The sequence below is a fragment of the Helicobacter sp. MIT 14-3879 genome, assembly GCF_003364125.1.
This window is the reverse complement of sequence record NZ_NXLP01000001.1, coordinates 115,343-290,400: the sequence shown is the minus strand read 5'-3', so window position 1 is coordinate 290,400 and position 175,058 is coordinate 115,343. Positions and strand designations below refer to the sequence as shown.

At 28.7% G+C, this 175,058-nt stretch carries 167 protein-coding genes, 10 tRNA genes and 2 pseudogenes (1 of these 179 cut by a window edge); 105 read left to right on the top strand and 74 right to left on the bottom strand.

Annotation, left to right across the window (positions count from 1 at the left end):
• The 4 genes from CQA44_RS13460 to CQA44_RS01410 form a co-directional block, all read left to right on the top strand.
• A partial coding sequence (locus CQA44_RS13460) for a TdeIII family type II restriction endonuclease (protein WP_115545494.1) occupies positions 1-142 on the top strand: 142 nt, incomplete at its 5' end.
• A 63-nt stretch (positions 143-205) separates the two neighbouring features.
• Entirely contained in the window at positions 206-718 is a 513-nt protein-coding gene (locus CQA44_RS01420; RefSeq protein WP_115545493.1) for a ClbS/DfsB family four-helix bundle protein, read from the top strand.
• Positions 719-1,970: 1,252 nt separating this feature from the next.
• Complete coding sequence (locus CQA44_RS12400; RefSeq protein WP_181881734.1) at positions 1,971-2,162, top strand: hypothetical protein; 192 nt, start codon at positions 1,971-1,973, stop codon at positions 2,160-2,162.
• A 79-nt stretch (positions 2,163-2,241) separates the two neighbouring features.
• Positions 2,242-2,490, top strand: a complete 249-nt coding sequence (locus CQA44_RS01410) for a hypothetical protein (RefSeq protein ID WP_220272132.1) — start codon at positions 2,242-2,244, stop codon at positions 2,488-2,490.
• 867 nt (positions 2,491-3,357) lie between these two features.
• Here the strand turns inward: CQA44_RS01410 and CQA44_RS01405 are convergent.
• Together CQA44_RS01405 and uppS are read right to left on the bottom strand one after the other, a co-directional pair.
• Positions 3,358-4,206 (bottom strand): ATP phosphoribosyltransferase regulatory subunit, encoded by an 849-nt coding sequence (locus CQA44_RS01405; protein ID WP_115545491.1) that lies wholly within the window; start codon positions 4,204-4,206, stop codon positions 3,358-3,360.
• Between the two features lie 31 nt (positions 4,207-4,237).
• Entirely contained in the window at positions 4,238-4,903 is a 666-nt protein-coding gene (gene uppS / locus CQA44_RS01400; protein ID WP_408941369.1) for a polyprenyl diphosphate synthase, read from the bottom strand.
• A gap of 276 nt (positions 4,904-5,179) precedes the next feature.
• On the opposite strand from uppS, the gene CQA44_RS01395 reads away from it, so the two are divergent.
• The 3 genes from CQA44_RS01395 (at position 5,180) to CQA44_RS01385 (ending at position 8,225) form a co-directional block, all read left to right on the top strand.
• A complete protein-coding gene (locus tag CQA44_RS01395; RefSeq protein ID WP_115545503.1) occupies positions 5,180-5,518 on the top strand; it encodes a DUF485 domain-containing protein in 339 nt (112 codons plus the stop codon).
• The gene (locus CQA44_RS01390) at positions 5,515-7,161 is read left to right on the top strand and encodes a cation acetate symporter (RefSeq protein ID WP_115545489.1); all 1,647 of its coding nucleotides are present in this window, start codon (positions 5,515-5,517) and stop codon (positions 7,159-7,161) included. The genes CQA44_RS01395 and CQA44_RS01390 overlap by 4 nt, the downstream gene beginning before the upstream one ends.
• Positions 7,162-7,325: 164 nt before the next feature.
• Complete coding sequence (locus tag CQA44_RS01385) at positions 7,326-8,225, top strand: hypothetical protein (protein WP_115545488.1); 900 nt, start codon at positions 7,326-7,328, stop codon at positions 8,223-8,225.
• 72 nt (positions 8,226-8,297) lie between these two features.
• Here the strand turns inward: CQA44_RS01385 and rny are convergent, their stop codons facing one another.
• On the bottom strand, positions 8,298-9,773 hold the full coding sequence (rny, locus tag CQA44_RS01380) for a ribonuclease Y (protein WP_309544877.1): 1,476 nt from the start codon (positions 9,771-9,773) through the stop codon (positions 8,298-8,300).
• Positions 9,706-10,392: a 5-formyltetrahydrofolate cyclo-ligase gene (locus CQA44_RS13110; RefSeq protein ID WP_115545486.1), complete on the bottom strand. Its 687-nt coding sequence runs from the start codon at positions 10,390-10,392 to the stop codon at positions 9,706-9,708. The genes rny and CQA44_RS13110 overlap by 68 nt, the downstream gene beginning before the upstream one ends.
• Before the next feature lie 68 nt (positions 10,393-10,460).
• Here CQA44_RS13110 and CQA44_RS01370 point away from each other — a divergent pair, with 68 nt between their 5' ends.
• The 10 genes from CQA44_RS01370 (at position 10,461) to CQA44_RS01325 (ending at position 17,908) form a co-directional block, all read left to right on the top strand.
• Complete coding sequence (locus CQA44_RS01370) at positions 10,461-11,201, top strand: plasminogen-binding N-terminal domain-containing protein (RefSeq protein WP_181881733.1); 741 nt, start codon at positions 10,461-10,463, stop codon at positions 11,199-11,201.
• Between the two features lie 17 nt (positions 11,202-11,218).
• Positions 11,219-12,586 carry a glycolate oxidase subunit GlcD gene (gene glcD, locus CQA44_RS01365; RefSeq protein ID WP_115545484.1) on the top strand — a complete coding sequence of 456 codons (1,368 nt, stop codon included), beginning with the start codon at positions 11,219-11,221 and terminating at the stop codon, positions 12,584-12,586.
• 169 nt (positions 12,587-12,755) lie between these two features.
• Positions 12,756-13,466: a Bax inhibitor-1/YccA family protein gene (locus tag CQA44_RS01360; RefSeq protein ID WP_115545483.1), complete on the top strand. Its 711-nt coding sequence runs from the start codon at positions 12,756-12,758 to the stop codon at positions 13,464-13,466.
• Positions 13,466-13,864, top strand: coding sequence for a thiamine-phosphate pyrophosphorylase (locus CQA44_RS01355; RefSeq protein ID WP_181881735.1), 399 nt, complete (start codon positions 13,466-13,468; stop codon positions 13,862-13,864). The genes CQA44_RS01360 and CQA44_RS01355 overlap by 1 nt, the downstream gene beginning before the upstream one ends.
• Before the next feature lie 68 nt (positions 13,865-13,932).
• Positions 13,933-14,346, top strand: a complete 414-nt coding sequence (ndk, locus tag CQA44_RS01350) for a nucleoside-diphosphate kinase (protein WP_115545481.1) — start codon at positions 13,933-13,935, stop codon at positions 14,344-14,346.
• Between the two features lie 5 nt (positions 14,347-14,351).
• Positions 14,352-14,705 carry a hypothetical protein gene (locus CQA44_RS01345; protein ID WP_115545480.1) on the top strand — a complete coding sequence of 118 codons (354 nt, stop codon included), beginning with the start codon at positions 14,352-14,354 and terminating at the stop codon, positions 14,703-14,705.
• Positions 14,706-14,724: 19 nt separating this feature from the next.
• Entirely contained in the window at positions 14,725-14,877 is a 153-nt protein-coding gene (gene rpmF, locus CQA44_RS01340) for a 50S ribosomal protein L32 (RefSeq protein ID WP_115545479.1), read from the top strand.
• Between the two features lie 8 nt (positions 14,878-14,885).
• Complete coding sequence (gene plsX / locus CQA44_RS01335) at positions 14,886-15,863, top strand: phosphate acyltransferase PlsX (protein ID WP_115545478.1); 978 nt, start codon at positions 14,886-14,888, stop codon at positions 15,861-15,863.
• A gap of 13 nt (positions 15,864-15,876) precedes the next feature.
• Positions 15,877-16,839, top strand: coding sequence for a beta-ketoacyl-ACP synthase III (locus CQA44_RS01330; RefSeq protein WP_115545477.1), 963 nt, complete (start codon positions 15,877-15,879; stop codon positions 16,837-16,839).
• Positions 16,829-17,908, top strand: coding sequence for a hypothetical protein (locus tag CQA44_RS01325; protein ID WP_115545476.1), 1,080 nt, complete (start codon positions 16,829-16,831; stop codon positions 17,906-17,908). Before CQA44_RS01330 ends, CQA44_RS01325 begins: the two co-directional genes overlap by 11 nt.
• Positions 17,909-17,980: 72 nt before the next feature.
• Here the strand turns inward: CQA44_RS01325 and CQA44_RS01320 are convergent, their stop codons facing one another.
• Positions 17,981-18,433 (bottom strand): hypothetical protein, encoded by a 453-nt coding sequence (locus tag CQA44_RS01320; RefSeq protein WP_115545475.1) that lies wholly within the window; start codon positions 18,431-18,433, stop codon positions 17,981-17,983.
• A 75-nt stretch (positions 18,434-18,508) separates the two neighbouring features.
• Between CQA44_RS01320 and ilvD the strand changes: the two genes are divergently transcribed.
• From ilvD to mnmA, 5 genes are all read left to right on the top strand, one after another.
• Complete coding sequence (ilvD, locus tag CQA44_RS01315; protein ID WP_115545474.1) at positions 18,509-20,239, top strand: dihydroxy-acid dehydratase; 1,731 nt, start codon at positions 18,509-18,511, stop codon at positions 20,237-20,239.
• Positions 20,240-20,310: 71 nt separating this feature from the next.
• Positions 20,311-20,634: a hypothetical protein gene (locus CQA44_RS01310; protein ID WP_115545473.1), complete on the top strand. Its 324-nt coding sequence runs from the start codon at positions 20,311-20,313 to the stop codon at positions 20,632-20,634.
• A complete protein-coding gene (locus CQA44_RS13105; protein WP_258864863.1) occupies positions 20,631-20,765 on the top strand; it encodes a hypothetical protein in 135 nt (44 codons plus the stop codon). The genes CQA44_RS01310 and CQA44_RS13105 overlap by 4 nt, the downstream gene beginning before the upstream one ends.
• Positions 20,766-20,827: 62 nt before the next feature.
• A complete protein-coding gene (locus tag CQA44_RS01305; protein ID WP_115545472.1) occupies positions 20,828-21,247 on the top strand; it encodes a hypothetical protein in 420 nt (139 codons plus the stop codon).
• 89 nt (positions 21,248-21,336) lie between these two features.
• Positions 21,337-22,371: a tRNA 2-thiouridine(34) synthase MnmA gene (gene mnmA, locus CQA44_RS01300; RefSeq protein ID WP_115545471.1), complete on the top strand. Its 1,035-nt coding sequence runs from the start codon at positions 21,337-21,339 to the stop codon at positions 22,369-22,371.
• A 231-nt stretch (positions 22,372-22,602) separates the two neighbouring features.
• Here the strand turns inward: mnmA and CQA44_RS01290 are convergent, their stop codons facing one another.
• From CQA44_RS01290 to CQA44_RS01215, 16 genes are all read right to left on the bottom strand, one after another.
• The gene (locus tag CQA44_RS01290) at positions 22,603-23,004 is read right to left on the bottom strand and encodes a hypothetical protein (protein ID WP_115545469.1); all 402 of its coding nucleotides are present in this window, start codon (positions 23,002-23,004) and stop codon (positions 22,603-22,605) included.
• Between the two features lie 251 nt (positions 23,005-23,255).
• Entirely contained in the window at positions 23,256-23,600 is a 345-nt protein-coding gene (locus CQA44_RS01285; RefSeq protein ID WP_115545468.1) for a hypothetical protein, read from the bottom strand.
• A gap of 149 nt (positions 23,601-23,749) precedes the next feature.
• Positions 23,750-25,183: a type I glutamate--ammonia ligase gene (gene glnA, locus CQA44_RS01280; RefSeq protein WP_115545467.1), complete on the bottom strand. Its 1,434-nt coding sequence runs from the start codon at positions 25,181-25,183 to the stop codon at positions 23,750-23,752.
• A gap of 54 nt (positions 25,184-25,237) precedes the next feature.
• Entirely contained in the window at positions 25,238-26,179 is a 942-nt protein-coding gene (locus CQA44_RS01275) for a hypothetical protein (RefSeq protein ID WP_115545466.1), read from the bottom strand.
• Positions 26,166-27,281, bottom strand: a complete 1,116-nt coding sequence (gene folP / locus CQA44_RS01270; RefSeq protein ID WP_115545465.1) for a dihydropteroate synthase — start codon at positions 27,279-27,281, stop codon at positions 26,166-26,168. Before folP ends, CQA44_RS01275 begins: the two co-directional genes overlap by 14 nt.
• Entirely contained in the window at positions 27,281-28,315 is a 1,035-nt protein-coding gene (locus CQA44_RS01265) for an AI-2E family transporter (protein ID WP_115545464.1), read from the bottom strand. The genes folP and CQA44_RS01265 overlap by 1 nt, the downstream gene beginning before the upstream one ends.
• A 9-nt stretch (positions 28,316-28,324) precedes the next feature.
• On the bottom strand, positions 28,325-29,323 hold the full coding sequence (gene ruvB, locus CQA44_RS01260; protein ID WP_115545463.1) for a Holliday junction branch migration DNA helicase RuvB: 999 nt from the start codon (positions 29,321-29,323) through the stop codon (positions 28,325-28,327).
• Positions 29,324-30,103 carry a 3-methyl-2-oxobutanoate hydroxymethyltransferase gene (panB, locus tag CQA44_RS01255; RefSeq protein ID WP_115545462.1) on the bottom strand — a complete coding sequence of 260 codons (780 nt, stop codon included), beginning with the start codon at positions 30,101-30,103 and terminating at the stop codon, positions 29,324-29,326. It lies immediately after the preceding gene.
• Between the two features lie 9 nt (positions 30,104-30,112).
• A complete protein-coding gene (locus CQA44_RS01250; RefSeq protein ID WP_115545461.1) occupies positions 30,113-30,910 on the bottom strand; it encodes a hypothetical protein in 798 nt (265 codons plus the stop codon).
• Between the two features lie 4 nt (positions 30,911-30,914).
• The gene (gene gdhA, locus CQA44_RS01245) at positions 30,915-32,267 is read right to left on the bottom strand and encodes an NADP-specific glutamate dehydrogenase (protein WP_115545460.1); all 1,353 of its coding nucleotides are present in this window, start codon (positions 32,265-32,267) and stop codon (positions 30,915-30,917) included.
• A gap of 58 nt (positions 32,268-32,325) precedes the next feature.
• On the bottom strand, positions 32,326-34,410 hold the full coding sequence (gene rpoD, locus CQA44_RS01240) for an RNA polymerase sigma factor RpoD (protein ID WP_408941368.1): 2,085 nt from the start codon (positions 34,408-34,410) through the stop codon (positions 32,326-32,328).
• Between the two features lie 102 nt (positions 34,411-34,512).
• The gene (locus tag CQA44_RS01235) at positions 34,513-35,283 is read right to left on the bottom strand and encodes a carbon-nitrogen hydrolase family protein (RefSeq protein ID WP_115545458.1); all 771 of its coding nucleotides are present in this window, start codon (positions 35,281-35,283) and stop codon (positions 34,513-34,515) included.
• The gene (xseB, locus tag CQA44_RS01230; RefSeq protein ID WP_115545457.1) at positions 35,280-35,474 is read right to left on the bottom strand and encodes an exodeoxyribonuclease VII small subunit; all 195 of its coding nucleotides are present in this window, start codon (positions 35,472-35,474) and stop codon (positions 35,280-35,282) included. The genes CQA44_RS01235 and xseB overlap by 4 nt, the downstream gene beginning before the upstream one ends.
• Before the next feature lie 12 nt (positions 35,475-35,486).
• Positions 35,487-36,932 (bottom strand): IMP dehydrogenase, encoded by a 1,446-nt coding sequence (gene guaB, locus CQA44_RS01225; protein WP_115545456.1) that lies wholly within the window; start codon positions 36,930-36,932, stop codon positions 35,487-35,489.
• Between the two features lie 10 nt (positions 36,933-36,942).
• Positions 36,943-38,286, bottom strand: coding sequence for an Asp-tRNA(Asn)/Glu-tRNA(Gln) amidotransferase subunit GatA (gene gatA / locus CQA44_RS01220; protein WP_115545455.1), 1,344 nt, complete (start codon positions 38,284-38,286; stop codon positions 36,943-36,945).
• A gap of 63 nt (positions 38,287-38,349) precedes the next feature.
• Positions 38,350-39,168, bottom strand: a complete 819-nt coding sequence (locus tag CQA44_RS01215) for a hypothetical protein (protein WP_115545454.1) — start codon at positions 39,166-39,168, stop codon at positions 38,350-38,352.
• Positions 39,169-39,439: 271 nt separating this feature from the next.
• On the opposite strand from CQA44_RS01215, the gene CQA44_RS01210 reads away from it, so the two are divergent.
• The 13 genes from CQA44_RS01210 (at position 39,440) to CQA44_RS01150 (ending at position 48,210) form a co-directional block, all read left to right on the top strand.
• Positions 39,440-40,348: a response regulator gene (locus CQA44_RS01210; RefSeq protein WP_115545453.1), complete on the top strand. Its 909-nt coding sequence runs from the start codon at positions 39,440-39,442 to the stop codon at positions 40,346-40,348.
• Between the two features lie 9 nt (positions 40,349-40,357).
• Positions 40,358-40,831: a phosphatidylglycerophosphatase A gene (locus tag CQA44_RS01205; RefSeq protein ID WP_115545452.1), complete on the top strand. Its 474-nt coding sequence runs from the start codon at positions 40,358-40,360 to the stop codon at positions 40,829-40,831.
• A gap of 154 nt (positions 40,832-40,985) precedes the next feature.
• Positions 40,986-42,452, top strand: a complete 1,467-nt coding sequence (gene ccoN / locus CQA44_RS01200; RefSeq protein ID WP_115545451.1) for a cytochrome-c oxidase, cbb3-type subunit I — start codon at positions 40,986-40,988, stop codon at positions 42,450-42,452.
• 11 nt (positions 42,453-42,463) lie between these two features.
• Positions 42,464-43,165, top strand: coding sequence for a cytochrome-c oxidase, cbb3-type subunit II (ccoO, locus tag CQA44_RS01195; protein ID WP_115545450.1), 702 nt, complete (start codon positions 42,464-42,466; stop codon positions 43,163-43,165).
• 9 nt (positions 43,166-43,174) lie between these two features.
• A complete protein-coding gene (locus CQA44_RS01190) occupies positions 43,175-43,390 on the top strand; it encodes a cytochrome c oxidase, cbb3-type, CcoQ subunit (RefSeq protein WP_115545449.1) in 216 nt (71 codons plus the stop codon).
• Positions 43,390-44,244, top strand: coding sequence for a c-type cytochrome (locus tag CQA44_RS01185; protein WP_115545448.1), 855 nt, complete (start codon positions 43,390-43,392; stop codon positions 44,242-44,244). The genes CQA44_RS01190 and CQA44_RS01185 overlap by 1 nt, the downstream gene beginning before the upstream one ends.
• A gap of 10 nt (positions 44,245-44,254) precedes the next feature.
• Positions 44,255-44,452, top strand: a complete 198-nt coding sequence (locus CQA44_RS01180; protein ID WP_115545447.1) for a DUF4006 family protein — start codon at positions 44,255-44,257, stop codon at positions 44,450-44,452.
• A 120-nt stretch (positions 44,453-44,572) separates the two neighbouring features.
• The gene (locus tag CQA44_RS01175; protein WP_115545446.1) at positions 44,573-45,166 is read left to right on the top strand and encodes a sortase B protein-sorting domain-containing protein; all 594 of its coding nucleotides are present in this window, start codon (positions 44,573-44,575) and stop codon (positions 45,164-45,166) included.
• Positions 45,167-45,697, top strand: a complete 531-nt coding sequence (locus CQA44_RS01170) for a hypothetical protein (RefSeq protein WP_115545445.1) — start codon at positions 45,167-45,169, stop codon at positions 45,695-45,697.
• A gap of 6 nt (positions 45,698-45,703) precedes the next feature.
• Positions 45,704-46,927, top strand: coding sequence for a lipopolysaccharide assembly protein LapB (locus tag CQA44_RS01165; RefSeq protein ID WP_115545444.1), 1,224 nt, complete (start codon positions 45,704-45,706; stop codon positions 46,925-46,927).
• Positions 46,912-47,511 (top strand): hypothetical protein, encoded by a 600-nt coding sequence (locus CQA44_RS01160; protein WP_115545443.1) that lies wholly within the window; start codon positions 46,912-46,914, stop codon positions 47,509-47,511. The genes CQA44_RS01165 and CQA44_RS01160 overlap by 16 nt, the downstream gene beginning before the upstream one ends.
• Before the next feature lie 41 nt (positions 47,512-47,552).
• Complete coding sequence (locus CQA44_RS01155) at positions 47,553-47,804, top strand: YfhL family 4Fe-4S dicluster ferredoxin (protein WP_115545442.1); 252 nt, start codon at positions 47,553-47,555, stop codon at positions 47,802-47,804.
• 34 nt (positions 47,805-47,838) lie between these two features.
• Complete coding sequence (locus CQA44_RS01150) at positions 47,839-48,210, top strand: DUF4156 domain-containing protein (protein ID WP_181881732.1); 372 nt, start codon at positions 47,839-47,841, stop codon at positions 48,208-48,210.
• Positions 48,211-48,214: 4 nt separating this feature from the next.
• Here CQA44_RS01150 and CQA44_RS01145 read toward each other — a convergent pair whose 3' ends face one another.
• The 8 genes from CQA44_RS01145 to thrB are packed head-to-tail and all read right to left on the bottom strand — an operon-like array spanning position 48,215 to position 54,784.
• Complete coding sequence (locus CQA44_RS01145) at positions 48,215-48,589, bottom strand: YkgJ family cysteine cluster protein (RefSeq protein ID WP_115545440.1); 375 nt, start codon at positions 48,587-48,589, stop codon at positions 48,215-48,217.
• A 5-nt stretch (positions 48,590-48,594) separates the two neighbouring features.
• The gene (locus CQA44_RS01140; RefSeq protein ID WP_115545439.1) at positions 48,595-49,308 is read right to left on the bottom strand and encodes a tRNA1(Val) (adenine(37)-N6)-methyltransferase; all 714 of its coding nucleotides are present in this window, start codon (positions 49,306-49,308) and stop codon (positions 48,595-48,597) included.
• Positions 49,290-50,291: a bifunctional diaminohydroxyphosphoribosylaminopyrimidine deaminase/5-amino-6-(5-phosphoribosylamino)uracil reductase RibD gene (ribD, locus tag CQA44_RS01135; protein WP_115545438.1), complete on the bottom strand. Its 1,002-nt coding sequence runs from the start codon at positions 50,289-50,291 to the stop codon at positions 49,290-49,292. The genes CQA44_RS01140 and ribD overlap by 19 nt, the downstream gene beginning before the upstream one ends.
• Positions 50,282-50,710 carry a ribosome maturation factor RimP gene (gene rimP / locus CQA44_RS01130; RefSeq protein WP_258864862.1) on the bottom strand — a complete coding sequence of 143 codons (429 nt, stop codon included), beginning with the start codon at positions 50,708-50,710 and terminating at the stop codon, positions 50,282-50,284. Before rimP ends, ribD begins: the two co-directional genes overlap by 10 nt.
• Positions 50,707-51,081 carry a 30S ribosome-binding factor RbfA gene (gene rbfA / locus CQA44_RS01125; RefSeq protein WP_115545437.1) on the bottom strand — a complete coding sequence of 125 codons (375 nt, stop codon included), beginning with the start codon at positions 51,079-51,081 and terminating at the stop codon, positions 50,707-50,709. Before rbfA ends, rimP begins: the two co-directional genes overlap by 4 nt.
• Positions 51,078-53,642, bottom strand: a complete 2,565-nt coding sequence (gene infB / locus CQA44_RS01120) for a translation initiation factor IF-2 (protein ID WP_115545436.1) — start codon at positions 53,640-53,642, stop codon at positions 51,078-51,080. Before infB ends, rbfA begins: the two co-directional genes overlap by 4 nt.
• A complete protein-coding gene (locus tag CQA44_RS01115) occupies positions 53,621-53,857 on the bottom strand; it encodes a DUF448 domain-containing protein (protein WP_258864861.1) in 237 nt (78 codons plus the stop codon). Before CQA44_RS01115 ends, infB begins: the two co-directional genes overlap by 22 nt.
• Positions 53,858-53,905: 48 nt before the next feature.
• Complete coding sequence (gene thrB / locus CQA44_RS01110) at positions 53,906-54,784, bottom strand: homoserine kinase (RefSeq protein ID WP_115545434.1); 879 nt, start codon at positions 54,782-54,784, stop codon at positions 53,906-53,908.
• Positions 54,785-54,923: 139 nt separating this feature from the next.
• Here thrB and serB point away from each other — a divergent pair, with 139 nt between their 5' ends.
• A complete protein-coding gene (serB, locus tag CQA44_RS01105; RefSeq protein ID WP_115545433.1) occupies positions 54,924-55,544 on the top strand; it encodes a phosphoserine phosphatase SerB in 621 nt (206 codons plus the stop codon).
• Between the two features lie 10 nt (positions 55,545-55,554).
• Positions 55,555-56,505, top strand: a complete 951-nt coding sequence (locus tag CQA44_RS01100) for a transaldolase (protein ID WP_115545432.1) — start codon at positions 55,555-55,557, stop codon at positions 56,503-56,505.
• Positions 56,506-56,518: 13 nt separating this feature from the next.
• Here the strand turns inward: CQA44_RS01100 and yedE are convergent, their stop codons facing one another.
• The 6 genes from yedE to CQA44_RS01070 all read right to left on the bottom strand — a co-directional run bounded on the left by yedE (position 56,519) and on the right by CQA44_RS01070 (position 61,183).
• A complete protein-coding gene (gene yedE, locus CQA44_RS01095) occupies positions 56,519-57,736 on the bottom strand; it encodes a selenium metabolism membrane protein YedE/FdhT (RefSeq protein WP_115545431.1) in 1,218 nt (405 codons plus the stop codon).
• 1 nt (position 57,737) lies between these two features.
• On the bottom strand, positions 57,738-57,971 hold the full coding sequence (gene yedF / locus CQA44_RS01090; protein WP_115545430.1) for a sulfurtransferase-like selenium metabolism protein YedF: 234 nt from the start codon (positions 57,969-57,971) through the stop codon (positions 57,738-57,740).
• A 144-nt stretch (positions 57,972-58,115) separates the two neighbouring features.
• A complete protein-coding gene (locus CQA44_RS01085) occupies positions 58,116-58,904 on the bottom strand; it encodes a shikimate dehydrogenase (protein ID WP_115545429.1) in 789 nt (262 codons plus the stop codon).
• Entirely contained in the window at positions 58,901-59,470 is a 570-nt protein-coding gene (locus tag CQA44_RS01080) for an SH3 domain-containing protein (protein ID WP_115545428.1), read from the bottom strand. The genes CQA44_RS01085 and CQA44_RS01080 overlap by 4 nt, the downstream gene beginning before the upstream one ends.
• The gene (locus tag CQA44_RS01075; RefSeq protein ID WP_115545427.1) at positions 59,460-60,275 is read right to left on the bottom strand and encodes an ATP-binding protein; all 816 of its coding nucleotides are present in this window, start codon (positions 60,273-60,275) and stop codon (positions 59,460-59,462) included. Before CQA44_RS01075 ends, CQA44_RS01080 begins: the two co-directional genes overlap by 11 nt.
• Positions 60,276-60,475: 200 nt before the next feature.
• Positions 60,476-61,183, bottom strand: coding sequence for a YebC/PmpR family DNA-binding transcriptional regulator (locus CQA44_RS01070; protein ID WP_115545426.1), 708 nt, complete (start codon positions 61,181-61,183; stop codon positions 60,476-60,478).
• Between the two features lie 115 nt (positions 61,184-61,298).
• Here CQA44_RS01070 and CQA44_RS01065 point away from each other — a divergent pair, with 115 nt between their 5' ends.
• From CQA44_RS01065 to CQA44_RS01050, 4 genes are all read left to right on the top strand, one after another.
• Positions 61,299-61,901 carry a hypothetical protein gene (locus tag CQA44_RS01065; RefSeq protein WP_115545425.1) on the top strand — a complete coding sequence of 201 codons (603 nt, stop codon included), beginning with the start codon at positions 61,299-61,301 and terminating at the stop codon, positions 61,899-61,901.
• Positions 61,902-61,968: 67 nt separating this feature from the next.
• A complete protein-coding gene (locus tag CQA44_RS01060; protein ID WP_115545424.1) occupies positions 61,969-63,981 on the top strand; it encodes a flagellar hook-length control protein FliK in 2,013 nt (670 codons plus the stop codon).
• Positions 63,982-63,991: 10 nt separating this feature from the next.
• Positions 63,992-64,825, top strand: coding sequence for a flagellar hook assembly protein FlgD (flgD, locus tag CQA44_RS01055; protein ID WP_181881731.1), 834 nt, complete (start codon positions 63,992-63,994; stop codon positions 64,823-64,825).
• A 10-nt stretch (positions 64,826-64,835) separates the two neighbouring features.
• Positions 64,836-67,007 (top strand): flagellar hook-basal body complex protein, encoded by a 2,172-nt coding sequence (locus CQA44_RS01050; protein WP_115545422.1) that lies wholly within the window; start codon positions 64,836-64,838, stop codon positions 67,005-67,007.
• A 46-nt stretch (positions 67,008-67,053) separates the two neighbouring features.
• Here the strand turns inward: CQA44_RS01050 and CQA44_RS01045 are convergent, their stop codons facing one another.
• The 3 genes from CQA44_RS01045 to CQA44_RS12450 all read right to left on the bottom strand — a co-directional run bounded on the left by CQA44_RS01045 (position 67,054) and on the right by CQA44_RS12450 (position 69,971).
• Entirely contained in the window at positions 67,054-67,797 is a 744-nt protein-coding gene (locus CQA44_RS01045) for a hypothetical protein (RefSeq protein ID WP_115545421.1), read from the bottom strand.
• A 58-nt stretch (positions 67,798-67,855) separates the two neighbouring features.
• Complete coding sequence (gene htpG, locus CQA44_RS01040; RefSeq protein ID WP_408941367.1) at positions 67,856-69,712, bottom strand: molecular chaperone HtpG; 1,857 nt, start codon at positions 69,710-69,712, stop codon at positions 67,856-67,858.
• An 85-nt stretch (positions 69,713-69,797) separates the two neighbouring features.
• A complete protein-coding gene (locus CQA44_RS12450) occupies positions 69,798-69,971 on the bottom strand; it encodes a hypothetical protein (RefSeq protein ID WP_181881730.1) in 174 nt (57 codons plus the stop codon).
• A 166-nt stretch (positions 69,972-70,137) separates the two neighbouring features.
• On the opposite strand from CQA44_RS12450, the gene CQA44_RS01035 reads away from it, so the two are divergent.
• Positions 70,138-70,368, top strand: a complete 231-nt coding sequence (locus CQA44_RS01035; RefSeq protein ID WP_115545419.1) for a DNA-binding transcriptional regulator — start codon at positions 70,138-70,140, stop codon at positions 70,366-70,368.
• 72 nt (positions 70,369-70,440) lie between these two features.
• On the opposite strand, the gene CQA44_RS01030 is transcribed toward CQA44_RS01035, so the two are convergent.
• The 3 genes from CQA44_RS01030 to exbB are packed head-to-tail and all read right to left on the bottom strand — an operon-like array spanning position 70,441 to position 71,891.
• Positions 70,441-71,130, bottom strand: coding sequence for an energy transducer TonB (locus CQA44_RS01030; protein WP_115545418.1), 690 nt, complete (start codon positions 71,128-71,130; stop codon positions 70,441-70,443).
• Positions 71,093-71,476 carry a TonB system transport protein ExbD gene (gene exbD / locus CQA44_RS01025; protein ID WP_115545417.1) on the bottom strand — a complete coding sequence of 128 codons (384 nt, stop codon included), beginning with the start codon at positions 71,474-71,476 and terminating at the stop codon, positions 71,093-71,095. Before exbD ends, CQA44_RS01030 begins: the two co-directional genes overlap by 38 nt.
• Positions 71,463-71,891, bottom strand: coding sequence for a TonB-system energizer ExbB (gene exbB, locus CQA44_RS01020; protein WP_115545416.1), 429 nt, complete (start codon positions 71,889-71,891; stop codon positions 71,463-71,465). The genes exbD and exbB overlap by 14 nt, the downstream gene beginning before the upstream one ends.
• Before the next feature lie 293 nt (positions 71,892-72,184).
• Between exbB and CQA44_RS01015 the strand changes: the two genes are divergently transcribed.
• The 30 genes from CQA44_RS01015 to CQA44_RS00880 all read left to right on the top strand — a co-directional run bounded on the left by CQA44_RS01015 (position 72,185) and on the right by CQA44_RS00880 (position 104,364).
• Positions 72,185-74,758 (top strand): ATP-dependent Clp protease ATP-binding subunit, encoded by a 2,574-nt coding sequence (locus CQA44_RS01015; protein WP_115545415.1) that lies wholly within the window; start codon positions 72,185-72,187, stop codon positions 74,756-74,758.
• Between the two features lie 148 nt (positions 74,759-74,906).
• Entirely contained in the window at positions 74,907-76,295 is a 1,389-nt protein-coding gene (locus CQA44_RS01010; RefSeq protein WP_115545414.1) for a sodium-dependent transporter, read from the top strand.
• Between the two features lie 30 nt (positions 76,296-76,325).
• Complete coding sequence (dnaE, locus tag CQA44_RS01005; protein ID WP_115545413.1) at positions 76,326-79,907, top strand: DNA polymerase III subunit alpha; 3,582 nt, start codon at positions 76,326-76,328, stop codon at positions 79,905-79,907.
• Entirely contained in the window at positions 79,907-80,674 is a 768-nt protein-coding gene (locus CQA44_RS01000) for a pseudouridine synthase (RefSeq protein ID WP_115545412.1), read from the top strand. The genes dnaE and CQA44_RS01000 overlap by 1 nt, the downstream gene beginning before the upstream one ends.
• Positions 80,664-82,142, top strand: coding sequence for a threonine synthase (thrC, locus tag CQA44_RS00995; RefSeq protein WP_115545411.1), 1,479 nt, complete (start codon positions 80,664-80,666; stop codon positions 82,140-82,142). The genes CQA44_RS01000 and thrC overlap by 11 nt, the downstream gene beginning before the upstream one ends.
• Positions 82,143-82,144: 2 nt before the next feature.
• On the top strand, positions 82,145-82,753 hold the full coding sequence (locus CQA44_RS00990; protein ID WP_115545410.1) for a molybdenum cofactor guanylyltransferase: 609 nt from the start codon (positions 82,145-82,147) through the stop codon (positions 82,751-82,753).
• A 1-nt stretch (position 82,754) separates the two neighbouring features.
• A complete protein-coding gene (gene flhB, locus CQA44_RS00985) occupies positions 82,755-83,816 on the top strand; it encodes a flagellar biosynthesis protein FlhB (RefSeq protein WP_115545409.1) in 1,062 nt (353 codons plus the stop codon).
• 12 nt (positions 83,817-83,828) lie between these two features.
• Entirely contained in the window at positions 83,829-85,229 is a 1,401-nt protein-coding gene (locus tag CQA44_RS00980) for a M23 family metallopeptidase (protein WP_115545408.1), read from the top strand.
• Positions 85,216-85,812 carry a septum site-determining protein MinC gene (locus CQA44_RS00975; RefSeq protein ID WP_115545407.1) on the top strand — a complete coding sequence of 199 codons (597 nt, stop codon included), beginning with the start codon at positions 85,216-85,218 and terminating at the stop codon, positions 85,810-85,812. Before CQA44_RS00980 ends, CQA44_RS00975 begins: the two co-directional genes overlap by 14 nt.
• 25 nt (positions 85,813-85,837) lie before the next feature.
• Entirely contained in the window at positions 85,838-86,722 is an 885-nt protein-coding gene (gene lpxC, locus CQA44_RS00970) for a UDP-3-O-acyl-N-acetylglucosamine deacetylase (protein WP_115545406.1), read from the top strand.
• Positions 86,712-87,164 carry a hypothetical protein gene (locus CQA44_RS00965; RefSeq protein WP_115545405.1) on the top strand — a complete coding sequence of 151 codons (453 nt, stop codon included), beginning with the start codon at positions 86,712-86,714 and terminating at the stop codon, positions 87,162-87,164. Before lpxC ends, CQA44_RS00965 begins: the two co-directional genes overlap by 11 nt.
• Before the next feature lie 102 nt (positions 87,165-87,266).
• Positions 87,267-88,373 carry an alanine--glyoxylate aminotransferase family protein gene (locus CQA44_RS00960; RefSeq protein WP_115545404.1) on the top strand — a complete coding sequence of 369 codons (1,107 nt, stop codon included), beginning with the start codon at positions 87,267-87,269 and terminating at the stop codon, positions 88,371-88,373.
• 50 nt (positions 88,374-88,423) lie between these two features.
• Positions 88,424-88,975, top strand: coding sequence for a DUF507 family protein (locus CQA44_RS00955; RefSeq protein ID WP_115545403.1), 552 nt, complete (start codon positions 88,424-88,426; stop codon positions 88,973-88,975).
• A gap of 15 nt (positions 88,976-88,990) precedes the next feature.
• Positions 88,991-90,142, top strand: coding sequence for a glutamine-hydrolyzing carbamoyl-phosphate synthase small subunit (carA, locus tag CQA44_RS00950; RefSeq protein WP_115545402.1), 1,152 nt, complete (start codon positions 88,991-88,993; stop codon positions 90,140-90,142).
• The gene (bamD, locus tag CQA44_RS00945) at positions 90,143-90,823 is read left to right on the top strand and encodes an outer membrane protein assembly factor BamD (RefSeq protein WP_115545401.1); all 681 of its coding nucleotides are present in this window, start codon (positions 90,143-90,145) and stop codon (positions 90,821-90,823) included.
• A gap of 15 nt (positions 90,824-90,838) precedes the next feature.
• Entirely contained in the window at positions 90,839-93,178 is a 2,340-nt protein-coding gene (lon, locus tag CQA44_RS00940) for an endopeptidase La (protein WP_115545400.1), read from the top strand.
• A 7-nt stretch (positions 93,179-93,185) separates the two neighbouring features.
• Entirely contained in the window at positions 93,186-94,532 is a 1,347-nt protein-coding gene (gene rimO, locus CQA44_RS00935) for a 30S ribosomal protein S12 methylthiotransferase RimO (protein WP_115545399.1), read from the top strand.
• A gap of 16 nt (positions 94,533-94,548) precedes the next feature.
• On the top strand, positions 94,549-94,746 hold the full coding sequence (locus CQA44_RS00930) for a hypothetical protein (RefSeq protein WP_115545398.1): 198 nt from the start codon (positions 94,549-94,551) through the stop codon (positions 94,744-94,746).
• A gap of 40 nt (positions 94,747-94,786) precedes the next feature.
• On the top strand, positions 94,787-95,299 hold the full coding sequence (locus CQA44_RS00925; protein WP_258864864.1) for a class I SAM-dependent methyltransferase: 513 nt from the start codon (positions 94,787-94,789) through the stop codon (positions 95,297-95,299).
• A gap of 16 nt (positions 95,300-95,315) precedes the next feature.
• Complete coding sequence (locus CQA44_RS13100; RefSeq protein ID WP_258864860.1) at positions 95,316-95,474, top strand: hypothetical protein; 159 nt, start codon at positions 95,316-95,318, stop codon at positions 95,472-95,474.
• A gap of 37 nt (positions 95,475-95,511) precedes the next feature.
• A complete protein-coding gene (locus CQA44_RS00920) occupies positions 95,512-96,291 on the top strand; it encodes a hypothetical protein (RefSeq protein ID WP_258864859.1) in 780 nt (259 codons plus the stop codon).
• 23 nt (positions 96,292-96,314) lie between these two features.
• Positions 96,315-96,743: a hypothetical protein gene (locus tag CQA44_RS00915; RefSeq protein ID WP_115545396.1), complete on the top strand. Its 429-nt coding sequence runs from the start codon at positions 96,315-96,317 to the stop codon at positions 96,741-96,743.
• A complete protein-coding gene (locus CQA44_RS00910) occupies positions 96,734-97,315 on the top strand; it encodes an FkbM family methyltransferase (protein WP_258864858.1) in 582 nt (193 codons plus the stop codon). Before CQA44_RS00915 ends, CQA44_RS00910 begins: the two co-directional genes overlap by 10 nt.
• A 15-nt stretch (positions 97,316-97,330) precedes the next feature.
• Positions 97,331-101,779, top strand: a complete 4,449-nt coding sequence (locus CQA44_RS13455) for a type ISP restriction/modification enzyme (protein WP_181881729.1) — start codon at positions 97,331-97,333, stop codon at positions 101,777-101,779.
• The gene (locus CQA44_RS00900; RefSeq protein WP_115545395.1) at positions 101,779-101,925 is read left to right on the top strand and encodes an adenine specific DNA methyltransferase; all 147 of its coding nucleotides are present in this window, start codon (positions 101,779-101,781) and stop codon (positions 101,923-101,925) included. Before CQA44_RS13455 ends, CQA44_RS00900 begins: the two co-directional genes overlap by 1 nt.
• The gene (locus tag CQA44_RS00895; RefSeq protein ID WP_115545394.1) at positions 101,919-102,218 is read left to right on the top strand and encodes a type ISP restriction/modification enzyme; all 300 of its coding nucleotides are present in this window, start codon (positions 101,919-101,921) and stop codon (positions 102,216-102,218) included. The genes CQA44_RS00900 and CQA44_RS00895 overlap by 7 nt, the downstream gene beginning before the upstream one ends.
• A 10-nt stretch (positions 102,219-102,228) precedes the next feature.
• A complete protein-coding gene (tilS, locus tag CQA44_RS00890; protein WP_115545393.1) occupies positions 102,229-103,323 on the top strand; it encodes a tRNA lysidine(34) synthetase TilS in 1,095 nt (364 codons plus the stop codon).
• A 235-nt stretch (positions 103,324-103,558) separates the two neighbouring features.
• Complete coding sequence (locus CQA44_RS00885; protein ID WP_115545392.1) at positions 103,559-103,864, top strand: hypothetical protein; 306 nt, start codon at positions 103,559-103,561, stop codon at positions 103,862-103,864.
• Between the two features lie 4 nt (positions 103,865-103,868).
• Positions 103,869-104,003, top strand: coding sequence for a hypothetical protein (locus tag CQA44_RS13095; protein ID WP_258864857.1), 135 nt, complete (start codon positions 103,869-103,871; stop codon positions 104,001-104,003).
• Positions 103,963-104,364, top strand: coding sequence for a sel1 repeat family protein (locus CQA44_RS00880; protein WP_115545391.1), 402 nt, complete (start codon positions 103,963-103,965; stop codon positions 104,362-104,364). The genes CQA44_RS13095 and CQA44_RS00880 overlap by 41 nt, the downstream gene beginning before the upstream one ends.
• Before the next feature lie 6 nt (positions 104,365-104,370).
• Here CQA44_RS00880 and CQA44_RS00875 read toward each other — a convergent pair whose 3' ends face one another.
• The gene (locus CQA44_RS00875; RefSeq protein WP_115545390.1) at positions 104,371-105,231 is read right to left on the bottom strand and encodes a biotin synthase; all 861 of its coding nucleotides are present in this window, start codon (positions 105,229-105,231) and stop codon (positions 104,371-104,373) included.
• A 9-nt stretch (positions 105,232-105,240) separates the two neighbouring features.
• On the bottom strand, positions 105,241-107,436 hold the full coding sequence (gene topA / locus CQA44_RS00870; RefSeq protein WP_115545389.1) for a type I DNA topoisomerase: 2,196 nt from the start codon (positions 107,434-107,436) through the stop codon (positions 105,241-105,243).
• A 156-nt stretch (positions 107,437-107,592) separates the two neighbouring features.
• Between topA and CQA44_RS00865 the strand changes: the two genes are divergently transcribed.
• From CQA44_RS00865 to CQA44_RS00815, 11 genes are all read left to right on the top strand, one after another.
• A complete protein-coding gene (locus CQA44_RS00865) occupies positions 107,593-109,134 on the top strand; it encodes a flagellin B (RefSeq protein WP_115545388.1) in 1,542 nt (513 codons plus the stop codon).
• Complete coding sequence (locus CQA44_RS00860; RefSeq protein ID WP_115545387.1) at positions 109,134-111,023, top strand: 6-hydroxymethylpterin diphosphokinase MptE-like protein; 1,890 nt, start codon at positions 109,134-109,136, stop codon at positions 111,021-111,023. Before CQA44_RS00865 ends, CQA44_RS00860 begins: the two co-directional genes overlap by 1 nt.
• Positions 111,024-111,129: 106 nt before the next feature.
• Positions 111,130-113,280 carry a flagellar hook protein FlgE gene (flgE, locus tag CQA44_RS00855; protein ID WP_115545386.1) on the top strand — a complete coding sequence of 717 codons (2,151 nt, stop codon included), beginning with the start codon at positions 111,130-111,132 and terminating at the stop codon, positions 113,278-113,280.
• Positions 113,281-113,333: 53 nt separating this feature from the next.
• Positions 113,334-115,148, top strand: a complete 1,815-nt coding sequence (locus tag CQA44_RS00850) for a motility associated factor glycosyltransferase family protein (protein ID WP_115545385.1) — start codon at positions 113,334-113,336, stop codon at positions 115,146-115,148.
• A gap of 79 nt (positions 115,149-115,227) precedes the next feature.
• Positions 115,228-116,409 carry a TolC family protein gene (locus CQA44_RS00845; protein WP_115545384.1) on the top strand — a complete coding sequence of 394 codons (1,182 nt, stop codon included), beginning with the start codon at positions 115,228-115,230 and terminating at the stop codon, positions 116,407-116,409.
• Entirely contained in the window at positions 116,406-117,464 is a 1,059-nt protein-coding gene (locus CQA44_RS00840; RefSeq protein ID WP_115545383.1) for an efflux RND transporter periplasmic adaptor subunit, read from the top strand. The genes CQA44_RS00845 and CQA44_RS00840 overlap by 4 nt, the downstream gene beginning before the upstream one ends.
• A gap of 36 nt (positions 117,465-117,500) precedes the next feature.
• A complete protein-coding gene (locus CQA44_RS00835; RefSeq protein ID WP_115545382.1) occupies positions 117,501-120,584 on the top strand; it encodes an efflux RND transporter permease subunit in 3,084 nt (1,027 codons plus the stop codon).
• Positions 120,577-120,855 (top strand): DUF3240 family protein, encoded by a 279-nt coding sequence (locus CQA44_RS00830; RefSeq protein WP_115545381.1) that lies wholly within the window; start codon positions 120,577-120,579, stop codon positions 120,853-120,855. The genes CQA44_RS00835 and CQA44_RS00830 overlap by 8 nt, the downstream gene beginning before the upstream one ends.
• 3 nt (positions 120,856-120,858) lie before the next feature.
• Entirely contained in the window at positions 120,859-121,506 is a 648-nt protein-coding gene (locus CQA44_RS00825; protein WP_115545380.1) for a response regulator transcription factor, read from the top strand.
• Positions 121,499-122,701, top strand: a complete 1,203-nt coding sequence (locus CQA44_RS00820; RefSeq protein ID WP_115545379.1) for a HAMP domain-containing sensor histidine kinase — start codon at positions 121,499-121,501, stop codon at positions 122,699-122,701. Before CQA44_RS00825 ends, CQA44_RS00820 begins: the two co-directional genes overlap by 8 nt.
• A complete protein-coding gene (locus CQA44_RS00815; protein ID WP_115545378.1) occupies positions 122,698-123,153 on the top strand; it encodes a tRNA (cytidine(34)-2'-O)-methyltransferase in 456 nt (151 codons plus the stop codon). The genes CQA44_RS00820 and CQA44_RS00815 overlap by 4 nt, the downstream gene beginning before the upstream one ends.
• Here CQA44_RS00815 and CQA44_RS00810 read toward each other — a convergent pair.
• The gene (locus CQA44_RS00810) at positions 123,140-124,300 is read right to left on the bottom strand and encodes an MFS transporter (protein ID WP_258864856.1); all 1,161 of its coding nucleotides are present in this window, start codon (positions 124,298-124,300) and stop codon (positions 123,140-123,142) included. The two genes, CQA44_RS00815 and CQA44_RS00810, sit on opposite strands and share 14 nt — an antisense overlap.
• Positions 124,301-124,402: 102 nt before the next feature.
• On the opposite strand from CQA44_RS00810, the gene CQA44_RS00805 reads away from it, so the two are divergent.
• Both CQA44_RS00805 and CQA44_RS00800 read left to right on the top strand, forming a co-directional pair.
• Positions 124,403-125,179, top strand: coding sequence for a transporter substrate-binding domain-containing protein (locus CQA44_RS00805; protein ID WP_115545377.1), 777 nt, complete (start codon positions 124,403-124,405; stop codon positions 125,177-125,179).
• Positions 125,180-125,380: 201 nt separating this feature from the next.
• Complete coding sequence (locus CQA44_RS00800) at positions 125,381-126,124, top strand: hypothetical protein (RefSeq protein ID WP_115545376.1); 744 nt, start codon at positions 125,381-125,383, stop codon at positions 126,122-126,124.
• Between the two features lie 99 nt (positions 126,125-126,223).
• Here the strand turns inward: CQA44_RS00800 and CQA44_RS00795 are convergent, their stop codons facing one another.
• Positions 126,224-126,490, bottom strand: a complete 267-nt coding sequence (locus CQA44_RS00795; protein WP_115545375.1) for a helix-hairpin-helix domain-containing protein — start codon at positions 126,488-126,490, stop codon at positions 126,224-126,226.
• Between the two features lie 139 nt (positions 126,491-126,629).
• Here CQA44_RS00795 and CQA44_RS00790 point away from each other — a divergent pair.
• The 7 genes from CQA44_RS00790 to CQA44_RS00760 all read left to right on the top strand — a co-directional run bounded on the left by CQA44_RS00790 (position 126,630) and on the right by CQA44_RS00760 (position 130,647).
• Positions 126,630-126,704 (top strand) — tRNA-Asn (locus CQA44_RS00790).
• 99 nt (positions 126,705-126,803) lie between these two features.
• Positions 126,804-127,853, top strand: coding sequence for an aspartate-semialdehyde dehydrogenase (locus CQA44_RS00785; protein ID WP_115545374.1), 1,050 nt, complete (start codon positions 126,804-126,806; stop codon positions 127,851-127,853).
• Between the two features lie 65 nt (positions 127,854-127,918).
• Positions 127,919-130,234, top strand: a complete 2,316-nt coding sequence (locus tag CQA44_RS00780) for an outer membrane protein transport protein (RefSeq protein WP_258864855.1) — start codon at positions 127,919-127,921, stop codon at positions 130,232-130,234.
• A gap of 62 nt (positions 130,235-130,296) precedes the next feature.
• Positions 130,297-130,371 (top strand) — tRNA-Gly (locus CQA44_RS00775).
• Positions 130,372-130,376: 5 nt separating this feature from the next.
• A tRNA-Leu gene (locus tag CQA44_RS00770) sits at positions 130,377-130,464 on the top strand.
• Positions 130,465-130,472: 8 nt separating this feature from the next.
• Positions 130,473-130,547, top strand: a tRNA-Cys gene (locus CQA44_RS00765).
• 12 nt (positions 130,548-130,559) lie between these two features.
• A tRNA-Ser gene (locus CQA44_RS00760) sits at positions 130,560-130,647 on the top strand.
• A gap of 76 nt (positions 130,648-130,723) precedes the next feature.
• Here CQA44_RS00760 and CQA44_RS00755 read toward each other — a convergent pair.
• The 3 genes from CQA44_RS00755 to CQA44_RS00745 all read right to left on the bottom strand — a co-directional run bounded on the left by CQA44_RS00755 (position 130,724) and on the right by CQA44_RS00745 (position 138,021).
• The gene (locus CQA44_RS00755) at positions 130,724-132,625 is read right to left on the bottom strand and encodes a sodium:solute symporter family transporter (protein WP_115545373.1); all 1,902 of its coding nucleotides are present in this window, start codon (positions 132,623-132,625) and stop codon (positions 130,724-130,726) included.
• A gap of 3 nt (positions 132,626-132,628) precedes the next feature.
• Positions 132,629-136,135 (bottom strand): bifunctional proline dehydrogenase/L-glutamate gamma-semialdehyde dehydrogenase, encoded by a 3,507-nt coding sequence (locus tag CQA44_RS00750; protein WP_115545372.1) that lies wholly within the window; start codon positions 136,133-136,135, stop codon positions 132,629-132,631.
• 161 nt (positions 136,136-136,296) lie between these two features.
• Positions 136,297-138,021: an ABC transporter ATP-binding protein gene (locus CQA44_RS00745; RefSeq protein ID WP_258864854.1), complete on the bottom strand. Its 1,725-nt coding sequence runs from the start codon at positions 138,019-138,021 to the stop codon at positions 136,297-136,299.
• A 117-nt stretch (positions 138,022-138,138) separates the two neighbouring features.
• Between CQA44_RS00745 and CQA44_RS00740 the strand changes: the two genes are divergently transcribed.
• Positions 138,139-138,402 (top strand): hypothetical protein, encoded by a 264-nt coding sequence (locus CQA44_RS00740; RefSeq protein WP_115545371.1) that lies wholly within the window; start codon positions 138,139-138,141, stop codon positions 138,400-138,402.
• A gap of 2 nt (positions 138,403-138,404) precedes the next feature.
• On the opposite strand, the gene CQA44_RS00735 is transcribed toward CQA44_RS00740, so the two are convergent.
• On the bottom strand, positions 138,405-139,346 hold the full coding sequence (locus tag CQA44_RS00735; protein WP_115545370.1) for a glycosyltransferase family 2 protein: 942 nt from the start codon (positions 139,344-139,346) through the stop codon (positions 138,405-138,407).
• Between the two features lie 125 nt (positions 139,347-139,471).
• On the opposite strand from CQA44_RS00735, the gene CQA44_RS00730 reads away from it, so the two are divergent.
• The 5 genes from CQA44_RS00730 (at position 139,472) to CQA44_RS00710 (ending at position 145,844) form a co-directional block, all read left to right on the top strand.
• Positions 139,472-140,809: a TolC family protein gene (locus tag CQA44_RS00730; protein WP_115545369.1), complete on the top strand. Its 1,338-nt coding sequence runs from the start codon at positions 139,472-139,474 to the stop codon at positions 140,807-140,809.
• 10 nt (positions 140,810-140,819) lie between these two features.
• On the top strand, positions 140,820-142,082 hold the full coding sequence (locus tag CQA44_RS00725; protein WP_115545368.1) for an efflux RND transporter periplasmic adaptor subunit: 1,263 nt from the start codon (positions 140,820-140,822) through the stop codon (positions 142,080-142,082).
• A 9-nt stretch (positions 142,083-142,091) separates the two neighbouring features.
• Complete coding sequence (locus CQA44_RS00720; protein ID WP_115545367.1) at positions 142,092-142,775, top strand: ABC transporter ATP-binding protein; 684 nt, start codon at positions 142,092-142,094, stop codon at positions 142,773-142,775.
• Positions 142,772-144,001 carry an ABC transporter permease gene (locus CQA44_RS00715; RefSeq protein WP_115545366.1) on the top strand — a complete coding sequence of 410 codons (1,230 nt, stop codon included), beginning with the start codon at positions 142,772-142,774 and terminating at the stop codon, positions 143,999-144,001. The genes CQA44_RS00720 and CQA44_RS00715 overlap by 4 nt, the downstream gene beginning before the upstream one ends.
• Positions 144,002-144,785: 784 nt before the next feature.
• Positions 144,786-145,844, top strand: a complete 1,059-nt coding sequence (locus CQA44_RS00710; protein WP_115545365.1) for a type II asparaginase — start codon at positions 144,786-144,788, stop codon at positions 145,842-145,844.
• A 908-nt stretch (positions 145,845-146,752) separates the two neighbouring features.
• On the opposite strand, the gene CQA44_RS13090 is transcribed toward CQA44_RS00710, so the two are convergent.
• From CQA44_RS13090 to CQA44_RS00650, 12 genes and pseudogenes are all read right to left on the bottom strand, one after another.
• On the bottom strand, positions 146,753-146,989 hold the full coding sequence (locus tag CQA44_RS13090) for a hypothetical protein (protein ID WP_258864853.1): 237 nt from the start codon (positions 146,987-146,989) through the stop codon (positions 146,753-146,755).
• Between the two features lie 63 nt (positions 146,990-147,052).
• Positions 147,053-147,133 (bottom strand): annotated as a pseudogene (locus CQA44_RS13085) (hypothetical protein); the annotation flags it as partial.
• Between the two features lie 461 nt (positions 147,134-147,594).
• A complete protein-coding gene (locus CQA44_RS13080) occupies positions 147,595-147,744 on the bottom strand; it encodes a hypothetical protein (protein ID WP_258864852.1) in 150 nt (49 codons plus the stop codon).
• Positions 147,745-148,095: 351 nt separating this feature from the next.
• Positions 148,096-148,404 (bottom strand): hypothetical protein, encoded by a 309-nt coding sequence (locus CQA44_RS00690; protein ID WP_115545364.1) that lies wholly within the window; start codon positions 148,402-148,404, stop codon positions 148,096-148,098.
• Positions 148,405-148,475: 71 nt separating this feature from the next.
• Positions 148,476-148,551: transfer RNA gene (locus CQA44_RS00685), tRNA-Glu, on the bottom strand.
• A gap of 17 nt (positions 148,552-148,568) precedes the next feature.
• Positions 148,569-148,645 (bottom strand) — tRNA-Asp (locus tag CQA44_RS00680).
• 3 nt (positions 148,646-148,648) lie between these two features.
• A tRNA-Val gene (locus CQA44_RS00675) sits at positions 148,649-148,724 on the bottom strand.
• A gap of 23 nt (positions 148,725-148,747) precedes the next feature.
• Positions 148,748-148,822: transfer RNA gene (locus CQA44_RS00670), tRNA-Glu, on the bottom strand.
• An 18-nt stretch (positions 148,823-148,840) separates the two neighbouring features.
• A tRNA-Lys gene (locus tag CQA44_RS00665) sits at positions 148,841-148,916 on the bottom strand.
• A 103-nt stretch (positions 148,917-149,019) separates the two neighbouring features.
• On the bottom strand, positions 149,020-150,252 hold the full coding sequence (locus CQA44_RS00660) for a M20/M25/M40 family metallo-hydrolase (RefSeq protein ID WP_115545363.1): 1,233 nt from the start codon (positions 150,250-150,252) through the stop codon (positions 149,020-149,022).
• A 9-nt stretch (positions 150,253-150,261) separates the two neighbouring features.
• A complete protein-coding gene (locus CQA44_RS00655; protein ID WP_115545362.1) occupies positions 150,262-150,906 on the bottom strand; it encodes a 3-methyladenine DNA glycosylase in 645 nt (214 codons plus the stop codon).
• A 48-nt stretch (positions 150,907-150,954) separates the two neighbouring features.
• On the bottom strand, positions 150,955-152,517 hold the full coding sequence (locus tag CQA44_RS00650; protein ID WP_115545361.1) for a flagellin A: 1,563 nt from the start codon (positions 152,515-152,517) through the stop codon (positions 150,955-150,957).
• A 114-nt stretch (positions 152,518-152,631) separates the two neighbouring features.
• On the opposite strand from CQA44_RS00650, the gene CQA44_RS00645 reads away from it, so the two are divergent.
• Positions 152,632-153,042, top strand: a complete 411-nt coding sequence (locus CQA44_RS00645; RefSeq protein WP_115545360.1) for a diacylglycerol kinase — start codon at positions 152,632-152,634, stop codon at positions 153,040-153,042.
• A gap of 41 nt (positions 153,043-153,083) precedes the next feature.
• Here the strand turns inward: CQA44_RS00645 and CQA44_RS00640 are convergent, their stop codons facing one another.
• Both CQA44_RS00640 and msrP read right to left on the bottom strand, forming a co-directional pair.
• The gene (locus tag CQA44_RS00640; protein ID WP_147289738.1) at positions 153,084-153,362 is read right to left on the bottom strand and encodes a hypothetical protein; all 279 of its coding nucleotides are present in this window, start codon (positions 153,360-153,362) and stop codon (positions 153,084-153,086) included.
• 196 nt (positions 153,363-153,558) lie between these two features.
• A pseudogene (msrP, locus tag CQA44_RS00635) lies at positions 153,559-154,417 on the bottom strand (protein-methionine-sulfoxide reductase catalytic subunit MsrP).
• A gap of 88 nt (positions 154,418-154,505) precedes the next feature.
• On the opposite strand from msrP, the gene mobP1 reads away from it, so the two are divergent.
• Positions 154,506-155,909: a MobP1 family relaxase gene (gene mobP1 / locus CQA44_RS00630; protein WP_115545358.1), complete on the top strand. Its 1,404-nt coding sequence runs from the start codon at positions 154,506-154,508 to the stop codon at positions 155,907-155,909.
• Positions 155,910-156,128: 219 nt separating this feature from the next.
• Here the strand turns inward: mobP1 and CQA44_RS00625 are convergent, their stop codons facing one another.
• From CQA44_RS00625 to CQA44_RS00605, 5 genes are all read right to left on the bottom strand, one after another.
• Positions 156,129-156,542 carry a type II toxin-antitoxin system PemK/MazF family toxin gene (locus CQA44_RS00625; protein WP_115545357.1) on the bottom strand — a complete coding sequence of 138 codons (414 nt, stop codon included), beginning with the start codon at positions 156,540-156,542 and terminating at the stop codon, positions 156,129-156,131.
• Positions 156,542-156,802 (bottom strand): hypothetical protein, encoded by a 261-nt coding sequence (locus CQA44_RS00620; protein WP_115545356.1) that lies wholly within the window; start codon positions 156,800-156,802, stop codon positions 156,542-156,544. The genes CQA44_RS00625 and CQA44_RS00620 overlap by 1 nt, the downstream gene beginning before the upstream one ends.
• A gap of 319 nt (positions 156,803-157,121) precedes the next feature.
• Entirely contained in the window at positions 157,122-157,724 is a 603-nt protein-coding gene (locus tag CQA44_RS00615) for a type IV pilin protein (RefSeq protein WP_258864851.1), read from the bottom strand.
• Positions 157,725-157,865: 141 nt separating this feature from the next.
• Positions 157,866-159,965, bottom strand: a complete 2,100-nt coding sequence (locus CQA44_RS00610) for an RNA degradosome polyphosphate kinase (protein WP_115545355.1) — start codon at positions 159,963-159,965, stop codon at positions 157,866-157,868.
• Positions 159,962-160,591, bottom strand: coding sequence for a TetR/AcrR family transcriptional regulator (locus CQA44_RS00605; protein ID WP_181881728.1), 630 nt, complete (start codon positions 160,589-160,591; stop codon positions 159,962-159,964). The genes CQA44_RS00610 and CQA44_RS00605 overlap by 4 nt, the downstream gene beginning before the upstream one ends.
• Positions 160,592-160,696: 105 nt before the next feature.
• Between CQA44_RS00605 and CQA44_RS00600 the strand changes: the two genes are divergently transcribed.
• On the top strand, positions 160,697-161,728 hold the full coding sequence (locus CQA44_RS00600; RefSeq protein WP_115545353.1) for a Cj0069 family protein: 1,032 nt from the start codon (positions 160,697-160,699) through the stop codon (positions 161,726-161,728).
• Positions 161,729-161,795: 67 nt separating this feature from the next.
• Positions 161,796-162,746, top strand: a complete 951-nt coding sequence (locus CQA44_RS00595) for an alpha/beta fold hydrolase (RefSeq protein ID WP_115545352.1) — start codon at positions 161,796-161,798, stop codon at positions 162,744-162,746.
• Between the two features lie 881 nt (positions 162,747-163,627).
• On the opposite strand, the gene CQA44_RS00590 is transcribed toward CQA44_RS00595, so the two are convergent.
• Complete coding sequence (locus CQA44_RS00590; RefSeq protein WP_115545351.1) at positions 163,628-164,485, bottom strand: menaquinone biosynthesis family protein; 858 nt, start codon at positions 164,483-164,485, stop codon at positions 163,628-163,630.
• An 85-nt stretch (positions 164,486-164,570) separates the two neighbouring features.
• Here CQA44_RS00590 and recA point away from each other — a divergent pair, with 85 nt between their 5' ends.
• Positions 164,571-165,623 carry a recombinase RecA gene (gene recA / locus CQA44_RS00585; protein WP_115545350.1) on the top strand — a complete coding sequence of 351 codons (1,053 nt, stop codon included), beginning with the start codon at positions 164,571-164,573 and terminating at the stop codon, positions 165,621-165,623.
• Between the two features lie 31 nt (positions 165,624-165,654).
• Positions 165,655-166,932 carry a phosphopyruvate hydratase gene (gene eno, locus CQA44_RS00580; protein WP_115545349.1) on the top strand — a complete coding sequence of 426 codons (1,278 nt, stop codon included), beginning with the start codon at positions 165,655-165,657 and terminating at the stop codon, positions 166,930-166,932.
• A 461-nt stretch (positions 166,933-167,393) separates the two neighbouring features.
• On the opposite strand, the gene CQA44_RS00575 is transcribed toward eno, so the two are convergent.
• Complete coding sequence (locus tag CQA44_RS00575) at positions 167,394-168,458, bottom strand: Mrp/NBP35 family ATP-binding protein (protein ID WP_115545348.1); 1,065 nt, start codon at positions 168,456-168,458, stop codon at positions 167,394-167,396.
• Position 168,459: 1 nt separating this feature from the next.
• A complete protein-coding gene (thiC, locus tag CQA44_RS00570; protein WP_115545347.1) occupies positions 168,460-169,767 on the bottom strand; it encodes a phosphomethylpyrimidine synthase ThiC in 1,308 nt (435 codons plus the stop codon).
• Between the two features lie 103 nt (positions 169,768-169,870).
• Here thiC and CQA44_RS00565 point away from each other — a divergent pair, with 103 nt between their 5' ends.
• Positions 169,871-170,995, top strand: a complete 1,125-nt coding sequence (locus tag CQA44_RS00565; protein ID WP_147289737.1) for a bifunctional 2-C-methyl-D-erythritol 4-phosphate cytidylyltransferase/2-C-methyl-D-erythritol 2,4-cyclodiphosphate synthase — start codon at positions 169,871-169,873, stop codon at positions 170,993-170,995.
• A gap of 308 nt (positions 170,996-171,303) precedes the next feature.
• On the opposite strand, the gene CQA44_RS00560 is transcribed toward CQA44_RS00565, so the two are convergent.
• The 3 genes from CQA44_RS00560 to CQA44_RS00550 all read right to left on the bottom strand — a co-directional run.
• Complete coding sequence (locus CQA44_RS00560; protein ID WP_115545345.1) at positions 171,304-173,658, bottom strand: hypothetical protein; 2,355 nt, start codon at positions 173,656-173,658, stop codon at positions 171,304-171,306.
• 69 nt (positions 173,659-173,727) lie between these two features.
• Positions 173,728-174,624, bottom strand: a complete 897-nt coding sequence (locus tag CQA44_RS00555; RefSeq protein ID WP_115545344.1) for a tetraacyldisaccharide 4'-kinase — start codon at positions 174,622-174,624, stop codon at positions 173,728-173,730.
• Positions 174,625-174,645: 21 nt separating this feature from the next.
• On the bottom strand, positions 174,646-175,058 hold the 3' portion of the coding sequence (locus CQA44_RS00550; RefSeq protein WP_115545343.1) for an NAD+ synthase. Its footprint extends 343 nt past the window's final position; 413 of the gene's 756 nt are visible here — the last part of the coding sequence; the start codon falls outside the window, past its right edge; the stop codon is at positions 174,646-174,648.

Below are 175,058 nucleotides of genomic sequence, written 5' to 3'. Positions count from 1 at the left end.
TGCAGAACTTAAAGTTGCTAATGAATTTTGGGATTTTCTAGGTGGAGCAGGAAGTTATGGGCTTATTTTGTCTGCTTTTGAAGAAGTAGGACAAGAAATACGAGAAGAAATTGATGAATATTTTAAAAAGTTTCAGAAATAATTTGATTTTGTGCACTAGTTTTGGAATCTATCTCTAAAACTACAATTCACAAAAGGACTGTCAATGCCCCGCCCCAATACCAAAAATGACTTATTGCATCAAAGTCAAGCACATTTTGAACAGCTCTTTGCATTGATTGATTCTATGCCTCTTGATATGCAGCTAGCAAAGTTTGATTATAATGAGCGTGATAAGACTTTGCGAGATATTCTCGTGCATTTATTTGAATGGCAAAAGTTGCTGCTGCATTTTGTGCAAACAAACCTTAGCAAAACGACTGATTTTGTGCCTTTTTTGCCCGCACCTTATAATTTTAGGACTTATCCCAAAATGAATCAAGAGATATGGCATAAACACCAAAAGACATCTTTAGATGAGGCAAAGACAATGCTGCACAAAAGTCATCGTGATTGCATAGAAATGCTAGCAAATTTACCAGAAAATGAGCTGTTTGTGAAAAAGCATTATGCTTGGTGTGGCACAACGAGTCTTGGGAGCTATTGTGTGAGTGCGACCTCAAGCCATTATGATTGGGCAATAAAGATGATTAAAAAAGCTCCAAAAACACAAAAATGATTAGCCTAAAAGAATCTGCACCGCACTTAAGACAAGCAAAGCTGCCATTATCAAATTTGCGGCTTTATAATGTTTGATTAAAAAAGCTTTGAGTGCAACGCCGGCTATCACCCACAAAAAGAAAAACACACAAACGTCTAGTTTTGGAACGAGGATTCTAAGGAATTTAGATGTTGAAATCATAGGCAAAGATTTCAAAAAAGATGATGAGATATTAAAACTTTTTTAGAGTATTAAAGAACTCATTGATTTTAAATCGATAATGAAAAAAGCACCCAAAGGCAATATGCCTATATGAAAAAATTTGTGATAGCGATGGGCTAGAAGTCAAACAACTCCCAGATGACATATCTGTTTATACGTCACCAAAATCTTCATTTCAGCTTTTTTGGTTAAGAATAATAGACTTGCTCAAGACCCTAGCATTGGTAGTTAGTGGAATTGCTGCTGTCTTAAAACAGATTGGATTTAAGGGGAAGATAGAGATTATTTCACACGGATTGCATCAAGGGCAGTTGGGCAATAAAATAAATTAATACAAATTGATAATTGCTTAAATCTCTCTTTGCAAGAGCTTGAAATCCACAAGTTAGAAAAACAAAAAGAATATTGACATTACAAAAGAGAGTGAAAAACTTGCTACCATATTCATTCATTTATTGGTAGGAAACTTTCAAACACTAGAGTGATTTTGAAAACCACGCAGTATGTAAAAAAGGATACAAAAAAGAATATTTTATCACCAGAGAAAATGAAAACATTGCTTTACAAAAATATAAAAATAGAGAACTCTACAAAGCTGTGGATAAAAATACCATAACCATAGTTTTTATCCTTGATTATTTTATTTGACCCAAAAACTTAGAAATTATTTAATATTTAGGGAAAAATTTATCAAAACCTAATATAAAGGCATAGAGGAATTAAAAAATTATGATTTCATAGAAAATGAATATATCAAAAGTATTATCCAGCCTATAAATTATACACTCTATCGTGCTGTATGGTGGCAATAAGAAAGAAATAATGGAAATTGAAGTTGGCTTTTTAAATACAACGGGTGAAATGATTTTAGGCATAAAAGCTCCAAAAATTTTTATATACTCACTGAAAAACTTACTTGATTTTTGGAAAAACAATAACTAAAGCACTATTCTACAAGGCACATTTTCTCAAATCCCCTCTAAACTACATCGCGAAAAATACAAGCTCCTTTCTTGCACACTCTCCTTCCCCAAGCAAATTGATATATTTGTGGATTTATTTTGCGGGGGATAATGTAAGTATTAATATAGAATCTAGCAAAAAACACAAGCATAATGATAATTTAAGTTCTTTGCAATTCTCTTATGCTAAATCCTCGCCGCAAAGCCCAAGTTTATCACCACTTTTCTATATTAATAATGCTTATCATATCACACATTGTTATGGCAACTTACTTTAGCTTTATATTAATTAAATTCTATACTTTTTATTTCATTTTAGAATAAAACTAGTCAAAGTAAAATCAATAAGGGGTTATTATGATACTAACAGATGAAATTTGTGATAAATTATGTGTTGCTGCTCGTGAGAAAAGTAGGGAGCTAGGCATTGATATAAGTTTTGTTATATGCGATGAACACGGCTTATTAAGAGTTTATAGGAGATTTGGAGAAGTATTGGTTTTTAAGCATTACACTAGCTCTGGGCAAGGCATACACCTCTACTGTTACACAATGCAAGACAAAAGATGTGGCGGCTTGCAGCTCTCTTATGGCTATACAAACTAACGATAGCAGAATCACGCTTATTTCAGGGGCTATCCCTTGTTTGTTAATGGTAAAATTGCGGGTGGCATTAGCGTTGGAGGTGGCACAGAGGAGCAGGACTGCGTTATTGCCGAATATATTGTTTCAATGTAATTTTGCTTCCATTATTTCTCTTTTGTATTAAATAATGATTTGTTGCAAAAGCAAGGCACATTTTGATAAAGAAGTATCAAAGCTTTAGATTTTTATAAGTGAGCTAACATTAGAGCAATTAAGTAAGCACTAGCATTAGAGTGATGATGAATAAATTTTGATGAATTATAATAGAGGACATTTCTACACGATTTTAGAGAGAAAATTCAATTTTATAGGTTTATTAGGATAGGGTAGAAAGAGGTTAAAGGACTTTTAGACTTAAAAGAATCTTAAACTTATATCTTACAAACTCATTGAATAATGCCGCAATAGAGGATTATTTAAGTATTAAAAATTAGTGTTAGCTTTCCTAAATATTCTCGCAAATGCTGCAATAAAGCATTGCTTAAGTGTTAAAAATGGACTTTCCCTGATTGTTTTAGAATCTACCTTGAGTGATAAATAAGGAAATGTTCCTCTAAATTTAAGTATTAAAAATAGTATTCCATTATTGGAATGTGCAAGAGAGAGGAATGGACTAGCTAACAGATACTAAACAAACACACAGAGCTTCTAAAAATAGCCCTGCAAGATAAAGGCGATAAAGATAATAAAAAGAAAAGTTATAAAATAGTGAAAGAAAGGTAAACTAACAGAAAAGCCTTGATTGCTTAAGACTAGTATTTTTAAATATTTTTATAATAAGCTGAAAAATAGTTTTTAATATTTGCTTACTTAAATTAAAATATAAAATTATTCATAATTTTGACGCATGAATTCTATGACTTCATTTGTATAAATTGCAAATCCACAGGAATGGACACCATCAATTTCATATTTTCCACCACGTAAAAAATCTTTATTATTATTAAACATTCTAAAAAATAAACTATCATAATATCCTAATTTTGGATAGTATAGTGGGGAGAAAATAGTATTTTCATAGCAACAATAACTCGCACTATCTAGCAACTTTTGTAATTCATATTTAATAAAGCTAGGAGCTTTTAATATGTATGATTCTAGGCTAGATTTATTTTGTATATATAATAAATCCTTTAAATAACTATTACTATTTAGTATTTTTTCAACTTGCATTTGCGAAAATATTTCTATTTCAAAACCGCTTTCTTTAGCACATAATCTTGGAATATTCATATTTGAAACTTGAAGTAAGGGGTTTAATCCTAGTTTTAAAAATATACTAACAGCAGTGCATAAAATACTATCTATTCCATTTGCATCAATACATTCTGCTCCTATTTGATTTACTTCTTTAGAAGGATATGAGAATGATGGTTGGATATAAAACCATTTTTTATTATCGATTTTACTTAAATGCCTATTGATTATTTTAATTACATCAATAGTATTATCATTTCTTAAAATCATTTGATTATTATCATCAGCACTTATGCGAATAATTTTACGCTTTGATAGAATCTTATCATCATTAGTAAAGTTAAATGATGGCGTAGCAATTTCTTCATACCCATTCTCATAAAAAATTTCAACAGCCATTTTTTCTATATCTCGTTTTAATTTTGCGTCTTTACTAAAGTAAATTTTACTACCTTGCGGCACTTCATAACCTAAAATCAAAATAATTCCTTTTAAAAAATATTAAATTATATCAAATAGCACCAAATCGTCTATATCTTTGCTTGTAACTTTTAATAATTTTTTCTAGCTCTATTATATTAAAGTCTGGAAATAAAGTTTTTGAAAAATATAATTCTGCATAGGCACATTGATAAAGTAAAAAATTTGATAGTCTTATCTCACCACCTGTTCTAATAAGTAAATCGACATCTGGAATTCCTGCTGTATCAAGATTAGATTCTAATTTTGATATAACATCGTACTTAGTAGCGTTATTTTCTATCCCTTCTTTGCTTATCTTTAAAAATGCTCTTGCAATTTCATCTTTAGAACCATAATTTAGTGCTAGTATCTGTGTTAATGAAGAATTATTAGCAGTTTTAATCTCTAATGAGTTAATCATTTTTTTTAATTTATCTGAAAAGCAGCCGATATCTCCTATTGCTTTAAATCTTATATTATTTTCTTCATAAGTTTTATCCTCATTTTTTAGGTATTTTTCAAGTAGCTTCATTAAAAAATCTACTTCTATTTTTGGACGCAACCAATTTTCTGTGGAAAAGGCATATAAACTAAGATATGATATAGAATTTTTTGCACACCACCTTGTAATCTTCCTAACTACTTTAACGCCTTCTTTGTGTCCTTCTGTGCGATTAAGACCTTTTTGTTTAGCCCAACGACCATTTCCATCCATTATAATTGCAAGATGGTTTAACTTATTCTCCCTCAAAAATTCCCTCAAATTTATTTGTTTTTGGATTCTAACTAAAGATTCATAAATTACTTATTTTAAATTATTGTTAATGAAATTCTTATAATTTATCTTAAATAAATAAGTGTTACTTTATCTACTAAAGTTTAATTATGTTATATATTTTATAAAAATTAATATTGCATAAAAATTTATAAAATCTTAAATTATAAATGTATTTATATAATTTTAAAATATAAAGGATATAAAATGGAAGAAATGACCAAGAAGGAACAACAAATTATGGACAAATTTAAGGGCTTTGTTAGTTCTCGTAATAAACTTTCAATCTTTTTATCATTAATAGTTCTTGTTTGTTACTATGCTTTTATTATAGCTGTTGGATATTTTCCAAAAGTATTAGGATATAAAATAGGACCTAGTGTGGTTACACTTGGTATTGTTGTTGGTGTATCTATTATTGTAATTTCCATAATAGTTACTGGAATCTATACTTTTATAGCAAATAAATACTTGGATAAAGAACAAGAAAATATAATAAAAGAACTTCAAGAAACAGGAATTATAGAAAAGTTTAAACAAAAGGAGATTAAATGAAAACTATAATATTTTATTTATTAATAATAAACAATCTCTTTGGAGCAGCTATTGATGTAGGAGATTCTGCCAAAAGCGAAGTTAATAGCGTTGCTATTATTATGTTTTTAGTATTTGTGGCAGTAACTTTAATAATTACATATTATTCCAGTAAGAAGTCTAAATCTACATCTGGATTCTACACAGCTGGAGGCAACATAACAGGACTCCAAAATGGGACTGCAATTGCAGGGGATTATATGAGTGCAGCAAGTTTTCTTGGGATAACAGCACTTGTCTTTAGCAATGGATTTGATGGTTTAATATATTCTATTGGGTTTTTAGTTGGTTGGCCTATAATATTACTTCTAATTGCAGAGAAGTTACGAAATTTAGGAAAATATACATTTGCAGATATTACAGCATATCATTTAGATGCAAGACCGCTTAGGGCAATATCTGCAATAAGTGCATTAGCAGTTATTGTATTTTACCTAATTGCACAGATGGTCGGAGCTGGACAATTAATACAAATATTATTTGGGCTTGATTATATAGTAGCAGTAGTAATTGTTGGTGTATTAATGATTTTATATGTAGCATTTGGTGGAATGCACGCTACTACTTGGGTGCAAATAATTAAGGCTATATTATTACTTTGTGGTGCTAGTTTTATGGCATTTATGATTTTATATCATACTAAATTTAACCTATCTGATTTTTTTACTCAAGCAATACAGCATCACAAAGAAGGTGAGCTTATTATGTCTCCAGGAAGTTTTGTGAAAGATCCAATTTCTGCTATATCTTTAGGGCTTGCATTAATGTTTGGGACTGCTGGATTACCTCATATATTAATGAGGTTTTTTACTGTTAAGAATGCTAAAGAAGCAAGAAAGTCTGCTTTTTATGCGACTGCTTTTATAGGATATTTTTATATTTTAACTTTTATTATTGGTTTTGGGGCAATAGTTCTCTTACTTGGGAATCCTGAATTTACAAATGCTGATGGTTCTTTAAAGGGTGGAAATAATATGGTTGCAGTTATACTAGCTAAGGCAATTGCTGGTAATGTATTTTATGCTTTTATATCAGCAGTAGCATTTGCAACAATACTTGCTGTTGTATCTGGGCTTGCTATATCTGGAGCAAGTGCAATTAGCCATGACTTATTTGTAAATTGTATTAAAGGTGGTCCTTGTGATCATAAATTAGAAATGAGGGTTACAAAAGGTGCTACAATTGCTATTGGAATACTAGCAATTTTACTTGGAATTATGTTTGAGAAACAAAATGTTGCTTTTACCGTTGGGTTAGCATTTGCAATAGCTGCTAGTGTAAATTTTCCAATTTTGCTTTTATGTATTTATTGGAAAAATCTAACAACAAGGGGGGCTTTTATAGGAGGATTGATAGGACTTATAGTAGTCCTTTCATTGGTAATTTTAAGTCCTAGTATTTGGGTTGAAGTTTTTGGATTTAAGAGTGCAATATTTCCTTATAATCACCCTGCAATATTTACTATGCCATTGACATTCTTTTTAATTTGGTTGTTTTCAATCACAGATAATAGTAAAAGAGCACAGATAGATAGAGCTGGATTTGATGCGCAAGATTTTAGGGCACAAAGCGGGGTTGGTATAAGTGAAGCAATAGATCATTAAAGATTATTCTAGGAGTTTAAAACCCCTAGAATAACATAGAATTTAAATCTTAATTTAATAAAATAAACATTAATTCTCTATCAACATCATTCTAAAAATGTTAAAATTTTATTTGTATATTTCGATATTACTTAAATTAAATTAAAATTATGGAGCTTATTGTAATGAAAAAAATAGCGTTAATTATAGCACTATTAGGACTAAATCTAGCCATAGCAAATGAGAATATTGCAACAAACGATGAATTAAATGACGATAATGCAGAATATTTATATGAAGATGATGATTCTGATGAGATTGTTGATAATAATGAAAATATTAATAATGAAGATATTGATGTTAATAGCGATGCTAAAGAATATTCTAAAGATAATAATGACAAACAAGAAGATTTTAGAGATATAACACGTTGGCAATATACTCAAGAAGAATTAATTAATAAAGAAGAAAAGGCTGCAAAAAAGGCAAAACGAGAGGAAGAATATAAAAAAAGCATTACTAGAAAAAGAAGTGGTATGTTTGTTGGCGGAGGAATTGGAGCATCAAATGCTGACCTATCAGTTACAACTACTACACAACAAAGTGCTTCAATGAATGGACTAGGTCTAGGGGTAGATTTATTTGTAGGATACCAAAAGGCATTTAACGATTATTCTGGTCTTAGAACTTATGTTGAAGTTGCTGATAGCTTTGGAACAGGTGTATTTTATGCTAAAACGCAAGATGGAACTACATATAAAGCTGATAGTAATCTATTAAAAGGAATTGCTAACATAGATGTATATTTAGAAGGAAGTATGGGTAGAAATAATAGTGAAACTTTAGGGGTATTTTTAGGGCTTGGAGTAGCATATATGAGATATAATGGAAATGATAATATTCAGAGTTTTAATGCTGTTTCATTGGTGATGAATGGTGGAATTCATACCATAATTGCAAATAACCATAGAATAGAATTACTTGTTAGATGGCATCCGTTTATAAAAGCAGATAAAGCTGCTAATGGAAACGCAACATTTATAGGTAATATGGAATCTTTTGTTAGATACTCTTATATGTTCTAAAATATTTTTTTGGGTTTTTAAACCCTAAAAATATAAAATCTTCTCTATAATCTTTATTTTAAATTCAATTATTTATCTAGCATATTGAGTAGCTCTTATTTCTCTTATAACATTAACCTTTATTTCGCCCGGATACTGAAGATTTAGCTCTATTTCTTTTGCAATTTCTCTAGCTAGTATTGCTGCTTCTTTATCATTTACTTGGTCTGATTTTACTATTACTCTTATTTCTCTGCCTGCATTTATTGCATAAGCTTGTTTTACTCCTAGATGATTTAGAGCTATTTTTTCTAGGTTTTGAACCCTTTTTAAGAAATTCTCCAATACTTCTTTTCTAGCTCCCGGTCTAGCTCCAGATATTGCATCAGCCGCACATACAGCAGCTGATTCTATGCTTTTTGCTTCTTCATTTCCATGATGTGCGAGAATAGCATTAATAACGACTGGATGTTCTTTATATTTTCTAGCTAAATCATAACCTATTGTTACGTGATTACCACCTAGTTCGTGTGTAAGAGATTTACCTATATCGTGTAATAATCCTGCTCTTTTAGCTAATATCTCATCTCCATCTAATTCTCCTGCAATAAGCCCAGATAAATGTGCAACTTCAATAGAATGTGAAAGAGCATTTTGACCAAAACTAGCTCTATATTTCATTTTACCAATTAATTTTTTTAATTCTACATTCATATATCCAAGCCCTAAATCAATGACTACATTTTCTCCATCATTTAATATATTTTGTTCCATTTCAGCTTCGCATTTTTTATATATTTCTTCAATTCTTGCAGGGTGAATTCTGCCATCTTCAATCAATAGATTTAGAGTATTTAATGCAATAGACCTACGATATAGATTAAAACTACTTAAAGTTATTGTATTTGGTGTATCATCAATTAAAACATCAACTCCTGTAATATTCTCTAATGTTTTAATGTTTCGTCCATCTTTACCAATAATTCTTCCTTTCATTTCATCATCTGGGAGGCTAACTACATTTATTAGTTTTTCTGCACTATATTCTCCAGCATACCTTGAGGTAGCTAGAGCTATAATGTAATTTGCTTTTCTCTTTGCCTCCTCTTTTGCCTCTTGCTCATATCGCCTAATTAGATTTGCTCTCTCAATTATTAAGCTATCTTCTAAATGAACTAAAAGCATACTTTTTGCTTCTTCTTTTGATAAAGAAGAGTAGTTTGAGAGAGCATTCACTATTTCTTCTTGTTTTTGCTTGTATTGTTCTTTTAAGCCATCTATTATCATTTGAGACTTAATAATATCACTTTGCTGCATTGCTATATTTTTGCTTTTTTCTTCAATTTGCTTTAATTGTTGGTTAATAATGATTTCTTGTTTTTCTAACTGTAAAGCTTTTTCTTCATAATTTTTTATTAATTTACGCTCTTCTCTTTCATACTGCTTTTTTAACTCTATCTCTTCTTCTTTTAGTTTTATTTTTTTATTTTGAAATTTTATTTCAGCCTCTTTTTCTATTGCTGTGGCTTTTATTTTTGCTTGTTGTATTACTATGTTTTGTTTTGAGATATAAATTTTTTTTGTTATAAAGTGTGAAAGGACGCCTGATGCTAGAGCACTCAAACCAACTACCAAATAAATCATATTTTTTACCTTTCTTAGCGATTATTATATCGCCTATAATGTCATAATAATTTGTAATTTTTATATTAGAAAAACTTAAGATTCTACTAACAAAAATATTAATAGGCTTATTTTTTAGCCTAGCGTAAAATCTATCATACATTCCTTTACCAAAACCTATTCTTCTAAAATCAATATCAATACCAACAATTGGAATTATTGCTAAATCTAATTTATTAAAATTTATAAAGTTAGAGTTGTTTGTTTGATAAATATTGTATTTATTTTTACTTAACGGTAGCCTAAAAGGCACAATTTTAAAACTATCATCTATGATAAATGGAGAGAATATTTTAATATTTTTTTGCTTTTTAAAATAAAAAATTAAAGGATAAATATTAATTTCAATATTCATTGGCAAATATAAAAGTATATTTTTTGGCTTAAACTTTAGTATTTCTTTTTTGATTAATTCTATTATTTTTTTATCACCCAATCTCTCTTTATTTGCTTTTAATAAATTAGATTTTGCAATATTTCTAAAATCTTTTTTTAAATCTCTCATAGTTTATTTTCTTAAAATATTTGTTTGTTATAATAACAGTTTATTTTATCAAAATTTTAGGATTCATTTTGAAAAAGATATTTTGGATTTGTTTAGTATTATTTTCCATTTTAAATTCATTTGAGGTAAAAAATACATTAGTAATTACTATACCAAAGCAAGAGGATTCCAAAGATTCTAGCATTAAGATACCAGCCTTTGATTTGCAAAAAGGCGATAGCGGAATTATTACAAGAGAAGTAGATAATAATGAATTTATATTATTTAATGTGGAAGTAATAAATGTAGTAAATGGCATAGCAGAGCTAAAATTAATAGAATTTAATTCTATGAATGAAGAATATTTGCCAAAACCGATAGGTGTAGTTAAAGAGGGTGATAAGGCTATCTTTAGGATACTCTATGATAGAGCAATATTAATAGCCCCAAATCAAAATTCATATCAAGAGGTGCTTGATTTAAATAAAAATATAGATTTTTTACATTCGGATGTTTTTGCTACATTTTTAGCTAAAAATAATATAAATATGCCAAATACTGATGATTTTAAAAGTTTTTGTTCTAGGTTTGATGTGGGTTTGGTTTTTATAGTTGGTAAAAATGATATAACAACTCTTAATTGTCAAAGTTTTAATATACTAGAGCAAGTTTCATATACTCTAAAAGATAATATAGTAAAATTGCCATTCTATACAAGATTAAGTGATGGGGTAATACAAGAAATATTTAACATTAAAAAATTTAGTGACTATTATATGTATTTCAATAATTTAATATATTCTAAGAATCTTACAAAACAATCAAAATAGAGCTTTAAGGGATTAAGATGTATAAGTATTTAAAAAATATTGTAGGAGAGAATGACTATTTTGATGATATGGCACATTTAAGTGCATATTGTTATGATGCAACTAGAGAGAGATTTGAACCAAATGCAGTTGTCTTTCCAGAGAATGAAGATGAGGTTTCAAGGATTTTAAAATATTGTAATGAAAATAAGATTCCAATTACTCCAAGAGGTGCTGGTAGTGGATTTACGGGTGGAGCATTGCCTAAAAATGGTGGAATAGTCCTAGCAATGGAAAAATATTTTAATAAAATATTAGAAATTGATAAAAAAAATATGGTAGCAAGAGTTCAACCAGCAGTTATAAATAAGCATTTACAAGAGATTGTAGAAAAAGAAGGGCTATTTTATCCTCCAGACCCTGCAAGTCAAGATTATAGCACAATTGGGGGAAATGTAAGTGAAAATGCAGGTGGAATGCGTGCTGCAAAATATGGAATAACAAAAGATTATGTAATGGCTCTTCGTGCTGTTTTACCAAATGGAGATATAATTCGTGCAGGCAAAAAAACAATTAAAGATGTTGCAGGATTTAATATTGTTGGAATCTTAGTTGCAAGTGAAGGTAGTTTAGGGGTTATTACAGAAATTACTTTGAAACTTCTCTCAAAACCAAAATATAAAAAATCTGCTATTGGAATCTTTGATACTATAAATGATGCTATGGAGGCTGTTTATCAAACTATGGCTAGCGGAGTTACTCCTGTTGCAATGGAATTTTTAGATAATCTTAGCATAAGAGCTGTGGAGAGTAAGTTTAAAAAAGGGTTACCTGCAGATGCTGGAGCAATACTCATAACACAAGTTGATGGTTCAATGAAGAGTGAAATTGAATATCAATTAGAAAATATTGAATATCAATTTAAACAAAATAAATGTACTAATTTTAAAATTGCACAAGATGAAAAAGAAGAAAATGATTTGTGGTTTGCTAGAAGAAATGTGAGTCAAAGTATTAATATTTATGGTAGTAAAAAACTAAATGAGGATATAACAGTCCCTAGAGCAGCACTTCCAGAGCTTTTAAAAAAAATTGATGAAATTTCAAAAAAATATTCTGTAATTATACCTTGTTTTGGACATACAGGTGATGGTAATGTCCATACTAATGTTATGGTTAATGGAGATGATAAAAATGAACTAGACAGAGGATATGAGGCAATCACAGAGATTTTTAAAGCTACAATAAAGCTTGGTGGAACATTGAGTGGAGAACACGGAATTGGAATCTCAAAAGCACCATTTATGAAATTAGCATTTAGTGATGAGGAAATGGAGCTTTTTAAAAGTATAAAAAAAGCATTTGACCCAAATAATATTTTAAATCCGGGGAAAATGGGGTTATAAAAATAAGATTATAAAATTTTCATTGCAATTAGTTAAAAGTTGTATTATAAAGTAGTGTAATATTTATAAACTTCTAATAATATGATAATAAAATTTGCAAAAATTATATTAGATAGTATAATTGCATTTCCAAAACTTAATTTGGTATTTAATTAATAAGGAGATTTTAATGGCTCTATATGATAGAAATTACACAAGTGATATTGGCTTTGAGGCTGAAAGGAGTGAGAATGCTCTAGTTGGCTTTGTAAAGCAAACTTATAAATTTTTTGCGGCTTCATTGTTTTTTGGCACAATAGGGGCTTATATAGCTATGCCATTTGCACCTATTTTAGCTGGTGGTGCGATGTTTGGTATCTTTATTTTAGAAATTGCATTATTATTTGGGCTAATTTTCTTAAAAGATAAGCCTATTGTAAATTTAATCTTACTATTTAGTTTTACATTTGTTACAGGTGTGGCATTAGTTCCTCTTTTGGCTAATGTATTAAGCCTTCCTGCTGGGGTAAGCATAGTAGCTCAAGCCCTTTTAGGAACTACAATAGTATTTGGGATAATGTCCCTTTATGCAATAAAGACTAAGAGTGATTTGTCAAATTGGGGCAAGATTTTATTTCTCGCACTTATTGGAATAATTGTTGCTAGTTTAATAAATCTTGCAGCTGCTTATTTCTTTGGCTTTGGTAATGCAGGGTTGATTAGTGTTGTAATCTCTGGTATTGCAACAATTATATTTAGTATGTATATAGCTTATGATACACAAAATATTATTAGAGGTAGATATGATAGTCCTATAATGGCAGCTATAAGCTTATATTTAGATGTTTATGGTTTATTTGTTCATTTATTGAATATACTTGGATATGTAAATAAAGATTGATAAGAATATTAGATGCTAATCTTAATCGAATAAGAGAAGGTATTCGCGTGATAGAAGATATTGCGCGATATATCTTAGAAAATAAAGAATTATCCATTAGATTAAAAAATATCCGCCACCTTTGTAGAATTGATAAAGATTTTATAGAGCTTATAAGGAATAGAGATATTAAAAAAGATATATTAAAACAATCTACAATAAGCGAACAAAATAGAGATAATATAAAAAGCATAGCAATTGCTAACTTTAAACGCTCACAAGAAAGTGCTAGAGTTTTAGAAGAAATGCTCAAGATAGAATCTAACACCCTTTCTGAACAATTTAAGAAAATACGATATGAGCTATATGATATAGAAATTACTTACTTTGCTGTTTTAGAAAAATATTCTATTTTATGAAATTTATATAAATGTAAATATTTATATGATAGACTCTTTTTAAAAATTGAAATTAGGAGTCAAGTCTCGTGGAAAGAACACTTTCAATAATAAAGCCTGATGCAGTTAAAAAGAATGTAATTGGCAAGATTATAGATAGATTTGAAAACAATGGATTAAGAGTTGTTTCAATTAAAAAAATTTTGCTTTCTGAAGTAATTGCAGGTAATTTTTACGCTATACATAAAGAAAGGCCATTTTTTAATGATTTGGTAAGATTTATGACAAGTGGCTCGGTTGTAGTCATTGTTCTAGAGGGTGAGAATGCTGTTAAGAAGAATAGAGAATTAATGGGCGATACCGACCCTAAAAAAGCAATAAAAGGGACTATTAGAGCAGATTTTGCAGAAAGTATTGATGCAAATGCTGTTCACGGTAGCGATAGTTTAGAAAATGCAAAAAATGAAATAGCATTTTTCTTTTCTCAAGCTGAAATACAATAAAAATTTTGAAAATAGAGATAAGAAAAATATCATTAGAGCCAAAAAAGTTTAATCTTAATCTAAAAGACATAGATTTTGATATAAATATCAATGGTAGTATTTGTAAGTTAATAAATGGTTTGATTAAGATAGAATCTAACCTTATTGGTAAAATTAATGTTATATGCGATATAAGTGGCGATGAATATACACAAAATATTGATAGAGCATTAACTTTATTTGCTAACAATGGCATTTGGAAAAATAATGATGTTGATGATTATTGTGATGTAATTGAATTTTTTGATAGTTTTATAAATCTAGATTCTATATTTATTAGTGAAATAGAATCGATAAAATTAGAGTATCATATAAAATAATTAATTTAAGGAGGATAAAATGGCGGTTGTTCCAAAAAGAAGAGTAAGTAAAACTAGAGGATTAAAGCGTAGAACGCACTATAAAATAAAGCTCCCAACTCCAATAAAAGATAAAAATGGAAATTGGAAATTACCTCATACAATATGCAAAGAAACTGGAAGCTATAAATAGAGAAATAAATGTTAAAAATAGCAATTGATGCAATGGGTGGAGATAATGGCGTTCAGCCAATAGTAAATGGCATAAAAGAAGCTTTAAAAAATAAAGAATTTGAAGCTATTATTGTTGGAGATGAATCGTTAATAAAACAATACTTAGATTCTGATAATAGTATTAGAATACACCATTGTAGTGATTATATAAAAATGGAAGATATGGCTACAAACGCATTGAAAAAGAAAGATAGTTCTATTTATCAAGCTATTGAATTAGTTAGAAATAATGAGGCTGATGTAGTAATTTCTGCTGGACATAGCGGTGCTAGTATGAGTTTGGCTACACTTCGTTTTGGAAGGATTGAAGGAGTAAGTCGTCCAGCAATTTGCACTACTATGCCTAGAATTGATGGAAAGACAAGTATTATTTTAGATGCAGGTGCAAATGTAGATTGTAAGGCTGAAAATCTAATTGAGTTTGCTATAATGGGCTATGAATACGCAAAAAATGTTCTTTCATACGAGAATCCTAGAGTGGGATTATTATCAAATGGAGAAGAAGATAATAAAGGTAATGAATTGACAAAAGAAGTATTTAAAATCTTACAAAAATATCCTTATTTTAAAGGTAATGTTGAAGGTAATGATATTTTTAATGCTAGTGTTGAAGTTATAGTTTGTGATGGGTTTAGTGGAAATTTAGTTCTAAAGGCTAGTGAAGGTGTGGCTGAAGCTATTAGTAAAATTTTAAAAGAAGAAATTAATAAATCTTTTATATCAAAAATTGGTGCAATATTTATGTTAAATGCGTTTAAGGCACTAAAAAGACGCACACATTATTCAGAATATGGTGGAGCACCGCTTTTGGGAGTAAATAAAAATATTATTATTTGTCATGGCAAAAGTAATGCAAGGGCAATAGAATGTGCAATTTATCAGGGCATAAATGCTCTAAACTCTAAAGTTGTTGAAAAAATTACTAATAGTTTTATAAAAAAATGATTTTGGAGAAAATATGAATACTAAAATCTATGCTTCACTAAAATCTATTGCTTCATTTGTACCTAATAGAAATGTAAGCAATAAAGACTTAGAAAAAATTGTTGATACAAGTGATGATTGGATTACAAAAAGAACTGGTATTGAGGGTAGGTATTTTGCTGAAGATAATCAAAAATCTAGTGATCTTGGGTTTGAGGCGGCAAAAATAGCAATTCATAGGGCTAATATAAAAGCTACTGATGTTGATATGATAATTTGTGCAACTTTATCCCCAGATTATCTTGCTATGCCATCAACTGCTACTATTATCTCATATAAACTTGGTATTGAGAATAAGCCTGCTTTTGACATATCGAGTGCTTGTAGTGGGTTTATATATCTTTTATCAATAGCAAAAGCATATATTGAGAGTGGAATGTATGATAATATCTTAATTATTGGAGCCGAAAAAACTAGTTCAGTGCTTGATTTTAGAGATAGAAATACTTGTGTTTTGTTTGGAGATGGTGCTGGAGCCGCTGTTATTGGTAAAACTAATGAAATAAAAAAAGCAATTGTTGATGTTCATATTAGTGCAAATGGTAAATATGCAAATTTATTGATGACGCCTATGGATTCTCCTTTTATTAAAATGAAAGGTAATGAAGTGTTTAAATTGGCTGTAAAAACATTAGCAAATGATGTAGAAGAAATTTTAAAGAAAAACAATATTAAACCAAAAGATATTGATTTTTTTATTCCTCATCAAGCAAACCTTAGAATAATAAATGCCGTAGGAAATATGGTAGATATAGATTCTAGTAAAATCGTCTTAACTGTGCAAAAATATGGAAATACTTCTGCTGCTAGTATTCCTATGGCAATTGATGAAATTTATAGAGAAAGGAAGCTAAAAAATGGTGATTTATTGCTATTAGATGCTTTTGGAGGCGGGCTTACTTGGGGTTCAAGTTTGCTTTATTTTAATGGTAGTTAGATTTTTTATAATATTAATATTTAGTTCTTCATTACTCACTGCAAATGCACAAATTAACTCTAAAAAAGAGATAAACACTCAAAGTCAATTAAGTGATGATAACGAATTGCCAACAGCAATACAAGATAAGGTATTAAATACAAGCTCTACACCATATACCACCCTTGATAAAATATTCCCAAATTATTATTTAGAAGGTGTTATGAATGGTTTTATTGATACAATAGAAAATGTATTATTAAAGATAGATATTAGAAGAATCTCACTTGATTTTTCAAATACAAGCATAAATGTAACACAAGAATATATAGATGATAATATTAATCAATTTAATAGTGATAGCTCAACTATTGTAGGCTTTAATGCTGATTTAGCTCTTGATTATAACTTTACAAATAGCAGATTTTCAAATAGACTTTTAATGGAGTATGGATTAATTTTGCTAAGACCTAGGAATGCTCCTCGAACTAAAACAGAAACTAGTGATAATATAGTTTTTACAATTGGATACACAAGAAAATCATTTATGCTTAAAAATGGCTTTGTAGGACCATTTGTTGATGGTGAATATCAAACTGAATTTACAAGAAATAGCAATGGGACAAAAAATCAAGCTTTACGTTATAAAGCCGGTATTAGAATGTTAGATGGAAAATATATTGATGAGCTTTATCTAGCAGGTGTTGGTGAGATTGATTTTAGCTTAAAACCATCTAGTATTAGAGGTGCAATAGAGACAGGCATAAGAGCAAAAAACCCTATTACTGACAATATAGGTGTTGTGTATCAAGCATTTTGGAGACAATATATAGGATATACAAATTTTAGAAGTAGTGATTTAGAATATAATGCAAATTTTGGAGTAAGGCTTGATGTAAGCATTTATGAAGGTTTTGCTTTATCCCCATTTGTATCTGCTAGATTTGCAAAGATAAAAGGTTCTACAAAACACGCTAGCAATATAACAACAGGGGTTGCACTATTATTTTCAAGTAGTATAAACGCAATATCTAATATTAAAAGCACACAAGATGAGAATCTAAAGTCATATTTTAAATCTATTGATTAGAAAATGATTGTATAAAATTTTTGTCTATAAAATTTATATAAAATTTTGTTTGTGTTAAAACTTAGTATTAAGCTATGCTTCAAAAAAAATTTTTTTATTTAAAGCATTGTGAGTATATTTTACCCAAGCAATTTTTAGTGTATAAAGCTCTCCAGAATAAAGTATAGCAAAAGGAAATGTGTTATAATAAATATCTTTTTGTTCTTTTGTAGAATTCATAAAAATTGCCTTTATTTGAGCCCCTTTAATATTGGCAATATTCATAGAATCTTCTGAAATATTTATAGCTAGTATAGGGTTTTTATAGGCTAGTTGAATGTGTTTAGAATTTGGACTGCTTTTAATGATAAAACTAAGATTTACCTTATCAAAGGCATAGTAACAGCTAGCTGTATAAACTTCATATTCTATAAAATTATGATATTTAGATTCTAGTTGTCTTTTTTGACTAGAATCTGAATTTTCAAGCACACTTAAACTAAGTAAATGATTATTAAGTAAAAAATCTAATATTTTTTTATCCATAGTGAATTTTAGCTAAATAAATTTATTTAAAAATTTAATATAATTGTAAAAAGCTATTAGATTTAAGGAGTATTTATGAGAAGTGATATTATTAAAAAAGGCTATCAACGTACACCGCATAGAAGTTTATTGCGTGCAACAGGATTGAAAGATGAGGATTTTGATAAGCCTTTCATTGGCGTGGCAAATAGTTATATTGATATTATTCCGGGGCATTTTTTTCTCAACAAATACGCCGCAATTATCAAAGAAGAAATCAGAAAAGCTGGAGGAGTGCCTTTTGAGTTTAATACGATTGGCGTAGATGATGGCATTGCTATGGGTCATAATGGAATGTTGTATTCTCTGCCAAGTAGAGAATTAATTGCTGATTGTATAGAAACTGTTATGAATGCCCATAGCCTTGATGCAATGATTTGTATTCCAAATTGCGATAAGATTGTTCCGGGTATGATTATGGGCGCATTGCGTGTGAATGTTCCTACTATTTTTGTAAGTGGCGGTCCTATGCTTGCAGGAAAGCTTGATGATGGCACAATCTTGGATTTAAGTTCTGCATTTGAGGCGGTTGGAGCTTATGCAGACGGCAAGATTGATGAAAAAAAGCTCTATGAGATAGAATGTAATGCCTGTCCTAGTGGAGGAAGTTGTAGTGGAATGTTTACTGCAAACTCTATGAATACACTTTGTGAGGCTATGGGTATAGCGTTAGAGGGCAATGGCACAATTCCAGCTCTAACTAAAGAAAGAGAAGAGCTTTTGCGTAAAGCTGCAAGAAGAATTGTAGAAATTGCACTAGATTCTAGTTTAAGTGAAAAATTCAAATTTAGAAATATATTAAATAAAAAAGCTGTGCATAATGCTTTTGTTGTTGATATGGCAATGGGGGGAAGCACAAATACGGTATTACATATGTTAGCTATTGCAAAAGAGGCAGAAGTTGATTTTAGCTTAAGTAATATTAATGAAATTGCAAAGAATGTATCTCATATTGCAAAAATTTCTCCTGCCTTAAATGTAATACACATGGAGGATATTAATAGAGCAGGGGGAGTTTCAGCAGTAATGAATGAGGTGGCAAAAAGAGACTTAAGTAACGCTTTAGATTCCGCTAAAGGTGAATTAAACTCTGCTCTTTATTTAGATGCACTTACTATTACAGGCGAGAGCATAGGAGAGCGTATTAAAAATGCAGTTATTGTAGATTCCAATGTAATTAGACAAAATGACAATGCTTATTCTCCTGTTGGTGGGCTAAAAATCCTTTTTGGGAATCTTGCTAGTGAAGGTGCAGTGCTTAAAACCGCCGCAGTAACAGAATCTATGAAGGAATTTGAAGGCAGTGCAGTTGTTTTTAATTCACAAGAAGAAGCAATTAAAGGTATTGCAGGGGGTAGAGTGAAAGCTGGCAATGTTGTTGTGATACGTTATGAAGGACCCAAAGGCGGACCGGGTATGCAGGAAATGCTCAGTCCTACGAGTTTGATTATGGGTATGGGATTGGGCGAGTGTGTTGCGCTTATTACGGATGGACGCTTTAGCGGTGCAACACGTGGAGCGTGTATAGGACATATCAGCCCTGAAGCTGCAGAAGGGGGGCTAATTGCACTTATTGAAGAGGGAGATAGAATCCTTATTTCTGTTTCAAGGGGTATTTTAGAATTGCTTGTAGATTCTGAAACTTTAAAATCTCGTAAAGCAAAATGGAAACCCATAAAAAAGGATATAACAAGCAAATGGCTAAAAAGATATTCACTGCTTGTAAGCAATGCCTCTAATGGTGCTATTTTAAAAACAGAAATATAAAGTTTTATAGATAAAGGTAGCTGTTAAAAATAATGTTAAAAAATAAATAATGCCTTATGGGGAGAATAAGTTTGAAGTCATTTGAAATATTAATTTGTTTAAAAAGCCTAGATATTAGCCTTTTTCAAACTATGATAAGAAATGTAGATAGATTTATAAGACCAAATAAAATAACTATTATTACAAAAGATGAGATAATATCTAAATTTAAAAAACAATATACAAATATAAATTTTATCAATGAAGATAGCTTATATAATGGCTTAAGTTATAAATCTGTACAAAATAAATTAACTTCTTTAGGCGGTTGTAAAAATCGCACAGGGTGGTATCTACAACAATTTTTAAAAATGGCTTATTCTCTTTACCTAGTTTCTAAAAATGGGGGGGGGTGAGAGAATATTATCTAATATGGGATGCAGATTCTATACCACTGCGTTTTTTAGAATTTTTTGATAAAGAAAGAGTGTTTTTTGAAAAAGGAAGTGAATTTCATAAGCTATATTTGATACATTACAAAATTTAAAGATTACTATAAAAGATGATATTTTAAGGAAAGCAGCCCCTTTTAGCTTTATTGCTGAAAATATGATGATAGATGTATATAGAATGTGTGAGTTTATAAAAATAATTGAAGTAAATCATAAAAAAGCTTTTTGGGAGGTAATTTTAGATAGTATTAATCCACTTGATTTAAGCTACTCTGGGTTTAGTGAGTTTGAGACTTATGGTAATTTTATGTATATGAAATATCCAAATGAAATTGCAATAATAAGTCGAAAAAGAGATAGATTTGCTAAAAAATTAATTGGAGATAAATTTTTAAGTGATGAAATCTTATCTTGGTATGCAAGGGATTATGAAGTAATTGGTATTGAAAGTTGGGATAAAACAAGTTATTTTTTAAATAAGCTTATACAAATAAAAATATTTAGATATATCCGCCCAAAATACTACAAATTCCTATTAAAATGTTTGGATAAAATTAGTATAAAAATAAGATTCTAGTTATTTTTAGCTAATAACTAATACATAAAAAGCTTTTATAGTTGTGTTAAAATTCTTTTTTTATTTATATATTTTTAAGGAATAATTTTATGAAAAAAGTAGCATTGTTAATGAGTGGTGGAATAGATAGTTCTTATAGTGCATATCTATTAAATAAAAAATATGAAGTATATGGTATTTATTTAAAATTACATAATAAAGAAGAAAAACACGAATTTTTTATAAATCGCTGTAAAAATGTGGCTGATAAATTACAAATAAATTTTCAAATTATAGATTTACAAAAAGAATTTAATGAAATTATATATAAATATTTTATAGATTCTTATAAAAATGCTAGGACACCAAATCCTTGTGCTATGTGTAATCCAAATATTAAATTTGGACTTGCATTAGAGAAAGCATTAAGTTTGGGATGTGATTATATAGCAAGCGGACATTATGCAAGAATTGTAAATTTAAATGGAATAAATTATATACAAGAAGCAGTTGATAAGACTAAAGACCAAAGCTATTTTTTATTTGGAATCTCAAAAGAAGCAAAAGATAGATTGATTTTTCCACTTGGCGATAAATTAAAAACTGATGTGAAAAGAGAGGCATTTGCAGCAATGCCTTGGTTTGGTGAGCTAGAAGAATATAAAGATTCTCAAGAAATTTGCTTTGTAGATAAAGACTATATAAAAACTATTAGCAAAGAATTAGATGTTAATCAAAAAGGTATTGTAAAAGATAAAAATGGGAATATAATTGGAGAGCATAAGGGTTATATGCAATATACTATTGGTAAAAGAAAGGGCTTTGATGTGCCACTTTCTCAAACAGCACAATATGTATTAGATATTAATGCAGAAGAAAATGTTTTAATTGTTGGCTCAAAAGAAGATTTATTAAAAAAAGAAATTATTGCAGATGCTTTTATAACTGAAGGTATAAATGATGGTAATCATAATATTAAGATTCGTTATAGAAGTAATAGTATAGAGGCTACTATAAAAATTAAAGATAATAAGATTTTTGCATATCCATTAGAGAAAGTTTATGGTGTAGCAAATGGTCAGGCATTAGTGATATATAGAGATGATGTTGTTTTAGGCGGGGGCTTCATAGAAGAATCTAAATAAATTTTTAAGAGCTATTAAAGAGTATCAAGCTTTTTAATAGTCTCTAAAGATTTTTATAATTGATTGGATGACTTATTGGCGATTTCTTCTAATGTTTTAACTAGTTTTTTATATATTTCTAATAGAGTAGTTTTATTATCAAAACTTCTAAGGTCATCTAATATTATATGAAACAATATATAATCTAATTGATTTGCTTTTTCTAAGCCTAGTAATTTTATATTTATTGCTTTATGAAAGACAATTAACTCCAACAATCTGTGCTAAGTTTTCTATTTTGTTATGTTGTAAATTGCTTTTTTCTTCTAATATCAAGAATAAAGAGTAAATATAAATGTAATATATTATTTTTTTAACACATTGTTTATTGTCCTCATTCATACTTTTAAATAGATTTTTTGCATATTCATTTATATCATTTCTCTCATCTATTAATACACTTAAAAAGCCATGTTCTTTAAATATTGTTACAATTACAGCTTGGTTAGAAGCAATATTAAATATTTGATTTAGGGTTAATTGATTATCTTTTGTTTTGATATTAATTAATTTATCTATTATTGTAACCTCTCCATATTTAATAAAATTATAATTTATAGCACAATTGAGTAAATTTAATGCTATATCAAACATAGGCTCTAAATCACTAACTCTTCCTTCTATAACTTTTTATATTCATCATAAAAATTATGTAATATTAAAATAACCGTCTCTATTTGTTTTCTCTCAATGCTATCGTTAGAAAAATTTTCATTATTGTTTTGTGTAAAAGTGGTGGTAAATTTATTAAATAGAGTATGAATAAGACATGTTACTATTAATAGTGGTATACCTATTTTTGGCTGCCATATTGAAAAAAATAATAATGGCAATGTATATTTTAATCATTTTTTAGAAACTATTTTTTCTTTTAAATATTCTATTAAAAGATTTATAGGAGAATTTGTATCTTTTATAAATTTTTCCTTTGTATGGTTATGAGTAAAATGATATATTTTATATATGTCATTAGGATTTCCATAGAAGCAAAAAATGTCAAATTCTTCATTAGATGTGTTTTGTTTTATTATATTGCTTATTTTTGTTAATCTACATATGTATGTTCTTATTGTCCCAATTTCATTTTTTGTCCTAAAGTTAATATTTTCACTTAAATATTTTTTAAAATCTTCTTTAAAGCTTGGAATCTCTGTATATAAAATATTTATTTCTCTTATTTCTTTTTTCATTATAAACCCTTAAATATTTTTTGCCATTCTACCCCCCCCCTATATTAATATATGCTTAAGCGTTAGATTAATATTTATTTAAGAAAGGTAGAGAGTTAAATAATAGTTAAGAGAATATTATTAGAATCCTAGAGGATTCTAAAGGTAATTTAGCAAGAATATGTGCTTACAAATTCAAATGGATGTGGTCTAGCCTCCCAAGGCCATATCTCAGTCTCAAATTTATATGCTTTATATGCTTGTAAAAATTCTTCACTAAATACATCGCCTTCTTTGAAAAAATCTCTATCTATTAGCATTTCTTCTATGGCTGTTCTTAGTGTGTGCGGAAGTTGCTTGATACCCTTTTCTCTTATCTCATCAAGGTGGAGTTTAAATAAGTCAATATCCATAGGTTCTCCGGGGTGAATTTTGTTTTTAATGCCATCAATTCCTCCCATAAGTAGTGCAGAAAATGCTAGATATGGATTGCTTGAGCTATCGGGGAATCTAAACTCCATTCTTTTTGTTTTCTCTCCACTATTGTATGGGATTCTAATACTTGCAGAACGATTTTGTGCAGAGTATGCTAAAATGCTAGGAGCTTCAAAGCCCGGAATTAACCTTTTATAAGAGTTTGTAGAGGCGTTTGTAAAAGCTGCAATGCTTCTTGCATGCTTTAATACACCTCCTAAGAAAAATAGAGATAATTCACTAAGTCCTTGATATTTATCTCCTGCAAATAGATTTTTACCATCTTTCCAAATGCTTATATGCACGTGCATTCCACTTCCATTATCACCATATATTGGCTTTGGCATAAATGTTGCGGTTTTGCCATTTAAATGAGCTACCATTTTTACTACATATTTTAATTTTTGGACATTATCAGCTGCTTCTAGCATATCTCCAAATTTTACGCCAATCTCGCCTTGAGCCTGTCCTGCCTCGTGATGAAGGACAAATGTTTCAAGCCCAACTTGATTTAAAACTTTTGCCATTTCAGCTCTAATATCAACCATAGAATCTATCGGTGGGACAGGAAAATATCCACCTTTAGTTCCACTTCTATGCCCTATATTTATGCCATCTTCAAAATCTCTATTTCTATTCCACTCACCCTCTTCTGTGTCAATCTCATAATATTGGCAGTTTATAGAATCTTTCATTTTAATATTATCAAATATGAAAAATTCATTTTCAGGTCCAAAATATACCACATCCCCTATATTTGTTTCCTTTAGGTATGCCATAGCTTTTTTCACAATACTTCTAGGGCATTTTTCATAAGGTTCATTTTTATAAATATCCCAAATATCGCAAAATACAACGATAGTTGTATCGGCACTGAATGGATCTAAAAAATATCTTACAGGGTCTGGAATAAGCAACATATCAGATTTATCAATAGGTTGCCACGCAGGGATAGATGAAGCATCAAAAGGGATGCCTTTAAAGGTATCCTCATCAACTGCTTTTATAGAAAAGCTAATATGATGCCAAGTTCCTTTAATGTCTGTGAATCTGAAATCAACAAATTCTACTTCATTTTCCTTGCAGAATGTAAAAAATTCATTTATAGCATTTTTTTTATTTATATCCATTTTTTCTCCTAAATTATAGATTTATTATTTTAACCAACTTTGCTTTAATAAGAACTATTCTAAACTTTTTTGTGCATTTTGGAATTTATGTTCAAATAAAGCATCCTCCTTTTTTAAATGAATTTTTAGATTATTTAAGCATTCTTTGCTAACACTTCCTAAAACTTGCACTACAAGTGAATCAAACAAGTCATTATTATCTTCATATAAAGCTCTTTTAAATAATTCAAAATATTTTTCAAAATCATCTTTATCTTTTTTGTCATTTACTTCTTTTTGCTGGATTGAGGTTAAAATATCTACTAAATCTTCTTTAGTCATATCATCAAGTTGTTTTGTTGAGTAGGCACTGCTTATTTCTCTAAGTCTTTTTATTAAATCCTGTTTATCTTGTGAGTTATTAAAAAATTGCTTATAGTTTTTTTCTAAGTCTTGTGGCATAAACTCGCTAATAATGTATTTTTTAATATTTGTTATTTTGTCAATATTTGATGAGATTTTATTATTTTCTAGTTGATTTAATATATCTTTTAAAAGTTCAACCTCATTTCTATTTCTCTCAATAAAGCTCATAAAACTAGCAATTTCTTCTTTTGGCATAAAATTTATTTTTTTTTCTATCATTTCAATTATTATTTCTTGATACTCTCTATATTTTATTTCTAATATTAAAAGCACTTTTTCAACCAAATCTGCACTAATGAAATTAACTACTACATCGTGAATATTGTTATATGGATATTTGACTAAAAGCTCATTAAAAGTGCTATAAAAATTATCTGTTTGTTCTATTTTAGCCTTTATTTTAGAATCTATTATTTCTAAGCTTGTATTTTGAATCTTTTTTATTCCAAGATTATATTCTGCTATACTCTTACTCCATTGCATAGTTGTTTTTTTAAACTGCTCTAACAGAGCTTCTTCACTTAAATTATTTAGATTTTCTAATCCGTGATTTTTTAATTGCTCTATTAATCTTTGTTTATTGCTTTGCATTTAATTCCTGCCAAATTGCAAACATATCAATATGCTCTTTATAATCATGACATCTAATAATATTTGCTCCATTATCTAATGCTCTCTGATGCAAACTCAAAGTCCCTGATAGCCTATCTTTAGTATCTTTATTTGTTATCTCCCCAATACTTCTTTTTCTACTAGCACCAACTAAAATCTCACAATCAAAATGTTTAAAATGTCCTAGATTTTTAATTAATTCAAGATTTTCTTTAGTATTTTTACCAAAACCAAAGCCAATATCTAAAATTATTTGCTCTTTTTTTATTCCCATAGAAGCTAACTCTTCTATTTTTGTAGTAAAAAACTCATCTAAACTTTGAGTAATATTTTTTTTGTGTGGCATAATGTTGCTATTGTGCATAATTATTATTTTATTATCATTGTTTTTTGCAAGCTCTGCTAGTCTCATATCTTTTAATCCATAAACATCGTTGATTATTTTAAAACCAAATTCAACGCATAATTTTGCTGTTTGGTAATTATAGCTATCAATAGAAAATATTGCTTTTTTTGTAAGATTTTGTTTATATATTTCACTTACTGCATCTTTTATTCTATCTATTTCTATATTAGGTTCTATCTCTTTGCTTCCCGGTCTGCTTGAAGCTCCACCAATATCTATAATATGAACTCCAAAATTTATCATATCCTCAATTTTTGATATGATTTGCTTTGTGCTTTTTACTCTAGAATCTTCATAAAAAGAATCATCTGTAATATTTATTATCCCCATAATTTTTGGCTTTAAAGTAGGTTTATTTAGATGTTGTTTAAGAATTGTGGCTAGATTTTTTAACCCAAATGGTTGTATATTGCATTTATTTATAATATGTTCCATTTGACTTTGTGTGGCAATTATGATTCCATCATAAAATTTATCCCTACATAGAATCATATCCCTAGATACTATAAAATCTCCTCCAGAGCTTAGTGCCTCTTGCTTTAATATATGAGCTGCACTAAGAGGAATTTGAAATACTTTAAAAATGTGAATTGTAGATTTTTTCAATGCTGTGCTTATGGCAAACTCTGTTGCATTAATATCTAAATTCAGGTTTTCTAACTTTTGGATAAACACTACCTTTCCTTAAACTGATATTTATATACCCTAATTAATGCAATAAAAAATGCACTCATTGTAGGACCTATTATAATTCCCCAGAATCCAAAACTAGCAAGTCCTGCAAGAATTGCTATGAAGATTATAATTTCATTAACTTTTACAGGCTTTTTAAGTAATGTTTTATTAACAAAGCTAATAATTAAAGGTTTTATTACATTATCTATTATGAAGCCAATAAAAATTAGTGAATATAGAGATAGAAAAATTGCACTTTTAAAATCACCACTCCAATAAATATATAATCCGCAAGGCACCCATATTAATGCTCCACCAACAACAGGCACTATTGAAGCTAGTGCATATAGTGTTCCAAATAAGATTCCACTAAAACCAAGAAAACTAATAGCAATTCCAAAGCTAATGCCCTGAAGAATCATAGAGATTATTGTAGTAAAAAATACCACTCTTAAAACCCCGCTAGTTTCTGCCAAGATATTATTGCTAGATTTTTTATCAAATGGAATAACATCAACAATATAAGATTTTATCTCAAGTCCATAGTAATAAAATAAATATAAAAATATTAAAACAAACACTAAGTCTGTAATAAAACTAATTCCTGTTTTGCCTATATATGTGCTTATACTCATGGTATAGCTTATTATTGTATTTATATTAATTGATTTAATAGATTCTATTGCTCTATTTTTTGCAATATTTGGTATTCCTTCTAAAAGAAGTATAGTTTTGTTTTGAATTTCTTTTATAAAAACTGATATTTTTGATAAATCAATTTGAAGTATTTGATTTATAATTTCATTACTAACTAGTAATAGTGGTATAATAAAAAATGCTAAAAATATAAAAACACTTACAAATGATGATAAGAAATTATATTTTATAAATCTATCTACATACTTTTTTAGTCCAAAAGTAGCTACACATAAAAGCAAGGCTACAATTAGATTCATCAAAAATGGTTCATATAGCTTTAAAATTAAATAAAATGTTATTAGAAATATTGCCCAAAAAAAGTATTTTGGTTGCATTATTATCCTTTAGAATAGATTTTTAAATGGAATATTAAGCAAATCATAACTTTTTTTAGTAGCAATTCTTCCTCTTGCTGTTCTTTCTATATATCCATTTGCCAATAAATAAGGTTCTATAATATCCTCTATTGTTCTTTCATCTTCACTAAGTGCTGCAGCTATTGTATTTAGTCCTATTGCTTTATTTTGAGATTCTGTAAGGAGTTTAAGAAATGCTAAATCTAGTTCATCAAAGCCTCTTTCATCAACTCCCAATTCATTTAATGCCTCTAAAGTCCTTTTTAAACTAATAGAATCTTCATTATTAAATTCAGCAAAATCTCTAATTCTACGAAGTAATCTTAATGCCACTCTAGGAGTTCCACGGGAGCGTTTAGCTATCTCTAGTGAGGCTTCATTGTTGCACACTTTATTTAGCTTTTTAGAAGCTAGATAAATAATTTTTGAAAGTTCATTTGTATCATAAAATTGCATTCTAAAAGTTATACCAAACCTATCACGAAGAGGGTTGCTTAACATTCCAGCCCTAGTTGTAGCACCAATTAGTGTAAAGTTTTCAATATTTATTTTAATAGTTTGAGCAGCAGGACCAGAGCCTATAATAATATCAAGCCTAAAATCTTCCATTGCAGAATATAAAATTTCTTCTATATTATTTGTTAATCTATGAATTTCATCAATAAATAAAATATCGCCTTTGGATAAATTAGTAAGAATTGCAGCTAAATCACCACTTTTTTCAATCATAGGAGCAGAAGTAACTTTTATATTTGCACCCATTTCATTTGCAATAACATATGCAAGTGTAGTTTTGCCAAGCCCGGGAGGACCAAAAAATAATATATGATCTAGAGATTCTTCCCTTTTTTTACTAGCGGCAATTGAAATATGAAGATTTTTTTTAATATTTTCCTGTCCTATGTATTCACTAAATTTTGAAGGGCGAATTGAAACATCATCTTTATCCTCAAAGGAAATTTTTTCAATTTCAACTAACCGTTCCAATTAATAGCTCTCATTTTCATTTGGGAAAGTAATATTTTTAACATCAGCATTATATTTTTTAATTGCTTCTTTTAGAATAGATTCTCCATCTAAATATTTTCTTACAAATTTTGGTGTGAATTTATTAAAGAAACCAAAGGCATCACTCCATACTAGTATTTGACCATCAGTTCCACTGCCACTTCCAATGCCAATAGTTGGAATTTTTAGGTTTTTTGTAATTTTTGTAGCTATATCACTCTTTGTCCCTTCAATTAGTAACCCAAAACAACCAATTTCTTCTAATTGTAATGCTAAATCTAATAAAGACTGATTCTCAGCTTCATCTTTGCCTTTAATTTTATATACTCCATCATGTCTATAAAATTGTGGCATAAGTCCAATATGTGCCATAACAGCTATGCCATTGTTTATTAATTCTTTTAAAAGAGTAATTTTGCTTTCATTTACTTCTAGTTTTATAGCATCAGCCCCACTTTGTTTATACATTTTTATAGCATTTTTTAAACCTAAATTTATATTTGGGTAGCTTCCAAATGGCATATCTGCAATTAAAAGAGACTTTTTAGTAACTTTTCTAACAGCTTTTGTGTGGTAAATCATTGCTTCTAAACTAATAGGGATAGTGTCATCATTCCCTCCAAAACTCATTGATAGACTATCTCCTACTAAAATAACATCTACTTCTCCATCAAAGATTCCAGCAAAAAGTGCGTCATAAGCCGTTATAGCAGATATTTTTTCAATACCTTTTAGTTTTTTAAATGATGATATTGTCATTTTTTATCCTTAGAAAGTTTTGTTAATATTTATTGGAATATTATATGGAAAATCGTCAATTTTTGCTTTTAAATTCAAAATTAATGAAATATTTTTAGAATCCTTAAGGTTTAATGAATTTTGCAGTTTATCTAAAACAATATCTATGCTATTATCTTGTTGCGTTATTGCTGTTGCGATTCCATTAAATTCTATTCCATTTAAGTTAAGCAAATAATTAATATTAGAAAGATGTATTTTAGCACTTGTTTGATTTTTAAGATTAAAAATAACTTTTATATTAGATAGACTAAAATTAATACCTTTCATCGTTATTTTTGGATTAAATGTTGGAATATTTATATCAAATTTTTCTCTTAAGCTATATTCCATTAGGTTTTGTTTATCAAAGTTTGGCAATATAATATCAGTAATAACCTCTAACTTAAATGGCAAAGAATCTAACTTTGTATAATTATCAATCATTTTTACCAAATCATTAATTTTAATATCAGAATCTAAATTAATATCATTTTTAGAGCGGGCTTTTAGGAGATTTTGTCCTTTTATTTTATAAGAGTTAATTATTTTATCCTGATAGTAAATATTTACCATTGCATCTTTAATATATATATCAAGAGGAAAAAGATTTGTTATGGATATGTTAGATTTTAGAATTATATTCTTAAGGCTAATAGATTTAATTTCTACATTATTGATTGAGATTTTTGGCTTGAAGTTAATATCTTCAAGCACGGATTGTATGGGTTGATTATCCATACAGGAACTAAAAAAAAATGCAATTAGTATAATAAATACATATTTCAATTTTTTATATAACTCCTTGATCAATCATTGCATCTGCAACTTTTCTAAACCCAGCAATATTAGCACCAATCACTAGATTTCCCTCTTCACCAAATTCTTTTGCGGTTTGGCTTGCATTGTTAAAAATATCCTCCATTATTTGATGAAGTCTTTTGTCTGTATATTCAAAAGTCCAAGGAGTCATACTTGCGTTTTGTGCCATTTCTAGCCCACTTACTGCCACACCACCAGCATTGGCAGCTTTACCAGGACCATAGCATATTTTTGCACTGATAAATTTATGCACAGCTTCTATTGTAGATGGCATATTTGCTCCCTCACTCACACATATACAGCCATTTTTAATTAAGGCTTCTGCATCATCGGCATTGAGTTCATTTTGAGTTGCACTTGGGAATGCTGCAAAGCAAGGTATGTGCCATACAGGATTTTTGCCTTTAGGGTAGTCTTTTATACTAGTGTATTGTGCAGAACTTTTATTTTTAACATATTCTTCTAGACTAACTCTTTTAACTTCTTTTATCTCTTTTAGCAGCTCTAAATCAATACCGTCTTTGTCATAAACCATACCTTTAGAATCGCTTATTGTTACAGGTTTCGCTCCTAACTGTTGTAGTTTTTCTATTGTATATATTGCTACATTTCCACTTCCAGAAACAGAGCAGATTTTGCCATCCAAGCTTTCTCCTCTTTGTCTTAACATCTCTTGTGCAAAATATACACATCCATATCCTGTTGCTTCTTTTCTAACTAAACTTCCACCCCAATTCAATGCTTTTCCTGTAAGCACACCATCAAATCTATTTGTTAGTTTTCTATATTGTCCAAATAAATAGCCTATTTCTCTACCTCCAACACCTATATCTCCAGCAGGAACATCTGTATGAGCTCCAATATGTCGGAATAGTTCATTCATAAATGCTTGGCAGAATCTCATAATTTCATTATTACTTTTTCCTTTTGGGTCAAAGTCACTTCCACCCTTTCCTCCACCCATAGAAAGTGTTGTTAATGAGTTTTTAAAAATTTGTTCAAATCCCAAAAATTTTATAATACTAGGATTTACACTAGGATGGAATCTAAGCCCTCCTTTATATGGACCAATAGCAGAGTTAAACTCTATTCTATATCCACGATTTACATTAATTTTACCATTGTCATCTTCCCAAGTTACACGAAAGTGTATTTCTCTATCAGGTATTATTAATCTTTCTAAAATAGCGCTATTTTCATATTTATTACATTTTTTTAAAATTGGCTCTAACGATTCAACAACTTCTTTTACTGCTTGATGGAACTCTGCTTGTTCAGGATATTTTTCTTTTACTAAATTTATAATATTATTTACATAGCTCATTATATTTCTCCTTTTTTTGATAGACTTAGATTCTACTATTTTGCAACTTTAAGTCTTTTTAATCTTCCATATATTTTTTTAGATTTCTACCAACTCGTGGATGCTTTAGTTTTTTAATTGCACTAGATTCTATTTGCCTAACTCTCTCACGCGTTACATTTAACTCTTTGCCTATTTCTTCTAATGTCCTATCGCTCTCATCATCAAGAAGTCCGAATCTCATTTTAATCACAGCTCTTTCTCGTTCATTTAATTGTGATAAAACCTCATCAATTTGATTTCTTAAATCCTCTTTTAAAACTTGCTCCATTGGTCCTATTATGTTTTTATCCTCAACAAAATCTCCATATTTTCCATCATCATCGTTACCAATAGGTGCATCAAGGCTTATTGGCTCTTTTGTCATTTTAATTACATTTTTAATTTTATCAGCGGGTATTGAAACTTCTTTAGCAATATATTCTATATCAGGTTCTTTTCCGTGCTTTTGGATATAGTCTCTTTGTGTTTTATTTATTTTATTTACGGTATCAATCATATGGATTGGGATTCTAATAGTCCTAGCTTGGTCTGCTATTGCACGGCTAATTGCTTGTTTAATCCACCAAGTAGCATAAGTTGAAAATTTTAGCTCTCTTTTATATTCAAACTTATCCACAGCTTTCATTAAGCCAATATTTCCTTCTTGTATTAAATCTAGGAATGGAAGTCCACGATTGGTATATTTTTTAGCGTTTGATACAACTAACCTAAGGTTGCTTTTTGCCATTTTATTTTTAGCTTTATCTACTATTAGTTTTCCTCTTTTAATTTGCTCTAAAATTTCTTTTAATTTTTCTGGCTCTAAATTAAAACTATCTTTAGAAGCCTCTTTAGTTTGTATTAATTTTTTAATCTCAACATATGTGCTAACCATAGTAGTCTCTGGAACAGCTTGTATAATATCTGCTTTTGACATATTAAGTATATTAGATAAAATATTTTTATGATTATTAATTAGGCTATCATTAAATAGAGGTAATTTATACTCTAACCTTTTCATTTCTTTTTCAAAACTTTCATCACCTTTCAATACATTTTCCATAATCTTTACTATTTCTGTTATTAGCTTACTCGTAGGTCCTAGTGCTAATAACTTTTCTTTCAAAACCTCTTTCTTATGGGCTATTAGTAAAATATTTCCTAAGCTATTTGTATCATTTGAGAGGTTGTCTTTGGTCTTTTGCATATCTTTTCTTGCTTTATCTAATTCTTTAAAAGCAACTATGACTTTTTTTACCCTTTCTGCATCTTTTTGAGTTTTTTTCTGTGAGATTTCTTCATCATTTTCTTCTTCATCAAATTCATCTATGGAATTCTTTTTATTATCTTTTGTAGATTTTTTAGGAATCTCATCAATTATATCTATATCATCACTATCATCACTATCAAATTCATCTTTTCCATCTTTATCTTCAAAGTTTTTGAATAATTCTTTAACTCTTCTCTCTCTATTAATTAGAGCATCTCTATAATTATGTATAAATTCAGTCAAATATGGCACAGAACAAATTGCATCAATTATGATATTCTCCCCTGCTTCCATATTTTTACCAAGTTCAGTTTCTTCTTCTTTTGTTAGAAGCTGTATTTGCCCCATTTCACGTAGATACATTCTAACAGGGCTATCACTTCTACTCCATTCTAAAGATTCTCTTTCTTTCATTAAATCAAACTCATCTTCTAAGGTTTCATCAATTTGTTTTTGCTTTTCTTCTTTTGCGAGTAATTTTTCTTCATAGTTTAATTTTTTTGCTAATTCTGATGAACTAAGAAAACTCTTTTTATATTTTTTAGCAAAATCTTCTATTTTTTTAACTTGACTTGTTGTGGCAGGTTTTTTTAGAATAGAGGCTATTTCTTCATATGCAATAAATTCACTATCCCTACTTTTAAATAGGTGTTCTAGCTTTTCTATTGGTGTTTTTAATTCTTTGATTTCTTCTATTTGCGTGAATTCTACTTCTTTCTTAACTTTTTTTTCTTCTTTCTTAGAAACTGCTACTGTTTTTTTAGGCGACTTTTTGGAATCTTTTTTATCTTTTTTATCTTTTATATTTTTTAATTCTTTAGTATTTTTAGAATCTTGTGGCTTTTTTTTGATATTTTTATTCATATTAATATTCCCTTATAAAAATTAAAAAAGGTCTGATTCTATAATATTTGTTATTAAATAAATATTAATGTATTAAATATAAAGTTTGTTTTACTTAAATTTCCATATATTTTTTGCTTCATCTATTAATTCTTTGTCAATTTGACTAACTAAAATTCCCTCTTTATCTCCTAACATATCTCCCAAATTACCATTAGGTAGGGAAATAAACGAGTTTCCATAAAATTTCCATTCAATATTATTTTCAAAATAGCTTCCAATCCTATTTACTCTAACTACAAAACAATTATTTAAAAAACTTCTAGTTTGTAGCATTCTAGCCCATCTAGCATTTGAGTTGAAGGTATTTGCCGTAGGAACAATCACAATGTCAATGTTCTTTTTCTTTAGCTTTATCCAAAACTCATCAAAATGGCTTTCCCAGCCAGATAAAACACTAATATTAAGTCCATCTATGTTAAAAATAAAGGGCTCTTTTAATTTAGATAGGCTAACTTTTGTATTATTAAAGAAGTTAGCTTCATTCCAATGTTCCATTTCCATTAGCTTTTGAGTGCGATAATAATATACTTGATCTTTATTTGTAATCATTATGCTTTTAAAGATTTCTTTATCTTTGCATTCAATTATTGGCACAATTATTGTTGTTAGATATTTTTTAGCTAATTGTGTAAAATATTTCTCTTGCACTAAGAATGTCTTTTGTAATTTTGTTTTATCTTTATATTCTTTAAAAAACAAATTACTTACATATTCGCCAAGCACAATTAAAGATGGTTTTTGCTTTCTAAATTCTTTGCTTATGTATTTACTGAATATTTCATTATTTATACTTGCAAATTGCGATATTATTATTTTCATTCTTTTTCTTTTTCAGATTCTAATTTTATCTCATCATATACCAATTTTGCCTCCTCAAGCATTTTTTGAGCATTGTTTATTTCAGTAATGCCCTCTTTGTATAATTCTATTCCATCTTTTAAACTTATTTCTGTGCTATTTAACCTATTTATTATTTCTTTTATTCTTTTTATTTTATCTTCAAAGTCCATTTAACCTCTTTCTTATCCATGATAATTTGGGGATTCTTTTGTTATATCTACATCATGAACATGAGATTCTCTTAAACCTGCACTTGTGATTTCTACGAAATCTACTTTTTTCCATAACTCATCTATATTTTTACTTCCTAAATAACCCATAGAGCTTCTTAGACCACCTTCTAGTTGGAATATTATATCTCCAATTTTACCTCTATATGGGACTCTTCCTTCTATTCCCTCTGGAACTAATTTATCTTGAGCTACTCCTTCTTGAAAATATCTATCAGAACTTCCACTAGTCATTGCACCAATACTTCCCATGCCACGATAACTTTTATATTGCCTTCCTTGATATATCATCAAATCACCCGGTGTTTCTTCACAACCAGCAAACATACTACCTATCATTACAGATGATGCACCAAGAGCTATGGCTTTAGCTACATCACCAGAGTATTTAATACCACCATCAGCTATAATAGGTATATTGTATTTTTTAGCTTCTTGTGCACAATCCATAATAGCAGTAATTTGTGGCATTCCAACACCTGCTACAATCCTAGTAGTACAAATACTGCCCGGTCCAATACCAACTTTAACTCCATCAGCCCCCGCATTTATTAAGTCTTTAGTAGCTTGTTTTGTTACAACATTTCCTGCAATAACATCTATGGTTAATTCTTTTTTTATATCCTCAATTGTTTTTAATATATTAATGGAATGTCCATGCGAAGAATCCAATACTATTACATCTACCCCTGCCTCTACCAAAGCCCTTGCTCTATCAAGTTGAAATACCCCAATAGCAGCACCAACTCTAAGTCTTCCAAAGTTATCTTTATTTGAATTTGGGTATTCTATTCTTTTTTGAATATCTTTTATGGTGATTAATCCTTTTAATATATTGTCTTTATTTACGATAGGGAGTTTTTCTATTTTATGTTTGTGCATAATATCTTTTGCTTCTTCTAAAGAAGTATGCTCTTTAGCCGTTATTAGAGGTGCTTTTGTCATTACTTCACCTACTTGCTTATTTAAGTTGTTTTCAAATCTAGTATCTCTATTTGTTAATATTCCTATTAACTTTCCATTAGAATCTACCACAGGAACGCCAGAAATTTTATAATTATCAGTTATTAATTTTGCATCAGCTAAAGTTCTATTTGCTTGTATATATATCGGGTCTGCTATTATTCCGCTCTCACTTTTTTTAACTTTTTTAACCTCTTTTATTTGTGTGCTTATATCCATATTTTTATGGATTATTCCAATTCCCCCCATTCTAGCTACTGCAATAGCAGTTCTATGCTCTGTTACAGTATCCATTGCAGCACTTACAAATGGAGAATTTAATGATATATTTTTAGTAAGTTTACTTTTAACATCTACCTCTTTTGGTAAAACTTCAGAATATGCAGGTATAAGCAATATATCTTCAAATGTTAGTGCTTTTTTTATTTGTCTCATATTTTATCCTTTATAAATTACCCTCTACATTTAGGGCTAAATCAAGTATATCCTGCTCTTTGAAATGACTTGTTATAAATTGCATTCCAATAGGTAGTGGTTTTTCAATGATAGGAATGCAGATACTAGGGAGTCCAGCTAGATTTACACCTATTGTGTAAATATCACTTAGATACATTTCAAGTGGATTTGTTCCTTCTCCTATTTTTGGAGCTACATTTGGTGCTATCGGGCTTATAATAATATCTACTTCTTTAAATATTTCATCATATTGAAATTTTATATAATCTCTTACTTTTTGAGCTTTTAGATAATATGCATCATAATATCCACTTGATAAAACAAAGTTACCAATTAAGATTCTTCTTTTTACTTCTTCTCCAAAACCTTCAGTTCTAGTTTTTAAAAATAAATCTTTTATATTTTCTATATCTTTTGCCCTAGAACCATATCTTATTCCATCAAATCTAGCTAGATTAGAACTTGCTTCAGCCATAGATGTAATATAATAGCTTGAAATATGATAATCTAAATCCAACATATCAATTTCTTTTATATTATGACCTAGCTTTTTAAGTAAGTCTATTAAATTATAATAAGCATCTTGAATCTCTTTGTTAGAATTTTTTATTAGTCTATTTAAGACTCCTATTTTAAATTTTCTATTTGGATTGAGATTTTTAAATATGCTTTCATTTTGCACTTTTTTAGAACTAGTAGAATCTAGTTTATCGTATCCTTTTATATAATCAAATAATAATGCACAATCCCTCACATCTTGTGTTATTGGTCCTATTTGATCTAGGCTAGAACTATATGCTATTAATCCATATCTACTAACACTACCATATGTAGGTTTTAATCCAACACACCCACAATATCCAGCAGGTTGTCTAATACTACCACCAGTATCACTTCCTAATGCTGCTATTGCTATGCCCCCAGCTACTGCTGCGGCACTTCCACCACTACTACCTCCAGAAACTCTTGAAGTGTCTTTAGGATTTTTAGTTACACCATAACAGCTAGATTCGCTTGTGCTCCCCATAGCAAATTCGTCCATATTAGAGCGTCCAAATGGTGTTAGATTATTTGATATTAGATTATTTATAACACTTGCATTGTATGGTGATTTATATCCTTTTAGTATCTTGCTAGCACAGGTTATTTCCCAATCTTTAACATTAATATTATCTTTTATTAATATAGGCACACCCTCGTTTGCTGTGCTTAGAGAATTATTATCTAAAATATAAGCATTCAATGCAGAATCTTTTGCTAGCTGTGCTATTTGTAGCTTTATTTCTTGTATCTTTTCTCTATCTAGATTTATCGCATCTCTTAGTTTTATCATATAAACTCCATAAAAAATTCTTTGAAATTATAGCTTTAATTCTTTTAATGTAACTACCTAAATTTATTTATAAATTTTGTTATAAATATAAGAGTAAATTCCACCCATATTTTTAAATTTTTCACTAAGAAATGAAATGTTTTTTAATTCATAATTTTTAAAGTTTTCGTTTAATACTATAGAATCTATTAAATTTATATCTTGTAGGTTAGTTGCTATTTGAAATAATTTTTTATCTTTAGAATCTTTTATATAAACAAGCCTTAAGATATTGTGATGAAATTTTATTAAAAAATTAAGCATACTTTTTACTTCATTTAAGTTTTTTAAATTTAAATCTATCTCTATTGCTTTAAAAGACTCTAGATTACTAGAAAAGATATCATCAATATTATTTATTTTTAGAATCTTAAAATTATCATTTTTGAATATAGCATTGTAGAATCTATTATATTTTGTAAGAGAATTTTTAACTTTATAAATAAATTTCCCATTTAAAGGTAATTTATTTACTAACACACCCTTAAAGTTAGAGCTAGATATTATAAAAGCCATATTAGGAGTGATATAATCTAACTCTAATATCGCTTTTTCATCGCTTAATTTAATATTTATTAAATCATTTATATTTATGCAAACTAAATTATCTAGTTTTAGATTTTTATATTTTACTAAATCAAATTGATTTGATATTTTAATAATAGACTTTTTTATGAAATCTGTGAAGTTTATATAATCTAGTGAATCAATAGATATTAAAGGGATATTAAATTTAGATATATTATCTACTTGAATTGTATTTTTTTTAGTAACAATGCCATAAACTCCACTATCTATATATTTTGCAGAATCTTTTATATTGCTAGATTCTAAAAAAATCATTCTTTTACCTCTTTGAGAATAGAATTATAATTTATACAATTATTTAAAATAATTATAGAGTTAAAGCAAAGTATTTTTAAATATCTAAATTATTTATGAAGTAAAAATTATACTATGTTTATGCTATTATGGGCAGTTTTTGAAATTAATGTAATATATTTTATAAATATTAAATTACAATATGTATTGATACATTTACTAAAATATATTTTTTTAAGTATAATAACGCTCATAAAAATTAAATTGATATTAATTAGGGGGCTTTTATATTATGAAAACATTAATTATAGAAAATGATGCATATTTAGCTCAAAGCATTAATAATAAATTAGTTGATAGAGGCTATGAATGTGTAGTTCAAAAAGATACAAATTTGAATTTAGAGGAGGATGCTTTTTTTGATGTAGTATTGATTGCATACGATGTTTGCACAACAAGTTGTGTTAATTTAATAAAACTTTTTCCAAATAGTATAACTATAATGATGATAAAATATGTTACAGATGATACTGTTACAAAGATGTTGAAAGCTGGAATCTATGATTATATTTTAAAACCTTTTGTTATTGATGAATTAATTAGGAAAATAGAGCATTATAAAAATTATAGTAAGCTTAAACAAGAAGTTTCATTTTATAAGAATTACTTTGAATTCATAGAAGGGGTATTAGATACACCAATTCCTTTTACTTATAATTTACCATTTATTATAAGAAGTAATTCTCAAAGAAGTGCAGATATTTATGCAATGAGATATGCAAGGCTAAAGAATATAAGGTTTCATTTTTTAAATATCACAGATATTGATTGGCGTGATATTTCAAGTATTAGTAGTTCTGATGAAATTGTTTATTTAATAGGCTTAGAACAGCTTAAAAAGTCTGATAGAATTGAGCTATTAAATAAGCTATCAAAGCAAAATATATTATTATCATTTATTTCGAAAGAAGAGATTTTGTTTAATAATATTGCAGATATTACTTCCTTTAGGAATGATATTGATTTTAATGGTGAAATATTATCAATTAAAGAGTATGAAAAAGTTGTAATTTCAAAATATGAGCACATTTATTCTGATATTGATCTTGCTAAAAAGCTAGGCATTAGTCGTAAAAGCTTATGGGAAAAGAGAAAAAGATATGGTATAGTTAAGCCAAAAAAGATACAAAAAAATATATAAGATATTTGAATGGATAGTGTAAGAGAAAATTTTCTAACATTATTTAGAGTTGGATATTTTAAAAAAGCTCCAGGAACTTGGGGGAGCTTTTTTGGTCTATTGCTTGGAATCCCTATTTTATACTTTTCAGCATTTAGTTTATTGCTATTAGCAGCTTTAATAGGTATTATTGCAATAAAACAGATTGATATTTATGAGGAGAATACCAAAATTCACGATGCAAAACATATAGTAATAGATGAGGTTGTTGGTATTTTTATTGCAATGAGTATTGCACAATTTAGTATTCCTAGCATTATTTTATCATTTATATTTTTTAGATTATATGATATTTATAAACCTTCTGTTATTGGAAAGATTGATTCTAATGTAAATGGAGGCTTAGGTGTTGTCGGCGATGATGTATTAGCAGGCTTTTTTGCCGGAATTACAAGTTTGATATTTATTTCTTTATTTAAAATTATAAGCTACTACTATTTGTAAATATATTTCTAAGCAAAACTCAAGCTTTTTTGTAAATTAATTTAATTAAATAGTTTGATAATAAGCTACTAATACAATACATTCTAAGTTTTATATATATTTTTGCAAATTTGTAATATAATTTAGACTAAATTATATTAGAGTAGGAGGATATATGAATACAGGCAATGTATTGGAGTATGATTATTCTATATCAAAACTCTTTGTTTGGACAACTTTGATTTTTGGTATAGTTGGTATGCTAGTTGGGGTTATTATAGCCTTTCAAATGGCTTATCCATCATTAAACCATATAGCGGGAGAGTATGGTATTTTTGGTAGGTTAAGACCTATTCATACAAATGGGGTTATTTATGGATTCACATTAAGTGGAATTTGGGCGGCGTGGTATTATTTAGGACAAAGAGTATTGAAGATTACATACAATCAACATCCATTTTTAAAGATTATAGGATTACTCCATTTTTGGCTATATGTAATTTTAATAGCATTAGCAGTTATTGTGCTTATTCTTGGAATTACTCAATCAAAAGAATATGCAGAATTGCCTTGGATATTAGACTTGATTGTAGTAGTTGTTTGGGTTTTATGGGGTATTAGTCTATTTGGAAGTATGGCAGTTAGAAGAGAACAAACTTTATATATAAGTCTTTGGTATTTTATAGCAAGTTTTGTTGCTATATCTGCTTTGTATATTTTTAATAATTTAGCTATTCCTACCTATTTTGTTGCAAATGTTGGGAGTATTTGGCATAGTGTGTCATTATACGCTGGAACAAATGATGCTATGGTCCAATGGTGGTGGGGGCATAATGCAGTTGCATTTGTATTCACTTCTGCAATCATTGGCGTAATGTATTATTTTTTGCCAAAAGAATCAGGACAACCAATATTCTCATATAAGCTCACATTGTTTTCATTTTGGAGTTTAATGTTTGTTTATATTTGGGCAGGTGGGCATCACCTTATATATTCTACTACTCCTGATTGGGTGCAAACACTAGGTTCAGTATTTTCTGTAATATTAATTCTTCCTTCTTGGGGAACTGCAATCAATATGCTTCTTACTATGAGAGGGCAATGGCATCAATTAAGAGAATCTCCAATTATTAAGTTTATGATATTAGCTTCCACATTTTATATGTTATCAACACTAGAAGGACCAATTCAGTCTATTAGGTCTGTAAATGCACTAGCACATTTCACAGATTGGATTATTGGACACGTTCATGATGGAGTTTTAGGGTGGGTTGGATTTACAATCATTGCGGCTTGCTACCATATGGTTCCTAGAATGTTTAAGAGAGAGATTTATTCTAAAAAGATTATGGAAATACAATTTTGGATAATGACTCTTGGAATTATCCTTTATTTTTCAAGTATGTGGATTGCAGGTATTACTCAAGGTATGATGTGGAGAGCTACTGACGAGTTTGGAAATCTAATTTATACATTTATGGATTCTGTATCTTCACTACATTTATATTATTTAATTAGATCAATTGCAGGGGTATTGTATTTGCTAGGATTCTTTATATTTGTTTATAATATAATAATGACTATGATTGCGTCAAAAGAGCTTGATAAAGAGCCTCAATACGCAACTCCTATGTCTGTTTAAGGAGGTTAGTAATGTTTAGCTGGTTAGAGAGAAATCCATTCTTTTTTACGGTAGCTTTTTTGTTAGTATTTTCTATTGCTGGTTTGGTTGAAATATTGCCAGACTTTGCGAAAACTTCTAGACCTGTAGAAGGATTAAAACCTTATAGTGTATTAGAGATTGCAGGAAGACAAGTATATATGAAAGAGGGTTGTTATACTTGCCATTCACAATTAATTCGTCCATTTAAAGCAGAAACCGATAGATATGGTTCATATAGTATAAGTGGTGAATATGCTTATGATAGACCTTTTCTTTGGGGTTCAAAAAGAATAGGTCCAGATTTACATAGAGTTGGAGATTATAGAACTTCAGATTGGCATTCACATCACATGTATGATCCACAAAGTGTTGTTCCAGGTAGCATTATGCCAAGTTATAAGCATAACTTTGTAAAAAATACTGATTTTGATACTGCTTATGCAGATGCTTATACAAATAAAGTTATTTTTGGAGTCCCTTATGATGCTGAAAATAATCCAAAATTAGGAACATTAGATGAAGCTAAACAAGAATTTATGCGTGAGGCTGAAATAATTGTTAAAGATATGAAAAATAAAGAAATAGAAGATGCTTTTAAAAATGGAGAAGTAAAAGAAATAGTAGCACTAATTGCGTATTTGAATAGTTTAAGTCAAAAAAGACGCTCTATTCAAATAACAGAATCTAACTAAGGTCGGGTTATGTTGGAGATATTTATTGAATTTAGAGGCTATTTATACTTTATAGCTACTATTTTTCTTGTTGCTTTTTTGTATTCATATGTTTATTATATGTATAAAGCACAAAGAGAAGGGACAAAAGATTATGAAAAATATGCAAGATTAGCCTTAGATGATTCTATTTTAGATACACCTTTAGAGGCTAGAGAGAATAAAAGAGATGGGAGGGAGAAATAATGCAATCTTTACTTAATGATAATATGGTTTTGCTTACATTATTTGGAGCATTTGCTATCTTAGTTTTGACAGCATTTGTTGTAAGTACATATTTTAATAAAATTAAACATAGCAAGGCAGATGGAGTTTTAACAGATGATTCTTGGGATGGAATCAAGGAGTTTAAAAATGATTTACCAATAGGCTGGGCAGCATCATTTTTATGTGTAATTATTTGGGGATTATGGTATATATTTGTAGGCTATCCTCTAAATGCTTATTCGCAGATTGGTGAGTATAATAGAGAGGTTGATAATCACAATAATCAATTTCAATCAAAATGGGCATCTCTAAGCCAATCTGAATTAACTACTATGGGAGATAATATATTTCAAGTTCAATGTTCTCAATGTCACGGATTTGATAAAACAGGAATTAATGGAAAAGCTGCAGATTTAAGTGTTTGGGGTAGAGTAGATCATATAGTAAAAGTTATATTAGAGGGTAGTGAAGGTATGAATTATACAGGTGTATCTATGATTCCTATAGAAATGAGCAAAGATAATGCTAGAGATGTTGCTAATTTTGTAATGAATTCTTTATCAGAAGCAAAGATTCCAGCAAGTGCGGATTCTATTGCTAGAGGAAAAGAATTATATTTAAATAATTGTGTAGCTTGTCACGGAGAAGATGGAAAAGGATTAATGCCGGGTTTTGCACCAGACTTGACAACATATGGCACACATAAATTTTTACAAGAAGTTTTGAAACGTGGTAAAAATGGACATATAGGGAAAATGCCTTCTTTTGAGTATGCAAAATTTAGTGAATTCCAAGAAAAAGCATTAAACGACTTCATCTTATCTGATAATTAAGGAGTATGTAATGAATGGTGGATATTTTAGTCTAAATGGTCTAGTTGGATTTTTTATTGCTGTTGTATTGCTTTTAGTCATAGTTGCTATATTTGCATTTTCTGCAGTAGGTGTTCAAAAAAGAGAAGCTACAAATTACTATACTATTGATACACAAAAAGCAGTTATGATAGATACTTCTAATAGTAAGCATTATAAAGCTAAATAAAGGGGTTAATTATGGATTATAATATAGTAGAAAAAGTTTTATTTTTATTTTTATTAATATTATTAGTTGCTTCAATTATTATAGCTTTTATTCCTAATATGTTATTACATTTGGTTTAATTTGGATTTAATAACCAAAAAGATTCTGCTATTATTTAGCGGAATCTTATTATTCTCCCATAATGTTTTTGCCACAGATTTTGTTTTCAATAAAGATTTATTGTTTGTCTCAAAGAGTGTAGATTTTGTTCAAAAAGTTTCTAATGAATTATTAAAAAAAACAGGAATTAATCTTTATGTATATATGGCAAATAATATAGATGAAGAAAATTATCAAAAATTTAGAAATAATTTTAAAAATAAGATTGTTTCACCGTATGTTGCAATTATTTTAATAAGAGATATTAAAAAAATTGATATAATAAGCTCTGATGATGATTTGTTAGATAAGAAAAAAGTATATTGGGAATATATGGTTCCATTAATTCCAAATAGAGATATTGACCTAACACCACAAGCTTTATCAGCAGTCGTTTTTAATGGATATGTCGAAACTGTGGATTTGATTGCAGATAAATTTAATGTAAATATAGAACATAATGTTGCAAAAGATGAAAAAGGTGCAAAAGCAGTAGCACAATTAATACTATATATAATGTTATTTTCTATGCTTGGATTAGCTTCATTTATATATTTTATAAAAAAGAGGAAGTAAGTGAAAAATACTAGAAATTTTTGGCCACTTGGTATAGCGATATTTATGATATTTATGGTTTGTATGATTATTTTAACTGTTTATATATCTATAAAATTTAAGCCAGATGATGATAATTCATATTTTTCTACAAGACAAATTGTTGATAAAGAAATAAATGATATTTTAGTTACTCAATCAGAATTAGAAAAAAAGTATAATTTTTATATATTTGATGGACAAAAAGAAAAATCTTTGTATAGAAAAGCAACTAGGCAGTCTTCTACTCCTATTTATTTAAATATGCAATCTAAATTAGAATTTAAAGTTACTGACAGCAGCCAAGCACAAATACAACCAAATTCTGTGAAATTATATATAACTAGATTTGCAGATTCTAAAGATGATATGGATATTGGAAGCCTTAATTATGTTAATGGTAAGTTTATATCTCCAAATATTACATTTAAGCAGGGTAATTGGAAAGCTTTGGTTGAATTTGATTTTAGTGGTAAGAGAGCATATTTTGAGCAATTTATAATTGTTAAGTGAGTTTTAATGATTAAATTATTTCAAATTATTTTTTCTATAATTTTTATGAGCAGTATATTATTTGCTAACATTAATGATGAAGATATATATATATTATTAGCATTAGAAGCAATAGATAATGGTGATTTTGAAACTGCAATTGAACTTTATGATAAGCTTTATATAGATACTAAAAAAGATGAATATTTAAAAGAAAAGATAAATATTTTAATCCAATTAGGAAAGAATGAAGATGCAATAGATTCTATTAATAAATATCAAAAATCAAATCCAAGTAATATAGAAATTAAAAAATTACTAGCATATCTTTATATTAATCAAAGGGATATTGATAATACGATTAAAACATACGAAGATATTGTTAAATTAGAAGATAATAAGCAAAATAATAGATTTCTTGGGAATTTATATCTTGCAAAAAAAGATTATAAAAATGCTAGAAAATACTTACTAAAATCTTATCAAGCTTCTAATGATGAAAGCACTTTATTAATTATTAACTCTATTGATATGGAACTAAAAGATTTTGAATTATCAATTCCTTTAATAAAAGATTATTTTAAAGATGAATTAAGTGATACATTTGCACATATTTTAATTGAGCTAGGAAGTAATTATGGAGTATTGGATAGTTTAGAATCCTTGTATTTAGATTATTACAATAATAAACAAAGTTTTCAAAATGCAAAGAATTTAGCAAAACTATACTTGTTTAAAAACAAAACACAAGAAGCATTAGACTTATCTAATAAGTATGACTTTGGATTGGATTTTATGATTGATTTATATCTTGCAAAAAAAGATTATAAAAATGCAAAAATACAAGCACAAAAGGCTTTTGAGGAAACTAAAAATAATCATTATTTAGGGGTTTTGGCAATTATTGAATTTGAAGATGCAAAAGATAAGAATTTAGTACTCAAATCAGTTATTTCTAACCTTAAAAAAGCCATAGAGGGTAATGAAAACCATGTATTTTATAACTATCTTGGATATTTAATGATTGATTATGATATTAATATTAATGAGGGTATAGATTATGTTAAATTAGCATTAAAAATATCTCCTAATAACTTTTTTTATTTAGATTCTCTAGCTTGGGGATATTACAAGGTTAATGATTGCAAGCAAGCAAAAATAGAAATTGAAAAAATCCCTCTAAATGTAATAAATGCTCAAGATGAAATAAAGGAGCATTTTGAAAAGATTAATAAATGTTTGGTAGAGTAAAATCTAGCTTTTTTCAAACAAAATCCTTAAATAAGTCAATTAAGCAAGTAAAAGAGAATGTGTTAAAAAGAAATAGTGAATTAGATTTTGAACTTTTGGGTAGGAGTTTATCTTGTAACCCATTTATGCCTAGAGAAATTTATAGCGGCATTTATTTCAAAGATGGGTATCATTTTTTAGATGCTATTGAAATTGATAATGAAAAAATGATAGCAAATGATCTAAAAGTAAATAATATAGTTGCTAATACGCTTAAAAATAATATTGATTTAATTTCATATATCAGGCATTATAGTCCATATTTTATTATTCATAAAGACATAATAATATCAAAATATCAGATTCTAGAATCTTTAGTTTATGGCTCTGACTGTGTAATTTTATCTAGTTGTGTATTAAATAAAGATTCATTTTTAGAATTATTTAATTACGCCATTCATTTAGGGCTTAATGTTGCTATTTTTGCTGAGGATAAAGATAGTATTAAGTTTGCAAATGATATAGGGATTAATCTTTTTATTTTGCAAGATTCTTTATTAAAGGAGTTTATTGCAAATAATAAGATAATTATAGATTTAAAATAATATTTATGCTATAAATCAAAAATTTATTTTAGGAGAACAATATGGCTTTAATGATTAATGATGAATGTATTGCTTGTGATGCTTGTAGGGAGGAATGTCCAAATGAGGCAATAGATGATGGAGAGCCAATTTATATAATAGACCCAGATAAATGCACTGAATGTATAGGGCATTATGATGAACCAAGTTGTATTAGCGTATGTCCTGTTGATGCTATCATTCCAGACCCAGATAATATAGAAAGCATTGATGAATTAAAGTATAAATTTCAAAAGTTAAGCAATAATGAGTAGATTTTATACATTAAAAAATTATTAGGAGATAATTTTGATAAAACTTTTCACTATCATTTTATTTAGTATTTTCTTTATATCTTGTGCGGGAACTATTAATATATTGAATTCAGATGCAAGGCTTGTTCGTATTGTTACAACAGAGCCTGCACCAGATTGTGAGTATTTAGGTGAGGTTTATGGAACACAATTAAACAATGGATTATTTAGTGAATCAGAACTTAATGAAGGTGCAATAAATGATACAAAAAATAAGGCAAGCAAACTTGGTGGAGATACAATATATTTTCTAACTAATCAAAATAAGATTGCAATTCGCACTACAGGAAATAATATTGTAATAGATGATAGCTTAAAAAGTTTACAAGAAGTAAATATAACAGCATTGGTTTATAAATGCAGATAAAAAATTAAGGTTTTTTAACTTTTACCCCTATACATTCTCTACAAGCCCCATTTGGGTTGTTTCTAAACACTTCCCAAAATGGAAAAGTTCTACAATTATTTGGTCTTACATTGTATATTGTGCATTGTTTATCATCATCAAAAAATATGCAAGCTTTTCCGCTGATATGTTCTTTTTCTATTAATGAATATTTTTCTCCAACTTTTCTAATATATTTTATTGTAAATTCTTCAAATTTCATATTTAAAAATTTAGCAATTCTCTCCATTTCATTTTTATTTAAAAATATATATCCACTTTCACCTACACAGCATTTTCCACCACATTCAGCACATTTGCTTTCATCAAAAACAAAATCAAATCCATTAGCTTGTTTCATCTTTCTTAAAGTAAATTTTCTTTTATTTTTATACTATGAGTGTTACAAAATGAAAATATTTCTTTAGTTTTCTGGCTGTAACTTTTATTTTGAAAGTTAAAAATTGGAGGTAGAACTTCTAATTGTTTTTTTGAAAAATCACAGCAAATCATAACCAAATTGGCATTTTTACTTTCATTTGGATATATAAATTGAATGGTAGAGATATTAAATTTATTTTTATTTAGGGCTATAAAAACATTGTAAATTTCTTTTGCATCATAACAAAAAATAAATTTTCCATTTTGTTTAAGAGATTTTCTAACGAAACTAGCTAAAAGATTAAATGGCAAGTTTTCACTCTTCTTTGCTAGAAATAAATGAGTATTTTTAGATGATATATTATCTTTTCTATAAAAAGGCGGATTTGATATTATAAAATCAAAATTTGAGAGATTAGAGTCTAATATATCTTGATTTAATATCTCACAAGCAATATTGTTTATATCTGCATTTTTTTTGCAAAGCTTAGTATTTGTATTGTTTATATCACATAATGTTAAATTAATGCTAAAATCTCTAGCACAAAGTAGTCCCAAGATTCCACTTCCAGCCCCAATATCAAGTAGTGAAATATTATTTTTTAAAAATTTATTTATAAAAAAGTATAAAAATAAACTATCACTATTATAGCAGTAGCCATTCTCTATCTGATAAATATCTAATCTCTTTTTACCCAAAGTAAAATATCCTCTCCTATTCTTTTACTATGCAAGATTCTACCTTTAAACTCACTATAAAAGTTTTTTCCTCTAGCCATATCTGCTGATATGAAAACAAGCATACAATCAATTTTATCTCTAAAGCTATCAAATAATCCTGCCCCACCTTCTATAATACTAAAGCCCTCCATTGGTATATCATTAATATTATCATAAAAGCTAATTTTTCTATTTTTAATTGAATATATATTTAAATTTTTATCTATATTTTTACTTTTTCCTATAACACATATATTTGGAGCCCTTCCTTTTATAAGCCTAGAATCTAAGATTGGATTATCATTTATAAGTGTTTTTGTGGATATTATAATTCTATCTGCTATATTTCTAAGTTTGTGAGAGTAGATTCTTGATTGAATAGAAGATATTATTCCATCCTCAAAGCTTCCATTTAGACGTTTTGCGATTTTATATACACAAAAAGAGCCTTTTTCTTGCATACATAAAAATGGTAATAACAAGTCTTCTCCTCTCTTAGATAAGATTCCACTTTCTATTTGAATATCACCTTTAGACAGAGATTCTATGCCACCACTCGCTATTTTATTTTTATCTCTTGATGATATAAATATTTTTTTAAACCCAAGCTCTTTTATTAAGTTTGCACAAGGGGGTGTTTTTCCATAATGATTGCAGGGTTCTAGTGTAACAAAAATACTAGCATTTTTAAAAATACCATTATGATTTTTAATTAAAAAATCATAAATATCATTCGCATTGCTTAAAGTTTCAATTTTTTTATCATAGCTTAGTTTTTTGTAAGCTTCTTTGCAAGCTAATAGTTCTGCATGTGCTTCTCCAAATAAATTATGAGATTGTATAGAGATAATTGCATTATTTTTATCTAAGATTAATGCTCCAACACTTGGGTTTGGTAATGCTAATGCTTGATTTTCCCACGCATTATCAAGCACCAGATTCATATAAAAATCTACTTCCATTCAAAAATACTTTTTGCTTTTTTAATTTCATTATATGTAAAATATTTTTCATCTAAATAAAATCCACAATCATTTGAATCTTTTAATATTCCTATTATTTTAGTTTTATCTTCTAGTGTAACTTGTATTTTATTGTTTATGAAGCATTTAAAATGATTTGGTTTTTTTAAGATTCTCTCTACACCAGGTGAACTAACTTCAAGAAAATATTCTTCATTAATTGGGTCATAGACATCAAGCAATGGTGAAATAATTTCACTTATTTTTTCGCAATCACTATGTCCTATACCATTTTTAGAAAAAATAGATATTCTTAGTATTTTTATATTATTTTCTTTAACTAGCTCAATGTCATATAAAATATAGCCATTACTTTCTACGATACACTCTATTTCTTTTTCTAATTTTTCATCTATCATTTTTTATTCCTATTTTCGCCCTTATTTTCTTGCTTTTGCTTGATTTGTTTAAAAATAGATTCCAATTTATTTATATTTTCTAAACTATTATCAAATTCATAACTTAATTGTGGAGTCTTATACCAAGATAACGAGGTTTGTAGATATTGCCTTATTGTGTTATTTGCTTTTTTTAACATTTTCAGTATAGCTTCTTTCTTTTCTTTTTGTATTGGTGCTGGGTCAAGATAAACTTTAGCAAACTCTTTTCCATTAGAACACTTTACCCTAGTAATATTTAGCGTGTTTAACCTTGTATCATCAAGCATATATAAGGCTTCTTGTAAGGCTTCTTGTAAGATAGATTGTGTTTTTAAGATTTTGATATTCATATTTTTTGTTTTTTATACACTTCTTTTATAACTTCAAAATTATCGCCAATCTTTATATCATTAAAAGAATCTAGCATAATTCCACATTCATATCCTTTAGAAACCTCTTTTACATCATCTTTAAATCTTTTTAATGATGCAATCATTCCTGTATATATTACTTTAGAACCTCTTAATAGCTTTATTTTATCACTCTTATGTATAATACCATCATTTACAAAGCATCCAGCTATAACACCTCCCTTTCCAATGCTAAATATATCCCTTACCTCCACATTACCTATTACTTCTTCTTCAATTGTTGGACTCATCATATTTTCAATAATTTCTTTCACATCATCAATAAGGCTATAAATTACAGAATAGCTCTTAATTGAAACATTTTGCTCTTTTGCTTTTAACTTTACTTTTCCAAGAGGTTTTATGTTAAACCCTAATATATAACAATCTGTATTTGATTGAGCTATGGATATGTCATTTTCTGTTATATTACCAACTGATGAACTTATTATATTTATTTTTATTTCATCATTGCTTAGAGATTCTAAAGAGGCTTTTATTGCTTCTAATGAGCCTTGAGTATCTGTTTTAATTATTAAAAGCAAAGGTTTTAATTTTGAATTTGCCACAACAGAACTTAATTCATCAAGCATTACTTTTGTGCTTTTGCTTAGTTCTTTTGACCTTAGATAAGATTTTCTTTTTGTTGCATATTCCTTAGCTTTTGTTTCATCTTCTACTCCAACTAAGATTGCTCCTGCATTAGGAACTTCACTTAATCCTGTAAGAATAGCAATTTCTGATGGTTTAAGTTCATTAATTTTTTCTCCATTATCTTTTATCAATGCTCTAACTTTACCATAGGCTGTATCTGCTACTACACTATCTCCTACTTTTAAAACACCCTCTTGTACAATTACAGTTACAACAGGACCTTTTCCTTTATCAAGACTTCCTTCTAAGATAATTGCCTTTGGCTGGCTTAAAATATTTGATTTTAAATCCATAAGTTCAGCTTGTATTAAAATTGTATCAAGTAAATCATCTATGCCTAAACCACTTTTTGCACTAATTGGTATAAAGTCATACTCTCCACCCCAGTCAGCCGGGGTATAACCTATTTCTGCCATTTCTGTTTTTATTTTATCTGGGTTTGCATTTTCTTTATCCATTTTATTCATTGCAATAATTATTTGGACATTAGCCTCTTTTGCGTGAGACAAAGCCTCTTTAGTTTGTTGTTTTACACCATCATCAGCAGCAATTACAATTATTGCAATATCAGTTACTTGTGCTCCACGAGAACGCATTGCAGCAAATGCTTCGTGTCCGGGAGTGTCTATAAAAGTAATTGATTTATTATTTTTTTCAACCATATATGCACCTATATGTTGTGTAATACCTCCTTGTTCATTTTTGGAGATTCTAGAGTTTCTTATATAATCTAGTAATGAGGTTTTCCCGTGATCTACATGTCCCATTATTGTTACAATAGGAGAGCGAATAATTAATTCTTCATTTTCTGAAGTAGTTTCCAAGTATTCTAATTCTCCTCCTGCTTTAGAAATTTCTATTTTTAAGTCAAATTCTTGTGCTAGAATCTCAATAATAGTAGTATCTAAAAAGTCATTTTTAGTTACCATTTCACCCATTTTAAATAACTTAGATATTATATCAGTAACCCTAAGACCAACCCTGTCGGCAAATTCATATACTCTAATTTCATCTGGAATCTTAATAATATTATTATTCTTTTGGATTGTAGATTGATTTGCATTAGAGTTAGAAACTTTTTTAAAGCTTCTCTTTCCTTTTTTTCTTTCTCTTCCTATACTATCAAAAAACCATGGATTAGCTCTTTGTATTCTAACCCTATCAGTTATTTTTTCTTCACTTTTTTCTTCTACCTCTATTTCATTGTCCATTTCATTTAAGTCAAAAAGCATTACTTCATTATCATCATCTATATTTGTATCACCTAGATTTCTATTTAAGTCAATTTTTTGTTCATTTTCTTTATGAGATTGAGTTTTCTTGTGCTCTTTTTTCTTTCTTTTTTCTTTCTTTGGTTTTTCATAATCTAAATTATTTGGATGTAGAATTTTATCTTTTATCTCATTTGCTAGAGTTAATTTTTCTGAATTATTATCTTGAGTTTTTGTATTAGTATTTTTAGAGACAACTATAATCTTTCTAGTTTCAATCTTTTTGACTTCATTTTCTAGGTTATACTCTTTTTTCGGTTCTTCTTTAGGACATTCTTTTTCTTCTTTTTTTGCTTTAGACTTCTTAGTTTCTTTTTTAGATGACTTTTTAGCTTCTTTAAGCTCTTTTTCTTCTTTTTTTGCTTTAGCTGTTTTAGATACCTTGCTAACTTTTTTTTGTGGAACTTTACCCATTGCAATATAGTTATAAATATCTTCTGCTTGTGTATCTGTAACGCTACTGTTTGCACTTTTTATATTAATATCAATTTCTAATGCTTTTGCTATAATCTCTTTTGATTGCATTCCTAGCTCTAATGCTATTTCTGAGACTTTTACTTTTTGTTCTTTTCCCATTTTTGGATTATCTCCTTAAGACTTGAATTTATATTATCTTTATTTTTTATTTTATTAATTTTACATATTGCCTTTATACAATCTTTAGTGGATATACAGCACTTGCATAGATAAAAACTCCTACCTTGATTTGTAAAATTTAGCAGTTTTTCATTTTTAATTTGTAACCTCAATAGACTTTTTTGATTAAATCTATATCTACAAACAATACACATTCTAATCTTTATCATTCTTTAATATTATACCAAAAACCCTAGATAATGTTATAAAATACTTATACCATTGTTATCAAAATCAAGCTCTAATACTCTAAAATCATAAAATTTTTTGCTTAAAGCTAGAGCTAGTTTGCTTGCATCATTTTTATAACAAATATTTAAGAATGTAGAGCCACTGCCAGATAATACACTCATTAATGCACCATTTTTAATGGCTTCTTTTTTGACATTGAATAAAATTGGTAAAAGAGACATTCTTTTGTCTTGATGTATTTTATCCTCTGATGCAAATTTTAACAGATTCCACTTTTTTTGTGCAAAAATTGAGCTAATCATTGATGAACGCGATATATTAAATATAGCATCATTTAATGATATTTGCTTTGGCAGAGTTTTTCTTGAATATTTAGTTGATATTGGTTTGTTTGGTATGACTATAACAGCTTTTATATCGGGTGGAATCTTAGTTTTAGTATAAAAAACTCTATTATTTTTTATCATTGTAGTATTAAATCCACCAATACAGGCTGGAGTTATATTATCTGGATGTTTTTCATACTTTAATGCTTTTTGTAAAATAACATCTTTTGTATATGGAATCTTTAATATCTCATAAGCACATACAATTGCTCCAACAATAACAGCAGAACTACTTCCAAGACCTCTTGAAATAGGGATATTGTTTTTTAAGTAAAAGCTAAAGTTGCTTTCTTCTCCGCTAAGTGATGTATAAATTTCTTTAAAAATTTTTATAAAGTTATTATCTTTTATTAATTTAGGGATTTTTTCTCCCTCGCCTTTTATTTTAATGCTTTGTAAGATAGAAGGCTTAACTATAAAATCATTATATAAACAAAGGGCTAACCCTAAGCTATCAAAGCCAGGTCCTAAGTTTGCACTTGTAGCTGGAATTCTTACTATCAATGTAACTCCTAAAATTTGCTTGCGTATTCTAGCTAATCTAAACTTACATTGCTTTTTATTTATTTAAAAATTACTTTTAAATTTGTTAATTTTATATAATCTAAAGATTATAATTTCATTAAAAATTATAAGGTTATTTATGAAATTAGCTGTATTTGACTTTGATTCTACACTTATGGATGGTGAAACAATAGATGAACTTGCAACTTTTTATGGTGTGTCAAATGAAGTAAGAAATATCACAATATTGGCAATGAGAGGGGAACTTGACTTTTATGAGAGCTTAAAAAGTAGGGTTGCTTTATTAAAAGGCATGAAAGAAAGTGATGCAATAATGGTATGTGAGAGTTTAAAACTAATTAAAGGTGCTAGAGAAATAGTTACAGAGCTTAAAAAAAGAGATTATAGAGTAGTTTGCTTTAGCGGTGGATTTAAGTTTGCCACTTCTCATTTTAGAGATATTTTGGGACTTGATGCAGATTTTAGTAATATACTTCATACAAAAGTAGGAATCTTAAGTGGTGAGGTTGGAGGAGAGATGATGTTTAGCGATTCTAAAGGTAAAATGCTTCTTACTTTGCAAAAATTATTAAAAGTTAGCAAAGAAGATACTATTGTAGTTGGAGATGGAGCAAATGATTTATCAATGTTTGCTTTTGCCTCTAAAAAGGTTGCATTTTGTGCTAAAGAAATTTTACAAAAAGAAGCAAATATTATAATTAATAATAAGGATTTAAGAGAGATTTTAAATTATATATAGGAGAGTTTATATGAGAGAATTAAGAAAAGAGGGCTTTAGTCTTTGGTGTGATTTTATACAGAGGGATTTTTTAAATACAACATTTAAAGTGCTAATTAAAAATGGAATAATTTATGGTGCTACAAGTAATCCTAGTATATTTGCAAATGCTATTCTAAAAAGCCATTTATATAAAAATGATATAAATAGACTTAAAGGAAGTATGGATTCCAAGAGTATTTATGAAAACCTTGCATTTAATGATATAGCAAATGCCGCAGAATCTCTTATGCCACTTTATCTACACAATAAAGATGATGGCTTTATTAGTATAGAAATTGACCCATTGTTAAGTAATGATGCAAGGGGGAGCATTGAGGAGGGGAAAAGAATATATAAAACTATCAATAAAGAAAATGTTATGATAAAAGTTCCTGCTACAAATGAAGGTTATGAAGTGATAAATGAATTAACAAAAGCAAATATAAATGTAAATGCTACACTTATATTTTCTACTACACAGGTAATAAAATGCTTAGAATCTGTTTATAAGAATACTAAGTCTAGAGTTGTAATTAGTATTTTTGTCTCAAGGTTTGATAGATATTTAGAAGATATTTATAAAGATAAGAATCCTACCCCAAAACTAGGAGTTTATAATGCAATGAAATGTGCAAAATTAATAAATGAGTTTAATTCTACAAACATTAGAGCTCTCTTTGCTTCAACAGGTGTGAAAGGTGATTTTATAAATCCAAATTATTATATAGAATCTTTGCTTCTTAAAAATACTATAAATACAGCTCCACTTGAAAGTATTGAGCAATTTATTAAAAATGGAGATAAGAAATTAAAAAATATAGAATCTAATTTAGATTTTTATTTAGTGCAGTATGATATAGAGGATATTTGTAAAAAATTATTTGAAAATGGAATAAATGCGTTTGTTAAAAGCTTTGAAGAAATGCTTAGAGCAATATAGAGTGCTTGCTAAATTAGCAAGCACATTTTATTGAGGTGGCTTTATTTAATACTTTTTTAGAATATAAAATTATTAAACATAACATCATTGTCAATAAAATATAATTTACTACAACTCCACCATAATTTCCAAATACTTCAAGCAAATTCATTTTAGGAAATGGAGTAGCTATGATGTTAGCATAATAATCCCAAGTCAGTGCTAATATAATTGTTCCTATAATATTGCCAATTCCTACAATCCAATAATGAACTTGCCCTTCTACTGCTCTATACATCCACCCACATTCACAACCTCCAGCTAAAACTATACCTAAACCAAATAAGAATCCCCCAATTGCTACATTTGGACCAATCCATACCATTTTAATACCATTGCCTAGCATAATATAGCTGAATGCACCAATACTAGATACCATCATACCTATAAAAATAGCCTTTGCCATTTCGCTTCTTCCTGTTAAAAATAAATCTCTAAATGCTGAGGTAAAACAAATTTGAGCCCTAGATATTAAAAATCCAAAGCAAAGTCCAAATGATAGTGCAAGCCCAAGTAGCACAATAGGCTTTTTACCTTGAGTGCCTGTAAAGCTTAAGTATATTACCCAAATAATGCAAAGTGCAAAAATAATGCTTCCTAAGCAAAAAAGATATTTTTCTCTTTTTGTGTTTTTATTTAGTCTTATTGCTGTATTCGTTTTAACAAGAGTTGCTTTTGATTGTAGAAATGGTAATGCCACAATTTTAGAGCCTAGATATATTCCAACTATCATAAATACTACAAAAACCCAAGTATGAATTGAAAAATAAGGTAGTCCTGTAAAAAAGTTTGCTAAATTGCAACCCATAGCAAGTCTTGCACCAAATCCACTTAAGATTCCACCAATTAATGCTTGAGCGATTCTAATGTTTGAAGCAGGCATTCTTAACCTTACATTATTTGCCCAAAGTGCTGCGATAAAGCAACCAAGAAACATTCCAATTAGCATAATTCCGTCATTTCTACTTAAAGGCGTGCCACTTAAGTTTGTAATTTTATAATATTCATATTTGCTTAAATCCATTCCAAATAACTCTAAAAATTCGCCACCCCACCTAGTCATTTCACCTGTTACAGCCCATACACTTCCAAAAAAACCAAAATAATAAGTAGATAATATTGCAAGGGCAATAACTGCTGGAAATGGTTTGTAAAATTTAATTAAATATTTATCTTTAAATTCATTCCACATTTTACTTCCTAATTAAAAATATAAGTATAGGACCATCTTGTTCTACTCTAAGAACTTCATATCCGTGATTTTTTGCATCTAGTGGTATATTATTTACACTCTGCGGACAATCACTAATAACTTCTAATATCTCACCATTTTGTAACTGCTTTAATGCTTCTAATGTTTTTAAAGCAGGATAAGGACAAGATTCTCCTTTTACATCAAGCGTATAATTTGGGATTATTTCATTCATAGCTATCCTTTTTTAAATTAATTTAATTTACATAAAGATTAACTAGATTTTAAAATTTGCAATGAAGAAAAATAACATAATGAAGAAAATCTAAATGTAATATTCAAAACCTTGAATCTAATGCTTGAAATTATACTATAAAATTTAATTATTTATTATTTTATAAGCTTTTTGCATAATATAAGAGATTTCATTATATGGCATTTCTAAAAATATACTTGATGCCTCTATTGCTTGATATAAAAGCATTTTGCTTCCATCTATGGATTTTATATTGCATTTTTTAGCAAGCTCTAAGAATTCACATTTTTTTCCATACATCAAGTCAAAAGCAAGTTTTGCATTATAAAATAGCTTAATTAGAGTATTTTTTTCTAAAGGAAGTTCATTATTTATTGAAGATGAGGTTGCATTGATTATTAAGTCATAATTTGAGATATTAAAATTATTTGTGCTAAGAGAAAAAAAATTATGTTTTTTAAAAAATTCTAGTTTTTCAGGGCTTCTATTTATTATAGTAGTTTCTATATTATTTTCTCTTAAAATAAAGGCAATAGCCTTTGCGCTACCTCCTGCACCTATAATTAGAGCATTTTTAATGTTTTCATTTTCTATATTTTTAAAAAAGCCCATTGCATCAGTATTATAACCAATTAGCTTATTATCTTTTTTTACTATGGTGTTTATTGCATTAACTTTTTCTGCTAATGGGTTAAGATCATCACAAAATTTAATTAATTCTTCTTTGAATGGAAGTGTAATATTTGCCCCATTAAACCCATAATTAAAAAATATGTCTCTAAAATTTTTGCTAGATTTTAAATGAAATCTAACATATCTAGCATCAATTTTTAGGGCATTAAAGACATAGTTATGCAAGAAAGGTGATTTTGAGTGAATTATTGGATTACCAAATACGCTATATATTCTCATCTTTCTTTTATAAGTCTAAGCAATATATATCCACCATTTTCTAATTTTGCCCAAGTGGAATCGGTATTTACGATACTAATGATTGCTCCTTTTTTAAATCTTTTTATAATATCAGAATTAACATCTGGTTTAGATCTAATATTTGCAAAACTAACATCTACTATATAATCCTTTGGATAAATATTAGAATCTAGAGATACATCTTTATTATTTATCATGGAATTTTGAGAATCTTGCATAGGGTTTAAATAAGTATTTTGTGTAGAATTTTTATCATTATTTTCTATTATATGAATATGTTCTATCATATCAATAGGCTCTTTTAGCTCGTCATTTAATGTTTTATTTACTTCTTTATTTTCTAGCTCTTTGGGAGGTTGTGTTTTATTTAAAGTATTTTGTGTAATGTGTTGGTTAGAAACTTCTTTTTTGCCTATGTTAAAAGCAAATAATTTTGATTCTTTATGAGAATTATTATCTGCAATAATTATTACAATTAAATATATTAATATTCCTATTATTACTATTCCAAGATATGTTAAAGATATCTTATAGCTACTTCGCATCCAAACTCCCAAGCTCTATAGCAGCCATTTCTATATATTTTTTAGGTATTTCTCCTTTGCTAAATATAGTAGGCTCAATATTGTAATAATATTCACAAATATCAAATAGTAAAAAACACATTCTAGTTAATAATCTAAGGTTTCCATCAGTTTGTTTAAAGATAAATTTATAATGGCTATCTTTAAATATCCTTGATATTGCCTCCAAGTTAGCTTTATTTAACTTTTGAGTAATAAAAAGTCTTACATTTTTTATATCTAATTGATTTATTACAACTTTATCCCAAATTCTGGAAGTAAAGTAGCTTTCATTTAAAACTTCTTTGTGCTTTAGTGCGTGAGTTACAAGAATAAATCTAAATACCCTACAATCAGATAGCATTCTAATAACTTCAAGTTCTTTATCTCCATATAATTGCACTTCGTCAATTATTATTACAGGGCTTAAATCGTTTTTTGGTAGGTTTTCAGAAAAACTTTTAAAAAACTCATCTCTTGTCATATTTTTATTTATTTTTATCTGAGGGAGAAATTTTAAATGAAGTTGAGCTAAGAATCCATTTAATGATAAAAATGGAAAAAGTTGTATATGTAGCGTTTCTTTAGGTATATTTTTTTCTAGCTGTTTTATTAGGTAGCTTTTACCAACGCCGGGTTTTCCTGTTAGAATTACAATTTGAAATGGAACTTTATTAATTAGTTGTTCTATTCTATGTCTTGCAGAAATATTTATATCCAAATCGATATAATCCATTTCATCCGCCTTTTCTAAAAAGACATTTTTAGCTTCGCTAAATGGATTCATTCATTTAAACCTGTATTCAAATTTAAGTCGCATTATATCGTAAATAAGGATAAGTATTGCTAAAAGTGTATAAAATTGTAATTTAACCAATTAAACTCCTAAATTTCACATTTAAAGATATATTTATTTAAGATAATTTTTAATCAAATATAGTGTATTAAAATAGACAAGCAAAAATAATTCCACTTTTGATTTGATATTTATGCAAGGTTTGTCCAAACATTTTGCACATCATCATCATCTTCTATTTTGTCAAGTAATTTTTCCAATTCAGCTATCTGCGCTTCACTTAATTCTATCGGTGAAGTTGGTATTTGCTTTAGATTAGAGCTAATAATTTCTAAATTTAATTTTTTAATGCCATTACTAAGATTCCCAAAATCCTTATAATCAGCATATATATACACTCTTTTGTCATCTTGTTCTATATTCTCTAATCCAAAATCTATTAGCTCTAACTCCACCTCTTCTATATTCAAATTGTCGCTTATAGCTATTTCAAATACAGCTTTTTTATTAAACATAAATTCCAATGAGCCATTTGGTATAATTTGTGCGTTATATTTATTGCAATAACTCTTTAAATTAGCAATTGTGCGAACAGCATTATCGCTAGCACAATCAATAATCATCATCACACCAAATTGAGCTTTTGCCTCATAACTAATTTCATTTAATTCAGAATCCTTTCCACCTGCTCTTTTTATCGCTGCTTCTATATTATCTTTTGGAAGGTTTTGTGCTTTAGCATTTAGTATTGCTGATCTAAGTTTTGCGTTGCTTTCAGGATCTGTGCCACCATCTTTTGCTGCAATAGTTATTGCTTTTGCTAGCTTTGGAAATAGTTTTGACATTTTATCCCATCGTTTTTCTTTACTAGCACGTCTATATTCAAATGCTCTACCCATTTTTATACCTTTTATTTAAAAGTTTGAAAAATTAGTTTTAGAATTATAGTTACAAATAATTAATTTTTAATTTTTTTTGGCGATTTTGAATGAAATTTATATGGAGATATTTTAAATGAAAAGGATTTTGTTATTAGCTATAAGTGTTTTTGCTTTTGCATTTGGTGCATCTCAAACCAATACTACAATAGGTTATTCTTATGTTAGATTAGATAAAGCTAGTTATCAAGCAATAGAAGTTGGCACTTCAGTTGTTGCCATAGCTAAGAAAGGTTTTGTGCGACCTTATGGAGGTGCAGAAGTGTCTGTTCCAATATTTTTTGACACAAGTGGAAGTAATCAGCCAGAATATAGTGCAAAAGGCACAGGTTATGGAGTTGCATTACAAGTTCCTTTAATATTTGGTATTGATATAGGAGGATTTTATATACAAGCTATGGCAGGTTATAATATAAGCTGGCTTAATGATGCTTTAAAAAAAATTCCTTCAGGAGCACAAATAGGTGCTATAAAAGATGCTAAAACTTCTACTATATCTCACGGATATATTTATGGTGCTGGCATAGGCTTTAATTTTAGTTCTAATTTTACAATAGGAGTGCGCTATATTCGTGGTTCTATGAATAATAAGGTAGATAATAATCTAGATGAAGGAGTCATTCCAAAATATAAAACAAATTATGAGAAATTTATGGCTTTAATTGGATATAAATTTTAAAATATAATTAGGGTTTCGTGGAATAAAATTTGCTTTAAAACTTTGATAAATTTTATATGAGGTATTTATGCAGGCAGTTAATGACATACCAAGCCCTAGTATTGCTACTAAAAATAGTATTTCTTCTAAGGATTCTAAAAAGAATTCTAAGGTAGATTTCGCAAGCTTTATGCAAAATCTTGGCAAAACAATACCAAATAAATCAAATAATAAAGAAGTAAATTTAAATAAAAATATTAAGAATACTACTAATATTAAAAATACTAATATCAAACAAGATTTAGCACTTTCAGATATTTTGGCTACTAAAGCATTAAATAGCACAAATAATATAAGCAAAGAAGATAAAACTTCAATAGATTATATTAAAAATCCAGATATTAAAAATCCAATTGATGAACTTTTAAAAAATCCTACCAAAAATCCTATGCAAAATATTAAAGAAATAAAAGAAAATGATATACAAAGAACAAACTATGGTTTAGATTCCTCAAATACTATAAAAAAAGTAGATTTTAAAAAAAAAGAAGAAAGCTTAGAAAATAAATCAATAAAGGCATTACCTCCTAAGGAAGTTAATTTAAATAATATAGTTAATTCAAGTAATATATTAGATAGCTTAGATTCTCCTAATGAGCAAAAACCTAAAAATCAAATTAAAAATAATACACAAGATAGAGATGAGTCTAAGGAAATACATTTATCACAAATATCACAACCAAATAAAGCAAAAGATGATGTTATTAAAGATGATATAAAATCTAACTTCTTGAAAAATAATGTCTTAGAATCTAAACCTAGTGAAATTAAACCTAATACACAAGATAGAGATAATAATATAAAACAAGATGATGATTCTAAAGATAGTAAAGAGAGCTTAATAGATAATTCTTCAGATTTAGGCAATAGTAATATTATAAATAAGGATAATGCTAATAAAAGTGATGATAAAAATAATACAAATATAGGAATTAAAAATACTTTAAAATATGGTGCTTTTAGTGCTTTTGATGCAATATCTTTATTAAAACCAAGTGATGGCAAAAAACTTAGTGATTTAATAAAAAAGGCAGATGAATTATCACTAAATTTAGAAAAGATTAAATACCAAAAAATAGAAAAACCAAATACCATAAATATTGATAATAAAGATTCTAAAATACCTACTAATACACAACTTCAGCCTTCATTACCCATAATAGAATCTAAAGATACAAAAATAGATAATTTATTAAATGATAATCAAAAAGGAGTATTGCAAGAGCCATTGAAGGAAGTATTAAAAGAAAATCAAAACACAAAAGGAACGCAAAAAGAAATTTTAAAAGAAACTCCAAAAGATAGTCAAAAAGATTTTAAAGATTCTTCACAAAAGGAGCCATCAAAAGAGCTTCCAAAGGAAAATCCAAAAGATATAACAAAAGAATCTAAGTCAAATATTCAAGATTATTTATCAAAACAATCAATAGAATCAAAAGACCCTAAGCCTATAAAAGAAGAAGTTATTAAAGAAAATACTGATATAAAGCCAGTTAGTCTAAAACAAGAATATAAAAAACAAGTAGATGAGCCTAAAAATACAAAAAATGAGTCAAATAATATCCCTATTAATCAAACAAACTTAGCAGAATTTAATAATATTAAAAATGATCAAAATAGGATTTTTGATGCAAAAGAAACTATTAGGAGTTTTGTTGGTAACCTAAAACAAGAGATAATGAACTCTAAACCCCCAATTTCTAAAATAACTTTAGAACTTACTCCCGCAAATTTAGGCAGTGTAGAGGTTAGCATAATTCATCAAGGTAAAAATATACAAGTTCAATTAAATTCAAATCAAAATACATTAAATTTATTTATACAAAATCAAAGTGATTTAAGAGCTGCCCTAAATCAAATAGGCTACGAAAATATAACAATGAGTTTTTCAAATGGTTCGCAAATGGGTTTTAGTGATGGCAATGGTAAGTGGAATTATTATTCTAACAATGATAAAATGAATAATTTTAGGAATGAAAATAGCTTAGAAAGTGAGAATGCTAATAATTTTGAAATTACAATAATAAATAATTATGCTTGAAGGGACAAAAATGGAAGGAATCGTAGAAAAAACTAAAGAGCCAATTAATCTAAATGAAGTAACAGGCTATAATAAAGCACAAAAAGATAAAAAAAAGCCAGATACAAATAAGCTTGATAATACCGCTTTTATGAAGTTATTTTTAGAGCAATTGAAAAATCAAGATCCAACTGCACCAATGGAAACTGATAAAATTATTACACAAACTGCACAATTGACACAGGTTGAAATGCAAGAGCAAACAAAACAAACTATGATTGAAGTAGCTGAAGCAATGAAAAGCACAAAAGCTACTAATGAGGAGCTAAAAAATTTACAAACCGGCATGAAAACCACACTAGAAGCATTATTAACAGTATTAAATAATGAAAATAATATAAAATCCCCTCTAAAATTAGAGTCTAACACTAATAATGGTTTAGATATGATAGGTAAAATTGCAGAGACAAACATAAATGGGGTAAATATAAAAGAGAATGAACCAATAGATTTCGAGCTTTATTTTGATGAGCCAATAGATATTACAAAAGGGATTCCAAAATTATTAGTATTTAATGAAAATAAGGAATTAGTAAGGAGTATTGATATTAGTTCTTATGTGGGTAAAAGTGGGTATTTGAATTTTAGGTGGGATACTAAGAATGATGCAATGGAAAGTCTTCCTAGCGGGGCTTATAGTATTATTGCAAACTATAATTTTAATAGTGATGGAAGCTATAATATTGCTCGTATTGGTAGGGGTGAGGTGCAGAGCATAGTGTTTAATGAAGGTGTGCCAAACCTTAGAATGGGTGAATTAGTTATTCCAATTAGTGATGCAGTAGAGTTTTATTTGAAAAAATAAGGAGATATAGATGAATTCTACTTTATTTAATGGTTATAGTGGGATTAAAACACATCAATTTGGTTTAGATTCTGTATCAAATAATATTGCAAATATTAATACAACAGGTTATCGTGCTAATAATCCCGAATTTAAAAGTTTATTTTCAAATGCACTTAATTCTGTAAATCCCAATTCCCCTGTTTCAAGTGATATGAATTATGGTTCAACTGTGGCTTCAAACTCAATATCAAATAATGATGGGAATTATAAAGAAAGTGATGAAGAGTTTAGTATAGCTTATGCAGGAAAAGGGTGGTTTGTTGTAGGTGATAATGAAAATAATTCATTTAATGCTACTGATGTATCTAATGGGCTTTATTTTACTAGAGATGGTTCTTTTAGTAGAGATGCACAAGGTTATGTTGTAAATTCTGCTGGATATTATATGTTAGGCGTTGATTTAGGAAAAATTAAAGATGGAGTTTTTATAAGCGATACTTCAAATGATGAGGCAAATCTTGCAACAGGTGAGATAAAGCCAATTCAAATACCACAAAATTTACACTATGGACCAACACAAAGCACAAATGTTAATTTAGCCCTTAATTTAAATAGTAATCAAGGTGAGATTAATACTTATAAATTATTTTTGGATAGCAATGGCAAGATAAATGAAGAAAAGCTTTTAAATCAAGATATTAACTCATTAATAATTGATAATGAAAATATCAATGCTAGTGCTTATAATAATGCTGTAATAAAAATTACTAAAAATAATGAGACTAAAGAATATAATTTTAATTATGGGGATTTTAGAACAATTGGTGAGTTAAAACAACTCATAAAAGAGCAAAGTGGGCTTGATTTAGACTTTGCAAGAGATATTAATGGAGATATTAATAAGAATTTAATTTTAGAATTAAAAAGTCCTGCATTAGATGAGTTAGAAGTCAGTTTAGAGGGAAAATTATTTGACAAGCTTGGTTTAAAGGGCGATAAGAAATTATTTAACTTAAATATTCAAAATTTTAATACAAGTAAAAATTATAATGTTAATGACTTAGTAAAGCTTAATGGAGCAGTTTTTAAGAGGGTAGAATCTGCAGGCAATTCTTCGCCCTTAGATGATAGTAATTTTTGGCAAATGGTAGATTCTAGTTCTGTTAGAGAGTGGAATGAAGATGGAAATTATAATATAAATGATTTAGTAAAATTTGATAATAAGATTTATCAAAAGTTAAGTGAAGTAAATTCAGCTCCTACAAGCGCAGATTGGAAGCTTATTGATGATAATAAAACATTAGAGATAACACAATTTAATAGTAGCGAAAATTATCCTAAAAATTCATTTGTGTATTTTAATAATCGTATATATCAAAAAATAAGTGATGAGACTAGCATAAGTCCTGATGATACTCTAAATTGGAAGATAGTAGATGGAGAGAAATTTTTAAGTGATAAGATAAATATTGCAAACTATAAAACTACAATCGATGTGTTTGATGATAAGGGTGATAAAATGGTTATTATTTCAGAGTTTGTTTTAAATAATAACTCTCCAACTAATCAAATTTGGAATGTTAAAAGTGGAATTTATGATAAAAATGGTGAAAATTTAATAGGTGATTTAGTGGAGCATACTATTTCATTTGATGGAAACGGTAAAGTTAATGCAGAACCTGTTGAGTTAAAATATGGCGATAAGAGCATACAATATAATATCGCAGGTAGCAATAGTAAATCTAGTAGCAATTTTTCTTATATAGATTCTTCTTTGCTTGATAGCTCTAAAGATGGGACACAAAAAGGAGAATTGGTGAATGTTGGAATAGATAATAATGGTGTGATAAACCTTTCTTTTTCTAATGGAATCACTGAAAAAATGGGTAGAGTGGGGATTGTGGCATTTGTAAATGACAAAGGTTTGCAAAAAATTGGTGGAAACCTTTTTGAAATGGCAAGTATTAGTGTAGATGGTGAAGATACTACTCCTGCAAGTGGCAAACCTATACTTGGGTGGGATGAGAGTGGTAACTTACGTTTTGGTCAAGTATTATATAAATATTTAGAAACTAGTAATGTTAATCCTGCAGATGCAATGACTGATTTAATAGTGTTTCAAAGAGGCTATTCTATGAATGCAAAAGCTTTCACAACAGGAGATGATTTAATAAAAGAAGCTATAAATTTAAAGAGATAACTCAATATTTATATAGAATCTAGCTTTTTAAAAAAGCTAGATATAATTATTTTGCTTCATATATAAAAGGGACACCTCTAATAACACCACTTTTAAATAATGATTCTGTCGTATTTTTTACTTTAGTAGTATCAATATTTGATGGTGCTTTAAAATTATTAGAGAATACTTCTTTTAATTTATTTAGTTTGTCTTTCTCATTCATTTTACTATTAATATTATCCATTGCATAAGAGGCTTTTTTGAGTGAATCTTCACCTAATATCCCAACCATTACTATATTTACATTATGAGTTTTTAACTTTTCATCAATATTCCTAAACTCTTCTTTGCAATATCCGCAATTTGGGTCTGCTACTATGAAATAAGTTTTTGGATTCTTTGCTTTTGAATTTAGAGTTATGTATTGCTCTGGTTTTAGCCCATCTATTAGTTTTCCTGCAGCCATTTGCTGGCTATTTTCATTATGAGACATTGCTTCAGCACTTGCCTTTGCAATTATGTCTTCATCTGCTTTTTCTGATGCAAAAAACATATTTGATAACCCAATTATCATTTTTCCATCTTTTGTTGCAAACATAGGAATTCTTTGTGCATTATCAATTATCTCAACAATAACAAATTTTAAATCTTTAGTTGCTTTTAAATCATTTGTGCTAATTATTTTTACTTTTGTTTGTGTTTCTTTTTCTATAAGGCTAGTTAGGTTATCATCAAAGCTAGCAGCATTAATATATCCAAAAAATAAAGCTAGCAATATTAAAGCTAGAGCATTTTTCTTTGTAGTCATAAATTTATCCTTAAAATTGATTTAGGCTAATATTTTAGCCTTTTAAAATAAAATAAAGCTAAATATTAGATTCTATTAGTTTATTTAGCCTTGAGATGAAATTATTTGCATTTTCTATACTTCCTTTTTCAAGAAGCTTTGCACTATCAAATAGAAGGCATATTAAATCCTCCATTTTATTTTTATCACTAAGTGATTTTATTTTTTTAATTATAATGTGATTTGGGTTTAGCTCAAAATTAGGTGCTTCCTCTTTGTATTCTTGCCCCATTTGTCGCATTAAATTTTCCATCATAGGATTACTCTCTTTTGATACTACACATACAGGAGAGTTAGTAAGCCTATTTGATAACTTTACTTCTCCTACTTTAGAATCTAGTATTTTTTTTACTTCATCTAAGAAAGAAGAATATTCTTTTTTTATCTCTTCGCTTATCTCTTCGCTTATCTCTTCGCTTATATTTTTAAATTTTAATCCCTCAAACTCACCTACACTAGGCATAACAAAGCTGTCAATCTCATCATTTAAAAGTAATACTTCAATGTCATCTTGTATATATTTTTCAAGCAGAGGAGAGCTCTTTAATAATTCTAAATCATTGCCTAAAGCATAATAAATATTACCATTTTTTGCATTTTGTTTATATGTTTGAAGTGATACAAATTCACCTTTTGTGCTGCTAAATCTACATAAATTTAGTAATTTATCTTTATTTTCAAAGTCGCTATAAAGCCCCTCTTTTATTAATTTTCCAAATTCATTGTAAAAGATTTTATATTTTTCTTCATCTTTTGATATTTTTTCAATTTCAGCTAGTATTTTCTTTACAGAAGCACTTTTAATATTGGCTAGAATCTTATTTTGTTGTAAAATCTCACGGCTTACATTAAGAGGTAAATCTTCACTATCAATTATACCTCTAACAAATCTTAAATATTGAGGCAATAATTCTTTATCATTATCTGTTATAAAAACTCTCTTTACATAGAGTTTTATTCCACTTTGATAATCTACACGGAAAAGGTCAAATGGAGCTTTTGAAGGGATAAAGAAAAGTGTAGTATATTCTAAACTTCCTTCAACCTTATTATGAATATAGCTAAGTGGCTTTGAATTATCATGACTAAAGCTTTGATAAAATTCTATATAATCTTCTTCTTTTAATTCGTTTTTTGAAATTTTCCATAAAGCCTTTGCTTTATTAATTTGTTCGCTTTTGTGTTCTATTTCTTTTTTATCATCTTCCCCTTTCTTTTCATCATAATTTAAAATAATAGGGAATGCAATGTGGTCAGAATATTTTTTTACTAAAGATTCTATCCTCCATTTATTTGCAAATTCCTTAGAATCTTCTTTTAAATAAAGTTCTATTTTTGTTCCAAAATTATCTTTTACACATTCTTTAATCTCATACTCTCCTTTTCCATCGCTAATCCATACAAATGCTTTTTTGTTGTTTGCTTTAAGTGAAGTAACTATTACTTTATCTGCTACCATAAAACTAGAATAGAAACCAACTCCAAATTGTCCAATTAAAGCAGAATCCTTTTTTTTATCACCACTTAGAGAGTTTAGAAAATTTTTTGTTCCACTTTTTGCGATAGTTCCTAGATTATCAATTAAGTCTTTTTCACTCATTCCAATACCATTATCTTCAATGCTTAAAATCCCTTTTTCTTCATTAAAATCAATGCTAATTTTGGGCTTAAATTCAATACTTTTAAATTTATCATCACTTAGTGTTAAGTAATTTAGTTTATCTAGCGCATCTGAAGCGTTTGATATAAGCTCTCGTAAAAAGATTTCCTTGTTTGAATACAAAGAATGAATCATTAAATCTAATAATTGATTAATTTCAGTTTGAAATGTATGTTTCATATTTTGCTCCTTAAAAAAATTTGGCAAATATATCATAATATTGATAAAAAGTCCATAAGTTTATATTAATACTATAAACTTACTTATGCATATTGGTATAAACTTAGTTTAAAATTTTAGTTTAGTTTGCTTTGTTTATAAAATTTGAAACATTACCTTTATTTAAATCTTTAATAATCTGCAATTGTATATTCTTTAGTTCTAGTGCTAAAGCTTTTAGCTGATAGAACTCATCTTTTTTGTTTTTATCCTCAATAATTTTACTTTTTGTTTTGTTGTTTGTTGTATTCTGCATAATTGACCTTTAAATAAATCATAAAAGTAAGATGCAAATTATAACAATTATAATATTAAACTTAGATTAAAATATAATATTTTTATTATATATTTTATTTAAAATATACTCTTAATATTATATTTTAAATATTAATTAAGGAATATTTTTTGCTATATAAAAATTTATGGAGCATTTAAATCAAAGAGAGTTAAAAGTATTGTTATCAAAAGCAAATCTAAGTAAGAAAGAATTTGCTAAAATGGTTGGTATAAGCCAACAAAGTGTAAATAATTGGGGGTCTAGTAAGAATGTGCCTTATTGGGTAAAGAGTTATTTGCAGAATTATATAAAACTGAAACAATATGAAGATATTAGAGAAAAAATTGAAGAGCTTGGAATCTTCAATCAAATATAATTAATATTTTAAATTTCTCTTAATTTTTACTTAAACATTAACCATAAAAACATAATTCTATTTACTACATTTTTAGGTTAAATTATAGCTTAGTGTTAATTTTACTTTTACATCTTTATTTGGTTTAGGGTATTCTTTATAAGTTTGTTTTATTGTTTTCATAGCATCCTCGTTTAAAAATTTATGACTGCCTTCAATTATCTTTATATCCCTTACTTCACCATTTGATAATAAAATGAATTCTAGCTTAATATTACCTTTTAACTGCCTAACTATTGCCATTCTAGGATAAACTCTATTGCTATTAATAATATCTAATATTGTTTTATATAGAGAATTATCATTGCCTAGTATTTCTATGGTATCGCTTAGGTTAGAGCTTGAAGCTAATGTAGAATTTATATTAGAATTAGTCTCATTAGGCAATACTTTGTCAGATATTTTGCTATTTTCTTCTTCTATATCTTGAAAAGTGTCGTTTATCGGATTCTCATCTACTATTTTTTCAATTTCTTTTTTTGTTTTCTTTTTCTTTCTATGTTTTTTTTCTGGTTTGCTTTTAGTAGCACTGATTTGTGTGCCATTTATATTATTTAAACTAATTGAAATTGCCTTGCTTTGCATACTAGTTATTTTTTCATCTTTTATATTAATAAATAGAAACGCAAATAAACTACTATGTAGCACAAAAGAGATTATAAAGCCTATTTTTAATGGAGATATTTTATTTTTTAATTTTAGCTTGGATTGTAAAGTTTTCATGCCCTTTCTCCTTTAAAATATCAAGTATTTCTATAAATGATTGAAACTTTGCATCACTATCACTTGCTAGTTCTACTAGAATCTCTTTATCTAAATTCATAATTTTATTTTTTACTTCATCTATACTAGTTTCTTTGTCATCAATATAGAATTTATTTTCTTTATCTAGTATGATTGATAGCTTTTTGTTATTTTCTACTTTGCTAGCAGAGCTAGATTGCGGAATATTTATTTTTATTTGTCCTTGCGATATGAAAGTAGCTGCACTTAATACAATAGCTAATAAAACTAGCATAATGTCAATAAATGGGACAATGTTTAGACCCTCTTTTCTAGGTAGTCTCATAAGTTCTCCTAAACTTATTTATAAGCACATCAATTTTCCTTAAAAAAGCGTTATAGATAATTAGTGTAGGAATTGCTACTACAAGCCCTAAAGCAGTAGCTTTTAATGCTAGAGAAAGTCCCACCATAATGTCTTTTACATCCATGTTACCACTAACCCCCATGTCATAGAATGTAATCATAATTCCAATTACAGTTCCAAGTAGTCCAACATAAGGTGCATTTGAGTATATTATGTATAATGTAGTTAGATTTTTTGTTATTTCTTCTTCAAATTCATCTATATTTTTAAAATTAGCAAAATCAAGTCTTTTATAGAATATTAGTCTCTCTATACTAAACCACACTACAAGAAAACTCATAAAGCCAAGAATGATAAAAATAACTAAATCTATATATTCTTTTAAAAGCTCCATTCAACCCCCTAAAGTAAAAATACATCTAAAAACTTTGAAGAATATGGGTTATAATTAAAATAAATAATAAAATCCATTCTCATTTTTTAGATTGCGGAATTCTAGTATTTCAAAATTTAAAAAATATTTAAATTATAAAAAAGATTTTTCTTAATATTATTTATTTTATTTAAGTATTTTAACTAGTTATTTTATTTCAAAAATTGACAATAATAGACTAAAGTTATATAATACCAATATATATAATATTTATTATAATACTTATATTAAGTTTGAATTTTATGGAGGCTTTAATGAATGTATTTGAAAGATTAACAAATCAATTTAAAGAGATGCTAGATTCTGGTATTTCTTTAGCACTAAATTATAAGAATCAAGAGGTTGATGTAGGACATTTTATATATGCTTTGGCTCTTAATTCTAATTCTGTATTAAATACTGCACTTAACTCATTAAATATCAATAAAGAATCTTTATTTTTAGAGCTAAGAAGCTTAGTTGAGAATTACCCAAAAAGCTCTAATGTTAGTAAAGATAATATTTCAATTTCAAAAAATTTGCTAGATAGTATAAATGAAGCTTATGGTTATGCTACAAGTATTGGTGATAGTTTTATTTCATTAGATTCTTGGCTTATTGTAAATTTACCCAAAAATAGCATTCTAAATAGTATTTTTAAAAAATATATAGATATTGCTGAATTTAAAAAGACCTTGGAATCTATGCGTGGAGGTGTAAAAATAGATTCTGCTAATAGTGATGAGAATTTAGAGAGTTTAGATAAGTTTGGACTAGATTTGACTAAAAAGGCACTAGAAGGTAAGCTAGACCCAGTGATAGGAAGAGATGAGGAAATTACTAGAATGATGCAAATTCTAATTCGCAAAACAAAGAATAATCCAATTCTTTTAGGAGAACCCGGCGTTGGTAAAACAGCTGTTGTGGAAGGATTAGCACAAAGGATTGTTAAAAAAGATGTCCCATTATCACTTCAGAATAAAAGATTAATTGCACTTGATATGACTGCTTTAGTTGCTGGTGCAAAATATAGAGGTGAGTTTGAAGATAGACTAAAAGCCGTAGTAAATGAAGTGAAAAAGAGTGGAGATATTATTTTATTTATTGATGAAATTCATACCATAGTTGGTGCTGGTGCTGCAGAGGGTTCAATGGATGCTGCAAATATCTTAAAACCTGCACTTGCAAGGGGTGAAATGCACACCATAGGTGCTACAACTCTAAAAGAATATAGAAAGTATTTTGAAAAAGATATGGCTTTACAAAGGAGATTTCAGCCTATAAATTTAGATGAACCAAATCAAAATGAAGCATTGCACATGTTAAGAGGCATTAAAGAAAAGTTAGAAACGCATCACAATGTAAGTATATTAGATTCTGCTCTTGTTGCAGCTGTAAAGTTATCATCTAGATATATTGTTGATAGATTTTTACCAGACAAAGCAATAGATTTAATAGATGAGGCTGCAAGTGAAATTCGTATGCAAATAGAATCTTCTCCAGCAGAGCTTTTAGCTACAAAAAGGCTTATAGCAAATTTAGAGGTAGAAAAAGAAGCTCTCAATTTAGAAGGAAATAAAAATAAAGAAAGATTAGAAGAAATTAGCAGGGAATTAGCCTCTGCAAAAGAGAAATTATCAAATCTAGAGGCACAATTCCAAAATGAAAAAGCAATTTTTAATGAAATTGCAGAAATTAAAAATGAAATTGATTCTCTAAAAACAAAATCCCAAATTGCAAAGCAAAATGGAGAGTTTAATAAAGCTGCAGAGATTGATTATGGAAAGATTCCAGAGCTAGAGTCCAAAAATAAAGAGTTAGATTTAAAATGGGAGAATATGACAAAAGAGGGCACTTTGCTTAAAAACTCTGTTACAGAAGAAAGCATTGCAGAAGTAGTTTCTAAATGGAGCAAGATTCCTGTTCAAAAAATGCTCTCGAGTGATAAAGAAAAGTTTCTAAATATTAAGCAAGATTTACAAAAAAGTGTAATTGGGCAAGATGAGGCACTAGATACAATATCAAAGTCAATTAAAAGGAATAAAGCTGGACTTGGAGCACAGAATCGTCCTATTGGAAGTTTTCTTTTTCTAGGTCCAACAGGTGTTGGTAAAACTCAATCTGCAAAAAGTTTAGCTAATTTTTTATTTGATAGTGATAGAAATTTAATTAGGATTGATATGAGTGAGTATATGGAAAAACATTCCATTAGTAGATTGGTTGGAGCTCCTCCTGGATATGTTGGCTATGAAGAAGGTGGTCAGCTAAGTGAGGCAGTTAGGAGAAAACCATATAGTGTGGTGCTTTTTGATGAGATTGAAAAGGCTCACCCAGATGTTTTTAATATTTTACTCCAAGTATTAGATGATGGTAGATTGACGGATAATAAAGGCATAGTGATTGATTTTAGAAATACAATTATTATTCTAACAAGCAATATTGCTAGTGATAAAATTATGGAAATAAGAGACAAGCTAGAGCTAAAGAATGCTGTAAATAACGAGTTAAAGAGGTATTTTAAACCAGAGTTTTTAAACCGTCTTGATGATATAGTGATTTTTAATCCTTTAGGTAAAAATGAGATTTTAAGTATTGTCGATATTATGTTTGATGATATTAAAAATAAAGCGGCACAAAGGAATATCAAAATTTCAATAAGCAAAGAAGCAAAAGAATTAATCGCAGATATTGGATTTGATGTAACATTTGGTGCAAGACCGTTAAAGAGAGCATTACAAGAAAAGATTGAAGATTTATTAAGCGATATGATTTTAAGAGATGAGGCAGGGGAAGATTCTAGTGTTAGATTTGAAGTAAGAGATAATAATATAATTGGATTGGTTGAATAAAGCCTTTTAAAACAAATTTAATATTAAATATTTAGTTTTTATTAGAATTAATTTATTTATTAAGGTTTAGTTTGATAAATTAAACATAAAGCATAAATATATTAGTATTTATTTTTGCTTTATACAATTTAAATTAATGGAATATATTATGAATAATTTTACAAAATTAGGTTTTATTTTAGCTACATTAGGTAGTTCTATTGGATTAGGACATATTTGGAGATTCCCATATATGACAGGAGAATCTGGTGGTAGTGCATTTGTTATTATGTATGTAATTTTAACGCTTTTTATTGGTATTCCTATATTAGTAGCAAAGATGGTTATCGGTAATAAAACACAAAAAAATGTTGTTTCAGCTTTTAACGAATTAGACACTACATCAAAGAAGCATTGGAAAAAAGCAGGTATTATGATTATTGGTGGCCCTTTAATCCTTACTTATTACGCTGTAATACTTGGTTGGGTTTTTTATTATTGCTTTGTAGTTAGTTTTAATCTTCCTCAAACACCAGAAGAAGCACAAAACCTCCATAATAATCTTGTAGGAAATAACTTAATTGCTTGTTTAATCTCTTTTGCAATATGTATATTTTTTACAGGGTATATAGTATCAAAGGGTGTAAAAAATGGATTGGAAAAATATAATTTTATTTTAATGCCATTACTTTTTATTATTTTTATAGGATTGTTTTTTTATGCCTTAAGTATGCCTAAATTTTCTGATGCAGTTGAGTTCTTATTTAAATTTGATATTAGTAAGATTACTCCTAGTGTTTTAATTTTAGCTTTATCACAAGTATTTTTTTCACTCTCACTTGGTGTAGGAACTATTATTACTTATAGTTCATCTGCTAAAAAAGGTGAGAATTTGCTATCAAGTGCTACTTGGATAGCATTATCTGGAATTATAATTTCTCTAATTGCTGGGTTAATTATTTTTACACTTCTTTTTGAGCAAGGATATAAGGCTTCTCAAGGACCTGGAATGTTATTTGTATCATTACCTTTAGTTTTTGGTAGTATGTCTTATGGTTGGGTTATATCATTTTTATTTTTTGCAGCAGTATTGTTTGCAGGAATTACTTCTACCATATCAATTTTAGAACCTCCTGTAGCATACCTAACACATAATTATAATATTAGCAGACGAAAGGCATCTTATTTTATTTGCATTGCTATATTTTTAGTTGGTATCTTTGTTATTTTATCACTTAGTGTCCCTTATGGCAAATATCTTACATTTTTTGATAAATCATTTTTAGAATGGATGGATTTTATAACAGCGGCTATTGTAATGCCTTTGGGAGCATTTTTTGCATTATTGTTTTTATCATTTGGAATTCAAAAGCAAAAGATTTATAAATTTGTTAGAAATTTTATGAGTAGAAAATTATTTAATGCTTGGTATATAATCATTAAGTATATTGCTCCATTAGTTATTATATTAGTATTAGTTGTGAAGTTTATAGATACATTTGTCCCAAAAGCAGAACAAAGTAAATCTGAAAATACAATTCAGCAAAGCCAAGAGTAGTATCTAAATTAGTAATTTTTAAGGAAAAATATGAGTAATTTTACACATTTACATTTACATACAGAATATTCATTGCTTGATGGTGCAAATCAAATTACTAAATTAGCAAAACAACTAAAAGAATTTGGTATGAATGCTGTGGCTGTAACTGACCACGGCAATATGTTTGGAGCACTTGATTTTTATATAACTATGTTAAAAGAGGGGATTAAGCCTATACTTGGGATTGAAACCTATATACATAATGATGATGAGCTAGGCTCTAAGAATCCGCTTAGATATCACCTTTGCCTGTATGCAAAAAATGAAGAAGGCTATAAAAATTTAATGCTTCTTAGCTCAAAGGCTTATTTAGAAGGATTCTATAAGAATCCAAGAATTAATAAAAATATTTTAAAAGAGCATAGTAAAGGAATTATTTGTTCTTCAGCTTGCCTTCAGGGAGAAGTAAATTATCATTTAAATACAATAGGGAAAAAAAACCAAGATGCAAAGGGTTTTGAGTATGCAAAAAAGGTTGCTTTAGAATATCAAGATATTTTTAAAGATGACTTTTATTTGGAAATTATGCGACACGGAATAGCAGAGCAGAAATTTATTGATGAAAGTATCATTAATTTATCACTTCAAAATAATATTAAATTAATTGCGACAAATGATACTCATTACACAACTAGAAAGCATGCTTTTAGTCAAGAGGTTGTTATGTGTATTTCTATGGGTAAGATTTTACAAGACAACAATCGATTGAAACATTCGGTTGAAGAGTTCTATGTTAAATCTCAAGCTGAAATGCAAAAGTTATTTGCTGATATACCAGAAGTTTTGCAAAATACACAAGAAATTGTAGATAAATGTAATTTAATAATAGACTTAAAAAGTGTTGAAATAAAAAATCCAAGTGGAGAAATTATAATTCCTTATTCTCAGCCAACACCTCCAAGTTTTAAATTTACTAAAGACTATGCATTAGAAGAAGGATTAGAATTTATTGATGATGAATCTTATTTTTTTTATAAATGCAAACAAGGTTTAGAAAATAGACTAAAGTATATACCAAAAGATAAACATAAAACCTATTATGATAGATTAGATTATGAGATGAAAGTAATTGCAAAAATGCAATTTTGTGGTTATATGTTAATTGTTTGGGATTTTGTTCGTGAAGCTAGAAAAGAAAAGATCCCGGTAGGTCCTGGACGAGGTAGTGCAGCAGGAAGCTTAGTTGCATTTTGCTTAGGAATCACTGATATTGACCCAATAAAACATACTTTACTTTTTGAGAGATTTCTAAATCCAGAAAGAGTAACAATGCCAGATATAGATATGGATTTTTGTCAAGAAAAAAGAGAAAAAATCATTGAATATGTAAGTAATAAATATGGTAAAAACAATGTTGCACACGTAGTTACATTTAACTCAATGTCTGCAAAATCAGTAATTAGAGATGTTTCTAGGGTATTTGGAATTGAGTATAAAAAAGCAGATGAATTTGCAAAATTAATACCAAATAAATTAAAAATATCTCTTAAAACAGGTGAACAAATAGATAAAGAAAAAATGGGTGCTTTTGAGCTAGAGCCAAAAATATCAGAGGCAATAAGTAAGGATAGTAAGCTAAAAGAAGTTTGGGATATGTCTTTAATTCTTGAAAATCAAAAGAGAAATTTGGGAACACACGCTGCAGCAATAGTTATTGATAGTAATGAGGAACTTTGGAATAAGATACCTCTTTGTGTTGTTGGTGATAAGGTTGCAACTCAATATTCTATGGACTACTTAGAAAAAGTAAATTTAATAAAATTTGATTTTTTAGGATTAAAAACTTTAAGTGTTATACAAAAAACACTAGACTTAATAGGTAAAGAAATTGATTTTAATGCTATTAATTTAGATGATGAACAAGTGTATAAAGAGATTCAAAATGGTGATACTATTGGAATGTTTCAAATAGAATCTAGTGGTATGAGGGCGTTAAATAAGAGACTAAAAACAAGTTGTTTTGATGATCTAGTAGCAGTTTTAGCATTATTTCGTCCAGGACCTATGGAATCTGGAATGATAGATGATTTTATTGATAGGAAACATGGAATTAAAAAGATTGAATATGCTTTTGATGAGCTAGCCCCAATATTATCGAATACTTATGGTGTTATTGTCTATCAAGAACAAGTTATGCAAATCGTGCAAGTTATTGGTGGATTTTCACTTGGTGAGTCAGATCTAATTCGTCGTGCTATGGGTAAAAAAGATGTAAAAATTATGGCACAAAATAAAGCTAAATTCTTAGATGGTGCTGTTAGTAAAGGTTTTGATAGACAAAAATGTGATGACTTATGGGAACTTATTGTTAAATTTGCTGGTTATGGTTTTAATAAGTCTCACTCTGCTGCTTATGCTATGATTGCATTTCAAACAGCATATTTAAAAACTTATTATAAACACGAATTTATGGCAGCACTCCTTTCAAGTGAGAAAAATAATGTTGATAATATAAATAAGTATATCGAAGAATGTAAGAGTATGGGTATAAAAGTTCTTCCACCGCATATTAATATCTCTGAAGAGGATTTTAGTGTTATAGAAGCTAATGGAGAGAAAAAAATTGTATTTGGATTTAGTGCTATTAAAGGTATTGGAGATGGTCCTATACAATCTATTTTAAAAATTAGAGGTAATGATAAATTTAACACATTAGAAGAGTTTTTAGGCAAGATAGATTATAAGCTTATAAACAAAAAAGTTATAGAATCTCTTGCAAAATCCGGCTCTTTAAAGGGGCTAGGTTATAGTTTAAAAAGTATCGTTGAAAATATTGATTATTTAGTTGATATTCTTAGGAGCAATTCTAAGAGTATAGATTTAATGAATTCAGCAGATTCTCTTTTTAAAGATATAGAGGATACAAATAATTTAATTAAACTTAATATGCCAAATTTAGATGAATATTCAAAGAATGAATTACTAGATTTTGAATATGAAATGCTTGGAATCTTTATGAGTGGAAATCCATTAGATGAATATGCTTCTGAAATTAAAAAAATCAAAGGAGTGGTTTATAGCTATCAAATCCAGCAATTAAGGCATAATTCTAGATTATTAATAATAGGTATTATAAAAGATATAAAACAAAGAATTAGTAAGAAAGGAAGTCGTTTTGCAGATATTTTAGTTGTAGATAAGGTTGGTAATATTTGGCTTCAAGTTTTTGAAAAGGATTTAGATACTATTGAGAATATTTCAAAAGATATGCCAATTTGTATTCAGTGTCAAGCAAGTGATAGAGATGATACTATATCTCTTAGATTAGAAAAAATAATTCCTCTAGATTCTGCAAATCAATGTAAAATTACTCCAATATTTAAAGAAAAAGATGAGAAAAACACTAAAAATATACAAGAAGAAGTTGTTATTAATGATTATCTATTGGAAATTCCTTGTAATATATCTTATTTACAATTAAAAGAGATACAAAATTTAGCTATTACTTATAGTGGGAATGAACGATTAGTGTTTGAGATTAAAGAAGAAAATAATATTTATAAATTGTATTCATCATTAAGAATTAATAATATTTTTAAAGAGAAAATTAAAGAATTAAAGATTGCATAATGAGAATTAATCAATATATTGCACATAATAGCAAGTATTCTAGGAGGGAGGCTGATATATTAATAAAAGATTCTAAAGTTTTTATAGGAAAGAAATTAGCAGAGTTAAATTCTAAGGTTTGCAATGGCGATAGGGTATTCATCGATGGTAGAGAATTAAGAATAAGAGATAAATATACAATTATTGTTTATAATAAACCCAGAGGAGAGTTGGTAAGCAAGAGAGATGATAGAGGAAGGAGAGTTATTTTTGATACATTAGATAGTAAATTTTTACATTTTATGCCTGTTGGTAGGCTTGACTTTGCAAGTGAGGGGTTGATTTTGCTAAGTGATAATGTTGGTGTTGTAAATGCACTTAGTAATAGCAAATTAACTAGAGTCTATAATATAAAATTAGATGGTAAAATTACTGATGAAATAATTGATGCAATGTATAATGGAATCTCATTAGATGATGCTAGGGCTGGTGGGCATAAAAATAGTAAAATAACTTCAATGAAAATTAATCCATTTAATTTTTTTGAAATTATTAAAGAGGGTAGCAAGAGTTATACTAAGATTAAGGTTGGTATAAATGAGGGTAAAAATAGGGAATTAAGAAGGTTTTTTGCATATTTTAAACTAAATGTTCTTGATTTAAAACGTGTAAGTTATGGTTTCATAGAGCTTAATGCCTTACCAAGTGGGAAAAGTAGATATTTAAATCATAAAGAATATAAAAAAATAAGAGAATTTTTAAAGGAACTCAAAAGAGATGTTGGTTGAAACAAGGGGTAATAATAAATTAAGAAGTTCAAAATGTAGTTTTTTTGAAGCTATTTTAAATCCACAAGCTAGTTTTAATGGTCTTTGGAGTTTAGAAACTATACCAAAGATAGATATTAAGGATATACAAAATCTTTCTTATAATGATTTATTAAAGTTTGTTTTTAAGACTATAGATGTAGATTCTTCATTGATTGACAAAGCCCTAAATTCTTATAAAAATTTTGATAATTCAGATATGCCTTTAAACTACAATAAAATCTCATCAAGTTTATTTATACAAAATTTATTCACAGGACCAACTAGAGCATTTAAAGATATGGCAATGCAACCCTTTTGCTCACTTCTTTGTGATTTATCTTTAATAGAGAATAAAAAGTATTTAATATTAACTGCAACAAGTGGAGATACAGGACCATCTACCTTAGAGGCTATAAAAAATAAGCCCAATATTTATGGAATTTGTATGTATCCTAATAATGGAACAAGTGATGTTCAAAGGCGTCAAATGACTACAATTGATGCTAAAAATATAAGAGTTATAGCGATAGATGGAAACTTTGATGATGCACAAAATACATTAAAAACCCTGCTTTCTTCAAATGAATTTAGGAATTTTACAACTAAGAGAGGATTCTTTATATCTGCTACTAATTCTGTAAATTTTGGTAGAATCGCGTTTCAAATAATTTATCATATACACTCTTACTTGTATCTTTTAAATAATGGCTGTATTAAGCATAATGAAACTATAAATATTATTGTTCCTAGTGGAAATTTTGGTAATGCCTTAGGTGCATTTTATGCAAAATTAATGGGAGTTCCAATTAATAAAATAATAATTGCAACAAATGCAAATGATGTTTTATGTGAATTTATTAATAAAGGAGTATATGATATATCATCTAGGCATTTAATAAAGACAAATTCTCCTGCAATGGATATTTTAAAAAGTTCAAATATAGAGAGGGTTTTATTTCATCTATTTGGAGATATAAGGACAAAAGAGCTTATGGAAAGCCTTGAGATAAACAAAAAATATATCTTAAATACAGAAGAATTATTAACTATCCAACAATATTTTTCTGCATATAGTTTTAGCGATAATGATGTATTAAATATTATTAAAGATTATGCTTCTAAAAATATTATAATTGACCCTCATACTGCAAATGGAATCCTAGCTTATGAAAAAAATAAAGATGTTTATAAAAATCATTCTACCTATATAAAAAGTATAGTATGCTCTACTGCGGAGTGGAGTAAGTTTGCTACAACTATTTCAAAGGCATTAGGGCAAAACTTAAATGATAAGGATTCTATAGAATTTATTTGTAAAAATTATAATTTAGAGCTTCATCAAAATATAGCAAAACTTTTTAATAAAAATGAGACAAACAATATTATTCTTAAAAAAGAACAAATACAAGATTATATATATTCATTTTTAGATTCTATAAAAGATTGAAAATGCAGCAGATTATAAAAACTTGTGTGATTTTGTGTGGTGGTAAAAGTTCTAGAATGATTAATGCTAATAAAGCTTTGCTTCCAATTGGTGATTTATTTTTAATTTCATTTATGTATAAAAAGGCTAAAGAAAGTTTTGAGAATGTATTTATATCTTGCAAAGATTTTCAAAAAGATAAGCTTTGGGAGGCTATAAGTAATGATTTAAATAATATAAATGAGAGTATATTTTTAATAGAAAATAGAGATACTTTTAGCCCTATGGTTGGTATATTAAACTCTTTTTTAAAACTAGATGATGAAAAGGTATTTTTTATAAGTTGTGATTGTCCTTTAGTAAAGCCAAAAACATTTGATATTTTAATAAATAGCTCAAAATACTATGATATAGTATTTGCTAAAGATACTGATAAATTACACCCTTTAATAGGCGTTTGGAGCAGGAATGTAAAAAAGAAATTAGAGCAATATATTTTAAATGAAGAATTTAGACTTCAAGACTTTATTAATAATTTTGAGATTAAAAGCATTTATTTTGATAAAATGGAATTTTTAAACATTAACACCAAAAATGACTACAAACAAGCATTAAAATTATTGTTAGGGTAATATGGCACAAGAAGAAGAAAAGACAGAACTTCCAAGTGAGCATAAGCTTCAAAAAGCGAGAGAAGAAGGTAATGTTAGAAAAAGTCAAGAAGTAATTGGGTTTTTAGCACTTTTTACAGGTTTTATAGCTATTTTTTTTCTATTGCCATATTTAGCACAAAGAATTAATAAACTTTTTGTTTTTGTTATGAATTTCAACTTAGATAGTTTTACTGATAGTGGAATGATGAATTTGGCAATTTTTATTATGACAGAAAGCATAATAATTGTAGCACCAATATTTTTAGCATTGCTTGTTGTAGGTGTGGGTGCGAATATCTTGCAATTTGGATTTTTAATAACCATTAAAACAATTATTCCAAAATTCTCTAAATTAAATATGATAACAGGCTTTAAAAATGTGATTTCTTTAAGAAAGCTCTTAGATGGAATATTAATTACACTTAAAGTATCTTTTGCTCTTAGTTTAGGTTTCTTTGTGTTTATTTCATTTTTAAAAGAACTTTCAAATATCGCTTTTTTAAATATATTTTATCAGCTTATTTGGTTAAAAGATAAGACATTAATACTTGCTTCAATGCTTCTTATTCTATTTTTCTTTATGGCAATTTTAGATTTTTTTATAAAAAGAAAGCAATATATTAATAGTTTAAAAATGACAAAACAAGAAGTAAAAGATGAATATAAACAATTGCAAGGTAACCCACAAATTCGTGCTAGAATTCGTCAAACAATGCGTAAAATGTCTTCACAAAAAATGCTCTCAAATGTAAAAAAAGCAAATGTTGTAATAACAAATCCTACTCATTACGCAGTAGCTATAAAATTTACTATGAATGTAGATATAGCCCCAATTGTTGTTGCAAAGGGAACAGATTTACTTGCAATTAGAATAAAAGAGATAGCAAGGCAAAATAATATTCCAATAAGAGAATCAAAAGAATTAGCAAGAGAATTATATAGGTTAGTAGATATTGATAATTATATTCCTGTTGAATTATTTGCTGCTGTTGCAAAAGTCTTTACTACTATTGAAGAATTTAATAAAGGAAATAGTTTTTAAAAAGGAATAATAATGGCTATATATAACAATAAATTTAAAAAGGATTCTATGAAAACTTTTAAAAAAAGCAATATTATTTCGGCTTTAATTTTATTGCTTATTGTAGGATTTTGGTATTTTATTTATATATCACCATATTTTGAGAGAGAATCTCCAGATATACAAATCCCAAATATGTCTTATTGGAACTTAAAATATGATATTCCTATTAAAATTAATGATAAAAGTGGAGTTAAATCATATAAAGTAATAGCAATAATTGAGAATGAAGAGAGGGTTTTGCTTGATAAAGATGGGAATAGTGAAAATGAAATAAAATTTAATTTACCTAGACCAAAGATAAATCTTTCAAATGGTGATAAGATAGTTTATAAAATTATTGCAAGAGATAATAGTAATTACAATTTTTTCTTAGGTAATAAAATAGAAAAAGAATTTGAATTAATTATAGATACAAAACTACCGAAAGTAAGAATAATTCAAATGAGCAATGTGATTACTAAAGGAGGTAGTGCCGCAGTAGTATTTTATGTTTCAGATGATGCTATTGGCGATATTTCCGTTACAAATGGCTATCAAAGTTTTGTGGTTTTTCCATTTCATAAGCCAAACTATTATGTAAGTATAATTCCTTGGTATATTACAAATCCTACTTTTAAAGGGGCAATAATTGCTAAAGATAAAGCAGGAAATACTAGAAAGTTTAGCATTAATTTTATTAGATATAATCGTAATTATCGAACATCAAATTTGACCTTAAAAAGTAATTTTATAGATGGAAAAATTACTGAGTTAATTGAGAATGAAAACGAATTTGAGATTGATAAATTTAAAAGTCCAATAGAAATGTTTAAATATGTAAATGAGGTAATTAGGAATAAAGATAGCGATAAGATAGATAGTAAAATTTTAAATTTAGATTCTTCACTAGATAATATAACTTCATTTAAGCCAATTGAAAATGCAAAGATAGTAGGTCTTTTTGGTGACCATAGAATATTTAGCTTTAATAAAATGGATGCAGGAGAGGCTTATCATTTAGGTATCGACTTAGCAAGCGTTAAAAATGCTTCAATTATAGCTTCAAATGATGGTTTAGTTGTTATGAGTGAAGAGCTAGGAATTTATGGTAATACAATTATTATTGAGCACGGCTATGGAATTGCTAGTTTGTATTCACATTTAGATAGTCGCTACAAAAAGGAAGGAGATATTGTAAAAAAAGGTGAAATTATCGGTAGAAGTGGTTCTAGTGGATTAGCATTTGGAGACCACCTACATTTTGGAATTCTAGTTCAGGGTAGATTTAGCATAAGCAATGAGTGGATGGATAGCAAGTGGTTAAAAATAAATATTATAGATGTTTTAAATAATGCAAAAGAAATTATAGAGAGAGACAATGCCAAAGATTGACCAAAAGAATATACAAGTTTTTCATATACTAAAGGATAATAATATAGATGAATTAAAATCTTTTATTTCAAAAAATTATAAGATTTTACAGGCATATTTGTTAGTTTTTGATGAGCTAGATTATTCTTTGAGAGAGATTTTAGATGAATATTCTCTAGATTATATTGTGCCAAAGAATATGAGATTAAATAATACCTATTCTAATATAGTTTTTAATGAAGGCAATAAAAATAATAAAAAAATTGACAATAAAGCAGATAACAAAACCAAAGAAATAAAAACTAAAATTTATAGAGAGCTAATTCGTAGTGGAGTAGATATAAATAGTAATGATGAAGATATTGTTATTTTTAGTAGGGTAAATAGTGCATCAAATATAAAAAGCTCTAAGAATATTTGTATTTATGGTAGATGTGATGGTAATGTAGAATGTAATGGAGAATATATGATATTATCAAATAATACAAGAGGAAAAATTTTATTCAATGGGTTTGCAATAACTTCTAATATGCTAAAATACAGATTAAATCTAATAACTAAAGATAATGATATGTTAAATATCATTGATATTTTATCACTTTAAAGTATTAAAATATAAGGAAATAAATATGAAGCAAAGAACCATAAGAAAGCCCATAGAAGTAGTAGGTATAGGTCTTCATAAAGGTGTATCCGTTAAAATGATTTTAGAACCTTTGGATGATGATAGTGGAGTAGTATTTTATAGAAGTGATTTAGGTGTTAGCATTCCACTTTGCCCAGATAATGTTATTGACACTACTTTAGCGACAGTTTTAGGGAAAGATAATGCAAGAGTTTCTACAATAGAGCATTTATTATCTGCAATACATGCTTATGGAATTGATAATATAAGGATAATCTTAGATAATGAGGAAGTCCCTATAATGGATGGAAGTGCTATTGGATATTGTATGTTGCTTGAAGAGGCGGGTATAGTTTCTCAAAATACAGCAAAAAAAGCAATGGCAATCAAAAAAACAATAGAAATAAATGATGGTGAAAAATTTGTAAAAATTGAGCCAAGCAAAGATGTTATATTTGATTTTACTATCAACTTTAATCATAATTCAATTAGAGAGCAAAGTTATAAATTTATATATTCACCACAAGCCTATAAAGAAGAAATCGCTCGTGCTAGAACTTTTGGATTCTTGCAAGAGGTAAATTATCTTCGTTCCATTGGGCTTGCAAAAGGTGGGAATCTTTCTAATTGTATAGTTCTTGATGAAAATGGTATCTTAAATAAAGAGGGATTAAGATATAAAGAAGAGTTTGTAAGACATAAAATATTAGATGCAATAGGTGATATAAGTATATTAGGAATGCCTCTAATTGGAACTTATGTAAGTTTTGCAGGAAGCCATAAGTTAAATCATTTTTTAACTAAAAAGATATTCTCACAAGATAATGCTTATGAAATAATAGAAATTCCACAAGAAGTGGAAGAAAAACAATTCTCTTATGCTACTTAATATAGTTTTAATTAGTGTAGATTCTCCTATAAAATTAGGAATTTATGATAATAATTATTTAACTAAAAGTTTTGAATTAAGCGGTAAAATCGGTGATACTTTGCCTAGAATCTTTAGTGAAGTTTTAAAAGAATATGAGATTGAAAATATATTTTATGCAAATGGTCCAGGAAACTTTAGTGCCATAAAATTAACTCATATTTTTTTACAAACTCTTAGTATTGTAAAAAAAATTAATTTATTTTGTGCAGATTCCTTTTACTTTACTAATCAAAGATATATAAATGCTTATGGGAAAATTCACTTTTTTAAGAAAGACAATGAAATTTTAAGCACTAAACTAGATGAAAAGATTCCTAATATATTTATTCTTCCAAATAAGATAGATAAAAATATTTTTAGTGCAAAATGCAAACCTTTATATATTCTTCCTGCAATTTGAATTATTTAATTCATCTTAGTTGAAAAGTTGTTTTCTTAAATGATATTGAATGATTATTTATGATAAAATCTTTGCTTTAATTTTGCTTTGTAAGGATTTATTATGCTTCTTTTTACACCCGGACCTACCCCTAGCTTAGAAGTTATTAGAAATGCTATGGCTCTCCCTACACTTCATCATAGAACAAAGGAATTCGAAGCTTATTTTGAATTTTGCAGAGAGAAGTTAAAAGATTTATTGAATATGCAAGAAGTTTTGATGCTTGCTTGTAGTGGAAGTGGTGCAATGGAAGCTAGTATTAAAACATTTTGTAAAAAACCTCTCTGTATTAATAGTGGTAAGTTTGGAGAGAGATTTGTAAATATAGCAAAATCTCATAATATAGATTATATTGAGGTTGTAAATGAATGGGATACTGCCCCTAGTGTAGATGAAATAAAAGAAATCTTATTAAACAATAAAGATATAGATTCTATTTGTATTCAAATATGTGAGAGTGCTGGTGGGCTTAGACATAATGTAGAAGAAATTGCAAAGATGACAAAAAGTGTTAATGAAAATATTATAATTATTGCTGATGGAATAACTGCAATAGGTGTGGAAAAGATAGATTCAAGTAATATAGATGTATTAATTGGAGGTTCTCAAAAGGCATTTATGCTACCTCCTGGAATGGCAATACTTGGCTTTAGCAAAAAGGCAATTGATATAATTGAAAAAAATGATGTTGGTTTTTATTTTAATCTAAAAACTGAATTAAAAAATCAAAGAAAAAATACTACTGCTTGGACTGCCCCTACAACTATAATTATAGGGCTTGCAAAGTATTTTGAAATAGCAGATATTAAAACAATTTATAAAGAAACAAGAGCTAGAGCATTAGCTACACAGGAGGCATTAAAAAGTATTGGATTAATAATCTATCCAAAGCAACCATCACTTGCTATGAGCACTATTTATAATGAGGATTCTGTATCAATTAGGAAGATTTTAAGACAAGATTATGATGTAAATATTGCAGGAGGGCAGGATAAATTAAAAGATAATATATTTAGAATAAATCATATGGGTATAATTTCTATTTATGAATCTTCTTGGGTTGTAAATGCCATAGAATTAACACTAGACAAATTAAATTATAGGGCATTTGATGGTGTGGCAAATAGAGTATTTTTACAAAAATATTATATGGAACTTAAAGATTGCTAAATTCTCAATTTGGTAAAATAATATTAAAAATTTAAAGAGAGAATATAGTAATGAGATTAAAATTATCACACATACGATATATCGCTGATAAAATTGCATTAGATTTGGGTAATGCAAAATTTGTTGAGATTCTTACAAGTAGTGGGGATATTATTAGAATTGCAAGCAAGTATTTAGAAGAAGATATTAATGCAGAATTAGCCATAGAAGAGAAAGTTAGGGTATTTATTGATGATAATATTGATGATATAGAATCTAGCGGTGCTAATGAAAAACAAATGTTTTTTTTAATTAAAAAGAAATTTGCAAGTGAAAGTGATTTTATTTTATCTTGGGATGATAGATATAGCAATCTATCACATAAGATAATGGATGAATTAATTGATACAAGTATTATTAATTTTAAGGTATCAGAAATAATGATAAAAAATATTATTTTTAAGTCTATAAATAGCTATGCAAAAGCTTATAAAGATATTGAATTTAAGGTAATTGATAGGATTAAAAATTATAAAAAGAAACTTCTTGTTGGCACAGAAGAGTATGAATTGGTATTTAGTAAAATGTATGAAGAAGAGTTGCGTAAGCAGGGTTTCTTATAAAAATAAGGGCTATATATGGATAATATTTTTAAAAAAGCATATATTTATTTAGATGGATATGATAATCTCCTAGAGGCTCTATCTTTTGGCACTGATGGAACCAAAGTGGGTGAAATGATATTTAATACTTCACTTAGTGGCTATCAAGAAATATTAAGTGACCCTAGTTATGCAGGTCAGTTTGTGCTATTTACTATGCCAGAGATTGGAATAGTTGGAGTAAATGATAAAGATATAGAATCTTATAGCAATAAACTTTATGTAAGTGGGATTATTGTTAGAAATTATAACGCTTTTTATTCTAATTTTAGGGCGATGCAGTCGCTTCACTCATATTTAAAAGAAAATAATACTTTAGGAATATGCAATATTGATACTAGGTTTTTAACAAAATTGATAAGAAATAATGGAGCAATGAATATAGTAGTTTCAACTAAAATTTCATCTTTAAAGAAGTTAAAAGAGACCCTAGTATCTTCCCCAAAAATAGGAGAAATAAATTATATTAAAGATATTAGCACTAAAAAGAAAAAAATATATAATAAAAGCACATTTAGCTTTGAAACGCTAGATTATAAAAAACCACAATCTAATAAAAAAAGAATCATTGTAATAGACTTTGGCATAAAACAAAATATTTTAAATGAGCTAAGTGAAGTGGGTTTAGAGTGTGAGATAATTGGATTTGATTTTAGTGCAGATGATATTATAAAAGATTTTAATAATAAAAAAATTGGTGGTGTATTTTTATCAAATGGACCAGGCGATCCTAGCATTTTAACAAATCAAATTAAAGAGATAAAAAAATTAGTTCAAGCAAAAATACCAATGTTTGGAATCTGTCTTGGACATCAGTTATTATCAATTGCAAATGGATATAAAACTTATAAATTAGCTTTTGGACACCACGGGGCAAATCACCCTGTTAAAAACCTCATTACAAATGAGGTTGAAATCACATCTCAAAATCATATTTATTCTGTTTCAGAGAGTATTTCAAAAATTGCTACAATAACGCATAAGAATCTCTTTGATGGAACAATAGAAGGGCTTAGGTATAATGACTTTCCGATTATTTCTATTCAGCATCATCCAGAGGCTAGCCCTGGACCAAAAGAGGCTTCAAAAATCTTTAAAGAATTTGCTTTAATGGTTAAAGAGTTTTAAATGTTAAGCTTAAATTTTATAAGAAATTTTTATATATCTTTTATAATTAAGTTTTTTGGAATCTTGGTAGTGTTTTTATTGTTTAATAATGGTTGTTCTTCTAATACAGGTGAATTTAATAAATCTGCTTCTTTTTTATATGAGCAAATAATAATTTCAGTTGCTGATGGTAACTTAGAAAAAGCAGATGGTTATTTTAACTCCCTTCAAAGCGAACATATAGCCTCACCACTTATAGGAGAGGCTCTTATTATACTTGCTAAAGCACATATGGATAATAATGAGCATTTATTAGCAGGTTTTTTTGCAAATGAATATAAGATAAGATTTAGTAATATAAAAAATGTTGATTATATGGCTTTTTTAAATATTGAGGCAAATTATTATGCTTTTGGAAGCTATACAAAAGACCAAGGGTTTATAAATGATAATATTAGTGAAACTTCTAATTTTATAGCTTTAAATAAACAAAATAAATATTTGCCTTATATTAGACATATTTTGACTATATTTAAATTAACTCAATTAGAAATAAATAAAGAAATTATTAGAATCTATAATATAAAAGACAAATATACAGCTAAAGAGAAATATGAACAGAAAAATAAAGAATTGGGTGTTAATGATATAGAGTTTATACCCTCTTCTATACCTTGGTATGTTAAGATTTTTAGTTGGTAAATTAAATTTAAGGATATTAATTTGAAAGATATAAAGTTCCCAACCATACTTCCAATATTAATTGAGGATAATTCATTTATTTATCCATATACAATTAGCCCTATTTTTATTAATGATGAAGCAAATATGAATGCTATTAATTTAGCACTTGAAGAAAATAGTGTGATTTTTATTACCACTACAAAGGATAATTTGGAGGATTCTGTGCCATTTTATGATGTTGGTGTTGTTGGTAATATAATGCGAAAGCAAACCATTCCAAATGGCAAGACCAAGATATTGTTTCAAGGAATTTCTAGGGCTAGAATAATAAAGCACGAGAATGAAAAGCCATTAATTGGAATGATAGAATTAATATTACCAGATAATCCAGATATGGCAAAACTAAATGCTGCTATGGTATTTTTAAATGAAAAGGTTGATTTGTTATCAAAGTTGTTGCCATATTTTCCGCATGATTTAATGAAGACTATTGAAAATTATGAGCCAAATCGCATAATCGATACTATTTTAAGCACAATTAAAGTATCTAAAAATAAAGTTTATAGCGTTTATTCTAATAGCAATACAATAGAACGTTTAATACTTTTAATAAGCTATATTGATGAAGAAATTGAGAGCTTAAAATTACAAAAAGAGATAAAAACAAAGGTTAATAGTAAGGTTGAAAAAATTAATAGAGAGTTTTATTTAAAAGAACAATTGAAGCAGATTCAGAGAGAATTAGGTGTCGATAGCCAAAAAAATGAGGAAATTGAGGTTTATTATAAAAAACTAGATAGTATTAAATCCCATATTAATGAAGATGCCTATAAAGAAATTAAAAAACAAATTGATAGATTATCAAGAATGCACCAAGATAGTTCAGAATCTAATATTACTCAAAATTATATTGAATGGATGTTAGAAATTCCATTTGGTAAGTTTTCTAATAAAAAGCTTTCCATTGCAAATGTAGAAAAACAACTAAGCATAGATCACTACTCACTAGAAAAACCAAAAGAGAGAATAGTAGAATTTTTTGCAGTAAAGGAGCTTTTATTGCTTCGTGGCAAAAAAGATGCAAATTCTAAGGGAACTATCCTTTGTTTTTATGGACCTCCGGGTGTTGGTAAAACTTCACTTGCAAATTCTATAGCAAAGGCTTTAAAAAGGTCTTTAATTAGAATTGCACTTGGTGGATTAGAAGATGTAAATGAATTAAGAGGACATAGAAGAACTTATTTGGGAGCTATGCCCGGTAGGATTATTCAAGGATTGATTGATGCAAAAGAAATGAATCCAGTAGTCGTTCTTGATGAGATTGATAAGGTTGGCAGAAGTTATAGAGGAGACCCTACATCCGTCCTTTTAGAGATATTAGACCCTGAACAAAATATAGCTTTTAGGGATTATTATGCAAATTTTAATATTGATTTAAGCCAAATTATTTTTATTGCTACTGCAAATGATATTGCCCAGATTCCAGCACCACTTAGAGATAGAATGGAGTTTATTCAGCTAAACAGCTATACACCTCAAGAAAAATTAGAAATTGCAAAGAAATATTTAATTCCTCAAGAGCTTAAAAAACACGGAATACTAAATACAGAATTTAGCATAAATACAAATGCTCTAAAAGAGGTGATAGAAAAATATACTCGTGAAGCTGGAGTTAGGAAGCTTAGAGAACAAATTGCACAGATTATGAGAAAAAGTGCCAAAATGATTTTAGAAAATAATAAAAGTAAAATTACTATTAACACACAGAATCTAAAGTATTTTTTAAATAAAAGCATATTTGAGATAGAAGAAAGTAGCGGTATTGATAAAGTTGGTGTTGTAAATGGTCTAGCTTGGACTAGTGTTGGTGGAGATGTGTTAAAGATTGAGGCTATTAAAATAGCAGGAAAAGGCACTTTAGAAATTACAGGAAATCTTGGTGATGTAATGAAGGAATCTGCAAAAATAGCTTTATCTGTCAGTAAAAATTATGTTGATAAAAAGTTTAAAACAAAAGAACAAATTTATAATCGATATAATATTCACATTCACGTCCCAGAGGGTGCTACACCAAAAGATGGTCCTAGTGCAGGTATAGGATTAGCATTAGCAATTATGTCTGTATTTTTAGATAAAAAAGTTGATAGTAAAATAGCAATGACAGGTGAGCTTACATTAAGTGGCGATGTATTGGCAATAGGTGGGTTAAAAGAAAAATTAATTGCAGCATTTAAAGCTAAAATGGAAATAGTTTTAATTCCAGAAAAGAATTATAAAAGAGATTTAGATGAGATTCCAAAAGAAGTAAAAGATAACTTAAAAATTATCCCTATAACCAGAATCGAAGAGGTATTTAAAAGGGCATTAAAGTGAGGAGATTTTGAGTAAAAATCTTTGTTTAATCTCTCTTGGCTGTAATAAAAATTTAATAGATAGTGAGGTTATGTTAGGAAAACTTAGGGAATATAAGCTAGTAGATGAGCCACAAAATGCAGATGTAATAATAGTAAATACTTGTGGTTTTATAGCTAGTGCAAAACAAGAGAGTGTAGAAAAAATACTAGAAGTTGCCATGCTTAAGAAAAAAAGTGCATTTCTAGTAGTGAGTGGCTGTTTAAGCGAGAGATATTCAAAAGAGCTTCAAGAAGAAATTAAAGAGATTGATATAATCACAGGAGTTGGGGATTATAATAAAATTGATTTAATGATTAAGGAATTACAAGATTTTAAAATTACTCATTCACACCCAAAAATAATTACAAATAATAAAACTTTTTTAATTAATGATGAGGTTAGGCTTATTACAGGTTCTAATATACATTCTTATATTAAGATTAGCGAGGGTTGCAATCAGAGTTGTAGTTTTTGTGCAATACCAAGTTTTAAAGGAAAGCTTCAATCTAGAAGTATTGAATCTTGCGTTAAAGAAATAGATACTTTGGTTAATAAAGGCTTTAGAGACTTTAGTTTTATAGCTCAAGATTCTAGTTCTTATATGAGAGATTTAGGTAAAAAAGATGCTTTAATAGATTTAATTGATGCTGTTGAGAAGATTGATGGTATTCGTAGTGCTAGGATTTTATATCTTTATCCAAGTAGTACTTCAGAAAGACTTATTGATAGAATTGCAGAGTCTAGTGTATTTCAAAATTATTTTGATATGCCATTGCAGCATATATCAGATTCTATGTTTTCTATTATGAGACGCGGTGCAAATAAAAAGCAGCATATAGAGCTTTTAAATCATATAAGAAATATTAAAGATAGTTTTATTAGAACTACATTTTTATTAGGACATCCCGGTGAGAAACAAAGTGATTTTGATGAGTTATGTAAGTTTGTAAATGAATTTAAATTTGATAGGATAAATCTTTTTGCATTCTCTAAAGAGGAGCATACAAGGGCTTATAATATGAGTGATGGGGTAGATTCTAAGATAACTAAAAATAGAATAAATATTTTAAATAAGATTATTATAAAACAACAAATTGAGAGTTTTAAAAGCTTAGTTGGCAAAAATATAATTGCAATAATCGATGGATTAAGTAAAGAGAGTGATTTATTGTTTAGTGCTAGAGATATTAGATGGGATAGAGATATTGATGGTGAGATTTTAATAAATGATAATCTTAGTAATGAGCCATTAAGCTCTGGATATTATGAGGTTAGTATAGATGACTTTAAGGGCGATTCCTTAATAGGTAGGGTATTAAGGAAATTAAATTAGAAATAAGGAGAGAAATATGGATTACTTTGAGGCAAGAGGAGTGGATGTAAGTATGTATGAGAAAGCAAAACTTCCAGCATATTTTAATGAAGTGTTAGAGAATTTAGATTTTAATGCTAGGATATTAGACTTTGGTTGTGGATTTGGTCAGCATTTAGAGGCAATTAAAAATTGTAATTTTGCAATAACTCCAAAAATGGGGGGGGGGGCGTAGCCAAAATGACAATAAATTACATAATTTCTATCTTTTTGGTATTGATATTAATCAAAATGCAATCTCTTATGTTCAGAGTTTGGGGATAGAGGCTATGGTGGTTAGAGATATTTTTACATTTTTTCCTAAAGAAAGATTTGACTTAGTTATTACAACTCATGTTTTAGAACATATACCAAAGGATAAGTTAATTTCAGTTTTAAGACATTTTAAAGAGCATATCTTGACACCAAATGGAAAGATATTTGTAGCAGTTCCAAATGCACAAAGTAATACAGGTTGCTATTGGAGGTATGAGGATTTTACGCATTATACACTCTTTAGTGCAGGAAGTTTGATTTATGTATTTAAAATGGCTGGTTTTAGTAATGTAGAAATTATTGATAAAGATGCATTAGTTGGTAGCAGGGGTCTAAAAAGAGTTTTTAAGCAAATATTTTTAAAGTTATATAAATTAAATTTTAAGTTTTGGAATCTTGTTACAAATAGTTCATTTCACGCGCCAAGCCCACAAGTATTTAGTTATGAAGTAAAAGCATTAGCTAGTAAATAAGATTTATGGAGTTAAAATGGGATTAATAAAAAGAATATTATTTAAAATTCATATATTTTTTATGCAAAGCATAGAAAACAAACTTGATAGATTATTAATGCTTAAGGCAAAAATACTCTCACAAAATAATATAAATTGTTATAAAAATTTAATGGGGGGGGGGAGAGATAGATGATATATCACATAAAAATAAATCATTTTTTATAGAATCTATGGAGTTTAGTGTATATTCACAAAATGGAGAAGATGGCATTTTAGATTTTTTGATTGAAGTTTTGGATTTGAGTTCATACCCTAAAGCTTTTATTGAATTTGGAGTGCAAAATTATAAAGAATCAAATACTAGATTTTTACTAAAAAATAGAAATTATCAAGGATTAATAATAGATGCTTCAAAAGAAAATATAGATTTTGTTAAGAGAGATGAAATATATTGGAAATACGACTTAGAGGCAAAATGTGCTTTTATCACTGCTGAAAACATTGATATGATTATTAAAGATTATTTAAGCTCAAGGAATCTTAGCAATGTAGCAATTTTAAGTATTGATATAGATGGAGTTGATTATTTTATATGGGAGAGCATAAAATGTATTACTCCTTGTATTGTAATAATTGAATATAATGCTTTATTCGGAAGTGATAGAGAGATAAGCGTTCCTTATAGGGCTGATTTTAATAGATTTAAAGAACATTTTAGTGGGTTATATTTTGGGGCTAGCATAAAAGCAATTATACAATTAGGTAAAAGTAAAAATTATGAATTCATAGGGGCAGATTCTAGTGGGACAAATTTATTTTTTATACACCAAAGCTTAAAAATTAAAGGAATTAAAACATACCCACTTAAAGAATATTGCACAAGACATAATGCTAGACAAAGTAGAGATGAATATGGTAATTTAAACTTTAAAAGTGGAGATGAGAGAACAAAAGCTTTAGAGGGCTTATTAGTGTATAATACATCATTAAATAAAAGTGAGATATTATAACTACGTTATTAAGAGGAGAAATTATGAAATTTTTTGCACAATTTATTTATCAACAAATTTTAAATGCAAATTCCAAAATATTTGTTTATTTTTTACTGAAACTTAGGAAAATTCTTTTAAAATTTATAAATCCAATCATTACTCTTAATTATAGAGGTTTCAAACTTGATATGCCTTTATCTCATACGATTTTTTATTATCAAAAACTTTATCCAAACTATGATATGCAGCTTCATAAAATTGCATCATATATTAAACATAAATTAAATTATTTTAATATGATTGATGTGGGTGCAAATATTGGTGACACAGCTGTTTTTACAAATGTAGAAGGAGAATATCTATTGATTGAAGGAGAAGCAAGCTATAACAACCTTATTGCTAAAAATATATCATATCAATATCCAAATTCTCAAATATTCTTGGCTTCTAATGGGGGGGGGTGGATATAAAAAATAAAGAAAACATTAAAGAAAGTAGATTTATTATACAAAATATGTTTATAAGTGATACAAAAGGGGAATATCAAGTTAGCTTACAAGATGGCAGTGGAAAACTTATAGAATCTACTCTTATGCTAGAAAGAAATATAGAATCTAAAACCTATATTCTATTAAAAAGTCTTGATGAAATAGTTGGTATAAGCAGTTTTCAACCAAACTTTATCAAAATAGATACCGATGGGTTTGATTTTAAAGTGTTAAGAAGTGCTAAACAAACACTTATCAAATATAAACCTTGTATTTATTTTGAATGGGATAAATTCCATCTTGAATCACAGCAAGAAAAACCTATAAGTATTTTTTCATATTTGCTAAGTTTAGGATATGAGGAATGTATGATTTTTGATAATTTTGGAAATGCTATTTGTGTGATAAATTCTTGTGATTGTCAAAACTTACAAATGCTTTTGGATTACACTAAAAATTCACAATGTAATATCTATTATTATGATGTGTTAAGTTTTCATAAAGATAGTAAACTAAGCATAAAGGAATATAGAGATTTTACAATTAAATCTTAAAGAAAAGGCGAGACAATGAACTTCTTAACCACCTACCTCCAAGCAATACAAAACATCAGCACTCAAGATAAAGAGCACACCTATCGCACATTTTTGCATAATCTAATGAATGAGATAAAAGATAGCCTAGCTCAAAGCAAACCAAATTTAAAAACATTATCAATCATACAAGAGCCAAATAATGACAAAGAGGGACGTGGCGCGCCTGATTTTATGATTTTATCCAAAGGCTTAAGTGTCGGCTATATTGAAAATAAACGCGTGAATGCAGATTTAGATTCCATCATTTCAAGCCCACAGATTGAAAAATACCTAAGATTAAATGACAATCTAATGCTTACTGATTATTTGCGTTTTACTCTTGTGAGAGCCAAAAATGGGGGGGGGGCAAAAAGCCGCTTAAAGATTTGTGAGTTAGCTCAAATCAATCAAGGAGGCAATCTATCATTTTATCAGGGGAAGTCGCTTAAGATTTGCGAACTAGCTCAAATCAAAGCCACCCTTAAAGACAAAGCTCTCTTAGAATCTAAGGCAAAAGATTTGCTTGATTTTTTCTTTATCTTTTTCACCCACGAGCCAGAGCCTATCAACACCGCCTTAGAGTTTGCTTCCACCCTAGCCCTACGCACACAGATTCTAAAGAATGAGCTTTTAGAGAATGAAAAAAACGCACATATTCAAAACTTTTATTCTATCTTTAAAACACAGCTTTATGATGAATTGCTCTATGAGGATTTTTGCGATAGTTTCGCCCAGACACTGACTTATAGCCTATTTTTAGCGAAGTTAAATAGTATAGATAATAAAGAAATCGACCTCTATAATGTCAAAAAATTCATTCCTAAATCCTTTCCTTTAATCCGTGCTATGAGCGACTTTTTGGACAAAATAGAGGATTTATATGCTATTAAGTGGCTTATTGATGAGATTCTCCACATTATTCATCATATTGATATAATAAGCATTATTAAAGAGCTTAATCGTGCGAGTGAAAAAGATATTTTAGGGCATTACACGACACAATTCACTCACAAAGACCCCTATTTGCATTTCTATGAGACTTTCCTTAGTAAGTATGACCCTAGATTGCGTGAGATTCGTGGGGTATATTATACACCTGCTAGTGTAGTGTGCTTTATTATTAATGCCATAGATTCTGTGCTTAAGGAGGATTTTAGTCTGAAAGAAGGCTTAAGTGCCGCGCTTAAGAATCAAAACATCACGCTTTTAGACTTTGCCACAGGCACGGGGACATTCCTACTTGAAGCCTTTAGAAAAGCCCTAGAATCTATCCCTCAAAATAGCCCAAGATATGAGCCTAAAAAACTGCTTAAGCAATTCTTTGGCTTTGAGTTTCTCATCGCCCCTTATACGATAGCTCATCTCAAACTCTCCCAAAGCTTCAAAGAGGATTTTTACACACCCCTAAAAGATAACGAGAGATTAGGAATCTACCTTACAAATACCCTGTATTTCAAAGACACTAAAAAAGAGCAAAATGAAAGAGGGCAGGTGCTTATGGGCTTCCCCGAGCTTGTAGAAGAAGCAATCAATGCGCAAAGCACGAAAGAAAAGCCTATTTTGATTATCACAGGCAATCCTCCTTATAGCGGTGCAAGTAGTAATAAGGGGCTGTATGAAGATGAAGTGAGAATTACTTATGGCTTAGAGCCTAGCGAGCAGCACTTTGATGAAAGGCAGAGAGCAGCAATTAAGCAATACCTTAAAAATATAGAATCTAAAAATGCTAAATCCATTAAATCCACCTTTAAAGCCATTTTAGAGAGTAAAAAGCTCAAAAATGAGAAAAACCCCAAATGGCTACTTGATGATTATGTGAAATTTATCCGCTTTGCAGAATCTAAGATAGAGTCTCAAGAAAGTGGGATTTTTGCGTTTATCTCTAATAATAGCTTTTTAGATAATCCTACTTTTAGGGGTATGCGTTATCATCTAATGAATACTTTTGATAAAATCTATATCCTAGATTTGCACGGCAATGCAAGGAAAAAGGAAGCCACCCCCGATGGTAGCAAAGATGACAATGTCTTTGACATTATGCAGGGCGTCTCAATCAATATCTTTGTGAAAAATGCAAACTGTCATTCTCAAACCTCCCCTTGTCATTCTAAGGTTTCAAATTGTCATTCTGAGGCGTTAGCCGAAGAATCTAAAACTTCCCCTTGTCATTCTGAAAGAGCATTAGCGACTGAAGAATCTCTTAAATCTTCCCTTTGTCATTCTAAATCCTCTTTAGAGGGCGAAATATCCCCTACATCTTCCCCTTTTCATTCTGAGGCGTTAGCCGAAGAATCTCAAGATTCTACAAAAGATTCTAAGAGATATTTCGCTAACGCTCAATATGACAAGATTAGCCCTCAATATGATAAGATTAATGCTCAAGACAATAAAGAGACTTATCATTCTAAGGTGTCAAATTGTCATTCTGAGGCATCAGCCGAAGTATCTCAAACTTCCCCCTATCATTCTAGCCTTTCACATTATCATTCTAAATCCTCTTTAGAGGGCGAAATATCCCCTACATCTCCCTCTTGTCATTCTGAGGCGTTAGCCGAAGAATCTCAAACAGATTCTACAAAAGATTCTTCACTTGCTTTGCAAGTTCAGAATGACAAAGTAAAAGATATTTCAGCCTCGCCTCATGCGTGTCTCACGCAACCCACCCACACTTGCAAAGATGACAATGACAAAAACCTCGCTACTCTTTATCATTATGACCTCTATGGCAAACGCAAGGACAAATATAACTTCCTCTATGATAATAGCCTAGATTCTGTTGCTTGGACTAAGCTAAAGCCCAAAGCCCCCTTTTATCTCTTTATCCCTCAAAATGAGAGCTTAAGAGAGGAATACAATAAGGGCTGGAGTGTAAAGGATATATTTAGAGTGTCAGGGGTTGGGATTACTACTGCACACGATGAATTTGTAATACATTCTAGTAAAGAAAAATTGTTACAAAAATTTGAGGATTTTAAAAATTCTCCCCCTGATGCTGCAAAATTGCACGAAAAATTTAATGTCAAAGAAAAGCAAGGTTGGGATATTTTAAAAGGTTGGCACAATCTACAAAAAAAGAGTGATTTATCTCAATATATTCAAAAAATTGCTTATCGTCCATTTGATAATCGATATATTTTTTATGAAGAAAAGCTTGTTTGGCGTTGTGTTAAGGATATAATGCGGCATTTTCTACCTCTTTGTCATTCTGAGGCATTAGCCAAAGAATCTAAAATTTCCCCTTGTCATTCTGAGCGTAGCGAAGAATCTCAAACAGATTCTACAAAAGATTCTTCACTTGCTTTGCAAGTTCAGAATGACAAAGTAAAAGATATTTCAGCCTCACCTCGTGCGTGTCTCATACAACCCACCCACACTTGCAAAGATGATAAAGAAAATAAGCAATATAGCAACAAAGCCTTGCTTGTTTCAAGGCAAACTTCAGCCATTGGAGACAAGGAATTTAATACTGCTTTTATTAGCGATAAAATGGTGGATATAAATTTTTATCGTAGGGGCGGGGAACAGGTATCACCTCTTTATCTGAAAGACCAAGCTTCAAATACTCAAAGGGTAGAAAATTTCACCTCTAAGTTTAGAGCCTTTATTGATTCTAAATACCAATGGGACATAAATGACTATCAAAACAATCCCGAGTTTTTTCTTTCTTTTGATTTTGAAAACTCACATTGTCATTCTCAAACTTCCCCTTGTCATTCTAAATCCTCTTTAGAGGGCGAAGTATCCCCTACATCTCCCTCTTGTCATACTGAGGCGTTAGCCGAAGAATCTCAAACAGATTCTACAAAAGATTCTAAGAGATATTTCGCTAACGCTCAATATGACAAGATTAATGCTCAAGACAATAAAGAGACTTATCATTCTAAGGTTTCAAATTATCATTCTGAATCTTCCCCCTATCATTCTGAGGCGTCAAATTGTCATTCTGAGGCGTTAGCCGAAGAATCTAAAACTTCCCCTTTTCATTCTAAACCCTCTTTAGAGGGTGAAGAATCTTTAAACAAAGCAAGCAAAGTATCTCAATTTATCCTCACTCCCGAAGCGATTCTAGGCTATATCTATGCGGTGCTTTTTCACAAAGACTATCGCGAAAAATATATTGATTTCTTGAAAACCGACTTTCCTAAAATCCCTTTTGTAGAATCTAAAGAGAAATTTTTAGCCCTGAGTGCCTTAGGACGCGAACTTATGGCTGTGCATTTGATGCAAGATTCACAAATAAGAGAGAGAGAGAGAGAGAGAGAACAGAAAATGATGAGAATGAATTGCAATATCGGACTAAATGTAGCCAGACAATACAAAATAAGCGGTTCTTGGCAGTGTGTGATAGTAACCAATACTCTAGTAGATTTATCGCTAATGGGCGGGGGCAATACAGGAGCAGGAATGATATTCCCCCTCTATCTCTACCCAAAGGCAAAGTAGTGCAAAATATCGGCTTAGTGTGCGATAGAGGTTGTAAATTGCAAGAAATCAATAATATCTTTATTAGTCAGCATCTCATTGATTTGCATTTAGTAGGCAGTGGGAGCTATGTCTTTCCACTATATCTTAAGGAGGAATTATGCTAGATTCTACTATCGGAGAGCCGCTTTATAAAGACACAAAGAATAAAAATCTACGCATTGAAAAAATTATGTATAATGCGGAATCTAAAGAGCTTTTTGTGAATGATTCTTTATATTTTTGCGGGGTGGAAAAAGCGGTGTGGGAGTATAAAATCGGCGGTTATCAAGTCTTGGACAAATACCTAAAATCTCATAAGACTGAAGAGATAGATTTTGAGCATTTTAGCAATATCATCAAAACTCTCTCCAAGAGCCAAATAATAGAACATAATATTTCTCAAATAGAGCTAAAATGATAGAGCTAAAATGAAGTCTATGCGAAATAAGAGCGATAAAATCACCCTTCTTCATTTGCCTTATCTGCAAGATAAGCGTAACTTGCTTGGCTTTAGCGGGGGAGCGGATTCTACTTGTTTGTTTCACTTGCTTTTAAAAAATGGAATTTACTTTGATATTGCGATGGTTAATTATAACTTAAGAAAAGAATCTAAAGATGAGATAAGATACGCAAAAAAACTAGCTAAAAAGTATAATAAAAAGATTTTTATCTTAAAAGCAAAAAAGATTAAGAATAATTTTGAAAGTAGGGCTAGAGAGATTAGATATGATTTTTTTAAAAAAATCATTAATTCATATAATTATGATAATTTAGTCTTAGCCAATCAGCTAAATGATAGAATAGAGTGGCTTTTAATGCAGCTTAGCAAGGGCTGTGGGCTGAACTCATTGCTTGGATTTGATAGTTTGATTAAGGCTAATAGCTTTAATATAATCCGACCTTTTAGCGAAACTTCAAGAGACAAGATAGAGCATTATTTAAAAAAGCATAAAATAAAATATTTTATAGATAAAAGCAATAAAGATATAAAATATAAACGCAATTATTTTCGTAAAAATTATGCCTCTAATTTGGTTAGAAACTATTCTAGTGGGCTTTTAAAATCACTTAGTTTTTTAAAAGAGGATTTTTTAGCCCTCTATGGTGGGGTTATGATTAGAGAAATTACTAATAGTGTTTATAGAATCTTTGTGTTTAAAAAGAGGCTAGATTTAGAAAATTTACATAATATTGATATTTGTGCTAAAAAGCTTGGCTATGTAATCTCACAAAAACAAAGAGAAGAGATTTTAAAATCTCTATATTCTTGCGTGATAGGTGATAAAATCATAATTGATTGTAATAAAAATGAAATTTTTATATGTGAGAATCTCTCCAAGCAAAAGCAAAATTTAAAGAATCCAGAGGAATCTCAATTAAAAAAAACCCAGAAATTAAAAAAAGCCCAAAGCCCACAAAAGCATAATAAAAAGTTTAGAGATATTTTGCGACTTGCTTCTATTCCCCCTAAAATACGCCCATATATTACTAAAGAATTACTAGATAAATTTAAAAATTTCTAATTTTTTATCCTTATAGTTCAATATTCTAATATATGTGAAGTTTGCTTACACCATTATCTTACACACTGCATTAACCTAAGAATCCTAATTTAAGAATCTAGCAACATATAATGAATACATTTAAACTATTTTTAATATGGGGGGGTAGAATGTTAATTTTAGATTCTATGCGTTAGTAAAATTATAAATATAAAGAATATAGGTTGTTTTTAATAAGGACTAAAAGGAGGCAATAATGAATGATAAGCAATTAAAAAGAAAAATAAATTCAGTTGGAATGCAGTTTTTTGTAACTTATTTTGAAATGATAAGAGATTGTAATGATAATAAATATTTAATTGAAGAGATTAATAAAGATACTATGACTCGCATTAATTTCATATATGGAAAGCAATCTCTAAGAACTAAAATTAATGTTACTCGCTATATCTTAAAGAATAATTTATTAAAAAATGTGCTTATAAAAATATCATCTTCTAAAAACATACCTTATGCTTATAGCTCTAAAGCTAAAGAATTACTTAAAAAATACAAGGATTAGTTAGATGAAAAAGATTATTTTTGGCTTTATTTTATTACTTTCATATTCTTTTGCACTTGATTATAAAGTTTTAGGGAAGTTAGGAGTAGAGTGTAAAAATGGAGATATATCAGTTTGTAATACCCTTAATTCACATTAGTAATCTTAACGTAGAGTGTAGAGATTCTAAGAAAAAAGAGTCTTGTGAGGACTTATTTTATACTAATAAATATTTATGTGAAATTGAAGTAGAAGATTATAATTGTCATCTCACTGGATATGCTTATTTTACAGGAGGATTTGATTTTGGTGTAATTAAAAATGATTACTTAGCATTGTCTTATTTTAAAAAACTTTGTGATAAGGGACATGAGGTAAGTGATACTTGTTTTTATACTGGTCTTATTTATGGTAACTTTAAAGATTATCAAAATGCGATTTTTTATTTAAAAAATGCTTGTAATGCTGGAATGACTGCAGCTTGTGAGCTTTTGCCGCCTACTATAAATAAATCTAACTAATCCATTTTATACAGCGCATTTTCTATCGCTAATTAGATTTCCTATTTTTAGATTATAGTTTTTTAGCATTTCTAAGTCTCTTAGGGGTAAGTCCCCATTTGTAGTTAGGTAATTACCAAGCACTATTGCATCAATGCCATTTTCAAAGATATCTTTTTGCTCTTTGCCAAAAACTACTTCTCTTCCCCCAGCTAGCATTAAAATTGAATTTCTTAAAAACTCCCTTGCTAGTATTATGCACTCTAATGCTTCATTTCTATCCATAATCTTTGGCTCTAGTGGCAGGGCAGGATTTGGGATATAGAAATTTATAGGAGAACTATGTGGATTTAGTGATTTTATAGTTTTTAGCAGCTCTATTCTTTGCTTTCGACTTTCTCCAAGCCCAAAGATTCCACCGCTGCATAGTTTTAACCCTATACTAAGCACATTTTCACAAGTATTTAGCCTATCTTCAAAGCTATGAGTAGTGCAGATATTTTTAAAATTACTCTTAGCAGTCTCTAGGTTGTGATTATAGCTATCTATTCCATTTTGTTTAAGGTATTTTAGAGATTCTTTAGTTGCAATTCCACAACAAGCAATTAGCAGCATATTTGGAAGTTTTCTTTTTATATCACTAGCAAGAGAGGCTATATATTCACATTTAGCAGAATCTAACCCTAGCCCTGAAGTAACTAGGCAAAACCCACTTGCACCAAACTTTGCTAGGCTTATGGTTTCTTTTAAAACCACTTCTTTTGGCTTGTTTTTGTAGATTTCTGAATTTTTACCATATTTTATACTTTGTGTGCAATATACACAATCTTCTTTGCAAGCCCCACTTGAAACATTGCTAATAGAGCATAGATAGATTTTTTTTGCCATTTAATTCCTTTATAAATCTTCTTTATATTTACATTTTAGACATTCAAAATATTTTTTAGTTTTAGTTTCTTTTTTAGCCATTATATAATTACATTTTTGGCATTTTTTATTAGTTGGCTCATTTGGACTGATAAATTTACATTTTGGGTAATTCCCACATCCAAAAAATACGCCTCTCCTTGAGTATTTCTCTATTATATCGCCATTACACTCTGGACATTTTATATCTTGTAATATTTTCTTTTCTTTTTTTATTGCTAGAGATTTTGTATTTTTACATTTTGGATAGCCACTACAAGCCATAAATTCACCATTTTTGCTGAATTTTTTTATCATCACTTTACCGCATTTATCACAGATTTCTTTAGAGGCTTTTTCATCTTCTTTTTCATCTTGTTTTATATATTTACATTTTGGATAACCACTACAACCTACAAATTCACCAAATCTACTTTTTCTAATTACTAATTCACTACTGCATTCAGGGCATAATTCCCCTGTTGGCTTTGTGGTCTTAAGTGAGGTAATGTTTTCTTTTCCATCTTGTATTTGTTTTATAAACCCTTGATAAAACTCCCAAAGCACACTTTGCCAATCTATTTTAGAATCTGCTATATCATCTAATTTTTCTTCTAATTTAGCAGTAAAGCTAGAATCTACTATTTCTAAGAAATGTTTTTGAAGTATATCAATCATAGTAAATGAGATTTCTGTTGCAAAAATTTGTTTTTTCTCTATCTTTATATATTCTCTTTTTGAAAGTAATGAAATAGTAGGAGCATAAGTGCTAGGACGACCTATTCCTAGGCTTTCTAACATCTTTACTAAAGAGGCTTCAGAAAATCTAGCTGGTGGTTCTGTTTGATGAGGAGATATTTTGCATTCTTTTAATTTTATGCTCTCATTTATTTCTAAATTTGGTAGGATTTTATCTTTATCATCATTTCCTGTTATTTTATAAAATCCATCAAAAACTAATTTTGAGCCACTAGCTTTAAAAATCGCATCTTTTGATTTAAAAAATACATTTTGAGATTGAAAAATTGCATCAGTGCTTTGAGAGGCTAAGAATCTGTTATAAATTAATGTATATATTTTTAATTCATCAGCTTGTAGGTAGTCTTTTGCAATCTGTGGTGTAAATTCAATTTGCGTAGGTCTAATAGCCTCGTGAGCTTCTTGAGCACTTTTTTGTTTATTTGTATAGTTTTTTATTTTAGTAGGGATATAATTTTTACCAAAGCTCTTTTGAATTAATCTTCTCGCAGACTCTTGAGCAATTTTAGCAATATTTAGACTATCTGTTCTCATATAAGTAATAATACCCATAGTGCCGTTGTTTGTAGATACGCCTTCATATAATTTTTGTGCTATTTGCATTGTTTTTGATGGAGAATATCCAAGAATATTTGATGCACTCTGCTGTAATGTTGAGGTCATAAATGGAGGTGGTGGAGAGACTTTTTTATCTTTTATCTCTATATTTGAGATTATAAATTCTGATTCTAAGATTATTTTTAGCATTTCATTTGCTTCTTTTTCATCTCTTAAATCTATTTTTTGGATTTTTTTACCCCTCCATTCTATAAGTAGAGATGGTATTAAATCTTTATTTTTACTAAAATTTGCATCAATACTAAAGTATTTTATAGGCACAAAGGCTTTTATCTCCTTTTCTCTATCTACAACTAATTTTAATGCAGAACTCTGAACCCTACCTGCACTAAGTCCTTTTTGAATTTTTTGATTTAAAAGAGGGCTTAGCTTAAAGCCTACTATTCTATCTAGTAGTCTTCTTGCTTGTTGTGCATTTACCATATTCATATTAATATTTCTTGGATTTTTAAGAGAATCTAATATTGCCTGTTTTGTTATTTCATGAAAAACAATTCTCGGATAGCTTTTATCTTTATCAATTATTTGTGCTATATGATAGCCGATAGCTTCACCTTCCCTATCCTCGTCAGTTGCAATGTAAATATTACTTGATTTTTTTGCTAAGTCTTTAATTTCTTTAGCAATAGCTTTATGATCTTTATCAACCTCATATTCAGGAATAAAATTATTATCTTCTATTTTAATTCCAAACTTCTTTTTAGGTAAATCTTTAATATGCCCTTTTGAAGCTATGACTTTATAATTACTTCCTAGAAAGTTTTTTATTGTTTTTGCTTTTGCAGGGGATTCTACAACTATTAGATTCAAAAACTCGCTCCTAATAAAATTTATTAAAATTTGGCATTTTATCACAATTTTAAATTTTATTATTTAAGCATTTTTAAAAATATATCCATATTTTTATTAATGGAATAGTATTTGCTTCTATCTATAAAAATTTCTTTCAAATAAAGGAAACGCAAGATGAGTTTTAGAATAAATACTAATGTGTCAGCGCTTAATGCTCATACTATTGGGGTGCAGAATAATAGAAGTATTCATAATTCACTAGAAAAATTAAGTTCAGGTCTTAGGCTTAATAAAGCTGCAGATGATGCTTCTGGTATGGCTATCGCCGATAGTTTGCGTTCTCAAAGTGAGGCATTAGGTCAAGCAGTTAGAAATGCAAATGATGCAATAGGTATGATTCAAGTTGCAGATAAAGCAATGGATGAGCAGTTAAAAATCCTAGACACAATTAAAGTAAAAGCTGTTCAAGCAGCACAAGATGGACAAACAACAGAATCTAGAAGGGCACTGCAAAGTGATATTCTAAGACTTTTGGAAGAACTTGATAATATTGCTAATACTACTAGTTTTAATGGACAGCAAATGCTCTCTGGTGCATTTTCAAATAAAGAATTTCAAATTGGAGCTTATTCAAATACTACAGTTAAAGCTTCTATTGGTCCAACAAGTAGCGATAAAATTGGACATGTTAGAATGGAGAGTTCATCATTTTCAGGAGAGGGAATGGAGCCAGAAACAGGCAAAAATAATCTGCAAGAAGTTTCATTAAGAATGCTTGAGGTAGATGGAGTTAATAGTTATGAATTAGAGACAGTTAAAATTTCTCATTCAGCAGGAACAGGTATAGGAGTTTTAGCAGAGGTTATCAATAAAAATTCAGACAAGCTTGGAGTTAGAGCAGCTTATAATGTAATGGCAACAGGAAGTAATGCTGTATTATCAGGCACTATTAGAGGTCTTACTATAAATGGAGTTCAAATTGGAACTGTAAATGATGTTAGAAAAAATGACTCCGATGGTAGGCTGATAAATGCAATCAATTCTATTAAAGAAAGAACAGGGGTTGAGGCTTTTACTGATATTTCAGGTAGGCTTAATTTAAGAAGTATGGATGGAAGAGCTATTAGTGTAAAGGTTTTAGAGGGTCAAGATGTGTTTGGTGGCGGTAATTTTACAGGAATTGATGGAGATGAACACGCTATTATTGGAAGACTTACTTTAATTAGAACTGATGCAAGGGATATTTTAGTCTCTGGCGTAAATTATAGTAATATTGGCTTCCATTCTGCTCAAGGAACTGCTGAATATACGGTTAATTTAAGGGCTGTTAGAGGAGAATTTGATGCAAATATAGCCTCTGCTTCCGGTGCAAATGCCAATAATGCACAAGCACAAATAAATATTAACGGTATAGGTGCGGGAGTTACAAGCTTAAAAGGTGCAATGGTTGTTATGGATATGGCAGAATCTGCAAGGGCTCAATTAGATAAATTAAGGGCTGATATAGGTTCTGCTCAAATTCAACTTGTCGCAACAATAAACAATGTTTCTGTAACTCAAGTTAATGTAAAAGCGGCAGAATCTTTAATTAGAGATGTAGATTTTGCCCAAGAGAGTGCAACTTTTAGTAAGCATAATGTTTTAGCACAAAGTGGAAGTTTTGCTATGGCACAGGCTAACTTGGTTCAGCAAAATGTATTAAGATTATTGCAATAATGAATGCTTGGCAAAGGAATTTGCGAGCCTTAAATAAAATTAACCCAAGTTTATTTCAAAAGCTTGTAAAAGTAGAGCCAAATAGGCATTTTGAAGTATTTATAGGACAAGATTCTGCAGATATTAATTTCCTAGATAAAAAAAATAATAAATTTTTATTTGTTAATAGTAGTATTGAGTTTGTTGTTGATAAGATTAATAGCTTTAAGGAATTTAGTTTATACCCATATTTGTATTTTTTTGGTTTTGGAAATGGAGTTTTTTACAAGCTTCTTTTAAATAATGCCTCTTTAAAGAGGATAATGATTTTTGAACCACATATTGAAATTATTTTTAATGTATTAAATTTGCTTGATTTTAGCAAGGAAATAGAAGAAAGAAGGTTAATTTTATTTTATAATCAAGATGTTGCTTATGAGAGTCTATCTCCATTTTTTTATATTAACAAAAATGCCCTAATTTACTCTAAACTTTATAATCTACATATTTTTAATGATTATTATAATATTTATGAAGATGAAATTATTAATATAAATAAGCTAATTATAGGCATAATAGAGCACGGTGTAATATCTATTGGAAATGATAGTAAAGATGCAATAATAGGCATAAAACACCATATAGCAAATATTCCTTTAATGCTTAAAAATCCAAGCCTTTATAATTTAGTATTAAATGCCAAAAATACAAATACAGCAGTTATTGTCTCAACAGGACCATCACTTTATAAACAGCTTGAGTTATTAAAAAATGTGCAAGATTATGTAAGCATTTTTTGTGTTGATGCTTCTTTTCCAATACTTGTAAAATATGGAATTAAGCCAGATATTGTTTTATCGATGGAGAGAGTTGAGCTTACTGCTAAATTTTATGAAGTTGTAGAAGAGAAATACTTTAAAGATGTGATTTTTGAGATAACTTCAATAGCACATAAAAAATTACTTGATGAGATAGTTAAAAAAGGTGGAATCTTGCAACTTAGTGAGCGTCCATTTGGCTATACTAATTATTTTGATTTAGCAGAGTATGGATATATTGGTATTGGAATGAGTGCAGCTAATATGGCTTATGAATTAGTAGTGCATTGTGGATTTAGTAGGTGTATTTTTATAGGTCAGGATTTAGCTTTTAGCAAAGATGGAGCAAGTCATAGTAAAGATGCAGTGTATGGCGAGAGAGAGATTGAAACATCTTCTAATAAAATATTTATTGAAAAATATGGTGGCAATGGGCTAGTAGAAACTACGCAAGTTTGGAAGCTATTTTTAAACTTTTTTACAAAAGATATTTATGAGACAAAAGATAGAATAGAGGTTATTAATGCTACTGAAGGTGGGGCTAGGATCCCACATACTATAGAATTAAGCTTTAAAGAATCATTAAAAAAAATTGACTATTCTACTACCAAAAATAAAATTTTTTTGACTAACCCTACATATAAAAAATATAATGAAAATCTTAAAAAAGCTAAAGCTAAAGTAAAAGAATATATTAAATATGGCAATGCTAAGAAAGAAAAAATACAAAATTTATTTCTTGAGGTGGTAGAACAGACCGAACTTTTAGAGCTTTTAAATAAAGAAAACAGACTAGAAGAATATGATTTTAATTCTTTAGATAAATTATTTGATAGGATTGAAGGAGTAAAAAAGCTATTTTCAAATAAGAAGTTTTTAAATATGTTTAATGAAGCAACACAGGCAATTATTTTTCATCAAGAAATGGAATTAGCAAAAATTTCTACTAAAATTACAAGTAACCAAATTGAGTTAAATGCTAAAAAACTAGAATGGCTATTTTTACACAAGAATTGGCTTTTTATACTTGCAGGTTGCCTAGATTCTGTGCTATTTTGTGTTAATGATAGTTTTAGTTCTTGGGAAGTTTAGATTTTATTTTTTGTTTAAATATTAAATGAGTTTTATTTAAATAATTCATATTATGGAATATTTATTGCTTATAATTTATAATTAATCTCTAAACTGAAGGATAAATATGTTAAGGTCTTTATGGTCTGGTGTAAGCGGAATGCAAGCACATCAAATAGCACTAGATGTGGAAAGTAATAATATTTCAAATGTAAATACAGTTGGATTTAAGTATTCAAGAGCTTCTTTTGTAGATATGTTAAGCCAAATTAAACAAATTGCAGCTTCTCCTTATAAAAATGGGCTTGGAGGACAAAATGATTACTCTATCGGTCTTGGAGTAGGAGTAGATGCTACTACAAAAGTATTTTCACAAGGAAATACACAAAATACAGATATAAAAACAGATATTGCAATTGAAGGAGATGGTTTTTTTATAGTTAGCCCAGATAGAGGTATAACCCATAATTATACAAGAAATGGTGAATTTCTTTTTGATGCAAATGGAAACTTAGTAAATACAGGTGGATATGTTGTTCAAGGTTGGATTCGTGGTGAATTAGAGAATGTAGAATATATGACAGAAGATGATTTCTTTAAAGTTGATCATACAGGTCCTATTAGAAATATACAAATTGATCCTGCTATGGTTATGCCTGCTAAAGCTTCATCAAGTATTTCTCTAAGAGCAAATCTTAATGCAGGGAGAAGAGCTGATAATGGTGTAGCTATATCTGCATTAGATTCTTCAACAAAGACAGAAGTTAATCCAGAAATACCAATATATGATTCTGCAAATAAATTAAAACAAATTTCTTATGATATGGGTGCAATCTTTAATGCAGACTATGATGCCTTAGGATTAAAGGAAAATCAAGGTATTTGGATTAGTTACCAAGTAGCACAGATGAGACAGGCTGTAACACCAAGTGTAGATACAAGTAGTATTGGAATAAATGGTGAAGAGATTTCATTTAAAAATGATTCTAATATAACAGGTATTAGCACAATAGTAGCTGCACAAAATGCAATTAATGCACATAAAGACAAAACAGGAGTTGAAGCATTTGTAGATAATGGCTTACTTAGACTTGAGAATCAAAATACTAGAGATGGAGATGCTAAAACTAAAAATATCTTAATTACAAAGGGTGGAACAGGTGCTTTATCAAACTTTAATGAGGGAGATAGTGTTGTTACAGCATTTTCATATCAATATACAAAGTCTAATGATGCGGATTCTACAAGTGGTCAATTTAGAACAACAGAGGATTTAAGGGCTTTAATGCAACAAGATGCAAATTTAGTAAAAAATCCACAAACACAATATAGTGATAGCACAGCAAGTGTGCTTGTTAAAGTAAATGATTATGGTATGTTTGAAATGCAAAATAATGATGATGGTGATGATGTTAAAAATAATTTACATATTAGCGTAAGTAGTTTTTATAATGAAAATGTTACAAATAATGTTTTATTCAAAGAAGCAATGGCAGGGATTGCTACTACTTCTTTAGTTGAGGGTGGTAACTCTACTAGCACAGGAGTTTTTGTAGTGGCTAATCACGCAACAAGTGTAGATGTAGTGGATAGCCTAGGCTCTAAACATACGCTTAGATTTGAGTTTTATAAGACAGGCGATAGTGAGTGGAGCTTTAGGGCTATTTTGCCAGAACCAGCACAATTTATAGGGGGGTCTCCAACAAGACCAAATATTTTTGAGGGTGGGAGTGCATCGTTTAACTCTGATGGAAGCCTAGCAGGAATGAATCCTCCTGTATTACAATTTGACCCAAAAAATGGTTCTACTTCTCCACAAAGGATAGAATTATCATTTGGTGATAATGGAACTTTTGGTGGATTAACTAGTGTAGATAGGATTTCTGAAACATATACAATTTCAGATAATGGCTATATAGCAGGTGATTTAGTAGATATTAGATTTGATGCAAATGGAACACTTTTAGGTGCATTTAGTAATGGAAAATCTCTAGCATTAGCACAAGTAGCACTTGCTAACTTCTCAAATAATGCAGGGCTTCAAGCAGAAGGAGGTAATATATATAGTCAAAGCGGAAACTCTGGCGACCCAATAGTTGGAGCACCAAATACAGGAAGAAGAGGCGGTGTTAGTGGCTCAAAGTTAGAAATGAGTAATGTTGATTTAAGTCGTGCTTTAACACAGCTAATAGTAGTTCAAAGAGGTTTTCAAGCAAACTCAAAGGCAGTTACTACATCTGATCAGATTCTAAATACACTTTTAGGTTTAAAACAATAAATAATATTTTAGATTCTCTTTTAAACAGAGATGAGAATGTAATACTGCAAAAAATGCTATCTAACATAGCATTTTTTAAAACTATTAATAATAAAATTTCTACAATATTACAAGATGCTCTAAATGGTAAAAATACAAAATATCAGCTATATTTCCACAATGATATAAATATAATTGATTTAGTAAGCAAGAAATTCCTTTATCCAAAAGGTTATTTTTTAGAAATTTCTAAAAAACTCTCTATCAACCCTTTAAATAATCCTCTTTGGAATATTTATTCAAACAATCTTAGGCTTAATAGTATAGAGAATTTAGGTATCACTGCAAATGCTATTAACAATATAGTTTCTTTAGCTAAAAATATTGATACTGCTCTTTATCATCTTCCACCTTTATTTTTGCCTCAAACAAATATTTTCGGGCTTTGTGGTGGGCTATTTTTAGAATTATTATTAGAGAGTGGATATAGTTTTCATTCATTATTAATCTATGAAGAAGATCCAGAGCTTTTTGCTATATCTTGTTATTTTATTGATTATGAGAAATTATTTGCTAAGGTTAGCCCAAAATCTTGTTATATTTTTATAGAAAGTCTTGTAAATAAGGCATTATTAAATCATTATTTTTATAGCAAAAAAATAACAAATAATTTTTTAAGACTTGAATTAAGTGCTTTTAAATCAGATAAATTAGAAGCCATTAAAAATATAACTAATGAAACCTATAAGGCTAATGCTCGTGGTTGGGGAAGTTTTGAAGATGAAATGATAGGATTAAAAAATACACTTTTAAATTTAAAAAAAGCAAAATTAATTAATTTAGATTCTAAGTTAAATGTCCCAATATGTGTAGTTGGTAGCGGTCCAAGCCTAGAGATGAATTTAGATTTTTTAAAAAATAATTCATCTAAAATGTTAATTTTTAGTTGTGGGACAGCCCTAAAAATACTAAAAGCAAATAATATTAGAGTTGATTTTCAAATTGAGATTGAAAGAGTGCCTTATTTATCAAATGTATTGATAGAATCTAATTTAGACTCTACTCCTATTATTTGTGCTTCTTTGGTAGATTCTAAGGTGCTTTCTTTATCAAAAGAAGTTTATTTGTTTATGCGTGGAGGTAGCTCTAGCTCATATATTTTAGAAAATATCACTCCAATAGAATTTTGTGCTCCATTTGTAGGAAATGCAGGTTTTAGTTTAGCTTGTATTTTAAGTGATGAGATAATATTATGTGGAATGGATTGTGGCTATATTAAAGGTAAATCAAAACATTCATCAGGTTCTTATTATGGAGATGAAAAAGCAGAAATACCAAAAGATTGTTTTAAGGTTAAAGGAAATAGTAATTTAGAAGTTTTTAGTAATTCTATTTTTTCTTTAAGCAAGGAATCTTTTAGTTTAGCAATAAAATACTATAAGCCAAAAAAAGTTTATAATATTGGTTTTGGAGCTTATATAAATGGTACACAAACTGCCATTAACTTAAATTTGTCCTCTACTATAAATAAGGATATTTATAATAGCTTTAATGTAATTAGTAACATAAAGTTAAAAGATAACCTAAAAAAAGACATGTTAGATTTAATATCTACTTTAAAGATTATGCTAGATATTGAGATAGATTCTAAGCAAGAGCTATTTTGTTTTATTGATAATTTAAGTGAATTTCTAGCAAAAAGTAGTTTTAATAAGCCTCATAGTGGAATTTTACTTGAGGGTTCTATTTCTCATATTTTGCAAAATATATTAATTTACATATTAACAATAAAGAAAAATTCTATTAAACCATACTTTAAAGCTTGTAAAAAAATACTCCTAGAAGCACTAGATTCCTTTGCTAAAGAAGTAACTAGTTCTATTAATTAGTTTTTTAAAAATATAAATCTCACAATTTTCTCATAAGAAAATAAATAATATTCCAAAATTTTATATAAAAGAGAGGAATATGAAAGCAATAATTTTAATGCTTTTTTGTATTTATATACTAAGTGCAAAAGAGCTAAACTATGAAGAATTTAAGGAGAAATTATATAACAATTCACAAGATATTGTTATGCAAGAAGCTCTTACAAAATCAATAATGGCAGAAGGTAATGCTATGAATGCGTGGGATAGCCCTTATGCAGAGATTACCCCAAGTCTTGTTAGGAATAGGGCTACAAAGAAGTTTGATGTTGAGGCTCAAGTTTTATTTATGATAACCCCTAGAATGCCTTGGGTTACAAGTGTTATTAAAGAAAGTTATGATATTAAAACTACAAAGAATTTGAAAATTACCCAATTACAAAAAAATATTTTAGAGATTGGTGCAAAAAGGTCTTATTTAGAATACTTAATATTTAAAGAACAATTAAAGATATACCAAAATAAAGAAGAATTATCTAAAAATCTTTATGAAATAGCACAGAAGAGGTTTAGTGCCTCTAGAATCTCAAAAGCAGAATTACTTAGATTTCAAAGTGATTATTCTATTGCTTTAGCAGAATTAAAAGCACAAAATGCTTTAGTAGAATCTAGACTTAGGAGTTTGCAGGTTTTGTTAGGAGATGATAGTTTTAGTGATATTATTGATTTAGATTTTTATTATTTACCAAGCATTGATTTTGAATCTAGAATGAAAAATTCTTTATATAATGAGATTTTATCGCTTGATGCAGCAGATTATGAAAAAAGTGCAAAAGTTATAGGTCGCTCCCAAATGGATGCATTAGAGTTTGGTGCAGGATATACATTTGGACAAAATAGCATTGATTTTAAAGTTACTATCCCATTTCCTGTTACACCAAAGTCAAATTACCAGCAAAAAGCACTTTTAGAACTTCAAAGTGCAAGTTTAAGGCAAAATGAAATTAGCAAACAAAAAATAAAGCAAAATATAGACTCTTATAATGCTCAAATAAAAGAACAACAAGAAATAATTAATATATCAAAGCAAAATGAACAAAATGCGTTTGCTTTGTTTGAGATTATGCAAAAAGGCTATGATGCAGGCTCAATTAGCGTTTTTGAATATCTAAATACTAAGAATGCCTATCTTAGCTCACAAATTAAAACTACACAAGAAAAATTAAATTATATAAATTTATTATCACTACTTGAAGAAACTATAGGAGAGAGTATAAAATGAAAAAAATAATATTAGCATTATTAGCTGTGAATTTAGTTTTTGGATATGATGAAATTGTATTAAATGATATGCAATCTAAGAAGCTTGGTATTGGGTTTGATGTAATGGATTTTAGTGGATATTCTTTGGTTGGTCCTTTTAATGCTAATCTTGATTTTAGTAATCAAGGCTCATTAAAGCAAATAAGCCCTTTTGAAATTACTATTGCAAAAGTAAATAAAAAAGAGGGAGAGTTTGTAAAAAAAGGTGATGTAATTTGTGAGGTTATGGGCGATGCTATTTCAAATTTAATTTATGAATATAAAAATACTCAAGTAAAACTTGATATTGCTTTAAATAATGCAAAAAAAGATAAAGCATTATATGATGATGGTGTTATTTCTCAAAGAGAATATCAACAAAGTTATCTTCTTGCAAATGAATTAGAATTACGATTAAGAGATTTAAATAGCACTATAACTCAAATTGGAATTACTACAAATATTAATGGTTTTAGTTATCCTGTCATTGCAAGTTTTGATGGGATCTTAGCCCTATCCCCTAGTAAAAGTGGAGAAAAGATTGAGGCATTTGTGCCATACATAGTAATTACAAAAGATAAAAAGATGTTAGCAAATATAAAAATCCCACAAAATTTTATTTCTGATATAGCAAAAGATTCTAAGGTATATATTCTTGAGAATGGAATTAAAAGCGAGGTTGGAAAGATAGAATCTAAATCTGTTGCTATTGATAAGGCATCAAATTCGATTTTTGCAACAGCAACTCTTACTTCAGCAAGCCTTAAATATGGCGGGAATATAGATGTATTTATACTTTCTAAAAACCCAGATAATACAGTTTTTATTAAGAAAGATAATGTTACAAAATTTAGCAATGATTATATTGTGTTTGTTAAGACGAAAGAGGGTTTTATGCCAACCAAAATTAACATTATAAAAGAAGTTAATAATGGCTATGTGATTGCAAAAGATAAGTTTAATTCTAAAACACAAATAGCCAATGGTTCAATTATCACTCTAAAGGGTGCTATGAGTGATTTAGGCTTTGAGTGATTATAAATTAAATTAATAAATTTAAAAGGAATTTATATGCTAACAAAAATTATAGAGTTTTCTTTAAGACAGAGAATTATAATGATAATCTTTGCAATTTCAGTTATTTGTATAGGGATATTTTCTTTTATTAGTGTGCCAATAGATGCTTATCCAGACATATCCTCAACTCAAGTCAAGATTATATTAAAAGCACCGGGTATGGGACCAACAGAGGTTGAAAATAGAATTGTGCGTCCGTTAGAAAGTGAACTGCTTGGGATTGAGGGACAAAAAAATTTACGCAGTGTTTCAAAATATGCCATAGCAGATATTACGATAGACTTTGAAGAGGGTATGGATATTTATAAAGCAAGGAATATGGTAAATGAAAAGCTAAGTAATGTAATAAATGACTTGCCTCCTGGAGTTAGCGGAGGAATGGCACCTATAACTACACCTCTAGGTGAAATGTTGATGTTTACTATTGAAGGTGATATTTCACAAAAAGAAAAGAGAGAACTACTAGATTTTACTATTCGCCCTTCACTTAGAAATATCAAGGGTGTTGCTGATGTAAATTCACTAGGAGGAGAAGCTAGGGCTATTACCATAGTGCCAAATTTTATTCAAATGGCAAATTTAGGTATTAATATTAGCGATATAGAGAAAGCCCTTAATTCAAACTTGCAAAATACAGGTGCAGGACGCATTAATATAGCAGGAGAATCTTTGATTGTAAAGATTCAATCAAGTGTTCAAAATATAAATGAAATAGCCAAGATACCAATACAAACTAAAAATGGTTTTGTTAGATTAGAGAATTTTGCAAAAGTAGAAGATGAGTATTTAACAAGATTAGGTTTTGTTACAAAAGATGGAGTAGGAGAAGCAACGCAAGGACTTGTGCTCTCCCTTAAAGGTGCAAATGCAAAAGAAAGTATAGAAGGGATTAAAAAAAGATTAGAAGAAATTAAGCCAAATTTGCCAAATGGAGTAAATATAAATATTTTCTATGATAGAAGTAATCTTACACAAAAAGCTGTAGATAGTGTAACAAAAGTTTTAATTGAGGCTATTGTTTTAATAGTTATTACATTATTTTTATTTTTAGGAAATGTTAGGGCAGCTATTGCAGTTAGCATAATTTTACCTTTAGCATTGGGTTTTGCATTTATTATGATGAAAATATTTGGAATGAGTGCAAACCTAATGAGTTTAGGGGGCTTAGTAATTGCTGTTGGAATGTTGGTAGATTCTGCTGTTGTTATGGTTGAGAATATATTTTCACATTTAGGAGAGCAGAAGAGTAGCAGAGAGAATAGTGGAACTTTGCCAAAGCTTCATATAGTATATCGTGCCGCAAAAGAAGTTGCTTTACCTGTATTTAGTGGAATCTTGATTATTATATTATTTTTTACACCTCTTCTTACACTAGAGGGGTTAGAAGGAAAACTTTTTGCACCAGTGGCAATAGCAATAGTATTTGCACTTTTTGGCTCATTAATACTATCACTTACTATTATCCCTACAATTAGCTCTTTTATACTAAAGCAAGAAGAGCATAAAGATACAAAAATAAATCAGTTATTTCATTACTTATATTCGCCATTATTAAGCTTTGTATTAAAATACTCAAAAATAGTATTTTTAGGTGCATTTTGTTTTTTAGCAGCAAGTATTTCTTTAATTTTCTTTATAGGAAGTGAGTTTATGCCAACTCTTGATGAGGGAGATATAATATTAAGCATTGAAACTCCTCCATCAATTTCACTTTCACAATCAAAGGATTTAAATTTAAGAATCCAAAAGCAATTAATGGATAATGTTGGGGAAATAAAAAGCATAATAGCAAGAACAGGTAGCGATGAGATAGGATTAGACCCTATGGGGCTAAATCAAAGTGATTCTTTTATTGTCCTAAAGCCAAAAGATGAGTGGGAAGTAAAAACTAAAGAAGAAATTCAAAATAAGATTAAGGAGGCATTGAGTGATTTTAAAGGTATTAGCTTTGGCTTTACTCAACCAATAGAGATGAGAACATCAGAAATGCTAACAGGTGCTAGAGGAGATGTTGCTATTAAGATTTTTGGTAGTGATATTGATGAACTAAATAATCTTAGTAATCAAATATCTTCATTATTGTCAAATATAAATGGCTCTAGTGAAATTTTTACTACACTAAATGAAGGCTTTACATATCTGCAAATTGAGCCTGATAGAGCTAGTATGGCAAATTTGGGCATTGATGTTATGGAGTTTTGGAAGTTTTTACAAGCCTCACTTGATGGAGTTAGAGTGATAAATTTACCGCAAGATTTTAAGCTAACCCCCGTATTAATTAGAATGGATTCTACTCTTCAAGACGATATTGATAAATTTAAAACATTAGAATTAGTATCAAATAATGGCAATGCTGTTCCAATAACATCATTTACAAAAATAACTCAAATAGATGGTCCTGTGCAAGTAAATAGAGAAAATACTTATAGAATGAGTGTTGTTAGAAGTAATGTTGAGGGAAGGGATTTAGGGGGTTATGTAGATGAAGTTAAACAAAAAATCAATGAAGAAATTACATTACCAGACGGATATAGAATAGAATATGGAGGTCAGTTTGAAAATCAACAAAGAGCAAGTAAAAAGCTTATGACAATTATACCTCTAAGCATTATTGTAATATTTTTTATATTATTTTTTACTTTTAAATCAATCTCAATTTCACTTTTGATTTTATTAAACATTCCTTTTGCAATAACTGGTGGATTGATAGCGTTATTTGTAAGTGGTGAGTATATTTCTGTTCCTGCTTCGGTTGGTTTTATTGCATTATTTGGAATTGCAGTTTTAAATGGGCTTGTTATGGTTAGCTATTTTATATCTTTACTTAAGCAAGGATATAGTTTAAATCAAGCAGTTGAGGTTGGGGCAAAAAGGAGGCTAAGACCCGTTTTAATGACTGCATTTATTGCAGGGCTTGGGCTTATTCCATTGCTTTTATCAAGCGGGGTTGGTTCTGAAGTCCAAAGACCTTTAGCAATAGTAATTCTAGGAGGGCTTGTAACTTCAAGCATATTAACTTTGCTTATTTTGCCACCAATGTTTATATATTTAGTTAAAAAGGTGAAATTATATGATTGAAATTAGTATTTATTTTAAAAGTAATTATAAAGATGTCATTGTTGATACTTTGCTTAGTGAGGGATTTGATAATTTTTATTTTTTTGAATGCAAAAAATATAGCTCAAGGCTTTTAAAAAGCACGAAAGAAATGGTTACAGGAAGAGTTGATTTTGCTAAATTTGAGCTATTTGTAAAAAATGAAAATAAAGATAGAATTATAAATAAATTATATTCTATGATTAGTAAAAATGAATTAAGTATTTATGTGAGGGATTTACATGAGGTATAATTTTTGAGAATCCTAATTGCTGATGATGAGATAACATTATTGGAATTAATAAAGCAAAGCTTATTAAATGAGGGTTTTAGTGTTGATGCAGTCAGCAGTAAAGATGAAATAAAATCCTACTTAGATTCTTATACTTATCAAGTTTTAGTTCTTGATAGGAATTTTTATGGGATTGATATTATGAATGAGATAATTAAATATGCAAAAAATATCAATCAAAATATGGGAATCTTAGTAATTAGTGCTATGAGTAGTGTTGATGATAAGGTTAGCGGTCTTTTAAAAGGAGCTGATGACTATTTAGAAAAACCATTTGATAATAAAGAGTTAAAAGCTAGAATTTATGCTTTGTCTAGGCGATTTATATCAAATATTTATAATTTTGAAGATGTAAGTATTAATTTAGAGACAAAACAAGTTAGAGTGAGGGATTCTGCCATTGCTTTAAGCAGAAATGAAGCAAAACTAATATTTTTGCTTTTATCTAAGAGAGGTTATATATTTAGCAGAGATGAAATCATAGATTCTATCTATATGTATCCAGAAGAAATACTATCAAATAGTGTAGATGAACTTATTTCTAGAATTCGCAAAAAAGTTAATCCAAGATTTATTAAAACAATAAAAACTAGAGGGTTTATGATTGACTAAATTTAGCTCCCTTAAAAGCCGCATCACTATATTTTTTTTATTATTAATTAGTGTGTATTTTGTCATAAATATTATTTTAAGCATTATTTATATTAACAATGAAAAACGTGAGGATTTGGAGATTTTGATGACTCACGCATTAAGTGAAAGTCTTGATTATGTTAAAAAAGACCAAGAAAAAACAAATTTAACTTTTTTATATAGTATTCCTCATATGACTTCAGTGCTTAGGAAAAGTGGTGCTAGAGAGATAGAGTTTTTTTTCAGCAAATCTGTTTATAAACCAAAAAGCAATGAAATTGCTGTCTTTAAAGTATTAAATAATGGAATCTATTTTAATTTAAAAAGCACAGATGTAGAGATAAAAAAGCATATTTATGAGACTATTTTTAATTCTATCTTTTGGCATTTAATATTTTTGATTGTAGTTGGAATCTTAGGTGTTTATTTTATACATAAAATGTTACTTCCACTTAGCCACATAGCAGAACAATGTAAAAATTATAAAGATGACAATGAATTTTATTTAAATGATAAATATGCAGCAAGTGAGATTTACCAATTAGAAAGTGCCTTAAATATGCTTGTTAGGAGATTTAGAAATCTTAGAAAAAAAGATAAAGAGATTTTTACACAAGCAACACATGAGTTAAAAACCCCACTTTCAATTATTAAGGCAAGATTAGATAATTATAAAGATAATAAAGATTATTCCAAATCTAGTTTTATAAAAGCTATTGATGAGGATATTCAAAGGCTTTATCTGGAGATTCAAAGTATGCTTTATTTTAATATTTTTGATTTTGATGATAAAGAGAATTTTAGTGTTTTAAATGAGGTTAAAGAATGTATTAAAAAAGTAGAAATTTTATTAAAAGATAGAAGCTTAAACATAGAAATTAAGGGCAATGATTTTAGACTTATTGCAAGGAAGAAATTATTTATAAAAATGTTTATGTCTATTTTTGAAAATGCGGTAACTTATGCAAAAAAAGATTCTACAATTAATATTTTTATAGGAGAGAATAAATTGCATATTAAAAATGTAAAAAGCACAGAGATTAATCTTTTTAGTTCAAAATTAGGTATAAAAATATTAGATAAGTTAAGTTGTGAGCTAAATTTTACATTTAACATAATAAAGGATAATAATACTTATGAAGTTATACTAAATTTTATGGAATATATTGAATGATAAATGTAGTTTTACTTGAACCTAGAATCCCACAAAATACAGGTAATATTGGGAGGCTTTGTCTTGCTACCAACTCAAAGCTTCATTTAATTCATCCATTAGGATTTATATTAGATGATAGAGGGTTAAAAAGAGCTGGAATGGACTATTTTAAAGATATTAATCTAATACAATGGGATAGTTTAAGTTTATTTTTACAATCAAATAAGATTGCTGATAATCATTTTTTCTTAAGCACAAAAGCACAAAAGAATTATTTTGATGCAAAGTTTTGTGATGAATGTTTTTTATATTTTGGTAGAGAAGATAGAGGGTTGCCAGAGGAACTAATAAAATCAAATTTTTCTCAAGTCTTTAAAATACCAATGTTTAACAATGCTAGAAGTCTTAATCTTTCAAATTCTGTAAGTATAGTAGTTTATGAAGCAATAAGACAGATTAAATATTCTTGAATATTTTTAAGAATATTACCCCTATAGCTAAAAGTAATATTCCAAATATTAAGAACATATTTATTATTCCAAACCTATATGCGATAGGCTGGGTTATAAATGGTGAGAGAAATTGTCCCATAAATACTGAACTAGCAAGAAAACCATAAGCTTTTGCCCTTATACTATCATTTGTTAGTGAAAATAACCAAGAGCTATTTGTAATAAGCAAAATACCAAGTGAAAAACCAATAAAAATGAATGAAGTTAAAAGTATTAAGTAATTGTGAAAAATATAAATTAGACAATATCCAACTCCCATAGCACAAAATCCAATGCAATACATTTCATTTAGCTTAAAATATATTCTTAATCTAGTATAAAAAAGTGAGCTAAATGCTGTTATTACAGATGAAATTGCAAGAGAAATTCCTATTAATTCCCCTCCTTTATTTAAAATATGGGTAATAAAGAATGGTGCTTGTGTTGGTATAATGTAAAACATTGACATAGCAAAAAATGATATTATGTATATAGGTAAAAATTTTATAAAGTTAAATTTTTCATTACTTTGGCTAATTTGCTTATGCAACCTTTGTGGCTCAAATAAAACTTTAAATGCAAATGCAAAGATTATAAATCCAAGCAAATACACTAAAAATGGATAACGCCAATCAATGTTTGATAAAAACCCTCCCATTATTAAAAATAATGCTCCCCCAAATGCAGTAAAAAAGCCTTGAATGCTAAGTGCTTTTTCTCTTTTTGCTCCTATATAGTAGTCTGCTATTAGTGCTGATGCACCGGTCATTACAAATGCAGTTGCTATTCCAAAAATAGCCCTTGATGTTAAAATATAATAAATATCATCTAAGAAAAATCCAATAAATCCGCTAATACTCCAAGTAATCATTGCTATGTATATGATTTTTAAACGTTCAAATTTATCAAATAAATATCCGCTAATTGGAGAAAAAATTACTACAAAAATTGCAGGGAGAGTTAGAACTAACTTACTTAGCATTTCTATATTTTTTATATTATTAAAATGCTTTTCTAGGTTAGGTAAAGATGGTGCAATAGTAGTGCTTCCTAAAACTGTCATTGCAGATACAGAAAATAATGAAAAATAAAATATTTTAGAATATATATCATATTGCTTTTTCACTTTTTGCTCCAACTTTTGTAAATTCATTTTAATTTTATCTAAAAAAATCTTTAATAATATATTGTAAAATTTTGCTTTAAGATATTTAAAAAGGAGACTTTAATGAAATATAAAATCTTAGGAATTATTATGGCAGTATTTAGCCTGTTTATAGGCTGTAAGAATGATAACTTAAGCGTTGCGACTGCTGCTAATTTTGCACCTTTTGAATACATAGATGGAGGAGAATTTAAGGGTATTGATATTGAGATTGCAAAAATTATTGCAGATGAATTAAAGCTAAATTTAGTAATAAATGATATGGAGTTTGATTCTGTAGTTCAATCAGTTGTATCTAAGAATTCAAATATTGCAATGTCTGGGCTTGCTATAAATGACACTAGAAAGCAGGTAATTGATTTTAGCGACACCTATTTTAACGCTGCACAAATGATTTTAGTAAGAGAAAATGATAAAAGATTTTTTGATGTTAATAAATTAGATTCTACTAATCTTGTTAAAAAAATTAATTCAATAAAAAATTTAAAAATAGGTGTTCAAGCAGGAACTACGGGAGAATTTTATGCAAAAGGAGATAAAGATTGGGGTTTTGATGGGTTTAAAAAAGCAGAAATCCTTAGTTTTACAAATGGGGCTATGGCAGTAACTGCAATGCTAAACAATCAAGTTGATATAGTAATTATTGATGAAATGCCAGCAAAAGTTTTACAAAAGTCAAATAAAGGCACAAAAATAATTGATATTGCCCTAACTAATGAGAGCTATGCTATAGGTGTTAGTAAAGATAATAAAGAGTTGCTAGAAAACATTAATAAGATTCTATCATCAATCAAAGAAGATGGAAGATTAGAGAAAATAATAAGTAAATATTATGAATAATCATTTAATAATTTAAGAAAATACATTTTATGAAGATAAAAAACTATTCTAAGCTATTAAGTCTAAAAGTAACAAAGTTTATTTTATCTTAATAATCTTATATGGTATTATTAATTAGTAACATCATATAAACCGAGTTAATAAGTATTATATTGATATGTTTTAAATCTATAATTTATTATGTTTATTTAGGATTAGGATATGAAAAAGTTAGTGAGATTATTGCTTGTAGGAACATTATATTTTCAATTATTGCAAGCAAAGGATGATAAGGTTTTAGGTTATATTGGAAGTGGCTTAACGGTAGGAACTTTTAATGATAAAATTGAGCAATTTAAGCCTGTTAATTATCCAATACCACAATTTCCTAAGCCAAAAAACCTTTATAATTCATATTGTAAAGAGGCAGTATGTTTAGACACTGCTTCAGGTGTAGGACCAAATATTGAAACAGGAGCTAAAATCCGTCTTCATAAAATGATTGAGCTGGATTTATATGGTAGCTTAACTTGGATGTATGTTTTTGTTAATACTTATCCTAATAGTGCAATCTCTAAAGATTCTTATTATAAATTAAAAAAACAAGGTATTTGGAATTATGTGTTTAATACAGCACTAAATGCAGATTTAACACTGCGTATATGGAATATTGGTATATTTGGTGGTGCAGGGATTAGCTTATGGGGAAGGTCGTATGAATCTATACTTGAAAGTAAATTTGGAGATGAGAAAACAAGTAATGTTTTATACTTAAATCATTCTTACCATATTAATGCAGGACTTAGCTATTTACACAAAGATATAGAGTTTGTTTTTAGATTTAGTATGCCTATGAAAAAAATGATAGAAAATAGAAAAGGGAATAATGGGGTTATAGATTATGATGAAAGAATAACATTTGGGAAAACTTATATCATTTCATTTATTACAAGAAAATACTTTTAATGCAAATAAATAATACTAATCTTTAAGATTTATTAAACTTCAATTAAAGTTTTTGTTTAATCTTTCTTTTGCATATAAAATATACAAAAGAAATAATATCTATTTTTTAGAACTATCTTTTTTAGAAGAATCTATTGTTATATTTGTTTTGATTTTATTAAATAATTTATCCCCAATTCCTTTTATATTTTTAATCTCATCAATACTTTTAAATTTGTTTTTTTCTCTATATTCAATTATTTGTTCTGCCTTTTTAGCACCAATTCCTTCCAAAGTCATTAACTCTTTTTTACTTGCAGTATTAATATCAATATTAGCAAAAATAAAATTAGTAAATAAAATAAGAGTTACCAATATTTTTTTCATACACTTCTCCTTATTAAAAATTAATATTGTGAATATTATTCTACAATAAATACTTCTAAGATATTGCATATTTTAGTAAAGACAAATAACTTTATTGACTTTATTATTATTTTAAATTATAATCCGCATTCTAGTTTATTCCGGATTAGCTCAGCGGTAGAGTAGGTGGCTGTTAACCACTTGGTCGTAGGTTCGAATCCTACATCCGGAGCCACATATTAAGTCATTAACTTTCAATTAACTAAGCAAATCAAACTTAAATTTATTTTAGATATAATTCTTTTGAATTAACTATATTTACTAGGGTAAACTAATGAAAGATAATAATATAAAAATCTGCAATAAGGAATATATAGTAGCAGTAGTTGGCGTAACTGGTGCTGTTGGTGAGGAACTTTTAAATCTCTTAGATGCTTATAATTTTCCTATTAAGCAATTAATACCAATAGCTAGTAAAAATAGTGCAGGTAAGATTATTAATTTTAGAAATCAAAAATATAAAGTTAAAGAATGTGATGATGAAATTTTTGCTAAGGAGGGTGTTGAAATAGCTTTTTTTTCAGCTGGAGGAAGTGTAAGTGCCGCTTTTGCAAAGAGTGCAGTTAAGGCTGGTGCTGTTGTTATTGATAATACAAGCCATTTTAGAATGCAAGAAAATATTCCTCTTGTAGTGCCTGAAGTAAATAGTGAAGATATAGCACTTTGGAGAAATGAGGGAATAATCGCTAATCCAAATTGCTCTACAATACAAATGGTTCAGGTTTTAGCCCCGCTTCATAAGAAATTTGGTATAAAAAGGGTTGATGTTAGCACATATCAAGCAGTTAGTGGTGCTGGAAAAAAAGGAATGTATGAATTATTAAAACAAACAAATGATTTTTTACAAGATAAAAATATAGATAATAATGTATTTCCTCATAAAATAGCCTTTAATCTTATACCTCAAATTGATATTTTTTTAGACAATAGTTATACAAAAGAAGAATTAAAAATGATAAAAGAGAGTAATAAGATAATGCATTCAAATTTTGAAATTAGTGCGACTTGTGTTCGTGTACCTGTGTTAAGAAGTCATAGTGAGGCAATAAGTATTAAATTTGATTGCAATGTTAATAGTAGCGATATTAGGAAGATTTTAGAAGATGCAGAAAATATCGTTGTAATTGATGATATTGAGAATCTAAAATATCCAATGCCATATATTGCCTCGATGAGTGATAATACTTATGTAGGTAGAATTAGAAGTGATTATTATGATAGAAGTATTATTCATCTTTTTTGTGTAGCTGATCAAATTCGCGTTGGTGCTGCTACAAATGCACTTCGCATTGCACAAAAGTGGATAAGTGCTAGAAATTCTTAAATATTTTGAAAATAAATTTTGTTATATTTTGAGTTTTTATATCTTTGGAGTATTTAATTATAATTATGCGTATTTTAAATAAAATAAAAATTTATATTCTATTGTTTGTTTTTACTTGTATGCTTCATTCATCTGGCTTTAAAATTAATGAACAAAGTTTAAGGTCTATAGCTTTAAGTTCAGCTTATGTTGCTGCTGTTTATGGAGCAGATTCTAGTTATTTTAACCCTGCTAATATGGGCTTTTTAGATGGTATAAGAGAAGATAAACACGATTTAGAAATTTCTCTAACTGCTATTTATATTCCTAGTTTTGATTTTAGCACAGATACTAGGACAAAGAAACTAGGCGAGGGGAGTATAAATTGGGGGCTTACTTCAAACACTACAATGAAGATTCCACTTTCTCAAACAGCACTAGATTTTGCAAAATTTTTTGGAGTAAATCTAGATTCTCTTAAAGATCCTATTGTTTTGCCTCACGGAGGGAGCGGAAACCTTAATCAACATGGTGAGTTGGGGTATGATTCATCTGGTGCAGTGGTAGATGGTTCTGCAGATACTACTATTTTTCCTGTGCCTAAGATATTTTATAAAAGTAAAAGTTTTCTTAATTATGACGGTGGTGGTTTTAATGTAGGGGTAGCTTTCACAGCACCCAGCGGTCTTGCTATGACTTGGAATGGTGAGGCTGGAGCATTTTTAAAAGATGTTATGATAGCAATGATTGAATTATCTCCTTCTATTAGTTATCAATATAAAGAGATTATAGGTATAGGCATAAGCCCTAGAATTCTCTATGGTTTGGGTAATTTTAATAATACAGTTTATGTTCCACTAAATGGTAGTGTTTTAACAAACTTAAAAGATTATGATGCAATTCCAGATGAGATGGTGCCAGCTGCTATGCAGGATTTAATCTATCAGGTCAATACTGCTACAGCTGTGAGTGGTTTTGCTGGACTTTTTGTAGGAGGGGGAGCACATTGGAATAATACAGAAAGATATAATAATCCTACCCTTTTTAATCCGGATAGGTGGTTTGGATTGCCTTCAGTAGGAGCTTTAGGTGATGCTCATAATATATCTGCATATAATAGCAATGTTGCTCAAGCAAATGCTATTATGAAAAATAATTGGAATCATTATCAAAATGAGTGGGCTAATGGGAATCTTGAATGGAGGTATAATAATAAAACTTGTTCTTCCCAAACAGCAATATGTCTTCCAACATTATTTAACCCTGTCCCAAATGCAACATATACGACACATATCCCAAATGTTGGTCAAGCAAAAGGATATAAATTTATAAATGGAGTGAATTATTGTATTCAAAATGGCAATACTACAAGCGGGTTCTTTGGTTGTCAAAATATGGGGAGTATAATGGATGATGCTTCTGAAATAAGAAGAAAATATAATATTAATTCGGTATATGTTAATTGCTATACAGGGACATTTTATGATTATAGTGGGAATCTTCAAATAGGTAACCCAGGACCTTGTAGTTACCCTAGTCCAAGTGAAACAGATTCTGATGGTGCTCCTAGAGGATATAAATATTTATGGGGAGCTAAAGAAGTAGCACAAGCCTTTGGTATGGGTGATATGGATATTACAACTTCTTTAGAGGGTTCTACTAAAGTAGATCAAAGGAGTAATGGAGCAGATTTAGCATTTGGATATCGTGCAGGAGTTACATTTCGTCCTATTAATTCAAAAAATTATTCTCTAACTATTAGCGGGGTTTTCGACTCTCCTGTAAAATTTAAATTTAAAGGAAAACTTGATGCAGATACTTATATAGGCGGATCTATTGGTGATATAAATATGAAAGCAGATTTACTATTAGATACTCAGCTACCTGCACAGCTTAAAATTGGTGTAGCGCAAAGAATCTATAATTTAACATTAGAATTAGTTTATGAGAGAATATTGTGGGCAGGTGGTAAAAAGTTTGATTTTAGTTTTAGTAACCCTACATTTAGTGCTTTAAACCCAAATAGTATTATTGCTGGTTTTACAAAAGAACAGATAGAAAGTATGATGAATTTAGCAAATTATGATGCTGTTGCTATGGGTAAAGGTTGGAAAGATACCAATGCTTATAGAGTGGGTTTAACATATAGGTTTGATAGTGGAACTATACTTATGGCAAGTTTTGCTTATGATGAATCACCAGTGCCACAAGATCAAATTGGAATTCCAGATAGCACAGCTTATATTGTAGGTGGAGGGATTAATATCCCTATTACAAATAATCTTAGCATTGGAGCATCAGCGACTGTTTACCTAAAAGATGGTAGTAAAAGTATATATCAATCTAAAGATGGCTTAGGAAAGTTGGTTCTAGCAAATCTTTCAATGGGATATTCTTTTTAGAAACTTTATAAAGCAAAATTTATTGAATTATATCTTTTTTTTGGATACAATTCACTTTTTATGCGGGAATAGCTCAGTGGTAGAGCATAACCTTGCCAAGGTTGGGGCCGCGGGTTCGATCCCCGTTTCCCGCTCCATTTTAGCCCGGGTGGTGGAATTGGTAGACACAAGGGACTTAAAATCCCTCGGATATTGCTTCCGTGCCGGTTCAAGTCCGGCTTCGGGCACCATTTATTTAGGCGACATAGCCAAGTGGTAAGGCGTGGGCCTGCAAAGCCTTGATTCCTCGGTTCGAATCCGAGTGTCGCCTCCAATATATTTTATGCGGGAGATGGCTGAGTGGTTGAAAGCGGCGGTCTTGAAAACCGTTGAGGGTAACACCTCCGGGGGTTCGAATCCCTCTCTCCCGGCCACTAAACAAATATTTTTAAAGTATGTTTTTGTTTTCTTTATCTTCTAAATACTAGGGTTATAAACCCTAGTATAATATTATTTTTTTATCTCTTTTAGCATAGTTTCGAAAGCTTGTTTTGTTCCGCTCCTAACAGGTTGCATTAGGCTTACAATAACTATTGCAATACTTGCACAAAAGAATCCAGGTATTATTTCATATATTGGGAAATTTAATGCCTCTGCTAAATAATTTTTATAAAAAATTACCATAAATGCTCCTACAAACATTCCCGCAATAGCACCTAATCTAGTCATTCTACCCCAAAATAATGAAAATAAAATCACACTTCCAAAACTAGCTCCAAATCCAGCCCATGCATAAGCTACTATTGCAAGAACACTAGAGTTTTTATCTGTGGATATTAGAAATGCTATTATTGAAACTAAAAGTACACCTGTTCTACTCCAGAACATAACACTTTTTTGACTAGCATTTTTTTTAAAAACTCTTTTATAAAAATCTTCAGCAATTGTTGAACTTGATACTAGTAATTGAGAACTAGCAGTGCTCATAATGGCAGCTAGTATTGCACTAAGTAATATTCCACATATCCAAGGATTAAATAGAGTTTGACTCATTACAATAAATATTTTTTCAGGGTCATTTAGATTTAAGTTAAATTTATTTACATAAGCAATACCAAATAACCCAATTAAACATGCAGCAATGAGACTAATTACCATCCATGATATACCAATAATGCTAGCTGTTGGAATATCTTTTGTAGAGCGAATAGACATAAATCGCACTAAAATATGCGGTTGTCCAAAATATCCAAAGCCCCAAGCAAGAGCAGAAATAATGCCAAGCATAGAGATTCCATCAAAGAAATTTAGACGAGAATTATTGGTAGATATTTGTGCATCTCTAAGGTTTAATAAAATTTCTTTTTGTTCTTTTAATGTTGCATTACTTAACATTTGTACTAGCTTAAAAGTATGGATAGAGGCTTTTATTTGTATATTAGGTGGTAGGTTATTTATTTTATCTTTAATTGTATTAGATCCTGTATTATTTTTTATCATATTTTTAATTTCTTCAAATTCTTTATTTCCATTTATTTTTATACTGTCAATTTGTTCTAATATAAGTCTATAACCTTTCATACTACTTGTGTTGAATGTTAAATTAATAATACTATCTTTTGAATTATTTAGAATCTCAAGTAAGTTTGGGATATTTTCTTCCAAAGTTTTGTCATTTTGTAACATAGAATCTAGTGTAGTATTGTAAAAATTTATCAATTCTTTTCTTGCACTATCTGAATTTGATATGTATTTATATACTTCTTTAACCCCACCTAAATGTATTAACATTATTATTGCTACAATAATTAATGCACTCATCATTAATAGACCTTGAATTAAATCTGTCCAGCATACAGCCTTATACCCACCAAAGAATGTATATGCTACTATTATTATAGTTCCAATACTTAAGGCGTAGTTATAATCAAGACCAAAAGTTGTTTCAAATAGTTTTGCTCCTCCTACAAGCCCGCTACTAATATAGAATGTAAAAAATATTAATATTATAATTGCACATAAAAGCCTTAGTATATGGCTATCATCACTAAATCTTGTTTCAAAATAATCAGGTATAGTAATAGAATCTGAAATTACGCTCGTATAGATTCTAAGTCTTTTTGCTATAAAAATCCAATTAAAACTAGCTCCAATGCTAAGCCCAATTGCAATATAGCTTTCAACTAAGCCAGATACATATAAAGCTCCGGGTAGTCCCATAAGCAACCAACCACTCATATCACTAGCTCCAGCTGATAATGCAGATACCATAGGACCCATAGAGCGATTACCTAAGAAATAATCTTCAGGTGTTTTATTCTTTTTAAAAAAATAAAAACCAACTCCTAGCATTAAAATGGAATATACAATAAAAGTTATAATAATTTCTATATTTAAATTTACACTTTCCATAATCTATCCTTTATCTATTGTTCTAGCACCCAAGTTACCATATCTATGGTAAGAAATGCTAATACTCTTTTCATTAAAATAATACAATAGTTCAAACCTGCCATTTAAAAGAGGTTTTCCTCTAATAATGATTTTTCCTCTTTTAGCACATTCTAAATAAAGCTCATCATTAATATTTTTGTGGTATCTAATTCTCTCAAAATCACCTACTTTTTTTATGCAAGATTTTATACTTTCTATAATTATTGTTAAATTCATTTTATTTTTAAGATTTTCTATTAACCCTTCATTTAAATAGTTCTCAAATAGGTTTTTTTCAATACTAATTTGAAGTGGAATATCTGCAATATATGCTCCTGCAATGACACTAATAATGCTTTCTAAATTATCATTTTCACTTACTCTAAATAACATATTTTTAATCTTTGTGTATAGAAATAAATTATCCTCACCTCTAACTTTGATAAATTGATGAGTTTTGCTAAATTCATTTTTATAATGGTAGGCATAACTCTTAGCTTTATTTATGACACATAAAATTTCATCTTTAGTTTCTTTTTGAGTTAAATTATTTTTTGAATTAAATATTGATAGCATAGATTCTAGCTGTTTTGAAAAATCACAATCAATAATATTAGAATCTAGCTTTTCTTGCTCTATTCTACTAAATTGAATAGCATAATTATACACCCCTACTTTTCGCCCAAATCCAATAGCACTTTTTTTAATACCACCAAAAGGCTGTCTTAAAACTATCGCACCTGTTGATGGCTTATTGATATAGGCATTACCAACTTCAATTTTATTTTTATAGATTTCCCATTCCCTCTCATCTAGAGATTCTAAAGCACCTGTTAACCCATAGCCTGTGGAGTTTGCAATATTTATAGCATCATTTAAATCTTTTGCCTTCATTATACTTAGGTGTGGAGCAAAAAGTTCTTGTTTATAAACATAGTCATTCATAGTTACATCATATTCAATGCAAGGATACATTAAATATGTATTATCACCTTTAAATTTAGGGGGAATAAGCCACTTTTTAGCCTTATCATTAATAGCCTTTAAAAGCTTAGAATTTGGCTTTTGAGTTAGAGCTCCAATTTTATTTTTTAGCTCAAATGGAGAACCAACATTTAGGCTTTTTGTTGCATTTTTTAAATTTTTAAAAAAGTTTTTATCGTTATAAACTTCCTCTTCTAAGATTAGTAGTGAAGTTGCAGAACATTTTTGACCAGAGTTAGAAAATGCTGAATGTATAATATTTTTTATAGCTTGTTCTCTATCTGCATTTTTTGTAACAATAGTTGCATTTTTACCTCCTGTTTCTGCGCTTAAAAGTAATGTTGGATTAGATGATAGCATTTTATATGCACTATCTTCACCACCTGTTAGAATAGCAAATGCTATTTCATTTTGATTTATTAAATATTTTGAAATATCCTCTCCTCTAGCGGGCAAGTATATTAGAGCATCTTTTGGAATACCAGCTTCCCAAAAACATTCACATATTTTAAAGCCACAAAGTGAGCTTAGACTAGATGGCTTATAAATTACACGATTGCCAACACTAAGAGCAGAGGCGATACTTCCTACTGAAATTCCTATTGGAAAATTCCACGGAGCTATCACAACACCAATTCCTCTAGGTTTAAAAGTAGTATTTGGATTATTTTCTTTGAGTTTTTTTATTGAATATGGGTAGAATTCTAAAAAATCTATCGCTTCACTTACTTCAGCATCAACTTCTATAAAAGTTTTTCCAACCTCTAAGGTAGCTATTCCTATCAAGTCACCTCTTTTATTTCTTATTATTTCTGCTACTTTTATTAAAAGATTATGTATTTGTTCTAAAGATAGTGTGGAAAAATTACTATGCAGGGCAAAATCTAGAGCTTGATTAATGCCATTTTTATTTGCAATATGTATTTTTGCGATCACCTCATTATTGATTTTTTCTTTAATTTCTAAAGTTTCGCTAGATTCTAATCTTTCTTTGCTTTGTGCAAATATTTCTTGGATTGTAAAGTTTTCATATATTTCTTTTATTTTAATAGCCCATTTTCTGTTTTCACTTAGGGTAAAATCTGTATCAGCTTCATTTTTAAAATCTATTTTATTATCTTTATTTTGAGGCATGTTTCTATTTTGAATTCTTTTTGTGGAATTATCAAGTTGTGATATGTTTTTACAAGAATTTATAAATAATTCTTTTTGCCTCTCCCAAGCACTATCACCAACCTTAAGCCCAAAGAAATGTCTCATAAAATTATCTTTAGCAGTATTTTCATCTAATCTTCTTACAAGATATGCAATAGCATTGTTAAAGTTGCTTATATCACATACAGGGGCATATAAAATCAATTTACTATTTTTAGCAATTTCTTTGCTTGCCTGCATACTCATACCCTCTAACATTTCAAAGCTAAAAGAATCTTGTGCATTTTTGCTATCAATTAGTATTTTTGCATAGGCTATTTCAAAGAGATTATGACTAGCAATACCAATTTTGATGTATTTAAAATTATCATTTTCTAATATTAAGAGAAGCATTTTTTTATAGTTAGAATCTGTATCAGTTTTATTACTAAAAGTGGGTAATTCCCAATCTTTTTGAGAAGAAATTGTCTCCTCGTTTTCCATGTTTGCTCCCTTTACTATTCTAACTTTTATTGGCTTTTTACCGCTATTTACACGTTCTTTTGAAAAATATAAAAGCTTTTTAAGATAGTGATAAGAATCTGGTAAATAAGCTTGAAGGACAATTCCTGCATTTATATCAAACTTAGCAATAGATTCCATAAATGCAACATAAGTTAGTTCTAGGTCTTTAAACTCTTCCATGTCTAAATTTATAAATTTTTCTCTATTTTGTTTTGATTGCTCTTCTGTTGCAATTTCATATAGATAGTCTAATCTTTTTACAATCTCATTTTTAGAATATTCAAAATCAATTATATTAATTTGGCTAAAAATCGTTGTAATTTTGATTGAAATATATGTTATATATTCACTTCTTAGGGCATTTTCATATTCTTTTATACGAGCTTTGCTCTCTTCTTCACTTAAGACTTCTTCACCAATAAAATTAATATTTACAGTTATATACCCTTTATTTTTTATGTGATTTTTTAAAAATGTAGAATCTTTATTTAATACTAGAGATTGAGTATCTTTGCGAATATTATTAATAAAAAATGGCACACTAAGGTTTGGTGCAAATTTTCCAATATTTAAAAAACAAAATAATAAAAATTTCTCAAATGTAGTGAAAAAATCTCCTATGCCATATTTATTTAAAATATAAGAAATTGATTCAAATTTTGCTTTATTATATTTAGAGCGAAAAGATTTATCAAGTAATTCAATTAGCAGGATTTTATTTTTAGGGTTAGATAGTAATTTTTGCATTTTTAAATGAAATTTTTTCTCTTCTAAGGAAATATTTTCTTGAATATTTGTTTGTAATTCTGTGGCTAAGCAAATAGCTTTGGATATTAGTTCCTGCATTTTACGCCTTTATTAGTATTTTATGTATCAATTATAAATATTTTGGTTTATATTGTTAGGTTTTAATTTTTATGAAGCAATATATAAACATAAAATTTTACATAAAGTAGCAATTAAATAATAATCTAAAAAATTATATTTTTGTATTTTAACTCTTAAACTTACTTATTATTTTGCTTAGGTTTTATTTTTCCATTAACCTCAACTATTTTTTGACATTTTTGTATTGTTGATAGACGATGTGCAATTATTAATAGAGTTTTATTTTCTGCAACACTATAAATTTCATCCATTATTTTAGATTCTGTCTCGTTGTCTAGAGCACTTGTTGCTTCATCTAAAACTAAAATTTCTGGATTATCATATAATGCTCTTGCTATTGCTATTCTTTGCTTTTGTCCTCCACTAAGTTTAATACCACCATCTCCAACTTTTGTTTCAATACCCTCATTATTATCTAAAAACTCCCAAATATTTGCCTTCTTGCAGCATTCAATAACCCTATTTTTATCTATCTTTTCACTAAGAACGATATTTTCTGCCACACTTCCATCAAATAAAAATACATTTTGTGGAATATATCCTATTTTCTTTCGCCAAGAGCGGAGATTTTCATTATTTAAAACTACTCCATCAATTTTGATTTCTCCATTTTGTGGCTTATATATCCCAATTATTAAATCAATAAGAGTGCTTTTACCAGCCCCACTCTCACCAATAAATGCGATTTTATCACCTTTATTAATAGTTAGATTAAAATCTTTAATTACAGACTTATTCTTTCTGTATTCAAAACTAATATTTATTAATTCAATTTTTTGATTAAAATCTATTGGAGTATTATCTTCATATTCTGTATGATATGTTAAATCCTCATATATTATTTCTAGGCTTTTTTTATAATATTTCATCATATTATAGCTTTGTAGAGTTCTATTTATGGCAGGGAGGATTCTATATAATGCTAGTGCATACATAGATATAATAGGGATAACTACTTGTGCGTTATTATATTTTAGTAGTATATAGGCAACTGCACCAATTAGAATGCAAAATCCTATGCTCTCAAGTATAAATTTAGGAAGTGGTGCTAATACTTGATATTTGATTTCAGAATCTACCCTTTTTTTTGAAGCATCATCAAAATCTTGCAGGACTTTTTGTTGATTACCTTTTAGTTTTATTATCTTAAAGTTTCCTAAAGTTTTTGAAATTATATCTAGGACATTTTTACTTGTTTGGATATTTATATTGCCTTGTTTTTGGATATTTCTAGAGATTGTTTTAATAATTAAAATTATATTTATAAGAAGCACCATAGTCAAGATTATAGTCATTTTCCAACTTACTACAAGAAGTAGGGCATACATTAGAACTATTGTAATAACTTCTGAGCCAACCATTAATAATTGTTGTATATATACAGAAACTCTAAGCGCTTCTTGAATTATGTTTCTTCTAATAGTGTCTATATTTTTATTTGTAAAATCAAGATAGTTTAACTCTACTGCTTTACAAAAAAGCCTATAAGCAAAGAAATGATACTTCCTAAAAGCAAATCGATTTAATGCGTATGAATATACAATATTATAAATTGAACGAAAAATATAAAACACAATTAGAGCAATACTAAAGAATATCATAAAATCAAGTGTATTTTTAAAACTAAATAATTCATAAATATAGTTTGAATATCTGTTTTCAAAAATAATATTTGGGTTTGAGGCAAGTGTAATAAATGGCATGATAACACTAACAGCAATTGTTTCAATTAGTGATAAGAAAAATGTTGCAATAAGTAAAATTAACAAGATAACTTTATCTTTCCTTGTGATTAGATAGCGAATTTTCCTAAAATCGCTAATTTGCTTTGATTGCTTGCTCAAATTAGATCCCTATAAACTAAATTAAAATTAAAATTAAAATTATATTATATTTAATTAACATAATCCTAATAATTATATTCTATGATTTTATAAAATAAATACAAGGAGAAATTGATTATGAAAAAAATTACCCTTAGTCTTTCTGCAATACTTCTTGCAAGTGGTATTAGTATAGCATCTGATAATGTAGAATCTAATAATACAATTGAATTTAGTAAAGAGGAGGTTAATAGTTCAATATCAAGTGAAAAATCAAATTCAGCTAACTCAAAAACTAAAAAATTAACATTAAAAAATCAAAATATAGAAAAAGATTCTAGTTCCTGTGCTTCTATAAAAGCATCTAATCTTTTTAGTGGCGATACTTGTAAATTAAATTAGCCTTATTTAATAATTTCATCTACAAAATAAAGTGGTCGTTTTTTTGATTCTTTATAAATTTTGCCAATGTATTCACCAATAATTCCAAGTCCTATTATTTGGATACCTCCTAAAAAATACATTGGCACTACAATTGATGTCCAACCAGAGATAGTATTACCAATAAAGTATGATATTAAAGCCCAAATTCCAATTATTAGACTAAAAAGAGATATTAATATACCAATTAAGTTTAAGATTCTAAGTGGCTTTATGCTAAAGCTAGTTATGCCATCAATTGCAAATGATAGCATTTTAATAAATGGATATTTACTCTCTCCCGCAACTCTTTTGTTCCGCTTGTAATATAATTTACAGGATTTAAAGCCAAGCATAGGTATTATGCCTCTTAAAAATAGATTTACTTCTTTAAATTCAAGCAAGCACTTTAAAACTCTATTGCTAAGAAGCCTATAATCAGCATGATTATATACTATATCAACCCCTAAAAATTTCATTATTTTATAAAAAGCCATAGCACTATAAGCTTTAAAAAAACTATCTTCTTTCCTATTGTTTCTAACTCCATATACGATTTCAAAACCCTCTTTGTATTTTTCTACAAATTTATCAATCAAGTCTATATCATCTTGTAAATCGCAATCAAGGCTTATTGCAATATCACAATTATCTTTAGCATAATTTAATCCAGCCAAAAGAGCGTTTTGATGACCTTTATTTGTGCTTAGTGAAATAATTTCAATTAGCTTAGTTTTATATTGTTTAAGTAAATCCAGTGTGTTATCCTTGCTACCATCATTTACAAATATAATTTTGCTTTTCTTTTTGATAGCTTTTTTGTTAATCAAAGATTCTAGCTTTTTATTTATTGTTTCTATGCTAAGCTTTATAATTTCACTTTCATTATAACAAGGAACTACTAGATATAAAGTAGGAGTTTGCATAGTTTTTAAGCCTTTTGTTGTAGTTAATTTTGGCTAGATTCTAACAAAAAATTTCACAAAAATTTCACAAAATTTGTATTAAAATTCAGCCTATAAAATACTAGATTACTTTTAAAAAGGCGTTTATGAAGCATGTTTTTTATTTAATTTTTATTGCTGTTTTTATTACCTCTTGTAGTTCAGTTTATAAGGTAGAAGATGTAAATAATGAATTTAATATAGTTGAATTTAGAAATAGCTATACATTAAGATCCGATAAAACAGATTCTATCTTTGATGTTTTTAAAGATGATGAATTAAAGCAGCTAGTTATACTTGGACTAAAACAAAATAGTGATATTTTCATATATGATAGTAGGATTAAAATTGCAGAATCTCAAATTAAACTTGCTACTTCAAAGCAAATGCCAAATGTAAATGGTAATGTGTCATATTCTTATAATGGAGATTCTATAATTAATACCAATTTAATGGCGTCTTGGGAATTAGACATATTTGGTAAATATGCACTTGATAAGAAATCTTATATAGAAAATTACAATATTGCAAAGAAAAACCTTGATTTTTTTAAGATTTCTTTGATTAGTGATATTTCTCTAGCTTATTTTAATCTTAAATATTTACAATCAAATATTATTCTTACTAAAGAGCGTATAAAAAATTATTATGAGATTGTTAGAATTATGGATATTATGTATAAAAATGGTTTTATTGCATTTAGTGATTTTTTGGAAAATAAGGTATTTTTGCAACAAGAAGAGCAGTCTTTAAATACTCTTCAAAATGATTATGAAGCAAAAAAGAATGAACTAAGGGTGCTAATAAATGACTCTAAATATGAATTTAATTCTAATGAATATCATTTTTATACTCCAAAATTTCATATTAATTTAGATTCTAGTGCAGAGGTTATTTTAAATCGTCCAGATATACAAGCTCAAATTTCAAATTTAAATTCTGCTATTTATAGGCTAAATTCAAGTAAAGCAGATCTTTATCCCAGCATTTCTTTAAGTGCATCTCTAGGTAAAGCATTTCTTTCACCAGCAGAGTTTGCATATCAGATTCTATCATCACTTACTTTGCCTTTATTTTCTAGATTTGAAATTTATGAAAATATAAAAATTAATGAATACACGAAATTAGAAGCTTATTATACACTTCAAAAAGCTCTAAATACCGCATTAAGTGAGATAGAAAATGCAATATATTCATTAGAATCTAATAAAAATACACTTCAAACTAGCATTGATATGTTAAATCAAAATGAAGAAACTTTATATCTTTTAAAGAAAAGCAATGAGCTTGGTTTAGTTGATAGTGTAGAATATTTACAAGCTCTAAATAGTAATTTATTAATGTTAAAAAATAATAATACTTCATATTTTAATACAATCAGTGCAACAATCTATTTATATCGCTCTATTGGTGGAAATATGAATGATTTAAAAGATTTTATCTAAAGGATTTTAAATGGCTAAAATTTATGAACGCATCAAAAGCAAAAATAAAGGTAGAAAAAAAATATTTATAGTGTTGGCTTTGTTAGTTTTATTAATAATTTTAGTTGCAGTATATTTTATAAAATATAATAAAAAAGAGATTAATTATATAACACAAAACCCCACTATTGAAGATATAAGTCAAGATGTTAGTGCGACAGGAACTTTGTCTCCAACAAATACCGTTGATGTTGGTAGTCAAATTTCAGGTAGAATCTTAGAAGTATTAGTAGATGTTAATGATGAGGTAAAAAAAGGGCAGGTTTTGGCAAAGATTGACCCAGAGAAGCTAAATCAAGCAGTAGATAATTATCTAGCACAACTTCAATCAGCCAAAGCAGAGCTTTATAGTGCAGAGGTTAATTTAGAAAATAAAAAATGGACTTATGATAATTATTTAGATTTATATAATAAAACAGATGGTAAATCTCCATCTCAATTACAATTAAAAACTGCTGAGCTAGATTATAAGAGTGCATTAGCAAATATTGAGATTAGAAAGGCTAGCATAAAGCAGCTTGAAACATCTCTAAATTCAGCAAGGATTGATGTAAAAAACTCAATTATAACAAGCCCTACAAATGGCATAATTTTATCACGTAGTATCGATCCGGGTCAAACTGTGGCAGCAAATTTTGAAACACCAACATTGTTTACCATAGCACAGGATTTAACAAAGATGAAGCTAATTTCAAGTGTGTTAGAAGCAGATATTGGCAAAGTAAAAATTGGTCAAGAAGTTGAATTTAGCGTTGATGCTTATCCAAACGAGAAGTTTCAAGCTAAGGTGTCAAAGGTTAATTTTGCAGATTCATCTTCTACAAATACATCTAATTCTACTAATTCATCTAGCACTAGTACAAATATAATAAGTTATGAAGTTACAACTTATGTAGATAATAGCAAGCTATTGCTTCGTCCGGGTATGAGTGCCACAGCTAATATAAAGACTGCTTTAGCAAAAAATGCTTTGTTGATTCCATATCAGGCTTTATTGTTTAAGCCAAATAGCAATATTAAAGCTAAACAACAAAGTAGTATAATGATGGGACCACCTAAGAGAATTCGTAGGTCATATTCTAGTATTGGTTCTCAAGGTAGTATTTGGATTTTAGAAGATAATGAGGCAAAAAATATTGACGTAGATATTGGAATTACCAATGGCAAGAGTGCTCAAGTTTTATCAGATAATATTAATAAAGATACTAAAGTCATAATTCAAATTCAAAATTAAAGTTAAGTAATGTTTATTAAATTATCAAATATAGTTAAAAACTATGGCGAGGGTATTAATACTTTTAGGGCACTAAAAGGAGTAAATCTTGAGATTTCTAAGGGTGATTTTGTAGCACTTATGGGACCTAGTGGTAGTGGTAAAAGCACTATGGCAAATATTTTAGGTTGTCTTGATGTAGCTACAAGCGGTGAGTATATGTTTGAAGATGTGAATGTTTTTAAACTAAATAGAAATGAGCGAGCTTTACTTAGGAGATATTATATTGGGTTTATTTTTCAAGGTTTTAATCTCCTTCCTAGAACTACTGCATTAGAAAATGTAGAATTACCTCTTCTTTATCGTGGCGTAAATAAACATAAAAGAAGAAAAATAGCATTAGATTCTTTAGAAATGGTTGGGTTAAATGGTTGGGAAAACAATACATCTAATAAGTTAAGTGGAGGTCAGCAACAAAGGGTTGCTATTGCTAGGGCTATTGCTAGCAAGCCTTTGTTTCTTCTTGCAGATGAACCAACAGGTAATCTTGATACAAAGAGAAGTGTAGAGATTATGAATATCTTGCAGTGGTTGAATAAGGACTTGGGAATTACTATTTTAATGGTAACTCACGAAAGTGATATGGCTAAATATGCAAATAGAGAGATACATTTTTTAGATGGAAATATAGATTATTCTAAAGGAAGCCTATGATATTAAATGCCTTTATTTTAGCATTTAGACAAATTAGTAGGAATTATCTTAGGGCTATTTTAACAATGCTAGGAATTATAATTGGCACAGGAAGTGTTATTGTTATGATTACTTTGGGTAATGGTATGAGCAAAAAAGTAAAAGAAAATATATCAATGTTAGGTAATAATTTGCTTATACTGATGCCAGCAAGAGGGCTTGATACAACAGGGCAAAGTTTAAGGCAGTATTTTAATATACAAGAAGTTGAATTAATAAAAGATAGAATCTTTGGTATAAATGCAATAGCACCATTGGGAAGTGGTTCATCTCTCATACAATATAAACAAAATTCAAGAGAAAGTGAAACTTTGGGTGTTAGTAAAGAGTATTTTATAGTAGGAAATTGGGAAATTGATATTGGAAGAGAATTTTTAGATGATGAATATACAAGTGGTGCAAATGTTTGTATTATTGGAAGTAGTGTAAAGTCATCATTATTTGGTAATAATGAAGTGCTTGGAAGTAGAATTAAAGTAGGCAACAAAGAGGGCAGTATTATTTGTGAGTGTATTGGGGTATTAAAAGAAAAAGGTCAGGGAGGAGGAAATGATCAAGATGAGGTTGTATTATTTCCATTAAAATCTTATCTAAGGACTCTTGGTAGAGAAAAGCAATCAATAAATAATATAAATCAGATTCTAATATCTCTAAAAGATGGCATAGATTCTAAACAAAAAACAGAGGAAATAAAAGTATTATTAAGAGAAACTAGAAATATTGATAAAAGCGGAAAATTAGATAATTTTGAGATACGAGATACAAAGCAATTTGAAGAAACACTAACAAGCACTATGAGAATGCTAACATTATTTATTGGTGCTATTGCAGGAGTTAGTCTCATTGTAGGAGGAATTGGGATAATGAATATTATGCTAGTTTCTGTTACAGAGAGGACTAAAGAGATAGGAACTAGACTTGCCATAGGTGCACTAGAAAATGAGGTTTTGTTGCAGTTTTTGATAGAATCCATAGTCATTAGCTCACTTGGAGGGACTATTGGCATAGTTTTGGCATTTATTATTTCATTTATTCTCTCTATTATTATGGCTATCCCATTTGTTTTTAGTGCTATCATTGCTTTTATTGCTTTTATTTTTTCAGCCTTTCTTGGTGTTTTATTTGGCTACTTACCAGCAAAGAGAGCATCTAAGCTAAACCCAATAGATGCCTTAAGACACGAATAAATTTGATAAAATTGTCTCTCTTAATTTTTAGCAGATAGAGCAGATAAGAGGTAAAGAAAATTGCAGAGAGGTGAGAAAGAAGATTCTAACCTATAATAAAGCAAGAAAAGTTTTAAAGAAATGATAAGCGAATGATAAAACCTTAACTTAATAAGAAAGTAAGAAAGTTTTTAGTTAGGTAAGAAGTGAATAAGAATTTTTTAGGAGATAAGAATCGAATAAGAAAGCTTTATCAGAGAGCAGAGTAGATTGGTAAGAAATTTCTAGGAGATAAGAAGCGAATAAAATTTTTATCATATAGCAGGTAAAATAAGAAAGTTGCGCTCTTAAGAGATAGTAACAAACCTTAGTCTATAAAAGAGCAAGAAATTTAAGATAAGAAGTGAATAATAAGAATTTTAGCAGATAGAGCAGATAAGAGGTAAAGAAAATTGCAGAGAGGTGAGAAAGAAGATTCTAACCTATAATAAAGCAAGAAATTTTTTAAAGAAATGATAAGCGAATGATAAAACCTTAACTTAATAAGAAAGTAAGAAAGTTTTTAGCAGGTAAAAAGTGAGAAAGAAACTTTAAGGAGATAATGATAATAGATGAATAAGAAAGTCTTTAGGAAATGATAGGCGAGAAAGAAGATTCTAACTTATAATAGAATAAGAAAGTTTTTAGCAGAGAGGATAATTTGATTTTCATCAATTAGAAACATTTATAAAATCATCAAAATTATAGGTGAGAGATAATAGATGATTAAGAAATTTTTAATAAAAAATAGATGAGAGAAAAAGAAATGAGAAATATAATTTATGGAGTTTTGTTGATGATTAGTCTTAGCGTTAATGCCCTAGCAAAGCCACACATAGTGATTTTAGCCACAGGCGGGACGATTGCAGGAGAGGCAAAGAGTGAGCTTGCCACCACAGGATATAAGGCAGGGAGTATTGCTATTGATACCTTGATTAATGCTGTGCCAGAAATGAAAGAGATAGCAAATATCAGTGGCGAACAAATCGCAAATATCGATAGCTCCAATATGAGCGATGAGATTTGGCTAAAGCTATATGGTCGCTTAAGTGAATTGATGGAGGATTCTAGTGTAGATGGCGTTGTTATCACTCACGGGACTGATACAATGGAGGAGAGTGCCTATTTCTTGAGCCTTGTCTTAGATGCAAAGAAGCCCATCGTGCTTACAGGTGCTATGCGTCCTGCTAGTGCTATGAGTGCAGATGGAGCTAAAAATCTCTATAATGCCCTTGCTCTTGCAGCAAGCAAAGAAGCTAGAAGTAGGGGCGTTATGGTGGCAATCAATGACAGAATCTTTAGCCCTCGTGATGTAACCAAAACCCATACTTTAAATATTGATACCTTTAAGTCTCCAAATAGTGGCGAGATTGGCTATATCATTGATGGGAAGGCAGTATTTAATACTCTCTCTCAAGTATCACCAAAGGCAGCATTTAAGAAAGCGGCATTCAATATAAAGGGGCTAAAAAGCCTACCAAAAGTCGATATAGTCTATACCTACTCAAATGATGGCTCTAAGGTCGCAATAGAGGCATTTCTAGGGGCTGGGAGTAAGGGCATTATAGTGGCAGGAAGCGGTGCTGGCAGCATTCATCAAAATCAAAAAGACTATTTAATACAACTCTTAAAAGATAAAAAGTTAGTAGTAGTCAAAAGCTCAAGGGTAGGCTCTGGGATAGTCCCGCTTAGTAGTGAGGAGGTAGCACAGGGCTTTATTAGTGCAAATAATCTCAATCCCCAAAAAGCAAGGGTTTTATTAATGCTCTCTTTGACAAAGACAAAAGACATAAAAGAAATTCAAAAATATTTTAATATGTATTAGTATCGATTAAAAGGGAATTTCAAAGAGAAGCTAAAAACAATATAGCAAATATTAAGCTTGATTAGCAAGGGCGAATATATGGGCGGGGTTTATATAGCTATTATGGGTGGATTAGTTTGATATGTAGCTATGGAAAGACTAGCTATGTAGTAAGTTAGCTAGAATTGGCTTATAGCGGGATTAGCTATAATTAAAGCAGATGTGGGCGGTGATTAAGTATCGATTAAGTATTATGGCAAGCATTATGTTAAGTTAGCGATTAATTATTATGGTGGGCTAGAATCTATAATGAAATAAAAATTTAGATAAGATTTTGTTAAATAACAAAGCTAGATTCTCTTAAAAGGCATTTTACCTCTAAAGTAGGGCATAATCTAAAAGGGGGTATAATCTAAAAGGCTGGACTAGGAGTTTTTAAAAAAGATTAGGGATAGAAGTATTATTTTAGTAGTTTTATGCCCATATAGAAGTATTATTTTAGTAGTTTTATGCTCATCTTTGTTAGAATCTTTTAAAAAGCTATGAGAGGGATAGAATCTTATTAAAAGGCTAAGGCATAATCTTAGGCTATTTGCAAGTAAGATTCTAAGTGATTTTTAGAATCTTATTAAATTTCTCTCATAAGTTAATGTTTAAGTATTATTTTTTGTTAGAATGCTTTTTAAGTGGCTTATTTAATGATTTATTTTTTGTATGGATAAGATAGAGAATTTAATATATTTAGTTTTAGTATATTTGTATTATCCCACTAAATAGATATTAAATTCTCTTGGTTTGCAATATTCTGATTCTGTCTCTAGGTGTCCATTACCTGCAATGCGTAAAATATCATATCCCCACAAATCACAAATATATTTCAATTCCCCTAAAAGCTCATCTTTTTCTCTTTACTATCTCTATCTAATGCCTTACTGCTCCACAATAAGAGCAAAGGAATTAAATCCAGAATCTAACAGCCAATCTAACTCGGTTATCCAACAAATAAGAGGATTTGAAGATGTGTGTAACCAAAACATATTCTCATCAGTAGGGGTTTGAAAGGCTGCTTTAGCACTAGCTACAAATTCATCATAAGTATGGAGCTTTGAGCCATCAAGCTTAACTACAAATAAATCTTTATTGTCTTGTAAGACAACTTCTTCCATACTCTTTATATATAGATTTTATTATCTTTTTTATCTTTCATTAGAGTATTTCATTGTTTCTCCTTATTCTATGATTTTAATAAAGGTTTTATAATGGTCTGTTGTGTAATACACATCACCATTTACCATATCTCTTACGAATCTTGATGAATTGTGTCTATCTGTTACATCAAATTCTTTGTATTTCCCTTTGGTTTTATGGGTAAGGTAGAATTTTTATTTCTAAATTTTCCACCTGCTCTTATTTGATTTCTATTTGTTACTTCTTTGCTTTGTTGTGAATATGTCCCTTAGGTAATTGCTCTAGCTCATTATGGGATTAAATAAATGTTAAATACTTGAAAACACGGCTCAAATTCATCTTTAGGGGAACAATTAACATAGTGTATATTTTTTCATCTTCCTCCCAAGCTAACAATCTTAAAATACTCTGATTATTTTTTTGGATTTTCACATTTTGTTTCTATAAAATCCTCTAGTATCATTTCTCTTATCTTTTTACCACTACTAAACCAACCCTTGCCTACTTCATTCCAATGCCAAAAGATTAGAATAATGTTTTTATAGCCAAAATAATTGTCTGTATCAAAAGGCTTATCAAGAGGCTATTCTGTATCATACACAAGCCAACCTAAATCACACATCCAATCTAAAAATCTATCTCTCCACCCCACACAATCTTTAGTATGAAACATAAAGGCATTTTGCATAATATCTCTAAATAATCTGTGTAATAATCCTTTATATCTTGCCATTAATCTTTACATAGAAAGTATATTGATTCTCTCTTAATTCTCTAGGAATCTCATTTTCATCTTTTATAGTGTAGATACCACACTCCATAATCTCATCTTTTATATTTTTTTCAACATTCTGTTACTCCTTGCTTTATTTTTACTTGGGTATTATGTGTATAAATGTATGATAATGGTCTGGTGTATAGTAGATATAGTTATTAGGACATATCCCTCACTATTATATCCTGTTACTATTTTTTCAGCGTCTCTACCCCCTCCCATTTGTATATTAACATCGTGTTCTCACGTGCTGCTAACTATCTGCTTTAATACGATTTTTTAGTAAAATCCTTTAGTAAGAATAAGTTTTTAGTAAGAGACTCCGCGATTATTCATACATTGCTGTTTGCAAACCTCTGCTTGTTGAGATTTTTTACCATAATTTTTATTACAATTTTGCATACAACCCTTTGTTTTTACTGCCTCACACATAGAACGACTTTTATCACAATTATTTATACATTCTGACCTTGTTTTATTGGCTTGTGTGCATTTATTCATACAGGCAGTATAGACTTCATTACAATTGCCAGAAGTAAATCCAAATGTATTGTCTTTATTACAAGCATTAAGAGCAAGTATAATAAAGCTACAAAGTAAGATTTTTATAATATTCATAAATAGCCTTTTTTGATAAATCAGGCATTCTAACTAAAATTTTCTTTGATATATATAATTTATTGATAAGTTGGCGACCCCTAGAAGATTTGAACTTCTGTTTCTACTGTGAAAGAGTAGTATCCTTGACCGCTAGATGAAGGGGTCAATGAATATTTAAGTAGTGGCGGAACGGACGAGGCTCGAACTCGCGACCCCCTGCGTGACAGGCAGGTATTCTAACCAACTGAACTACCGCTCCAAATGGTGGTCACTACAAGACTCGAACTTGTGACATCTACCTTGTAAGGGTAGCGCTCTACCAACTGAGCTAAGCGACCAAACATTCTAAAAATTAGCCTAATGGTGACCCCTAGGGGACTCGAACCCCTGTAACCACCGTGAAAGGGTGGGATCCTAACCGCTAGATGAAGGGGCCAATTTTAGAACGCTTATTTGGTGACCCGTGTTGGATTCGAACCAACGGCCCATTCCTTAAAAGGGAATTGCTCTACCAGCTGAGCTAACGGGTCTTATGAAGATTCTCTTAATCTATTAAAGATTTAAATTTAAGAAAGCGAAATTATAATGGCTTTAATTTGTTTTGTCAATATTATTAAAGCCTCTTTAAAATTTCTATCTTATTAAGTCATTAAGTATTATTTGGAATTTTTCAAATGAATTTAAACACATCATTTCATTTTTAGAATGAGGATTTTTGATTGTTGGTCCAATGGAAATGATTTCTTCTAAATTGTATTTTTCTTTTAATATTCCGCATTCTAACCCTGCGTGAATTTCAATCATTTTATATTGTAATTTATGTTTTTGATAAATATTTTGCATAGTCTTTAAAATATTAGAATCTGTTTTTTCCCAAGGTTTATAAATGGAGCTTATTTTAACGCTTTTACCAAAAAGATTTTTTAAATTTTGCATATGTCTATTTATATAGATTTCCCTATTTGCACGAATCATAAGATTTAGTATATTATTTTTAATGATTGAAAAATTTAGACTTGAAATTACACTATCATTTTCTATTATATAAACCCCATTATGTAGTTTTAAAAATTCTTTTATCATTGTTTTATCATATGCTTTAGCAAAGTTAGAATTTAATCTTTGGATAGTAAAATTTTGTAAATTTAAATTATCTAGTTTTTTATTAGTTGCAATAATTGCTTTTGCATTTACAGGAATTGAATTTCTTTTCTCTCCACCGCTTAATTCTATAATATCAAAGTCTTTTATTTCTTGCATAGTCCAAAGTAGCTCTATTATTGCATTTGGAATATTTTTGTTTATATCTATTCCACTATGTCCTCCACAAAAATTTATTGATTTTATTTCATAAATATATTTTTTATTACAATCTTTTTCAAATCCATTTAGTTTTATATCCGCATCAAAGCCACCTGCACAGCCAATACAAATCTCATTAATATCTTCACTATCTAAATTTATCATTGTTTTGCTTTTTATATCTAAATTGAGATTTTTTGCTCCAAGCATCCCTATTTCCTCATCATTTGTTAGTAATGCCTCAAAATTGCTACATTTACTAGCTAAATCCAAAATAGCAGCTACAGCAGCACCATTATCCGCCCCAAGCGAGGAATTTTTTGCAAAAAGTTTATTATCTTTTATAAATGGGATTATTTTAGAACCAATTAAAACCATATCATAATGAGCTTGCAATATTAGCTTTGGTTTGCCTTTTAGTATGTGAATATTCCCTGCTTTATCACAATTAATTTTATAATCATATTTACTTGCAAAATCTATTATAAAACTTTTTAATTCTTTAGTATTTTTACTTGAATGTGGAATCTCACAGATTTTATAAAAAATATCTAACGCACTCATATCTTTCCTTTAATATTTGGATTTTATTTTATAAATTTTAGAATACTCTACAATCTTTGCGTGGAATCTAGCATAAACTTTATATAATTCTATTTTATGTCCATATAAGGATATTACTTTATCATATTCATCTATTATACCCTGCATTAGCCAGCTAGCTATATCATCATACTCGTAGAATTCAAATCCATAACTAGACAATAATCTAGCTGTGTATTTATCCACTACCATTATTTCCCTAAAACAACAATAATTTAATATACTATCAGCACTTTCTTTCCCAATACCCTTTTGATTTAGTAACCACTCTCTGCTTACATTTTCCCTAAAGTTTTCAAAATTGCTAAAATTATTTAATATGTTTTGTGATATTTTTTGGATTCTATATGCCTTTTGTCGAAAAAAGCCACTTTTAATAATACAACTTTGGATGCTTTCTAAATCACATTTTGCAATAGCCTCTAAATCTAATAATCTTAATTCTTTTAGTTTTTGTAATGAAAACTCTACATTTTCCCATTTTGTATTTTGTGCTAGTATTGCACCTACTACAATTTCAAATGTGCCACTATTATTCCACCATAAAGGGTCTTTACAAGAATCTAGTAAGTTTTTAGCTTTTAAGGATTTTAATAAATCAAAAGAATTTTGCATTATAAATTTTATTTTATTCCTAGAATTATTCTAGGAATAAAAAGTAATTTAGTTAAGAAGTCTTAGAATATTTTGCTGAACAGCATTAGCTTGGCTTAGTGCATAACTTCCGCTTTGTGTGAGAATATTTAACTTGCTAAATTCTGCACTTTCTGCTGCAAAATCCACTTCTCTAATTTGAGATTCAGCTGCCTTAACATTAACTTGAGTAACAGAAATATTATTAATAGTGCTTACCATTTGACCTTGAACAGAACCTAAATCTGCTCTAATTCTATCTAATAGCTTAGTTGCAGATTCTGCTATATCAATAGTTAGCATTGCTCCTCTTAGAGATGTTACTCCAGCACCCATATCAAGGTTTTGTTGTGCAATTAAATCATTATAATTCATACCAGAGGCAGAGCGAACTTCTGCTTTAAATATACCCATTACATCTCTTAGATTTGTAACAGATTGGGCTGTTTTAGAAGGGTCATCTTCAAAAAATCCTAATTCTTCGTATGATAAATCATTAGGATTATCATGGCTAGAAACAACAATATCTCTAGCATCAAGTCTGCTTAATGATAATCTACCATAGTTTAGTGAGCCTGCGTTTGCATCTGCTGGGTCTCCACTTATATCATCGCCACCATTTACTGTTTCTATGGCTTTATCACCATCAGCAGGATCTTCTGCGGAGAATCTAATTCCCCTACCATCTATACTTCTTAGATTTAACCTTCCTTCTTGATCTACATATGCCTCAACACCTGTTTGATTTGTTACTTTATTGATAGCTGCAACAAGCCTACCATCAGAATCGTTTGCCTTAATTCCTAATATATCACCTAATATCATACCGTTTATGCTGACTGCATTCAAACCACCAGAAACAATAGCTTTATCTGAAGTAGTAATAACATTCCAAGTAGCTCTAATGCCTGTCTTATCAGAACTTTTATTTATGACTTCGGCTAAAGTTCCTATTCCTGTTCCAGCAGAGTGAGATATTTTGACACTTTCCATCATAACATCTTTAACACCATCAACTTGCTTAAAAGTTAATTTAGCTTCTAGTGATTCTTTAATCATTGAACCAGTTTCTAGCCTAATTTGACCTATTTTATCACTTGTAGTAGAGCCAATTGAAGCTTTAATGCTTTGATTTGAGTAAGCACCAACTTGAAATTCTTTATTGGTAAATTGACCAGAAAGAAGTGCTTGTCCATTGAATGATGTAGTATTTCCTATATAATCTAAGCCTTGAATAAGTCTAATAATATCAGATTGAATAGCACTTCTAGATTCGCTAGTTTGACCATCTTGTGCAGCTTGTATAGCTTTAGTTTTGATAGTATCTAAAATCTTAATTTGCTCATCCATCGCTTTATCGGCAATCTGAATAATACCCATTGCATCATTTGTATTTCTAATAGCTTGACCTAAACCACTAGCTTGAGAACGCAAACTATCGGCAATAGTCATACCTGAAGCATCATCTGCAGCTTTGTTAATTCTTAGACCAGAACTTAATTTTTCTAGTGAATTTTTCATTCCAAATTGTGTGAAAGTAGATTGGACATGCGCATTTAATGCATTAATATTTGTATTGACTTGAAAAGCCATTTTAAACTCCTTTTTATATATTGCTAAGATATCCTTATCTTAGGTAAAATATATATCGGATTTGAAATTGTGATATTTAAATATTTTTATAAATTTTAAAATAAAATAGGTAATATGCAAAAAGATAATAATTTAAAAACCCCACTTCACAATGAAAAGAAAGGTAAAAAAGGTTTAAATAGAATCTTTAATGCTTTTTTTTACTCGCTTAGTGGGCTTAGGGCTGCGTGGAATGATGAAGAAGCTTTTAGGCAAATTACTATTATATCATTTATATTAATTCCACTTGGAATTTATTTAGGAGATAGTTTTGCAAATAAAATTATATTAGTGCTTCCTTGTATTATTGCAATAATTGCAGAGTTAATTAATTCTGCAATTGAAAATGCTATTGATTTTACTAGTATAGAAATTCATCCATTAGCAAAAAAAGCAAAAGATATGGGAAGTGCTATTCAATTAATTGCTTGTTTATTTTTGGCATTTGTGTGGATATGCTATTTATTTATAAAGTTTTTTAATTAGATAGATCCTAGTTATTATTAACATACAAGAAATTATAATGGCTATATATTCAAATATAGGAGCTTTTTTGCTAATATATAGTGTATATTTGCACAAAATAACCCAAAATATATAAAATTACTAGCAAAATTAATTATCTTAGGTGGTTTTAATATTTTGCTAGAAGATATTAGAATCATACTAAACATTGTTATAAAACCAAGCAATAAGAAGCTTTTACTAGTAATTTCTTCAATAAATATATTTAATTCTGCATCAAAATAAATAAAGTTTATAAAATGAATTAACGCAAAAATCAAAGTATAATTTCCGCATATCATTGGAATTTTTTTATGAATTTTAGTAATTTTCTTAAAAGAAATAATAATGCTAAAAAATAGGCTTACATTAAGGTAAATTAGAGCAAAGATTCCCCGCTATATGTATAAATATCTTTGATTTTATTGACACTACCATAAGTATTGTATATACAATAAAATAATACTAATGCAAATGTTAAATGGGTAATTTTTATCATTAATAATTTTTCTTTAAATCAAGCCTTTTATATAGATATGTTACTTCATTTTCATATCCATTAAAGAGGATAGTGGGAATTTTTATATTTTTACCTAAGAGCAACTCTCTTGCTTGAGACTATCTTGGGTGAGGGACATTTGATTGATGTTTGAGTAGAATCCATACTCATTTGGTGCGTATTGTTCCCAAGCGCCTTTTTCTCTATTTTTTAAAAATTCAATTTTATTGGTGGACTTTATACTTTTAAAACCATATTTCCACGGAACTACTAGTCTTATTGGTGCTCCATTTTGTGGTAGTAATGGCTTATTGTAGATTCCACCAGCTAGTAATGTAAGAGAACACATAGCCTCATCTATCCTTAGAACTTCAACATAAGGATATTTTATAGCTGGAAAGAAAGAGTTTTGGTCTGGAAGATATTTTTATCAAAAAGGGTGGTAAATTTTACATACTTTGCACTTGTTTTAGGTTTTATAAACTCAATTAATTCTCTTAATTCAATACCATTTCAAGGAGCTATCATGCTCCAAGCTTCTACACATCTAAATCTATATGTTTTATCTACTTGTCTAAAATTTTTAATATCATTCATAGTTAGAGTTAAGGGTTTTTCAACCTCTCAGCTAATTTCAATTTTCCAATCCTTTGACTGAAATTTTTGTGCTAGTTTTACTGCTTTTGGTTTTGAGGTTGAAAATTCATAGAAATTTACATAATTTATTATATTTTTATATTCAGTTGGTTCTAAATCTAGTGATAATAGCTGTTTTTTAAATTAGCAAGAGCTACAATACTTCCTGCTCCTAATTTCATAAATTTTTCTTCTATTATTAAATAATTTTTCTGGGGTTATTTGATTAGTTTCTATATTAAATCCTTATTAATGTTAAATAAAAGTTATAATCCTATTTTATTTGTCAATAAAAGATTAAATAAATAATATGACAAAGAAATTATATAAAAAATATAATGATGAAGAATTATTAGAATGGAGAGCTAAGAAAGTTTTTCAAACTTCTTTTAATCGTTCTAAATCATTTCAAATTAAAAAATATGCAAATTATAATCAATCTATTAAAAACCAATCAAATAATCAACTTCATTTTATAGATTATTCTAATGAAGTTATGATTAAAATTACTTCTAATTCAAAAAACTTTGATAGTCTTGCTTCTCATATTAATTATATTTCTAGAGATGGAGACTTAGAATTAATAGATAGTGAATTAAATATTTTTAAAGGAAAAGATGATAATAAACTTTGTCTTGATTGTTATCAGAGTTTTGGTAAAGAGCTTCCTAGAAAAGATGAAGAGTTAAATGAAAAACGAGAAACTTATAATATGGTTCTTTCTATGAAAGATTATGTTAATTGTTCTATTAAACAATTAAAATCTGCTGCTTTTAAAACTATAAAAGAATATTATCCTAACAATTATTTTGCATTAGCTTTTCATACAGATACAGACAATCCACATTGTCATATTTGTCTAAAAGCTTCTAGCAATAATTTGAAATATATTGATATAAGAAAAGGTGATATAACAAAATTAAGAGAGAATTTTGCAAGAAATCTTAATGATCTTGGTGTAAAAGCAGAGGCAACTTTACGAAAACATAGAAATAAAGAATTTTCTATTGATTTAAATAAATTAAGAAATTCTATTCCTTCAAAAATTAAACCTCATTATTATAAAGTAATTGATTTTGGTAAAGCTCCATATAATAAACAAACTAATAAAGAAAGCTTTTTTGTTAGTTATATTACTCCAAAAGGAGTTACTACAATTTGGGGAAAAGATTTAGAAAGAGTAATTCAAGAATCTAATCTCCAAAAAGGTGAATATGCAAGATTTCATAAATATACTAAAACACAAGAATTAATTAAAAATGAAACTTTCAATGGAAAAACTTATGAGATAATAGCAAATAAGAAAATAAATCAGTGGGATATATCTGTATTACATAGAGCAGAAAAGAATTTTATTAAATACTCAAGCCCAAAAATAACATATATTATTAATCTTAAACAAGAGAATGAGGAAAAAATTAATAAAGAACCAAACATAATTTCTAAAGGAGCAGAAAATGAAAAATATACAAGAGAACAATGGGCAAGATACTATGCAAATAAACGAAAAAACCAATCAATTAGAACAGATGCCTATATATCAAAGCCCAACGCTAACACAACTATCTCTAACATTAAAACCATCAACGATTTGCACTCAATGTCCCAAATCAATATGGTTTCAGAATCAAGAGACAATAAAGTGCTTTTGTCAAATAATGAATACAATAAGTTACGAACAAGACAATCCACAGACAATAATAAAGAGCTGTGATGGACAAGCAATTTCAATACAAATGATGTTATAGAGGTTTTAATAAGATATAAGGTGATTATTATTCTTATGTTATTATAGCTGATTTATTTAATGTTTATTTAATGTTTTCTTAATAATTTAATAAGGTAAGAAAGATTAGAATAAAATTTCCTATGCTAAAGGTGTAAGCTAAAGGTATAAGGAATATTGGCTTTATTTTTTTAAAGTTTCCCAGCCTTAGCTGCTGGGGGAAAATAATTTTGAAAATTTCTGTTTTATTCTTATTAATTCTTCTTTATCTATTTTATAATGATAATTTATAATTCTATTTAAATCAAAGACTCTTATCTGTCCTAATAGAGCAGTTACTTTTGTTTTATCATTCTTAGTAATTTTATGATATATCTGATTATTTTTTCTTGTTTTACTACTTAATGGAATACCAATAAATACTAATCCATTTTCTTTAATTCGTAAAACTTTTATTACTAATACAGGTCTTTGAAACTTATCACCTTTTCCATATACCTCACATCCTATATTTTGTCCTATACTTACCCAATAAACACAACCTTCTTTTACAAAAACTTTCCCTTTTTTATTATGAATATCTTTTTTAACTTTATTCCAATTATCAAAACAATCACACATTATTGATTCTCTATAGCTTTAAAAATTAAATTTCTTGTATAAGAGCTAAAATTTAGCCTACTTTTTCTAACTAACTCTTCATATTTTTTATAATCTTCTTCATCTAAAACAAATTGAATAATATAAGACTTTTTCTTTGTTGTCTTTGCAGTATAACTCTTTGCAGTATAACTCTTTGTAGATTCTTCTTTAATATAACTTGCTTGTTTGGTGCTTTCATTTTGTAGCACTTCATTAATAGTATTTAAATTCTTTTTCATTGTTTAATCCTTTCTAGTAATTTATTATATTCATTATAAAAATTAAGATAATTAATTTTTGATAATGCATTTTCATTATATAGTTCAGTAAAGGAAGCACCTGCACTCATAGAATTATCTATTATTTTAGAAAATTTAAAATAATAATTTAAATAATGTTATTAATAGATTTAAGTAATGCTAAAAAAGTTTAATATAGATTATGATTAAAACCCATTTTTTGTAGAATTTAAATAAGAATTAATAAATAAAGATTATAAATAATTGTAGTAAAGAATAATATATTCTAAAAAGCTCTAAAGAGCTTTTTAGATATTAATTAAAACTCAATAGTTCCTGTTGAAGCTAGAGGAATACTTTTGTTTCCCGGACCAGAAGAGGTAGCATAAGAAGCTTTTAATAAATCACAGAATGTTCCTGTGTTTTGACCACCAAGATTATTTGGTTGAAATTCTAATGTTCCTGTGTTTGTATTAATACCTAGTATTGCACCACAACCACCCTTTGAAGGAGAGCCAGGAGTTTGGCTATTAGCAACATTTCCCATAGGCTCTATAGAATTAGTGGCAGGTATTCCCGGAATAGGATTTCCTGTTCCTGTAGTCCATCTACTTCTATCTAATCCACCAACTTCAATTAACCATTCACCCCAAGTTATTAGACTACCATTTGCACCTTTTGTAGGGTCATTTGGAGCTGGAACACTTGTAGCTTTTGGGTCAAGATTATCTGCAAAAACTTTAGCAACAACTGCCTTTTGAACTGAAGCTAAATCACTTCTTGCTGTTGCAACTTGTGCATCTGTCCTTGTAGCAACAAATCTTGGCACTGCTACTGCTGCTAAAACTCCTAGTATTACTATAACAAATACTAACTCTATCATACTAAAACCACTTCTTCTTTTCATTGTAATACTCCTCATTGTAATACTCCTTCTAATTTTATAAATTCCCTTTAGATTTATTTAAATCATAAAGTAAATAAATTATAAATATATTTTTTAAATATCTGCTTAAAGTATAAGTAATGGATATAGAAATATTTAATTTTCCTAAGATAGTTATTAGTTCTCACCCATCATTCTTTTTACTAATTTTTTATCCTTAGAATCTTGTGTTTTAAGTAAAGCACTATACATTAGATTAACATATTTTTCATATTCTTCTTGAGAATTTATAGCATTAGTATCTTTTGGGGTTAATTTTATATACTCACCATTTGATTGTAATTCGTGTGATTGTGTGTTATCTTCTATTTGAAGCTTTAGAATTCCAAAGAGTTTATCTGCAATATTTTTATTGGTTACTGGAGTCATAATTTCAACCCTTTTTTCTAAATTTCTAGGCATTAGATCTGCACTTGCAAAATAAATTTGAGGATTACTGTTCTTAAAATAATATATTCTAGCGTGTTCTAGGTATTTACCCACTATTGAAATTACTCTTATATTTTCACTTATATTAGATAGTTTAGGTATTAGGCAGCATATTCCTCTAACTATCATATCAATTTTTACTCCAGCTTTACTTGCATCATACAATGCTTCTATTATATCTACATCAACTACTGCATTTGCCTTTAATATAATATATCCATCAGAACCTTTCTTGCTCTCTTCTTTTATTAATTCTAGTAATTTTGGTTTTATTTGTGTAGGGGCTACAAATAGAGAATCTAGCTTTGCTTTATTTGCATATCCAGTGGATAATGTATGAAATAATCTAATTGCATCATTGGCAATATTTTCATTAGATGTAAAATAACTTATATCAGTATATATTTTTGCTGTTACAGGGTTATAATTTCCTGTTGAGAGATGAACATATTTTCTAAAGGAATTTCCAATTTTTTTTATTACAAGGGCAATTTTTGCATGAACTTTTAATCCCGGGATTCCGTATATTACATGAGCTCCTGCTGTCTCTAATGCCTTTGCCCAATAAAGATTATTTTCCTCATCAAATCTTGCTTTTAGTTCCACTAAAACAGTAACTTGTTTATTGTTTTCAGCTGCATATGTAAGGGCTTTAACAATAGGAGAATTTTTCCCAACCCTATAAAGTGTCATTCTTATAGAATATACATCTGGGTCATTTGCTGCGCTTTGGATAAAATTAACAACAGGGTCAAAGCTTTCATAAGGGTGAAACAAAGCAATATCACTAGAATCTATTGATTTAAAAATATCAATTACACTACTTAGTGGCGGAAGTATGCGTGAATTAAAACTAGGAAGTCTTAAGTGAGCAAATCTGTTTGATCCTATTATCTGCCACAATGCACTTAGGTTTAATGGAATAGAGTATCTATAAATATCTTCTTCGTCTATTTTTATATGTCCTGTGATAAATTCAATTAAGCTTTCATCATTAGTATTTCCTACTTCAAGGCGGACTACTTCCCCTTTTTTTCTTGCCTTTAATCCTTCAGCCATAATTTCTATAAAATCATCAGCTTCTTCCTCTTCTATTTCCATATCAGCATTTCTTGTAACTCTAAATGAAGTGTAACTTAGCACTTCACAACCCTCAAATACATAATCTATAAATTCTCCTACTACCATTTCAATAGGAATATAGATTTCCTCATTTACTTCTATAAATCTAGGTAACATTCTTGAGATTCTTACCATTCCAAACTTGATTTTATTTTTATTCAATGTATCTTTTAGTTTTATTGCCATTCCAAATGATAGATTGTTTAAATGCGGGAATGGGTGGGTAGAATCTACCATAATAGGCACTATTATTGGATAAAGATTATTTAAGAAAAATTCTCTTAGATATTTTTTTTGTTCATTATTTAAATCATTAAATTTTTTTATAAATAAATATTCTTTTTGTGCTTTGTTAAGGATTTCTTCAAATAATTGTTCTAAAAATTTCTTTTCCTTATGTATATATTTTCTAATTTCTGCTAACTGTTCTCTTGGAGTAAGCTTATCTGCACCACAATCAGTGATACCTGCAAGATATAGCCTTTTTAGCCCTGCTACACGAACCATATAAAATTCATCTAAATTTGTCCCATAAATGGCTATAAACTTTAATCTCTCCAATAGTGGAATCTTTTCATTGCTTGCTTCATTTAACACTCTAGTATTAAATCTTAGCCATGATAACTCCCTATTGAAAAATAATTTTTCTACTTTATCTTGCTTCATGCTTTTTGCCTCCTTTTTTGTGCATCTTGTTTTTCAAATTTTGTCTCAATTAAATCACAAAATACATTCAAAAAATTAATTATTTCTTTTTTTGTACTTTTATCCCTAAAACGTTTGCAAAATATGTGATATAGCATTATAGAATCCATTACATAATTAGTTAGGATGGTTAGTTCCTTTGTAAGCTTAATATTATGGAATTTAATTTGCCTTAGAATAATACTCTTTCTTCCTTTATTAATTCTTGTATAAATTTTTTTTAAAGCTTTTTTTCTGTTTATGTTATTTTCAAAAAATAAATATATATAAAATTCCTCTAAAGATTTTAGTTTATCTTTCATATTTTCATCTACAAATATACCGAAAATTAGATAGATTTTCTCTCTTAAAGTATCTAGCTTTGATATTTCTCTATTGATTTCTTTTTCTCTCTCATCAATATCTGGGATTACTGCTTGATAGAGCAAATCATCTTTATTTTTAAAGTAATAATAAAATACTCCCTTAGAAATACCTACTTCTTCCAATATAGAATCTAGACTTATAGTTCTAACACAATCAATGTTTTGTAAATAAATTCTAGTTTTTTGGATAATTTGCTCTTTTGTATCTTTTACCAAAGCCACTAAACCTCCAATTTAAATAAATAATATTGCTAGAACCGTATTATTTATATTTTAACAATATTTTACTAAACTAACACTTATAAATTTAAAGTAGGAGTGATAAAGATGAATAAAAACATCGTATTTTTTGAAGTCAGAGGCGGAAGTGATAAAGGTGAGGATGGGTATAGAAAAGATACTATGCCTATGGTAAATGAGCTAAAAAAGCGAGGTTGGGATGCAGAAGTTATATTTTTTGAGGTTTCTAAAAAAGAAGAAATTTATAATTATGTTAAAAATAATGCCATTGGCTATGTATCTAGGATAAATCCAGGGAATCTAAAAGAAGAAAATGAATACTTTGAGATTTTAAGAAAACTTTGTAGGGATGGAATAGTTGGTATGCCTCACCCTGATGCTATGATTGGCTATGGCGCAAAAGATGCTCTAACAAAGCTAAATGATACCCCTCTTGTTCCAAAGGATACTTATGCTTACTATGATATATCTACTTTTAAAAAAACTTTTCCAAAGACTTTAGCAAAAGGTCAAAGAGTTTTAAAACAAAATAGAGGCTCTACTGGAGAGGGAATTTGGCGTGTGCAATTAGTAGAGTCTATAAACGTAGATGAAGTTTCATTAAATACAAAGATAAAATGCACAGAGGCAAAAGATAATCACACAGAAATTAGAGAATTGGGTGAATTTATGGATTTTTGTGAGCAATACATTATAGGTGATAATGGAATGCTCGTTGATATGACTTTTTTACCACGTATAGTTGAAGGTGAGATAAGACTTCTAATGCTTTATGATAAGCCTGTAAATGTTGTTCATAAAAAGCCAGCTGAAGGTGGAGATAACTTCTCTGCTACGCTTTTTAGTGGTGCAAAATATCGTTATGATGACCCAAAAGAATGGAAAGAATTGGTAGATTCTTTCTTATCACAGCTCCCACAAATCCGCTCAAAATTAGGTAATTATGATTTGCCTCTTATTTGGACTTCAGATTTTATATTAGACACTGATGAAAATGGTAAAGATAAATATATTTTAGGTGAGATAAATTGTTCTTGTGTTGGCTTTACTTCACAGCTTGAACTTGCTAGTAATGTAGCTGAAGCAATAATTAACATAGTGGAGAAAACTAAAAACTAATATATAAATTCCTATTGGTTACAAAAAAATTATATTTTTGTAACCTTGATTATAATTAAGGCTTAAAATGATTAAAAAAGATACTTTTAGTTTAGATTCTGATAGTTTAAAAATCTATTATGATATTTATTTAGATTCTAGATTTAATACTTATAAAGCAATAGTGCAAATAGCACACGGAATGGTAGAGCATAGAGGTAGATATAACTTTATTGCTTCTAAGCTTGCAGAGGAGGGATATGTAGTTGCTATAAATGACCATAGAGGACATGGAGATAGTATTGGTGGTGATATATATTTAGGTGAGATGGGAGAAAATGGCTTTGAGAGAGCAGTTAGTGATATGTATAACTTGCATTTAGAATTAAAAAGGAGATTTACTTCAAAAAAGTTTATTTTAATTGGACATTCTATGGGTTCGCTTTTATCTCGTAGATTCTTACAAAAATATCAAAATGATATTGATATGCTTATACTCTGTGGCACGCCATCACCTCAAAAGTTTATTAGCTTAGGAATTGTGGCTTTAAAAATTTTGAGATTTTTAGGGTTAAATAATATTGGTAAAAATCTAGCAAATAGGTTATCTTTCATAACATTTAATGCAAAATATAAAAAAATTGATAAATTAGATTCTGGATCTCCTAGTGGTTCTTTATGGATAAATAGAGATGAGAGCGAGGTTTTAAAATATATAAATGATAAAAAAAGTCGTTTTGTTTTTAGCATAAATAGCTTTATAAATTTACTTAGAGGACTTAAGGAGGTATTTAGCACATACCCAAATAATACTATAAATTCAAAACTTCCTATTTTATTTATAAGTGGAGAAGATGATGCTTGTGGTGAGTTTGGAGTAGGTGCTTTACAGGCACTAAAACATATTAATTCACAGGGCTATAATAACACAAAATTAATACTTTATGCAGGAGCAAGGCACGAGCTATTTTTAGAATTAAATAAAGATGAAGTGCTAAGAGATATTATGCAATGGATAGAATCTAATTTGGATTCTTAAATTAATCCTAAGAAAAATTATAATTTTTCTTAGGCTGTGAGGTTGTGTGAGTGGAAAGTATTATTTTGTCTTTGCCTTAAAATCTGCCATTTACTTAGTATTTAGAATGATAATGAAAGCATTGTGTTAAAACTCTATATTTGATTATAAAAAATATGATGGAATAAGCTATTTGGAATGATAAATAGCTTTGCATAAAAAAGTGATTTAATCAATGCTCCACTTTGTTTTATTAAAAATTTACCTAGCTTTAATCTTTATAGTAAGCTTTAGGTTGGCTATGATAGATTTTAGGAGATTAATTCAATATAAATATCTTAGTTGCAAAGATTGTAAAAATATGAAATATGTGATTTTGATACTAAATTTTATGAAAAATAAGCTATTTCAAACTAGAATTATCAAGTTTTACTAAAATCATTATAGTTAATTAAATTAATATTAGAATTCTAAGAATTTTAAAATAATTTATAAAGACTTTTAAATGAGGTTATTGTAAAGGGCGGACAGTGACTTATACTAAGATTTATGATAATTATCATTTAAACTACTCCTAATTTAAAGCTTCTAAATAATTCTAAATGTGAAGTCATAGCTTTATATAAAAGGAAATGAAAAATTTTAAAATGTAACGGATTTTTTTACCTTTAAGTTATGCTTAGTGATTTAAATGATAAATAAAAAGCTTCTTATAGTAAAAAGTAAGACAGAATTTAAAATTGGTTTTGATTTAGGTTATAGACTAGATTGTAGATTGCGTAAGAGTCCTCCAAAAATAAGAATCCTCCAAAAATTAGCGAGATAATTAATTATAGATGTGGTATTTACTAAAATAGTAATTTAAATATGATAGATTCTTAAGAAAATGTGAAAATTAAATCCTAGCTAAATCTTAAACTTTCATATTCTATTGGAATTAAAAAATCTCTTATATTTATCAAATCTTTATAGATTTTTGCATTAAAACCTATTTCAAATAATTTATCTAGTGCTTTTATTTGAAGTAAAGAGAGGTTTATAGAATCTTTATTAGCATACATATTTAGATATGTTTCAAGTTCTTCTTCATTTACTCTTACAAGGTTTTTTAGCATCTTTGAGAGAATTTTTTTATTATTTACAGCAACTTCAACGGCTTTGCCTAGTAGCCTTTGAATTTCTATTGCCCTTAGTATTGGTATTGAACGAGATATAGCCATTCCTCCTAGTGGAAGCGGTAATTCATCTTTTGCTAGCTCTAGCCAAATATCCCATAAATTAGCTTCTACTTCTAAGCTTTCATCAAAATTTAGTATAGATTCGTGTATTAGAACTCCAGCATCAACTTCATCACTTAATACAGCACTTTCTATTTCAAGGAAATTTTTATAAACTATTCTTACATTTTTATATTTTATTTTAAATATCATTGCATTTGTAGTTAGCTCCCCACTAAGCGCAACTTTAAAATTATTTTTTAAAACCTTTCCTTTCTTTTTTATTAATTTTGGACCATATCCATTGCCAAAACTCATTGCGGTATTTAAAAGCGCATAATTATTTTTAATAAATGGATACATTCCAAATGATATTGCACTAACTAAGTACTTAGATTGTAATGCCCCTTTATTTAGGCTCTCAATATCAAGGGCTATATTTTCAAATTTTATATTTTTATTGTTAATCCAGCCAAAATATAAGGCATAATACATAAAAATATCATCTGCGTCAGGTGAATGTGCTACTAAAATTTTACTCATAATTATCCCTTATAATTCATTATTAAATTTTAACTAAAAATACAATAGAATCCTAAGATTATTTTTAAATTTAAAGAGGTATTTTATGATTGACAAAGAGAAACAAAAAGCCATTGAGTTAGCGATGAAGCAAGTAGATAAAGCCTTTGGAAAAGGGGCTTTAATAAGGCTTGGAGATAAGCAAACAGAAAAGATTGATAGCATATCCACAGGTTCTCTTGGGCTTGACTTAGCATTAGGGATTGGCGGTATTCCCAAAGGAAGAATTATAGAAGTGTATGGTCCAGAATCTAGTGGCAAGACTACTTTAAGTCTTCAAATAACAGCAGAATGTCAAAGACAAGGTGGTATATGTGCTTTTATTGATGCAGAGCATGCTTTAGATGTGTATTATGCAAAAAAACTTGGTGTAGATGTTGAAAATCTTTATGTATCACAACCAGATTATGGTGAGCAAGCTTTAGAAATATTAGAGACATTAACTAGAAGTGGAGGAGTTGATTTAATAGTAGTAGATTCTGTGGCTGCTCTTACTCCAAAAGCAGAGATTGATGGCAATATGGGTGATGCTCACGTAGGACTTCAAGCTAGGCTTATGAGTCAAGCATTGCGTAAGATTACAGGGACATTGCATAGAATGAATACAACAGTTATTTTTATTAATCAAATTAGAATGAAAATAGGCACTATTGGTTATGGTAGCCCTGAAACTACTACTGGTGGCAATGCACTAAAATTTTATTCAAGTGTTAGAATCGATGTTAGAAAGATTGCTAGTTTAAAACAAAATGAACAAACAATAGGTAATAGAGTTAGAGCAAAAGTTGTGAAAAATAAAGTTGCCCCTCCATTTAGAGAGGCTGAATTTGATATTATGTTTGGAGAAGGTATATCAAAATTAGGTGAATTAATAGATTATGGCGTAAAGCTTGATATTATCGATAAAAGTGGTGCGTGGTTTAGCTATAAAGATAAAAAATTAGCACAAGGAAAGGAAAATTCAAAAATATTTTTAAAAGAAAATCCAGATATAGCAAATGAAATAGAGGCAAAAATTAAAGAGCAAATTGGTTCAAATGATGAGATTATAGAATTTATTGATGAGAATGTAGATAATACAGAAAGCCAAGGTAAATAATTAAGTTATATATTGAAAAAAGGAGAATAAAATGGTTTGTATAGAGAATATTTTTGCTGATGAAGTGTTAGATAGCAGGGGAAATCCCACTATTAGGGTTAATGTATCTTTGAGTAATAATATTACCTGTAATGCAATAGTTCCTAGTGGTGCATCTACTGGTAAAAGAGAGGCTTTAGAGTTAAGAGATAACGATAAGACTAGATTTAATGGTAAGGGAGTATTGATGGCTTGTAAGAATGTCAATACAAAGATTTGTGAAAACTTAATTGGTCTTCCTCCTTTTAATCAAGGGGAGATTGATAGGATTATGGCAGAACTTGATGATACTAATAATTACAGCTCTCTTGGTGCAAATGCAATTCTTGGAACTTCTATGGCTGTATGCAAGGCTGCAGCTTATGCAATGGAGATTCCACTTTATAGATATATTGGCGGAATTAATGCAAATATACTTCCTGTCCCAATGTTAAATATTATAAACGGAGGAAGTCATGCTGATAATAATGTGGATTTTCAAGAATATATGATTATGCCACTTGGGTTTGATAGCTTTAAAGAGGCACTTAGAGCTAGCAGTGAAGTATATTTTCATCTTAAAAATATTTTAAAAAGTGAAGGTCATATTACTAGCATAGGTGATGAAGGAGGCTTTGCCCCTAATTTGAAAAATAATGAAGAGCCAATAGAAGTAATACTAAAGGCAATTAAACAGGCAGGTTATAAAGAGGGAGAACAAATAGCAATAGCTCTTGATGTAGCAAGTAGCGAGTTTGTAAATGATGATTTTAAATATACTCTTAGTGCAGAAAATCGAATATTAAGTAGTGATGAATTAATAGAGTATTATGAGAATCTTTGTTCAAAATATCCAATAGTATCAATTGAGGATGGATTAAGTGAAGATGATTGGGAGGGTTGGAAAAAGCTAACTTCAAAATTAGGAAGTAAAATTCAGCTTGTTGGCGATGATTTATTTGTTACAAATACTAAAATTTTACAAGATGGTATTAATAAAAATATTGCAAATGCAATTTTAATAAAACCGAATCAAATAGGCTCGATTAGTCAAACTATGCAGTCTGTAAGATTAGCCCAAAGGAATAAATATAGCTGTATTATGAGTCATAGAAGTGGCGAAAGTGAGGATAGTTTTATTGCCGATTTTGCAGTAGGTTTAAATACAGGTGAGATTAAAACAGGGAGCACTGCAAGAAGTGAAAGAATAGCAAAATATAATCGTCTCTTAGAAATTGAAAATGAGCTAGATTACCCAGAATATCTAGGCTGGAATCTTTTTAAGAAATAAATTTTTTGTTTTATTCTTAAGAATAAAACAAAACTTATATATTTAATCTTTTTTGTTTAGGTTTTCTTTAGGTTTGTTTTTAAATACAGGCTTACCTCTTGTTACAATATAATTTTGACCAAATAATATTGCACTCTAAGTTTTTGATTGTATTTAATTAGCTATTGCATTGGTTTTGAAACTTCTTTTAGAGATATTTTCTAGTGCATCAGATACTTTTATTGATATTCTATCATCCAAAAGTTCCAATAGGTATTCCAAATAGTATAAATATGCAAGATTATCACTTTAAATTATCTTTTTTAAGCTCTAAAGGACCTACCGCAGATACTAGAGAAAAGGCAGCTACATTTTGGCTACAACTAATAAAAAATAAACCAAATATAAACATTAAAATTTTCATATTAATCTTTTCTTTAAATTAAAAATAGAGATAGCATAAGATAAAACAATAAATTATTTCAATGCCTAACAGGCTGTATTTGTGAATTATCCACACTATCGCCTACTTTATCTAAGAAAGCTATTATTTTATGTGCTGCTTGTAAGTATTCTTTTGCACTTATGCTATCAGGTTTAAAAAATGTTATAGGTTTGCCTTCATCGCCACTTTCTCTAATCATTGGTTCTATTGGAACTTGTGCTAAAAGCTCACATTCATTTTTCTTTGCTAATTCTACTCCACCACCTTTCCCAAATATATCATATACTTCATTACATTTAGGGCATACAAAACCACTCATATTTTCTACTATCCCTGCAATTGGAATTTTTAATTTATTAAACATATCCATACTTCTAGCACTATCATCTAGTGCTACTACTTGAGGAGTTGTTACTGATATTCCTGCACTAACAGGCACACTTTGTGCTAAAGTTAGTTGTGCATCTCCTGTTCCAGGGGGCATATCTATAACTAAAATATCTAATTCACCCCATAATACATCGCTAAGCATTTGTTCAATTGCTCTCATTATCATAGGACCACGCCAAATTAGGCTTTGACCCTCTTCATACATCATTCCCATACTCATAACTTTAATTCCATAAGTTTTAAGAGGTATTAGTTTTTTTATGGATTCATCAACGAGAGGTTTTTGATTTGTTAGGTTAAGCATCCTTGGAATATTTGGACCATAAATATCAGCATCTAGTAACCCTACGCTTTTACCAGCCTGTGCTAGAGCTATTGATAAATTTACACTTGTGGTAGATTTGCCTACACCCCCTTTCCCAGAGCTAACCATAACAAAATGTTTAATATTTGGAGCTATATTTTTCTTTTTTGGAGCTTCTTGTGCAATTTGTGGAGTTTTAATCTCTACATTAACATTTTCAAATAGTTTTGTAATTTCATTTTGTAGTTTTTCTTTTACTTCAGAGTTATTTGACGGTATTTCTAAAAAGATTCCTATTTCTTTACCATTAATTGTTATGTCTTTTACAAAACCAAAATCAACAATATCTCTTTTAAAGTTTGGGTAGATAATATTTTTTAATTTATTTAATATTTCTTCTTTATTCATTTTATGCACCTTTATATTCATTAAAAATTGTTTGACTTATCTTATAACTACAAAATTTTGGACCACACATAGAACAGAATTCAGCCTCTTTAAATATATCTTGGGGGAGAGATTCATCGTGATATTCTCTAGCTCTATCACTATCAAGTGCTAAATTAAATTGTTCCTCCCACTTAAAAGCATATCTTGCATCACTCATTTTATCATCTCTTATTCTTGCATTAATCCTACCTCTTGCAATATCTGCAGCATGTGCAGCAATTTTATATGCGATTATCCCTTCACGCACATCATTTGCATTTGGAAGTCCTAAATGCTCCTTTGGTGTTACATAGCACAACATAGCAGCACCTTTCCACGCAGCTACACAAGCACCAATAGCACTTGAAATGTGGTCATATCCAGCTGCAATATCTGTAACAAGTGGTCCTAGGACATAAAATGGTGCTTCATTGCATAGCTCTTTTTGAAGTTCCATATTTCTTTCTATTTGATTTAGTGGGACATGCCCCGGACCCTCAATCATAACTTGAACATCTTTATTATAAGCTCTTTTTGCTAATTCACCTAACACTTTTAGCTCGCTAAATTGTGCTTCATCACTTGCATCAGCTAGACAACCTGGGCGAAGTGAATCTCCAAGCGATAGGCTAACATCATACATTCTACAAATATCTAAAATATCATCGAATGCTTCATAAAATGGATTTTGTTTGTGATGGTGCATCATCCAACTTGCCATTAATGAGCCCCCACGACTAACTATACCCATTTTTCTTTTTGCCACATAGGGTATATGCTCAAGCAAGAATCCACAATGTATTGTGAAGTAGCTAACGCCTTGTTTTGCTTGTTTTTCAATGGTATAGAGCATTTGATTGATATTTAAATTTAAGATATCATCTTTTAAGTCATGTAGTATTTGATATATTGGCACTGTGCCTATTGGAGCAGTGGAGTTAGCAATTACTGCTTCTCTTATCTCATCTAAATTACCGCCTGTGCTTAAATCCATTATTGTATCAGCACCATATTTTATAGCAGTTTGGGTTTTAATAACTTCATTTTCAATATTTTTTTCAATACTCGAACTGCCTATATTTGCATTAATCTTTGTTTTAGCAGCAATCCCTATTCCTATTGGGTTTAAATGCTTATGATTAATGTTTGCAGGGATTATTAGTCGCCCTCTTTTTATTTCATTTTTGATTAAATTAACATCAAGTTCTTCAGTATTTGCAACATATTGCATTTCTTTTGTTATTTTGTCTTGTTTTGCATAATATAGCTGGGTTTTTGCTTTACTCATAATTTTTACCTTATTTTAAAAATTTTTTCTCAAGTAATTTTAAAAGCTTAAAATTATCGTAAAATTTATAAAATAAAGCTTTAAAATTAAAAAGGTTGAAAAATTGCGTAACGATATTACTTTAATTATTATGTCAGCAGGAGAATCTACTAGGTTTAGGAAAAACTTAGGAATTAAAAAGCATTGGATTAGAATAGATTCTAAGCCAATTTGGCTATATGTTGCAGATAAACTTCAATTCCGCTATAACTTTAATAGAGTCCTTATTACAGCCCATAAAAGCGAAGTTAAGTATATGAAAAAATTTTGTGATTATGAAATTATTGAGGGAGGAGATAGTAGAAAAAAATCTTTACAAAATGCGCTAAATTTTGTAACAAGTGATTTTGTTATAGTTAGTGATGCTGCTAGATTTAACCTTGATTTTGATGTGCTAGATATGTTAATTAGCCAAAAATTAGATGAATTTGATTGCATTATACCAACTCTTAATATAGTTGATACAATCTTTATTGAGGAAAGTGGGGTTAAAAACTACATAGATAGAGATAATGTAAGATTAGTCCAAACTCCTCAAATATCAAAAGTTAACATTCTTAAACAAGCTTTGAGTTTAGGGGATTTTAGTGATGAGAGTAGTGCTATAAATAAAATAGGTGGCAAAATTCTAGCCATAGATGGCTCAAATAAGTTAAATAAACTTACATATTTTGATGATATTAAAAATTGTAATATAGATTCTAACGGTGAGATTCTAATTGGCTATGGCTTTGATGTGCATAAATTTTGCACAAATAAAAAGTTGATTTTGGGTGGAGTAGAAATTGATTGTGAATTTGGCTTAGAGGCTCATAGTGATGGAGATGTGATTTTGCATTCACTTTGTGATGCAATTTTAGGTGCTATTGGTGCAGGTGATATTGGCGAGTGGTTTCCTGTCGATGATGATAGATTTAATAATATAGATTCTAAAGTTTTATTAAAAGAAGTAATTGATTTTAGTAGAAGTGTTGGCTTTAGTGTTGTAAATGTAGATATTATGATATTAGCACAAATACCTAAAATCACACCTCACAAGGATAAAATGATATCTGTAATGAGTGCTATTCTAGGAATTAGTAGAAATTATATTAATATCAAAGCTACGACTATGGAGAAAATGGGCTTTATTGGTAGAGAAGAGGGGATTTGTGTTAGTTCTAATGTATCTTTAAAATATACACTTTAGGGTTTTTAGCCAATACTTTTAGAGTAATAAAAAATATTTATACTTACAATATACAAAATATATTGATGGAGTAGTAAGATATAAATAGAATATAGCATAATTAGTAGTGATTATCATTAATTAAAATAATAGAAATGATAATGATAGATATAAAAATATTATAGAAACTTTTTTTAATATTATTTAACTAATAGCTTTAAGAATCACAAGAATAGATTCTTAAATTTTGCTATATTATCTTAAGAATAAGATTTAATTTATTATATCAACAATACTTTTTAAAAACCTTTTTTTATTTTTCAAAAATGCTACCACCAAACTCTAGCATTAAAGAAGCCAGAATTACTCATAGACTTATCTCCAAACATTCCTAAATAATCAATACTAAATTCTGCTCTTTGGTTAATATTATAACCTACCCCTAGATTAATATAACCCAATACCCTATCTGTTTTTATATCATACTTAAAGCTATCATTTCCTATTTTTAGTATAGTATTTGGAGTAGTAGTTAGGACTTTTGCTCCAAGAATCGAGTTAAACAAGAAGCCATTATTAAATACTTTATAATAATTTGTATTTATATCAATATAAAATAGATTTTGTAACTGGCTATTATAATTTTCTACATCTGTATTAATGCTTGACATATTGATACCCTGATATAGCAGACCTAATTCTAACCCTAGTATACCATTTTTACCTAGATTAAAGTCTTTTCCATAGTATGCACTTCCAGCAAAGCCTATATTATTTGGTTTATAGCTTTTAGTAAGAAAACTAGCTTTTAGCTCATCAAGGAACATAAACACATCACCAATTACTTTTATATACATATCATAGAATAAGTCTAGTTTATAGTGTAATCCCGCATTGATAGTCATAGTGGTTATATTAGTATCCCATACATTTTCTTTTAGCTTACCATAACTAAAGCCAATGTGTGCTCCTAGTGTATTAATGCTTCCTAATTTACCATTGATACCACTTATAAAGCCATAATCAAGCCCAGAATAATCCAGCCCACTACTTTTATAAAAGCTAGTATGTGATACAAATGGAGTAAAGAAGAAGTATGAGCTAAGGTCGTTTCTTGATGTAGTAGTGCTTGATTGGTTTATTGTATTTGCATAATCTCTACTTGGCTTTTGAGCTTGTGGAGCTGGCTTTGGTGTGGTTAGATTTCTATTTTGTATATTTAGCCTATTATTGGTTGCTCTATTTCTATTTTCCCTTGCTTGTTGTCTTTGTGCTCTTGCATCTGCTATAAATATTGATTCTGTGGAATCTAAAATATTAGAATTTAAACTATTAGTATCTAAAATATCATTTTTGTAATAAAAGTTAAAATTATCTCTTAGTTCATTAATTGAAGCATAGGTATTATAGTTTCTATCTAGGGCTATTCTTTTAGCATTATTTTGCATAGCATTATTAAAAATTATAGATTTTGCTCTAAACATTATGCTATTCATAGATGCGGCTTCAGACTTTGCTATGCTATTGGCAGTTGAATTTTTAGTCTCTAAATCAATCTTAAAAGTTCCATCACTATTGCCTTTGGATATGTTAAATGTAGGATTATTAGTGCTTAGATGGTTAAGAAAATCTTTTGACAATACATTAGTTCCATCTTGGTATTGTAATAAATTATTATTTGCTTTAGAGGCTGCATCACTAAATAATGATTTCCCATCTGTATCTAACACTAGCTTTTCTATAAGGTATTCTTCATTAAAGCTAAAGCCATCAAGGGGATTAATAATGAATTTAGCATCATTAGTTAGTTTGGCATAGGTTTGATTAATATTTGTTGTTAATTTTAAAACTAGGTGAGACATATCACCACTACCTCTATCATAGTCTTCTTTTGTATATTTAGTAAAGTTATTAAAGGTATTATTATCTTCATTAATATGAAATTTATATGTGTTAAATGTAATAGGTTGAGATATTTGTGTACTTTCTCTAGAAGAAGCTACATGGTAATAATCAGAGGTATTGTTTTGCTCTGCTAGGTGAATTTCACCTGTATTATAAAAATTATCTATTCTTGCTCCTCGAACACTTGCAATTCCTACTATACCACCATATATTTTACCTGTATTATAAAAATTATCCATATCTACATACCCTCCAAAAGCAACACTTCCCTTTATTTCTCCTGTATTAATAAAATTGACTTTTATATTTCCTATGTAATTTTTAATTTCAACTGCATTTTTATCTCTACTTACATCAATAGTGCCATTATTTGTAAAGTTTAGAATAGATGAAGTAAAGTTAATATATACTCCGCCATTTTTATCATTTTTTATATTTCCATCATTAATAAATGATTTAATGTTTGTATTATCTAAATATATAGTATATAGGTTGTTACCAGTAGTGCTAGGATAGGTATTAATAATATCTCCATTATTGGTAAAGGTGTTAATATCACTGCTTGTATTACCACTTATTGTATTATTCCCTCCACTTGTTATATTGGTATTATTTGTAATACTAGTATATGAATTATTTATTGTTATACTTTCTTGTAGTGGTGTGCTTATAATACAATCACTATTTGCATTAGGGCATATATCAGATAAATTTTTAGCTTCTACTATATTTAAAAGCCCCCCCCCAATAAGTGTTAATGAGGTAATTACTTTTTTCATTACTCTTACTCCTATATTGGTATTTAGAAATTAATTTTATAATAATTAACAAAATTTAAACAAACATTTTTAAAAAGATTCGATATATTCTTTAATCTTATCTTTAATTTCATTCCTTATTTGTAACTTTAGAGTTAGTATGCTTAGTGGCATATCACAATCTTTTAGTTTAACTTCATCTTTTTTTGTTACTAAAAGTGATGTTGCACTATATTTTTTATAAGTTTGTTTAATATTTTTTAGATTAAAGTTTGAGTGATCATTTAATAGAATCTTAGCAACTATATTTGGTGGTAAAAATTCATCTAATCTAGCAGGATTAGCAATAGCAGTTAGTAGCAGCATTCTTTCTGTCTTATTTTCTACTACAACCTCTCTTTTATAATCTAATCCTTCTTTTAGATTTAAATCACCTTTGCAATATGGATTTTCTCTATAAATACCGCTTGGAATGGTGAATTTAAAGTATGGCTCTAGCTTTGGAGTTAGAATGATATTTAATTTTTTAAAATTAAATCTAAAGCCATCATCTAGAAAGATAGCCTTTGCCCCTAGCTCTTTTGCCTTTAAAATGCCTATTTTTCTATCCTTAGAGACTATCACACTAGCATTTTTTAGGCTTTTTGCTAATAAGTATGCTTCATCACCACTTTGGGCTTGTGTTGATTTTATCTCTCCATTAACTGATACTATAAGTAAGCCCTTGCTCTTTCTCTTATAACCCCTTGAAACTATGGCAATATTTTTATAATCTTTTGCGATCTCTTCTAAAAATGGTGTTTTTCCACTTCCCCCAGCAATGAGGTTTCCAATGCTAATTATTGGAATCTTAAAATCATAATATTTAGAGAATTTTCTTCTGATTGTAGCTGCAAAAAAATATAGAATTGAAATAGGTAGCAATGCTATGCTAAGGCATTTTTGAATGAAACTTGGATTATAAAAATATTTATCAATAAATCTCAATTTTATTTCCTTCTAAACTCACTATAATTTAGCAATTTTTGGCATAGATAGCTTGAATTTATTTTTCTTTATTCTATTTAGAATAGATTCTACAAATTCTAATTTAAAACCTAAATTTAGTAATTCTTTTTTGCTAAGCCCTTTATCAATGTATTTTAAAAGTTCATCAATATCCTTATATGTATAGCCTAAATCAGCCTCATCATTTTGTCCTTGAAATAAATCTGCACTAGGCTTTTTATTAATGATATATTCTGGCACTCCTATAATCTTTGCTAGTGCGAAAATCTCACTCTTATATAGCTCTCCAATAGGATTAATAGAATATGCTAAGTCCCCATAGATAGTCCCATAACCTAGCATTAACTCACTTTTATTACTACAACCAATAACCAATGAGTTATGCAAAAAACTCATATCATATAAAATACACA

Bases quoted from the DNA above. Each gene is read 5' to 3' on its own strand.
- CQA44_RS00960 (WP_115545404.1), top strand. From the start codon at position 87,267: ATGCTTCTTTTTACACCCGGACCTACCCCTAGCTTAGAAGTTATTAGA.
- CQA44_RS13080 (WP_258864852.1), bottom strand. From the start codon at position 147,744: ATGGCAAGATATAAAGGATTATTACACAGATTATTTAGAGATATTATG.
- mobP1 (WP_115545358.1), top strand. From the start codon at position 154,506: ATGACAAAGAAATTATATAAAAAATATAATGATGAAGAATTATTAGAA.
- flhB (WP_115545409.1), top strand. From the start codon at position 82,755: ATGGCACAAGAAGAAGAAAAGACAGAACTTCCAAGTGAGCATAAGCTT.
- CQA44_RS01010 (WP_115545414.1), top strand. From the start codon at position 74,907: ATGAATAATTTTACAAAATTAGGTTTTATTTTAGCTACATTAGGTAGT.
- CQA44_RS00915 (WP_115545396.1), top strand. From the start codon at position 96,315: ATGAAATTTTTTGCACAATTTATTTATCAACAAATTTTAAATGCAAAT.
- CQA44_RS13095 (WP_258864857.1), top strand. From the start codon at position 103,869: ATGAAAAAGATTATTTTTGGCTTTATTTTATTACTTTCATATTCTTTT.
- thiC (WP_115545347.1), bottom strand. From the start codon at position 169,767: ATGAGTAAAGCAAAAACCCAGCTATATTATGCAAAACAAGACAAAATA.
- ilvD (WP_115545474.1), top strand. From the start codon at position 18,509: ATGAGAAGTGATATTATTAAAAAAGGCTATCAACGTACACCGCATAGA.
- CQA44_RS00805 (WP_115545377.1), top strand. From the start codon at position 124,403: ATGAAATATAAAATCTTAGGAATTATTATGGCAGTATTTAGCCTGTTT.
- serB (WP_115545433.1), top strand. From the start codon at position 54,924: ATGAAATTAGCTGTATTTGACTTTGATTCTACACTTATGGATGGTGAA.
- dnaE (WP_115545413.1), top strand. From the start codon at position 76,326: ATGAGTAATTTTACACATTTACATTTACATACAGAATATTCATTGCTT.
- lpxC (WP_115545406.1), top strand. From the start codon at position 85,838: ATGAAGCAAAGAACCATAAGAAAGCCCATAGAAGTAGTAGGTATAGGT.
- CQA44_RS00615 (WP_258864851.1), bottom strand. From the start codon at position 157,724: ATGAGGAGTATTACAATGAAAAGAAGAAGTGGTTTTAGTATGATAGAG.
- flgE (WP_115545386.1), top strand. From the start codon at position 111,130: ATGTTAAGGTCTTTATGGTCTGGTGTAAGCGGAATGCAAGCACATCAA.
- CQA44_RS00730 (WP_115545369.1), top strand. From the start codon at position 139,472: ATGAAGCATGTTTTTTATTTAATTTTTATTGCTGTTTTTATTACCTCT.
- mnmA (WP_115545471.1), top strand. From the start codon at position 21,337: ATGAAAAAAGTAGCATTGTTAATGAGTGGTGGAATAGATAGTTCTTAT.
- CQA44_RS01290 (WP_115545469.1), bottom strand. From the start codon at position 23,004: ATGTTTGATATAGCATTAAATTTACTCAATTGTGCTATAAATTATAAT.
- exbD (WP_115545417.1), bottom strand. From the start codon at position 71,476: ATGAGACTACCTAGAAAAGAGGGTCTAAACATTGTCCCATTTATTGAC.
- CQA44_RS01070 (WP_115545426.1), bottom strand. From the start codon at position 61,183: ATGGGTAGAGCATTTGAATATAGACGTGCTAGTAAAGAAAAACGATGG.
- ccoN (WP_115545451.1), top strand. From the start codon at position 40,986: ATGAATACAGGCAATGTATTGGAGTATGATTATTCTATATCAAAACTC.
- infB (WP_115545436.1), bottom strand. From the start codon at position 53,642: ATGGGAAAAGAACAAAAAGTAAAAGTCTCAGAAATAGCATTAGAGCTA.
- carA (WP_115545402.1), top strand. From the start codon at position 88,991: ATGGATAATATTTTTAAAAAAGCATATATTTATTTAGATGGATATGAT.
- gdhA (WP_115545460.1), bottom strand. From the start codon at position 32,267: ATGAGCTATGTAAATAATATTATAAATTTAGTAAAAGAAAAATATCCT.
- CQA44_RS00980 (WP_115545408.1), top strand. From the start codon at position 83,829: ATGGCTATATATAACAATAAATTTAAAAAGGATTCTATGAAAACTTTT.
- CQA44_RS00735 (WP_115545370.1), bottom strand. From the start codon at position 139,346: ATGCAAACTCCTACTTTATATCTAGTAGTTCCTTGTTATAATGAAAGT.
- CQA44_RS01205 (WP_115545452.1), top strand. From the start codon at position 40,358: ATGGATAGTGTAAGAGAAAATTTTCTAACATTATTTAGAGTTGGATAT.
- CQA44_RS01325 (WP_115545476.1), top strand. From the start codon at position 16,829: ATGGTAGTTAGATTTTTTATAATATTAATATTTAGTTCTTCATTACTC.
- CQA44_RS01115 (WP_258864861.1), bottom strand. From the start codon at position 53,857: ATGTGTATTGTTTGTAGATATAGATTTAATCAAAAAAGTCTATTGAGG.
- CQA44_RS00920 (WP_258864859.1), top strand. From the start codon at position 95,512: ATGGAGTTTAGTGTATATTCACAAAATGGAGAAGATGGCATTTTAGAT.
- CQA44_RS00720 (WP_115545367.1), top strand. From the start codon at position 142,092: ATGTTTATTAAATTATCAAATATAGTTAAAAACTATGGCGAGGGTATT.
- CQA44_RS00740 (WP_115545371.1), top strand. From the start codon at position 138,139: ATGAAAAAAATTACCCTTAGTCTTTCTGCAATACTTCTTGCAAGTGGT.
- guaB (WP_115545456.1), bottom strand. From the start codon at position 36,932: ATGAGACAAATAAAAAAAGCACTAACATTTGAAGATATATTGCTTATA.
- CQA44_RS01360 (WP_115545483.1), top strand. From the start codon at position 12,756: ATGGCTCTATATGATAGAAATTACACAAGTGATATTGGCTTTGAGGCT.
- CQA44_RS01035 (WP_115545419.1), top strand. From the start codon at position 70,138: ATGGAGCATTTAAATCAAAGAGAGTTAAAAGTATTGTTATCAAAAGCA.
- CQA44_RS13110 (WP_115545486.1), bottom strand. From the start codon at position 10,392: ATGAGAGATTTAAAAAAAGATTTTAGAAATATTGCAAAATCTAATTTA.
- flgD (WP_181881731.1), top strand. From the start codon at position 63,992: ATGGAAGGAATCGTAGAAAAAACTAAAGAGCCAATTAATCTAAATGAA.
- CQA44_RS00750 (WP_115545372.1), bottom strand. From the start codon at position 136,135: ATGCAGGAACTAATATCCAAAGCTATTTGCTTAGCCACAGAATTACAA.
- CQA44_RS00560 (WP_115545345.1), bottom strand. From the start codon at position 173,658: ATGAAAAAAGTAATTACCTCATTAACACTTATTGGGGGGGGGCTTTTA.
- yedF (WP_115545430.1), bottom strand. From the start codon at position 57,971: ATGAATGAAATAATCCCAAATTATACGCTTGATGTAAAAGGAGAATCT.
- CQA44_RS00840 (WP_115545383.1), top strand. From the start codon at position 116,406: ATGAAAAAAATAATATTAGCATTATTAGCTGTGAATTTAGTTTTTGGA.
- CQA44_RS00645 (WP_115545360.1), top strand. From the start codon at position 152,632: ATGCAAAAAGATAATAATTTAAAAACCCCACTTCACAATGAAAAGAAA.
- plsX (WP_115545478.1), top strand. From the start codon at position 14,886: ATGTTAAAAATAGCAATTGATGCAATGGGTGGAGATAATGGCGTTCAG.
- CQA44_RS00595 (WP_115545352.1), top strand. From the start codon at position 161,796: ATGATTAAAAAAGATACTTTTAGTTTAGATTCTGATAGTTTAAAAATC.
- bamD (WP_115545401.1), top strand. From the start codon at position 90,143: ATGTTAAGCTTAAATTTTATAAGAAATTTTTATATATCTTTTATAATT.
- CQA44_RS01330 (WP_115545477.1), top strand. From the start codon at position 15,877: ATGAATACTAAAATCTATGCTTCACTAAAATCTATTGCTTCATTTGTA.
- CQA44_RS00930 (WP_115545398.1), top strand. From the start codon at position 94,549: ATGGATTACTTTGAGGCAAGAGGAGTGGATGTAAGTATGTATGAGAAA.
- CQA44_RS00755 (WP_115545373.1), bottom strand. From the start codon at position 132,625: ATGGAAAGTGTAAATTTAAATATAGAAATTATTATAACTTTTATTGTA.
- CQA44_RS01265 (WP_115545464.1), bottom strand. From the start codon at position 28,315: ATGCAACCAAAATACTTTTTTTGGGCAATATTTCTAATAACATTTTAT.
- CQA44_RS00725 (WP_115545368.1), top strand. From the start codon at position 140,820: ATGGCTAAAATTTATGAACGCATCAAAAGCAAAAATAAAGGTAGAAAA.
- CQA44_RS00885 (WP_115545392.1), top strand. From the start codon at position 103,559: ATGAATGATAAGCAATTAAAAAGAAAAATAAATTCAGTTGGAATGCAG.
- CQA44_RS13455 (WP_181881729.1), top strand. From the start codon at position 97,331: ATGAACTTCTTAACCACCTACCTCCAAGCAATACAAAACATCAGCACT.
- CQA44_RS00600 (WP_115545353.1), top strand. From the start codon at position 160,697: ATGAATAAAAACATCGTATTTTTTGAAGTCAGAGGCGGAAGTGATAAA.
- CQA44_RS01050 (WP_115545422.1), top strand. From the start codon at position 64,836: ATGAATTCTACTTTATTTAATGGTTATAGTGGGATTAAAACACATCAA.
- CQA44_RS01085 (WP_115545429.1), bottom strand. From the start codon at position 58,904: ATGAGAATATATAGCGTATTTGGTAATCCAATAATTCACTCAAAATCA.
- CQA44_RS00875 (WP_115545390.1), bottom strand. From the start codon at position 105,231: ATGGCAAAAAAAATCTATCTATGCTCTATTAGCAATGTTTCAAGTGGG.
- CQA44_RS01180 (WP_115545447.1), top strand. From the start codon at position 44,255: ATGAATGGTGGATATTTTAGTCTAAATGGTCTAGTTGGATTTTTTATT.
- CQA44_RS00865 (WP_115545388.1), top strand. From the start codon at position 107,593: ATGAGTTTTAGAATAAATACTAATGTGTCAGCGCTTAATGCTCATACT.
- CQA44_RS00815 (WP_115545378.1), top strand. From the start codon at position 122,698: ATGATAAATGTAGTTTTACTTGAACCTAGAATCCCACAAAATACAGGT.
- CQA44_RS01145 (WP_115545440.1), bottom strand. From the start codon at position 48,589: ATGAAACAAGCTAATGGATTTGATTTTGTTTTTGATGAAAGCAAATGT.
- thrC (WP_115545411.1), top strand. From the start codon at position 80,664: ATGTTGGTTGAAACAAGGGGTAATAATAAATTAAGAAGTTCAAAATGT.
- CQA44_RS00845 (WP_115545384.1), top strand. From the start codon at position 115,228: ATGAAAGCAATAATTTTAATGCTTTTTTGTATTTATATACTAAGTGCA.
- CQA44_RS01015 (WP_115545415.1), top strand. From the start codon at position 72,185: ATGAATGTATTTGAAAGATTAACAAATCAATTTAAAGAGATGCTAGAT.
- CQA44_RS01080 (WP_115545428.1), bottom strand. From the start codon at position 59,470: ATGCGAAGTAGCTATAAGATATCTTTAACATATCTTGGAATAGTAATA.
- xseB (WP_115545457.1), bottom strand. From the start codon at position 35,474: ATGGACTTTGAAGATAAAATAAAAAGAATAAAAGAAATAATAAATAGG.
- CQA44_RS00785 (WP_115545374.1), top strand. From the start codon at position 126,804: ATGAAAGATAATAATATAAAAATCTGCAATAAGGAATATATAGTAGCA.
- CQA44_RS01320 (WP_115545475.1), bottom strand. From the start codon at position 18,433: ATGGATAAAAAAATATTAGATTTTTTACTTAATAATCATTTACTTAGT.
- CQA44_RS01305 (WP_115545472.1), top strand. From the start codon at position 20,828: ATGATGATAGATGTATATAGAATGTGTGAGTTTATAAAAATAATTGAA.
- CQA44_RS13090 (WP_258864853.1), bottom strand. From the start codon at position 146,989: ATGGAAGAAGTTGTCTTACAAGACAATAAAGATTTATTTGTAGTTAAG.
- CQA44_RS00655 (WP_115545362.1), bottom strand. From the start codon at position 150,906: ATGCAAAATTCTTTTGATTTATTAAAATCCTTAAAAGCTAAAAACTTA.
- CQA44_RS00850 (WP_115545385.1), top strand. From the start codon at position 113,334: ATGCTATCTAACATAGCATTTTTTAAAACTATTAATAATAAAATTTCT.
- CQA44_RS01395 (WP_115545503.1), top strand. From the start codon at position 5,180: ATGACCAAGAAGGAACAACAAATTATGGACAAATTTAAGGGCTTTGTT.
- CQA44_RS00860 (WP_115545387.1), top strand. From the start codon at position 109,134: ATGAATGCTTGGCAAAGGAATTTGCGAGCCTTAAATAAAATTAACCCA.
- recA (WP_115545350.1), top strand. From the start codon at position 164,571: ATGATTGACAAAGAGAAACAAAAAGCCATTGAGTTAGCGATGAAGCAA.
- CQA44_RS01155 (WP_115545442.1), top strand. From the start codon at position 47,553: ATGGCTTTAATGATTAATGATGAATGTATTGCTTGTGATGCTTGTAGG.
- CQA44_RS01000 (WP_115545412.1), top strand. From the start codon at position 79,907: ATGAGAATTAATCAATATATTGCACATAATAGCAAGTATTCTAGGAGG.
- CQA44_RS01165 (WP_115545444.1), top strand. From the start codon at position 45,704: ATGATTAAATTATTTCAAATTATTTTTTCTATAATTTTTATGAGCAGT.
- yedE (WP_115545431.1), bottom strand. From the start codon at position 57,736: ATGTGGAATGAATTTAAAGATAAATATTTAATTAAATTTTACAAACCA.
- CQA44_RS00575 (WP_115545348.1), bottom strand. From the start codon at position 168,458: ATGAATAAAGAAGAAATATTAAATAAATTAAAAAATATTATCTACCCA.
- tilS (WP_115545393.1), top strand. From the start codon at position 102,229: ATGAAGTCTATGCGAAATAAGAGCGATAAAATCACCCTTCTTCATTTG.
- CQA44_RS01075 (WP_115545427.1), bottom strand. From the start codon at position 60,275: ATGAATCCATTTAGCGAAGCTAAAAATGTCTTTTTAGAAAAGGCGGAT.
- CQA44_RS01100 (WP_115545432.1), top strand. From the start codon at position 55,555: ATGAGAGAATTAAGAAAAGAGGGCTTTAGTCTTTGGTGTGATTTTATA.
- CQA44_RS01190 (WP_115545449.1), top strand. From the start codon at position 43,175: ATGTTGGAGATATTTATTGAATTTAGAGGCTATTTATACTTTATAGCT.
- ccoO (WP_115545450.1), top strand. From the start codon at position 42,464: ATGTTTAGCTGGTTAGAGAGAAATCCATTCTTTTTTACGGTAGCTTTT.
- CQA44_RS01385 (WP_115545488.1), top strand. From the start codon at position 7,326: ATGAAAAAAATAGCGTTAATTATAGCACTATTAGGACTAAATCTAGCC.
- CQA44_RS00650 (WP_115545361.1), bottom strand. From the start codon at position 152,517: ATGGCTTTTCAAGTCAATACAAATATTAATGCATTAAATGCGCATGTC.
- CQA44_RS12450 (WP_181881730.1), bottom strand. From the start codon at position 69,971: ATGCAGAATACAACAAACAACAAAACAAAAAGTAAAATTATTGAGGAT.
- CQA44_RS00610 (WP_115545355.1), bottom strand. From the start codon at position 159,965: ATGAAGCAAGATAAAGTAGAAAAATTATTTTTCAATAGGGAGTTATCA.
- CQA44_RS01390 (WP_115545489.1), top strand. From the start codon at position 5,515: ATGAAAACTATAATATTTTATTTATTAATAATAAACAATCTCTTTGGA.
- glcD (WP_115545484.1), top strand. From the start codon at position 11,219: ATGTATAAGTATTTAAAAAATATTGTAGGAGAGAATGACTATTTTGAT.
- CQA44_RS00835 (WP_115545382.1), top strand. From the start codon at position 117,501: ATGCTAACAAAAATTATAGAGTTTTCTTTAAGACAGAGAATTATAATG.
- uppS (WP_408941369.1), bottom strand. From the start codon at position 4,903: ATGGATGGAAATGGTCGTTGGGCTAAACAAAAAGGTCTTAATCGCACA.
- rbfA (WP_115545437.1), bottom strand. From the start codon at position 51,081: ATGAATATCAAAATCTTAAAAACACAATCTATCTTACAAGAAGCCTTA.
- CQA44_RS00990 (WP_115545410.1), top strand. From the start codon at position 82,145: ATGCAGCAGATTATAAAAACTTGTGTGATTTTGTGTGGTGGTAAAAGT.
- CQA44_RS00800 (WP_115545376.1), top strand. From the start codon at position 125,381: ATGAAAAAGTTAGTGAGATTATTGCTTGTAGGAACATTATATTTTCAA.
- CQA44_RS00965 (WP_115545405.1), top strand. From the start codon at position 86,712: ATGCTACTTAATATAGTTTTAATTAGTGTAGATTCTCCTATAAAATTA.
- CQA44_RS01045 (WP_115545421.1), bottom strand. From the start codon at position 67,797: ATGACTACAAAGAAAAATGCTCTAGCTTTAATATTGCTAGCTTTATTT.
- glnA (WP_115545467.1), bottom strand. From the start codon at position 25,183: ATGGATATAAATAAAAAAAATGCTATAAATGAATTTTTTACATTCTGC.
- CQA44_RS00780 (WP_258864855.1), top strand. From the start codon at position 127,919: ATGCGTATTTTAAATAAAATAAAAATTTATATTCTATTGTTTGTTTTT.
- CQA44_RS01210 (WP_115545453.1), top strand. From the start codon at position 39,440: ATGAAAACATTAATTATAGAAAATGATGCATATTTAGCTCAAAGCATT.
- CQA44_RS00625 (WP_115545357.1), bottom strand. From the start codon at position 156,542: ATGTGTGATTGTTTTGATAATTGGAATAAAGTTAAAAAAGATATTCAT.
- CQA44_RS01185 (WP_115545448.1), top strand. From the start codon at position 43,390: ATGCAATCTTTACTTAATGATAATATGGTTTTGCTTACATTATTTGGA.
- CQA44_RS01285 (WP_115545468.1), bottom strand. From the start codon at position 23,600: ATGAAAAAAGAAATAAGAGAAATAAATATTTTATATACAGAGATTCCA.
- CQA44_RS00895 (WP_115545394.1), top strand. From the start codon at position 101,919: ATGCTAGATTCTACTATCGGAGAGCCGCTTTATAAAGACACAAAGAAT.
- CQA44_RS13100 (WP_258864860.1), top strand. From the start codon at position 95,316: ATGGGATTAATAAAAAGAATATTATTTAAAATTCATATATTTTTTATG.
- ribD (WP_115545438.1), bottom strand. From the start codon at position 50,291: ATGGAAGTAGATTTTTATATGAATCTGGTGCTTGATAATGCGTGGGAA.
- CQA44_RS01215 (WP_115545454.1), bottom strand. From the start codon at position 39,168: ATGATTTTTTTAGAATCTAGCAATATAAAAGATTCTGCAAAATATATA.
- CQA44_RS00795 (WP_115545375.1), bottom strand. From the start codon at position 126,490: ATGAAAAAAATATTGGTAACTCTTATTTTATTTACTAATTTTATTTTT.
- CQA44_RS00955 (WP_115545403.1), top strand. From the start codon at position 88,424: ATGAGATTAAAATTATCACACATACGATATATCGCTGATAAAATTGCA.
- CQA44_RS01060 (WP_115545424.1), top strand. From the start codon at position 61,969: ATGCAGGCAGTTAATGACATACCAAGCCCTAGTATTGCTACTAAAAAT.
- CQA44_RS00715 (WP_115545366.1), top strand. From the start codon at position 142,772: ATGATATTAAATGCCTTTATTTTAGCATTTAGACAAATTAGTAGGAAT.
- CQA44_RS01275 (WP_115545466.1), bottom strand. From the start codon at position 26,179: ATGCAAAGCAATAAACAAAGATTAATAGAGCAATTAAAAAATCACGGA.
- CQA44_RS01410 (WP_220272132.1), top strand. From the start codon at position 2,242: ATGATACTAACAGATGAAATTTGTGATAAATTATGTGTTGCTGCTCGT.
- CQA44_RS01420 (WP_115545493.1), top strand. From the start codon at position 206: ATGCCCCGCCCCAATACCAAAAATGACTTATTGCATCAAAGTCAAGCA.
- panB (WP_115545462.1), bottom strand. From the start codon at position 30,103: ATGACAATATCATCATTTAAAAAACTAAAAGGTATTGAAAAAATATCT.
- CQA44_RS00640 (WP_147289738.1), bottom strand. From the start codon at position 153,362: ATGATATGCGGAAATTATACTTTGATTTTTGCGTTAATTCATTTTATA.
- gatA (WP_115545455.1), bottom strand. From the start codon at position 38,286: ATGATAAAACTAAGAGATGCGATAAATCTAGATAGAGAAAAGATACAA.
- rpmF (WP_115545479.1), top strand. From the start codon at position 14,725: ATGGCGGTTGTTCCAAAAAGAAGAGTAAGTAAAACTAGAGGATTAAAG.
- CQA44_RS01160 (WP_115545443.1), top strand. From the start codon at position 46,912: ATGTTTGGTAGAGTAAAATCTAGCTTTTTTCAAACAAAATCCTTAAAT.
- CQA44_RS01030 (WP_115545418.1), bottom strand. From the start codon at position 71,130: ATGAAAACTTTACAATCCAAGCTAAAATTAAAAAATAAAATATCTCCA.
- rimP (WP_258864862.1), bottom strand. From the start codon at position 50,710: ATGATAGATGAAAAATTAGAAAAAGAAATAGAGTGTATCGTAGAAAGT.
- CQA44_RS00690 (WP_115545364.1), bottom strand. From the start codon at position 148,404: ATGAATATTATAAAAATCTTACTTTGTAGCTTTATTATACTTGCTCTT.
- CQA44_RS00710 (WP_115545365.1), top strand. From the start codon at position 144,786: ATGAGAAATATAATTTATGGAGTTTTGTTGATGATTAGTCTTAGCGTT.
- CQA44_RS00660 (WP_115545363.1), bottom strand. From the start codon at position 150,252: ATGAGTGCGTTAGATATTTTTTATAAAATCTGTGAGATTCCACATTCA.
- CQA44_RS01065 (WP_115545425.1), top strand. From the start codon at position 61,299: ATGAAAAGGATTTTGTTATTAGCTATAAGTGTTTTTGCTTTTGCATTT.
- CQA44_RS00830 (WP_115545381.1), top strand. From the start codon at position 120,577: ATGATTGAAATTAGTATTTATTTTAAAAGTAATTATAAAGATGTCATT.
- CQA44_RS00620 (WP_115545356.1), bottom strand. From the start codon at position 156,802: ATGAAAAAGAATTTAAATACTATTAATGAAGTGCTACAAAATGAAAGC.
- eno (WP_115545349.1), top strand. From the start codon at position 165,655: ATGGTTTGTATAGAGAATATTTTTGCTGATGAAGTGTTAGATAGCAGG.
- CQA44_RS00590 (WP_115545351.1), bottom strand. From the start codon at position 164,485: ATGAGTAAAATTTTAGTAGCACATTCACCTGACGCAGATGATATTTTT.
- CQA44_RS00880 (WP_115545391.1), top strand. From the start codon at position 103,963: ATGGAGATATATCAGTTTGTAATACCCTTAATTCACATTAGTAATCTT.
- htpG (WP_408941367.1), bottom strand. From the start codon at position 69,712: ATGATATATTTGCCAAATTTTTTTAAGGAGCAAAATATGAAACATACA.
- CQA44_RS01235 (WP_115545458.1), bottom strand. From the start codon at position 35,283: ATGAAAATAATAATATCGCAATTTGCAAGTATAAATAATGAAATATTC.
- exbB (WP_115545416.1), bottom strand. From the start codon at position 71,891: ATGGAGCTTTTAAAAGAATATATAGATTTAGTTATTTTTATCATTCTT.
- CQA44_RS00975 (WP_115545407.1), top strand. From the start codon at position 85,216: ATGCCAAAGATTGACCAAAAGAATATACAAGTTTTTCATATACTAAAG.